This window comes from Cellulosimicrobium sp. ES-005 (assembly GCF_040448685.1).
GTDB classification, from domain to species: Bacteria; Actinomycetota; Actinomycetes; order Actinomycetales; family Cellulomonadaceae; genus Cellulosimicrobium; species Cellulosimicrobium cellulans_G.
Genome location: NZ_CP159290.1, coordinates 3766498 through 3994089, shown reverse-complemented (window position 1 = coordinate 3994089; position 227592 = coordinate 3766498). Strand labels below are relative to the sequence as shown.

General features: G+C 73.7%; 219 protein-coding genes, 1 tRNA gene and 1 pseudogene (1 of these 221 only partly in view). 148 read left to right on the top strand and 73 right to left on the bottom strand.

Features of this window, described 5'->3' with window-relative positions; genetic code table 11:
* Nucleotides 1–591, top strand: the 3' portion of a protein-coding gene (locus ABRQ22_RS17930; RefSeq protein ID WP_253055007.1) for an MIP/aquaporin family protein. It extends 171 nt beyond the left edge of the window; only the last 591 of its 762 coding nucleotides appear in the window; the start codon falls outside the window, past its left edge; its stop codon occupies nt 589–591.
* Nucleotides 592–728: 137 nt separating this feature from the next.
* Nucleotides 729–2246 carry a glycerol kinase GlpK gene (gene glpK, locus ABRQ22_RS17925; RefSeq protein ID WP_253055006.1) on the top strand — a complete coding sequence of 506 codons (1518 nt, stop codon included), beginning with the start codon at nt 729–731 and terminating at the stop codon, nt 2244–2246.
* Nucleotides 2247–2385: 139 nt separating this feature from the next.
* On the opposite strand, the gene ABRQ22_RS17920 is transcribed toward glpK, so the two are convergent.
* Nucleotides 2386–3039: a maleylpyruvate isomerase N-terminal domain-containing protein gene (locus ABRQ22_RS17920; RefSeq protein ID WP_353707716.1), complete on the bottom strand. Its 654-nt coding sequence runs from the start codon at nt 3037–3039 to the stop codon at nt 2386–2388.
* A 90-nt stretch (nt 3040–3129) separates the two neighbouring features.
* On the opposite strand from ABRQ22_RS17920, the gene ABRQ22_RS17915 reads away from it, so the two are divergent.
* Nucleotides 3130–4095 carry an NAD(P)-dependent alcohol dehydrogenase gene (locus ABRQ22_RS17915; protein ID WP_353707715.1) on the top strand — a complete coding sequence of 322 codons (966 nt, stop codon included), beginning with the start codon at nt 3130–3132 and terminating at the stop codon, nt 4093–4095.
* A gap of 19 nt (nt 4096–4114) precedes the next feature.
* Nucleotides 4115–5416 carry an alpha/beta fold hydrolase gene (locus ABRQ22_RS17910; protein ID WP_353709576.1) on the top strand — a complete coding sequence of 434 codons (1302 nt, stop codon included), beginning with the start codon at nt 4115–4117 and terminating at the stop codon, nt 5414–5416.
* A 12-nt stretch (nt 5417–5428) separates the two neighbouring features.
* Here the strand turns inward: ABRQ22_RS17910 and ABRQ22_RS17905 are convergent, their stop codons facing one another.
* Nucleotides 5429–6937, bottom strand: coding sequence for a helix-turn-helix domain-containing protein (locus ABRQ22_RS17905; protein ID WP_353707714.1), 1509 nt, complete (start codon nt 6935–6937; stop codon nt 5429–5431).
* Between the two features lie 119 nt (nt 6938–7056).
* Here ABRQ22_RS17905 and ABRQ22_RS17900 point away from each other — a divergent pair, with 119 nt between their 5' ends.
* From ABRQ22_RS17900 to ABRQ22_RS17890, 3 genes are all read left to right on the top strand, one after another.
* Entirely contained in the window at nt 7057–8997 is a 1941-nt protein-coding gene (locus tag ABRQ22_RS17900) for a phosphoenolpyruvate carboxykinase (GTP) (protein WP_353707713.1), read from the top strand.
* Between the two features lie 151 nt (nt 8998–9148).
* Entirely contained in the window at nt 9149–9784 is a 636-nt protein-coding gene (locus ABRQ22_RS17895) for a PRC-barrel domain-containing protein (RefSeq protein WP_353707712.1), read from the top strand.
* On the top strand, nt 9781–10488 hold the full coding sequence (locus tag ABRQ22_RS17890; protein ID WP_353707711.1) for a hypothetical protein: 708 nt from the start codon (nt 9781–9783) through the stop codon (nt 10486–10488). The genes ABRQ22_RS17895 and ABRQ22_RS17890 overlap by 4 nt, the downstream gene beginning before the upstream one ends.
* A gap of 108 nt (nt 10489–10596) precedes the next feature.
* Here the strand turns inward: ABRQ22_RS17890 and trpS are convergent, their stop codons facing one another.
* Together trpS and ABRQ22_RS17880 are read right to left on the bottom strand one after the other, a co-directional pair.
* A complete protein-coding gene (gene trpS / locus ABRQ22_RS17885; protein WP_353707710.1) occupies nt 10597–11724 on the bottom strand; it encodes a tryptophan--tRNA ligase in 1128 nt (375 codons plus the stop codon).
* A gap of 158 nt (nt 11725–11882) precedes the next feature.
* Complete coding sequence (locus ABRQ22_RS17880) at nt 11883–12920, bottom strand: DMT family transporter (protein WP_353707709.1); 1038 nt, start codon at nt 12918–12920, stop codon at nt 11883–11885.
* Between the two features lie 83 nt (nt 12921–13003).
* On the opposite strand from ABRQ22_RS17880, the gene ABRQ22_RS17875 reads away from it, so the two are divergent.
* From ABRQ22_RS17875 to ABRQ22_RS17855, 5 genes are all read left to right on the top strand, one after another.
* Nucleotides 13004–13921: a LysR family transcriptional regulator gene (locus tag ABRQ22_RS17875; RefSeq protein ID WP_353707708.1), complete on the top strand. Its 918-nt coding sequence runs from the start codon at nt 13004–13006 to the stop codon at nt 13919–13921.
* 47 nt (nt 13922–13968) lie between these two features.
* Nucleotides 13969–14388: a YciI family protein gene (locus ABRQ22_RS17870; RefSeq protein WP_253054997.1), complete on the top strand. Its 420-nt coding sequence runs from the start codon at nt 13969–13971 to the stop codon at nt 14386–14388.
* A gap of 77 nt (nt 14389–14465) precedes the next feature.
* Complete coding sequence (locus ABRQ22_RS17865; protein WP_253055128.1) at nt 14466–15731, top strand: DUF6596 domain-containing protein; 1266 nt, start codon at nt 14466–14468, stop codon at nt 15729–15731.
* Nucleotides 15732–15831: 100 nt separating this feature from the next.
* Entirely contained in the window at nt 15832–16293 is a 462-nt protein-coding gene (locus ABRQ22_RS17860) for a tRNA (cytidine(34)-2'-O)-methyltransferase (RefSeq protein WP_353709575.1), read from the top strand.
* A 120-nt stretch (nt 16294–16413) separates the two neighbouring features.
* Nucleotides 16414–16746 (top strand): hypothetical protein, encoded by a 333-nt coding sequence (locus tag ABRQ22_RS17855; protein ID WP_353707707.1) that lies wholly within the window; start codon nt 16414–16416, stop codon nt 16744–16746.
* 84 nt (nt 16747–16830) lie between these two features.
* Here the strand turns inward: ABRQ22_RS17855 and ABRQ22_RS17850 are convergent, their stop codons facing one another.
* Nucleotides 16831–18426: an FGGY family carbohydrate kinase gene (locus ABRQ22_RS17850; protein ID WP_353707706.1), complete on the bottom strand. Its 1596-nt coding sequence runs from the start codon at nt 18424–18426 to the stop codon at nt 16831–16833.
* A gap of 1 nt (nt 18427) precedes the next feature.
* The gene (gene xylA, locus ABRQ22_RS17845; RefSeq protein ID WP_253054994.1) at nt 18428–19618 is read right to left on the bottom strand and encodes a xylose isomerase; all 1191 of its coding nucleotides are present in this window, start codon (nt 19616–19618) and stop codon (nt 18428–18430) included.
* A 102-nt stretch (nt 19619–19720) separates the two neighbouring features.
* On the opposite strand from xylA, the gene ABRQ22_RS17840 reads away from it, so the two are divergent.
* Nucleotides 19721–20962 (top strand): ROK family transcriptional regulator, encoded by a 1242-nt coding sequence (locus tag ABRQ22_RS17840; RefSeq protein WP_353707705.1) that lies wholly within the window; start codon nt 19721–19723, stop codon nt 20960–20962.
* A gap of 48 nt (nt 20963–21010) precedes the next feature.
* Here the strand turns inward: ABRQ22_RS17840 and ABRQ22_RS17835 are convergent, their stop codons facing one another.
* A complete protein-coding gene (locus tag ABRQ22_RS17835; RefSeq protein WP_353707704.1) occupies nt 21011–22078 on the bottom strand; it encodes a LacI family DNA-binding transcriptional regulator in 1068 nt (355 codons plus the stop codon).
* Nucleotides 22079–22252: 174 nt separating this feature from the next.
* Between ABRQ22_RS17835 and ABRQ22_RS17830 the strand changes: the two genes are divergently transcribed.
* The 7 genes from ABRQ22_RS17830 (at nt 22253) to ABRQ22_RS17800 (ending at nt 32605) form a co-directional block, all read left to right on the top strand.
* Nucleotides 22253–23191, top strand: a complete 939-nt coding sequence (locus ABRQ22_RS17830) for a sugar ABC transporter permease (protein ID WP_253054990.1) — start codon at nt 22253–22255, stop codon at nt 23189–23191.
* Between the two features lie 137 nt (nt 23192–23328).
* A complete protein-coding gene (locus ABRQ22_RS17825; RefSeq protein WP_253055126.1) occupies nt 23329–24150 on the top strand; it encodes a carbohydrate ABC transporter permease in 822 nt (273 codons plus the stop codon).
* A gap of 82 nt (nt 24151–24232) precedes the next feature.
* Nucleotides 24233–25573 carry a sugar ABC transporter substrate-binding protein gene (locus ABRQ22_RS17820; protein ID WP_253054989.1) on the top strand — a complete coding sequence of 447 codons (1341 nt, stop codon included), beginning with the start codon at nt 24233–24235 and terminating at the stop codon, nt 25571–25573.
* A 144-nt stretch (nt 25574–25717) separates the two neighbouring features.
* Nucleotides 25718–27862 carry a beta-galactosidase gene (locus ABRQ22_RS17815; RefSeq protein ID WP_353707703.1) on the top strand — a complete coding sequence of 715 codons (2145 nt, stop codon included), beginning with the start codon at nt 25718–25720 and terminating at the stop codon, nt 27860–27862.
* Nucleotides 27863–27991: 129 nt separating this feature from the next.
* Nucleotides 27992–31591 carry an Ig-like domain-containing protein gene (locus tag ABRQ22_RS17810; RefSeq protein ID WP_353707702.1) on the top strand — a complete coding sequence of 1200 codons (3600 nt, stop codon included), beginning with the start codon at nt 27992–27994 and terminating at the stop codon, nt 31589–31591.
* A gap of 211 nt (nt 31592–31802) precedes the next feature.
* Entirely contained in the window at nt 31803–32135 is a 333-nt protein-coding gene (locus ABRQ22_RS17805; protein WP_353707701.1) for an STAS domain-containing protein, read from the top strand.
* On the top strand, nt 32132–32605 hold the full coding sequence (locus ABRQ22_RS17800) for an ATP-binding protein (RefSeq protein ID WP_253054985.1): 474 nt from the start codon (nt 32132–32134) through the stop codon (nt 32603–32605). Before ABRQ22_RS17805 ends, ABRQ22_RS17800 begins: the two co-directional genes overlap by 4 nt.
* Before the next feature lie 36 nt (nt 32606–32641).
* On the opposite strand, the gene ABRQ22_RS17795 is transcribed toward ABRQ22_RS17800, so the two are convergent.
* Nucleotides 32642–34924: a SpoIIE family protein phosphatase gene (locus ABRQ22_RS17795; RefSeq protein ID WP_353707700.1), complete on the bottom strand. Its 2283-nt coding sequence runs from the start codon at nt 34922–34924 to the stop codon at nt 32642–32644.
* A 261-nt stretch (nt 34925–35185) separates the two neighbouring features.
* Here ABRQ22_RS17795 and ABRQ22_RS17790 point away from each other — a divergent pair, with 261 nt between their 5' ends.
* From ABRQ22_RS17790 to ABRQ22_RS17780, 3 genes are all read left to right on the top strand, one after another.
* Nucleotides 35186–35983 carry an ATP-binding cassette domain-containing protein gene (locus ABRQ22_RS17790; protein ID WP_253054983.1) on the top strand — a complete coding sequence of 266 codons (798 nt, stop codon included), beginning with the start codon at nt 35186–35188 and terminating at the stop codon, nt 35981–35983.
* Nucleotides 35984–36101: 118 nt separating this feature from the next.
* Nucleotides 36102–36539, top strand: a complete 438-nt coding sequence (locus tag ABRQ22_RS17785) for a YciI family protein (protein ID WP_353707699.1) — start codon at nt 36102–36104, stop codon at nt 36537–36539.
* 37 nt (nt 36540–36576) lie between these two features.
* Entirely contained in the window at nt 36577–37959 is a 1383-nt protein-coding gene (locus tag ABRQ22_RS17780; protein ID WP_253054981.1) for an RNA polymerase sigma factor, read from the top strand.
* 38 nt (nt 37960–37997) lie between these two features.
* Here the strand turns inward: ABRQ22_RS17780 and ABRQ22_RS17775 are convergent, their stop codons facing one another.
* Both ABRQ22_RS17775 and ABRQ22_RS17770 read right to left on the bottom strand, forming a co-directional pair.
* Nucleotides 37998–39047 carry an aldo/keto reductase gene (locus tag ABRQ22_RS17775; RefSeq protein WP_353707698.1) on the bottom strand — a complete coding sequence of 350 codons (1050 nt, stop codon included), beginning with the start codon at nt 39045–39047 and terminating at the stop codon, nt 37998–38000.
* Nucleotides 39048–39078: 31 nt separating this feature from the next.
* Nucleotides 39079–40125, bottom strand: a complete 1047-nt coding sequence (locus ABRQ22_RS17770) for a LacI family DNA-binding transcriptional regulator (RefSeq protein WP_353707697.1) — start codon at nt 40123–40125, stop codon at nt 39079–39081.
* Between the two features lie 322 nt (nt 40126–40447).
* Between ABRQ22_RS17770 and ABRQ22_RS17765 the strand changes: the two genes are divergently transcribed.
* The 3 genes from ABRQ22_RS17765 to ABRQ22_RS17755 all read left to right on the top strand — a co-directional run bounded on the left by ABRQ22_RS17765 (nt 40448) and on the right by ABRQ22_RS17755 (nt 46995).
* On the top strand, nt 40448–42721 hold the full coding sequence (locus tag ABRQ22_RS17765; RefSeq protein ID WP_353707696.1) for a discoidin domain-containing protein: 2274 nt from the start codon (nt 40448–40450) through the stop codon (nt 42719–42721).
* Between the two features lie 151 nt (nt 42722–42872).
* Complete coding sequence (locus tag ABRQ22_RS17760; protein WP_353707695.1) at nt 42873–44282, top strand: DUF1996 domain-containing protein; 1410 nt, start codon at nt 42873–42875, stop codon at nt 44280–44282.
* Between the two features lie 103 nt (nt 44283–44385).
* Entirely contained in the window at nt 44386–46995 is a 2610-nt protein-coding gene (locus ABRQ22_RS17755; RefSeq protein WP_353707694.1) for a discoidin domain-containing protein, read from the top strand.
* Between the two features lie 808 nt (nt 46996–47803).
* Here the strand turns inward: ABRQ22_RS17755 and ABRQ22_RS17750 are convergent.
* On the bottom strand, nt 47804–48829 hold the full coding sequence (locus ABRQ22_RS17750; RefSeq protein WP_353707693.1) for a 3-oxoacyl-[acyl-carrier-protein] synthase III C-terminal domain-containing protein: 1026 nt from the start codon (nt 48827–48829) through the stop codon (nt 47804–47806).
* Nucleotides 48830–48975: 146 nt separating this feature from the next.
* Between ABRQ22_RS17750 and ABRQ22_RS17745 the strand changes: the two genes are divergently transcribed.
* From ABRQ22_RS17745 to ABRQ22_RS17730, 4 genes are all read left to right on the top strand, one after another.
* Nucleotides 48976–50034: a hypothetical protein gene (locus tag ABRQ22_RS17745; RefSeq protein ID WP_353707692.1), complete on the top strand. Its 1059-nt coding sequence runs from the start codon at nt 48976–48978 to the stop codon at nt 50032–50034.
* 88 nt (nt 50035–50122) lie between these two features.
* Entirely contained in the window at nt 50123–50542 is a 420-nt protein-coding gene (locus tag ABRQ22_RS17740; RefSeq protein WP_353707691.1) for a TIGR03618 family F420-dependent PPOX class oxidoreductase, read from the top strand.
* 89 nt (nt 50543–50631) lie between these two features.
* The gene (locus tag ABRQ22_RS17735; RefSeq protein ID WP_353707690.1) at nt 50632–51519 is read left to right on the top strand and encodes a sigma-70 family RNA polymerase sigma factor; all 888 of its coding nucleotides are present in this window, start codon (nt 50632–50634) and stop codon (nt 51517–51519) included.
* A 60-nt stretch (nt 51520–51579) separates the two neighbouring features.
* Nucleotides 51580–52494, top strand: a complete 915-nt coding sequence (locus ABRQ22_RS17730; RefSeq protein ID WP_353707689.1) for an NADP-dependent oxidoreductase — start codon at nt 51580–51582, stop codon at nt 52492–52494.
* A gap of 31 nt (nt 52495–52525) precedes the next feature.
* Here ABRQ22_RS17730 and ABRQ22_RS17725 read toward each other — a convergent pair whose 3' ends face one another.
* The 8 genes from ABRQ22_RS17725 to ABRQ22_RS17690 all read right to left on the bottom strand — a co-directional run bounded on the left by ABRQ22_RS17725 (nt 52526) and on the right by ABRQ22_RS17690 (nt 61018).
* A complete protein-coding gene (locus ABRQ22_RS17725) occupies nt 52526–53641 on the bottom strand; it encodes a mannonate dehydratase (protein ID WP_353709574.1) in 1116 nt (371 codons plus the stop codon).
* A gap of 2 nt (nt 53642–53643) precedes the next feature.
* Entirely contained in the window at nt 53644–55284 is a 1641-nt protein-coding gene (locus ABRQ22_RS17720; RefSeq protein ID WP_353707688.1) for a mannitol dehydrogenase family protein, read from the bottom strand.
* A gap of 185 nt (nt 55285–55469) precedes the next feature.
* Entirely contained in the window at nt 55470–56576 is a 1107-nt protein-coding gene (locus ABRQ22_RS17715; RefSeq protein ID WP_253054968.1) for a Gfo/Idh/MocA family oxidoreductase, read from the bottom strand.
* Nucleotides 56573–57388, bottom strand: coding sequence for an ABC transporter ATP-binding protein (locus ABRQ22_RS17710; RefSeq protein ID WP_253054967.1), 816 nt, complete (start codon nt 57386–57388; stop codon nt 56573–56575). Before ABRQ22_RS17710 ends, ABRQ22_RS17715 begins: the two co-directional genes overlap by 4 nt.
* Nucleotides 57385–58407 (bottom strand): ABC transporter substrate-binding protein, encoded by a 1023-nt coding sequence (locus tag ABRQ22_RS17705; protein WP_353707687.1) that lies wholly within the window; start codon nt 58405–58407, stop codon nt 57385–57387. The genes ABRQ22_RS17710 and ABRQ22_RS17705 overlap by 4 nt, the downstream gene beginning before the upstream one ends.
* A 69-nt stretch (nt 58408–58476) precedes the next feature.
* A complete protein-coding gene (locus ABRQ22_RS17700) occupies nt 58477–59370 on the bottom strand; it encodes an ABC transporter permease (protein WP_253054965.1) in 894 nt (297 codons plus the stop codon).
* A 62-nt stretch (nt 59371–59432) separates the two neighbouring features.
* On the bottom strand, nt 59433–60260 hold the full coding sequence (locus ABRQ22_RS17695; protein ID WP_353707686.1) for a sugar phosphate isomerase/epimerase family protein: 828 nt from the start codon (nt 60258–60260) through the stop codon (nt 59433–59435).
* 470 nt (nt 60261–60730) lie between these two features.
* Nucleotides 60731–61018: a hypothetical protein gene (locus ABRQ22_RS17690; RefSeq protein WP_253054963.1), complete on the bottom strand. Its 288-nt coding sequence runs from the start codon at nt 61016–61018 to the stop codon at nt 60731–60733.
* A gap of 311 nt (nt 61019–61329) precedes the next feature.
* On the opposite strand from ABRQ22_RS17690, the gene ABRQ22_RS17685 reads away from it, so the two are divergent.
* Together ABRQ22_RS17685 and ABRQ22_RS17680 are read left to right on the top strand one after the other, a co-directional pair.
* Nucleotides 61330–62334, top strand: a complete 1005-nt coding sequence (locus ABRQ22_RS17685) for a LacI family DNA-binding transcriptional regulator (RefSeq protein WP_253054962.1) — start codon at nt 61330–61332, stop codon at nt 62332–62334.
* A 154-nt stretch (nt 62335–62488) separates the two neighbouring features.
* The gene (locus tag ABRQ22_RS17680) at nt 62489–65878 is read left to right on the top strand and encodes a family 16 glycoside hydrolase (protein ID WP_353707685.1); all 3390 of its coding nucleotides are present in this window, start codon (nt 62489–62491) and stop codon (nt 65876–65878) included.
* Nucleotides 65879–66032: 154 nt separating this feature from the next.
* Here the strand turns inward: ABRQ22_RS17680 and ABRQ22_RS17675 are convergent, their stop codons facing one another.
* A complete protein-coding gene (locus ABRQ22_RS17675; protein ID WP_353707684.1) occupies nt 66033–67052 on the bottom strand; it encodes a LacI family DNA-binding transcriptional regulator in 1020 nt (339 codons plus the stop codon).
* A gap of 136 nt (nt 67053–67188) precedes the next feature.
* On the opposite strand from ABRQ22_RS17675, the gene uxaC reads away from it, so the two are divergent.
* The 8 genes from uxaC (at nt 67189) to ABRQ22_RS17635 (ending at nt 75981) form a co-directional block, all read left to right on the top strand.
* Nucleotides 67189–68688 carry a glucuronate isomerase gene (uxaC, locus tag ABRQ22_RS17670; RefSeq protein WP_353707683.1) on the top strand — a complete coding sequence of 500 codons (1500 nt, stop codon included), beginning with the start codon at nt 67189–67191 and terminating at the stop codon, nt 68686–68688.
* A 215-nt stretch (nt 68689–68903) separates the two neighbouring features.
* Nucleotides 68904–69074 carry a hypothetical protein gene (locus ABRQ22_RS17665; protein WP_253054958.1) on the top strand — a complete coding sequence of 57 codons (171 nt, stop codon included), beginning with the start codon at nt 68904–68906 and terminating at the stop codon, nt 69072–69074.
* Nucleotides 69074–69430, top strand: coding sequence for a YciI family protein (locus ABRQ22_RS17660; RefSeq protein WP_353707682.1), 357 nt, complete (start codon nt 69074–69076; stop codon nt 69428–69430). Before ABRQ22_RS17665 ends, ABRQ22_RS17660 begins: the two co-directional genes overlap by 1 nt.
* A 10-nt stretch (nt 69431–69440) precedes the next feature.
* A complete protein-coding gene (locus ABRQ22_RS17655) occupies nt 69441–70793 on the top strand; it encodes a DUF6596 domain-containing protein (protein ID WP_353707681.1) in 1353 nt (450 codons plus the stop codon).
* A gap of 216 nt (nt 70794–71009) precedes the next feature.
* Complete coding sequence (locus tag ABRQ22_RS17650; RefSeq protein WP_353707680.1) at nt 71010–72611, top strand: endo-1,4-beta-xylanase; 1602 nt, start codon at nt 71010–71012, stop codon at nt 72609–72611.
* Between the two features lie 180 nt (nt 72612–72791).
* Nucleotides 72792–73586, top strand: a complete 795-nt coding sequence (locus tag ABRQ22_RS17645; RefSeq protein WP_353707679.1) for a (Fe-S)-binding protein — start codon at nt 72792–72794, stop codon at nt 73584–73586.
* A 134-nt stretch (nt 73587–73720) separates the two neighbouring features.
* Nucleotides 73721–75322, top strand: a complete 1602-nt coding sequence (locus ABRQ22_RS17640; RefSeq protein ID WP_353709573.1) for a LutB/LldF family L-lactate oxidation iron-sulfur protein — start codon at nt 73721–73723, stop codon at nt 75320–75322.
* Entirely contained in the window at nt 75319–75981 is a 663-nt protein-coding gene (locus ABRQ22_RS17635; RefSeq protein WP_353707678.1) for an LUD domain-containing protein, read from the top strand. Before ABRQ22_RS17640 ends, ABRQ22_RS17635 begins: the two co-directional genes overlap by 4 nt.
* Before the next feature lie 9 nt (nt 75982–75990).
* Here ABRQ22_RS17635 and ABRQ22_RS17630 read toward each other — a convergent pair whose 3' ends face one another.
* Nucleotides 75991–76641: an NUDIX domain-containing protein gene (locus ABRQ22_RS17630; RefSeq protein WP_353707677.1), complete on the bottom strand. Its 651-nt coding sequence runs from the start codon at nt 76639–76641 to the stop codon at nt 75991–75993.
* Nucleotides 76642–76701: 60 nt separating this feature from the next.
* On the opposite strand from ABRQ22_RS17630, the gene ABRQ22_RS17625 reads away from it, so the two are divergent.
* Entirely contained in the window at nt 76702–77406 is a 705-nt protein-coding gene (locus ABRQ22_RS17625; protein ID WP_353707676.1) for an ATP-binding protein, read from the top strand.
* A gap of 3 nt (nt 77407–77409) precedes the next feature.
* On the opposite strand, the gene ABRQ22_RS17620 is transcribed toward ABRQ22_RS17625, so the two are convergent.
* The 8 genes from ABRQ22_RS17620 to ABRQ22_RS17585 all read right to left on the bottom strand — a co-directional run bounded on the left by ABRQ22_RS17620 (nt 77410) and on the right by ABRQ22_RS17585 (nt 87639).
* A complete protein-coding gene (locus tag ABRQ22_RS17620) occupies nt 77410–77958 on the bottom strand; it encodes a hypothetical protein (protein WP_353707675.1) in 549 nt (182 codons plus the stop codon).
* Between the two features lie 159 nt (nt 77959–78117).
* A complete protein-coding gene (locus ABRQ22_RS17615) occupies nt 78118–79128 on the bottom strand; it encodes a methyltransferase (RefSeq protein ID WP_353707674.1) in 1011 nt (336 codons plus the stop codon).
* A 132-nt stretch (nt 79129–79260) separates the two neighbouring features.
* Nucleotides 79261–80337 (bottom strand): LLM class flavin-dependent oxidoreductase, encoded by a 1077-nt coding sequence (locus ABRQ22_RS17610; protein WP_353707673.1) that lies wholly within the window; start codon nt 80335–80337, stop codon nt 79261–79263.
* On the bottom strand, nt 80334–81773 hold the full coding sequence (locus ABRQ22_RS17605) for an LLM class flavin-dependent oxidoreductase (protein WP_353707672.1): 1440 nt from the start codon (nt 81771–81773) through the stop codon (nt 80334–80336). The genes ABRQ22_RS17610 and ABRQ22_RS17605 overlap by 4 nt, the downstream gene beginning before the upstream one ends.
* Nucleotides 81770–82552, bottom strand: coding sequence for an ABC transporter ATP-binding protein (locus tag ABRQ22_RS17600; RefSeq protein ID WP_353709572.1), 783 nt, complete (start codon nt 82550–82552; stop codon nt 81770–81772). Before ABRQ22_RS17600 ends, ABRQ22_RS17605 begins: the two co-directional genes overlap by 4 nt.
* Nucleotides 82549–83388 (bottom strand): ABC transporter permease, encoded by an 840-nt coding sequence (locus ABRQ22_RS17595; protein ID WP_353709571.1) that lies wholly within the window; start codon nt 83386–83388, stop codon nt 82549–82551. The genes ABRQ22_RS17600 and ABRQ22_RS17595 overlap by 4 nt, the downstream gene beginning before the upstream one ends.
* 20 nt (nt 83389–83408) lie before the next feature.
* Nucleotides 83409–84554, bottom strand: a complete 1146-nt coding sequence (locus tag ABRQ22_RS17590; RefSeq protein WP_353707671.1) for an ABC transporter substrate-binding protein — start codon at nt 84552–84554, stop codon at nt 83409–83411.
* A gap of 517 nt (nt 84555–85071) precedes the next feature.
* The gene (locus ABRQ22_RS17585) at nt 85072–87639 is read right to left on the bottom strand and encodes an ATP-dependent Clp protease ATP-binding subunit (protein ID WP_087472769.1); all 2568 of its coding nucleotides are present in this window, start codon (nt 87637–87639) and stop codon (nt 85072–85074) included.
* 277 nt (nt 87640–87916) lie between these two features.
* Here ABRQ22_RS17585 and ABRQ22_RS17580 point away from each other — a divergent pair, with 277 nt between their 5' ends.
* From ABRQ22_RS17580 to ABRQ22_RS17570, 3 genes are all read left to right on the top strand, one after another.
* Nucleotides 87917–88564 carry a hypothetical protein gene (locus ABRQ22_RS17580; protein WP_253055351.1) on the top strand — a complete coding sequence of 216 codons (648 nt, stop codon included), beginning with the start codon at nt 87917–87919 and terminating at the stop codon, nt 88562–88564.
* A 247-nt stretch (nt 88565–88811) separates the two neighbouring features.
* Nucleotides 88812–89765: a universal stress protein gene (locus ABRQ22_RS17575; protein ID WP_353707670.1), complete on the top strand. Its 954-nt coding sequence runs from the start codon at nt 88812–88814 to the stop codon at nt 89763–89765.
* A gap of 50 nt (nt 89766–89815) precedes the next feature.
* Nucleotides 89816–91591, top strand: coding sequence for an ABC transporter ATP-binding protein (locus tag ABRQ22_RS17570; protein ID WP_353707669.1), 1776 nt, complete (start codon nt 89816–89818; stop codon nt 91589–91591).
* Between the two features lie 175 nt (nt 91592–91766).
* Here ABRQ22_RS17570 and ABRQ22_RS17565 read toward each other — a convergent pair whose 3' ends face one another.
* Nucleotides 91767–93629: a VaFE repeat-containing surface-anchored protein gene (locus tag ABRQ22_RS17565; RefSeq protein WP_353707668.1), complete on the bottom strand. Its 1863-nt coding sequence runs from the start codon at nt 93627–93629 to the stop codon at nt 91767–91769.
* A 237-nt stretch (nt 93630–93866) separates the two neighbouring features.
* Nucleotides 93867–95948: an AarF/UbiB family protein gene (locus ABRQ22_RS17560; RefSeq protein WP_353707667.1), complete on the bottom strand. Its 2082-nt coding sequence runs from the start codon at nt 95946–95948 to the stop codon at nt 93867–93869.
* Nucleotides 95949–96067: 119 nt separating this feature from the next.
* On the opposite strand from ABRQ22_RS17560, the gene ABRQ22_RS17555 reads away from it, so the two are divergent.
* Nucleotides 96068–96400 (top strand): cupin, encoded by a 333-nt coding sequence (locus tag ABRQ22_RS17555; protein WP_253055346.1) that lies wholly within the window; start codon nt 96068–96070, stop codon nt 96398–96400.
* Nucleotides 96401–96490: 90 nt separating this feature from the next.
* Here ABRQ22_RS17555 and ABRQ22_RS17550 read toward each other — a convergent pair whose 3' ends face one another.
* Nucleotides 96491–96991, bottom strand: a complete 501-nt coding sequence (locus ABRQ22_RS17550; RefSeq protein ID WP_353707666.1) for a hypothetical protein — start codon at nt 96989–96991, stop codon at nt 96491–96493.
* A 114-nt stretch (nt 96992–97105) separates the two neighbouring features.
* Between ABRQ22_RS17550 and ABRQ22_RS17545 the strand changes: the two genes are divergently transcribed.
* The 7 genes and pseudogenes from ABRQ22_RS17545 (at nt 97106) to ABRQ22_RS17515 (ending at nt 105085) form a co-directional block, all read left to right on the top strand.
* Nucleotides 97106–98164: a LacI family DNA-binding transcriptional regulator gene (locus ABRQ22_RS17545; protein ID WP_353707665.1), complete on the top strand. Its 1059-nt coding sequence runs from the start codon at nt 97106–97108 to the stop codon at nt 98162–98164.
* 98 nt (nt 98165–98262) lie between these two features.
* The gene (locus ABRQ22_RS17540; protein WP_353707664.1) at nt 98263–99429 is read left to right on the top strand and encodes a Gfo/Idh/MocA family oxidoreductase; all 1167 of its coding nucleotides are present in this window, start codon (nt 98263–98265) and stop codon (nt 99427–99429) included.
* Nucleotides 99426–100630 (top strand): annotated as a pseudogene (locus tag ABRQ22_RS17535) (DUF993 family protein). The gene ABRQ22_RS17540 and the pseudogene ABRQ22_RS17535 overlap by 4 nt, the downstream one beginning before the upstream one ends.
* 294 nt (nt 100631–100924) lie before the next feature.
* Nucleotides 100925–103162, top strand: coding sequence for a heavy metal translocating P-type ATPase (locus ABRQ22_RS17530; protein WP_353707663.1), 2238 nt, complete (start codon nt 100925–100927; stop codon nt 103160–103162).
* Nucleotides 103163–103260: 98 nt separating this feature from the next.
* Nucleotides 103261–103725 carry a hypothetical protein gene (locus tag ABRQ22_RS17525; RefSeq protein ID WP_353707662.1) on the top strand — a complete coding sequence of 155 codons (465 nt, stop codon included), beginning with the start codon at nt 103261–103263 and terminating at the stop codon, nt 103723–103725.
* Between the two features lie 65 nt (nt 103726–103790).
* On the top strand, nt 103791–104390 hold the full coding sequence (locus ABRQ22_RS17520) for a DUF305 domain-containing protein (protein WP_353707661.1): 600 nt from the start codon (nt 103791–103793) through the stop codon (nt 104388–104390).
* A gap of 98 nt (nt 104391–104488) precedes the next feature.
* A complete protein-coding gene (locus ABRQ22_RS17515; RefSeq protein ID WP_353707660.1) occupies nt 104489–105085 on the top strand; it encodes an alpha/beta family hydrolase in 597 nt (198 codons plus the stop codon).
* A gap of 17 nt (nt 105086–105102) precedes the next feature.
* Here ABRQ22_RS17515 and ABRQ22_RS17510 read toward each other — a convergent pair whose 3' ends face one another.
* Nucleotides 105103–105639: an rRNA adenine N(6)-methyltransferase family protein gene (locus ABRQ22_RS17510; protein ID WP_353707659.1), complete on the bottom strand. Its 537-nt coding sequence runs from the start codon at nt 105637–105639 to the stop codon at nt 105103–105105.
* Between the two features lie 155 nt (nt 105640–105794).
* Between ABRQ22_RS17510 and ABRQ22_RS17505 the strand changes: the two genes are divergently transcribed.
* The gene (locus ABRQ22_RS17505; protein WP_353707658.1) at nt 105795–106544 is read left to right on the top strand and encodes a hypothetical protein; all 750 of its coding nucleotides are present in this window, start codon (nt 105795–105797) and stop codon (nt 106542–106544) included.
* A gap of 448 nt (nt 106545–106992) precedes the next feature.
* The gene (locus ABRQ22_RS17500; RefSeq protein ID WP_353707657.1) at nt 106993–108231 is read left to right on the top strand and encodes a tyrosine-type recombinase/integrase; all 1239 of its coding nucleotides are present in this window, start codon (nt 106993–106995) and stop codon (nt 108229–108231) included.
* Here the strand turns inward: ABRQ22_RS17500 and ABRQ22_RS17495 are convergent.
* From ABRQ22_RS17495 to ABRQ22_RS17485, 3 genes are all read right to left on the bottom strand, one after another.
* Nucleotides 108228–108638 carry an ImmA/IrrE family metallo-endopeptidase gene (locus ABRQ22_RS17495; RefSeq protein ID WP_353707656.1) on the bottom strand — a complete coding sequence of 137 codons (411 nt, stop codon included), beginning with the start codon at nt 108636–108638 and terminating at the stop codon, nt 108228–108230. The two genes, ABRQ22_RS17500 and ABRQ22_RS17495, sit on opposite strands and share 4 nt — an antisense overlap.
* A gap of 226 nt (nt 108639–108864) precedes the next feature.
* The gene (locus ABRQ22_RS17490) at nt 108865–109707 is read right to left on the bottom strand and encodes a DUF3800 domain-containing protein (RefSeq protein WP_353707655.1); all 843 of its coding nucleotides are present in this window, start codon (nt 109705–109707) and stop codon (nt 108865–108867) included.
* Nucleotides 109707–110387: a hypothetical protein gene (locus ABRQ22_RS17485; RefSeq protein ID WP_353707654.1), complete on the bottom strand. Its 681-nt coding sequence runs from the start codon at nt 110385–110387 to the stop codon at nt 109707–109709. The genes ABRQ22_RS17490 and ABRQ22_RS17485 overlap by 1 nt, the downstream gene beginning before the upstream one ends.
* Nucleotides 110388–110556: 169 nt before the next feature.
* Between ABRQ22_RS17485 and ABRQ22_RS17480 the strand changes: the two genes are divergently transcribed.
* From ABRQ22_RS17480 to ABRQ22_RS17235, 50 genes are all read left to right on the top strand, one after another.
* The gene (locus ABRQ22_RS17480; RefSeq protein ID WP_353707653.1) at nt 110557–110868 is read left to right on the top strand and encodes a helix-turn-helix transcriptional regulator; all 312 of its coding nucleotides are present in this window, start codon (nt 110557–110559) and stop codon (nt 110866–110868) included.
* Between the two features lie 103 nt (nt 110869–110971).
* The gene (locus tag ABRQ22_RS17475; RefSeq protein ID WP_353707652.1) at nt 110972–111709 is read left to right on the top strand and encodes a BRO family protein; all 738 of its coding nucleotides are present in this window, start codon (nt 110972–110974) and stop codon (nt 111707–111709) included.
* Complete coding sequence (locus ABRQ22_RS17470; RefSeq protein WP_353707651.1) at nt 111706–111924, top strand: hypothetical protein; 219 nt, start codon at nt 111706–111708, stop codon at nt 111922–111924. The genes ABRQ22_RS17475 and ABRQ22_RS17470 overlap by 4 nt, the downstream gene beginning before the upstream one ends.
* Entirely contained in the window at nt 111921–112205 is a 285-nt protein-coding gene (locus tag ABRQ22_RS17465; RefSeq protein WP_353707650.1) for a hypothetical protein, read from the top strand. The genes ABRQ22_RS17470 and ABRQ22_RS17465 overlap by 4 nt, the downstream gene beginning before the upstream one ends.
* Before the next feature lie 238 nt (nt 112206–112443).
* Nucleotides 112444–112857: a hypothetical protein gene (locus ABRQ22_RS17460; protein WP_353707649.1), complete on the top strand. Its 414-nt coding sequence runs from the start codon at nt 112444–112446 to the stop codon at nt 112855–112857.
* Complete coding sequence (locus ABRQ22_RS17455; protein ID WP_353707648.1) at nt 112857–113087, top strand: hypothetical protein; 231 nt, start codon at nt 112857–112859, stop codon at nt 113085–113087. The genes ABRQ22_RS17460 and ABRQ22_RS17455 overlap by 1 nt, the downstream gene beginning before the upstream one ends.
* A complete protein-coding gene (locus ABRQ22_RS17450) occupies nt 113084–113359 on the top strand; it encodes a hypothetical protein (RefSeq protein WP_353707647.1) in 276 nt (91 codons plus the stop codon). The genes ABRQ22_RS17455 and ABRQ22_RS17450 overlap by 4 nt, the downstream gene beginning before the upstream one ends.
* Nucleotides 113356–113661 carry a hypothetical protein gene (locus ABRQ22_RS17445; RefSeq protein ID WP_353707646.1) on the top strand — a complete coding sequence of 102 codons (306 nt, stop codon included), beginning with the start codon at nt 113356–113358 and terminating at the stop codon, nt 113659–113661. Before ABRQ22_RS17450 ends, ABRQ22_RS17445 begins: the two co-directional genes overlap by 4 nt.
* Nucleotides 113658–113855 (top strand): hypothetical protein, encoded by a 198-nt coding sequence (locus ABRQ22_RS17440; protein WP_353707645.1) that lies wholly within the window; start codon nt 113658–113660, stop codon nt 113853–113855. The genes ABRQ22_RS17445 and ABRQ22_RS17440 overlap by 4 nt, the downstream gene beginning before the upstream one ends.
* Nucleotides 113856–113952: 97 nt before the next feature.
* On the top strand, nt 113953–114171 hold the full coding sequence (locus ABRQ22_RS17435; RefSeq protein WP_353707644.1) for a hypothetical protein: 219 nt from the start codon (nt 113953–113955) through the stop codon (nt 114169–114171).
* 91 nt (nt 114172–114262) lie between these two features.
* Nucleotides 114263–114658: a hypothetical protein gene (locus tag ABRQ22_RS17430; RefSeq protein WP_353707643.1), complete on the top strand. Its 396-nt coding sequence runs from the start codon at nt 114263–114265 to the stop codon at nt 114656–114658.
* Nucleotides 114655–114786 (top strand): hypothetical protein, encoded by a 132-nt coding sequence (locus ABRQ22_RS17425; protein ID WP_353707642.1) that lies wholly within the window; start codon nt 114655–114657, stop codon nt 114784–114786. Before ABRQ22_RS17430 ends, ABRQ22_RS17425 begins: the two co-directional genes overlap by 4 nt.
* A complete protein-coding gene (locus tag ABRQ22_RS17420) occupies nt 114783–115625 on the top strand; it encodes a lambda exonuclease family protein (protein WP_353707641.1) in 843 nt (280 codons plus the stop codon). The genes ABRQ22_RS17425 and ABRQ22_RS17420 overlap by 4 nt, the downstream gene beginning before the upstream one ends.
* 1 nt (nt 115626) lies before the next feature.
* On the top strand, nt 115627–116106 hold the full coding sequence (locus ABRQ22_RS17415; RefSeq protein WP_353707640.1) for a hypothetical protein: 480 nt from the start codon (nt 115627–115629) through the stop codon (nt 116104–116106).
* Nucleotides 116106–116645 (top strand): hypothetical protein, encoded by a 540-nt coding sequence (locus ABRQ22_RS17410; RefSeq protein WP_353707639.1) that lies wholly within the window; start codon nt 116106–116108, stop codon nt 116643–116645. Before ABRQ22_RS17415 ends, ABRQ22_RS17410 begins: the two co-directional genes overlap by 1 nt.
* Entirely contained in the window at nt 116642–116962 is a 321-nt protein-coding gene (locus ABRQ22_RS17405; RefSeq protein WP_353707638.1) for a WhiB family transcriptional regulator, read from the top strand. The genes ABRQ22_RS17410 and ABRQ22_RS17405 overlap by 4 nt, the downstream gene beginning before the upstream one ends.
* Nucleotides 116959–117252, top strand: coding sequence for a hypothetical protein (locus ABRQ22_RS17400; protein ID WP_353707637.1), 294 nt, complete (start codon nt 116959–116961; stop codon nt 117250–117252). Before ABRQ22_RS17405 ends, ABRQ22_RS17400 begins: the two co-directional genes overlap by 4 nt.
* On the top strand, nt 117249–117425 hold the full coding sequence (locus ABRQ22_RS17395) for a hypothetical protein (protein ID WP_353707636.1): 177 nt from the start codon (nt 117249–117251) through the stop codon (nt 117423–117425). The genes ABRQ22_RS17400 and ABRQ22_RS17395 overlap by 4 nt, the downstream gene beginning before the upstream one ends.
* A gap of 207 nt (nt 117426–117632) precedes the next feature.
* Nucleotides 117633–117794, top strand: coding sequence for a hypothetical protein (locus tag ABRQ22_RS17390; protein ID WP_353707635.1), 162 nt, complete (start codon nt 117633–117635; stop codon nt 117792–117794).
* A 219-nt stretch (nt 117795–118013) separates the two neighbouring features.
* On the top strand, nt 118014–118661 hold the full coding sequence (locus ABRQ22_RS17385) for a hypothetical protein (protein ID WP_353707634.1): 648 nt from the start codon (nt 118014–118016) through the stop codon (nt 118659–118661).
* Entirely contained in the window at nt 118658–119095 is a 438-nt protein-coding gene (locus ABRQ22_RS17380; protein ID WP_353707633.1) for a hypothetical protein, read from the top strand. Before ABRQ22_RS17385 ends, ABRQ22_RS17380 begins: the two co-directional genes overlap by 4 nt.
* Nucleotides 119092–119439: a hypothetical protein gene (locus tag ABRQ22_RS17375; protein ID WP_353707632.1), complete on the top strand. Its 348-nt coding sequence runs from the start codon at nt 119092–119094 to the stop codon at nt 119437–119439. The genes ABRQ22_RS17380 and ABRQ22_RS17375 overlap by 4 nt, the downstream gene beginning before the upstream one ends.
* On the top strand, nt 119436–119570 hold the full coding sequence (locus tag ABRQ22_RS17370; RefSeq protein WP_353707631.1) for a hypothetical protein: 135 nt from the start codon (nt 119436–119438) through the stop codon (nt 119568–119570). Before ABRQ22_RS17375 ends, ABRQ22_RS17370 begins: the two co-directional genes overlap by 4 nt.
* On the top strand, nt 119570–119728 hold the full coding sequence (locus tag ABRQ22_RS17365; protein WP_353707630.1) for a hypothetical protein: 159 nt from the start codon (nt 119570–119572) through the stop codon (nt 119726–119728). Before ABRQ22_RS17370 ends, ABRQ22_RS17365 begins: the two co-directional genes overlap by 1 nt.
* Entirely contained in the window at nt 119725–120180 is a 456-nt protein-coding gene (locus ABRQ22_RS17360; RefSeq protein ID WP_353707629.1) for a hypothetical protein, read from the top strand. The genes ABRQ22_RS17365 and ABRQ22_RS17360 overlap by 4 nt, the downstream gene beginning before the upstream one ends.
* On the top strand, nt 120180–120362 hold the full coding sequence (locus tag ABRQ22_RS17355; protein WP_353707628.1) for a hypothetical protein: 183 nt from the start codon (nt 120180–120182) through the stop codon (nt 120360–120362). The genes ABRQ22_RS17360 and ABRQ22_RS17355 overlap by 1 nt, the downstream gene beginning before the upstream one ends.
* A complete protein-coding gene (locus tag ABRQ22_RS17350; RefSeq protein WP_353707627.1) occupies nt 120359–120778 on the top strand; it encodes a hypothetical protein in 420 nt (139 codons plus the stop codon). Before ABRQ22_RS17355 ends, ABRQ22_RS17350 begins: the two co-directional genes overlap by 4 nt.
* A complete protein-coding gene (locus ABRQ22_RS17345; protein WP_353707626.1) occupies nt 120775–121173 on the top strand; it encodes a hypothetical protein in 399 nt (132 codons plus the stop codon). Before ABRQ22_RS17350 ends, ABRQ22_RS17345 begins: the two co-directional genes overlap by 4 nt.
* A complete protein-coding gene (locus ABRQ22_RS17340; RefSeq protein WP_353707625.1) occupies nt 121170–121457 on the top strand; it encodes a hypothetical protein in 288 nt (95 codons plus the stop codon). The genes ABRQ22_RS17345 and ABRQ22_RS17340 overlap by 4 nt, the downstream gene beginning before the upstream one ends.
* Nucleotides 121454–121744 (top strand): hypothetical protein, encoded by a 291-nt coding sequence (locus ABRQ22_RS17335; protein ID WP_353707624.1) that lies wholly within the window; start codon nt 121454–121456, stop codon nt 121742–121744. Before ABRQ22_RS17340 ends, ABRQ22_RS17335 begins: the two co-directional genes overlap by 4 nt.
* A gap of 133 nt (nt 121745–121877) precedes the next feature.
* Nucleotides 121878–122213: a hypothetical protein gene (locus tag ABRQ22_RS17330; RefSeq protein ID WP_353707623.1), complete on the top strand. Its 336-nt coding sequence runs from the start codon at nt 121878–121880 to the stop codon at nt 122211–122213.
* A complete protein-coding gene (locus ABRQ22_RS17325; RefSeq protein WP_353707622.1) occupies nt 122210–122440 on the top strand; it encodes a hypothetical protein in 231 nt (76 codons plus the stop codon). Before ABRQ22_RS17330 ends, ABRQ22_RS17325 begins: the two co-directional genes overlap by 4 nt.
* On the top strand, nt 122437–122781 hold the full coding sequence (locus ABRQ22_RS17320; protein WP_353707621.1) for a hypothetical protein: 345 nt from the start codon (nt 122437–122439) through the stop codon (nt 122779–122781). Before ABRQ22_RS17325 ends, ABRQ22_RS17320 begins: the two co-directional genes overlap by 4 nt.
* A gap of 4 nt (nt 122782–122785) precedes the next feature.
* On the top strand, nt 122786–123088 hold the full coding sequence (locus tag ABRQ22_RS17315; RefSeq protein ID WP_353707620.1) for a DUF6221 family protein: 303 nt from the start codon (nt 122786–122788) through the stop codon (nt 123086–123088).
* Between the two features lie 124 nt (nt 123089–123212).
* On the top strand, nt 123213–123929 hold the full coding sequence (locus ABRQ22_RS17310; RefSeq protein WP_353707619.1) for a hypothetical protein: 717 nt from the start codon (nt 123213–123215) through the stop codon (nt 123927–123929).
* 404 nt (nt 123930–124333) lie between these two features.
* Complete coding sequence (locus ABRQ22_RS17305) at nt 124334–124615, top strand: hypothetical protein (protein WP_353707618.1); 282 nt, start codon at nt 124334–124336, stop codon at nt 124613–124615.
* 600 nt (nt 124616–125215) lie between these two features.
* The gene (locus ABRQ22_RS17300; RefSeq protein ID WP_353707617.1) at nt 125216–125512 is read left to right on the top strand and encodes a hypothetical protein; all 297 of its coding nucleotides are present in this window, start codon (nt 125216–125218) and stop codon (nt 125510–125512) included.
* Entirely contained in the window at nt 125463–127028 is a 1566-nt protein-coding gene (locus ABRQ22_RS17295; protein ID WP_353707616.1) for a hypothetical protein, read from the top strand. Before ABRQ22_RS17300 ends, ABRQ22_RS17295 begins: the two co-directional genes overlap by 50 nt.
* The gene (locus tag ABRQ22_RS17290) at nt 127025–128458 is read left to right on the top strand and encodes a phage portal protein (RefSeq protein ID WP_353707615.1); all 1434 of its coding nucleotides are present in this window, start codon (nt 127025–127027) and stop codon (nt 128456–128458) included. Before ABRQ22_RS17295 ends, ABRQ22_RS17290 begins: the two co-directional genes overlap by 4 nt.
* Complete coding sequence (locus tag ABRQ22_RS17285) at nt 128442–129134, top strand: hypothetical protein (protein WP_353707614.1); 693 nt, start codon at nt 128442–128444, stop codon at nt 129132–129134. The genes ABRQ22_RS17290 and ABRQ22_RS17285 overlap by 17 nt, the downstream gene beginning before the upstream one ends.
* A gap of 67 nt (nt 129135–129201) precedes the next feature.
* A complete protein-coding gene (locus ABRQ22_RS17280) occupies nt 129202–129702 on the top strand; it encodes a hypothetical protein (protein ID WP_353707613.1) in 501 nt (166 codons plus the stop codon).
* 16 nt (nt 129703–129718) lie between these two features.
* The gene (locus ABRQ22_RS17275) at nt 129719–130627 is read left to right on the top strand and encodes a phage major capsid protein (protein WP_353707612.1); all 909 of its coding nucleotides are present in this window, start codon (nt 129719–129721) and stop codon (nt 130625–130627) included.
* Entirely contained in the window at nt 130627–130776 is a 150-nt protein-coding gene (locus ABRQ22_RS17270; RefSeq protein WP_353707611.1) for a hypothetical protein, read from the top strand. Before ABRQ22_RS17275 ends, ABRQ22_RS17270 begins: the two co-directional genes overlap by 1 nt.
* 60 nt (nt 130777–130836) lie before the next feature.
* The gene (locus ABRQ22_RS17265; RefSeq protein WP_353707610.1) at nt 130837–131343 is read left to right on the top strand and encodes a hypothetical protein; all 507 of its coding nucleotides are present in this window, start codon (nt 130837–130839) and stop codon (nt 131341–131343) included.
* Complete coding sequence (locus ABRQ22_RS17260; protein ID WP_353707609.1) at nt 131340–131753, top strand: DUF6093 family protein; 414 nt, start codon at nt 131340–131342, stop codon at nt 131751–131753. Before ABRQ22_RS17265 ends, ABRQ22_RS17260 begins: the two co-directional genes overlap by 4 nt.
* Nucleotide 131754: 1 nt before the next feature.
* Nucleotides 131755–132138 (top strand): hypothetical protein, encoded by a 384-nt coding sequence (locus ABRQ22_RS17255; RefSeq protein ID WP_353707608.1) that lies wholly within the window; start codon nt 131755–131757, stop codon nt 132136–132138.
* Entirely contained in the window at nt 132135–132551 is a 417-nt protein-coding gene (locus ABRQ22_RS17250) for a hypothetical protein (RefSeq protein WP_353707607.1), read from the top strand. The genes ABRQ22_RS17255 and ABRQ22_RS17250 overlap by 4 nt, the downstream gene beginning before the upstream one ends.
* A 13-nt stretch (nt 132552–132564) precedes the next feature.
* The gene (locus tag ABRQ22_RS17245) at nt 132565–132792 is read left to right on the top strand and encodes a hypothetical protein (protein WP_353707606.1); all 228 of its coding nucleotides are present in this window, start codon (nt 132565–132567) and stop codon (nt 132790–132792) included.
* A 3-nt stretch (nt 132793–132795) separates the two neighbouring features.
* Nucleotides 132796–133311 carry a hypothetical protein gene (locus ABRQ22_RS17240; protein WP_353707605.1) on the top strand — a complete coding sequence of 172 codons (516 nt, stop codon included), beginning with the start codon at nt 132796–132798 and terminating at the stop codon, nt 133309–133311.
* Between the two features lie 83 nt (nt 133312–133394).
* Complete coding sequence (locus ABRQ22_RS17235; protein ID WP_353707604.1) at nt 133395–133937, top strand: hypothetical protein; 543 nt, start codon at nt 133395–133397, stop codon at nt 133935–133937.
* Between the two features lie 358 nt (nt 133938–134295).
* Here ABRQ22_RS17235 and ABRQ22_RS17230 read toward each other — a convergent pair whose 3' ends face one another.
* On the bottom strand, nt 134296–134598 hold the full coding sequence (locus ABRQ22_RS17230; RefSeq protein ID WP_353707603.1) for a hypothetical protein: 303 nt from the start codon (nt 134596–134598) through the stop codon (nt 134296–134298).
* Between the two features lie 44 nt (nt 134599–134642).
* On the opposite strand from ABRQ22_RS17230, the gene ABRQ22_RS17225 reads away from it, so the two are divergent.
* From ABRQ22_RS17225 to ABRQ22_RS17165, 13 genes are all read left to right on the top strand, one after another.
* Nucleotides 134643–137327, top strand: a complete 2685-nt coding sequence (locus ABRQ22_RS17225) for a phage tail tape measure protein (RefSeq protein WP_353707602.1) — start codon at nt 134643–134645, stop codon at nt 137325–137327.
* 50 nt (nt 137328–137377) lie between these two features.
* A complete protein-coding gene (locus tag ABRQ22_RS17220) occupies nt 137378–138136 on the top strand; it encodes a hypothetical protein (protein ID WP_353707601.1) in 759 nt (252 codons plus the stop codon).
* A gap of 69 nt (nt 138137–138205) precedes the next feature.
* Complete coding sequence (locus ABRQ22_RS17215; protein WP_353707600.1) at nt 138206–139240, top strand: hypothetical protein; 1035 nt, start codon at nt 138206–138208, stop codon at nt 139238–139240.
* The gene (locus ABRQ22_RS17210; protein ID WP_353707599.1) at nt 139237–140205 is read left to right on the top strand and encodes a hypothetical protein; all 969 of its coding nucleotides are present in this window, start codon (nt 139237–139239) and stop codon (nt 140203–140205) included. Before ABRQ22_RS17215 ends, ABRQ22_RS17210 begins: the two co-directional genes overlap by 4 nt.
* 128 nt (nt 140206–140333) lie before the next feature.
* Nucleotides 140334–140861: a hypothetical protein gene (locus ABRQ22_RS17205; protein ID WP_353707598.1), complete on the top strand. Its 528-nt coding sequence runs from the start codon at nt 140334–140336 to the stop codon at nt 140859–140861.
* A gap of 37 nt (nt 140862–140898) precedes the next feature.
* Nucleotides 140899–141225 carry a hypothetical protein gene (locus ABRQ22_RS17200; protein WP_353707597.1) on the top strand — a complete coding sequence of 109 codons (327 nt, stop codon included), beginning with the start codon at nt 140899–140901 and terminating at the stop codon, nt 141223–141225.
* Nucleotides 141226–141844: 619 nt separating this feature from the next.
* Nucleotides 141845–142684, top strand: coding sequence for a peptidoglycan recognition family protein (locus tag ABRQ22_RS17195; protein ID WP_353707596.1), 840 nt, complete (start codon nt 141845–141847; stop codon nt 142682–142684).
* 10 nt (nt 142685–142694) lie between these two features.
* Entirely contained in the window at nt 142695–142940 is a 246-nt protein-coding gene (locus ABRQ22_RS17190; RefSeq protein WP_353707595.1) for a hypothetical protein, read from the top strand.
* A gap of 194 nt (nt 142941–143134) precedes the next feature.
* Nucleotides 143135–143404: a hypothetical protein gene (locus ABRQ22_RS17185; protein ID WP_353707594.1), complete on the top strand. Its 270-nt coding sequence runs from the start codon at nt 143135–143137 to the stop codon at nt 143402–143404.
* Between the two features lie 17 nt (nt 143405–143421).
* Nucleotides 143422–145983, top strand: coding sequence for a hypothetical protein (locus ABRQ22_RS17180; protein WP_353707593.1), 2562 nt, complete (start codon nt 143422–143424; stop codon nt 145981–145983).
* A 2-nt stretch (nt 145984–145985) separates the two neighbouring features.
* On the top strand, nt 145986–146276 hold the full coding sequence (locus tag ABRQ22_RS17175) for a hypothetical protein (protein WP_353707592.1): 291 nt from the start codon (nt 145986–145988) through the stop codon (nt 146274–146276).
* 97 nt (nt 146277–146373) lie between these two features.
* A complete protein-coding gene (locus tag ABRQ22_RS17170) occupies nt 146374–146688 on the top strand; it encodes a hypothetical protein (protein WP_353707591.1) in 315 nt (104 codons plus the stop codon).
* 15 nt (nt 146689–146703) lie between these two features.
* The gene (locus tag ABRQ22_RS17165; RefSeq protein WP_353707590.1) at nt 146704–146901 is read left to right on the top strand and encodes a hypothetical protein; all 198 of its coding nucleotides are present in this window, start codon (nt 146704–146706) and stop codon (nt 146899–146901) included.
* A gap of 123 nt (nt 146902–147024) precedes the next feature.
* Here the strand turns inward: ABRQ22_RS17165 and ABRQ22_RS17160 are convergent.
* From ABRQ22_RS17160 to ABRQ22_RS17150, 3 genes are all read right to left on the bottom strand, one after another.
* Nucleotides 147025–147097, bottom strand: a tRNA-Thr gene (locus ABRQ22_RS17160).
* Between the two features lie 112 nt (nt 147098–147209).
* Entirely contained in the window at nt 147210–148757 is a 1548-nt protein-coding gene (locus ABRQ22_RS17155; protein ID WP_353707589.1) for an alpha/beta hydrolase, read from the bottom strand.
* 89 nt (nt 148758–148846) lie between these two features.
* Nucleotides 148847–149440, bottom strand: a complete 594-nt coding sequence (locus ABRQ22_RS17150; protein WP_353707588.1) for a hypothetical protein — start codon at nt 149438–149440, stop codon at nt 148847–148849.
* 129 nt (nt 149441–149569) lie between these two features.
* Between ABRQ22_RS17150 and ABRQ22_RS17145 the strand changes: the two genes are divergently transcribed.
* The 3 genes from ABRQ22_RS17145 (at nt 149570) to ABRQ22_RS17135 (ending at nt 152360) form a co-directional block, all read left to right on the top strand.
* On the top strand, nt 149570–150808 hold the full coding sequence (locus tag ABRQ22_RS17145; protein WP_353707587.1) for a low temperature requirement protein A: 1239 nt from the start codon (nt 149570–149572) through the stop codon (nt 150806–150808).
* Between the two features lie 150 nt (nt 150809–150958).
* Entirely contained in the window at nt 150959–151333 is a 375-nt protein-coding gene (locus ABRQ22_RS17140; RefSeq protein ID WP_087471101.1) for an SHOCT domain-containing protein, read from the top strand.
* Nucleotides 151334–151370: 37 nt separating this feature from the next.
* Nucleotides 151371–152360 carry a TIGR03557 family F420-dependent LLM class oxidoreductase gene (locus tag ABRQ22_RS17135; RefSeq protein ID WP_353707586.1) on the top strand — a complete coding sequence of 330 codons (990 nt, stop codon included), beginning with the start codon at nt 151371–151373 and terminating at the stop codon, nt 152358–152360.
* Nucleotides 152361–152415: 55 nt separating this feature from the next.
* On the opposite strand, the gene ABRQ22_RS17130 is transcribed toward ABRQ22_RS17135, so the two are convergent.
* Together ABRQ22_RS17130 and tmk are read right to left on the bottom strand one after the other, a co-directional pair.
* On the bottom strand, nt 152416–153552 hold the full coding sequence (locus ABRQ22_RS17130; RefSeq protein ID WP_253055316.1) for a DNA polymerase III subunit delta': 1137 nt from the start codon (nt 153550–153552) through the stop codon (nt 152416–152418).
* Nucleotides 153549–154304 (bottom strand): dTMP kinase, encoded by a 756-nt coding sequence (gene tmk, locus ABRQ22_RS17125; protein ID WP_308202356.1) that lies wholly within the window; start codon nt 154302–154304, stop codon nt 153549–153551. The genes ABRQ22_RS17130 and tmk overlap by 4 nt, the downstream gene beginning before the upstream one ends.
* A gap of 89 nt (nt 154305–154393) precedes the next feature.
* On the opposite strand from tmk, the gene ABRQ22_RS17120 reads away from it, so the two are divergent.
* Entirely contained in the window at nt 154394–155104 is a 711-nt protein-coding gene (locus tag ABRQ22_RS17120; protein WP_253055315.1) for an HAD-IA family hydrolase, read from the top strand.
* 65 nt (nt 155105–155169) lie between these two features.
* Here the strand turns inward: ABRQ22_RS17120 and ABRQ22_RS17115 are convergent, their stop codons facing one another.
* A complete protein-coding gene (locus tag ABRQ22_RS17115) occupies nt 155170–155685 on the bottom strand; it encodes a MarR family transcriptional regulator (protein WP_353707585.1) in 516 nt (171 codons plus the stop codon).
* Nucleotides 155686–155773: 88 nt separating this feature from the next.
* Between ABRQ22_RS17115 and ABRQ22_RS17110 the strand changes: the two genes are divergently transcribed.
* Nucleotides 155774–155983, top strand: coding sequence for a hypothetical protein (locus ABRQ22_RS17110; protein WP_353707584.1), 210 nt, complete (start codon nt 155774–155776; stop codon nt 155981–155983).
* A gap of 87 nt (nt 155984–156070) precedes the next feature.
* Here ABRQ22_RS17110 and ABRQ22_RS17105 read toward each other — a convergent pair whose 3' ends face one another.
* Nucleotides 156071–157153: a Gfo/Idh/MocA family oxidoreductase gene (locus ABRQ22_RS17105; protein ID WP_353707583.1), complete on the bottom strand. Its 1083-nt coding sequence runs from the start codon at nt 157151–157153 to the stop codon at nt 156071–156073.
* A 136-nt stretch (nt 157154–157289) separates the two neighbouring features.
* Here ABRQ22_RS17105 and ABRQ22_RS17100 point away from each other — a divergent pair, with 136 nt between their 5' ends.
* Nucleotides 157290–158192, top strand: coding sequence for an ABC transporter ATP-binding protein (locus ABRQ22_RS17100; protein WP_253055311.1), 903 nt, complete (start codon nt 157290–157292; stop codon nt 158190–158192).
* Entirely contained in the window at nt 158189–160876 is a 2688-nt protein-coding gene (locus tag ABRQ22_RS17095; RefSeq protein ID WP_353707582.1) for an FtsX-like permease family protein, read from the top strand. The genes ABRQ22_RS17100 and ABRQ22_RS17095 overlap by 4 nt, the downstream gene beginning before the upstream one ends.
* A gap of 72 nt (nt 160877–160948) precedes the next feature.
* Here ABRQ22_RS17095 and ABRQ22_RS17090 read toward each other — a convergent pair whose 3' ends face one another.
* Together ABRQ22_RS17090 and ABRQ22_RS17085 are read right to left on the bottom strand one after the other, a co-directional pair.
* The gene (locus ABRQ22_RS17090; protein WP_353707581.1) at nt 160949–162346 is read right to left on the bottom strand and encodes an MFS transporter; all 1398 of its coding nucleotides are present in this window, start codon (nt 162344–162346) and stop codon (nt 160949–160951) included.
* 1 nt (nt 162347) lies between these two features.
* A complete protein-coding gene (locus ABRQ22_RS17085; RefSeq protein ID WP_253055308.1) occupies nt 162348–162902 on the bottom strand; it encodes a MarR family winged helix-turn-helix transcriptional regulator in 555 nt (184 codons plus the stop codon).
* A gap of 92 nt (nt 162903–162994) precedes the next feature.
* Here ABRQ22_RS17085 and ABRQ22_RS17080 point away from each other — a divergent pair, with 92 nt between their 5' ends.
* The 3 genes from ABRQ22_RS17080 to ABRQ22_RS17070 all read left to right on the top strand — a co-directional run bounded on the left by ABRQ22_RS17080 (nt 162995) and on the right by ABRQ22_RS17070 (nt 165532).
* A complete protein-coding gene (locus ABRQ22_RS17080; protein WP_308202355.1) occupies nt 162995–163507 on the top strand; it encodes a PadR family transcriptional regulator in 513 nt (170 codons plus the stop codon).
* Complete coding sequence (locus ABRQ22_RS17075; RefSeq protein ID WP_253055307.1) at nt 163504–164241, top strand: hypothetical protein; 738 nt, start codon at nt 163504–163506, stop codon at nt 164239–164241. Before ABRQ22_RS17080 ends, ABRQ22_RS17075 begins: the two co-directional genes overlap by 4 nt.
* A 145-nt stretch (nt 164242–164386) precedes the next feature.
* The gene (locus tag ABRQ22_RS17070; protein ID WP_253055306.1) at nt 164387–165532 is read left to right on the top strand and encodes a glycerol dehydrogenase; all 1146 of its coding nucleotides are present in this window, start codon (nt 164387–164389) and stop codon (nt 165530–165532) included.
* A 19-nt stretch (nt 165533–165551) separates the two neighbouring features.
* On the opposite strand, the gene topA is transcribed toward ABRQ22_RS17070, so the two are convergent.
* The 3 genes from topA to ABRQ22_RS17055 all read right to left on the bottom strand — a co-directional run bounded on the left by topA (nt 165552) and on the right by ABRQ22_RS17055 (nt 171371).
* The gene (topA, locus tag ABRQ22_RS17065) at nt 165552–168314 is read right to left on the bottom strand and encodes a type I DNA topoisomerase (RefSeq protein WP_253055305.1); all 2763 of its coding nucleotides are present in this window, start codon (nt 168312–168314) and stop codon (nt 165552–165554) included.
* 163 nt (nt 168315–168477) lie between these two features.
* Complete coding sequence (locus tag ABRQ22_RS17060; RefSeq protein WP_290445705.1) at nt 168478–169593, bottom strand: phosphatase PAP2 family protein; 1116 nt, start codon at nt 169591–169593, stop codon at nt 168478–168480.
* 62 nt (nt 169594–169655) lie between these two features.
* Nucleotides 169656–171371 carry an ABC transporter substrate-binding protein gene (locus ABRQ22_RS17055; protein WP_353707580.1) on the bottom strand — a complete coding sequence of 572 codons (1716 nt, stop codon included), beginning with the start codon at nt 171369–171371 and terminating at the stop codon, nt 169656–169658.
* Between the two features lie 136 nt (nt 171372–171507).
* On the opposite strand from ABRQ22_RS17055, the gene ABRQ22_RS17050 reads away from it, so the two are divergent.
* Nucleotides 171508–172215, top strand: a complete 708-nt coding sequence (locus ABRQ22_RS17050) for a helix-turn-helix domain-containing protein (protein WP_353707579.1) — start codon at nt 171508–171510, stop codon at nt 172213–172215.
* A 92-nt stretch (nt 172216–172307) separates the two neighbouring features.
* Here the strand turns inward: ABRQ22_RS17050 and ABRQ22_RS17045 are convergent, their stop codons facing one another.
* The 3 genes from ABRQ22_RS17045 to ABRQ22_RS17035 are packed head-to-tail and all read right to left on the bottom strand — an operon-like array spanning nt 172308 to nt 178416.
* Entirely contained in the window at nt 172308–175961 is a 3654-nt protein-coding gene (locus tag ABRQ22_RS17045) for an ATP-binding protein (protein ID WP_353709570.1), read from the bottom strand.
* A complete protein-coding gene (locus ABRQ22_RS17040) occupies nt 175961–176740 on the bottom strand; it encodes a DUF4194 domain-containing protein (RefSeq protein WP_353707578.1) in 780 nt (259 codons plus the stop codon). Before ABRQ22_RS17040 ends, ABRQ22_RS17045 begins: the two co-directional genes overlap by 1 nt.
* A complete protein-coding gene (locus tag ABRQ22_RS17035) occupies nt 176737–178416 on the bottom strand; it encodes a DUF3375 domain-containing protein (RefSeq protein WP_353707577.1) in 1680 nt (559 codons plus the stop codon). The genes ABRQ22_RS17040 and ABRQ22_RS17035 overlap by 4 nt, the downstream gene beginning before the upstream one ends.
* Nucleotides 178417–178815: 399 nt before the next feature.
* Here ABRQ22_RS17035 and ABRQ22_RS17030 point away from each other — a divergent pair, with 399 nt between their 5' ends.
* The gene (locus ABRQ22_RS17030) at nt 178816–179517 is read left to right on the top strand and encodes a vitamin K epoxide reductase family protein (RefSeq protein ID WP_353707576.1); all 702 of its coding nucleotides are present in this window, start codon (nt 178816–178818) and stop codon (nt 179515–179517) included.
* 133 nt (nt 179518–179650) lie between these two features.
* Here the strand turns inward: ABRQ22_RS17030 and ABRQ22_RS17025 are convergent, their stop codons facing one another.
* The 6 genes from ABRQ22_RS17025 to ABRQ22_RS17000 form a co-directional block, all read right to left on the bottom strand.
* Nucleotides 179651–181147 (bottom strand): S1 family peptidase, encoded by a 1497-nt coding sequence (locus ABRQ22_RS17025; RefSeq protein WP_353707575.1) that lies wholly within the window; start codon nt 181145–181147, stop codon nt 179651–179653.
* Between the two features lie 118 nt (nt 181148–181265).
* Entirely contained in the window at nt 181266–182237 is a 972-nt protein-coding gene (locus tag ABRQ22_RS17020) for a LysR family transcriptional regulator (protein ID WP_353707574.1), read from the bottom strand.
* 84 nt (nt 182238–182321) lie between these two features.
* Nucleotides 182322–183989: a methyltransferase gene (locus ABRQ22_RS17015; RefSeq protein WP_353707573.1), complete on the bottom strand. Its 1668-nt coding sequence runs from the start codon at nt 183987–183989 to the stop codon at nt 182322–182324.
* A 103-nt stretch (nt 183990–184092) separates the two neighbouring features.
* On the bottom strand, nt 184093–184620 hold the full coding sequence (locus ABRQ22_RS17010; RefSeq protein WP_253055296.1) for a hypothetical protein: 528 nt from the start codon (nt 184618–184620) through the stop codon (nt 184093–184095).
* Between the two features lie 109 nt (nt 184621–184729).
* A complete protein-coding gene (locus ABRQ22_RS17005) occupies nt 184730–185350 on the bottom strand; it encodes a hypothetical protein (protein ID WP_353707572.1) in 621 nt (206 codons plus the stop codon).
* Between the two features lie 93 nt (nt 185351–185443).
* Entirely contained in the window at nt 185444–186154 is a 711-nt protein-coding gene (locus tag ABRQ22_RS17000) for a DUF981 family protein (RefSeq protein ID WP_253055294.1), read from the bottom strand.
* Between the two features lie 503 nt (nt 186155–186657).
* On the opposite strand from ABRQ22_RS17000, the gene ABRQ22_RS16995 reads away from it, so the two are divergent.
* The 3 genes from ABRQ22_RS16995 to ABRQ22_RS16985 all read left to right on the top strand — a co-directional run bounded on the left by ABRQ22_RS16995 (nt 186658) and on the right by ABRQ22_RS16985 (nt 191099).
* Nucleotides 186658–187326, top strand: coding sequence for a TetR family transcriptional regulator (locus ABRQ22_RS16995; RefSeq protein WP_353707571.1), 669 nt, complete (start codon nt 186658–186660; stop codon nt 187324–187326).
* 129 nt (nt 187327–187455) lie between these two features.
* The gene (locus ABRQ22_RS16990) at nt 187456–189693 is read left to right on the top strand and encodes a glycoside hydrolase family 3 N-terminal domain-containing protein (protein WP_353707570.1); all 2238 of its coding nucleotides are present in this window, start codon (nt 187456–187458) and stop codon (nt 189691–189693) included.
* 59 nt (nt 189694–189752) lie between these two features.
* Complete coding sequence (locus ABRQ22_RS16985; protein ID WP_353707569.1) at nt 189753–191099, top strand: hypothetical protein; 1347 nt, start codon at nt 189753–189755, stop codon at nt 191097–191099.
* Nucleotides 191100–191183: 84 nt separating this feature from the next.
* On the opposite strand, the gene ABRQ22_RS16980 is transcribed toward ABRQ22_RS16985, so the two are convergent.
* Nucleotides 191184–193499, bottom strand: coding sequence for a sodium-translocating pyrophosphatase (locus ABRQ22_RS16980; protein WP_253055290.1), 2316 nt, complete (start codon nt 193497–193499; stop codon nt 191184–191186).
* 233 nt (nt 193500–193732) lie between these two features.
* On the opposite strand from ABRQ22_RS16980, the gene ABRQ22_RS16975 reads away from it, so the two are divergent.
* Nucleotides 193733–194296: a sigma-70 family RNA polymerase sigma factor gene (locus ABRQ22_RS16975; protein WP_253055289.1), complete on the top strand. Its 564-nt coding sequence runs from the start codon at nt 193733–193735 to the stop codon at nt 194294–194296.
* Entirely contained in the window at nt 194293–195714 is a 1422-nt protein-coding gene (locus ABRQ22_RS16970; RefSeq protein ID WP_353707568.1) for a hypothetical protein, read from the top strand. The genes ABRQ22_RS16975 and ABRQ22_RS16970 overlap by 4 nt, the downstream gene beginning before the upstream one ends.
* Nucleotides 195715–195746: 32 nt before the next feature.
* Here ABRQ22_RS16970 and ABRQ22_RS16965 read toward each other — a convergent pair whose 3' ends face one another.
* Complete coding sequence (locus ABRQ22_RS16965) at nt 195747–196577, bottom strand: alpha/beta hydrolase (RefSeq protein ID WP_353707567.1); 831 nt, start codon at nt 196575–196577, stop codon at nt 195747–195749.
* 116 nt (nt 196578–196693) lie between these two features.
* Here ABRQ22_RS16965 and ABRQ22_RS16960 point away from each other — a divergent pair, with 116 nt between their 5' ends.
* The 3 genes from ABRQ22_RS16960 (at nt 196694) to ABRQ22_RS16950 (ending at nt 199458) form a co-directional block, all read left to right on the top strand.
* Nucleotides 196694–197287 carry a sigma-70 family RNA polymerase sigma factor gene (locus ABRQ22_RS16960; protein ID WP_253055286.1) on the top strand — a complete coding sequence of 198 codons (594 nt, stop codon included), beginning with the start codon at nt 196694–196696 and terminating at the stop codon, nt 197285–197287.
* Nucleotides 197284–198000, top strand: coding sequence for a hypothetical protein (locus tag ABRQ22_RS16955; protein ID WP_353707566.1), 717 nt, complete (start codon nt 197284–197286; stop codon nt 197998–198000). The genes ABRQ22_RS16960 and ABRQ22_RS16955 overlap by 4 nt, the downstream gene beginning before the upstream one ends.
* A gap of 81 nt (nt 198001–198081) precedes the next feature.
* Nucleotides 198082–199458, top strand: a complete 1377-nt coding sequence (locus ABRQ22_RS16950; RefSeq protein ID WP_353709569.1) for a M18 family aminopeptidase — start codon at nt 198082–198084, stop codon at nt 199456–199458.
* Nucleotides 199459–199534: 76 nt separating this feature from the next.
* Here ABRQ22_RS16950 and ABRQ22_RS16945 read toward each other — a convergent pair whose 3' ends face one another.
* A complete protein-coding gene (locus tag ABRQ22_RS16945) occupies nt 199535–200182 on the bottom strand; it encodes an SRPBCC family protein (RefSeq protein WP_353707565.1) in 648 nt (215 codons plus the stop codon).
* 104 nt (nt 200183–200286) lie between these two features.
* On the opposite strand from ABRQ22_RS16945, the gene ABRQ22_RS16940 reads away from it, so the two are divergent.
* On the top strand, nt 200287–202863 hold the full coding sequence (locus ABRQ22_RS16940) for a DEAD/DEAH box helicase (RefSeq protein WP_353707564.1): 2577 nt from the start codon (nt 200287–200289) through the stop codon (nt 202861–202863).
* 191 nt (nt 202864–203054) lie between these two features.
* Here the strand turns inward: ABRQ22_RS16940 and ABRQ22_RS16935 are convergent, their stop codons facing one another.
* From ABRQ22_RS16935 to ABRQ22_RS16925, 3 genes are all read right to left on the bottom strand, one after another.
* Nucleotides 203055–203522 carry an Rv3654c family TadE-like protein gene (locus tag ABRQ22_RS16935; RefSeq protein ID WP_353707563.1) on the bottom strand — a complete coding sequence of 156 codons (468 nt, stop codon included), beginning with the start codon at nt 203520–203522 and terminating at the stop codon, nt 203055–203057.
* The gene (locus tag ABRQ22_RS16930) at nt 203519–203812 is read right to left on the bottom strand and encodes a TadE family type IV pilus minor pilin (protein WP_253055331.1); all 294 of its coding nucleotides are present in this window, start codon (nt 203810–203812) and stop codon (nt 203519–203521) included. Before ABRQ22_RS16930 ends, ABRQ22_RS16935 begins: the two co-directional genes overlap by 4 nt.
* A gap of 237 nt (nt 203813–204049) precedes the next feature.
* A complete protein-coding gene (locus ABRQ22_RS16925; RefSeq protein WP_308202353.1) occupies nt 204050–204256 on the bottom strand; it encodes a DUF4244 domain-containing protein in 207 nt (68 codons plus the stop codon).
* 151 nt (nt 204257–204407) lie between these two features.
* Between ABRQ22_RS16925 and ABRQ22_RS16920 the strand changes: the two genes are divergently transcribed.
* Nucleotides 204408–204812 carry a hypothetical protein gene (locus ABRQ22_RS16920; protein WP_353707562.1) on the top strand — a complete coding sequence of 135 codons (405 nt, stop codon included), beginning with the start codon at nt 204408–204410 and terminating at the stop codon, nt 204810–204812.
* Nucleotides 204813–204890: 78 nt separating this feature from the next.
* Here ABRQ22_RS16920 and ABRQ22_RS16915 read toward each other — a convergent pair whose 3' ends face one another.
* The 4 genes from ABRQ22_RS16915 to ABRQ22_RS16900 all read right to left on the bottom strand — a co-directional run bounded on the left by ABRQ22_RS16915 (nt 204891) and on the right by ABRQ22_RS16900 (nt 208165).
* Nucleotides 204891–205508 carry a type II secretion system F family protein gene (locus tag ABRQ22_RS16915; protein WP_353707561.1) on the bottom strand — a complete coding sequence of 206 codons (618 nt, stop codon included), beginning with the start codon at nt 205506–205508 and terminating at the stop codon, nt 204891–204893.
* A complete protein-coding gene (locus tag ABRQ22_RS16910) occupies nt 205505–206008 on the bottom strand; it encodes a hypothetical protein (RefSeq protein WP_353707560.1) in 504 nt (167 codons plus the stop codon). The genes ABRQ22_RS16915 and ABRQ22_RS16910 overlap by 4 nt, the downstream gene beginning before the upstream one ends.
* A gap of 154 nt (nt 206009–206162) precedes the next feature.
* Nucleotides 206163–207326 (bottom strand): TadA family conjugal transfer-associated ATPase, encoded by a 1164-nt coding sequence (locus ABRQ22_RS16905; protein WP_353709568.1) that lies wholly within the window; start codon nt 207324–207326, stop codon nt 206163–206165.
* Between the two features lie 98 nt (nt 207327–207424).
* Nucleotides 207425–208165: a pilus assembly protein FlpE gene (locus ABRQ22_RS16900; RefSeq protein WP_253055278.1), complete on the bottom strand. Its 741-nt coding sequence runs from the start codon at nt 208163–208165 to the stop codon at nt 207425–207427.
* 118 nt (nt 208166–208283) lie between these two features.
* On the opposite strand from ABRQ22_RS16900, the gene ABRQ22_RS16895 reads away from it, so the two are divergent.
* The 5 genes from ABRQ22_RS16895 to ABRQ22_RS16875 all read left to right on the top strand — a co-directional run bounded on the left by ABRQ22_RS16895 (nt 208284) and on the right by ABRQ22_RS16875 (nt 215180).
* On the top strand, nt 208284–209105 hold the full coding sequence (locus tag ABRQ22_RS16895) for an HAD-IB family hydrolase (protein ID WP_253055277.1): 822 nt from the start codon (nt 208284–208286) through the stop codon (nt 209103–209105).
* A 371-nt stretch (nt 209106–209476) separates the two neighbouring features.
* Nucleotides 209477–210964: an NAD-dependent malic enzyme gene (locus ABRQ22_RS16890; RefSeq protein ID WP_253055276.1), complete on the top strand. Its 1488-nt coding sequence runs from the start codon at nt 209477–209479 to the stop codon at nt 210962–210964.
* A gap of 3 nt (nt 210965–210967) precedes the next feature.
* Nucleotides 210968–211804, top strand: coding sequence for a TrmH family RNA methyltransferase (locus ABRQ22_RS16885; RefSeq protein WP_353707559.1), 837 nt, complete (start codon nt 210968–210970; stop codon nt 211802–211804).
* A gap of 232 nt (nt 211805–212036) precedes the next feature.
* Nucleotides 212037–214055 (top strand): acetate--CoA ligase, encoded by a 2019-nt coding sequence (gene acs, locus ABRQ22_RS16880; RefSeq protein ID WP_353707558.1) that lies wholly within the window; start codon nt 212037–212039, stop codon nt 214053–214055.
* Between the two features lie 153 nt (nt 214056–214208).
* Nucleotides 214209–215180 (top strand): pentapeptide repeat-containing protein, encoded by a 972-nt coding sequence (locus ABRQ22_RS16875; protein WP_353707557.1) that lies wholly within the window; start codon nt 214209–214211, stop codon nt 215178–215180.
* A 116-nt stretch (nt 215181–215296) separates the two neighbouring features.
* On the opposite strand, the gene ABRQ22_RS16870 is transcribed toward ABRQ22_RS16875, so the two are convergent.
* Both ABRQ22_RS16870 and ABRQ22_RS16865 read right to left on the bottom strand, forming a co-directional pair.
* Nucleotides 215297–216658, bottom strand: a complete 1362-nt coding sequence (locus tag ABRQ22_RS16870) for an MFS transporter (protein ID WP_353707556.1) — start codon at nt 216656–216658, stop codon at nt 215297–215299.
* A 40-nt stretch (nt 216659–216698) separates the two neighbouring features.
* Nucleotides 216699–217829: an FAD-dependent oxidoreductase gene (locus ABRQ22_RS16865; protein WP_353707555.1), complete on the bottom strand. Its 1131-nt coding sequence runs from the start codon at nt 217827–217829 to the stop codon at nt 216699–216701.
* A 254-nt stretch (nt 217830–218083) separates the two neighbouring features.
* Here ABRQ22_RS16865 and mshD point away from each other — a divergent pair, with 254 nt between their 5' ends.
* The 3 genes from mshD to ABRQ22_RS16850 are packed head-to-tail and all read left to right on the top strand — an operon-like array spanning nt 218084 to nt 222452.
* A complete protein-coding gene (gene mshD, locus ABRQ22_RS16860) occupies nt 218084–219103 on the top strand; it encodes a mycothiol synthase (RefSeq protein ID WP_353707554.1) in 1020 nt (339 codons plus the stop codon).
* A 43-nt stretch (nt 219104–219146) separates the two neighbouring features.
* Nucleotides 219147–221411, top strand: coding sequence for an RNA degradosome polyphosphate kinase (locus ABRQ22_RS16855; RefSeq protein ID WP_353707553.1), 2265 nt, complete (start codon nt 219147–219149; stop codon nt 221409–221411).
* A gap of 3 nt (nt 221412–221414) precedes the next feature.
* Nucleotides 221415–222452, top strand: a complete 1038-nt coding sequence (locus ABRQ22_RS16850; RefSeq protein ID WP_253055269.1) for an NUDIX domain-containing protein — start codon at nt 221415–221417, stop codon at nt 222450–222452.
* Nucleotides 222453–222559: 107 nt separating this feature from the next.
* Here ABRQ22_RS16850 and ABRQ22_RS16845 read toward each other — a convergent pair whose 3' ends face one another.
* The 3 genes from ABRQ22_RS16845 to ABRQ22_RS16835 form a co-directional block, all read right to left on the bottom strand.
* Entirely contained in the window at nt 222560–223561 is a 1002-nt protein-coding gene (locus ABRQ22_RS16845) for an inorganic phosphate transporter (protein WP_253055268.1), read from the bottom strand.
* A gap of 5 nt (nt 223562–223566) precedes the next feature.
* A complete protein-coding gene (locus tag ABRQ22_RS16840; protein ID WP_047231395.1) occupies nt 223567–224187 on the bottom strand; it encodes a DUF47 family protein in 621 nt (206 codons plus the stop codon).
* Nucleotides 224188–225250: 1063 nt separating this feature from the next.
* Nucleotides 225251–225850, bottom strand: a complete 600-nt coding sequence (locus ABRQ22_RS16835) for a hypothetical protein (protein ID WP_253055328.1) — start codon at nt 225848–225850, stop codon at nt 225251–225253.
* A gap of 298 nt (nt 225851–226148) precedes the next feature.
* Between ABRQ22_RS16835 and ABRQ22_RS16830 the strand changes: the two genes are divergently transcribed.
* On the top strand, nt 226149–227570 hold the full coding sequence (locus ABRQ22_RS16830; RefSeq protein ID WP_353707552.1) for a sugar porter family MFS transporter: 1422 nt from the start codon (nt 226149–226151) through the stop codon (nt 227568–227570).
* The last annotated feature ends 22 nt before the right edge of the window (nt 227571–227592 follow it).

The following is a 227592-nucleotide window of genomic DNA, read 5'->3' as shown; positions in this document are numbered from 1 at the left end:
TACGTGGCCTACAAGTCGGGCGCCCACCTCAACCCGGCCGTCACGATCGGCCTCTTCACCGCTCAGGAGCCGTTCTACTCGGTCACCGGGCCGGAGGGGATGGTCACGGCGACCATCGAGCCCACCGTGGGCAACATGTTCATGTACTGGGGCGCCCAGATGATCGGAGCGATCATCGGTGCCGTGGTCGCGTTCCTCGCGTACAAGAAGCACTTCGACGAGGACGCCCCCAGCGCCACCAAGCTCGCCGTGTTCTCCACCGGCCCCGAGATCCGCTCCTACGCGTGGAACTTCATCACCGAGGTCATCGCGACCTTCGTGCTCGTGTTCTTCGTCGTGGCGTCCGGGAAGACGCCGTCGGGTCTGGGACCGCTCGCCGTCGCGCTCGTCGTGGTCGCGATCGGCGCGAGCATCGGTGGTCCCACCGGGTACGCCATCAACCCTGCCCGTGACCTCGGTCCCCGCATCGCGCACGCGCTGCTGCCGATCCGGGGCAAGGGCTCGAGCGACTGGGCCTACTCGTGGGTCCCCGTCGCCGGTCCGCTGGTCGGCGGTGTCCTCGCCGGCCTGCTCGGCGCCGCCTGGATCTGACCGACCCGGACGAGCCGGACCTCTCCCCCGCGTGACCGGGGAGCCGGGGGCCTCCCCGGTCACGCGACCCGCCGCCGTCGGGCGCCGGGCACCCACACCAACCCGAACCCACACCGACGTGAAGGACTGAACGCACCATGGCCGACTACGTTCTCGCCATCGACCAGGGGACCACGAGCTCCCGGGCCATCGTCTTCAACCACTCCGGGGAGATCGTCTCCACCGGGCAGCTCGAGCACGACCAGATCTTCCCGCGCGCCGGGTGGGTGGAGCACAACCCGGAGCAGATCTGGAACAACGTCCGCGAGGCCGTGGGCCTCGCGCTCACCCGCGCCAACGTGACGCACCACGACATCGCGGCGGTCGGCATCACCAACCAGCGCGAGACCGCGGTCGTGTGGGACAGGACCACGGGCAAGCCGGTCTACAACGCGATCGTCTGGCAGGACACCCGCACCCAGAAGATCGTCGACGAGCTGGGCGGCTCCGACGGCCCCGAGAAGTACAAGTCGATCGTCGGCCTCCCGCTCGCGACCTACTTCTCCGGTCCCAAGGTGAAGTGGATCCTCGACAACGTCGAGGGTGCGCGCGAGAAGGCCGAGGCGGGCGACCTGCTGTTCGGCAACACCGACACGTGGACGCTGTGGAACCTCACGGGCGGCGTCAACGGCGGCGTGCACGTCACCGACGTGACCAACGCGTCGCGCACCATGCTCATGGACCTCGACACGCTGTCCTGGCGCGAGGACATCGCCGCGGACATGGGCATCCCGCTGTCCATGCTCCCCGAGATCAAGTCCTCCTCCGAGGTCTACGGGCACGGCCGCCAGCAGGGCCTGCTCCCCGGCGTCCCGATCGCGGGCATCCTCGGCGACCAGCAGGCGGCGACGTTCGGCCAGGCGTGCTTCGAGGTCGGGCAGGCCAAGAACACGTACGGCACGGGCAACTTCATGCTGCTCAACACGGGCACGGAGAAGGTCATGAGCCAGAACGGCCTGCTCACGACCGTCTGCTACAAGATCGGCGACCAGCCCGTCCGCTACGCGCTCGAGGGATCGATCGCCGTCACGGGCTCGCTCATCCAGTGGCTCCGCGACAACCTCGGCATGTTCGAGGACGCGCCCGACGTCGAGTGGCTCGCGGGCAAGGTCGAGGACAACGGCGGCGCGTACTTCGTGCCCGCGTTCTCCGGTCTCTTCGCCCCGTACTGGCGCTCGGACGCGCGCGGCGCGCTCGTCGGCCTCACGCGGTACGTCAACCGCAACCACATCGCGCGGGCTGCGCTCGAGGCGACCGCCTACCAGACGCGCGAGGTGCTGGACGCGATGAACGCCGACTCCGGCGTCGACCTCACCGAGCTGCGCGTCGACGGCGGCATGGTCGCCAACGAGCTGCTCATGCAGTTCCAGGCCGACCAGCTCGGCGTCGACGTCGTGCGCCCCAAGGTCGCCGAGACCACCGCGCTCGGCGCCGCGTACGCCGCGGGCATCGCCGTCGGGTTCTGGAAGGGCGAGCAGGACGTCATCGACAACTGGGCCGAGGACAAGCGGTGGAGCCCGTCGATGGACGACTCCGAGCGCGAGCGCCTCTACCGGAACTGGAAGAAGGCCGTGACGAAGACGTTCGAGTGGGTGGACGAGGACGTGGAGCAGTAGTCCCCGTCACGACGGAGGTCCCGTCCGGAGGGGGTGGGGTGATGTCGCCACGGCGACACGACCCCACCCCCTCCTTCGGCGCCGCCTCTCGTCCGGGGACCCGTCTCCCCACGACCGGAGAGGCGACGAGGGCGCCGGGTCAGCCGAGGCTGACGGGGAGGCGGACGGCCAGGGGTCCCAGGTCCTCGCGCTCCGCGGCCGTGGGTGCGCGGCGGCCCGTCACGACGCGCAAGGCGTCCGGGTCGGCGAGGGACGGCGGGACCGGCGCGCCCAGGACGGCCTCGAGCAGCGCGCGGGACGCCGCGAGCGTCTCGGCCGGCGGGTCGGCCGCGGCCGGCAGGTGCGCCACGAGGTCGAGGTGGTGCACGGTCCACTCCAGGACGTACGCGTCGAGGAAGTCCCGGACGGTGAGGGTCTCGCCCTGCGTCCCGACCCGCGCACCCGGGTCCGCGAGCTCGGCCGCCCGGCCCGCGGCGGCGAGGAGGTCGTCCACGTGGTGCCGGAGCGCACCCGGCCGCCCGTACGCCGCCGCGAGCCGCGCGACGAGGCGGCCGTGGGGGTCGGGATGCTCCTCGCCGGCGCCGACCCGCCAGTAGGAGACCGCGTCGACGGTCGGCGCGGCGTCCTGCGGGGTCACCAGGGTGACGAGGACGTCCTGCGCACCGATCGTCAGGTGGCACACGAGGTCGCGCACGAGCCAGCCGGTGCAGCCCGACGGCCGCTCCCAGTCCTCGTCGCCGAGCGCGTCCACGGCGTCCTGGAGGGCGGTCACGGCCCGGGTGAAAGGGAGCACCTCGCCACGCTAGCCCCGCGGACCCGGCCGGCCCAGCGCATTCCCCGCGCCGCGGTGGCTCCCGCCCGCGGGAGTCCCTACGGTGGTCGGGTGCGCGCGTGGGTCTACGAGCGGTACGGCGACGTCGACGAGCTGCACCTCCGTGACGTGCCGGAGCCAGTGCCGGCGAAGGGCGAGGTCCTCGTCGAGGTCGTCGCGACGTCCGTGAACCTGTCGGACTGGGAGGCCCTGCGGGGCAGCCCGGGCTACGCGCGCCTCGACGGGCTCCGCGCGCCACGCACCCGGGTCCTCGGCTCCGACGTCGCCGGCCGCGTCGTCGCGGTCGGGGACGGCGTCACGCGCTTCCGCCCGGGCGACGAGGTCTACGGCGACAACCTCCCGCGCCGCGGCGGGTTCGCGGAGCTCGTGACGATGCCGGAGAAGGCGGTGGCGCACAAGCCGCCGGGGCTCACCTTCGTCCAGGCGTCCACGATCCCGCAGGCGGGCGCCATCGCGCTCCAGGCCCTCGCGCCGGCGGCTCCGGAGGCTGGCGTGCTCGTCAACGGCGCGGGCGGCGGTTCCGGGAGCCTCATGGTCCAGCTCGCCGTCGCGCGAGGCCTGCGCGTCACCGCGGTGGACAACGCGGGCAAGCTCGACTTCCTCCGGCGGCTGGGTGCGCACGAGGTGATCGACTACCGTCAGACCGACTTCACGCGGACCGGCCCCTACGACCTCGTCGTCGACCTCGTCGCGCACCGGTCCGTGTTCGCCTACCGGCGCGCGCTCGCCCGCGGAGGTCGGTGCCTGATGGTCGGAGGCACGCTGCGGACGCTGCTCCGCATGCTCACCGTCGGGCCCGTCCTGGGAGCGCTGACCGGTGCCCGGCTCGGCGTGCTCTTCGTGCGCCAGGGGCCGCGCCACTTCGCCCCGCTCGCCGACCTGTGCGCCGCCGGTGTGGTCGAGATCCCCGTCGACCGTACGTTCCCCCTCGCGGACGTGCCCGCCGCGCTCACGCTGCACGGTGAGGGGCGCGCCCTCGGCAAGGTCGTCGTCACCGTGCGCCACGACGCTGGCTAGGGTGGGGCGCGTGAGCGTCCTGCGCGAGACCAGCTACACCGTCCCCGGCATCCACGTCACCTACCGCGAGCTCGCGGTGCCGCTCGTCTGGGGCGACGACGGCGACCCGCGCCGCCTGACGCTGTTCGTGCGCGAGCTCGTCGACCCCGTGCGCCGTCGCGACGACCTGCCGCTGCTCGTCTTCCTCCAGGGCGGCCCGGGCGGCAAGGGGCCGCGCCCCACCGGCCCCGACGGCTGGGTCGGCACGGCGCTCGAGACGCACCGGGTGGTGCTGTTCGACCAGCGGGGCACCGGGCGCTCGTCGGCCGTGCGGGGCGCGGCGCTCGCGGCCCGCGGGACGGGCGCCGCCCAGGCCGACTACCTGTCGCACTTCCGCGCCGACGCGATCGTCGCGGACGCGGAGCACGTGCGACGCACGGTCTACGGCGGCCGGCGCTGGTCGTCGCTCGGGCAGTCGTACGGCGGCTTCCTCACCATGACCTACCTGTCCCGGGCGCCCGAGGCCCTCGACGCGTGCTACGTGACGGGCGGCCTGCCGGGCCTGACGGCGGACGCGCGCGAGGTCTACCGCCGCACCCAGCCGCGCGTCGTCGCGAAGAACGCCGCCTACCGCGAGCGGTACCCCGACGACGCGGTCCGGCTCGCGCGCGCCGCGGACCGCCTGGCCGTGGGCGACGTGCGCCTGCCCGACGGCGACGTGCTCACCGTCCGTCGGCTCCAGTCGCTCGGCATGGATCTCGGGATGAAGCCCGGCCCGGAGCGCATCCACTGGGTCGTCGACGAGGCGTTCGACGCCGACGGGCCCGACGAGCTCACCGACACCTTCCTCGCGGAGGTCGCCGCGGCGACGTCGTTCCGCACCAACCCGCTCTACGCCGTCCTGCACGAGTCGATCTACGCGCAGTCCGGCACCGGACCCACGGCCTGGGCAGCCGAGGCGGTGCGTGCCGAGGACCCCGCGTTCGACCCGGCGGCCCGGCCGCTGCTGCTCACGGGCGAGATGATCTACCCCTGGATGTTCGACGAGGTCGCGGCGCTGCGTCCCTTCCGCGCCGCGGCGGAGGCGCTCGCCGCGCGCGACGACTGGCCGGACCTGTACGACCTCGACGTGCTCGCCCGCAACGAGGTGCCCGTCGAGGCGGCGGTGTACTTCGACGACATGTTCGTCGACGCGGGCCTCTCGCTCGACACCGCGGCCCGCGTGGGCAACGTCCGCACGTGGGTGACCAACGAGTTCGAGCACGACGGCCTGCGCACGGGCGACGTCCTCGCCCGCCTGCGCGACCGCCTCGCCGCCCGAGGCGGCCCCCTCCCCACGTGACCCACCTGACGGTCACGACGGGGCGTGCTTCGCCAGGAACGCGTAGACCTCTGTCGCGTCGACGCCCGGGAACGCGCCGGACGGGAGCGCGGAGAGCACGTGCTGGTGCATGCGGGCGCTCGGCCACGACGCGTCCTCCCAGCGCCTCGCCGCGTCGGCGGCGGGGCGGCGGCAGCACGACTCGTCGGGGCACGACGACTGACGCCGCACGGTCGTGTCCCGGCCGCGGAACCACTTGGCCGACGCGAACGGGACTCCGACGGCGATCGAGAACTGGCCTGTCGTCGTCGTGCCGGTCTGCGTGGAGCACCAGAACGTCCCGGCGGGCGTGTCGGTGTACTGGTACGACTCCTGCGCGCGGTCGCGGCGCGCGAACGCCTCCCGGACGGCCCACCTGCGGCAGACCATCTGGCCCTCGATCGCGCCGGTCACGTCGGCCGGCAGGGGGAGCCCGTCGTTCTCGTAGCCGCGGAACAGCGCGCCGTCGTCGCCCACGCGCAGGAAGTGCAGCGGGATGCCGAGGTGCACCGTCGCGAGGTTGGTGAAGCGCTGCGCCGCGGCCTCGTGCGTCACGCCGAACGCGTCGCGCAGGTCCTCGACCGCGAGGTCCTTCTCGCGCTTGCGCCGCTCCAGGAAGTCGACCGCCGCGCTCTGCGGGATGAGGCAGCACGCCGCGAAGTACGTGATCTCGACGCGCTGGCGCAGGAACTCCGCGTACGAGCGCGGCCGCTCGTGCCCGAGCACGCGGTGCGCGATCGCCTGGAGGGCGAGCGAGCGCAGGCCGTGGCCGCCGGGGATGGACGCGGGGGGCAGGTAGATGCGCCCGTTCTCCAGGTCCGTGACCGTGCGCGTCGAGTGCGGCAGGTCGTCGACGTGCCAGATGGTGAAGCCGAGCTGCTCCGCCATGCGCGCGACCGTGCGGTGCGTCAGCGCCCCGACCGTGTACCCGGCCTTGCGCGCCATGTCCTCGGCGAGCTCCTCGATCTCCGGGTAGTAGTTGTCGCGCGCCTGGCGCTCGAGGCGCAGCTCCGTGTTCGCGCGGCGCGCCTCCTCGGGGGTCGCGACGGCCTCCGTCGCGCGGCGCTGGAGCTCGGCGTGCAGCCCGACGAGGTGCTCCAGGACGGGCAGCGGGAGCTTCTGGCTCGCCTTCACGGCCGGCAGGCCCAGCCCGGCGAACAGCGGACCGCGCTGCGCGCGGTCGAGCGCGATCTCCAGAGCGGCCCGGCGCGACGGCGGCTCGTCGGTGAGCAGGTCCGTCACCGAGACGTCGAGCGCCTGGGCGAGGTGCTGCAGGAGCGACAGCCGCGGCTCGCGGCGCCCGTTCTCGATCATCGACAGCAGGCTCGGGGCGGTGCCGACCGCGGCGCCGAGCGCGTCGAGCGTGAGGCCACGGGTCGTGCGGACGTGGCGCAGGCGGCGGCCGAGCGTGAGGAGGTCCGCCTGCGGCCCGGGCGCCGCCTCCTCGCGGGCGCGACCGCCGGAGCGGCTGTTCGGCGGATCCGTGGGCGGTGAGGGGGCCATGACTTGACGATATGTCAAGATCAGCGATTCTTCACCGCGTCCTGGTTGGAAATCCTGACCGCTGGGGCCCGAAGGTGGAAGGAGCACGAGGCCACCGCCGACCCTTGGGAGCGCCCCCGATGAGCACAGCCGCCCGCACCGTCCACCCGCGCCGCACGCGGTCCGCCGCCCTGCTCGACGACGTCGAGACCGACCTCGTCGGGCTGCGTGCCACGTCCGGCTCGGTCTCCGCGTTCGGGAGCGGCGACCCGCGCCCCCGCGACGCCCGCGCGTGGGTGCGCGAGATCGCGAACCTCACCGAGCCCGACGCGATCGTGTGGTGCGACGGCTCCGCAGCGGAGAAGCGACGGCTCATCGACCTCCTCGTCGACGCCGGGACGCTGCTCCCCCTCGACCCCGAGCTGCGCCCGGGCAGCTACCTCGCGCGCTCCGACCCGAGCGACGTCGCGCGCGTCGAGTCCCGGACGTTCATCTGCTCGCGCGCCGAGGTCGACGCCGGACCGACGAACAACTGGCGCGAGCCCGAGGCCATGCGCGCCGAGCTGCGCGGCGTGTTCGAGGGATCGATGCGCGGCCGCACGATGTACGTCGTCCCGTTCTCGATGGGTCCGGTGGGCGGGCCGATCTCGCAGGTCGGCATCGAGGTCACCGACTCGCCGTACGTCGTGGTGAGCATGGGGATCATGACGCGCGTCGGCCAGGAGGTCATGGACCTCATCGACGCCGGCACCCCGTTCGTCCCGGCGGTCCACTCGGTCGGCGCCCCGCTCGTCGACGACACCGGCGCCGTCACGGACGACGTGCCGTGGCCGTGCAACGACACCAAGTACATCGTCCAGTTCCCCGAGACGCGCGAGATCTGGTCCTACGGCTCGGGGTACGGCGGCAACGCGCTCCTCGGCAAGAAGTGCTTCGCGCTGCGCATCGCGTCCGCGATGGCGCGCGACGAGGGCTGGCTCGCCGAGCACATGCTGCTCATCCGCGCGACGTCGCCCGAGGGCCGCGCCTACCACCTCGCCGCCGCGTTCCCGTCGGCGTGCGGCAAGACGAACCTCGCGATGCTGCGACCCACCATCCCCGGCTGGACCGTCGAGACCATCGGCGACGACATCGCGTGGCTGCGGCCCGGCCCCGACGGCCGCCTGCGCGCGATCAACCCCGAGGCCGGCTTCTTCGGCGTCGCGCCCGGCACCGGCGTCGAGACCAACCCGGCCGCGGTCGAGACGTTCGCGCGCGACACGATCTTCACGAACGTCGCGCTCACCGACGACGGCGACGTGTGGTGGGAGGGCCTGACCCCGGAGCCGCCCGCGCACCTGATCGACTGGACCGGCCAGGACTGGACGCCGGACGCCGGCCGCCCCGCCGCGCACCCGAACTCGCGGTTCACCGTCTCTGCCGCGCAGTGCCCGACGATCGCCGACTCGTGGAAGGACCCCGAGGGCGTCCCGATCGACGCGATCGTGTTCGGCGGGCGCCGCGCGACCAACGTGCCGCTCGTCGCGCAGGCGTACGGGTGGGAGCACGGCGTGTTCATGGGCGCAACCATCTCCTCCGAGCAGACGGCCGCCGCCGAGGGCACCGTCGGCGCGCTGCGCCGCGACCCGTTCGCGATGCTGCCCTTCTGCGGCTACAACATGGCCGACCACTGGGCGCACTGGCTCCGCGTCGGTGCCTCGCTCGACCCCGACAAGCGGCCGAAGATCTTCCAGGTCAACTGGTTCCGCAAGGACGCCGACGGCCGCTTCCTCTGGCCCGGGTTCGGCGAGAACTCGCGCGTCCTCGCGTGGATCGCGGCGCAGGTCGACCGGTCGCGCGGCGTGCGCACCGACTCCGGCGCCGTGAAGAGCCCCGTCGGCCTGCTGCCCGCGCCCGGCGCGCTCGAGCTCGGCGGCCTCCACATGGACGACGGCGACCTCGACGCCCTGTTCGACGTCTCGCCCGAGCAGTGGCTCGCCGAGGCCGAGCTGACCGCCGAGTTCTTCGACACGTTCGGCAACCGCGTGCCCGACGAGCTGTGGGCGCAGCTCGCCCGGCTGCGGGACCGGCTCGGAGCCTGACGCGCGGGCCGCCCGGCGTCGCGTCCCCCACCACCGGGGACGGGGCGCAGGGCGGTCGCCGCCCGCGTGCGTGCGCCCGTGCACGCTCGCACGATGGAGATGTCGGCTCCAGCAGACGGGCCTCGGTGCAGCACCGACCGAAGGACCCACCATGATCAGCACGGACCAGATCGAGAGGCTGCTCTCCGGCGGCACCGTCGTCTCGCAGGCCGGTGAGAAGGTCGGCAAGGTCGGCCAGGTGTTCCTCGACGACCGCACCGGCGAGCCCGCGTGGGTGACGGTGAAGACCGGCCTGTTCGGCACCGCCGAGTCCTTCGTCCCCCTCGCGGACGCGGACGTGCAGGGCGACGAGGTCCGCGTCCCGTACACCAAGGACACCGTCAAGGACGCTCCCCGGGTCGACGACTCCGAAGAACACCTCTCGCACGAGGAGGAGACGGAGCTCTACCGCTACTACGGCCGAGGGTCCACACCGGACGACGCGCCCTCCGCGCGGGAGGCCGGCACGTCCGAGCACGACCGGGTGGGTGAGAGCGCCGAGGCCGGGGTCGGCAGGCACGCCGCCGGCCCACCCGGGGACGACGCGCCGCTCGGCTCCGGAGGCCGGCGGAGCGACCCCGGAGCCGGCCCGGAGGGCACGTACCGGCTGCGCCGCTACGTCGTCACGGAGTACGTCGCCGAGACGGTGCCCGTCGACGAGCTGCCGCAGCCTCCGCAGCCCCCGGGCGAGGGCGCCGGCGCCGAGTCGTCGCCCGGCAGGAACCCTCGAGAGGAGCGCCGGTCATGAGTACGAGCTACGGGGCGACCCCGCCCCAGGACGACCGCCCGGGCCACGGCCCCCGCGGCGCCGAACCTCACGGCACAGATCCTCGCGGCACAGATCGTGGCGGCACGGGCCCTCGCAGCACGGACGAGCCCCTCGCCCGCGACCGTGACGCCGTCGTGGCGCGCGAGAGGGAGGAGTACGGCGGCATCAAGATCGGCTCGGCCTTCTTCGGGTGGCTCACCGCCACCGGGACCGCCGTCCTGCTCACGGCCCTGGCCGCCGCCGCCGGCGCGGCCTTCGGCCTCTCCGGTACCACCGATGCCCAGGAGGTCGTCGACCAGGCGAGCGAGAACGCCGAGACGATCGGCATCGTCGGCGGCATCGTGCTGGTCGTCGTGCTGTTCGTCGCCTACTACTGCGGCGGCTACGTCGCGGGTCGCATGGCGCGCTTCGACGGCGCGAAGCAGGGCCTCGCCGTGTGGCTGTGGGCCGTGGTCGTCGCGATCGTGCTCGCCCTCCTGGGACTCGTGGCAGGAAGTCGGTACAACGTGCTGTCGCAGCTCAACACGTTCCCCCAGATCCCGGTGAGCACGAGCGACCTCACGACCGGTGGTGTCATCGCCCTCGTCGCGGCCGCCGTGGTGAGCCTCGTCGGCGCCGTCCTCGGCGGCCTCGCGGGCATGCGCTTCCACCGCAGGGTGGACCGGGCCGGCCTGGAGGCCTAACACCGGGAGGAGATCGTCGGCACGACCGATGCGCCCCGGTTCGAGCGCTGCACTCCCGCGTGCAGCACTCGAACCGGAGCGCATCGTCCGGCACGGCACGGGTCGCCGTCAGTACGCCGTGCCCATGAGGTCGCGGACGTCGGCGAGGGTGCGGTCGGCGATCGCGTTCGCGCGGGCGTTGCCCTCGCGGAGCACGCCGAGGGGGTCGGGGCCGTCGCCTGCGGCCAGGGCCCGGCGTCGGGCCCGCAGGGGGCGCAGGTGCTCGACGAGCGCGTCGGTCACCACCTGCTTGAGCCGCCCCGCGCCCGCCGCGCCGACCTCGTCCGCGAGCGCCTCCGGCGTCGTCCCCGCCGCGAACGCACCGACCGTGAGGAGGTTCGCGACCTCCGGGCGGCGCTCGGGCTCGTACGTGACGTGTCGCTCGGAGTCCGTGCGGTGGCGGCGGACGAAGCGCGCGGTGGCGTCCTCGTCGTCGCGCAGCTCGAGCGCGTTCCCGGCGGACTTGCTCATCTTGCGCCCGTCGGTGCCGAGCACGGTGGGGGCGGGCGCGAGCAGCACGTCGGGCTCGGGGAAGTACGGCCGCGCGGCGGCGTAGCGCTGGTTGAAGCGGCGCGCGATCGTCCGCGTGAGCTCGACGTGCGGGAGCTGGTCCTGCCCGCCGGGCACGAGGTTGCCGTGGCAGAACAGGATGTCGGCGGCCTGGTGCACGGGGTAGGTGAACAGCAGGCCGCTCATGGGCCGCCCCTGCCGGGCCGCGGCGGCGACGGCCTCGGCCTTCACGGTCGGGTTGCGCTCGATCTCGGCCGTCGTGACGAGACTGAGGAACGGCAGCAGGAGCTGGTTGAGGGCCGGGACCGCGGAGTGCGCGAAGATCGTCGTGCGCGCGGGATCGATCCCTGCGGCGAGGTAGTCGAGCACGACCTCCCGCACGGTCGCGGGCAGGTCGCCGGCGTCGTCGCGGTCGGTGATGACCTGGTAGTCGGCGACGACGAGCACGACCTCCACGCCGTCGTCCTGGAGCCGCACGCGGTTGGCGAGCGTGCCGAGGTAGTGGCCGAGGTGCAGCGCGCCGGTCGGACGGTCGCCGGTGAGGACGCGGTACCCGGACGGGTCGGTCGCGAGGCGGGCCTCGATCTGCGCGGACCGCTCGCGCGCGGCGGCGACGGACGCGGTCGACGACGGCGTGGCTCCGTCCGCGGGGCGGGTCGCCCCGGCGGGGGCGAGGGTCGTGGTCATGGTGGCTCTCCTTCGGCGAGGAGCCGCGCGCCGCGTCCCGGTCGGGTGGGCCCGGACGTGACGACGTCCCGGCTGCGGCGCGCAGCTCGGGACGTGGGCAGGACTGGTCACGGCTGCGGGGGCAGCCACCACCAGCTCTGCGTGATCATGCGTCCACCCTACGCCGCGGGTCCCGCGGGAACGGAGCCCCGGGTCAGCCCCGCGCGACCGGAGCCCGGTCTGCGGGGACGGCCGGGCAGCGTCGCGACCGCGACCCCGGCGAGGCACAGCGCGCCACCGGCGAGGGTGACGACCGCGGGGACCTCGGCGAGCACGAGCCAGGACAGCACGACGACGAGCGGCGGGACGAGGTACGTCGTCGCCGCGGCGCGGCCCGCGCCGAGCCGCGAGAGCGCGTAGCCCCAGGTCGTGAACGCGACGGCGGTCGGGCCGAGCCCGAGCAGCACGACCGCCCACGTCGACGACGACGGCGCGGTGGCGGCGTCGGCTGCGAGCGCCGGGGCGAACGGCAGGAGGGCGGCGGTGCCCGCGAGACACCCGACCCACGTCATGGTCAGCGCGTCCACGCGCGCGAGGAGCCGCTTCTGCGACGTCGCACCCGCGGCGTAGAGGACGGCGGCCGTGAGCCCGAGGGCGACGCCCAGCACGTCGCGCTCACCCGACGACGTCGCCGCCGCGATGACCGCGACCCCGGCGAACGCCGCGGCCATGCCCACGAGCAGGCGGCGCGGGAAGCCCTCGCCGAGCAGGACGCCGGCGAGGACCGCGACGAGGACGGGCGCGACGTTGACGAGCAGCGCCGTCGTGCCCGCGTCGAGGTGACGCTCGGCGGCGTTGAGCGCGAGGTTGTAGAGGCTGAACCACCCCACGCCCCACGCGAGGACGCCCACGAGCACCCTGCCCCGCGGGAGCACGGGCCGGTGCCCGCTGCGCAGCCACCGCACGGCGACGATCACGGTCAGCCCGACGCTGCCCGCGAGCTGGCGGCCGAGCGCGAGCGCGCCGGGGTCGTAGTCGTGCCCGGCGGCGCGCACGCCGATGAACGCCGAGGCCCACAGGACCACGGTGACGGCGACGGCCGCGACGACGAGGGCGGCGCCGCGGCGTCCGGGCGCCGCGACGGGGGCTGCCGCGGGCGGGCCGCCGGCCGGCGCGGCGGAGACGACGGACGGGGCTGCGGTCTCGGGTGCGGTCACGTCCTCGATGGTCGCGCGCCCCCACCGTTCAGCACCAGCACGTGTTCCTTCCGCTCGATTCAGTCTCGCTGTAGCGTGGAGGGATGCTCGACGTCCACCGCCTGCGCATCTTCCGCTCCGTCGTCGCGAGCGGTTCGGTCCAGGCCGCCGCGACCGCGCTCGGGTACACGCCGTCGGCCGTGAGCCAGCACGTCGCCGCGCTGCAGCGCGAGACGGGCCTGACGCTCCTCGAACGCGCGGGTCGCGGCGTGCGGCCCACCGCGTCGGGGCTCGCGCTCGCCGCCCAGGCCGACGGCGTGCTCGCGCGCCTCGGCGAGGCGGAGGCCGTCGTCGCGGACCTGCGCGCGGGACGGACCGGCTCGCTCTCCCTCGCCTACTTCGCCTCCGTGGGCGCCGCGTGGCTGCCGCACGTCGTGCGCCGGCTCACGACCGACTTCCCCGGCGTCCGCCTCGACCTGGAGCTGAGCGAGACCATCCCGGACGACCCCGACTCGCGGGCCGACGTCCAGCTCGTGGTCGCGCCGCGCGGGTTCGACCCCGGCGGCGGCTTCCGCGCGTACCACCTGCTCGACGACCCGTACGTCGTCGTGCTGCGCGACGACCACCACCTGGTGCACCGCGACGAGGTCGAGCTCGTCGAGCTGCGCGGCGAGCGCTGGGTCGACAACGACTTCGCGCGCGGCTGGTGCCGCCGCAACCTCGTCGAGGCGTGCATGGCCGCCGGGTTCAGCCCGCCCTTCCACGTCGAGGCGCACGACTACCCCACGGCGATCGCGTTCGTCGGGGCCGGGGTCGGCGTCACGGTCCTGCCCGCGCTCGGCGCCGCGCACCTGCCGCCCGGGCTCGTCGCCGTCCCCGTCGTCCGGCCGGCTCCCGTGCGCTCGATCCACGCCGTGCTGCGCGACGCCGTCGTGGGCACGCCCCCGGTCCGGGCCGTCCTCGACACCCTCCAGGACGTCGTGGGCGCACGTGTCGATCCCGCGGGTTCCCGTTCGACCTGAGGATGAGAGGGTCGGGAGGTCCGGCCCGCCGACACCAGGAGAAGACGATGAAGTACATGCTCATCATGCGTGGCAGCGACGAGAGCCAGGCGGCGTTCGAGGACGTCTCGTTCGACGAGATGCTCGAGACCGTCGGGCGGTTCAACGACGAGCTGATCCGGGCGGGCGTCCTGCTCGCAGCCGAGGGCCTGGACGACGCCGCGCAGGGCGTGGTCGTCGACCTCTCGTCCGACGTGCCCGTCGTGACCGACGGCCCGTACGGGGAGACCAAGGAGCTGTTCGGCGGCTACTACGTCCTCGACGTCGCGTCGAAGGAGGAGGCCGTCGAGTGGGCCAAGCGGCTCCCGTACTCCGGCCCCGGGGCCAAGGTCGAGGTCCGCCGCGTCACGACGATCGACGAGTTCCCGCAGGACAACGAGTGGATCCGCAAGGAGCGGGCGTGGCGCGAGGCGACCGGCCAACTGTGAGCGCACCCGGCGCGGGCGCCGGTCCGGGTGTCGGCCAGAGCCAGCAGGCCGACCCGGGCCGGCGCGCGGTCGAGGCCGTGTGGCGCATCGAGTCCGCACGGATCGTGGGGGCGCTCGCGCGGTACACCGGCGACTTCGCGCTCGCCGAGGACCTCGCGCAGGAGGCGCTCGCCGAGGCGCTCGTCGCCTGGCCCCGCGACGGCGTGCCGCGCCACCCCTCGGGCTGGCTCCTCACGGTCGGCAGGCGCCGCGCGATCGACGCGTTCCGCCGCCGTGCCGCCCTCGACGAGCGCTACGCGGCGCTCGCCCACGGACTGGGCGAGGGCGCCGTCGTCACCGGCGGGCCGCCGTCGGGCCCCGCGGACGGCGCAGGCACCGACCTGCTCTGGGACCCGGACCAGGTCGACGACGACGTGCTCGCCCTGATGTTCGTCGCGTGCCACCCGGTGCTCTCGCCGGAGGCGCGCGTCGCGCTCACCCTGCGCGTGGTCGGGGGCCTCTCGAGCGACGAGGTCGCGCGCGCGTTCCTCGTGCCGACGGCGACGGTCCAGGCCCGCATCACACGCGCCAAGAAGACCCTGGCCGCGGCCGGCGTGCCGTTCGGCGTGCCGCCGGCCGACGAACGGCGCGAGCGCCTGGGCTCCGTGCTCCACGTGCTGTACGTGATCTTCACGGAGGGGTCCACGGCCACGACCGGCGAGGACTGGCTGCGCCCCGACCTCGCGCACGAGGCGCTCCGGCTCGCGCGCGTCCTCGCCGGACTGGTCCCGGACGAGCACGAGGCCCACTCGCTCGTCGCGCTCCTCGAGCTCACCGCCGCGCGGTTCCCCGCCCGCACCACGCCCGACGGCGATCCCGTGCTGCTCGCGGACCAGGACCGACGGCGCTGGGACCGGTCCGCGATCCGGCGCGGTCGCGCGGCGCTGGCCCGCGCCGACGCGGTCGGGTCGCCCGGTCACGGGCGCGGCGCCTACGGCCTCCAGGCCGCGATCGCCGAGTGCCACGCGGTCGCCGCGTCGGTCGAGGAGACGGACTGGGACCGCGTCGTCCTCCTCTACGAGGCGCTGGGACGGCTCGCGCCGTCGCCCGTCGTGGAGCTCAACCGGGCCGTGGCCGTCGCGATGGCGCACGGCCCGGCGCCGGCGCTGCGGATCGTCGACGAGCTCGTCGCGACCGACCGTCTGCCCGGGTTCCACCTCCTGCCGAGCGTGCGCGCCGAGCTGCTCGGCCGCCTCGGCCGCGTCGAGGAGGCGCGCGCGGAGTACGAGCTCGCGGTGCGGCTGTGCCCGAACGCGCGCGAGCAGGACCTGCTGCGCCGCAAGGCCGCCGCGCTCGGGGCGTGACGCGCGACGCTGCGAGAATCGGTGCGTGAACGAGACCCCCGACCCCCACACCGACTGGCGGCCGCACGTCGCCGACCCGGCCGCCCGACCGGCGTCGACCCTGCCCCACGTGGTGTTCCACGAGCCGCGCATCCCCGGCAACACGGGCAACGCGATCCGCCTCGCCGCGGTGACCGGGGCGCGGCTGCACCTCGTCGAGCCGCTCGGGTTCGACCTGGACGAGCCCAGGCTGCGCCGCGCGGGCCTCGACTACCACGACCTCGCGGCCGTCGAGGTGCACGCGGACCTGGACGCCGCGCTCGCGACCCTCCCCGGCCGGGTCTTCGCGTTCACGACGCGCGCGACGACGTCGTTCACGGACGTCACCTACCGGCCGGACGACGTCCTGCTGTTCGGCCCCGAGCCGACGGGCCTGCCCGCCGCGGTGCTCGCCCACGAGCGGATCACGGACCAGCTGAAGATCCCCATGCTGCCCGGGCGCCGCTCGCTCAACCTCACCAACGCGGCGTCGATCGCCGTCTACGAGGCGTGGCGGCAGACGGGCTTCGCCGGCGGCGCGTAAGGGAAAGCACGTACCTGGTGGAGGTCAAAGTTACGTAGTCCACGAGTTGCTGGTAGGGCCGCGCCACGGTGAACTGTGGCCGAGCCGATCCCGGCCCCCACACCTGAGCAAAGGAGCTCCATGCGAACCATCCGACTGCGCACCCTGGCCGTCTCCGCCCTCGCTGCGGCCGCCGTCGCGATCGCGCCCTCGGCGAGCGCGGCCCCCTACGACGGCGGCGTGTGCTCGTTCGACGTGACCCGGACCGGGAACGTCTTCACCGTCAGCGCGGGCACGTGCGACTGGGTCCTGCTCGAGGTCTACGGCTCCGCCTACGGGATGAACCTCAACCGCTCGGTCTCCACGACGAGCGTCGCGTCGGTGACGATCGAGGGCCCGGTCTGGGGCGTGACCGGCGCCGCCGCGGTGGGCCGCAAGGCCGGAGTGACGGGACCCGTCGTCCGCGTGCTCTGACCGCTCCCGCCCACCGTCGTGGGCGCACGAAGGGCCCGACCCCCTCACGGGGGCCGGGCCCTTCCCTGCTGTCACGAGGTCGTGTCAGACGAGGTCGCGGACCGCCGCGTACTGGTCGCGGATCGCCGGGACCGGGTCGGCCTCGACCACCGTGGCCGACGACGCGGCCCAGGAGGGCGGCGCGACGTCCTCCCTGGAGCCGCCCGCCTCGTGCGCGGCGAGGACCCACGCGGCCTGGCGCGCGGCGCCGTCGGCCACGTACTCGCCCGGCTCGGGGACCGTGACGGGCAGGCCCAGGACCTGCGGCGCGATGCGCCGGACCGCCTCGGACTGCGCGCCGCCGCCGATGAGCTGCACGCGCTCGACCCGCACGCCGAGCGCCCGCAGCGCGTCGAGCCCGTCCGCGAGGCCGCACAGCATGCCCTCGACGTACGCGCGCGCGAGGTGCTCCGGCGTCGACGTGCCGAGCCGGATCCCGTGCAGCGTGCCCGACGCGTCGGGGCGGTTGGGCATGCGCTCGCCCTCCAGGTACGGCACGAGCACGAGCCCGTCCGCGCCGGGAGGCGCCTGGAGCGCGAGCCGCGACAGCCCCGCGTGGTCGACGCCGAGGACGGCGCGCGCCGCGTCGAGCACCCGGCTCGCGTTGAGCGTCACCGCGAGCAGCAGGTACCGGCCCGTCGCGTCGGAGAACCCGTTGACGAGGCCGGAGCCGTCCGCCGTGCGGTCGTCGGTCACGGCGGACACGACGCCCGACGTCCCGATCGACACCGCGACGTCGCCCGCGACCATGCCGAGGCCGAGCGCGGCACCGGCGTTGTCGCCCGCGCCGGCGCCGAGCAGCGTGCCGCCCTCGACCGCGCTCCCTGCGACCGACGCGTGCGCGACGCCGGCCACGGCGGACGGCGCGACCACGCGCGGGAGCACGACGTCGGTCCGGCCGAACGCGAGCTCCAGCAGGTCGAGGCGGTACGCGCCCCGGCCGTCGTCCCCGTCGTCGCGGGTCGCGTCGTAGTACCCCGTCCCGGACGCGTCGGACGCGTCGGTGGCGAGCGCGTCGAGGTCCGGGCCGAGCGGCGCGGACTCGTCGCCCACCGGGCCGTACCCCGCGATGCGCCACGTGAGCCAGTCGTGCGGCAGCGCGACGGCGGCGACGCGCGCCGCGTTCTCCGGCTCCGCGTCGCGCAGCCAGCGCAGCTTCGTCACCGTGAGCGACGCGACCGGCACCGACCCGATCGCGTCGGCCCACGCCTGGGCGCCCGCCTCGGTCGCGGACTCGACCCGGTCGTGGGCGTCGGGGACGCCCTCGGCGAGGCGGGCCTCGCCGAGCTCGCGGATCAGGTCGCGCGCGGCCGGGGCCGAGCGCGTGTCGTTCCACAGGAGCGCATCGCGGACGACGTTCCCCTCCGCGTCGAGCGCGACGAGCCCGTGCTGCTGGCCGCCGACGGCGAGCGCCGCGACGTCGTCGAGCCCGCCCGCCGCGGACGCGGCCTCGCGGAACGCGGCCCACCACGCGTCGGGGTGCACCTCGGTGCCGTCGGGGTGCTTGGCCGAGCCGGTGCGCACGAGGGCGCCCGTCGCGGCGTCGCGCACGACGACCTTGCAGGACTGCGTGGACGTGTCGACGCCGGCGACGAGCGTGCGCTCGCCGCCGGCGTCGGACGTCCTGGCGTCGGTCGTCACCTCAGCCGATCAGGTGCTCGAGCGCGAGCTGGTTGAGGCGCACGAAGCCGAAGTCGCGGTTCGCCGCGGCGTCGACGTCGAACTCCTCGTACGCGCTGCGGTCCGCGAGCAGGTCGGCCACGGACTCGCCCTCGGCGAGGGTCGGCTGGCCCAGCTCGAACACGCCGGAGTGCGCGAACGCCTCCTGGACGCGGGAGTCGGCACGGTAGGCCGCGGCCTTGCGCGCGAGCAGGCGGTAGGTCTCCATGTTGGCGCGCGCGGAGTCCCACACGCCGACCTCGTTCTCGGTGCGCGACGGCTTGTAGTCGAAGTGGCGCGGGCCCGTGTACGTGGGGCCGCCGTTCGGGAAGCCGTTCTCGAGCAGGTCGACCGTGAAGAAGGCCGAGAGCAGGTCGCCGTGGCCGAACACGAGGTCCTGGTCGAACTTGATCGAGCGCTGGCCGTTGAGGTCGATGTGGAAGAGCTTGCCCGCCCACAGCGCCTGGGCGAGGCCGTGCGTGTAGTTGAGGCCGGCCATCTGCTCGTGGCCCGTCTCCGGGTTGAGGCCCACGATGTCGCCGTTGTCGAGCTTGGCGATGAGGCCGAGCGCGTGACCGATCGTCGGCAGGAAGATGTCGCCGCGGGGCTCGTTCGGCTTGGGCTCGAGCGCGATCTTGAGGTCGTAGCCCTTCTCCTTGATGTACGCCGCGGTGAGGTCGAGGCCCTCGGCGTAGCGCTCGTGCGCGGAGTGCAGGTCCTTGGCGCCGTCGTACTCGGTGCCCTCGCGGCCGCCCCACATCACGAACGTCTTGGCGCCCAGCTCGGCGGTGAGGTCGACGTTGCGCAGCACCTTGCGCAGCGCGTAGCGACGCACGCCGCGGTCGTTCGACGTGAGACCGCCGTCCTTGAACACGGGGTGGCTGAACAGGTTCGTCGTCACCATCTCGATGACCAGGCCCGTCTCCTGCGCCGCCTGGCGCACGGAGTCGAGGCGCTTGGTGCGCTCGGCGTCGTCGGCGCCGAAGGGCACGACGTCGTCGTCGTGGAACGTGAAGCCCCACGCGCCGAGGTCGGCCAGGCGGCGCACCGACTCGGCCGGGTCGAGCGCGGGACGGCTGGCGCTGCCGAACTGGTCCTGCGCGGTCCAGCCCACGGTCCACAGACCGAAGGAGAAGTTGATGTCTGCGTCGTGCCGGGTGGTCTCGTCGGCCACGGTGGTCTCCTCGTCGAGAGGGCCGCGGCGCTGTCCTCGCGCCGACGGCCTATTTATGTCGTACGGATGAACTTATCCGCCCGGGTCGGTAAGGTCAAGACCGTGAACCGCAGCGTCGCGACCCGCACGGGTCCCCCAGCAGCCCGGCAGGCCACGCTGCGCGAGCACAACCTCGCTCTCGTCGCCCGCGCGGTCTTCGAGTCCGCCGAGCCGTGCTCGCGCGCCGACATCGCGGCGTCGAGCGGTCTCACGCGCGCGACCGTCTCGACGCTGGTGGACCGCCTCGTCGCCGCGGCCATCGTCGCCGAGCTCCCGCCCGCGACCCCGCAGCGCGCCGGCCGGCCCGCGGTCCCCCTCGCCCCCGCGCCGCGCTCGATCGTCGGGCTCGGCCTGGAGGTCAACGTCGACTACCTCGGCGGCCGCGTGCTCGACCTCACGGGCGCCGTCGTCGCCGAGCACGTCGACCCCGACGACCTCCACGACAGCGACCCCACCGACGTGCTCGCGCGGCTCGGCCGCATCGCGCAGGACCTCCTCGCGAGCGTCCGCGCCGATGGCATGACCGTCGCGGGCGCCCGCCTCGCCCTGCCCGGCCTCGTCGACACGCGCGCGGGGCGGCTCGAGGTCGCCCCCAACCTCGGCTGGTCCCACCTCGACCCCGGCCCGCTCCTCGGGCTCGGCCCCGACGTCCCCGTCGAGATCGGCAACGAGGCCAAGCTCGCCGCGCTCGCCCAGGCGAGCCACGGCGTCGTGGCCGACGACGCGTCCGACCCCGCGCCCGAGGCGGCGCCGTCGACCTACCTCTACGTGTCCGGAGACGTCGGCATCGGGTCCGCGATCGTCGTCGACCGCCGGCTGTTCCACGGACGCCACGGCTGGACCGGCGAGGTCGGGCACGTCGTCGTCGACCCGCGCGGCCCGCGCTGCCGCTGCGGCGCGACCGGCTGCCTCGAGCAGTACGCGGGCAAGGACGCGCTCCTGCGCGGGGCGGGGCTGCCCGTCGACGCGCCCACCGAGGCGCTCGTGGCCGCGCTCGACGCCGCGGAGCCCGGCGCGCTCGCCGCCGTCGAGCGGGCCGGGACCGCGCTCGGCAGCGCGCTCGCCGACTACGTGAACCTCGTCGACATCGACACCGTCCTGCTCGGCGGCATCTACCCCGCGCTCCTGCCCTACCTGCGCAGCGCGGCCGACGCCGAGCTGCGCACGCGCGTCCTCGCCGCCCCGTGGACGGACGTCGTCCTGCTCCCCGCCCCGGTCGGCGACCACGCCGCCCTCACCGGCGGCGCGCGCGAGGTCCTGCGCGGCGTCGTCGAGGACCCGAGCGCCTGGGTCGCCGAGGACTGACCCTCCGCCGCAGCCCAGCGGGCCCCAGCAGGCCGACGACCACGGGCTCTAGCTCGGGGGCGGGGCGGTGCTGGCGCGCTCGACGAGGCGGGTCGGGACGAGGCGGGTGCCGGCCTCGTGGACTCCCTCGCGGACCTGCCGGAGCACCTGCTCGACGAGCCGACGGCCGACCTCGGCGAAGTCCTGGTGGACGGTGGTGAGCGGGGGCAGGAACTCGCTCGACTCGGGCAGGTCGTCGAACCCGACGACGCTCACGTCCTCGGGCACGCGCCGGCCCGTGTCGTGCAGGGCGCGCACGAGCCCGAGGGCCATCTGGTCGTTCGCGACGAAGACCGCGGTGACGTCGTCGCGCTGCGCGAGGCGCAGCCCGGCCTCGTAGCCGGACGACGGCGACCAGTCGCCCCGCTCGATCGCCGGCACCTCGCGGCCCGCCTCCTCGAGCGTGGCGCGCCAGGCGGAGGTCCGGCGCTCGGCCGCGAACGAGAGCGCGGGGCCCGCGAGGTGGTGCACGGTGCGGTGCCCGAGGTCGAGCAGGTGTCGCACGGCCTGGCGCGTGCCGTCGGCCTGGTCGGTGTCCACGACGGCGTAGCTCTCGCCGGCGTCGGAGTCCGCGACGACGACCTGGACGCCGGGCGGCAGGCTGACCCGTGCGACGTCGAGGAGGTGGACCTCCATGAGCAGGATGATCGCGTCGACGGCGAGCTCACCGAGGCGCGTGAACGCCCCGTGGACGCCGTCCTGCGTGGGCGCGGCGACGGGGATGACGGTGATGGCGTAGCCCTCGGCGGCGGCGGACGTCGCGATGGCCTCGAGCGTGCGGACGTTGCCGGTGGTCGCGAGCGAGAAGAGGATGACGCCGATGGTGCGGAACGACCCGCTCTTGAGCGCGCGGGCGGCGCTGTTGGGCCGGTAGCCGAGCTCGGTCATGGCCTCGAGCACGCGCGAGCGGGTCGTCTCGACGACGCCCGGGTGCCCGTTGGAGACGCGGGAGACGGTCTGCGCGGAGACCCCGGCGACGCGCGCGACGTCGGCCATCGAGACGCGCCGCGCCGTGCGTACGGCAGCTCCCCCGGTGCGCGTCAGGGCGGGGGTCTCGTCGTCGAGCCCGTCGGTCATCTCGTCCTCGTCCTCGTGGTGTCGGCACAGTACCCGTGCCGGACCGGCATCGTGGCCGGTCACCGACCAGCGTAGGCGATGTTTGCGTAAACACCGAACCTCGTGCCATGCTCATGTTTACGCAAACACCGGCGACGACCGACGTCGCCGTCCCCCGATGACGAGGACCCCAGCATGACGACGACGTCCCCACCCGTGGCGGGGCACCGGCCACCGGTCGGCGCACCTTCGTCCCTCCCGGCCCGGCGCCGACGGCGCTCGTGGACCGGCTGGGGCTTCGTGGGCCCGTTCATGGCGGTCTTCGCGCTGGTGTTCCTGGCACCGATCGCCTACTCGATCTACCTCAGCCTGTTCCGCACCCAGATGGTCGGCGGCACCCAGTTCGTCGGGTTCGACAACTACGCGCGCGCCTTCTCCGACCCGCAGTTCTGGTCGGGCGTGTCGCGCGTCGGCCTGTTCCTCGTGGTCCAGGTCCCGATCATGCTCGGCATCGCCCTGCTCGTCGCGCTCGCGATCGACTCGGGGCGCCTGTACGGGCGCAACTTCTTCCGGATCTCGATCTTCCTCCCTTACGCCGTCCCGGCCGTCGTCGCGACGCTCATGTGGGGGTTCATGTACGGGACGCGGTTCGGGCTCGTCGCGAACATCAACGACGCGCTCGGCACGGCGATCCCCAACCCGCTGTCCCCGGACTGGGTGCTGCTGTCGATCGGCAACATCGTGACCTGGGAGTTCGTGGGCTACAACATGCTGATCTTCTACTCGGCGCTGCGCGTCGTGCCCACCTCGCTCTACGAGGCGGCCGAGCTCGACGGCGCGTCCCAGTGGCAGGTCGTGCGGGCCATCAAGATCCCCGCGATCCGCGGCTCGCTCGTGATCGCGACCATCTTCTCGATCATCGGCTCGTTCCAGCTCTTCAACGAGCCGAGCATCCTCCAGAGCCTCGCGCCGAACGCCATCACGACGTACTTCACCCCGAACCTGTACGCGTACTCGCTGTCGTTCTCCGGCCAGCAGTACAACTACTCGGCGACCGTCGCCATCATCATGGGCGTCCTCACGATGATCGTGGCCTACGTCGTCCAGCTGCGCGGCATGCGCAAGGAGGCCTGACGATGACCGCCACGACCCCCTCGACCCCGGCGGTCCCCGCCGCGGCCCGCACGACGCCGCGCACCACGACGCGCAAGCCCGTGCGCCTGCGCTCGCGCGCCCCGCACAGCGTCGCCCGCCCGCGCCGCAGCGTTCTCATGACCGTCCTCACCGGGATCGTCCTGCTCTACGCGCTCGTGCCGCTGTTCTGGCTCGTCGTCAACGCGTCCAAGACGCAGTCGAGCCTGTTCTCCTCGTTCGGGCTCTGGTTCAGCGGCGACTTCGCGCTGTTCGACAACGTCGCGCGCACGCTCACCTACGACGACGGCATCTTCGGCCGCTGGTTCGCGAACACGCTCCTGTACGTGGTGCTCGGCGCCGGCGGCGCGACGTTCCTCGCCGTGCTCGGCGGGTACGCGCTCGCGAAGTTCGACTTCCCGGGCAAGCGCGGCGTGTTCGCGACCGTCATCGGCGCGGTCGCCGTGCCGGGCACCGCGCTCGCCGTGCCGACGTTCCTCATGTTCAGCCAGATGGGCCTCACGAACACGCCGTGGGCCGTCATCATCCCGTCGCTCATCTCGCCGTTCGGCCTCTACCTCATGTGGGTCTTCGCGGCCGAGTCGATCCCGACGGAGCTGCTCGAGGCCGCGCGCATGGACGGGTCGAGCGAGGGCCGCACGTTCTTCCAGGTCTCGCTGCCGCTGCTCGCGCCCGGGATCGTCACGGTCCTGCTCTTCACCATGGTCGCGACCTGGAACAACTACTTCCTGCCGCTGATCATGCTCAAGGACCCTGACTGGTACCCCCTGACGCTCGGCCTCAACGCGTGGAACGCGCAGGCCGCGACCGCCGGCGGCGAGGCGATCTTCGACCTCGTGATCACCGGCTCGCTGCTGACGATCCTCCCGCTCGTCGCCGCCTTCCTGCTCCTCCAGCGCTACTGGCAGTCCGGCCTCGCCGCCGGGTCCGTCAAGGAGTGACCGGACCCCGACCCCATGCCCTGCCGCCCGCAGCGCGTGTGCACCACCCGATCCGTCTGACGACGAAGTGAGAGGAACCCCCATGTCCGTCCGCACCACCCGCACCCTGCGTGCCGTCGCCGCCACCGGCGTCGTCGCGCTCGCCCTGGCCGCCTGCAGCTCCGGCGGCGGCAACGACTCCGGCGGGGACGCGGCCTCGGCCGACGACGTCGCCGCGGCTCTCGAGGAGGGCGGCAGCCTCACGGTGTGGGCCTGGGAGCCCACGCTCGAGCAGGTCGTCACCGACTTCGAGGCGAAGTACCCGAACGTCGACGTCGAGCTCGTCAACGCGGGCACCGGCAACGACCAGTACACCGCGCTCCAGAACGCGATCGCGGCCGGCAAGGGCGTGCCCGACGTCGCGCAGGTCGAGTACTACGCGCTCCCCCAGTTCGCGCTCTCCGACGCGCTGGCCGACCTCTCCGCGCTGGGCGCCGACGAGCTCGACGGCACGTTCACGCCGGGGCCGTGGAGCGCCGTCCAGCAGGGCGAGGGCATCTTCGGCCTCCCCATGGACTCCGGCCCCATGGCCCTCTTCTACAACGAGGAGGTCTTCACGCAGCACGGCATCGAGGTGCCGACGACGTGGGACGGCTTCGTCGAGGCGGCGCGCGCCCTGCACGCGGCCGACCCGAACGTGTACATCACCAACGACACGGGTGACGCGGGCTTCACGACGTCGCTCATCTGGCAGGCCGGCGGCCAGCCGTTCCAGGTCGACGGCACGGACGTGACCATCGACCTCGCGGACGAGGGCAGCACGCAGTTCGCCGAGACGTGGCAGACGCTCATCGACGAGGACCTGCTCGCGCCGGTCAGCTCGTGGAGCGACGAGTGGTACCAGGGCCTCGGCAACGGCACGATCGCGACGCTCGCGATCGGCGCGTGGATGCCCGCGAACCTCGAGTCCGGCGTGCCCGACGGCGCCGGCAAGTGGCGCGTGGCCCCGCTCCCGCAGTGGGAGGAGGGCGCGTCGGCCAGCTCCGAGAACGGCGGCTCCGCGCTGTCCGTGACCGCGGCGAGCTCGCAGCAGGCGCTCGCCTACGGCTTCCTCGAGTACGCGAACGCGGGCGACGGCGTGCAGGCGCGCGTCGACGGCGGCGCGTTCCCGGCCACGACGGCCGAGCTGGAGTCGGACGAGTTCCAGGGCTACGAGTCCGAGTACTTCGGCGGCCAGAAGATCAACGAGGTCCTCGCGCAGTCCGCTGCCGACGTCGTCGAGGGCTGGTCGTACCTGCCGTTCCAGGTCTACGCGAACTCGATCTTCAACGACACCGTGGGCCAGGCGTACGTCTCGGGCACGACCCTCGCCGACGGCCTGAAGGCCTGGCAGGACGCGTCGGCGAAGTACGGCACCGAGCAGGGCTTCACCGTCAACGAGTGACCTGATCCCCGCCGGGCGCCTGCCGGGGCGCCCGGCGGCCCTGCCCCGAACGGCCGCGTGGTCGTGCCCCCGGTACGACCACGCGGCCACCCGCCGGTGGCCCCACCCGCCACCGACCGCTCTGCGAGCACCTGAGGAGCCTGCATGTCCACCCCCACCCCGTTCCGCTGGCTGCGCCGTCCCGGGCCGCACACGCCCCCGGGCGCGGCCGTCGGAGCGTCCGACGCGTACGCGCCGTCGGGCCTGTCCTACGGCGCGGACTACAACCCGGACCAGTGGCCGCGCGAGGTCTGGGCGGAGGACGTGCGCCTCATGCGCGAGGCGGGCGTCACGGTGGTCTCGCTCGCGATCTTCTCGTGGGCGCGGATCCAGCCGACGGAGCACACGTGGGACTTCGCGTGGCTCGACGAGGTCATGGACCTGCTCCACGCGAACGGCATCACGGTCGACCTCGCGACGGCGACGGCCTCGCCGCCGCCGTGGCTCACGACGAAGCACCCGGAGATCCTGCCCCAGACCCGCACGGGCGAGACCCTGTGGCCGGGCGCCCGGCAGCAGTGGCGCCCGACGTCGCCGGTCTTCCGCGAGCACGCGCTGCGCCTCGTGGAGCGCATGGCCGAGCGGTACGGGGACCACCCGGCGCTCGTCGCGTGGCACGTCTCCAACGAGCTGGGCTGCCACAACGTCGACGACTTCTCCGACGACGCCGCCGCCGCGTTCCGCACGTGGCTGCGCGAGCGCTACACGACCCTCGACGCGCTCAACGACGCGTGGGGCACGGCGTTCTGGTCCCAGCGCTACAGCGCGTGGGAGCAGATCCTGCCGCCCCGCCTGGCCGCGTCGCACCCGAACCCGACGCAGCAGCTCGACTTCAAGCGGTTCTCGTCGGACGCGCTGCGGGAGTACCTGCGCGCGGAGGCCGCGATCCTGCGCCGCGTCACGCCCGACGTCCCCGTGACGACGAACTTCATGGTCATGGGCGAGACGAAGGGCATGGACTACGCCGCCTGGGCGGACGAGCTGGACTTCGTCTCCAACGACCACTACGTGCTCCCCGGGCCGCAGGCCCTCGACGAGCTCTCGTTCTCCGCGAACCTCACGGGCGGCATCGCCCGGCACCGCCCGTGGTTCCTCATGGAGCACTCGACGAGCGCAGTGAACTGGCAGCCCGTCAACGTCGCGAAGAAGCCGGGCGAGCTCGCGCGGGACTCGCTCACCCACGTCGCGCACGGCGCCGACGCGGTCTGCTACTTCCAGTGGCGCCAGTCCGCGGCGGGCGCCGAGAAGTACCACTCGGGCATGCTCCCGCACGCCGGCGAGCGCTCACGCCTGTTCCGCGACGTCGTCGCGCTCGGTGCGACCCTGCGCGACCTCGCCCCCGTCGCGGGCAGCGAGCAGAAGCCCGCGCGGGCCGCGATCGTCTTCGACTGGGACTCGTGGTGGGCGAGCGAGCTCGACTCCCACCCCACGGACCGGCTGCGCTACCGGCAGGAGGCGCTCGACTGGTACTCGGCGTTCCTCGCGCTCGGCGTGCGGGCGGACGTGGTGCCCACGGCGACGGACCTCGCGACGTACGACGTCGTCGTGGCGCCCGTGCTGCACGTGGTCCCCGTCGACCTCCGGGACCGCCTCACGGCGTTCGTCGAGGGCGGGGGCCACCTCGTCACCACGTACTTCTCGGGCGTCGTCGACCAGGACGACCACGCGTGGCTCGGCGGCTACCCCGGCGCGCTGCGCGACCTGCTCGGCGTCCGCGTCGAGGAGTTCGCCCCGCTGCTGGACGGCGAGAGCGCGACGGTCGAGCTCGCGGGCGAGCAGCTCGAGGGCACCCTGTGGACCGAGCCGGTGGACGTCGTCGACCCCGACGTCGAGGTGCTGGGCTGGTACAAGACCGGTGAGCAGGCGGGCCGCGCCGCGGTGACGCGGCGGACGGTCCGGTCCGGGGACGGCGCGGGCTCCGCCGCGTACGTCTCCACGCGGTTCGGGCGCCTCGGCCTCGTCCCCGTGCTCGCGCGCCTGCTCGACGACGCGGGCGTGCGCAGCGAGCTGCCCGCCGCCGTCCGCGGCGACGTCGAGCTCGCGGTGCGGACGGACGGCTCCGACGACTTCTGGTTCCTCGTCAACCGCACGGCGCGCCCGGTCGAGGTGCCCGACGTCGCGGGCGACGTCCTCGCAGGCCGCCGCCTCGCGCCGTCGGGCACTGGCTCCCCGGAGACCGGAGCGATCCTGCTCGAGCCGCGCGGCGTCGCCGTCGTCCGCCGCTCGGCCGAGCCGACCCCGCCGAGGTAGAGCCCCGGTAGCGCGAGGTAGAGGCGTGGTCATGACCACGCCTCTACCTCGGCCGAACAGACCCCGCGGGACCGACCCGCACCCGGTGCAGCAACCGGTTCGCAGCGACGCGAAGGAGGTGGCTCAGGGATGAGCCCGACCGAGACCGACACGACCACGCGGGGTGGACCACCCGGTCCTCGCCGCACCCGCCCGGGCGGCCCGGCCGCCCGCCGGACGGGGGCCCGCGTCGTCGCGGGCCTCGGCGCCGGGGCGCTCGTCGCGGGCTGCGCGCTCGCGGCCCTGCCCGCGCAGGCCTCGCCCCTGGGCGCGGTCGCCGCGACGGGTACGACGGCGGCCGCGGCCGACGTCGCGGGCGTCACCGTCACGCCCGACCCGTCGTACGCGGGCGCGCCGTTCGAGGGCTGGGGCACGAGCCTCGTGTGGTTCGCCAACGCCACGGGCGGCTACCCGGACGAGATCCGCGAGAAGCTCGCGGACATGGTGTTCGGCGACGAGGGCCTCAACCTCAACATCGCGCGCTACAACGTCGGCGGCGGGAACGCTCCCGACGTACCGGACTACCTGCGCGCGGGCGGCGCCGTCGACGGCTGGTGGAAGGCGCCCGAGGGCACGACGCGCACCGACGTGGACTGGTGGGACCCCGAGAACCCGGACCACTGGGACGAGGACGCCGACGCGACGCAGCGCTGGTGGGTCGACCGCATCAAGGACGACGTCACGCACTGGGAGACGTTCAGCAACTCCCCGCCGTGGTTCATGACCGTGAGCGGGTACGTCTCGGGCGGGTTCAGCTCGACCGCGGACCAGCTCAAGACGGAGAGCATCGACGACTTCGCGGCGTACCTGGTCGGCGTGACCGAGCGCCTCGAGGACGCGCACGGCATCGAGGTCGACACGATCGACCCGTTCAACGAGCCCAACACGAACTACTGGGGCACCCAGCTCGGCAGCGACGGCAACCCGACCGGGGGCCGCCAGGAGGGCGCCCACATGAGCCCCGCGCTCCAGGCGAAGGTCGTCCCGGCGCTCGCCGCGGCGCTCGAGGGCTCCTCGACCGACGCCGTCATCTCGGCGATGGACGAGACGAACCCCGGCACGTTCGCGACCAACTGGAACGCGTACCCGCAGGCGGTCCGCGACCAGGTGTCGCAGCTCAACGTCCACACCTACGGCACGGGCCAGCGCACGACGGTCCGTGACATCGCCAAGGGCGAGGACAAGCCGCTGTGGATGAGCGAGGTCGGCGGGAACTGGAGCTCGACGGGCCAGGACTTCGAGACCATGGAGTCCGGCCTCGGCAGCGCGCAGCACATCGTCGACGACCTGCGCGAGCTCGAGCCGAGCGCGTGGGTGTTCTGGCAGCCGGTCGAGGACTACGCCAACATGGCGCCGGGCGGCGAGAGCGCGAACGGCATGAACTGGGGCGAGATCCAGATCCCGTTCGACTGCACGGCCGAGGACACGCTCGAGACGTGCCCGATCTACACGAACACGAAGTACTGGGCGACCCAGAACTTCACGCACTACATCGAGCCGGGCGACTCGCTGATCCGCTCGGACGACGCGAGCAGCACGGCCGCGGTGTCGGCCGACGGCACGTCCGCGACGGTCGTGCACGTGAACGCCACGAAGGCCGAGCGCGCCGTGACGCTCGACCTGTCGAAGTTCGGTGCGGTCGGGTCCGATGCGACCGTCACCCCCGTGGTCACGAGCACGGCCGGCTACCTCGTCGAGGGCGAGCCGGTGGCCGTCGAGACGGGTGCGGACGGTCCGAGCGCGACGCTCGTCGTGCCGGCCGAGTCCGTGACGACGTTCGTCGTCGACGGCGTCTCCGGCGTCGCGGACGACGCCGCGCTCGTCCAGGACGGTCACGCCTACCGTCTCGACGGCGTGCAGGCGGACCGCTCGCTCGCGCCGTCGGCGTCGGGCACGGGCGTCGTGATCCGCACCGACGCGCCGGTCGCGGAGCAGGCGTGGGAGCTCACGGCGCTCGGCGCCCCCGAGGGCTCCGGCACGCACCGCACGCGCTACGCCGTGACGAACGCGGCCACGGGCCGCCAGCTCGCCGTCACGGCCGACACGTCCGCTGTCCTCCAGGACGCGCCCGCCGACGTCGCGGACACCCCGCTCGCCGCGCAGTGGATCCTCTCGACGACCGGCGACGGCACCTTCACGCTCGTCAACGCGTCCTCGAAGACCCTCCTCGAGGTCGGCGGCCAGGCCACGGCTGACGGTTCCCCCGTGGGCACGTACCTCGCGAACTCCGGCGTGAACCAGCGCTGGCGGGTCGTCGACGAGACGGTCCTGGGCACCGAGCCGGTCGAGGCGTTCACGACGCCGGGCACCGCGCCCGAGCTCCCCGCGACCGTCACGCCCGTCTACCGCGACGGGGCGCGCGGCGCGCTCCCCGTGACGTGGGACGTGCCGGACGACGACGCGTGGGCCGAGCCCGGCACCGTCGAGGTGACGGGCACCGTGGCCACGCCGACCGGCGGCGAGGTCGCCGCGACGGCGACCGTCGTCGTCGACGAGCTCACCTCCACGCTCCCCGCGCGCGCCAAGGCGTACGCGGGCGGCACGCCGACGCTCCCGGCGACCGTCACCGCGGTGGCGGCGGGCGGGGCCGAGGTGCCGCGCCCCGTGGTCTGGGACGACGCCCCCGCGGACGCGTACGACGCCGTCGGGGTCGTCGAGCTCTCCGGCACGGCCGACGCCGGGGCGGGCGCCACGCTCCCGGCCACCGTCCGCGTCCAGGTGACCGAGGCGGCGTCCGCCAACGTCGCGCTCGCCGCGGGCACGACCGCGAGCGCGACGTTCACCGAGCCGGGCTACGCCGTCGGCGGCGTCGTGAACGGCAACCTCACCGACAAGGCGTGGTCGAACTGGGTGTCGGGCACCAAGCGGACGTCCGACACGCTCACGGTCACGCTCCCCGCCGACCGGGACGTCACGGGCGTCGTGACGCGGTTCTGGAAGGACGGGTCCAGCGCGAGCTGGGCGCAGTCCGTCCGGCTCCAGGCCCTCGTGGGCGGCACGTGGACCGACGTCGGCGCGCCCGTCACCGTGGACGCCTCGCCCGACGGCCCCGCGCCCGCGGTCGAGATCCCCGCGGACGTGCGGACGTCGTCCGTGCGCGTCGTCCTCACGGCGCGGGCGAACACGCACCTGGTCGTCTCCGAGATCGAGGTCCTCGCCAAGGTGCCCGGCACGGGGACCGACGCCGCGGCGTCGGGCATCACGGTGGCCGGCGAGCCCCTCGCCGGGTTCGACCCCGCGGTGACGGCGTACGACGTGCCCGTCGCGGGCGGGGTGCCGGCCGTCGCGGCGGTCGCGCACGACCCCTGGGCGACGGTCGCGGTCGAGGCCGCCGACGCCGTCCCCGGCACGACGACCGTGCGCGTCACCGCCGAGGACGGCACGGAGCAGGCGTACGCCCTGCGCTGGACCGCCGACGCGGGCAGCGCCCCGGTCTCCGCCGTCGCCGAGACGCGGTGCCTGGCCGGGAAGGTCTACGTCGCGGTCCGCGCCACGAACGACGGCGACGCGCCGCTCGACGTGACGCTCGCGACGCCGTACGGCACGCGGACGTTCGCGGGAGTCGCCCCGGGCACGAACGCGTACCAGTCGTTCGCGTCGCGCGCCGCGTCCGTCCCCGCCGGGACGGCCGTCGTGACGGTCGACGGGTACGCACCGCTCGAGGTCGCGTTCGACGCGCGCACCTGCTGAGAGGTCCGGCCCACCGTGCGGGCCCGGTCGACGTCCCCCGCGACGTCGACCGGGCCCGTCGCCGTCCCGCGGGCCGGGACGTGCGACGACGCACGGACCGGATCCGGAAAGGTCGGCGCCACGCGCCGGATCGCAGAGCGAGCGTCGGCAGGTCCGCGTACCGTGTCCCGGGTGCCCGGCACCGTGCCGGGACGAGGAGGAGCGCACCACGGTGACCCCGACGACGAGCGGCGACGTCCTGACCACGAGCGGCGGCACGCGCTGGACCATGCGAGGCGAGATCGACGCCGCGGTCCAGGCCCGCCGCGAGGACGAGCTGCTGCGGCTCGCGCAGTCGGCGGACGATCGCATCCACGTCGACCTCGGTGACGTGACCTTCATGGACTCGGGCGGCCTGCGCCTGCTCTACCACGCCGCCACCGCCGGGTCGGGGTCGCCCGTGCTGGAGCGCGTCCCGCGCCGCGTCCGCGACCTGCTGGAGCTCAGCGGGGTCGTCGACCTGTTCGAGATCGCGGACGACACCACCGGCGAGGACGGCGCGTGAGCGTCGAGCACGCCGCGGTCCCCGTCGGCTTCGTCGAGATCGGCTCCTGGCCGCTGCGCGGACTGGGCGACCTCGCGACGCTGCGCGAGGGCCTGCACCGCCTCCTCACCGGCGGGCCGCTCCCGCCGGACCGCGCGCTCGAGGCGACGCCGGAGCGCGTCGTCCTCGTGGCGAGCGAGCTCGCCACCAACGCCCTGCGGCACGGCCTGCCGCCCACGCGCGTCCGTCTGCTCAGCGACGGGCGCGAGCTCGTCGTGGACGTCGTGGACCACTCGCCGGCCGCGCCGGTCGTGGCCGGGCGGCGCTCACCGGGCGCGGGCGGGTTCGGCCTCGTGCTCGCGCAGCGGGCGTCGACGGCCGTCGGCTGGTTCCGGGCCGGTACCGGCGAGAAGCACGTGTGGGCGCGGTTCGACGTCCCGGTCTTCCGCGGCGGCGCCTCGGTGCGCAGCGCGCTCCTCCCCGTCGGCTGACCGCTGTCGGCTGCCCGTCGACCCGCCGCGACGCGCTCAGGCGTCGCGGCGCACGAGGAGCAGCGTCGCGTCGTCCGCGGAGCGCGGGTCGCGCGCCGCCGTGACGATGCCGTCCACGTCCGCGTCCGGGCCCGCCGCGAAGACCGCCGCGAGCCGGTCGAGGCCGTCCCGGATCGACTCGCCGCGACGCTCGACCAGCCCGTCGCTGTAGAGCACGAGCGCTCCCCCGCGCGGGACCTGGAGCACGTGCGCGGTCGGGACGCGGTCGACGATCCCCAGCGGGGGGACGCTCGCGCGCTCGGCCCACGTCGTCGTGCCGTCCGGCCCGACGACGAGCAGGGGCGGGTGCCCCACGGACACGTGCTCGACGACGCCGCTCGCCGGGTCCAGGAGGGCGACCGCGAGCGTCGCGACCTCGCCCGGCAGGGTCCAGCGGGCGACCTCGCCCAGCCGTGCCACGGCCTCGACCGCCGAGCCCGAGCTCACGAGCGCGGCGCGCAGCGTCGTGCCGAGCTGGCCCATCGTCGCGGCGGCCTGGAGACCGTGGCCCGTGACGTCGCCGACGACGAGCGCGAGGCGGCCCGACGGGAGCACGAGGGCGTCGTACCAGTCGCCGCCGACCAGGCCGGTGCCGGCGGACTCGTAGCGCGACTGGAGCGTCCAGCCCGGGACGTCCGGGAGCAGCGCCGGCAGGAGGCTGCGCTGCAGCTCCTCCGTCGCGCGCACGGCCTTGCGTCCGCGCAGGTACAGCGCCTCCACCAGGTGGCCCCGCAGCGACGTCGCGACGTCGGTCTGGTCCGCCGTCCACGGCGCGCTGTGGCCGCGCACGACCTCGCGCCAGCGCTCGAAGGACTTGCGCGGGCTCAGCCGGACCGTCGCGCCCTCGCGTTGCGCGATCGCCTTGTTGTACGGGTCGCCGCCCCAGTCGACGTGCCGCAGCACCTCGTCGCGCACCCACACGACGACCTGCCCCTCGGGGAGCACGATGCCCATCACTCCCGCGACGTCGGGCGCGAGCGCCGCGACGTCCGGCGCGTCGCGGCCCAGCGCCTCGGTCGCGACGAGGTCCTCGCCGTGGCCGAGCACCCAGGCGACGAGCGCGCGGCACCCGTCCTCGTCGGGCGTGCTGCCGACCTTGATGAGGCCGCCCTCCGCGACGACGACCGCACCGTCGGCCCGGACGAGGCGCCGCAGCCAGCCCGAGCGGGTCAGCGCGGTGCCGATCGGGACGCTCTCGTCGCGGCTGTCGGCGGCGAGATGGGCGAGGACGCCCTCCGCGCGCCGCACCTCGGCCTCGCGCTCGTCCTCGGCCTGCGCGACGAGCCGGACCGAGAGCGCCGATCCGAGGAACTCGGCAGCCGTGCGGACCTCGTACGGCGGCTCGTGCGGTCCGGCGTAGTGGTGGCACGCGATGAGCCCCCACAGCCGGCCCTCCCGCAGGAGCGAGATCGACATCGACGCGCGCACGCCCATGTTGCGCAGGTACTCGAGGTGGATCGGCGAGACGCTGCGCAGCGTGGAGTACGTGAGGTCGAGCGGCGCGCCCGTGGTCGGCAGGAGCGCCGGCACGATCGGCTGGGGCGCGTAGTCCACGTCCGCGATGAGCCGGATCCAGTTCTTCTCGTACAGCGCCCGGGCCTGCGGCGGGATGTCCGACGCCGGGTAGTGCAGCCCGAGGAACGCGTTGAGGTCCTCGCGGCGCGCCTCGGCCACCACCTCGCCGTTGTACGCGGCGTCGAAGCGGTAGATCATCACGCGGTCGAACCCGGTGAGCTCGCGCACGTGCCGGGCGGCGTCGTCGTACAGCTCGTCGAGGGTCGCGGCACGCTCCAGGTCGCGCAGCGCGTGCCGCACGGCGAGGTAGGTGTTCGGGAACGTGAGGGGGCGCGCGCCCGCGGCCGTCTCGAGCTCGACGACGAGCACCGGCTCGGTCTCGGCCGCGTCCACGGGCAGCGGGGGCCGGTGGAGCACGGCGTCCACGGCGACGGGCGCCCCGTCCCAGCGGTCGAGGTCCAGCGTCACGGGGTTGCGCGTCGCGAGGTCGCCGACGTTCACGGCGTGGTCGAGCACGCGGCGTGCCGGTTCCGCGCCCAGCGCGTCGGCGAGCGGTCGGCCGACCAGCTCCTCGGCCGGGACGCCCAGGTGCCGCGCGACGTTCGCCGACGCCTGGAGCAGCACGCCGTCGTGCTCGCGCACGACGAGCAGCACGCCGCGGGGCTGGATCATGCCGGGCACGTGGATGGGCTCGCGTGCGCAGTTGTCGAGGTCCACCGCCTCGCCGGGCGCCAGCAGCTCCGGCTCGTCGACCGTCCTGGTCACGTGGTCCTCCGTCCGGGTCGCCGCACACCGGCAGGGGTGCCGCGGTGCGGGTCGACGGACCACCTGGGCTCGAGGATCCTGGTCGAGTGCCCCAGGCTACCGCGCCCCGGGCTCCGAGCCCGAACCCTGCCCCGCGTCGCGGGGCCGCCGGGGCGGCGACGGGCACCGTGAGCGACGCCACGGAACTCCGCGGTAGCGTCGTTCGTCGGACGAGCGGGGCCCCGGACCGCCCGCCCGGCCCCGACGACCAGAAGGTGACCCATGAGCACGACGACCACCCCGATCCTGCGCGCCACCGGCCTCGCGGCCGGCTACGGAGGGCCCGACGTCGTGCACGGCATCGACCTCGACGTCGTCCCGGGCACCCCGCCGGTCGGGATCGTCGGCGAGTCGGGCGCCGGCAAGTCCACGGTCGTGCGGGCGCTCGTCGGGCTCGTGCGCCCGACCGCGGGCCACGTCACGTACGCCGGCCGCACCGTCACCAAGCTCTCGCGCCGGGACAAGAAGCAGTTCACCGCCGACGTGCGGCGCGTCTCGCAGGACGGCCTCGCCGGGATCGGGATCGACCCGCGCTGGACCGTCGACCGCACGCTGTCCGCCGCGCTCAAGGACGCCCGCAGGGCCGGGCGCCCGAGCGGCCGCTCCGTCGAGGACCTGCTCGGCGACGTCGCGCTCGAGCCCCGGTACGCCCCGCGCACGATCCACTCGCTCTCCGGCGGCGAGAAGCAGCGCGTCGCGCTCGCCGTCGCGCTCGCCACGCGCCCGCGCGCCCTCCTGCTCGACGAGCCGCTCACCGCCGTCGACCCGGCCATGCGCGGCGACGTCGTGCGTCGCCTCGGCGCCGCGACGGCCGAGCTCGGCACCGCGGTGCTGCTCGTCTCGCACGACCTCGAGCTCGTCGAGCGGATGTGCCCCACCGTGCACGTGCTCGCCGACGGGACCTTCGTCGCCTCCGGCGCGCTGCGCGACGTCTTCGCCGGGACCGCGCCGGGCGCCGACCACCCGGCCGTGCGGGGGCTCGCGGAGGCCGCGCCGCTCGCCGTCCAGCGCTTCCGCTGACGCCTCGGCGAAACTCGTCGGCGACGCGTGTCGAAAACCCGGGGGCGCCGTCCGACGTCAGGGTGAACGCGCCTTCACGACACTAGGGTCGAGGAGGCACTCACCGAGGAGGAACGTCATGCGCGTCATGGTCATGATCACGGGCAACGGGGCCGACGAGGACAAGATCGCCCCCACCCAGGAGATGCTCGCCCAGATGGGCGCGTACAACGAGGAGCTCGTCAAGGCGGGCATCATGCTCGACGGCCAGGGACTGCAGCCCACGGCCAAGGCCGCGCGCGTCGTGTTCCGCGGCGGCGAGACGTCCGTCGTCGACGGGCCGTTCACCGAGTCCAAGGAGATCGTCGCCGGGTACTGGATCTGGCAGGTCTCCTCGCTCGAGGAGGCCGTCGAGTGGGCCCGCAAGTGCCCCAGCGACCCGAGCATGGGCCTGGAGGAGGTCCTCGAGATCCGGCCGATCTTCGAGGTCGAGGACTTCGGCGCCGAGTACACGCCCGAGCAGCGCGCGAAGGACGAGCGCCTCGCCGAGCAGATCCGCGCGCAGCAGGGCTCCTGAGCCCTGCTCCGGGCAGGGGTATGACAGGGGTACGACGATGACCGACGTCTCCCGCACCGTCGAGGCCGTGTGGCGCATCGAGTCGCCGCGGCTCGTCGCGGGCCTCGCGCGGACCCTGCGCGACGTCGGCCTCGCCGAGGAGGTCGCCCAGGAGGCGTTCGTCGCCGCGCTCGAGCAGTGGCCCGAGCAGGGCGTCCCGGACAACCCCGGCGCGTGGCTGACGACCGTGGCGCGCCGCCGCGCCGTCGACCTGGTCCGCCGCGAGCGCACGCGCGACGAGAAGTACGCGCGGCTCGCGGCGGACCTCGCCGCGCCCGGTGCGCGGTCCGGCGGAGGGACGACGGCGGTCGCGCACCCGGGCGACGGCGGCGCGGTCCTCGTGGGGTCGGTCCCGGCCCCCGACGCGATCGTCGAGGACCCCGTGGGCGACGACCTGCTCGCGCTCGTGCTCGTCGCCTGTCACCCCGTGCTCCCGCGCGACTCCCGCGTCGCGCTCACCCTGCGCCTCGTGGGGGGACTGACGACGGACGAGATCGCGCGCGCGTTCCTCGTCCCCTCCGCGACGGTCGGGCAGCGCGTCTCGCGCGCGAAGCGGACGCTCGCCGAGGCGAACGTCCCGTTCGACGTCCCGCAGGCCGACGAGCTCGCCGCCCGCGTGCCCGCCGTGCTCGAGGTCGTGTACCTCGTCTTCACCGAGGGGTACGCCGCCACGTCGGGAGACGCGTGGGTACGGCGCGAGCTCGCCGACGACGCGATGCGGCTCGGGCGGGTGCTCGCCGGGCTGCTCCCGGGCGAGCCGGAGGTGCACGGGCTCGTCGCGCTCATGGAGCTCCAGGCGTCACGCTTCGCCGCGCGCACCGGGCCCGACGGCGAGCCCGTGCTGCTCCAGGACCAGGACCGTGCACGCTGGGACCGCCTCCTCGTCCGCCACGGCCTCGCCGCGCTCGACCGCGCGCTCGCGCTGGGCACGCGCGCCGGGAAGCCGCTCGGTCCCTACTCCCTCCAGGCCGCGATCGCCGCGTGCCACGCACGGGCCACGGCCTGGGCGGACACCGACTGGGAGGCGATCGTCGCCCTCTACGACGCGCTCGCGTCCGTCGCGCCCTCCCCCGTCGTCGAGCTCAACCGCGCCGTCGCCGTCGGCTACGCGGACGGTCCCGACGCCGCGCTCGTCGTGCTCGACGCCGTCGCGGACGACCCGCGCCTCGCCCGCCACCACCTCTACGGCGCCGTGCGCGGCGACCTGCTCACCCGGCTGGGACGGCACGCCGAGGCCGCGGACGTCCTCGAACGCGCCGCTGCCCTCGCCCCGACCCGCCACGAGCGCCAGCTCCTCCTGGAGCGCGCCGCCGCGGCGTCGTCGTCTGCCGACCCGCACCCCGCCCATGGTCGCGAGGTAGAACCTCCGGACCCGAGGTAGAGCCCCGCGAGCTCTACCTCGCGACCGGCGGTTCGGTTCTACCTCGCGAGGGCGGACTCGATGGCGTCCGTCTCGTCGGGGGTGAGCGGGGGTGCCGCGAGCGCGGCGACGTTGTTCTCGAGCTGGCGCACGCTGCTCGCGCCGATGAGCGCGGACGTGACGCGGTCGTCGCGGAGCACCCAGGCGAGGGCGAGCTGGGCGAGGGTCTGGTCGCGGCCGGCGGCGATCTCGTTCAGCGCGCGAGCCTTCTCGAGGTAAGCCTCGTCGAGGTTCTGCTCGGACAGGAACGGCGAGTCGGGGCGGGCGGCGCGCGATCCCTCGGGCGCGGAGCCGGAGAGGTAGCGGTCGGTGAGCAGGCCCTGCTGGAGCGGCGAGAACACGATGGTGCCGACGCCGAGGTCGCCCACGACGTCGAGCAGCGACTCGCTCTGGACGCCGTCGTACGGGTCCTCGTGCGCCAGGTCCTCGACGTGGCGGTTGAGCATCGAGTAGCTGGGCTGGTGGATGAGCAGCGGGGTGCCGAGGTCGGCGAGGATCGCGGCGGCCTCGCGCGTGCGGGACGGCGAGTAGTTCGACACGCCGACGTAGAGCGCCTTGCCCTGCTGGACGGCGTCGTGCAGCGCCCGCATGGACTCCTCGAGCGGGGTGCTCGGGTCCGGGCGGTGGTGGTAGAAGACGTCCACGTAGTCGAGGCCCATGCGCGTCAGCGACTGGTCGAGCGAGGACAGGAGGTACTTGCGCGAGCCGCCGTCGCCGTACGGCCCGGGCCACATGTCGTACCCGGCCTTGGAGGAGATGACGAGCTCGTCGCGGTACGCGCCGAGGTCCTGCGCGAGGTGGCGGCCGAAGTTCTCCTCCGCGGAGCCGTAGGGCGGGCCGTAGTTGTTGGCGAGGTCGAAGTGCGTGATCCCGAGGTCGAACGCGCGGCGCAGCACGGCGCGCTGCGTCTCGAACGGGTTCACGTCTCCGAAGTTGTGCCACAGTCCGAGCGAGATCGCGGGGAGGTCGAGGCCGCTGCGCCCCGTCCGGCGGTAGGTCATGGTGTCGTAACGGTCGTCGGCGGCGACGTAGCGCGGAGCGAGAGGCATGGGCCCATTCTGCCTTCCCGCTCGCGGGACGCTAGGCCGAGTCGCGCACGACGAGCACGGGGTCGAAGATCCGCGACGTGACCCGCGGCTCGCCGTTCTCCACCTGCTCCAGCAGGAGTCGCGCCATCTCGGCCGCCATCTCCTCCACGGGCTGGCGCACGGTCGTGAGGGCCGGCCGCGTGAGCGTGCCGGCGGGGCTGTCGTCGAACCCCACGACGGCGACGTCGTCAGGCACCCGGCGGCCCTGCTCGCGCAGCGCGTGGATCGCCCCCTGCGCCATGACGTCGTTCGAGACGAAGACGCCGTCGATCCCGGGCGCGGTGCGCAACAGCTCGAGCATCGCGGCCTCGCCGCTCTCGACCGTGAAGTTGCCCTCGACGCTCGGCACGTACGCGTGGCCCCGGCGGGCCATGGCGTCGCGGAAGCCGTCGAGACGGTCCCGGGCGGCGAGGACGTCGAGCGGGCCGGACACCACCCCGACGGTCCGGCACCCGCGGTCCAGCAGGTGGTGCGCGGCGAGGCGAGCGCCGTCGGTGTTCGCGACGTCGACGTAGCTCACCGGGAGGGGCCGCGGGGGCCGCGCGAAGAGCACCACGGGTCTGCCCGTGGCCAGGAGCTGCTCGGGGAGCGGGTCGTCGGCGTGGGTGGAGACCAGGAGCGCGCCGTCGGCGTTGCCGAACCGCAGGTAGGACACGACCTGCCGCCTCGCCTCGTCGCCGTCGGCGAGCATGAGCACGGGGTGGACGTCGTGCGGCCGCAGCGACCGCACGAACGACCCCACGACGCGGCCGAAGAACGGGTCGGCGAGCAGGCGCGGGAGGTGCAGGCCGTCGTCGGGGCCCGGCTCGGCGCCGGAGACCACGACGGCGACCGTCCCCGTGCGGCGCGTGACGAGCGAGCGCGCGGCCCGGTTGGGCACGTAGCCCGTGGTCGCCACGGCCTCCAGGACGACCTCCTGGACGGCGGGCGCGACCTTGCGCTTGCCGTTGACGACGCGCGAGACCGTCGCGCGCGACACGCCGGCCACCCGGGCGACGTCGTCGAGCGTCGGCGCCCGGTGCTGCACGTCCTCGCTCACGCTCCCGACGATAGCAGGGGTAAGAGCGCTTTCCTGCCGCGGTCGGTCCTGCCCGCGCCCCGTGCTGCCGGGACATTTCTTACTGACCAGTTTGTCAGAGTTGGCGCCCGTTTTCGGGGTATTTATACGGTTATTCCCGGCGTCTCGAGAGGGTCATGCGCTTGACAGCCCTCGCGAGCGGGTGAAAACTCGGGCCTCGGGTAAGAGCGCTCTCCCTGCTTCACACCTCAGCCGCGGCGCCGCGGCTGGGGGCACGGCTCGACGACGAACTGTGCCCCGGGTCGACGCCGACCTGGGGCGGACGGAGAGGTAGACGAACACGATGCGCACCACATCCCCCACCGCCCCCGCGCGGCCCCGCAGACGCCGAGCGGCTCGCGCCGCGCTCGCGACGCTGGCCTCCGGCGCCCTCGCGGGTGCGGCGCTGGTCGTGCCGGCGACGACCGCGAGCGCCGAGCCGGTGCTCCTGTCCCAGGGCAAGCCCGCCACCGCGTCGTCCGTCCAGGACGACTGGGCCGGGTACGCCGCGGGCAACGCCGTCGACGGCGACCTCGGCACGCGCTGGTCCAGCGCCTGGAGCGACCCCCAGTGGCTCCAGGTCGACCTGGAGCAGGACGCGAGCGTCGACCGTGTGGAGCTCGTCTGGGAGGGCGCCTACTCGTCGGCCTACCAGGTCCAGGTCTCCGACGACGCCTCCGCCTGGCGCACGCTCTACTCCACGACCCAGGGCGACGGCGGCACCGACGTGCTCGACGTCGACGGCGAGGGGCGGTACGTGCGCGTCCTGTCGACCGCCCGCCCGGGCGGCTACGGCCACTCGCTCTACGAGTTCCGCGTGTTCGGCGAGGCGGGCAGCTCGGGGCCGGTCGACCCGACCGACCCCGGTGACCCGACCGACCCGTTCCCCGACTACGTGCGCCCCGGCCACCCGACGGTGCCGGTCAAGGACTCGGGGCCGAGCGTCGTCGAGGTCGTCGGCGGGAACGGCGACTGGGACCTCCAGGTGGACGGGCAGCCGTACACGGTGCGCGGATTCACGTGGGGCGGCACGAGCGCCGAGGAGACCGGGCCGCGCATGCAGGGCCTCGCCGACATCAACGGCAACACGACCCGCACCTGGGGCACGGGCGCCGACTCGCGCGCGATCTTCGACGCCGCGGCCGAGCACGACGTCCGCGTCATCGCGGGCTTCTGGCTCATGCCCGGCGGCGGCCCGGGGTCGGGCGGCTGCATCGACTACCGCACCGACACGACGTACAAGAACGACACCAAGGCCGACATCCTGCGCTGGGTGCAGGAGTACAAGGACCACCCGGCCGTACTGATGTGGAACATCGGCAACGAGGCGATCCTCGGCCTCCAGAACTGCTACTCCGGCACGGACCTCGAGGAGATCCGCAACGCCTACGCGTCGTTCGTCAACGAGGTGAGCGTCGCGATCCACGCGATCGACCCGAACCACCCGACGTCGAACACCGACGCGTGGACCGGCGCGTGGCCGTACATCCGCGACCACGCGCCCGACCTGGACCTGCTCTCCATCAACGCGTACGGCGACGTGTGCAGCATCGCCGCGGCGTGGGAGGCCGGGGACTACGGGAAGCCGTACGTCCTCACCGAGGGCGGCGCGGCCGGCGAGTGGGAGGTCCCCGACGACGTGAACGGCGTCCCGGACGAGCCCACCGACATCGAGAAGAGCCGCGCGCTGCCGCTGTCCTGGAAGTGCCTCATGGAGCACGAGGGCAAGGCGCTCGGCGCGACGTTCTTCCACTACGGCGTCGAGGGCGACTTCGGCGGGGTGTGGTTCAACGTCACGCCCGGCAACAACAAGCGCCTCGGCTACCACGCGATCGCCAAGACGTGGGGCGTCGACCTCACGGGCGTGAACACGGCCCCGCGCATCACCGGCATGACGATCCCGGGCTCGACGTCCGTGACCGCCGGCGCGACGCTGGACGTCGACCTCGCCGCGACCGACCCCGACGGCGACCCGATCAACTACGTCGCGTTCTTCAACAGCAAGTACGTCGACGGCGCCGGCGGCCTCGCCTGGACCGAGCTCACGAGCACGGGCCCGGGGACGTTCTCGGTCACCGCGCCCTCGCGGCTCGGCGTGTGGAAGCTCTACGTGTGGGCCGAGGACGGGAAGGGGAACGTCGGGGTCGAGACGCGGTCGTTCCGCGTCGTGGCCCCGCCGGTCGCCGGGACGAACATCGCGCAGGGCAAGACCACCACGGCGTCGAGCTTCGACCCCTGGAACGGCAACTGGTCCCCCGGCCAGGCGACCGACGGCGACCAGAGCACGCGCTGGGCGAGCAGCTGGAACGACGACGAGTGGCTGACGGTCGACCTCGGCTCGGTCCAGGCGTTCCAGCACGTCCAGCTCGTCTGGGAGACGGCGTTCGGCAAGGCCTACAGGATCCAGACCTCGAACGACGGGCAGTCCTGGACGACGGTCCGCACGGTGACGGACGGCGACGGCGGGGTCGACAGCCTCGACGTCGCGGGTACCGGCCGCTACGTGCGGCTCCAGCTCGACGCGCGCGGCACCGCGTGGGGCTACTCCCTGTTCGAGCTCGGCGTCTACCAGCGCTGACACCCACAGACGTCCAGGTGGGGGCGGCGGCAACCGCCCCCACCCGGCACGGCGCCCGGTGACAGACGCCGGGCGTGCCCATCATCCGCGCAGCGTCGCGCGCTCCTGCCCGAGAGGCTCCGCAGCGCGCGACGACCTCGAAGGAGGAAGCATGCACGGCACGACACGCACCACCACGCTATCGCCTCCCCGGCACGGCATCCGCCGCCCCGGGACGCGCCGACGCCGGATCGCCGCGACGATGACCGGCGTCCTCGTGGCGTCGGCCTCGGTCGTCGTCACGACGAGCGCCGCAGCCGCCCCGGACACCCTGCTCTCCCAGGGCGCGCTCACGGCGGCGTCGAGCTCCGAGTCCGGCGGCCTGGGGCCCCGGTTCGCGGTCGACGGCGACCGGTCCACCCGTTGGGCGAGCCAGCCGAGCGACGACCAGTGGCTCCGCGTCGACCTCGGCGAGCCGCACGACCTCGACCGCGTCGTCCTCGACTGGGAGGCCGCGTACGGCAAGGACTTCACGGTCCAGGTGTCGCAGGACGGGCAGTCCTGGGCGACCGTCGCGACCGTCGTCGACGGGACGGGCGGCGTGCAGTCGTTCGACGTCGACGTGACGGGCCGCTACGTCCAGGTCGTCGGCACCGAGCGCGGCACCCAGTACGGCTACTCGCTGTACGAGCTCCAGGTGTTCGGCGACGGCGACGCCCCCGAGCCCGAGGTGCCGCCGGAGTGGGACGACGAGGTCACGCACCACGAGTTCCAGGCGAACTGCTCGTTCTCGCACTTCCTGCCCGACGACCCGATCGTCTTCCCGGGGCAGCCGGGGAAGTCGCACCTGCACACGTTCGTCGGCAACCGCGTGACCGACGCGTTCACGGTGCCCGAGGACCTGTTCGAGGACACCGAGTCGACCTGCACCGTCCCGCAGGACCACTCGTCCTACTGGTTCCCGGCGATCGAGAAGAACGGCGTCCCGATCGAGCCCGACATCCCCCTGACGATCTACTACAAGTCGGGGATCGACGACTACACGAAGGTCAAGCCCTTCCCGCCCGGCCTGCGGTTCGTCGCGGGCGACATGATGGCGACGTACGACGAGTTCCGGACCGCGCCGGGCGCCGTCGAGGGCTGGGAGTGCGGCGACATCTCGAAGAGCTGGGACATCCCGGCGCACTGCCCCGAGGGCACCGAGCTCAACATCCGCTACCAGGCGCCGAGCTGCTGGGACGGCATGCACCTGTCCCCCGACGCCTCGGCGCACATGGGCCACGGCGCGCACATGGCGTACCCCGTGGACGGGCAGTGCCCCATGACGCACCCGATCGCGGTCCCGATGATCGAGTTCAAGATCGCGTGGCCCGTGAGCGGTGACATGTCCGACGTGCGGCTCGTCAGCGGCTCCGACCAGTCGTGGCACTACGACTTCATCAACGGCTGGGAGCCCGAGGTGCTGGAGCGCCTCGTGGAGCACTGCATCAACGGCGGGCTCCAGTGCAACCCCCGCGGGTACGACCTCTACAAGCCGCACCGCGGCACCGTGCTCGACGAGAACTACCAGCTCGTCGGCTGACACCCCACCGCCCGACGGGTGCGGCGTCGTCGACCACGACGGCGCCGCACCCGGGGCACGGCCGTGCCCCGGTACGGCCCACCGACCCGAAGAAGGCAGGACCATGCATCTCCGAACCCCGGCCAGGCACCGCCTGGCCTCCCTCGCCGCGGGCCTGACCGCGGCGTGCGTCGCGGCCCCGCTCGCGGCGCCCGTCGCGACCGCGGCGGAACCCGTCGACCTCTCCCAGGGCAAGACCGCGACCGCCTCGAGCGTCGAGGGCGACCACGTCGCCGCACGGGCCGTCGACGGCGACCTGAGCACGCGCTGGAGCAGCGAGTTCTCCGAGGGCCAGTGGCTCCAGGTCGACCTCGGCCAGGTCTCGACGCTCTCGTCCGTCGCCCTGACCTGGGAGGGCGCCTACGGCAAGGGCTTCCGCATCGAAGCCTCCGACGACGGCGCGACCTGGCGCACGCTGCGGACGGTCACCGACGGTGCGGGCGGGCAGCAGACCCTGCCCGTGTCCGGGACCGGGCGGTACGTACGCCTGCTCGGCACCGAGCGCGGCACCGGCTACGGCTACTCGCTGTGGGAGCTCCAGGTGTTCGGCACGCCCGGGACCGACGGCGGGACGGTCGACCCGGGCGGGCCCGGCGACGACTGCACGACGAACGCCGCGCTCGGGAAGGTGGCGACGGCGTCGTCCACCGAGGGCGCGTACGCCGCGGGCCTCGCCGTGGACGGCAAGGCCGACACGCGCTGGAGCAGCGACTTCTCCGACGCGCAGTGGCTCCAGGTCGACCTAGGCGCGATCAAGCCCGTCTGCGGGATCGAGATCGACTGGGAGGGCGCCTACGGCAAGGGCTTCCGCGTCGAGACGTCCGACGACGGCACCCTGTGGCGCACGCTGCACACGGTGACCGACGGGACCGGCGGCACGCAGGTTCTCGACGTCACCGGCTCGGGCCGCTACGTCCGGCTCGTCGGCACCGAGCGCGGGACCGGCTGGGGCTACTCGATCTGGGAGCTGCGCGTGCTGACCACGGCTGACGGGACACCGAACCCCGGCACGGGCGAGCCGATCGAGGGCGGCGGGGACCTCGGGCCCAACGTGCACGTGTTCGGCCCCGGCACCCCGGTCGACCAGATCCAGGCCGCCGTCGACGCGGCGTACGCCGCGCAGGAGGAGAGCCAGTTCGGCCTGCGCCGCGACCAGTTCCTCTTCGAGCCCGGCACGTACCCGGTGCACGTCAACGTCGGCTTCAACACCGCGGTCAACGGCCTCGGCAAGAACCCCGACGACGTGAACATCACCGGCGGCGTCTGGGCCGACGCGGAGTGGTTCGAGGGGAACGCGACGCAGAACTTCTGGCGCTCCATCGAGAACCTCGCCGTCACCCCGACCGGCGGCGACATGCGCTGGGCCGTCTCGCAGGCGGCGCCCATGCGTCGCATCCACGTCAAGGGCAACCTCATGCTGCACTCGTCCCGCTACGGGTGGGCGTCGGGCGGCTTCACCGCCGACTCCATCGTCGACGGCCAGGTGCGGGGCTACACCCAGCAGCAGTGGTACACGCGCGACTCGACGCTCACGGGCGGCTGGGACGGCACGCTGTGGAACATGGTGTTCTCCGGCACCGAGAACGCCCCGCCGACGACGTTCCCCGAGCCCGCCGTCACCACGCTCGACACCACGGGCACGATCCGCGAGAAGCCGTACCTCTACCTCGACGGCGACGACTACGCCGTCTTCGTGCCGTCGCTGCGCGAGGGCACGCGCGGCGCGACGTGGAAGAACGGATCCACGCCCGGAACGTCGATCCCGCTCGACGACTTCTACGTCGCGCACCCCGGCGACACCGCCGAGCACATCAACGCCGCGCTCGACCAGGGCCTGCACCTCCTGCTCACGCCCGGCGTCTACGAGCTCGACGAGACGATCGAGGTGAACCGCGCCGACACGGTCGTGCTCGGTCTCGGCTACGCCACGATCGTGCCCACCGCCGGGCAGACCGCGCTCCAGGTCGGCGACGTCGACGGCGTCCGCGTCGCGAGCGTCCTGTTCGACGCCGGGGCGACCGAGTCCCCGTCGATGCTCACCGTCGGCGCCGAGGGATCGGCCGCGGACCACGCGGACGACCCGATCTCGATCCACGACGTGTTCGTCCGCGTCGGCGGCGCCCACGCGGGCAAGGTGGAGAGCGCGATCGTCATCAACGCGGACGACACGATCGTCGACCACATCTGGTCGTGGCGCGGCGACCACGGCGAGGGCATCGGCTGGGACGTCAACACCGCCGACCACGGCCTCGTGGTCAACGGCGACGACGTCGACGGCTACGGCCTCTTCGTCGAGCACTACCAGAAGTACAACACCCTGTGGAACGGCGAGCGGGGGCGCACGATCTTCTACCAGAACGAGCTCCCCTACGACCCGCCGAACCAGGCCGCGTGGAACCACGACGGCATCCGCGGGTGGGCGGCGTACAAGGTCGCGGACCACGTGCAGCACCACGAGGCCTGGGGCCTGGGCTCCTACTGCGTGTTCACGTCCGACGCGTCGATCGTCTCCGACAACGGGTTCGAGGTCCCGGTCACCCCGGGCGTGCGGATGCACACGCTGCTGACCGTCTCGCTCGGCGGAGTGGGCACGTACGAGCACGTCATCAACGGCGTCGGCCCCCGCGCCAGCGGCGTCGAGACCGTCCCGGCGAAGGTCGTCAGCTACCCGTAAAGGAAGCCACGGCCCCGTGTCGGCCGCCCGGCGTCGGACCCGGGCGGCCGACAGCCGGGTACGCCCCTCCGGTCGCCCCGGCCCGGCACCTCCACGGATGTCCGTCGACCGGTCACCTCCGGCCCGACACCTCCGCGGAGGGTGGGGCGGGTCTACCATCCGCCGCTCGTTCCTCGCGGCTCCCGCCAGACCCGCCACGACCCGCCCCACCCTCCGCTCCGGCGTCGGCCCTCGCAGAAGGTCTCACCTCAGGAGATCGGTCGGGCCCAGGCCCGCAGTGCTCCGGACGGTCACGACGATCACCCCCTCGGCCCGGTACAGGGGCGAGTCGAGGGCGACGCACCCACCCACCGACCGTCACAGCCGACGGCTGACGGATCATGAGATGCGAGTTGTTGCCCCTCCACGGACGGTGGAGAGGGCAACAACTCGCATCTCGTCGTCGGTGCTGGGCCGGACCTTGCTGCGGTGAGCCGCGAGCCGCGAGCCGCGAGCCGCGAGCCGCGAGCCGCGAGCCAGCCTCATCCATCCCGGGAGGCGTGCGCCGACCACCCCGGCGCGTCGCGCTGACCCCGCACCACCGCGCTCCGTCGCGGCACGCACGTCCGCGGGCACCTGGTGAGACGGACGGGGAGGTCGGGTGGAGCGAGGGGTGGGGCGGGTCGTGGCGGGTCTGGCGGGAGCCGCGAGGGACGAGCGGCGGATGGTAGACCCGCCCCGCCCCTCGCGGAACTCGACCGGAGGCGACCCAGCGACCCGACCAGAAGCGACCCGAAGCATGGGACCGGCAGGCGCGGCGCGAGCGGTGTCAGCGGGTCGGGGTCTCCACGACCTGGCCCGCCCAGGCGAACCCGCCGCCGAACCCGAAGAGGAGCGCCGGGACGCCGGCGGGGATCTTGCCGGCGTGCCACCACTTGGAGAGCCCGAGCGGGATGGACGCGGCGGACGTGTTGCCGGATTCGACGATGTCGGTGACGACGATCTTGGACTCCAGCCCGAGCGACTTCGCGAGGGGCTCGATGATGCGCAGGTTCGCCTGGTGCGCGACGAGCACCTCGATGTCGTCGAGCGAGGCTCCGGAGCGCTCCACGACGGAGCGCGCGCGGTCGGCGGCGCGCGTGATGGCCCACTTGAAGACGGCGCGGCCGTCCTGGGCAAACTTGTCGGCGGGCGACTCGATGAGCACGGCGGGGGTGAGGTCGGGCTCGGAGCCCCAGGTCACGGGACCGACGCCGGGCTCGTCCGTCGCGCGCAGCACGGCGGCGCCCGCGCCGTCGGCGGTGAGGATGCACGTGCTGCGGTCGGTCCAGTCGGTGAACGCGGTGAGCTTCTCCGCACCGATGACGACGGCGGTGCGGGCGGAGCCCGCGCGGATCGCCTGGTCGGCGAGGCCGACGGAGTGGGCGAACCCGGAGCACGCGACGTTGACGTCGAGCACCGCGGGCCCGACGACGCCGCGCAGGTCGAGCTCGGACGCCTCCTCGGGCGTCGACTGCCCGGGCATGACGCCGGTGCGCAGGTGATAGGCGACGCGGCCGGCGGTGTTGGGCGAGCGGTCGGTCGCGGTGGCGGTGGCGACGATGACGAGGTCGACCTCGGCGGGGTCGACGCCCGCGTCGGTGAGCGCGTGGCGCGCGGCCGCGGTGGCCATGTCGGCGACGGTCGTGTCGTCGTCGGCGACGTGCCGCGTGACGATCCCCGTGCGCGAGCGGATCCACTCGTCGTTGGTCTCGACGAGCTGCGCGATGTCGTCGTTCGTCAGCGTCTTCTCGGGCTGGAAGTGACCGAGGCCGGCGATGCGCGACCCGGCCGCGCCGGTGGCGGGAGTGAGCATGAGGTCGATCATGTCACGCGCCGCCGCGCCCGAACGACCTCGTCAGGAGACCCGGACGGACCCCGCCGCGCACCGGGGCGGTGACATCTCGCCCACCATCCCCTACCCTGCACTTGAGGTTTTCTTGACCAGAGAGGAGGGCTGCCATGACCGCATCGCGAGACGACCTCGACGGCCGCGACGGACCGGCCTCCGCCCCGCCGGTGGACGCCCCGAGCTGGGGCTCGGCCTCGGAGCCGGCGGCCGGGCTGACGGGCCTGCCCGGCAACCCGGGGTTCCTCAGCCCCGGGATCCCGGCGTTCGCCGTCCGCGACCGGCACGGCCGCGCCGTCGTCGAGACCCCCCTCTCGCCCCGCGCGCAGTCGCGCTACCTGACCTGGCTGGTCCTCGGCTCGGGTGCGCTGGTGGCGGTCGTCGCCGGGGCCGCCCTCACCCTGCTCGCCGGCCACCTGCTCGGCGCGGGCGCCCTGCCGGGAGGCCGCCCGGCTCCGTGGTGGCTCGTGGTCGCGCTCGCCGTCGTCGCGCTCCCCGCGTGCGTCCTCCTTCTCGGCGTCCACACCGTCGCCCTCGGCGCGAGCGGGTCCGCCCGCGTCGCGTCGCGCCTGACGTGGGCCACCGCGCTCCTCGGCGTCGCCCTCGGGGTGGGTACCGTCGTCGGGCTGGACCTCGCGGACGTCGCGCACCCCCTCGCACGAGACCTCGAGCTCGAGCCGCTCCTCGCGCTCGCGTGCGTGGCCGTCGGGGCGCTGGCGGGGGGCGTGGTCGCCGTCCTCTCGGCGACCGAGGCGCAGCTCGAGGCCCGAGCCGTCCAGGAGCGACTGCGCGCGCTGCGGCGTGACGGGGTCCGCACGCCGGGCTCGCTCGTCGACCGGCGGTACCTGGGTTCGTGGACCGACGACGGACGGCCGCGGTTCGACGCGACCGTCGCCTACGGACCACCGGGAGCGGAGCGGAGCGTCGAGGTCCTGCTCGTCGCGCCGCCGGACCGCGTGCCCCTGCCCGGCGCACCGGTCGTCGTCGTGCACGACGTGCAGGACGACCCGGACGCCGCCGATCTCCCGGCGCCGGGCCGTGGCGGTAGCGGCGGTGCCCCGGGCCGCTGGCTCGACGCCCTGGTGCTCGTCGAGCTCGACCAGTCGCGGACCGTGACCTACGACCCCGACGTCGGCGCGTTCGCCCGGGACGAGTCCCCGAGCGTCTCGTGAACCGGGCGCGGCGCGCCCCGGACGCGCTGACGGACCTCGCGTGCCGTAGCGTCGGGACGTCCCGCCGTCCCGACCTGGAGGAGCCGTCGTGTCCCGACCCCCGCTGCCGTCCCGTCTCGTCGAGCTGCTGCGCCGCCCGAACGCCGCCGTCATGGCGACCGCGCGGTCCGACGGCGCACCCGTCACCGCGGCGACGTGGTACGTCTGGGAGGACGACGGCCGCGTGCTCGTCAACCTCGACGAGTCGCGCGTGCGCCTCCGGCACCTGCGGAAGGACCCGCGCGTCTCGCTCACCGTGCTCGACGAGAACTGGTACACGCACGTGACGCTCGTCGGACGTGTCACGGAGCTGAGCCCCGACGAGGGCCTGGCCGACATCGACCGGATCTCTCGGCACTATACGGGGCGTGAGTACGCGAACCGGCACAGCCCGCGCGTCAGCGCGTGGATCGAGGTCGAGCGCTGGTACGGCTGGGGCGAGGCGAGGTCCGCCGCCGGGGACGCCTAGCCGCACGGACCGTGAACCCCCGCGGGGTCCGTCCTCCGGGTGTCCCTCGCGTGCGCCTCGAGGCGCCGGTCCGGCGGATGATGGCTGTCATGTCGCAGACCTCAGGACCGAGGGACGTGGACCGGGACCGCCTGGTCGGCCTGGCATTCCGGATGCTCGGCACGGTCGCCGACGCCGAGGACGCCGTGCAGGAGGCGTTCGTCCGCTGGTACCGCCTCGACGACGCGGGTCGCGAGGCGGTGACGAACCGCGTGGGGTGGTTCGCGAGGACGACGAGCCGCGTGTGCCTGGACGTCCTGAAGAGCGCGCCGCGGCGCCACGACAGGTACGTCGGCCCGTGGCTGCCCGAGCCGGTGGCCGACGGGCGCTACGCCACCCCGACCCTCCAGGACGGCGACCCCGCCGAGCTCGCCGTGCGGTCGGAGTCCGTGAGCATGGCCCTGCTGACGGTGATGGAGTCGATGACGCCGGCGGAGCGCGTCGCGTTCGTCCTCCGCGACGTGTTCGACGTCCCCGTCGCCGAGGTCGCGGACGTGCTCGACCGCTCGCCGGGTGCCGTCCGCCAGCTCGCGTCGTCGGCGCGCGCTCGTGTCGCAGCGGGCGGCGACGTGAGCGGCGTCCCCGACCCCTCGCTCACCGCCGCGTTCCAGCGCGCCGCCGTCACCGGCGACGTCGCCGAGCTGCTCAGGCTGCTGCACCCGGACGTGACCCTGCTCTCCGACGGCGGTGGCGTCGCGCGCGCGGCCCTCAACCCCGTGCGCGGAGCCGAGAAGGTCGCGCGGTTCGTCGTCGGGGTCCTGGCCCGTCAGGCGCCGACCACGCTCCGGCTGCGCGAGACCCCGTCCGGGGTCGTCCTCACCTTCGACCGGGACGGGGACACCAGCGGCGTCCTGGAGCTGGTCACCGACAGCGGCGCGGTGCGTGCGGTCCTCGTCCAGTGGAACCCCCACAAGCTGCGGACCTGGCGCCCCACCTGACACGGGACCGGGCAGCGTCGTCTATCTGGTGCACACCTCCACCCGAACAGGAGCACACCTATGCAGGCGATCATCGTGACCGACCCCGACGCCGGAACCGCAGGGATGGCGCTGACCGAGCAACCCGAGCCGCACGCGTCGGAGAACGACGTCGTCGTCCGCGTCCACGCCTCCGGCTTCACGCCCGGGGAGCTCACCTGGCCGGCGACGTGGACGGACCGTGCCGGGCGTGACCGTACGCCGAGCATCCCCGGACACGAGCTCGCCGGGGTCGTCACCGGCCTCGGTTACGGCACCACCGGCCTCGACGTCGGGCAGCGCGTGCTCGGGCTCGCCGACTGGACCAGGAACGGCACGCTCGCCGAGTACGTCGCCGTCGAGGCCCGGAACCTCGCGCCGCTGCCGGCCGACGTCGACTTCGTGACCGCGGCGAGCCTGCCCGTCTCCGGCCTGACGGCCTGGCAGGGCCTGTTCGAGCACGGCCGCCTCCAGGCGGGGCAGACCGTCCTGGTGCACGGGGCCGCCGGCGGCGTCGGCTCCGTCGCGTCCCAGCTCGCGCGCGAGGCCGGGGCCTACGTCATCGGCACCGGCCGCACGGCCGACCGCGCGGCGGCGCTCGACCACGGCGCCCACGAGTTCGTCGATCTCGGTGCCGACGACCTCGCCGCCGTCGGACGCGTCAACCTGGTGTTCGACGTCATCGGCGGAGACGTCGCCGCCCGGTCCACCGACCTCGTCCAGGCCGGCGGCACCCTCGTGACGATCGCCGAGCCCCCGGCCCGGCAGCCCGAGGACGGCCGGTCGATCTTCTTCGTCGTCGAGCCGGACCGGGCCCAGCTCACCGAGATCGTCGCGCGCGTGCGCACCGGACGGCTCCGCACCACCATCGGCACGGTTCGCCCGCTCGCCGAGGCGCCCGACGCGCTCAACCCCACCGAGCGGCCGACCGGCAAGACCATCATCACGATGGCGTGACGCAGAGCGTCCCGCAGCTCGTGCCGAGTCGTCAGGCGTCGTACCGGAACGCGTCCCAGGCGCCGAGCAGGTACTGGACGCCGAGCGCGCGGTCGTACAGGCCGTAGCCGGGGCGGGGCTTGTTCGTCGTGTTCTCGTCCCACAGGTGCCGGCCGTGGTCGGGGCGCACGTAGCCCTGGTAGCCCGCCTCGGCGTACGCGCGCATGATGCCCGTCGTGTCGACGCTGCCCTCGCACGCGCGGTGCGCGACCTCGGTGAAGTCGCCGTTCCCCAGGTGCTTGATGTTGCGCACGTGCGTGAAGTGGATGCGGTCCATGAACGTGCGCACGGCGTCGACCGCGTCCTGGTCGGGGTTCGCCGAGAAGCTGCCGAGGCACAGCGTCAGGCCGTGGTACGGGCTGTCGTGGAGGGACAGCACGCGCGCGAGGTCGTCCTTCGTCGACACGACGCGAGGCCAGCCGAACACGTCGTAGGGCGGGTCGTCGGGGTGCACGCCGAGCTTGACGTCGGCCTCCTCGCACGCGGGGATCACGGCGTCGAGGAAGTACCGGTAGTGGGCGTACATGTCCTCGCGCGTCACGCCCTCGTAGGCGGCGTCGAGCTCGGCGAAGCTCGCGAGCCGCTCGGGCTCCCAGCCGGGCAGCGTGAGGCCGTGCGTGTTCGCCTCCATGTCGGCGATGAGGCTCTGCGGCGAGAGCGCGTCCACGACGGCCCGCTCGAAGAACAGCGCGGTCGAGCCGTCGGGCAGCGGGCGCCACAGGTCGGTGCGCAGCCAGTCGAAGACGGGCATGAAGTTGTAGCAGACGACCTTCACCCCGGCCCGGCCCAGCCGGCGGATCGTCGTCACGTAGTTCTCGATCGCCTCGTCGCGGCTGCGCCCGAGGACGGTCTTGCCGAGCTTGATCGACTCGTGCACGTTGACGGACTCGACCACCTCGGCGTCGAAGGTCCGGGTGATCCCGCGCGCGCGGGCCTCGTCGCTCAGCCCGGTGATCGTCGCGACCTCGGCGTCGATCTCCGCCTGCTCCCACACCTCGCCGGCCTGCTTGCCGTGCAGGCTCCACACGATCGTCTCCACGCCGGGGACCTGGCGCACGTGGTCGAGCGTGACCGTGTCGTTCCCCTCCCCGTACCAGCGGAACCCCATCTTCACGGCGCAGCCTCCTCGTTCGTCGTGCCGGTCGTGCCGGTCGTGCTCGCGCCGACGGCCGCAGCGACGGCCCCGTCGGCGATCTCGTCCAGGCGCGCGTCCGGGACCCCGGGCAGCAGGCCGGGGAGGCGGACGAGCGCGCGGACGGCCGCCGCGGCGTCGGGCGCGCCCGCGACCACCGCGCCCAGCTCGTCGCCGCGCGGGTCGTCCACCGTGCGGCCCGCGCGCACCTCCGCGACGACGTACCCGGCCCACGCGGCGAGCGCCGCCACGACGCCCTGCGGCGCCGAGGCGTCCGGGCGCGCCGCGAGGAGGTCGGCGAGCGTCGCGCCCCAGCGGAACGGGATCTTCTGCGTGCCGTCCGCCGCGACCTGTCGCGTCGTGTGCCCCGTCGCGGGGTTGGCGAACCGGTCGAGCAGCGTCTGCGCGTACGCGGCGAGGTCGACGCCGTCCGGCGCGTCGAGCGTCGCGAGCGCGTCGGCCTGGAGCGCCCGGGCGCCCGCGGCGAGCGCCGGGTCGGCGACGGCCTCGGCGATCGTCGTGTGCCCGGCGAGCGAGCCCGCGTACGCGAGGTAGGAGTGCGCCCCGTTGAGCAGGCGCAGCTTCGCGCGCTCGTAGGGCGCGACGTCGCGCGTGAGCGTCGCCCCGCCTCGCTCCCAGGCGGGGCGCGGCCCGGCGAAGCGGTCCTCGATCACCCACTGGAGGAACGGCTCCGCCACGACCAGGCCCTCGTCGCGCGCGCCGAGCAGCGTCTCGACCTCGTCGCGCTGCGCGGGCGTCGTGGCCGGCACGATGCGGTCGACCATGCTGCACGGGAAGGTCACCGACGCGGCGAGCCAGGCGCGCAGCGCATCTCCCTCGGCGCCCGGGAGTGCGGCGTCGACCGCCTCGCCCACGAGCCGGGCGAGCACGTGCCCGTTGTCGGCGAGGTTGTCGCAGCTCAGCACGGTCAGGGGCGCGCCCTCGGCCCGACGCCGCGCCGCGAGCCCGCGCACGAGGAGCCCGACGGCGCTGGTCGCCGCGACGCCGTGGGCGTCCTCCTCCGCGGCGTCGCCCGGGACACCCACGCCCGGCGCGCCCCCGCCCGGAGAGCTCGTCGCCGCCTCCTCGCGGCGCAGCACCTCGAGGTCGCCCGCGACCGCGTCGACGTCGAGGTGACCGTCGGCCCGGCGCGCGTACCCCTTCTCGGTGACCGTGAGCGTCACGACGTGGGTCGTCGGTGCGGCGAGCGCTGCGAGGACGCGCGGCGTCTCCTCGGCCGGCCACGCGACGTCGGTCACCGACCCCACCACGCGCGGGGACGCGCCGTCGGGCCCGACGGTCAGCACGGTGTAGACCCCGTCCTGCGGTCGGAGCTGGTCGCGGACCGACGCGGAGCGCTGCGTCACGCCGAGGATGCCCCAGCAGGTCTCGCCCGTGGCGCGCGCGGCGTCCTCGGTGACGACCGCCTGGTGCGCGCGGTGGAAGGCGCCGATCCCGAGGTGGACGATCCCGACCTGCGTCGGGAGGACGGGCGCCGGCGGGAACGCGGGACGGGCGGCGCGGCGCAGACGCGGTCGCGCCGATCGCGCGGCGTCCGCCGGCGTCGCAGCGGACGACGTCGGGCCGGGTCGGCTCGGGACGTCGGTCGGGGCTGTCACGCGGCCTCCAGCGGGGTCTCGGGTCGGCGACGGTGTCACCGGGTGGTCGGACCGGGGACGAGCCCCGGGGAGCAGGGAATGCGAACGATTGTAGTCATGGCGGATCTGGGTACTGAGGTCTCCGTATGCAGAGGTTTGCAAACGTTCGCAGCGGGATTCGCAGGACGGCGCGCGTGCCGACGGCGTCACCGCACCGGCGTCGGCACTCTGGGCCCCGCGAGGTCGGCCGGGCGGACGACCCGCCCGGTCGCGGCAGCCTCGCGGATCGCGCACAGGAGCCGGACGGTCTCCACGGCGTCGGCGGCGTCGACCGGTGGCGGTGCCGTGCCGTCCAGGGCCGCGAGCACCCGCTCCCACTGCACGCGGTGGCCGGCGTGCCCGATCGCGAGCGGGTCGGCCGCGCCGCCCGCCGAGGATCCCGACGTGGGCGCCGGGACGCCCGGCACGTCCCATCGGAGGACCTCGTCCTGCGCGAGCTCCACCGAGCCGCGCGACCCGTGGAGAGCGAGGGTCGCGGGGAAGCCCGGGGGCGTGGCCGTCGTCGTCGTGACGACGCCGAGCGCGCCCGACGCGAGGCGCAGCGTCGCCACGGTCGTGTCCTCGGCGAGGTCCCCCGGGGCCTCGCCGAGCACTCCCCCGCGCGCGAGCGTCCCGGCCTGCGCGGTGACCGACTCGACCGGCCCGCACAGCCAGCGCAGGAGGTCGACGTTGTGCACGCCCTGGTTCATGAGCGACCCGCCGCCCTCCGCCGTGGACGACCGCCACCGCGCCGCGGCGTAGTAGTCGTCGTCGCGGTACCAGGGCACGTGCGTCGCGACGAGGCGCAGCTCCCCGAGGGCGCCGTCGTCGAGCGCGCGCCGGAGCGCCTGGTGCGGGGGCTCGAAGCGGCGCTGCGAGACCATCGAGACGACCAGGCCCCGCTCGCGCGCCTCCCGCTCGACGCGGAGGGCGTCCTCGACGGTCACCGCGAGCGGCTTCTCCACGACGACGTGCCTGCCTGCCGCGAGCGCCGCGAGCGCGAGGCGCGCGTGGCTCCCGCTCGGCGTGCAGATCGCCACGACGTCGACGCCCTCATGGCGGACCACCTCGTCCGGCGCCACGTGCGCCGCCGGTCCGGCCGGCGTCACGTCGTCGTCGAGCACCGCGCCGCCGGAGTACGCGACGAGCCGCGCACGCGGCGCCAGATCACGCAGCGCCCGCGCGTGCAGCACGCCGATGCTGCCCATCCCGACGATCCCGACGCCGACGACGGGTCCGGCGTCCTCCGGAGCCGACCGCACGGACGCGCTCACTCGGCGACGTGGCTGGCGCCGAGCAGGTCGCGCAGCCGCTCGGCGGCACCCGTGAACCGGGGGTCGACGAGCGTCGTGCCGTAGTCGCGCTCGTCGGGCAGCCCGGGCTCGAGGGTCTCGACGATCCGTCCGGGGCGCGGGCTCATGACGACGATCCGGCTCCCGAGGAACACCGCCTCGGGCACCGAGTGCGTGACGAGCACGATGGTCGTGCCGGTCTCGCGCCAGATGCGGTTCATCTCGATGTTCATCTGCTCGCGCGTGAGTGCGTCGAGCGCGCCGAACGGCTCGTCCATGAGCAGGACGCGCGGCTCGTGCAGCAGGGCCCGGCACAGCGCGACGCGCTGCTGCATGCCGCCGGACAGCTCGTGCGGCAGCGCCTTCTCGAAGCCCGTGAGCCCGGTCAGGGCGATGAGCGCGTCCGCACGCTCCTGCGCCCGGCGCTTGTCCATGCCCCGCATCTCCGCCTGGAGCAGGATGTTCTTGCGCACCCCGCGCCACTCGAGCAGCGCCGAGCGCTGGAACGCGAACCCGATCTCGCGCTGCGGGCGCGTGACGGGCTGCCCGTACAGGCGCACCTCGCCCTCGGTGTAGGCCGTGAGGCCCGCGACGATCTTCAGCAGCGTCGACTTGCCGCAGCCGGACGGCCCGACGATCGTGACGAACTCGCCCGGCTGGACGCTCAGGGAGACGTCGTCGAGCGCCACGGTCTCGGACCGCTTCGACGTGAAGCGCATCGTGAGGTCGCGGACCTCGATGATGGGGTCGGCGCCGACCGCGTCGACGGGGGCGGTGAGCTCGGTCGCGGTCACAGGTCCGCCCCGAACGCGCCGTCCCAGAAGTCGGTCGGGGTCGTGCCGCCGTCGAAGTCCGTGTTCTCGGACAGGAACGTCAGGGTGTCCGTCCACTGCTCCTCGGTGTTCACGCCGGGTGCGGGGGCGTCCTCGAGGTTCAGCAGGTCGATCGTCGCGGCGAGCTGGGCCGCCAGCACCGCCTCGTCGGGCGCCTGCTCGGCGCCCGCGGCCATGGCCGCGACCGCCGCGCCCGGGTCCTCGGACGCCCCGAGGAACGCCCGCGACGTCGCGCGCACCATCGCCTCGACGAGCTCCGGGTCGTCCGCGATGAGCTTCTCGTTGGCCACCAGGCCGGTACCGAGCAGGTTCATGCCGAAGTCCGCGAAGGGCAGCGCGTCGACCTCCTCGCCGGTCTGGTTCTCGATCGTCGGCGCCTGGTCGTGGTGGAACCCCTGGATCGCGTCAACCTTGCCCTCGATGAGCGCGGCGATCTTGCCCGCGGCGTCGACGTTGACCACGGTCACGTCGGCCGGGTCGACGCCGTTGAGCTCCAGCCAGGCCGGGAACGTCCCGTACATCGCGTCGCCCGGCGTGCCGCCGACCGTCTTGCCCACCAGGTCGGCGGGCTCGGTGATGCCCTGGTCGGCGAAGAACTCGACCGAGCTGGGCCCGGTCTGGAGGAACACGCCCACGCTGCGCACCGGCATGCCCGAGCTGATGGCGTTCGCGAGCGGTGGCGTGTCGGCCCAGCCGAAGTCGGTGTTGCGCTGCGCGACCTGCTGGACCGTGTTCCCCGACCCGTTGCCCGGCTGGATCGTGAGGTCGATGCCCTCCTCCTCGAAGATGCCCTGCTCGACGCCGTAGTAGAACGGCGCGTGCTCGCCGTAGGGCACCCAGTTGAGGGTGACGGTGACCTCGGTGAGGCCGCCCTCGCCCTCCGCGGGCCCGGACGGGTCGGCCGACTGCCCGCAGGCCGCCGTCCCCGCCACCACGACGCCGGCCGCGGCCAGCGAGACTGTCAGACGTGCACCACGCATGGGAAGACTCCTTCTGCTCGCGCCGCCTCGTCGTCGAGGCGGCGAACTCTGGGGTGGGTCAGGGGCGTGTCAGGAGGACGCGAGGACGAGGTTCCCGCGCCGCGACGCGTGCCACGGGATGAGGAGCCGCTCCAGCAGCTCGACGAGGAGGAACAGCACGACGCCGATGAGCGACATGAGGATGAGGTCGGCGAACAGGAGCGGCGCGTCGAGGTTGCCGCTCGCGAGGAGCAGCACGTACCCGAGGCCGCGGTCGGCGCCGACGAACTCGCCGACGACCGCCCCCACCACCGCGAGCGTGACGGCGACCTTGAGCCCGGACATGAGCTGGGGCAGCGACCCCGGGAAGCGGATCTTGCGGAAGGTCTTCCAGCGCGACGCGCCCATGGTCGCCGACATCTCCAGCAGCTCCGGGTCGATCGACCGCAGCCCGGCGACGGCCGAGACCACGACCGGGAAGAACGCGATGAGCACCGCGAGGATGATCTTGGGGGCGGCGCCGAACCCGAACCAGACCACGAGGATCGGAGCGATCGCGATCTTGGGGATCACCTGGGCGAAGAGGATGAGCGGGTACAGCGACTTCTCGGCCGTCGGCGAGTAGACGAGCAGGACCGCCGTCGCGACGCCGATCACGGAGGCGAGCACGAACCCGACGACCGTCTCCATCGTGGTCACCCAGGTGTGCTCGGCGAGCATGGCCCAGTCCTCGACCATCGTGTCCCAGACGGCTCCCGGCGACGGGACCAGGTACGCCGGCACGAGCTCGCGCCACGCGACGAACCACCACACGGCGAACAGCGCGAGCAGCACCAGCGCGGGACGCCAGGCCGCCGAGGCGACCGCCGCCACCCGGCTGCCGGCCGACGTCGTGCCGCGCGTGCGCGGGCCGGGGCGCCGGGCCGCCCCGACGGGCGGGCGCGCCTCCTGGCTGGCCGGTCGCACTTCCTGGGCAGTCGTCATCGTGCGGTCCTCCATGGTCGTGGTCCTGGTCGTGGGTGGGGTGCCCGGGCGGGGAGCGTCGGTCATCGGAAGGGCACCGCCTCGGCGTCGAGGATCGTGGTGAACGCCTCCCAGGCCTCGGTGAACAGCTCCGGCCCGGAGAACCCGCCGAGGCTGTGGGCGTCGCTCAGGTGCGGCTCGAGCGAGAAGAACCCGTCGAAGCCGTCGTCGCGCAGGGCCCGCACGGTCTCCGGGACCTCACCGTCACCGCGCCCGGCGGGCACGACGGCGCCCGTCGCCGCGAGCGCGTCCTTCACCTGGACGTACTCCAGGTACGGGCGCAGCAGCGCGTAGCCGTCGGTGAAGGGCCGCACGCCCACCTGGACGAAGTTCGCCGAGTCCCACGCGAGCGCCAGGTGCGGCGAGCCCACCGACTCCACGACGTCCAGGCAGCGCTCGGGCACGTCCCCGTAGATGTCCTTCTCGTTCTCGTGGACCAGCACGACGCCGGCCGCGCGCGCCACGTCGGCGAGCGCCGCCATCCGGCGCAGGACGACGTCGCGCCACGACGCCGGGTCGGTCCCGGGGCGGACGAAGAACGAGAACACGCGCACGTACGGGGCCTCGAGCTCCCGTGCGACGCGGGCGGCGTGCCGCATCCGGTCGAGGTGGGGCTCGAAGTCCTCGTCGACGAAGATCTTGCCGACGGGAGACCCGATGCTGGAGACGCGGAGGTCGTGCGCGCGCAGGAGGCTTGCGACGCGCTCCCGCTGGTCGTCGTCGAGGTCGAGCACGTTGGTCCCCCACGCGCTGCGGAGCTCGACGAACCCCAGCCCGAGCTCGGAGGCGACGACGCACTGCGTCTCGACGTCGGGCGATATCTCGTCGGCGAAGCCCGAGAGCGTCCACATCGTGCCGCCCTCCCTTCTGCTGGTGGCTCCCGGGCGACGACGCGGCCGGCACCGTGCGCCCACCGGGGCGCAGCCTCCGGCCCGGGGAGGGGCTCGTGCGGAGGGCGGCGCGGGGCCGGTGAGGCGAGGACGCGGGGTCGTACGGGACGGTGGTCGAGGTCCTGCGCACGGAGCTCGTTCTCCGTGCGCCTGGCATGGACAGTAGGTGCGGGCCATGGCACGGACAACGAGTTGCCATTTGTTGCACCTGACAGCGCTGGACGAGCGACCGCGGCACCAGGCGCACCGGACCGCGGGTGCCGGGTCGTGCGCGGGCACGAGGCGCGCGGGAGGGCGTGGTTGCCGTCGGTTGCCACCGGTCGGCGTCGCCGGGCGACGCCCGGCGACGGTTCCGTGACGGGGCCGTCGACGGCTGCCCGGCCCGCGTCGGCGGCGGTCCGGGCAGGGCGCGCGGAGGGCGCGCCGGCGCGTCAGGTGCCGGGGTCCGCCGGGGTGCCGAGGTCGAGCGCGACGAGCCGGAAGCCCGCCGACCGGACGGCCCGCAGGACCTCCCCGCGCAGGGGCTCGGCCGCCACGACCGGCAGCTCCGTGTGGGGAGCCTCGACCCGGGCGAGGTCGCCGTGGTGGTGGACCCGCAGGTCCTCCAGGCCGAGGCGGCGCAGCTCGCTCTCGGCCGCCTCGACCTGGACGGCGGCCTCGCCGTCACGGGCGCGGTCGACGGCGAGGTCGACCGACGGCGCCTGATCGGTGCGGCTCATCGACGCCGTCCGCCGGGCAGGACCGGGACGGCACCGGAGGGTCGAGGTCCAGGCCGCCGACGTGCCGTCGTCGGGCGCAGGGACGCGTTCGCACGCGAGATCACGGAGCCATTGGAGGATGCCGTTCGGGGCCCGTCAAGGAGTTGCCGTCGGTTGCCGTGGGTTGCCACGAGACCTGCGGTCGGGCGGCGCGAGGGGCGGGCACCGGGCGGCCGCGGCGTGCGTATCGGCTGGTCACGGGGCACGGCCGCGACACGAGGGTGACAACCGGTTGTTGTCCGGCGCTGTCACGCCCGTTACAGTCCGACCGCATGACCTCAGCCGGCAATGGTGCCAGCCCGACGATCTACGACGTCGCCCAGGCGGCCGGCGTCGCCCCCTCGACCGTGTCACGGACGTTCTCGCGTCCCGGCCGCGTCAACGCGCAGACCGCGGAGCGGATCCGCCAGGTCGCCAACGAGCTCGGGTACCGGACGAACCCGCTGGCCCGCGGCCTGCCGAGCGGCCGGACCTCGCTGCTCGCGATCGTCGTGGCCGACGTGACCAACCCCTTCTTCTTCGAGATCATCCGCGGCGCGGAGAAGACGGCCCGCGACGCCGGGTACACGCTGCTCATGGTCGACGCCCACGAGTCCGACGAGGCGGAGCGCCGCGCGCTCGACCGGACGCTGCCCCTCGTGGAAGGTCTGATCCTCGCGACCTCCCGGCTCTCGGACTCCTCGATCCGGGTCGCCGCGAAGCAGCGGCCCACCGTCGTCATGAACCGGCACATGACCGACGTCCCGAGCGTCCTGACGGACAACGCCCAGGGCATGCGCAGCGCCGTCGAGCACCTGGCCGGGCTCGGGCACACGAGCCTCGCCTACGTCGCGGGGCCCGAGGCGTCGTGGGCCGACGGGATGCGCTGGCGAGCGTTCCGCGAGGCGACACGCGAGACCGACGTGCAGGCGCGGCGGATCGGCCCGTTCGCGCCGACCCTCGCCGGCGGGCTCTCCGCGGCCAAGTCGCTCGTCAAGCACCCCGCCACGGCGGCCGTCGCGTACAACGACCTCATCGCGATCGGCGCGATGCGCGGCCTGCGCCGGCTCGGGGTCGAGGTGCCGCGCGACCTGAGCATCGTCGGGTTCGACAACATCTTCGGCTCGGACTTCTGCACCCCGCCGCTCACGACCGTCGCCGCACCGCTGCGCCACTTCGGGTCGTTCGCGGTCCAGCGGCTCCTGGCCCAGCTCCGCACGTCGCCCGCGCCGGCCGCCGGGCCGACGCTGCTCCCGGCGAAGCTCGTCGAGCGCGGCTCGACCGGCCGCCCGGCCTGACCGCACCCGCCCGCGGCGCGGTCGCCGCCGGGCCGGGCAACAAGTGGCAACTCGTTGCCCGGACGTCGTGCGCGCCCGGATAGTGACGGCACAGCGCACCGATGCGCGCCCTGTGCGCAGTCCGACGCACGGTCCTCGACGGAGAGGCAGGCTGATGGAACACCCCTCGACCGACGCACCACCCCCGCACGGCACGCCCCGGCCCCGCCGCAGAAGACGGCGTGCCCTCGTGGCCGCGCTCGCCGCCCTGGCCGTGCCGTCCGGCGTCCTCACGGCCCAGGCCGCGGTGCCGACCGCCGCACCCGCCGTGGCACCCGCCGCGACGCAGGCGGACATCCGCCCGCAGGAGCCCGGCGTGACCCTGCGCGTCTTCGACGTCCAGGTCATCCTCGACGACTACTGCACGCTCAAGCCCGGGCAGACGCCCAACGTCGACAAGATCATGCCGACCATCGACTGGACCACGGCGGCCGACTTCGGCCTCACGGACAAGTTCGTCACCGAGGTGACGGGGTACCTGAACGTCCCCGAAGCCGGCACGTACGACTTCCGGATCACGAACGACGACGGCGCGCGACTGCTGCTCGACGACGAGCTCGTCGTCGACCACCCGGGCCGTCACGGCGCGACGTCCAAGGAGGGGTCGATCCAGCTCGACGCGGGCTACCGCGCGCTGCGCATCGACCACTTCGACGGCGAGTTCGACCAGCGGCTCAAGCTCGAGTGGCGGCCGCCGGGCGCCTCGGGCTACGTGCTCGTCCCGAACTCCGTGCTGAGCACCGACGCCGACGTCACGCGCGTCACGTCGCCCGGCCGCAAGGAGTGCGAGGGCATCACCGAGGCACCGGGCGACGGCCTGCCGCTCACCGAGGTGCACCCCGACTACACGCTCACCGACCTGCGCCCCGAGGGCTTCCAGCCGCAGGTGACGGGCATGGACTGGCTGCCCGACGGCCGTCTGGCCATCTCCACGTGGGGCGGCGACCGGCTCACGCAGCGCGGCGAGGTCTACCTGATCGACCACGTCCAGGGCGACACCGGCGCGGACGACGTGACCTACACGAAGGTCGCCGAGGGCCTGACGGAGCCGATGGGCCTCAAGTACGTCGACGGCACGATCTACGTGTCCGAGAAGGACGGCCTCACGGCGCTCGTCGACACCGACGGCGACGAGGTCGCCGACGAGTACGACACGTTCGCGACCTGGCCGTTCGGCGGCAACTACCACGAGTTCGCGTTCGGTCTCCTCTACGAGGACGGCTACTTCTACGTCACCACCGGCATCGCCATGGTGCCGGGCGGCAACTCGCTCGACCCGCAGCTCGCGGAGAACCGCGGCTCGGTCATGAAGATCAGCAAGGAGACCGGCGAGGTCGAGTACGTCGCGGGCGGCCTGCGCACCCCGAACGGGCTGGGCTGGGGCACCGACGGCGCGATGTACGTCACCGACAACCAGGGCGTCCGCATCCCGACGTCCAAGCTGGTGCGCGTCGAGGAGGGCGCGTTCTACAACCACTTCACCAACCCCGACGGCCCCTACGACGACCAGCCCGTCACCGAGCCGGTCCTGTGGATGCCGCACAACGAGATCTCGAACTCGCCGAGCAACCCGGTCGTGCTCACCGAGGGCGTGTTCGCCGGGCAGCTCGCGATCGGCGACGTGACGTACGGCGGGCTCCAGCGCGCCTACCTCGAGGATGTCGCAGGCCAGGAGCAGGGCGCCGTCTTCCGCATGACGCAGGGCCTCGAGTCCGGCGTCAGCCGCACGAGCGTCGGCCCCGACGGCGCGATCTACGTCGGCGGCATCGGCTGGTCGGGCAACTGGGGCCAGGCGGGCAAGCTCTCGTACGGGCTGCAGAAGCTCACGTACGACGGCAACGACGCGTTCGACATGCTCGCGATGCGCGCCGTCGAGGGCGGGTTCGAGATCGAGTACACGCAGCCGCTCTCCGAGGAGACGGCGCAGGACCTCGCGTCGAAGTACACCGCCGCGCAGTGGCGCTACGTCGCGACCCCGCAGTACGGCGGCCCGAAGGTCGACGAGGAGGACCTCGACGTCGCCTCCGCGACCGTGTCGGAGGACCGGAAGACCGTCACGCTCCAGATCGACGGGCTGAAGCCCGGGCGGGTCGTGAACGTCCACTCCCCGCGCCCCTTCGCGTCCGAGACCGGCCAGGAGCTGTGGAGCACCGAGGCCTGGTACACCCTCACCCGCCTGCCCGACGGCTCCGTCGCCCCGCCGGTCTACGAGGCCGAGGCCGCGGACATCAGCGGCGGCGCCGGGTGGAACAGCAACCACGCCGGCTACTCGGGCTCCGGGTTCGTCGACCGCAACTGGGAGCCGGGCGCCCAGACGACGTTCGCCGTCCGCACCGAGGAGGCCGGCCTGCACGACCTCGCGATCCGCTACGCCAACGGCCAGAACAGCGACCCCGCGCCGCTGCCGAGGAACCTGAGCCTCTACGTCAACGGCGAGAAGCTCAAGCAGGTCTGGTTCGACAGCACCGTGGCGTGGTCCACCTGGGCCACCCAGGTCGAGACCGTGCCGCTGCGCGCGGGCGCCAACACCATCACGATCCGGCACGACGACGACGACATCGGGCACGTCAACCTCGACAGCCTCACCGTCACCCCGACCGAGCGCATCACGCTGTTCGACGGCGACGACCTCGACCAGTGGGCGGCCGTCAACGGCGGCGGTCCCGCGACGTGGCCGATCGCCGACGGCTCCGTCGAGTCGTTCGGCGGCGACATCCGCACCCAGGAGAAGTTCGACGACTTCCGGATGCACGTCGAGTGGTACCAGCCCGAGCACGCGCCCGACGTCACGGGCCAGGCGCGCGGCAACAGCGGCGTCTACATCCAGGAGCGGTACGAGGTGCAGGTGCTCGAGTCCTTCGGCATCGACCCGCCGCGGAACGACCACGCCGGGGCGATCTACCTCCAGAGGGCTCCCGACGTGAACGCGGCGACGCCGATGGGCACGTGGCAGACGTACGACATCACGTTCCGCGGAGCCCGCTTCGGCCCCGACGGCAAGAAGACCGAGGACGCGCGCCTCACGCTCGTGTGGAACGGGCAGGTCGTGCACGACGACGTCGCCGTCACCGGCAAGACCGGCAACGGCCGGGCGGAGGGACCGACGTCGGGGTACATCAAGCTCCAGGACCACGGCGACCCCGGCCTCAACCCCCGGTTCCGCAACATCTGGATCGAGCGCCTCTCCAGCGTCGAGGAGCCCGGCCAGGAGGAGGTCGCGATCACCGCGACCGCCGAGGTCCGGTGCCTCGCGGGCACGCCGTACGTCGCGGTCCGCGCGCTCAACGAGGACACCGTCCCGCTGGACGTCGTCCTCGACACGCCGTACGGGTCCAGGACGTTCACGGACGTCGCTCCTGGCAAGAACGCCTACCAGTCGTTCGCCGTCCGGGGCGTGGAGGACCCGACGGCCGGATCCGTGACCGTCACCGCCCGTCCGTCCGACACCTCCGACGAGCGGGAGACCGTCGCGACCCCGGAGCACGGCCAGCCGTCCTGCGGCTGACCGGCCCGCTCCGGTCCCGGGGCCGTCCCGCGCGCCACTCGGCGCGCGAGGCGGCCCCGTCTCGGTCGTGCGCCATGGAACCCAGGTGGCGCGCGAGATAGCGGCTCCCGTCGCGAGGTAGAGCCCGGCGAGCTCTACGCCGAGACCGGAGGCTCTATCTCGCGGGGGCGAGGGTCGTGGAGTCGCGCACCATGAGCTCGACGGGGAGGACGTCGTCGGGCGCCGTCGCGGGCTCCGGCGACCCGTCGGCGTCGGCGACGGCCCCGCGACGCGTGCCGAGCGCCGCGACCAGGCGGTCGACGGCGCGGGCACCGAGGCGCGCGAGGTCGGTGCGGACCGTGGTGAGCGGGGGCGACGCGAGGGTCGCGACGAACGTGTCGTCGAACCCGACGACGCTGAGGTCGCGCGGCACGTCGACGCCGCGCTCCCGGAGTCGCGCGACGAGGCCGAGGGCGACGAGGTCGTTGTAGGCGAGGACCGCCGTCGCCCCCGACGCGACGACGAGGTCGGCGGCCGCACGACCGCCCTCGACACGGGGGCGGAACGACCCCACGGTGACGGTCTCGACGTCGGGGTAGCGCTCGCGGACGACGTCGAGCCCGGCGCGGCGGCGCGCGTCGGACCACGACCGGTCGGGCCCGCCGACGTACGCGACGCGGCGGTGCCCGAGCGCCCGCAGGTGCTCGACGGCGAGGACGACGCCGTGCGCGTCGTCCGAGGAGACGGAGGGCACGCCGTCGTGCCGGAGGTTGACGAGGACGACGGGGGCGCCCCGCGCTGCGTCCAGGTCGGCCTCGGCGGCACGCGGAGAGCACAGCACGAGCCCGTCCGTCTGGGACCGCAGCCCGGTCACGAGCTCGGTCTCGAGCGCGGGGTCCTCCCCCGCGTCGACGACGAACACGGCGTGGCCCGTCTGGCGCGCCCGCGCCTGCACGCCCTTGGTCACGGACGCGAAGTACGGGTTCTCCAGGTCGGGCACGACGAGACCGAGGGCCCCGGTGCGACCGGCACGCAGCCCGCTCGCGGCGCGGTTGGGCCGGTACCCGAGGCGGTGGGCGACGGCGACGACGCGGTCGCGCGTCTCCGGGGCGACGCGCTCGGGCTCGGCGAGGGCGCGGGAGACCGTGGAGATCGACACCCCGCTCTCGCGGGCGACGTCACGGACGGTGACCACGGCTGCCTCCTCGGCGCTCGGGGCCCCGCAGGGAGACCCGGGGCTGCGAACGATTGTAGCGGCCCCGCGGCTTTCGCTCCGAGAGACCCCGTGGCGTACGATGCAAACGTTCGCAACGATGCCTCTGGAGGAACCCGTGACGAGCACGGCCCACCTGGACCCGACCACCGCGACGGCGCCGTGGTCCCTGCACCCCGACCGCGCGCTCCCCGCCGACCCCGTGCTCCGACCGCTCGCCCGCGAGGTCTACGCGGCGACGCGCGACCTCCCGATCGTCTCCATGCACGGGCACGTCGACGCCGCGCTGCTCGCCGACGACGCGTCGTTCGGCGACCCAGCGGCGCTGTTCGTCACGCCCGACCACTACCTCGTGCGCATGCTCGTCGCGCAGAGCACGTCACCGCACGGCGCGCCGGGCGTGCGCGGCGTCCAGGACCTCGGCGTCGCGCCCGTGCCCGGCGCTCCCGACGGCACCGCGCCCGCCGAGACGGACCCGCGCGAGATCTGGCGCCGGTTCTGCGCGGGCTGGCACCTGTTCCGCGGCACCCCGACGCGCTACTGGACCGAGCACGCGCTCGTCGAGGTCTTCGGCGCCCCGGTGCGCCCGTCGGCACAGACCGCCGACGCCCTGTACGACCACCTGGTCGACCGCCTCGCACGACCCGAGTTCCGACCGCGCGCGCTCTTCGAGCAGTTCGGCCTCGAGCTCCTCGCGACGACCGACCCCGCGCAGTCCCCGCTCGCCGACCACGCGCGCCTCGCCGCGGACGGTTGGGGCGAGCGCGTCGTGCCGACGTTCCGCCCCGACCCGCTCCTGCACGTCGACCGCGCCGACTGGGCCGCCCAGGTGGCCGAGCTCGGCGCGGCCGCGGGGACGGACGTCGTCGACTACCGGTCCTACCTCGACGCGCTCCGGGCGCGCCGCGCCGCGTTCGTCGCGGCCGGCGCCCGCGCGACCGACCACGGCCACCGCACCGCGGACACCACGCCCCTCGACGACGCCGACGCCGCCCGCGTCCTCGACCGCGCGCTGCGCGGCGAGGCCACCGCGGCGGACGCCCGGGCGTTCTCGGCGCACATGCTCTTCCAGATGGCTGCGATGTCGGCCGAGGACGGCCTCGTGATGCAGCTCCACCCCGGCGTCCTGCGCGACCACTGCGCCGGCGTCGTGCAGGCGTACGGTCCCGACAGGGGCTACGACATCCCCGAGCGCACCGAGTACGTCCGCGCGCTGCGTCCGGTCCTCGAGGCGTTCGGCCACCACCCGGGCTTCCGGATGATCGCGTTCACCGTCGACGAGGACACGTTCTCGCGCGAGCTCGCCCCGCTCGCGGGGGTCTACCCGGCGCTGCGGCTCGGCGCCCCGTGGTGGTTCCTCGACACCCCCGACGGCATGCGCCGCTTCCGCGAGGCCGCGACCGACACCGCGGGCTTCTACAACACGAGCGGGTTCGTCGACGACACGCGCGCGTTCTGCTCCATCCCCGCCCGCCACGACCTCGCACGCCGGATCGACGCCGGCCACCTCGCCCGCCTCGTCGCCGAGCACCGCCTCGACTTCGACGAGGCGATCGACACCGCCGTCGACCTCGCCTACCACCTCCCGAGGGCCTCCTACCCCCCGCTGGGCGCGTGAGCCCGTCGCCGAACCCCACTCACGCCCGCGAGATCGACCCGTCCGCCTTCAGATCGACCTCCCGAGGGTCGATCTCGGATGCTCGGGTCGATCTCGCGCCCAGCGCCCGCCGCAGTCCGCTCCCCAGAACTCGTCCGCGTGAGGTGTCGATCTCGGCGACGGTCGTTCGTCGTCCTGGTGAGCGGCCGCACGGGCCGCACGACCGAGGAGGCACGATGACCTTTCTGGAGACGATCCTCGCCGCGAACCGGGAGCAGCCGCCGGACCTCGCGCGCTACCGTGACGGACGGCGCGGCGTGGGCGACGGAATCGACGCCGCCGACGTGGTGCTCTACGGGCCGACGGCGCTCCGCCGGCCCGCGACGACGAGGGCGGAGGACCTGTGATGCGTTACCTCATGCTCGTGCTCAGCACGCCGCACGACCCCGACCTGCGCCCCGAGGAGGCCGCGGCGGCACCCCCGATCGAGGAGTGGGTCGGGCGCCACTACGGCAGCGGCGCCGCGGTGCTGGGCGACCGGCTGCGACCCGCGGAGGACGCCGTCGGCGTCCGGGTGCGCGGCGGCAAGGTCCTCGTCACCGACGGGCCGTTCTCCGAGACCAAGGAGACGATCGCCGGGTTCGACGTCCTCGAGGCGCCCGACCTGGACGCCGCGATCGCCATCGCGTCCGAGCACCCCATGGCGTACGGCGGGGCGATCGAGCTGCACCCTGCGTGGCCGCTGGACCTCGACGGCTCCTGACCCGCCGGTCGTGACGGACCCGCGCCGCGCCGTCGAGGACGCGTTCCGCACCGAATGGGGACGCGTCCTCGGCGCGGTCGCGCGCAGCACGGGCGACCTCGACCTCGCCGAGGAGTCCGCGCAGGAGGCGTTCGCGACCGCGCTGCGCACCTGGGACCGCGACGGCGTCCCCGAGCGGCCCGGCGCCTGGCTCACGACGACGGCCCGCCGGCACGCGATCGACGTCCTGCGCCGGCGACGGGTCGAGGCGGAGCGCGTTGCCGCCGCGGGCCGCCTGGGCGAGCGCGTCGACGCCGGGTCCCGGAACGGTGGCCCGGACCCCGTCGTCGAGCAGGTCGCCCTCGGCCTCGAGGACGACGCGTGGGACCTGGACGACCCGGACGGCGACCTCCTGCGCCTGCTGTTCACGTGCTGCCACCCGGCCCTGCCCGCCGAGGCTCGCGTCGCCCTGACCTTGCGGTCGCTGACCGGCATGACGACCGCCCAGGTCGCGCGCGCCTTCCTCGTCCCCGAGGCGACGATGGCGCAGCGCCTCGTCCGGGCCAAGCGCCGCATCCACGCGACCGGGATGACGTTCCGGGTGCCGCCCGCCGAGCTCCGGGCGGAGCGCGTCGACGGCGTCCTCGCCGTCCTGTACGTGCTCTTCACGGAGGGGTACGACGCCTGGGCGGAGCCCTCCGACGTGGTCGAGGGATCGGCCGAACGGCGTGCGCTCGCCGACGTCGCCGTCCGGCTCGCGCGCCTGGCCGCACGGCTGCTCGACGACGAGCCGGAGGCCCGCGGGCTGCTCGCCCTCCTGCTGCTCCAGCACGCCCGCCGGGACGAGCGCGTCGGACCCGACGGCTCGACGCGCACCCTCGCGGAGCAGGACCGCGCGCGCTGGCGGCACGACGAGATCGCGGAGGGAGTGGCCGAGCTGGAGGCGGCGCTCGCCGTCGGGCGTCCCGGGGCGTACCAGGTGCAGGCCGCCGTCGCGGCGCTGCACGACGAGGCCCCCGACGCCGAGGCGACCGACTGGCCGCAGATCCTGGGCCTGTACGACGTGCTGCTCGACCTCACCGGTTCGCCGGTCGTCGCGCTCAACCGCGCGGTCGCCGTCGCCGAGGTGCACGGCGCGGAGCCCGGCCTCGCGGCGATCGACGCCGTCGCCGCCGAGCCCGCGCTCGCGGGGTACCACCTGCTGCCCGCGGTCCGCGCGGAGCTGCTCGAGCGCGCCGGCCGACCCGCGGAGGCCGCCGTCGACCTGCGTCGCGCCCTCGCGCTCGTCGACCGCGAGGGCGACCGCCGCCTCCTGGAGCGCCGCCTGGCCGGGCTCGCCGAGGCGATGCGAGATCGACCCGAGCGTCCGAGATCGGCCCTCTGAGGGTCGACGTCGCGACGCTCGGGTCGACCGGGCCGCGCTACGAGGCTCCGCAGGGGGCGAGCCGCTTCCAGCGAGCCAGAAGCCGGTGCTCCGTCCCAGCATGTAAAACGGTATCGATAACGATTGCCATCCTGCCGCAGTGTGACTAGCGTCACGTGCGCACGTTGTTCGCGCTGGTGGCCAACGGTGGTCCACCCGGGAGGAAGAGGATCGACGATGACCCGAGCACTACCCTTGCGCAGCACGAACGGCAGGAGGTCGGCCACCCTGGCCGCGCTCGTTGCCGTGCTCATCACCACCGGCGTCGGCGCGGGCTCCGCGCAGGCTGCCGGCTCCACCCTCGAGGCGGCGGCCGCCGAGTCCGGCCGCTACTTCGGCACCGCCCTCGCGGCGGGCAGGCTGTCCGACTCGACGTACTCGACCATCGCGAACCGCGAGTTCGACACGATCACGGCCGAGAACGAGATGAAGATGGACGCGACGGAGCCGTCGCAGAACCAGTTCAACTATTCCCAGGGCGACCAGATCGTCAACTGGGCCACGAGCCGGGGGAAGCAGGTCCGCGGGCACGCCCTCGCGTGGCACTCGCAGCAGCCGGGCTGGATGCAGAACATGTCGGGCTCCGCGCTCCGCCAGGCGATGCTCAACCACGTGACGCAGGTCGCGACGCACTACCGCGGCAAGATCTACGCGTGGGACGTCGTGAACGAGGCGTTCGCCGACGGCAGCTCGGGCGCGCGTCGCGACTCGAACCTGCAGCGCACCGGCAACGACTGGATCGAGGCGGCATTCCGCGCGGCCCGCGCCGCCGACCCCGGCGCCAAGCTCTGCTACAACGACTACAACACCGACAACTGGAGCCACGCGAAGACCCAGGCCGTGTACAACATGGTCCGCGACTTCAAGGCGCGGGGGGTGCCGATCGACTGCGTCGGCTTCCAGGCCCACTTCAACTCGGGCAACCCGGTGCCGAGCAACTACCACACCACCCTCCAGAACTTCGCCGACCTCGGCGTCGACGTGCAGATCACCGAGCTCGACATCGAGGGCTCCGGCTCGTCGCAGGCGGAGCAGTACCGCGGCGTCGTCCAGGCGTGCATGGCCGTGTCGCGCTGCACCGGCATCACCGTCTGGGGCGTGCGGGACACCGACTCGTGGCGCGCGTCCGGCACCCCGCTGCTGTTCGACGGCAACGGGAACAAGAAGGCCGCCTACACCGCCGTGCTCGACCAGCTCAACAGCGGCGGCGGGACGCCCGGCGGCCCGGGGGAGAACCCGGGCGGCTCCTGCACCGTGACCGTGACGCGGGGCGACTCCTGGGGCGACCGCTTCAACACCACGTTCCAGGTCTCCGGCGCGTCCGACTGGACCGTGACCATCCGCACCGGCTCCGGCCAGAGCCTGCAGAACTCCTGGAACGCCGCGGTCACCGGCACGAGCGGCACCCTCACCGCGACACCGAACGGGAACGGCGACGCCTTCGGCATCACGCTGTACTCGAACGGCAACACCACGCTCCCGACGGCCACGTGCTCGTCGGGCTCGGGAGGCGGCGGCGAGACGTGCACCGTGACCGTGACGCGGGGTGACTCCTGGGGCGACCGCTTCAACACCACGTTCCAGGTCTCCGGCGCGTCCGACTGGACCGTGACCATCCGCACCGGCTCCGGCCAGAGCCTGCAGAACTCCTGGAACGCCGCCGTCTCCGGCACGAGCGGCACCCTCACCGCGACACCCAACGGCAACGGCGACGCCTTCGGCATCACGCTGTACTCGAACGGCAACACCACGCTCCCGACGGCCACCTGCTCGGCCTGACCGGAGACCGCCGGGGTGGTGGGACCGTCCGTCCCGCCACCCCGGCGTCCGTACCGCACCAGGGCCGGCAGAGCCACGTCGTCCGACCACAACCGCAGCGCCTCGCCGCGGGGGTCTCGACAGGCGGCACGGACGCGCCCCGGCGAGACTGGACCGGACTCGCCCTCTCCCGGAGCCCTGATGCGCATAGCCCTCACCGCGACCTGCCTCGGCGACGTGATGTTCCCGCAGGCACCGCGCGCCACCGCCCTCCTCCTCGAGCGCCTCGGGCACGAGGTGTTCTTCCCCGAGCGCCAGGCCTGCTGCGGCCAGATGCACGTCAACACCGGGTACCTCGACGAGGCGGTCCCCGTGGTGCGGAACCATGTCGAGGCGTTCTCCCCCGTGCTCGACGGCGAGTGGGACGCGATCGTCGTCCCGTCCGGCTCGTGCACCGGGTCCGTGCGGCACCAGCAGGGCATGGTCTGCCGGCGCGCCGGCCTCGACGACCTCGCGCGCACCGCCGACGCGGTCGCCGCGAAGACGTACGAGCTGTCCGAGCTGCTCGTCGACGTGCTCGCCGTGACCGACGTCGGCGCCTACTTCCCGCACCGCGTCACCTACCACCCGACGTGCCACTCGCTGCGCATGCTCCACGTCGGCGACAAGCCGCTGCGCCTCCTGCGCGCGGTCGCGGGCATCGACCTCGTCGAGCTGCCCGCGGCGGAGGCGTGCTGCGGGTTCGGCGGCACCTTCGCGCTGAAGAACGCCGAGACCTCGACGGCGATGCTCGCCGACAAGATGACGCACGTGAAGGCGACGGGCGCCGAGGTCCTCACCGCGGGCGACGCGTCGTGCCTCCTGCACATCGGCGGCGGCCTGTCGCGCATCCGCGCGGGCGTCCGCACGCTCCACTTCGCGGAGATCCTCGCGTCCACCAAGGACACGCCCGCCCTCGCCGGGGCCGGTCCGTCGACGCGCGGGGGTGCCCGGTGAGCCGCACGTTCCTCGGCCTGCCCGTCCGGCGCGGCGCGCGCACCCTGCCCGACGACGTCGCGCGCCCGGGCGCGCGCGGCACGTCGGCGGGTACCTCGGCGGGCGCAGCGGCGGCGTCGGACGCGTTCGGCGACGTGCCGCACCCCGACGCGCCGCTGCGCTGGGGCGACGCGTTCCCCGACGCCGCGCGCGCGGCGCTGCAGAACACGCAGCTGCGCCGCAACCTCGCGCACGCGACCTCGACCATCCGGGACAAGCGCGCCGCCGTCGTCGGCGAGGTGCCGGACTGGGAGGCGCTGCGCGACGCGGGCTCCGCGATCAAGACCGACGTCATGGCGCGCCTGCCCGACCTCCTCGAGGAGCTGGAGCGCAACGTCGTGGCGCGCGGCGGCGTCGTGCACTGGGCGCGCGACGCCGACGAGGCGAACCGGATCGTCGCGGACCTCGTGAAGGCCAAGGGCGTCGACGAGGTCGTCAAGGTGAAGTCCATGGCGACGCAGGAGACCGGGCTCAACGAGGCGCTCGCCGCCGAGGGGATCGCGGCGTACGAGACGGACCTCGCGGAGCTCATCGTGCAGCTCGCCGACGACATGCCGTCGCACATCCTCGTGCCCGCGATCCACCGCAACCGCGCGGAGATCCGCGAGATCTTCCTCGCGCGCATGGGCGACGCGCCGCCGGACCTGTCGGACGTCCCGCGCGAGCTCGCGATGGCCGCGCGCGCCCACCTGCGCCGCACGTTCCTCTCGGCGAAGGTCGCGATCAGCGGCGCGAACTTCGGCGTCGCGGACACGGGGACGCTGACCGTCGTCGAGTCCGAGGGCAACGGCCGCATGTGCCTCACGCTCCCCGAGACGCTCATCACGGTCATGGGGATCGAGAAGGTCGTGCCCACGTACACCGACCTGGAGGTGTTCCTCCAGCTCCTGCCGCGGTCGTCCACGGGCGAGCGCATGAACCCGTACACGTCCCTGTGGACGGGCGTCACGCCCGGCGACGGCCCGCAGGAGTTCCACCTCGTGCTGCTCGACAACGGGCGCACCGACGTCCTCGCCGACGAGGTCGGGCGGGCCGCGCTGCACTGCATCCGCTGCTCCGCGTGCCTCAACGTGTGCCCGGTGTACGAGCGGGTGGGCGGCCACGCCTACGGGTCGGTGTACCCCGGCCCGGTCGGCGCGATCCTCACGCCGCAGCTCACGAAGTCCTCCGGCGGGCTCTCCGGCCACCACGACCCCAACGCGTCGCTCCCCTACGCCTCGACGCTGTGCGGCGCGTGCTACGAGGTGTGCCCCGTGAAGATCGACATCCCGTCGATCCTCGTCGAGCTCCGGGCGCGCGAGGTCGACGCCGACCGCGGCCGCCCGACCGGCTGGGGCGCCGCGATGAAGGCGGCGTCGTTCGTCATGTCCGACGCGCGACGGTTCGCGCTCGCGGAGAAGGCGGCGGGTCTGGGTCGCGTGGTCGCCGGTCCGACGGGCCGGATCACGACCCTCCCGCCCCCCGCGTCCGCCTGGACCCGCTCGCGCGACCTCCCGGCCCCGGCGAAGCAGACCTTCCGCGACTGGTGGCGCGACCGCCCGGACCGTGCGACCCCACCGGCCGACCCCGTGGTCCCTCCCCAGGACCGGTCCGCGCTGAGGAACGATCGCGGGTTCGCCGAACCCGGGATCACTCCTCAGGATGGGCCCGCACCGGGGAACGATCCAGGGTTCGGCGAGAGGGGTGAGGGTCGGTGAGCGCGCGTGACGACGTCCTCGCCCGCGTGCGCGCCGCGCTCGGGGGGTCGACGGCGGGCGGGTCGGCGGCGTCGGGCCGGGTCCCGCGGGCGTACCGCGAGCGCGGCGACCTCGCGCCGGGGTCGCCGGGAGCCGTGGACGTCCTCGTCGACCGGCTCGTCGAGTACCGGGCGCACGTCCACCGGGCCGCCGGCCCGGCCGAGGTCGCCACGATCGTGGGCGACGTGCTCGCGGACGCGGCGTCCGTCGTCGTGCCGCCGGGGCTCGACGACGCGTGGCTGGGCGCGCTGGGTGCCGGGACCGCCGTCGTGCCCGACGCACGCGACGACCCGCGCACGCCCGACGAGCTCGACCGGGTGGAAGCCGTCGTCACGGCCGCGTGCGTCGCGATCGCCGACACCGGCACGATCGTGCTCGACGGCGAGCCCGACCAGGGCCGCCGGGCGATCACGCTCGTGCCCGACCTGCACGTCTGCGTCGTGCGCACGGACCAGGTGGTGCAGACCGTGCCCGAGGCCGTGCGGCTGCTCGCCGCGCACCCGGAACGACCGCAGACGTGGATCAGCGGCCCCAGCGCGACGAGCGACATCGAGCTCTCCCGCGTCGAGGGCGTCCACGGACCACGCACCCTCCACGTGGTCCTCGCCCCGCCGAGGTAGAGCGGGCCCTCATGCCCGACGGCGGTGGCGCACCTCCGCGAGAACCGTCGCCAGGCGGACGGGGAAGTCGTCCGGCGTGCCGGACGGCAGCGTGTCGACCGGGAACCAGGCGACGTCCTCGCTCTCGTCGCTCACGACGGTGCGCGTGTCCGGGTCGGCGAACGCGACGAACCCGACGTCCCAGTGCGTGCGGCACGTCCCGAACGCCGCGGCGAGGTCGTGGCGGTGCACGTCGACCGGGGCGGCGGGCGCGGCGTCGGCGCGGGCGCCGGGGGCGGTGCCGGCGGACGGGTCCGGGTCGAACGGGACGAGGTCGTCGAGGCCGCTCTCCTCGCGCGCCTCGCGGTAGGCGGCGCCCGCGAGCGTCGTGTCGCCCGGCTCGGTGTGCCCGCCCACCTGGACCCAGAACTGGCCCTTGCGATGGAAGCAGAGCAGCACGCGGGCCAGGTCCGGGCTGAGCACGAAGCAGCTCGCCGTGAGGTGCTGCGGGCCACCGTCGCGCCGGACGGCGTCGGCACGCGCGACGGAGCCACCGTCGCCGCGGAGGAACGCGCGGTACTCGGCCGCGAGCGCCGCCTGCTCGTCGTCGACCGGCTCCCACCGGTCGAGGCGGGCGAGGGCGTCGCGGGCGAGCAGGGCGGCAGGGTCGAGTGCGGTCACCGGGGAAGGCTACGCGGCGCGCGTGACCGTCCCGGTGCGGCGCTGCGAGAATGGGGTCCCGTGAGCGACCCTCAGCACGTCGACGGCCCGGTCCAGGCCGGCACAGGACCGGCGACCGACGACCTCGGCACGGACCCCGCGCTGTTCGACCTCCCGCCGGGCTCGCGCGAGGTCCCGACGCGCATCGTGCTCCTCACGGGCGCGTCCGGCTCGGGCAAGACGTCGCTCACGCGGCGCCTCGGCCTCCCGGTCGTCGCGCTCGACGACTTCTACCTCGACCACGACCACCCGGACCTGCCGCAGCGGTTCGGCATCGTCGACTGGGACGACCCCCGGTCGTGGGACGCCGCAGGCGCCGTCGCGGCGCTCGTCGACCTCGCGCGGACCGGGCACGCGGACGTGCCGGTCTACGACATCCCGACGTCGCGCCGCACGGGGACGACGCGCCTCGACGTCACGGGCTCGCGGGTCGTGCTGGCCGAGGGGATCTTCGCGGCGGAGATCGTCGCGGCGTGCCGCGCCCAGGACGTCCTGGCCGACGCGATCTGCCTGCGCCGACCGCGTCTCATGACGTTCTGGTTCCGCCTGCTGCGCGACCTCGCGGAGATGCGCAAGCCGCCGGTCACGCTGTTGCGGCGCGGCTGGGCGCTGCTGCGCGCCGAGCCCGCACTCGTGCGCCACTGGGAGTCGCTCGGCTGTCGCGCGCTGACGCCGACGCAGGCCGAGAAGGAGATCCGCGCGCTCCTGCGGCCCTCCGCGGCGTAGGCGCTACACCGACGGGGCAGCGACCTCGATCGTCGCGACCGACGGCCCGCCGCAGTCGGGCCCGAAGTCGCCGGTCGTCGTCTCCCACACGGGGTCGACCTCGTGCTCGGCGACGACGTCTCCCGACGCGAGGTCCACGACGCGGACGGCGATCGGCCCGACCGGGCCGTTCGTCGCGGAGCCCGTCCAGCCGCCGCGCGACGGCTCGACGGGCAGGTCCTCCGCCGCCGCCTCGGGCGAGCTCTGGGCAGCCTCGGGCCGGTCCGGCAGGACCAGGTGGTCGGGGACCGTCGTGGGGATCGGCTCCGGGTCGAGCGAGACCGTCCCGTCGCGCACGAGCCCGCAGGGGTTGATCCCGACGCAGCCCACGAGCACGCCGTAGGCATCCCGATCCGGCCAGGAGTCGTCGAGCCGGACCTCGAGGCGCGCCACGTAGCCGACCGCGGGGCACGCGGTGACCGGGCCTCCCGGGCCGCCGCACGCGGGCAGCACGGCGACGAGCAGTCCTGCGGCGAGCCCGCGCGCACGCCGTCGTCCCCGTCCGTCGGTCATCGTCGGCACCCCCTCCGCAGGCCGGCACGTTCGCCCGGGCCTTCGTCCAGAGCCTGTCGCGTGCGGCCGGATCCGTGCACCGAGACCTGCGAGTCCACCCGCGGAGCGTGACGAGACGTGAGAAGTGGCCCCTGAACGGCACGCCCCGGGGGCCACTTCTCACGCCTCGGCGGGGAGCGTCCCGACGACGATCGTCGCGCCGATCTCCTCGTCGCGGACGACGCGCGCCCGCAGTCCGGCCCGTTCGAGGACGTCGACGGCGCCCGTCGCCTGGCGCTCGCCGGACTCCGTGAGCAGGTGGCCGCCCGGAGCGAGCCACGCGGGCGCCTCGGCGGCGACGCGGCGCAGCACGTCCAGCCCGTCGCCGCCGCCGTCGAGCGCGACGTGGGCCTCGTGGTCGCGCGCCTCGTGGGGCAGCAGCGGGATCTCGGCCGTGGGCACGTACGGCACGTTGGCGAGGAGCAGGTCGACCCGGCCGCGCAGACCGGGCGGCAACGGGTCGAACAGGTCGCCCTCGTACGCGCTGCCGCCGACCGCGGCGACGTTGCGCGCCGCGCACGCGACGGCGGCCGGGTCGACGTCGCTCGCGTGCAGCGCGACGGTCTCCGCGCCGCCGAGGCCCACCGCGGTCGCGAGCCCCAGCGCCCCGGCGCCGCAGCACAGGTCGACCACGACCACTGCCGGGCCGACCATCCGACGGTCCAGGCCGCTGTCCGGGCCGCCGTCCCGGTCGCCGTCGGGGTTGCCGACCGCCCCGCCACCCGCGCCGACCGCGCCGCCGTCGGCGTCGGCGTCACCAACCGTCACGCTTCCTGTTCCGCCGTCGGCGTCGCCGACCGTCACGCTGCCTGTCCCGCCGCCTGTCCCGCCGTCGGGCAGCCAGTCCAGGTGCCTGGCCCGCCGCCCGAGCGCGACGGCCTCGTCGACGAGCAGCGCGGTGCGCTGGCGCGGCACGAAGACCCCGGGGTCGACGGCGACGCGGAGCCCGTGGAAGTCGACGTACCCGAGCACGTGCTCGAGCGGCTCGCCCGCGACCCGGCGCGCGACGAGCGCGTCGAGGTGCGCGTCGTCGTCGGCCCGCGCGGCGAGGAGCGCGGCCTCCTCCTCCGCGAAGACGCACCCGGCGGCGCGCAGGCGGGCGGTGAGGTCGTCGAGCTGGTCCCGGTCCACGTCCGGACGGTACTCCGGGCCGGGTCTGGCCCGCGCGGGAGGAGTCGCCGTCACGAGATCGACCCGCGCGTCCGAGATCGACCCTCAGGGGGTCGACCTCACGACGCGCGGGTCGATCTGGGCGGTGCTCGGTCAGTCGCGCAGGAGCGGGAGGAGCTGGGTGCCCTGGCGCTCGATCTCGCGCAGGTACGGGGTGTCCGACAGGACGAAGTGCGTGACGCCGAGGTCCTGGTAGCGCCGCAGCGACTTCGCGACGTCCTCCGCCGAGCCGACGAGCCACGTCGTGCCCGCTCCCCCGCCGCCGAACCGGCCGGGCGTCGTCCACAGGTTGTCGTCGAGCACCTCGCCGCGCGCCGCGAGGTCGAGCAGGCGCTGCTGCCCGACGGCGGTGCTCCGCCCCCGGTCGCGCGCGGACCACGCCTCGCCCTCCTGCGACCGCGCGGCCAGCTCCGCCACCTTCGCCTCGGCGTCGGCCCACGCCTCCTCGGTGGTGTCGCGGACGAACGTCGTGATCCGCAGGCCGAACTCGAGCGGCGCGTGCTCGCGCCCCAGCTCGGCGCTCAGGCGCTTCAGCCGGTCGATGCGCTCCGCGATCCCGTCGAGCGGCTCGCCCCAGAAGAGCTGCACGTCCGCCTCGGTCGCGGCGACCCGCTCCGCGGCCTCCGACGCGCCGCCGAAGTAGATCCGCGGGTGCGCGCGGCCGTCGCGTGCCACGGGGCGCGGACCCAGCCGTGACCGCGTCACCGAGAAGTGCTCGCCCGCGTACGTGACCTCCTCCTGCGTCCACAGGCGGCGCACGATCTGCAGGAACTCGCGCGTCCGGGCATACCGGTGCGCGGGGTCGGCCTCGCCGTCGCCGTACGCCTCCTGCCCGTCGGTGCCGGACACGATGTTGACGCGCAGCCGGCCGCCGCTGAGGTGGTCGAGGGTCGCGGCGGCGGACGCGAAGTGCGCGGGCCGCCAGAACCCGGGCCGGATCGCGACGAGCGGCTCGAACGTCGTGGTGCGGGCCGCGAGCGCCGTCGCGACGGTGAACGTGTCGGGACGCCCCCAGCTCGTCCCGAGCAGCGCGCCCGCGAACCCGTGGCGTTCCAGCGCGTGCGCGTGGTTCGTCAGGGTGTCGAGGCTGTTGTGGCCCTCGACCGCGTCGTCGCCGCGGTGGCCTGGACGGACCTGGTTCGGGACGTACCAGAGGTGCTCGGCGCTCACGCGAGGGCCTCCTCGAGGACGCGCGCGCCGCCGTCGGGCACGGGGCCACCGGGGGCGGTGCCCGCGGTGGCGGGGTCGACCTCACCCGCTCGTGCGTACCGGTTCGCCGGCCGCTCGAGCCCGTAGTGCTCGCGCAGCGTCCGTCCCTCGTACTCCTCGCGGAACAGGCCGCGCTCGCGCAGCACGGGTAGCACGTGGTCGACGAACTGCTCGAGCCCCGACGGCAGCACCGCGGGCATGATGTTGAACCCGTCGGCGGCCTCGGCGTCGTACCAGTCCTGGATCGCGTCGGCGACCTGCTCGGGCGTGCCCGCGAACGTGCGGTGCCCGCGCCCGCCGCCGAGCCGCCCGATGAGCTGGCGCACCGTGAGCCGCTCGCGCCGCGCGAGCTCGACGATCAGCGTGTACCGGCTCTTGGCCCCCTCGATCTCGTCCTCGGTGGGCAGACCGTCCGGCAGCTCGCGGTCGAGCGGCAGGTCCTCGGGCGCGAGCCGCAGCGTCTTCGCGAGCTGGGCGCGCGCGTACTCCGGGACGATGAGCTCGTCGAGCTCGCGCTCCTGCGCGAGCGCGTCCGCCTCGGTCGACCCGATGACGGGGACGATGCCGGGCAGGATCTTCACCGTCCCCGGGTCGCGGCCGACGGCGACCGCCCGGGCCTTGAGGTCGGCGTAGAAGTCGCGGGCGTCGTCGAGCGTCTGGTGCGCGGTGAACACCGCCTCGGCGTAGCGCGCGGCGAGGTCCTTGCCGTCCTCCGACGACCCGGCCTGCACGATGAGCGGCCGCGCCTGCGGCGAGCGCGGCGTGGTGAGGGCGCCGTGCACGGAGAAGTGCGTCCCCGCGTGCGCCGGGGCATGAATCTTCGACGCGTCCGCCCACACGCCCGCGGCCTTGTCGGCCAGCACGGCGTCGTCCTCCCACGAGTCCCAGAGCTGGAACGCGACGTCGAGGAACTCCGCCGCGCGCTCGTACCGGACCGCGTGGGCAGGCTGGTCGTCGAGGCCGAAGTTGCGCGCGATGTCCGGCCCCGCCGTCGTCACGACGTTCCACCCGGCCCGACCGCCGGAGACGTGGTCGATCGACGCGAACCGCCGCGCGAGGTTGTAGGGCGAGTTGTACGTCGTCGACGCCGTCGCGATGAGGCCGATGCGCTCGGTCACGGTCGCGATGGCCGTGAGCACGATGAGCGGGTCGAGCGACCCCGCCGGGCGGCGCCCGACGTCGGACCGCAGCCCCGGGCCGTCCGCGAAGAAGATCGAGTCGAGCCTGCCCGCCTCCGCGATCTGCGCGAGGCGCTGCAGGTGCGCGATGTTCGTCGACGTCCACGACGGGTCGCTCTCCGGCAGCCGCCACGACGCCTCGTGGTGGCCCGTGCTCATGAGGAACGCGTTGAGGTGCAGGCGCCCCGGGCGGTGGCCTGCGGAGTCGTAGCGGGTCATGCGGCGGTGTCCTTCCTGTCGTCCCGGACCACGCCGAGCGCGTCGAGCAGCTCGGTACGGAGCCGGGAGAAGCGGGGGTCGGCGGGGTCGCGCGCCTCGCCGGGGCGGTAGCTCTGGTCGATGCGGCGCTCGGCCGCGATGCGTCCCTCGTCGAGCACGACGACGCGGTCCGCGAGGACGATCGCCTCGTCCACGTCGTGCGTCACGAGCAGGACGGCGGGGCGGTGCCGCGCGCACAGGTCCCGCAGCAGAGCGTGCATCCGGATGCGGGTCAGGGCGTCGAGCGCGCCGAACGGCTCGTCGGCGAGCAGGAGGCGCGGCGAGCGCACGAGCGAGCGGGCGAGCGACACGCGCTGCTGCTCGCCGCCCGAGAGCTCGTTCGGCCACGCGCGCTCGCGCCCGGCCAGGCCGACCTCCGCGAGGCTCGCGCGGCCGGCGTCCCGCGCGGCGCTCCGCCCGCGCGCCCCGGCGTCGAGACCGAGCACCACGTTGTCCAGCACGCGCGCCCACGGCAGCAGCCGCGAGTCCTGGAAGACGACGGACACCTGGTCCGGGACGACGACCTCGCCCGACCCGTCTACCCCGTGGTCGAGCGCGGCGAGCGCGCGCAGGAGCGTGCTCTTGCCCGAGCCCGAGCGACCCAGGATCGCGACGAACTCGCCGTCGTCCACGGTGAGGTCGAGGTCGTCGAGGATGCGCTGCTCCCCGTACGACCGAACGAGCGAGCGGACCCGCACGGCCGCGCCGACCGCCGTCGGGCGGTCCTCCCCCACGGTCAGTCCTCCAGCGTGCGCCGCCACGACAGCACCCTCCTCTGCAGGAGGCGGACGGCGAGGTCCGCGGAGTAGCCCAGCACGCCGTAGACCACGAGGCCGACGAGGATGATCTCCGTCTGCCCGTACGTCCGCGCGAGCTCCATCATGTAGCCGATGCCGGCCGTCGCGTTGACCTGCTCGACCACGACGAGCGCGAGCATCGACCCCGTCACCGCGAACCGCAGCCCGAGGAAGAACCCGGGCAGCGCGCCGGGCAGGATGACGCGACGCACGAACTGCCACCGCGAGAGCTGCACCGTCTCGGCGAGCTCGACGTAGCGGCTGTCGATCGCTCGCAGGCCGTTGTGCGTGTGCAGGTAGATCGGGATGAACACGCCGAGCGCGATGGTGATGACCTTCATCTCCTCGCCGATCCCGAACCACAGGATGAGCAGCGGCAGGAGCGCGAGGTTGGGGATGGCGCGCTTGACCTGGATCGGGCCGTCGAGCACGGCGTCGCCGAGCCGGCTCAGCCCGGCCGCGAGCGCGAGCACGACGCCCGCGACGATGCCGAACGCCAGCCCGAGCGCGGCGCGCGTCAAGGACACCCCGAGGTGCGCGCCGAGCTTGCCGTTCGCGACGAGCTCCGCACCCGTCGTGACGACCGTCCACGGTGCGGAGAGCACGCGCGGGTCGATGAGCCCCGTGGCGGAGCCGACCGACCAGACGCCGACGAGGAGCGTCACGCCGACGAGCGCCGCGAGCGGGACCGGCCGGCCGAGCCCCAGGCGCGTGCCGCGGGGGCGCACGTCGAAGGTGGTCGCGGGTGCGTCGTCGAGCCTCGGGGCCGCGAGGTCCACCCGGTCGACGACCGCCGCGCTCACTGCGCTCCCCCGTCCCGCGCCGCCGCCGCGGCCTCGCCCGCGACGGGACCGAACCGCTCGTCGAACAGGTCCGTCGCGTCGAACGGCTCCTGGTCGAGCTCGGTCGCCAGCAGGTCGATCGTCGCCTGCGTGCGCTCGATGCCCTCGGTGAGGTCGGACGGGATGTCCGGGACGGGCGCGTGGTCGATGAGGTACTGCGCGTCCTCCTCGCTCAGCCCCTGGTCCTCGACGTAGTACCCCTGCTTCCACTCCTCGGGGTGCTCGTCGATCCAGACCTTCGCCGCCGCCCAGGCGGCGACGTACTCGCGCAGCGCCGCGGCCTTGGCCGGGTCCTCGACGACCTCCGTCGGGCCGTAGAGGTGCGAGGCGTCGTCGCGCAGGTGGTGCTTGACCGACGTCGCGCCGTCCGCCTCATAGGTGGCCAGGTAGCGGAAGAGCTGCGTCCCGCCCAGCGGGGCGACGTCGACCTCGCCCGCGGCGAGTGCCGTCGAGTACACGTCGCCCGTGCTCGGCAGCTCGACGAGCTCGACGTCGTCCTGCGTGAGACCGGCCTCCTGGAGCGCCTTGAGCACGATCGCGCCCTGCGCCTGGCCCGGGCTGAACGCGATGCGGTGCCCGCGGAAGTCCTCCAGCGAGTCGAGCTCGACCCCGGGCGCGCCCGCGAACTCGTAGATCGGCGCGTCCTCCCAGTTCTCCCGGTAGATCGACGCGTAGATCTGCACGTCCAGTCCCGTCCACGTCGCGTGGATCGGCGGGATCTCCGCCACCGCGCCGACGTCGAGCGAGCCCGCCCGGAACGCCTCCGTCGTCGCGGGGCCGCCGGAGATGTTGGCCCATTCGACCTCGAACGAGAAGTCGCTGTCGAGGTCGTCGCCGGCGAGCTCGAACGCCTTCTGCGTCGTCGGGTCGCCGATGCGCAGGACCGTGCCCTCGGGCACCTCGGTGGGCAGGTCGGCGTCGGCGGCGAGGGCCGCGCCGTCCGCCGGGTCCGTGCCGCCGGACGCCTGCGCGGCACCGCACGCACCCGTCGCGAGGAGTGCGACGAGGCCGAGCGCGACGGCGGTCGCGCCGCGGCGGCCGGACGGACCCGCAGACGGGCGGCCGGGCGGAGCGGAGGAACGGACGAGCGGGTGTGCGGGCATGACGAGTCCTCTCGGGGAGAGCGCACGGGGGCATGCGGACGCCGCGTGCGGGAGGCGAGGTGGTGAACGGGCCCGACGGCGGCCCGGGCGGCCGTCGGTCAGTGCGTCGACGTGCTCAGCGGCACGGGGTCGGACGACACGCAGCCCGACGGCGCGGGCGCGCGCTCAGCGCGCGGCGACACGCGACGCCGGGCACGCGCCCGGCATCGGCGGCGGGGACGGCGACATGGCCCCCCGGTGTCGTCTGCATGCGGGGGACTGTGCCAGCGCGCGCACGCCACAGGAAGGGCACCCGCACCCCGTCCCACGACGAGGACGAACGTAACGCCGTGCAACGTCGTCGCATCCCTCACCGCGAGGTAGAACCAGCGGTCTCGAGGTAGTGCTCGCGGAGCTCTACGTCGCGACCGCTGGTTCTCTCTCCCGCGGCCTCCGCTCTCTCTCGGCGAGACGACGACGGGCCCCGACCCTCCGGGTGGAGGATCGGGGCCCGTGTGTCAGGCGTTTCAGGAGTGCGTCACTCCGCGCCGGCCTGCAGCTCGCCCGTCGGGGGCAGGTCGCGGACCGAGACGCCGGTGGGGGCGTCGAGCGCGGCGGCCGCGCCCACGCTCACCGGGCCGCGGTCGTGCTCGCCCTTGGAGACACCGCGGAAGGTGAACTCCCCGAGCAGGCCCTCGCCCTCGGCGTCGACCAGGACGATCTCGCCGGCCTTGAGCTCGCCGAACAGGATCTTCTCGGAGAGCACGTCCTCGATGTCGCGCTGGATCGCGCGGCGCAGGGGACGCGCACCCAGGACCGGGTCGTAGCCCTTCTCCGCGAGGAGGTTCTTCGCGGGCTGCGTGAGCTCGATGCCCATGTCCTTGTCCCGCAGGCGGGTGTCGAGACGGGCGATCATGAGGTCGACGATCTGGATGATCTCGGTCTGCGAGAGCTGCGGGAAGACCACCACGTCGTCGACGCGGTTGAGGAACTCAGGCCGGAAGTGCTGCTTGAGCTCGTCGTTGACCTTCGCCTTCATGCGCTCGTAGGACGTGACCAGGTCGCCGCCGGCGTTGAAGCCGGTCTGGACGCCCTTGGCGATGTCCCGCGTGCCGAGGTTGGTCGTCATGATGATGACGGTGTTCTTGAAGTCCACGACACGGCCCTGCGAGTCGGTCAGGCGACCGTCCTCGAGGATCTGCAGGAGCGAGTTGAAGATGTCCGCGTGGGCCTTCTCCACCTCGTCGAACAGGACGACCGAGAACGGCTTGCGCCGCACCTTCTCGGTGAGCTGACCACCCTCGTCGTACCCGACGTAGCCGGGGGGCGAGCCGAACAGCCGCGAGACGGTGTGCTTCTCGGAGAACTCCGACATGTCGAGCTGGATGAGCGCGTCCTCGTCCCCGAAGAGGAACTCGGCGAGCGCCTTGGCCAGCTCCGTCTTCCCGACGCCCGTGGGGCCGGCGAAGATGAACGACCCACCGGGGCGCTTGGGGTCCTTGAGGCCCGCACGCGTACGGCGGATGGCCTGCGACAGCGCCTTGATCGCGGCCTCCTGGCCGACGACGCGCTTGTGCAGCTCGTCCTCCATGTTGAGCAGGCGGCTGGACTCCTCCTCGGTGAGCTTGAAGACCGGGATGCCCGTGGCCATGGCCAGGACCTCCGCGATCAGCTCCTCGTCCACCTCGGCGACGGTGTCCAGGTCACCGGACTTCCACGCCTTCTCCTTGTCGGCGCGCTTCGCGGTGAGCTGCTTCTCCTTGTCGCGCAGGCCGGCGGCCTTCTCGAAGTCCTGCGCGTCGATCGCGGACTCCTTCTCGCGGCGTGCCTCGGCGATCTCCTCGTCGAGCTCCTTGAGCTCCGGCGGGGCGGTCATGCGGCGGATGCGCAGGCGCGCGCCCGCCTCGTCGATGAGGTCGATCGCCTTGTCCGGGAGGAACCGGTCGTTGATGTACCGGTCCGCGAGCGTGGCCGCGGAGACGAGCGCGGCGTCCGTGATGGACACGCGGTGGTGCGCCTCGTAGCGGTCGCGCAGGCCCTTGAGGATCTCGATCGCGTGGTTGAGCGACGGCTCGGCGACCTGGATCGGCTGGAAGCGGCGCTCCAGGGCCGGGTCCTTCTCGACGTGCTTGCGGTACTCGTCGAGCGTGGTCGCGCCGATCGTCTGCAGCTCGCCGCGCGCGAGCATCGGCTTGAGGATGCTCGCGGCGTCGATCGCGCCCTCGGCGGCACCCGCCCCGACGAGGGTGTGGATCTCGTCGATGAAGAGGATGATGTCGCCGCGCGTGCGGATCTCCTTGAGCACCTTCTTCAGGCGCTCCTCGAAGTCGCCGCGGTAGCGCGAGCCGGCCACGAGCGCACCGAGGTCGAGCGTGTAGAGCTGCTTGTCCTTGAGCGTCTCGGGCACGTCGCCGCGCACGATGTCCTGGGCCAGGCCCTCGACGACGGCGGTCTTGCCGACGCCGGGCTCACCGATCAGCACCGGGTTGTTCTTGGTGCGGCGGCTCAGCACCTGCATGACGCGCTCGATCTCGAGGTTGCGCCCGATGACCGGGTCGAGCTTGCCCTCGCGCGCGGCCTGGGTGAGGTTGCGCCCGAACTGGTCGAGCACGGCCGAGCCGGACGGCTGGCCCTCGGCGGGGCCGCCCGCGGCGACGGGCTCCTTGCCCTGGTAGCCGGACAGGAGCTGGATGACCTGCTGGCGCACCTTGTTGAGGTCGGCGCCCATCTTGGTCAGGACCTGGGCGGCGACGCCCTCGCCCTCACGGATGAGACCGAGCAGGATGTGCTCGGTGCCGATGTAGTTGTGGCCGAGCTGCAGCGCCTCGCGCAGCGACAGCTCGAGCACCTTCTTGGCGCGCGGCGTGAACGGGATGTGCCCGCTCGGGGCCTGCTGGCCCTCGCCGATGATCTCGGTCACCTGGGTGCGGACGCCGTCGAGGGAGATCCCGAGGGACTCCAGCGCCTTGGCCGCGACACCCTCGCCCTCGTGGATGAGGCCGAGGAGGATGTGCTCGGTGCCGATGTAGTTGTGGTTGAGCATCCGCGCCTCTTCCTGGGCGAGGACGACGACCCGACGGGCTCGGTCTGTGAATCTCTCGAACATGTGCTGCTCCTCGTGAGCGGCGTACACCTGCCCGCCGGACGACGGGTACAAGCCTGACCGCATTGACTCTATGCGGTTCGAACGAGCCGCACCCCCTCCGTATGCCGTTGTTCGCCAGGGGCGTGAAAGAGGGGTCGGGCCGTGACCTGCGGGGCCGCCGGACGCCGTCGTGCGCAATCACCCGGCCCGACACGCGCGCGCCACGTTGACCGCGGCGCGCACCCCGTGCAGGCTCGGGAGTGCGCCCCGCACGGACGCCAGAAGGGTGGCGAGAGCGATGCACCAGCCGGACCAGCAGCCCGAGGACCCCGCCGCGCCGGGAGCCGACGAGCGCGACGCGCCGTCGGTGGGCGCGCCCGCGACGTGGGAGCAGGTCGTCGCCCGGTTCCACGGCGTCGTCGCCGAGGTGGACGACCCGCTGACCTGGGGCCTCGACCTCGACGAGGAGACGCTCACGGGGGCCGGCCACGGCGCCCACGACCCGGCGGAGGAGCGGTTCCTGCGCTCCTACGTGTCGTTCACCGGCGAGACGCTCGACCTCGAGACGCTGCGCGTCCTGGCCGCGCACGACGAGCAGGCGGAGGACATCGTCCGCACCGCCCTCAGCGGGGCGCTCGCCGCGCCGCTGCACTCCGACACCCCGGGCGACGACGACTTCCTCGACTCCTACCAGGAGTACCGCGCGGCGATGCGCGCGATCGTCGAGGAGGTCGACGTCGCGCCGGTCACGCGCACCACCTTCGTGGTCGACGGCGAGCCTCGGGCCTGCCTGCACGTCACCGTGCGGGAGCACGCGGCGGTGTACGTCCCGCTGGAGGACCGGGCGCTCGTCGTCTCGGGTCCGGCCGACCTGCTCGCGCGCGTGGACGTCGTGACCCGCCCGCTGCGCAACATCCTCCAGGACGAGCCCGAGCCGAGGTTCTGACGCCCGACCCGGGCTTGCGGTCACCCGGGCTGCCGAACCCGGGACACGGGTGGGTTCGGCGTCGGCAGGGACGGCGACCCCGGGTTCGGCGAGCACCGGTGACCCTCGTCCGTCGGTCCGGGACCGGCGTCCCGGGCGGAGCGCGGCGGCGCGGCCTAGGGTCGAGTCAGCACCGGTGCCGGGCGGCGGCGCCGGGACAGCACGCCGACGGCGCACGCGGTCGGCCGACCGGGCGGAGGTGGCGCAGATGCGCGGCGTGATCGTCGGTGTGGACGGGTCGGAGGAGTCCGGCGGCGCGCTCGACTGGGCGCTGCGCGAGGCGGCGGACCGCGGCGTGCCGCTCACGGCCGCGCTCGCGTTCGAGTCGCGGCAGGGTCCGGGCGACGGCCCGGACGCGGCGGCCGAGGAGAAGCGTGCGCTGGTCCAGGAGTGGCTGGACGCCGCGCACGCGCGCACGGGCCTCGGCCCGGACGCGGTGACGACCACGGCCGTCGCCGAGCGCGGCAGCCCCGCGGCGGTCCTGCTCGCCCTCGCCCAGCCCGGGACCGCCCAGCCCGTCCAGGACGACGTGCGCCCCGACCCGGGCGACGGCGACCACGCGGACCTGCTCGTCGTCGGGCGCTGCGGCCGGGGACGCCTGGGGCGCATGGTCCTCGGGTCGGTGCCGACCGCCGTCGTGCAGCACGCGACGGTCCCGGTGACCGTGGTGCGCGGCACGCCCGACGTGCGGCACGAGCACGCGCGGCCCGTCGTGGTCGGGGTCGACGGGTCGTCGACGTCGGTCCAGGCGCTGCGGCACGGGGCGGACGTCGCGCGGCGCACGGGCGCGACGCTCGAGGCCCTGTTCTGCTGGCAGATCGTGTCGCTCGCGCCGCTCCCCGACTCGTGGGGGTGGACGCCGCCGATCGACGACTACGAGAAGTTCGCCTCCCAGAAGCTCGACGCCGCGCTCGAGGCCGCGGGGGTCGACCTGCCCGACGACCGCCTCGTGCGCACCGTGCAGCACGTGCACGCCGCGAAGGGGATCATCGAGGCGTCGTCGCACGCGGAGCGGCTCGTGCTCGGCAACCGCGGAGTCGGCGGGTTCGACCGCCTCCTGCTCGGGTCCGTGAGCCGGCACGCGGTCGAGTACGCGCACTGCCCGGTCACCGTCGTGCGACCCCCGGACGCGACGCACCCCTCGGGCGCGCACGACGCCTGAGGGCTTCGCCCCTCGAAACGATTCGACGGGGCCGGTCCCGCGGGTGGACGATGGGGCGCGTGCAGATCGAGGACACCTACGACGGCTCCCGACCCGTCCGCACCGTCACCCGGCTCTTCGCGCCCCAGCGCGGGCGGCTCGCCGCCGCGGCGCTCGCGTTCGCCGTCAAGCACTCGCCCGTGTGGGTGATCCCGGCGCTCACGGCGACGGTGATCGACGTCGTCGTCGAGCACCGGCCGCTGCGCGAGCTGTGGGTCACGGGCGCGGTCATGCTCGGCGTCGTCGCGCAGAACCTGCCGCTGCACACGCTCTACGTGCGGTGGCTCTCGACCGCCGTGCGCACGGTCGAGAACGGGCTGCGCATGGCGCTCTCGCGCCGCCTGCAGGAGCTGTCGATCGGCTACCACCGCCGCGTGAGCGCGGGCGTGCTCCAGGCCAAGATCGTGCGCGACGTCGAGAACGTCGTCGAGGCGTCGCGCACCACGTTCGACTCCGGCATGGCCGCGCTCACGACGCTCGTCGGCGCGGTCGTGCTGACGGCCGTGCGCGTCCCGGAGTTCCTCGTGATCTTCGCGCTCACCGTGCCCGCGGCGGCCTGGCTCGTCGTCGCGATGCGCCGCCGCATGACCACCCGCAACGCGGCGTTCCGGGCCGAGGTGGAGAACATGTCCGCGCGCGTCGCCGAGATGACGCACCTGATCCCCGTGACGCGCGCGCACGCGCTCGAGGAGCGCGAGCTCGACCGCATGGGCTCGGTGCTGCACCGCGTGCGCGAGGCGGGGATCCGGCTCGACGTCGTCAACGGCCGGTTCGGCGCGCTGTCCTGGATCGTGTTCCAGGTGCTCTCCGTCGCGGGGCTCGTCGGCGCGGCGTGGGTCGCGTGGACGCAGACGTTCGCGGTGTCCCCCGGCGACGTCGTCATGCTGTCGAGCTACTTCGTCACGCTCACCGCGTCCGTGACGGGGCTGCTGAGCCTCGCTCCGATCGTCACGAAGGGCCTGGAGTCCGTGCGGTCCATGGGCGAGGTGCTGGGCGAGCCCGACGTCGAGCGCAACGCCGGCAAGCGCGTGCTCGACCACGTCGAGGGCCGCGTCGCGTTCGAGGACGTCACGTTCGCGTACGACGACGTCCCCGCGCCGGGCGAGGAGCCCGCCCTCGCGGTCGACCACCTCTCCCTGTCGGCACGGCCCGGCGAGACCGTCGCGCTGGTCGGGGCCTCGGGGTCGGGCAAGTCGACCGTGCTCAACATGGTCATCGGGTTCCTCGCGCCGACGTCGGGGCGCGTCCTCGTCGACGGCGTGGACACCGCGACCGTCGACCTGCGCTCCTACCGCCGGTTCCTCGCCGTCGTGCCGCAGGAGTCGATCCTGTTCGAGGGGTCCGTCCGCGACAACGTCACCTACGGCAGCCCGGAGCTCACCGACGCGGCCGTCGAGCAGGCGCTGCGCGACGCGAACGCGTGGGACTTCGTCACCGAGATGGGCGGCCTCGACGCCGTGATCGGCCAGCGCGGCGGGCGGCTCTCCGGCGGTCAGCGCCAGCGCCTCGCCATCGCCCGCGCCCTCGTGCGCGACCCGCGCGTGCTCGTCCTCGACGAGGCGACGTCGGCCCTCGACACGACGTCGGAACGGCTCGTGCAGGAGGCGCTCGGGCGGCTCATGCGCGGTCGCACGACGTTCGTCGTCGCGCACCGGCTCTCCACCGTCCGCGGCGCCGACCGCATCGTCGTCATGGACCACGGCCGCGTCGTCGAGGTCGGCAGCCACGACGAGCTCGTCGCCGCCGGCGGGGCGTACGCGCAGATGCACGCGGCGCCCGCGGCCTGAGCGCCGCCGGCCGACCGGCCCGCGACCGCCTCGGCCGGCGGCCCGACCTCGTCCGGACCGTCCGTCCGTCGTGGGGCCGGGGAGAGGGAGGGCCTCGCGCCCGGCACCGAGGGGCCTCGGGACCTGCCCGCACCCCCTGGGCGGGCAGGTCCCGAGCCGGCGTGACCGGGCAGGGTCAGGCTCGCGCTCGCGCGCGTCGGGCGAGCACGAAGGCCGTGCCGAGGAGGAGCAGCGCGGCGGCCCCGACGGCGGCGCCGGTCATGCCGACGCCGGTCGCGGGCAGGTCGCCCTCGGTCGGGCTCGCCGCGGTCACCGGCGCGGCCTCGACGGTGACGGTCTGCGCCGCGTCGTCGAGGTCCGTGTGCTCAGCGACCGGGACGGCGGTGGTGTCGGTCCCGGCACGGAGCTCCTCGAAGGCGACGAGCGTCTCACCGGCATGGCCCGCGGGAACGACGAACGAGACGTCGACCGAACCGTTCGGCTCGGCCGGGGTGAACGTCGTCGACCCCGTGATGCCCGTGCCCGTGCCGTCGGACGTGCGCACGAGCTCACCGGTCACGGTGTACTCGGTCCCGGGCACGAGGTTCTGGTAGGAGACCGTGTCGACGACGGTGCCGCCGTCCCACGGCAGCACGCGGTCACCGTCCGCGGAGTCGACGAGCGACGTCCCGATCACCGGGGCCGGCGTCTGCGGCAGCGCCTCGATCGTCACCGTCTGCGCCGCGTCGTCGATGTCCTCGTGCGCGGCGACCGGGTCGCCGGTCGTCTCCGTGCCGACGCGCAGCCGCTCGAAGGCGACCAGAGCCTCGCCCGCGTAGCCGGCGGGGACGACGAACGAGACCTCGACGGAACCGTTCGCCTCGGCCGGCGTGAACGTCGTCGAGCCCGTGATCCCCGTGCCGGTGCCGTCGGACTTGCGCACGAGCTCACCGGTCACGGTGTGCTCGACCCCCGGCGTCAGGTTCTGATAGGCGATCGTGTCGATCACGGTGCCGCCGTTCCACGGCAGCACGCGGTCACCGTCGGCCGAGTCGACCAGCGAGGTCCCGATCACCGGATCGGCGGCGGCGGGCACGGCGGACCACGACGCCGAGGCCTCCGCGCTCGTCCTGGTGGTGCTCGGGGTCACCAGGACGATCGTCTGCGCGTGATCGCTCCCGGTGGGAGTGCCCCCGGTGACCGTCGGGACCGAGATGATCCTGCCGGTGCTGCTGGAGCCGGCCGCCGTCACCCGGACCACGGCCTCGCCCGCCGTGGTCGAGTCGCGCAGGTCCAGGAAGAGCTCCTGCCCGTCGACGACTCCCGCCAGGTCGACCGGGCTCCCGCTCCCGTCGGTGACCGCGACCGTCGGGTCGACGGACACGGAGACCGTGGGCTGGTTGGTGCTCACGACGAAGGGGCCCACGAGAGACCCCGCGCGCTGAGGTGCGACCGGAGCCGAGATCGACGCGGTCACCTCCAGCTCCGCGGGGGTGAGCCCGGGGCTCGCGTTGGCACCCTCGACGAGGTACCAGTACGCCGCCTCGGAGGCAGGCGTCTCGAAGTTCCACGCCGCGTCCCAGGTGAGGTCGGTGTACCGCCAGATCGCGTACTGCGTCGCCTCGATCGCGTCGTTCCGGGAGATCCCGGGAACCCCCGCAGCGACGCCGAACTCCTCCAGGCTCAACGCCGGGTAGCTGTGCGCCAGGACCCAGAGAACCTTGCCCTGGACCGCGGGATCCGTGAAGTAGTTCTCGCCCAGGTACTCGTCGAGGTCACCCACGGTGCCGACGACCCCGGTCCGCGCGGAGACGTCGTGCTCGAGGCAGTACGCCCAGTAGTCCACCTCCCCGGTCGGCGTGCCGTCGGACCGGATCGGGAACAGGCCGGTGCCCCCGTACCCCTCCCTGCCGCCGACATGGACCGTGTCACCCGGCTCGACGTCAGCCGCTGCCGTGACCGCACCGGGAGCGAGGACCGCACCCAGCGCGAGCACCACGGCGGCGAGCCATCGCCCTTCACGGCGAGCTCTCCGCGCACCCGTGTCTGTCATCACCATCTGGACTCCCTCTGTGCTCGTCTCCGTCGATCGGCTCTTCGTCGGGCTCAGCCCTCTCTAGAGACGCTGCACGTCGGGATCATGACGCGAGACCCCGCGCCGGATACCCCGGACGCCGGGTGAAAACACAACGCCGCGGTGCACGGGGCGTCCGACGCCGGGAGTGAGGTCCCCGCCGGCCAGGACGATGCCGAGCGAGCCGCACGGACCGGCAGCCGCGACGGGCGTCCCGCCAGGTCAGCGCGTCGAGCCGCCTCCCGGTCCCGTCCCGCGGAAGGCGAACACCAGGACACGGACCGCCAGCACGGTCCCGACGAACCCGAGCGCCGCGCCGAGGACGGCGAAGAGGCGCAGGCCCTCGACGAGCTGGGGGCCGGAGTCCGCGGAGACCAGCACGACCGCCGCCACGACGGCCGCGGCGGCGATGACGGTGGACACGACCTGCTGCACGAGGCCGGTGACGAACGCGCGGTCGTCGGGGTGGGCGAAGGAGCGGACGTTGACGGTGAGCCGCCCGGCCTCGACGTCGCTCGTGATCTTGGCGAGCCGGCGCGGGAGCCGTTCGAGCTCGGGCGCGAGGCCGAGGAAGAGGCTCGTCGCGCGCTCGCGCAGGCCCTCCGGCGTGACGACGCGCCGCACGAGCGGCTGCGCGGTCGCGCGGGCCCCGGCGACGAGGTCGAACCCGGGGTCGATGAGACGCAGCGTCCCTTCGAGCGAGGTGAACGTGCGGAACGCGGCGGCGACCTGCGAGGGGACGGCGAGCCCGGCGTCGGTCACGAGCCGGAAGAGCGCGGTGAACATCGCGCCGCTCGCGCCCGCGCCGCGGAACCGCACGATCACCTGCCCGACGGCGCGCTCCAGGCGGCGCACGTCGAGGTCCGCCGGCGCGTCGAGCAGCTCGAGCAGCGCGTCGGTCGCGGCGACGGCGTCGTCGGCGTCGACCGCGAGCAGCACGGCCGCGAGCGCGAGGCGCTCGGGCTCGCCGAGGCGTCCGACGGAGCCCATGTCGAGGAGGCCGAGGCGACCGTCGTCGGTGACGAGCACGTTGCCGGGGTGCAGGTCGGCGTGGAACGTGCCCGCGACGAGCACCTGCTCGAGCGTCGCGGTGAGGAGCCGGGAGGCGAGGTCGGAGCGCACGGCGTCGTCCAGGCCCGCGAGCACGTCCGCGGCGCGGCCGACGGGAGCACCGTCGAGCCGCTCCATGACGAGCAGCGTCGTCCCCGAGAGCTCGGGGTAGACCTCCGGGACGCGGACGCGCGGACCCACCGCCGCGTCGCCACCGTCTCCGTCGCCGTCTGGACGCCGCTCCCCCACCGCATCCCGCGCGAGCGCCGCGCGCAGCGCGAGCGTGTTCTCCAGCTCGACGGTGTAGTCGAGCTCCTCGCGCAGCGACGCCGCGAACCCGTCCGCGAGGTCGACGACGCCGAGCGACCGCCCCCACGCGGTGTCGCGCTCGATGCGGCGCGCGAGGCGGCCGAGGATCGCCAGGTCCGTCTCGACCTGCGCCCGTGCTCCGGGCCGCTGGACCTTGACCACGACCTCCCGCCCGTCGGGCAGCCGGGCCGCGTGCACCTGCCCGACCGAGGCCGACGCGAGCGGCTCGGGCGAGAACTCGGCGAACGCCTCGTCGATCGGGCACCCGAGCGCTCCCGTGACGGCTGCCTCGACCTGCGGCCACGGCGCGGGCGGGACCTCGCTCTGGAGGGTCGCGAGCGCGTCGGCGAACGTGGCGGGGAGCAGGTCGCGGCGCGTCGAGAGGACCTGGCCGAACTTCACGAACGTCACGCCCGCGTCGCTCAGGGCGTCGCGGAGCGCGGCCGCCTGGCGGCGCTGGTCGGTGCGCGAGAGCCGCGACCCGTCGGGCTGCCGCGCGCCGCGCGTGAGCGCCCCGCCGAGGCCGTGCCGGACGCCGATCGCGAGGATCTGCGCGTACCGGCGGGTCTCGCGACGCCCCTGGCGCAGGCCGCGCAGCGCGCGCCACGGGCCGGGCACCGACCCGGTCGGCACCAGCAGCTCAAGCACGAGCAGCACGCACAGCCCGAGCACGAACGCCCAGGCGAACGCGAGGACGATCGCCACGAGCGCGACGCCGGGCGCGACGGTGAGCGTCCCGTCCGGGCGCGACCAGCCGACGTCGAGCAGGCCGTTGGTGAGCACCCACGACGTGACGGTGAGCATCGCGAGCGCCACCACGGCGGAGCGGATCCAGCCGACCGCGGCCCCCATGACGCGCCGCGCCGTCGCCGCGAGGAGGACGAGCATGACCACCGTGGAGACGACGCCGACGAGACCGATGAAGAATCCGGAGACGACCTGCATGACCGTCACTCTTCCCGACGGTGCCGCGGATCACCACCACACCCCCCGGCGCGCCACCGGGACGCGCACCGCGGCGCCCGGCGCGGCATGATGGAGCTCCCCGACAGGTCGGAGCCCCGATGACGAACGTCGACCTTCTCACCGACGCCCACCTCACCCACGCCCGGACCTCCCCGAACGGGCGCAGCGCCGAGGTCGTGCTGCACGACGGCCCCCTGCGTCAGACGATCCTCGCGCTGCGCGCGGGCGTCGAGCTCGGCGAGCACAACTCGCCGCCCGCGGCGTCGATCCAGGTGCTGCGCGGCCGGGTCCGCGTCACCGCGCTCGGCGAGGGCGACGTCGAGCTGGGCACCGGCGAGCTGCGCGTCCTCACGCACGAGCGCCACGCGGTGGGCGCGCTCGAGGACTCGGCGTTCCTCCTCACGACGGTGACGAGCATCCCGGACGCCTGAGCGACGACGCGCGACCTCCGTCGCGCCGCACCCGGGTTCTCGCGTCACCGGTGCTCGGCCGTGCCCGGCGACCCCGGGTTCGGCGGGTCGTCAGCGCCGGACCGCCAGTGCCGCGAGGGTGAGCGCGACGGCGTCCTCCGCGACGGCGCCCGGCCAGTCGGGACGCGACCCGACGGCGAGGCGTCGCCACGCCGCGCCGCCCCACGTCCCGGCGGCGGCCCCCGCCGCGCCGGCGACCGCGGCGGCGACGACGCCCGCGGGACCCGTGCGGCGTCGGGCCAGCAGGACTCCGCCCAGCGCCCCGCTCGCGAGGCGGAACACCGGTCCGGGAGGGTCGAGGCGGCTCGGCGTCCGCGGAAGCTTGTCGCCGACCAGCTCGCCCGCGACTCCGGCAGCGGCCGTGCCGCGCACGAGCACCCCGAGAGCAGCCGGGCCGCCGCCCGACCCGCGAGCCCGACCCCCGACCCAGCCGCCGAGCACCGGCGCCGCGACGCCGAGGCTGCTGCGCGACCCCGCGGCGACGCCGAGCGCGAGCGCCCGGGCGAGGAGCGTCGTCGTGCCGGGTGCGGGTGCTGCGCCATGAGACGTCATCGGGTCCTCCTGCGGCTCGTCGGCCGTGCGGCTCGGTGGGCGGTCCTCCCGAACGTAGCCGCTCCGGGCGCGGCCCACCCGGGCTGCGGGAGCGGTCCCGCTAGCCTGGGTTCCGTGCCCGGACCCACCCTGAGCGAGGTCGCGCGCGACGCCGGCGTCTCCCTCGCGACCGCCTCCCGCGCGATCAACGGGAGCGCGAACCGCACGGTGCGCCCCGACCTGCGGGAGCGGGTGCTCGCGTCGGCCCGCCGGCTGGGCTACTCGCCGGACCCGAGCGCGCAGGCCATGGCGCGCGGCCGCACGACGAGCGTGGGCCTCGTGGTGCACGACATCGCGGACCCGTACTTCTCGTCCCTCGCGGCGGGCGTCGCCGACGCGGCCGACCGCGACGGGCTCATCGTCACGCTGACGAGCACACGGCACTCGCCCGAGCGGGAGCGCGCGTTCGTCGAGCTCATGGACCGCCAGCGCGCCCGGGCCGTGGTGCTCGGCGGCGGGCGGCTCACCGAGGACGCCGACGGTGCGCTGCGAGGCGCGCTCGAGCGCTACCGCGCGTCGGGGGGCGGGGTCTCGCTCGTGGGCCAGCCGCTCGGCGACCTCCCCGCGGTGGAGATCGCCAACGCCGACGGCGCCGCGGACCTCGCGCGCGCCCTGCACGGCCTGGGCTACCGCGCGTTCGGCGTGCTCGCGGGGCCGGGGGGCCACCGCACCGCGGTCGACCGGGCGCGTGGCTTCACCGAGGCGCTGGCCGCCCTCGGCTCGCCCGTCGCCGCGGACGCGGTCGTCGAGTGCGCGTTCACGCGCGACGGCGGCCACGGCGGGATGAGCGAGCTGCTCGACCGCCTGGGGAAGGGTCTGCGCGGCAGGGGCACCCCGCCCGTCGCCGTCTTCGCGGTGAACGACGTCATGGCGGTGGGGGCGATGGCCGCGGCCCGCGAGGCGGGCCTGCGCGTCCCCGAGGACGTCGCCGTGGCGGGCTTCGACGACATCGTGACCCTGCGCGACGTCACGCCGGCGCTCACGACGGTCCGCATCCCGCTCGCCGAGGTCGGGGAGCAGGCGCTCGCGCTCGCGCTCGCGCCCTCGCTCGCCCCGTCCGACGACGCTGCCACGCCGCAGCGGGTCGTGGTCCGGGGCGAGGTCGTGCTCCGGGAGTCCACGCCTCCGCTCTGACGCACCCCTGTTGACGCGGGAAAACGGCTCCCCTACGCTCGCGGAAAGCGCATTCCGCCCGCCGCCCTGCCGGGGGCCCGACCGACGACGGAGTCTCGATGACCACCACCCGAACCCTGCGGATCGCGATGAATGGCGTGACCGGCCGCATGGGGTACCGCCAGCACCTCGTCCGCTCGATCCTGCCGATCCGCGAGCAGGGCGGCGTCGAGCTCTCCGACGGCACGCGCCTCCAGGTCGAGCCGGTCCTCGTCGGGCGCAACGAGACCAAGCTCCGCGAGCTCGCCGCGCAGCACGACGTCGAGCACTGGACCACCGACCTCGCCGGCGTGATCGTCGACCCGGCGACCGACGTCGTCTTCGACGCCTCGATGACGGCTCTGCGCGCCAAGACGCTCACCATGGCGATGCAGGCGGGCAAGCACGTCTACACCGAGAAGCCGACGGCCGAGACGCTCGCCGAGGCGGTCGACCTCGCGCGGCTGCGCGAGGAGACCGGGGTGACCGCCGGCGTCGTGCACGACAAGCTGTACCTGCCCGGCCTGGTGAAGCTCCGCCGCCTCGTCGACGAGGGCTTCTTCGGCCGCATCCTGTCCCTGCGCGGCGAGTTCGGCTACTGGGTGTTCGAGGGCGACCACCAGGCCGCGCAGCGCCCCTCGTGGAACTACCGCGCCGAGGACGGCGGGGGCATGACGACCGACATGTTCTGCCACTGGAACTACGTGCTCGAGGGCGTCCTCGGGTCGGTGCGGACGGTCACCGCGCAGACCACGACCCACATCCCCACGCGCTGGGACGAGCAGGGCAGGGAGTACGCCGCGACCGCCGACGACGCCGCGTACGGGATCTTCGAGGTCGAGACGCCGGGCGGGGACCCGGTCGTCGCGCAGATCAACTCGTCGTGGGCCGTGCGCGTCTACCGCGACGAGCTCGTCGAGTTCCAGGTCGACGGCACGCACGGCTCCGCCGTCGCCGGCCTGCGCCGGTGCGTCGCGCAGCAGCGCGCCCACACCCCCAAGCCCGTCTGGAACCCGGACCTCCCCGTCACCGAGCCGTTCCGCGACCAGTGGCTCGAGGTCCCCGCGAACGCCGACCTCGACAACGGCTTCAAGGCCCAGTGGGAGGAGTTCCTGCGCGACGTCGCCGCCGGCCGGCCGCACCGCTACGACCTGCTCTCCGCCGCGCGCGGCGTCCAGCTCGCCGAGCTCGGGCTCCGCTCGTCCGCCGAGGGCCGCCGCCTCGACGTGCCGGAGATCGTGCTGTGACCGCGCCGACGACCGAGGCCCCCGGCGCGCGCGAGCTGCGCGAGCGGGACGGCAGCGGCGCCGTCGTACGCCTGCCCCGCTTCGCCGACGACGGCCGCGTGGCCGGGACCGAGGTGCGCGAGCTGCTCGTGCCCGGCCCGTGGACGACGCCCCGCCGTCGTCGACTGGGACACGACGCTCGCCTACCGGCACCGGCTCTGGGAGCACGGGCTGGGCGTCGCCGACGCGATGGACACCGCCCAGCGCGGCATGGGCCTCGACTGGGCCGCGACCCGGGAGCTCGTGCGCCGGTCGGCGGCCGAGGCGCGCGCCGTGGGCGGTCGCGTCGCGTGCGGCGCGGGCACCGACCAGCTCGACCCGGCCGTCGTCGCGGGCTGGGAGCGGGGCGACCCCGCCGCGCTCGCCGCGGTCGCCGACGCGTACCGCGAGCAGGTTGCACGTGGTCCAGGACGCGGGCGCCCAGGTGGTCGTCATGGCGTCGCGCGCGCTCGCCCGCGTCGCCCGCTCCCCCGAGGAGTACGCGCGCGTCTACGACGCCGTGCTCGCCGAGGCCGACGCGCCCGTGATCCTGCACTGGCTCGGGACGATGTTCGACCCCGCGCTCGCCGGGTACTGGGGCACGGGCGACGACGTCGCCGCGGCCACCGACGTGTTCGTCGACCTGGTCCGCGCCCACCAGGGTCGCGTCGACGGCGTGAAGGTGTCGCTGCTCGACGCCTCGCACGAGAAGGGCCTGCGCGCCCGCCTCGCCGCGCTCGACCCCGCCGCAGGAGGCGCCGTGCGCCTCTACACGGGCGACGACTTCCACTACCCGGAGCTCGTGGTCGGCGACGGCCGGGCGCACTCCGACGCGCTGCTCGGCATCTTCGCGGCGATCTACCCCGCCGCGTCGACGGCGCTCGGCGCGCTCGACGCCGGCCACCCCGACCGCGCGCACGCGATCCTCGCGTCGACGGAGGCGCTGGGGCGCCACGTGTTCGCCGCGCCGACGCACTACTACAAGACAGGGATCGCGTTCCTGTCGTGGCTCAACGGCACGCAGCCCGCGTTCCAGATGGTCGGCGGCCTGCAGTCGGGGCGCTCCGTCGCGCACCTCGTCGCGCTCGTCCGGCTCGCCGACCGCGCCGGGCTGCTGCTCGACCCGGACCTCGCCGCACGCCGGACGCGCGCGTTCCTCGAGGCGCACGGGGCGGCGGCGTGACCACCGTGGCGTGCGGCTCGCTCCCGACGCACGCCGCGCCGTCGCGACCGTGGCCGACCGCTCCGCCCACCACGCCCTGCCGCACCTGACGGCTCCCGACCGGCACCCGACGAAACACCGGGCCCGCTCAGGCCCGCCCTCTCGCAGCCCGTGCGCCGCTCGGCTCTCCCGCCGAGCGGCGCACGGGCTGTCCTGCGTCGGCCCACGACACCCCCGAGGGGTTGACGAATCGGACATGGCGGGGCATGATCGTGGGCAGAGCATACCCCCTAGGGGTATCTGGGAGGAGGAACGGTGGACCACCGTACGGAGCATGACCACGGGCACGGACCCGGTCCGGGCACCGACGACGCGCACCAGGGGGCGCACGCCCACCACGACGCCCACGCACCCGCCGCGCACGCGCCGGCCCACGCGCACGCGGAGCACGACCGCGCGGGCCACGCCGAGCACGACGCGCACGCCGGGCACGACATGCCTGGCCACGGTGGCCACGGCGACCACGTCGGGCAGTTCCGGCGCCTGTTCTGGGTCATGCTCGTCCTCGCGGTGCCGACCGTCGCGCTGAGCCCGATGTTCGCGATGCTGCTCGGCTACGACCTCCCCGACGCCGCGTGGCTGCCCTGGGTCTCGCCCGTGCTCGGCACGGTCATCTTCTTCTGGGGCGGACGGCCGTTCCTCACGGGCGCGGTGAGCGAGCTCCGCGGTCGCAAGCCCGGGATGATGACGCTCATCTCGCTCGCGATCACGGTCGCGTTCGTGTCCTCGCTCGGGGCGAGCCTCGGGCTGCTCGCGCACGAGCTCGACGTGTGGTGGGAGCTCGCGCTCCTCGTCGTCATCATGCTGCTCGGCCACTGGCTCGAGATGCGCTCGCTCGCCCAGACGGCGTCGGCGCTCGACTCGCTCGCGGCGCTCCTCCCGGACGAGGCGGAGCGGGTCGCCGAGGACGGGAGCGTGACGACGGTCGCGCCGACGGACCTGCGCGTGGGCGACCTCGTCGTCGTCCGCCCGGGCGGGCGCGTCCCCGCGGACGGCGAGGTCGCGTCCGGGTCGGCGGACGTCGACGAGTCGATGATCACCGGGGAGTCGCGGCCCGTGCGTCGTGCCGTCGGGGACGCCGTCGTCGCCGGGACCGTCGCGACGGACGACGCGCTGCGCGTGCGGATCACGGCCGTGGGCGAGGACACCGCGCTCGCGGGCATCCAGCGGCTCGTCGCCGACGCCCAGGCGTCCTCGACCAAGACCCAGCGCCTCGCCGACCGCGCCGCCGGCTGGCTGTTCTGGTACGCGCTCGGCGCGGCAGCCCTGACGATCGGCCTGTGGCTCGTCTTCGGCACGCCCGAGCAGGCGCTGATCCGCGCGATCACCGTGCTCGTCATCGCGTGCCCCCACGCCCTGGGCCTCGCGATCCCGCTCGTCGTCTCGCTCTCGACCGAGCGCGCCGCGAAGGCCGGCGTCCTGGTGAAGGACCGCCTCGCGCTGGAGCGCATGCGCACCGTGGACACGGTCCTGTTCGACAAGACCGGGACGCTGACGGCGGGCGAGCCCGTCGTCGCGCACCTCGCGACCGCGGGCGGCACGACCGAGGACGAGCTCCTCGCGCTCGCCGCCGCGGCCGAGGCCGACAGCCAGCACCCGCTCGCGCGGGCGATCGTCGACCGTGCGTCCGAGCGGGAGATCGACGTCCCGCAGGCGACCGACTTCCGGTCGCTCACCGCGGTCGGCGTCGAGGCGACCGTCCCGACCGCCGAGGGTGCGCGCCGCGTCGCGGTCGGCGGCCCCGCGCTCCTGCGCGAGCGCGGGCTCGACCCCCTGCCCGACGCCGAAGCCTGGGCGCACGACGGCGCGACCGTCCTGCACGTGGTGGCCTCGCCCGCCACGGCCCGTCCGGACACGAGTGCTCACGAGGGCCACGGGCACGCGGCGGGCGAGGTCGTGGGCGCGTTCGCCCTCGCGGACGCGATCCGTCCCGAGTCGCGCGAGGCCGTCGACGCCCTGCACCGGCGCGGCATCAAGGTCGTCATGATCACGGGCGACGCCGAGCCCGTCGCCCGCGCGGTCGGGCGCGAGCTGGGCATCGACCAGGTGTTCGCGGGCGTGCGCCCCGAGGACAAGGACGCGAAGGTCGCGGAGCTCCAGCACGACGGCCGCGTCGTCGCGATGGTCGGCGACGGCGTCAACGACGCCCCGGCGCTCGCGCAGGCGGACGTCGGCATCGCGATCGGCGCGGGCACGGACGTCGCCATCGCGTCGGCCGGGGTGATCCTCGCGAGTTCCGACCCGCGCGCGGTCCTGTCGATCATCGAGCTGTCGCACGCGTCCTACCGCAAGATGCAGCAGAACCTGTGGTGGGCCGCGGGCTACAACATCGCGGCCGTGCCGCTCGCCGCGGGCGTGCTCGCGCCGGTCGGGTTCGTCATGCCGATGGCCGTGGGCGCGATCCTCATGTCCGCCTCGACGGTCATCGTGGCGCTCAACGCGCAGCTCCTGCGCCGCATCGACCTCGACCCGGCGCGGCTCGCCTCCCGGTGACCTCCACGTCGAACACGAGGCTGCTGTCGTTCTCGCCGCGAGAACGACGGCAACCTCGCGCTCGCGGACGAGCAGGGTCGTGGTCGGCGGTCGTGCTCGTGGGACTGCTGGCGGCCGCGGTGCTGTGGATGCACGTCCTCGCGGGGAGCAGCACGCACCACGGCGTCGCGCTGCCCGACGTCGGACCCGCGCACGGCGGTCCGGTCGCCCTCGACGGTCCGACGGCGTCGGGCGGCACCTTCGCCCGGGACGGCGAGTCCCCGCACGCCGCCACCACGCTCGGCCTGGACGCCGGCACGGCTGCCTCCGGGCTCGGCCGGGACGACGCCACGCCAGCCTCCGGGCCAGGTCCGGCCCTCTCGGCGGGAGCCGACGCGCACGGCGGCACGGGGCCGCTGTGCCTCATGGTGCTCGTCGCGCTGGTGACGCTGGCCGCGCGAGCCGCGCTGCGCCGTCGGACGCCGTGGCACCCGACGCGCGGTGCCGCGCCCGTGCTCGACGTGCGCGCCGCGCTCCCGGACCGCCCGCCCGACCTCCGTGCGCTGGGGATCAGCAGGACGTAGGCCGACGCCGGGCCCGTCCTGGGCGCCCACGTGCGCCCGCTGCACCCCACGAACGGAGATCGACCATGACACGCACCGCCCGCACGACCCTCGCCGCGCTCGCGCTCGGCACCACGCTCGCCCTGACGGGCTGCTCCGACGCCGGCACCGGAGACGCCGGCGAGCAGCCCGCGGGCACGCCCACGAGCACCGCGCCCGCGAGCGCCACGACGGCGTCCGCCGCCGACGTGATGTTCGCGCAGATGATGATCCCGCACCACGAGCAGGCCGTGGAGATGTCCGCGATCGTGCTCGCAAAGGACGGCGTCGACGAGCGCGTGGTCGCCCTCGCCGAGCAGATCGAGGCCGCGCAGGCCCCGGAGGTCGAGCAGATGACCGCGATGCTCGACCGCTGGGGCGCCGACCCGTCCGGCGGCGACCACGCCGGGCACATGGGCGGCATGCTCGACGACGACGCGCTCGCCGCGCTCGAGGCCGCGCCCGCCGAGGAGGCCCAGCGCCTCTTCCTGGAGGGCATGGTCGAGCACCACGAGGGTGCCGTCGCCATGGCGCAGGACGTCCTCGCCGAGGGCGAGGACCCCGAGGTGCTGGCGCTCGCGGAGGAGATCGTCGCGGCGCAGCAGGAGGAGATCGACGCGATGCGCTCGCTGCTCGCCGAGCTCTGACCCGCCGAGCACGACGTGGGTGTCGTTGTGGACGCCGTCGCGACACCCACGTCGTGCTCGACCGCGAGGAACGTCGTGCTCGCTGCGAGACTGGGCGGGTGACCACGCCGACCCCCGACCGGCCCGTCGCCGGCGTCCTGCTCACGCCGGGCGCCGGCGCGAGCCGCGACCACCGCGCGCTCGTCGCGATCGACGACGCGCTCGCCGCGCTCGACCCGCCCGTGCCGGTGCGGCGCGTCGACTTCCCCTACCGGACCGCGGGCAAGCGGATGCCCGACCGGCCGCCCGTCGCGATCGCCCACGTGCGCGCGGAGGCCGAGGCGTTCGCCGCCGAGCTCGGCACGACGACGGACCGCCTCGTGCTCGGCGGCCGCTCGTACGGCGGGCGCATGTGCTCGATGGCCGTCGCCGAGGGCCTGCCCGCGGCCGGGCTCGCGCTCGTCAGCTACCCCCTGCACCCGCCGGGCAAGCCCGAGCGCCTGCGCACCGAGCACTTCCCCGACCTGCGCGTGCCCGTGCTTCTCGTGTCGGGGCGCACGGACCCGTTCGCGACGCCCGACGAGCTCGCCGAGCACACCGCCGCGATCCCCGGCCCGGTCACGCGCGTCGAGCTCCCGGGCGCGCACGACCTCAAGGGCCAGGACGCCGCGGTGTGCGACGCGCTCGTCGCGTGGCTCGCGACGCTCGGTCGCTGAGCTCGACGCGAGAACCCTCAGCGCCGCCGGACGCGGAGCACCGCCGCGTCGACGCGCGGCGGCGGCCGGAACGCCGAGCGCGGCACGGACCGCGCGACCTCGACGGCCCAGCGCCGTGCGGCGCGCCCCGCCGTGCCCTCGCCCGCAGCGATGCGCCGCGCGGCCTGCCGCTGCACGACGACGTCCGCCGCGACGAGCGCGGATCCCCGCGCGAGCACGCGAGCGAGCAGCGGCGACGTCAGCCCGAACGGCGGGTTCGCGACGACGCGGAACGGGCGTCGCGGCAGGCGCAGGTCGGCGAGGTCGACCTCCAGGACCGTCACGTCCGCACCGGCGAAGCGCTCGCGCAGGGTATGGGCGCGGCGCGGGTGCAGCTCGACGGCGAGGACTCGCGCGCCCGCGGCCACGAGGTGCCGCGTGAGCGCCCCGTCCCCGGCCCCGAGATCGAGGACGAGCTGACCGGGACGCACCCCGGCGTCGTCGACCACGCGCGCGGCGTGCTCAGCGGTGAGCGGGTGCCATCCCCACTCGCGTCGCGAGGCCGGCCCGGCCACGACGCACCATCGTCATGAAGAACATGACGGCCACGCTAGGACGGCGCGAGCGTCGAGGTCGAGCGATTTGTCCGGGCCCGAAACCGCGCTTTCCGACGGCGCACCCGGACTGCGTACGATGTGCCGCGGACCACGCCCGAGCCGACCCGGAGGTGATGATGCGCGCCGCTGGCCGACTGCTCGCGCTCGCGACCCTGGGGGTCGTCACGGCGGCGCTCGCGGCGGCGCCGGCGGTGGCCGCCGATCGCGACGGCGGCGGAGGGCTCACCGTCACCGTCGACACCGTGTCGTTCGACGCGAGCCGGCTGCACGAGGGGCCGGGGTGGCTCGGGTACGTCGTGACCTCTCCCGACGGGTCGCACGCGCGCCACCTCGGAGACGGCTACTCCCGGGAGGACGCCGCCGACGGCGTGCTGGAGCTCGACGTCCCGCGGCGAGGACAGTACAGCGACGGGTACTGCATCAGCTGGGTCATGGTGACGGGCATCGACCAGCAGTTCGCGGAGTGGAACGGCGACGCCGCCGTCTGCACGACCACCGCCACGCCCGCGCCGACGACGCCGCCCCCCGCTCCCGTGACCGAGGCGCCCGTCGAGGCGCCTCCGGCGGTCGAGGCCCCCGCGCCGGTCGTCGAGGCGCCCGTCGGGACGGCGGACGCGCCCGAGCCGGAGGTGACCGAGGAGCCGACGCAGGAGCCGACGACCGAGGCGCCCGTCGAGCCCTCTCCCGAGCCCACGACGGCCCGGCCGGAGCCGTCACGCACGCCGCTCACGTCAGCCGCGGAGCGCATGGCGCCTCCCCCGCCCGCGGAGGAGGCGTTCCCCACGCTCGCCGTGGTCGGCGTCGGCGGGCTCGTCGCCGCGGCGGCGGGCGGCGCGATCCTGCTGCTGCGCCGCGTCGGCTGAGCGCTCAGCGCGTGCGCGGCGCGGCGCTCCTGGACGCGCGGCGCTGCCACCGCACCGGCTCGTCGACGTCCCCCGCCGTGTCGTCCGGGTCCGACGGGTCGTGCGCCGCGACGGCGGGCAGCCGCCCGGGTGCACGCGGGAGCCACGCCGCGTGGCACGCATCGCCAAGGCCGCCGCGTCACGGGTCCGGCGAGTCTTCAGCGACCAACACGCTGCTCATCGCCTCGGGCACCCTCGCCCGGACATGACTGAGGCCCGGAATCGTTGAGATTCCGGGCCTCGTCGGAGCCGCCTAAGGGAATCGAACCCTTGACCTATTCATTACGAGTGAATCGGTTGATATGCTGGACACAGGGCAGAACGCCTCTCACCTGCGGGTTTGCTCCGTACGCGGTCTTATGCAGCCGCCAACTATGGCTCCCCGCTTGGCTCCCCTAAGGTGGCACCCATGGCACGACGAGCGCACGGGACCGGCAGCGTCTACTTCGACGCCTCGAAGGGCAGGTGGGTCGGCACCTACGAGGCCGGGTACACGCAGCGCGGGACGCGACGGCGACGGAAGATCACCGCAACCACCGAGCGGGGAGCCCGGCAGAAACTCTTGGCAGCCATCCGAGCAGCCGAGGAAGCCGAAGCGCCGACGATGGACGGCAAGCCCACCGTGAAGCGATGGTCGGACACCTGGCTCGAGAACACCTCTGGAACCCTGCGGCCGACCACATGGAACGCCAACCGGACGGCGATCACCCGGTGGGTCGTCCCCGCCATCGGGCACCGTCGCCTCGACCAGCTCACCCCCGCCGACGTGCGCACGTTCCACCGGGCCATGGAGACCAAAGGGCTCGCGCAGTCGTCCCAAGCGCGCTACCACGCCGCACTGTCCTCCATGCTCACCGCGGCCGTCGAGGAGGGCTACAACGTCCCCGAACGGGCGCGCATGGTCGCTGCCCCCAGCGTCGGCACCAACGACCGAGATGCACTCCCCCTCCCCGACGCACTCGCCATCCTTGAGGTGGCCTCGAAGCGCCCCGACGCGTCTCGTTGGGCCGCCGCCATGCTCCAGGGCATGCGCCCCGCCGAGACGCTCGGCCTCACGTGGGACATGGTCGATCTGGACAGCGACGAGCCGACGCTCACGCTCGCGTGGCAGCTCAAGCCTCTGCCGTACAAGGTGGCCCGTGACCGCTCCTCCGGCTTCCGCGTCCCCCGCGGGTTCGAGGCGCGCCAGGTCGACGGTGCGCTCCACCTCGTGCGGCCCAAGACCAAGTCCGGATGGCGCGTCATCCCCCTCGTGCCGTGGATGGTCTCCTCGCTGCAAGCCTGGCGCGAGATCGCACCCGCCAACCGCCACGGCATCGTCTGGCCGCAGGCCGACGGCCGACCGCGACGCGACCCCGACGACCGAGCCGCCTGGTACGAGATCACCGACGCCGCGCAGGTCGCCGTGACCGAGCCATCGCCCCGCGAGACCGGGCCGGAGATCATTGGGCGGCGCCCGGACCTGTACGAGGCCCGCCACACCGCGGCCACGCTCCTGCGCGTCGGAAACGTCGACGACGCCACCATCACCGCGATCCTCGGCCACGCGAGCATCCTCAGCACCAAGGCGTACCTGCACACCGACACGACGCGCACGCGCGCGGCACTGGACGGCGTTGCGGGTCGGCTCGGCCTGACGGGGGGCTAGGCGCCGTCCTCGCGCGACAGGAGCGCATCCGCGAGTTGCTGAGCCTCGTCGGGGCTGAGGTTGTCGAGCCGGTCGCGCAGCACGTCGACCGTGACCCAGCACTCGTCAGCGACCTCCTCGAGGCTCATGGACCACCGCCAGGCGTCGATGAGCCGCTCCACCGTGATGAGACGCCGCGCAGCCTCCGCGTTGACGCGCGCCTCTTCGGCCGGCGCGCACTCTGCTTCGTGCCCCATCTCGAGGTGCACGAGCTCGTGCGCGAGGGTGCAGCGCCGTTCGACCTGGTACTGGCGCGGGTCGAGGTGGATGGTGTCGCGCCCGTTGCTCGCGCCGAGGCGTCGGCGCATGGGGGTCCACAGCAGCGTCACGTGCTGCAACGACCTCAACGTCCGCCACGGGTGGTACATGGTTCGGGACCATAGTGGGTGGCTCGTGGTAGGCGCCAGTCGAACACGCGTTCGAACAGAGTTGTGAAGGTTTGCCGAACTCTGCTGCCGGAGGTTCGAGCGCATGGTTGACTTGTCACAACACGAAGCCCGCAGGTGGGGCTGCCGAGACTAGCCGGAACCGGGCAACCGGATCCCTCCATCCAAGAGGTGGTTGTGGCCCTCGGAGTCCCTCCTGCGGGCTTCGTCATGCCCGGATCAGCTCAGGCCACCAGATCCTTTTGGTGAGGTAGGCGGGGTCGCCGAAGACCTTGACGCCCCACCCGAGCACCTGGCCACTCGGGCCACGTCGAAGTTGGTGTCGGTGCTCGAGCAGCATCTCGGCACAGTCGACGTCGCCATGATCGCCGCGGATCGCGCACCAGAGCATGCCGAGATACAGGTCTGCGAGCTGTAGCCCGTCGAACACGTCAGGACCTCGCCAGATTGGTGGCCACAGGATGTTCTCGAACGGCGCGCGAGTGTGCTGGTAGCGACGAGCGCCGTTGAGATAGTCGACGCTCTCGATGTGGTCCATGTTCTTGACCGCGCTCAGCCGGGCAACGGCGAGACGTTGTCCGCCGGGCCAGTACCTCGCCTGGTAGGCCACGCGCTCGAGGAGCAGCTTCGTCATGTAGTTGTAGAACAGGTCACGGTCAGCTCTGAGGTGCTGGCTGGCGATCAGCGTGGCCTTGTGCGCAACGACGTACACAACCTTCACGTCTGGGATCTTGGCGATCCATTGAGACGCAAGCCGTCGTCGAGCTGCATGCTTTGGCTTCGGTGTGAAGTGGTCGACCCAGTGGAGCGGCTTCGAGGTGTTCACCGCGTGACGCAAGCCGCCCACGACGACCTTCATGTCCGGGACGCGCTCCTGCGGGACCATGACCGCGACCATCGCGAAGACGTCGCTCGACTTCGTGGTGAAGCCGCGGTCCCCGACCTCGTCTACGAACGCCTCAACGCGGGGAAGGCGCCGGTACCGCTCGGGTGTCGGGAACTGCTTGAGCGGATCGATGGCGTCTAGGGCGCCCGGAGGGAAGAAGCCCACTACGACGCGCCCTCGGGATCCTGCGACTCCTCGCCGACGTCTCTCATGGCTCGCTGGTCCCGCTCGTACAGCGAGCCGCCGTCCGGCTTCGCCTTGGCTGCAAGGTCAAGCTCGTCGGGGTTGATGCCTGTGGCCGCGCTCCCCGCGGCCTGCTTACTGGGGGCGGCGTCTCCATCACGCCCCACCTCCTCGTCCTGTCCTGTGGCGCGTCGCCGCGTGCCGATGTCTCCGTAGGTGACCCAAGGCGGCATGTCGCCGTAGGTCATGCTCGGCGGCATCTCGTCGTAGGTCTCGACCAGCTCGAGAGCCTCGGCGACGATGCGATTCTGCCGGGCCATGAGGTTCACGGTGTCGATCACGATCTTTCGCTGGGCCGGCGTGAGCTGCTCCCCCGCAGCACCGAGCTCCTCCGCAAGCGAGGGGGCCGGCGGCGGGACCTTGGCGGCTTCGTAGACCTGGTCGCGACCAATCCCAGACAACTCCGCGAGTGCGTTGAGCGTCTCCGGCTTCGGCTTCGACTTGTAGGTCCCGGCGATGATCTTGTCGACCGTCGTGTACGACAGCGTGAGCCCGCGCTTCTTGGCTTCGCGGTCGAGCGCTCGGCCGCGAACGCCGCCAAGCCGCTCGGATGCGGCAAGGGCGACGTCGCGGAGCGTGAGCTCGTTGCTGTCGTCGTTCATGGCTCGATCCTCTGGTCTCTGTTCCCGCTGTTACTAGCGGCCGGAACGGATTTCAGGACAAGTGACCCGCTCACTCTACGGGCTGACCTGCACGTTCGTCGGGCCCTGTTGACAAGTAAGTGACACGTAGGGCACGCTTCACTTGTCAAACCGAGGAAAGGACGCCAGGATGGCCACACGACGACCCAAGGTCAGGTACCTGAGGGAGGTGTGGATGAAGGTCATCGACCCGGAGAAGATCCAGCGGGCCCGCAAGCGCGCTGGCTTCACGCAGTACGACCTCGCCGCTCTCACCCGATGCACGCAGGCGACGATCTCCGCCCTGGAGACGGGAGCGATGCGGGGCTGCTCGCAGGACCTCGCAGAGGCCCTCGCGAAGTGGCTCGACCGTGACGTGGAGGACCTCTTCGAGGCCCACCCCGGATCGCGTATGCACCGAGTGACAAACGCGGCAGGCTCCAAGCGTCAGGTTGCGGCCTGACGCCTACAACGCAAGCGGCCCCCGCCAGTCCGACCAAGAACCGGGCGAGGGCCACCTACCGAGAGGAAGTGTAGTGACCGCAGTACTCGAGCACCCACCCGCGGTGCAGACCTACGAGTTCGAGGGCCAGCACGTGCCCGTCGTCTCCGACGAGAACGGCGAGCCATGGTTCGTGGCAACCAACGTGGCGAGCATCCTCGGCTACCGGATGGCGTCGGACATGACCCGTCGCCTCGACGAGGACGAGAAGGGTACGCGTTCAGTGCGTACCCCCGGCGGACCGCAGATGGCCAGCGTCATCAGCGAGGCCGGACTGTTCGCCGCCATCCTCGGCTCGCGCGTCGAGGGGGCCAAGCGCTTCAAGCGCTGGGTGACGCACGACGTCCTCCCTCAGATCCGCAAGACCGGCTCCTACGGCACCCCGGCCCTCTCCGGTCCCGAACTCATGGCAGCCGCGCTCATCGAGGCGCAGGCCACGCTCGCCCGCCACGAGGCCACCGTCCGCGAACTCACGCCCCGCGCCGAAGCATGGGACGCCCTGGCCGACACCGCCGGCGACTACTCCATGCGGGACGCGGCCCAGATCCTCTCCCGCGACCACGGCATCGACATCGGCCAGAACCGACTCGCGAAGTACCTGCGCGAGATCGCGTGGGTCGACTCGCACGCCATCCCGTACCAGCGGCAGATCGACGTCGGTCGCCTCCGCTCGCGCGCCCGCTACTACACGCACGCCCGCACGGGTGAGCGCGTGCTGGCGGATCCGCAGATCCGCATCACTCCCAAGGGCGTCGAGGAGCTGCGGCGCCTGCTGACTGAGCCACCACAGGAGGCCTCGTGAGCACCCCAACGATCGCGCCCGTGTCGTTCGACTACGACGGCGCCGCAGCCGCTTCCGGCTACTCCCGTGACGTGATCCAGCGCGCGGTCCGCTCCGGCGACCTCCCCGCGCACTACCCGGAGATCGACGGACGCCAGATCTCCAAGCCCAGCATCCTCGCCGATGACCTCCTCGCGTGGGTCAAGCGCGGCAAGACCGAGAGGACCGTTCGATGAAGACCATCCTCCGCCGCCTGCGTGCGGCACTCACCCGCCACCCGTTCTCCGCGGCCTCGGTGGACGCGTTCCTGGCTGACGGTCGCGGCACGGTGGACGACCCGTGCGTCTACCCGTACGACGTCGAGCTGGCCGAGCCGATCGGCTCGACGATGACGCCGGCGGAGCGCGACGCGATCGAGGGCGACCTGCTCGCGCTCGCGCGTGCTGCGGGCGTGTACGTGGACCCGGCTGGTGACCTCGCGCTGATCGAGGCCTACGCGAACGGCGAGGTGGCGTGATGGCCGCCGCGACCACGACCACACCGCACGTCCTGTCGTCGGCCGAACTCGACGCCCTTCCCCTGTACGCGCCGGTCCTGTGCACGACGGACTTCGGTCGCCCGGTGCTCGCTATGAAGATCGGTGCACAGCCGAACGGGCACTCGACGTGGCGGACGACGGACGGGACGACGTTCCCGGGGTCGTTCGCGATCTCCCGTGCGAACCCGGTGCTTCTCGTGCCAGCCGGGGGTGCGTCATGAGTGACGCGATCCCGTCCCGCCCGCCGCTGCGACCCGAGGAGGGTTGGCGCCCACCGTCACGTGACTTCTTCGGCGGCCCTCCCCCGGTCGACATGACGGACCCGGCGAACGTTCCCCCGGTGCAGTCGGAGCACGAGTTCCTGTACGGCGACGTGCCGCCCGAGGTCGTGTTCACGGCTGGCGGTGCGATCGCGGCACCGTCGCAGGCGCACCGGTACGCGACGTTCAAGCCACTGCTCGACCGGATCGGTCCTGGTGCCGCGTCGATGGTCGAACGCGAGATGGACCGGGCGAGGGCGTTCGAGGTCATCGCTCGGGCGGCGGTCGAGTACATCGACGACACCACGGAAAAGGGCCTGTGGGACGCGCTCGTCGAGGCCGTCGCCGAGAACCGGGCGGCGATCCAGTGATGGCAGTAGACCGCACGTGGCCGCTGTTCAGCGGCGAATTCCAGCGGGCGAACCCCGAGCGCTACCACGTCGTACTCGCAGCGAAGAAGGACGGCAAGTGGGGCCGAGCGCACGTCTACCGCGGGCTCAACCACATCGGTACCTACGACACGTGGGCTGAGGCCATCCAGGTAGCGAACGAGAAGGCGATCGTCCGCGTCGCCATGCGGGGCATCGGAGTCCTTCCATGAGCCGCTACGACGACCCCCTCCACGACCAGCGCATGGAGGAACGCGACCGGTACGAGCGTGACCTCGCCCGCCAGTACGCGGCCGACACCATCCGCCTCGCAGACCCCGAACCGCCACGTCGCCGCGAGCACAACCCCAAGCGACCGGCCGGACCTCAGTGGGGCGACGACATCCCGATCCCCGACGACGTGTACGCCCAACTCGTCGCCTACGAGACCTACGCGCCCAACATCCGGGCCGCCCACGAAGCACACAGCAGGAGGAACACGTGAGCATCGAGTTCACACGGATCAACCTTCACCGCCAGGCGAGGTACGAGATCTCCGGAGCGCCCGACGTGAAGGGCGACTACATCAACGCGCACCTTCGGCCCGACCTGGTCTGGATCGAGGACGACGGCGACGCGGTCACGACGGTCACCGTGTTCGGCCCGAACGTGAAGAAAGACGGGGCGACCGGGAAGAACCGCCACGACGCGAAGTTCCGTCCCCGGAGCCGCTACGACCGGGACGTTCCCGACTGGCTCTCTCCGCTCGTCGAGCACCACGCCAAGACCTTCGGTGTACAGCCATGACCGCCACGACCGAGGGCGACCTGCTCACCGACCTCGCGCGACTCCAGGACGAGGCCGTCGCGGTCGTCGAGGCGTTCGAGAACGAGCCCGATATGGACACGCCCGAGTGGCACGAGTTCATGGTCCGCGTCCGGGGTGTCTCTCGTCGGCTCAACGAGACCGTCCGCCTGATCGACCAGGGGGCAGGCCGATGACCGACCGCTGTGGGTACGAGTTCTGCCGGAACTGGGCTGGCGGCGGGTGCGTGTGCGACGTGTTCGACATGGACCCCGACCTCGTGGAAGAGGACGCATGAGCGCCCTCGACGACCTCGAGGCCGCCATCGCCGCCGAACACAGGTCACTCCGCGCCTGCCATAACCCCGACTGCCGCGACACCCACCTCGACCAAGTCCTCGACTACGAGGCCGCCAAGAACACCCTCACGCAGCCGAACCCCGACCCCGAGGACAAGCGACGCGCACTCGCCATCCTCTACACCGCACGAACCGCCACCGGAGGCACACCGTGAATCGACACGACGACTTCCCCTGGGGCATCGTCCTCGCCCTTGCCATCCCCGCAGGCATCATCCTCGGGCTGATCTGGACGGCGGGGTCCCGATGACAGCCGACCTGCTGCGCCGAGCCGCAGCCAAGATCCGCGAGACCGCCAAGGCTGCTGACCGGGAGGCTCCCGCACCCTGGCGCGCGGACCCGCCCTACAGCCCGAGCCCCCGACCTGCCGACACCTACGACGTCCTTGACCACGACTCGTTCGACGTCGCCAACCAGGTCAGTATCACGTCACCCGAGGCCGAGCACATCGCCCTGTGGTCGCCCGACGTCGCCGAGCTCGTGGCCGACTGGCTCGACGACATCGCCCGCCACTGGGAGACGGTCGCGGAGCAGGCCGAGGACCCGGACGACCCGGTCGACGCCGAGGGACAGCGCATAGGCGACACCCTCGACAGCCACGCCGTCACTCTCGCCCGCCGCATCCTCGGAGAGCAGCCATGACCCCCGCCGCGCACTTCACCTTCGACCCCGACGCGCTCATCACCCTCCTCGTCGTCGGCTTCCTCATCGCCACCACCTGGGCAACCGACCGCGTCACCAAGCGACGGAAGCGGGAGGGCGAACGATGACCCTTCACGTCTACGGCGACCTCGTCCAGGGCTCCGACGAATGGCTCGCAGCGCGGCGCGGGATCGTCACCGCATCCGTCGTCGGCCAGCTCATCACCGTCGGCCCCGCACCCGCCACCGGCGTCGCGTGCCCTGAGTGCGGAGCAGGTGCCGGCGCACCCTGCGTCAGCCGCGCGCGCAAGGAACCGTCACCCATCAAGACGGTCCACGGGACACGAGTCGCACCGCCCGACGCGCCACCCGTCATCGAGGTCGCTCACAACGACACCGCCCGAGCGCTCACCACCTACCTCGCCGCCGAGCGCATCACCGGCTGGTCCGACCCCGTGTTCGTCACCAACGACATGCTCCGCGGCACCCTCGACGAACCCATCGCACGAGACCTCTACAGCGAGCACTTCGCGCCCGTCCACGAGGTCGGCTTCATGGTCCGCGACTTCGTCGTCATGAACGAGGAGCACAGCGAGGTCACCTTCGCCATCGGCTACTCCCCCGACGGGCTCGTGGGCGACGACGGACTCATCGAGATCAAGTCCCGCCGGCAGAAGAAGCACCTCGCCACCATCCTCGCCGACCAGGTCCCCGCCGAGAACATGGCGCAGATCCAGGCAGGGCTCCTCGTGTCCGGCCGCCGATGGTGCGACTACGTCTCCTACTGCAGCGGCATGCCCCTCTGGCCCAAGCGCGTCTACCCCGACGAGCAGTGGTTCGACGCCATCACCGACGCCGCCGCGCAGTTCGAGCAGACCGCGGCCCACGTCGTCGCCACCTACCACCGCGCCGTCGCCGGGCTTCCCGCGACCGAGCGCATCGACCACTTCGCAGACCTGGAGGTCTGACATGACCAGCACAGAGTTCCAGCCCATCCAGGGCAGCGCCCGCGACTGGGGCTACGACCGCGAGGACGGCCTGCTCGTCCTCAACGAGGACAGCCAGAACGAGATCACCGAGCTCCTCATGGGGCGGAAGGTCGCCAAGGTCGACGGCGAACACCTCATGCTCGACGACGGCACCGTCATCAAGGCGATCGGCCACGACGGCGGTTGCAGCTGCAACGCCGGGTGCTACGACCTCTCCGTCCTCAACGGGGTCGACAACATCATCACCCGTGTCGAGTACGACTACCGGCCCGCCAGCGACGGCGACTACCCCGAGTTCGACGAGGGAGACCCCGACGCTCCCGACGACGAGTGGACGGGCTACTACCGAGTGTTCGTCTACGCCGAGAACCAGCGCGTGAACCTCATGCAGTTCGACGGCACCGACGGCAACGGCTACTACGGCTCCGGCTTCGAGATCCTCGTGCGGAGGGCTGCCTGATGGACATCAGCGACACGATCGCCCCGAACAGCGACCAGCTCGACGCCGTGGACCTGCTCCCCGGCGCCCGCACCTTCTCCATCGAGGGAGTCAGCAAGGGCAACGCCGAACAGCCCGTGCAGATCCACCTCCGCGAGTTCCCCCGACCTTGGCGACCCGGCAAGTCCATGCGCCGCGTCCTCGTCGCCGTCTGGGGCAAGGACGCATCCACCTACGCCGGCAAGAGCCTCACCCTCTACTGCGACGAGACGGTGCGCTTCGGGGGCCAGGCCGTCGGCGGCGTGCGGATCTCGCACATGAGCGGCATCGACAAGCCCCGCGACGTCCCGCTCATCGTCTCCCGAGGCAAGTCCGCGATCTTCACCGTCCGACCGCTCGCCGACGCACCGAAGACGCCCGAGCCCACCGCCGAGCAGGTCGCCAACACCACCGACCGCGCCGCCCTCCAAGCTATGTGGAAGGCGTCCGGACCCGAGATGCGCGCCACCATCCAAGCCCGCGTCGCCGAGCTCGACGCCACGAACGGGGAGCAGCCATGAGCACGATGAGAGCCGCACTCGGCATCGGACCATCCCCAGCGCCCGACACCCGCCGCAACGCGATCACCACCGCCGAGCACTGGGCCGGCGCACCCTGCACCGAGACCGACCCCGACCTCTGGTACTCCGAAGACCACAAGGAACGCGCACAGGCCGCCAAGATCTGCGCCACCTGCCCCCTCGCCTTCGAGTGCGCCGAGAATGGCCGCGACGAGAAGTGGGGCATCTGGGGCGGAATCGACCGCGGTGAACCCTACCGCGCACGCCGCACCGCCGAGAGGGCACGACGAGCCGCACGACAGGCGGAAGCGTCATGAGCACCTACATCCATGGCACCGAGCGCCAGAAGCTCGCCGTCGCCGTCGACCGACTCCGCAGCGCCTACCGGACCCTCGCCGCACAGGTCGAAGAGGCTGAGGCCCGCCGCGACCAGGCGATCGCCGACGAGCAGAGCGCACGCGCCAACGTCGACCGACTCCTCGACACGCGCCGCCAACTCCAAGAGGAGATCGACGACCTCGCGCTCCAGATCTCCACACAGGCCGCGCTCGTCACGCCGGCACGCCCGAACCTCTGGGGCGAGCGCTACAAGGTCGGTGTCGCATGATCCGCCACCTGCCGTCCGTGATGGCCGCGGTCACGATCCTGTCCGCCGCGGCCCTGTGGTGGGCACGATCCACCTTCCCGGCCCTCGTGCCGCTGTGGCTCGTCATCACAGCCTGCGCGTTCGTCCTGACCATCATCCTCGCGCGCATCACACCAGGGTCGTCCGATGAGTAGCCAGTCGATGTCGCTCACCGTGCACCGGTCGAACCTGCTCACGTCCAACCAGCGACGCCACTTCCACGACACGGCACGCGCCACGAAGGTTCTGCGACTCACCGGCAAGCTCAACGCCCAGTCGCAGGAACTCCGGCCCATGGCGCGCGTCCACCTGCACGTGTTCGTCGGCTGGCCCGACCGCCGACGCCGCGACGTGCCGAACCTGTGGCCACGGTCAAGGCCCTGGTCGACGGGATCGTCGACGCCGGGATCCTCCCCGACGACAACGACGACGTCGTCACCGCACTCACCTTCCGACGGTTCGGCGACCTCCACGCCGCCAAGGACACCGTCGCCCTGTCCATCGTCCTCGAGGAGATCCAGTGACGACCCGCACCTGCGGCTGTGGAAAGTCGTACCCCGACACGCCCGCCGGCCGACTCGCCCACCGAACCCTGCACGGCCACGCGCCGTCACGAGAGAAGGAGGCGTGATGCGCTCCTGCCCCGCCTGCGACGGCACCATCCGAAACCCGATCCGACGCCTCTGGTTCCACGTTCTCTTCCTGCTCGAGCTCGCCAACCCACCATCCGAGGAGGTCTGACAGTGGCGCGTGACCACGCCCGCATCCGGCTCGACATCTGGAACGACGACGACTGGCGCTACCTCACCTCGTCCGGCCAGTGGCTCTACATGTTCCTCCTCACCCAGCCGTCCCTCACGTTCGCCGGCGTCGCCGACTGGCGTCCCGCGAAGATCGCCGCCCACACCGCCGAACTCACCGGCACGGACGTCGAGACGTTCGCCGCCGAGCTCGAGGAGGGCCGGTTCATCCTCTGCGACCGCCGCTCCGAGGAAGTCCTCATCCGCTCGTTCGTGAAGCACGACGGACTCATGAAGTCCCCGAACATGGCCGTCGCCCTCGCGAAGGACCACGGCCGCATCGGGTCCAGCGTCCTGCGCGCCGTCATCGTCGACCAGCTCCACACCCTCCGAGAGGCCAAGCCAACGCTCAAGGGATGGGGCAAGCCCGAGGTCGGAACCCTTCTCGAGAAAAGGTCGATGACCTTCGAGGAAGGGTTCGCCGCACTACCCGACAACCCTTCGGGGAACCCGTCCGCCAACCCTTCGGGGAAGGGTTCGGGAAACCCTTCGGCAACTCCCTTCCTCCCTAACTCCCTTCCTCCCGGACTCCTTTCCTCATCATCACCTCTCCCTGAAACTCACCAGCGATCAGCACGAGCAGGCGCATGATGACGATCGAAATCAACGGAGACCAGGCCCGCGCACTCGCTGCGCTCGTCGCAGCCCTCCGCCCCGACTGGGACGCACCCGGAGTCCTCGCAGCACTCCGCGACGGACGCACCAAGGGCACCGCCGACCAGCTCGCCCACGCCGCGATCAACGCCGCCATGGACCCCGCGAACCGCACCCCCGCCGTCATCGCCCTCGACGGCTCCCATTGGGCTTCGGTTCGCCCCGTCGAGACCCGCGGCGCCAAGTTCGACCGATGCACCCGGCCCGGACACGAACAGTGGCCCGCCTGGCACTGCGCCGGCTGTCGAGCAGACGCCCGAGCCGCAGACAGCCCACGCGAGACCACGCCCGAGCCCGTCGACGTCGGACCCGGCCCCGAGCTCGCACGCACCGCACTCCACGCCGCACTCACCCACCAGGAGAAGCCATGAGCACCGAGACCCCGCACCACACCGTGACAGCCCGGTTCGAGGACGGGCGACATGTCGAGGCCCTCTCGACCATGACGTGCACCGCGCCCGCCGACGCCCTCTGCCACGCCGTCTGGGACTGCGACTGCGAAGCGTGGGACCTCCCGCGCGTCGAGGACGGGCGACCGGTCCACATGAGCATGTACGGCGGAGAGCACACCGGCCAACTCGACCCCGAGTTCTGCAACCTCCGCGAGTGGTTCGACAACTCCGACGAGACCCTCAACGGCGAGATCACGTTCCCCGTCACGCCCGAGTGGACCGGCGACGGGTACCTCTTCAACGCCGCCCAGGACACGCCGTGACCGACGACGAGCAGCCCGACGCCGACACCACCGCCATCTTCCGCGCACGCATCCGACAGACCATCAACGCCGCCCGCGAGAAGAACCTCATGGACGACACGACCCCGACCGAACCCACGGAGGAGAGCTGATGAGAGACACCTGCCTGGCATGCGGGCGACCCATCTTCACCACGGCCCTCCGGGTACCGATCGTCACGCTCGCCCAGCAGTGGACGCACGGGTCGCGCCGCATCGACCGGAAGCACGCACCCATCCCCACCAACCACGACTTCGAGGTGATCCGATGAGCACTGACCAGACGCCCGCCCTGGCACGCGCCACCGAGGCGCAGCCGACCCCGACGCACGACGACCTCTTGCGCGTGCTCGGCGACGACCCGAGGTCGCGCATCACGCCCGAGTTCCGAGACGCCGTGTTCGCGCTCGCCCGTCAGTGGGAGCACGACGGGTGGCACGTCGACCCGGACGGCGAGCGCGCGACGGTCCGCTGCGTCCCTGTGACGGCCGTGGTCCGGATCGTGTGGGACTACCTCGCCGCGATCCGCCCGGCTCTCACCCTCGCCACCGTGTCCGCCGCCCTGCACGACCCCGACGACCCGGACTGGCTCGCACGGGTGATCTACGACGCGCACGGCTTCCACAGCGCTGACACGTGGGACACCGACCACGACGGCGTGCGCAACCACTACAGAGGTCACGCCGATGCCGTGCGGGCCGCGATCCTCGGGGAGGTGGCGTGATGGCCTGGTACGACCACGTCGCCGCCGCGCTGTGCGACGGATGTGACCGCATGTTCCCTACCGGCCAGGTGGCGGCGGACGACGCAGGTAGCGGCCAGTTCTGCCACCCGTGCCGGTACGTCGCGAACCACGGCACCGCGTTCGACTGGGTCGCCTTGGACTACGAGGAGGACCCAGCGTGAATAGAACGGTCCGGGTCTCGTCCCACGCCCTGGGGTTCAAGGCGACCGTGACGGTGAAGGTATACGACACGCGCGAACAGATGATCGCTGCCGCAGAGAGGTTCTCCGGAGCCGACCTGTCCGGCTCGGTCGCTGTCACGCAGGGGTCAACCCGGTACTTCGAGGACGGCACCGAGCGCTTCCTCCCTATCATCCGGCTCCACGCCGCACGTTTGGGCACCGAGGTTCTCTCGCACGAGATGCACCACGCAACGTGCGCGATCTACGCCGCCACCCTGCCCGAGGGTACAGGCGCACGGTCGGTCCTGGACCACACGAACGAACCGTTCGCCTACCTGTACGGGCAGCTGCTACGGCGGCTCGTCGAGGCGCTATACCGGCACGGCTACTACTCCAAGACGAGAGAGGTCTCATGAGCACCGCGCGTGACTACCTGGCGGCCGTGCAGCAGCGAGCCGACGCAGCAGCGGGCGGCCCGTGGTACGAGCGCGAAGGGTATGTGTGCCGCGACGCCGTTTACTCCGACGGAGAGGAGTTCGTTCAGGGCATCGCCGCCTACCCAGTAGGCAAGAGCGCGGAGTTCATCGTCGCAGCGCGCACGGACGTCCCGCGCCTGGTCGCAGCTCTCGGAGCCGCCCTCGACCTCGCAGAGTGGCACGAGACGAAGGCGGACAAGGCTCGGCTCTACCCCGGGCCAGGCCACGAGAACGCGCTGGTTATGACGAAGTCGGCAGCCGTGCACGACGACGCCGCACGACGCCTCCGCGCCGCAATCACGGACGCACTGACCCCGAAGGAGAACGACTCATGAGCTGGACCCCCACCGACGAGCAGGTCGAGAAGGCGGCAGAGGAAGTCGCCCGCGCGGCGACCGAGTTCTACTCGGATGCCGCCGTCCCGCACTACTCGCGCCACATCGCCCGTGCCGTGTTGGTTGCGGTCGGGCCGCACATCGCCGCAACCGAGAGGAAGCGCATCACCGCGGCGCTGCGCCAGAAGTTCGGCGTGACGAACCGCGCCGCCGACTGGATCGACCGCGTGTTCTGGGGGCCCGACGAGCGCGCTGACCAGATCGAGAAGGAGACAGACCGATGAGCGACGACGACTACACGCCCAGCACGGACGAGGTGCGCGCGGACTACGTGCGTGACCACACCCGCAACTTCGACTCGTACATGACCGGCCGATCCCTTGCCTCCGAACAGGAGGTCTACGGGGCTAGGTTCGACCGCTGGCTCGCTGCACACGACGAGTCCGTGCGGGCCGAGGAACGCGCAGACGTGGCGCGACTCATCGAGGAGGCAGCGGACGACGACGATGCTCCGCACCTGTGGAAGCGCGGCATGGAGCACGCCGCCTGGATCGCGAGGGAGGGCGCATGAGTGACCGACTGACCGCCAGGTGCGCCACGTGCGGCGAGAGCGTCGACCTGCCGAACCAGGGGCTAGGACGCGCCACGCTCGCCGCATGGCGCACGCAGCACCAGGGGCACGACGTGACGGAGGGAGAGGGCGCATGAGCACGCTGCACGAGCAGGCGCGAGCCGAAGCCGAGAAGCGCCGCTACCTGTTCACGACGGCCGACGAGGACGAGAACCTGCGTGAGGAGTTCGTCGCCGGTGCCATCTGGGCCGCGACCCGCACACGCGTCGTCACCACCGTGACCGAGCTCGACGCACTCCCGGTCGGCACGGTGCTGCTGGACCGTATCGGACGCGCCATGCAAGTCAGCCTGGACAGCGAGGGCTACCGGCTTGTGCGCCGCGCGGGATCGGACGACGCCTACTACATCGGCATCGACCGCATCAGCCTTCCCGCCCGCGTGCTGGACGAGCCCGAGGAGGACCGATGATGACCACCGTGAGCACGAGCAAGCGCCCCCGCCGCGTCGTCGGCGAACGCATCTCTGACTGGCCCAAGCCCGACCGCTGGGTGTGGCACCTGTACGACAAGGCCGATCCCGAAGCCTGGTTCACCGAAGTGCGCTGCGGCGGCGGGGTCACCCTGCCCGGCGCCTACCAGACCCGCCCCGAGTCGGACGTGTGCCCCGACTGCCTCGCAGGAAGGAAGACGCTGTGACGGACGACCTGCTGGACGAAGCGACCCGACTCGCGGACAACAGCCCAGGCGTCGGCGTCGGACCACTGCTGCGCGCCCTGGTCGAGCGCGTGCAGCAGGCCGAAGCCGAGGCGCGTCACCTGCGCAGCATCGCGACGAGGGAAGTCGCAGCACATGAGACCCAGGTGGCCCGCCTCGCAGCCGAGCGGGATGTGGCGCGGGGCAAGCTCGACAAGGTGCGCGAGGCCGTCACCGCAGAACTGGACTGCCTGCTGCACGACGATGACGACCCCGTGCAGTGCGGCTGGAAGAGGACGGTGCGCGACGTGCTCGCCATCCTCGACGGGAAGACGGGAGACTGAGGCCATGGAACTCATGACGCTCACCGAGTTCCTGCTCTCCAGGATCGCCGAAGACGAGGCCCGCGCCGACGACGCCTGGAAGGCTGTCGACAACGGGGCCATCGTGTGGGACCGGATCCACCCGGACGTGCGCGCCGCGTTGTGGCCTCCCGCTCGCGTGCTGGCGGAGTGCGAGGCGAAGCGGCGCATCGTGGAGTCTGCGCGGCGTCTCGGCACCCGCGGCGGCGTGACGCCCGAGGAGCTACTCGGCAACCTCGCCCTGCCCTACGCCGACCACCCGGACTACGACGAGGCGTGGCGGGTGTAACCACACACCGGGGCGGGCCAACACGGCCCGCCCCGGTGCGCTGGATACTGGAACCAGGTTCGGGTATCGTATTTTGCCCACCGGGACGCCGGTGCGGGGTCGACCGACACAGGGAGACCCGCTCGTGGACAACCTCGTCGCACTCGCCGCCCGAGACGACCTCCTCGCCATCGTCGCCGCATGGCCCGCACTCCAAGCCCGCCTCGAACCCAGCGGATCATCCACCGGTGGCGCATCCCACCCCGCACCAGGCAGCCGGCCGCCCATCGACCTCCACGTCTCCGACCTCATGCACGAGATCGAGACCGAAGCCCGCGCGCTCGGTCGGATCCTTCTCGAAGAGACCGACGACTGGCAGCCCGATACCAGCGAGATGCCCGGACTCCTCCGCTCCGTCGCCCTCAGGTTCGGCCACTTCACGCACGGGGACGACGAGAAGACCGCCTACGACTTCCTCGACATTGCGCACGAGTTCCGCCGCAAGGTCGCCCTCGCGCTCGAGCGACCCGAACCCGCGCGATGGATGGGGCCATGCATCGTCCCCGAGTGCGACGGCGAACTCCGACTGTTCGGTCACCGCGTCGACACCACGTGCCCCGAGTGCGGGAACGTCGCCGGGCTGCTCGAGGTTCGCAAGCACCTCCACGCGGCGCTCAAGGACAGGCTCATGACTCGCGGCGAGCTCGTGTCCGCGCTGTTCGTACTCGGCATCGAGGTCAAGCCGAAGACGCTCGACAAGTGGGTGGAGCGGGGTCGGCTTGAGAAGGCCGTCGAAGACCCTGACCTGTATCGACTCGAAGACGCGCTCAGGCTGGCCGAGCGTGGGAAGGTGGCAGCGTGACGACACACAAGCCCGCAGTGACGGTGATGCCGGATTCTGGCGTCACCGTTCGGCAGGCACTCGCAGCGTTCACCCTCATGAGCGCCGCCATGCAAGGGGCATGGGAGCGTGCTACGACCGGGGCTACAACTCCCGACACCAACCGGCGATGGACGGACGCACGGGACGCGTTCGAAACGGTGCGCGCTACGCCCGAACGGCCGGCGGGGCCACGCGCGCGTGTCGAGGTGGCGGAACGGGATCCTGTCGCATAGCCTTACGGCAAGATTGCACGGTCTGTCGATGGGGCCCTCGGTTCGCACCGGGGGCCTTCGTCGCGCCCGGGGTTGAGCGCCGCTCCCCCGAAAGCCACCCCCGCACTCGACGGGGCGTTGCCCGCTACGGGCAGTCAAGGAGAAGGCGATATGCCTCACGAGAAGATCAACCACGGCGTCAGCAACGACAACTCACGCGAGCTGGTCGTCGGCTGGGACCGCATCGGCTGGGTGCAGGTGAGCATCTACCCCGAGGGCTGGTCGCACACAGGCGAAGCGATGATCGTCGACCTCAACCCGCGACAGGTCGAGGTCCTCATCAAGACGCTCAAGCGAGCGCGACGCCAGGCTTACGGGGACGGCCAGCGTTGGCCAGGGTTCAGCGAGAACCCCGCCGACAACAACCCTGGACCCACGCCGCCAGCACCGTAACCAAGAGGCCAGACGCCCACTCCCCGGTGACCAGCCACCCGGGGAGATGGGCGGGCAACTTCCGGGGGTGGACATGGCAGGGCGTAGGTGCCCCGGTGCCACCACCCTCCCCGACGGCAGGCGGCAAGCCTGCCCCGTGATCCTTACCAACGGCGTGACGCGTGCAGCCTGAATGCAGGAGGCGACCGTGGCCACCAACCCCAGGTACGCCAACGGGCACCGGCGTAGGCGCCTACGTGCACGGGTGCTAGCCACCGAGACCTACTGCGCATGGTCGCACTGCGAGTGGCCCGACGACCCAGTCGACAAGACGCTGCACTGGAACCATCCGCTCGCCCCCGAGGTGGACGAGATCATCCCCGTCTCTCGAGGCGGCGACCCGCTCGCACGGTCCAACGTGCGGCTCATGCACCGCATCTGCAACCAACGACGAGGGAACGGAACGCGGGCGCCTCGCGCAGTCGCTCCTGCCGCTTCGTTCCCGACCTCGACCGACTGGTGACCAGGGGGAGGGCCCCCACCCCCACCCTGGAGGGCGACCGCCGGGGCATAGCGCCTTTCTCTCCCCTCGTTTCGAAAAACCTCGGAGGTGTGGTCCGCATGGCCTCTCTCCGTGTGGTGAAGCCGGGTGACGAGGCGCCTCGCAAGGAGGTGCCGGCGACGATCACCGAGGCGATCGAGGGGTCGGCTCGGGATGTTCTGGCGTCGATGCGTCGGGCGCTGGCGAAGAAGCTCGACGCAGGCGAGGTGTCGTCGAACGCGATCGCTTCGGCGTACAAGGAGCTGCGCGAGCTGGACCGACAGATCCGTGCGCTGGACGCCGCCGAGGAGCAGGAGGCGGAACGCGATGACGGCAACCGCCGCCCCCGTCGATCGTTCAACGCGTCGGCTATCTGAGGCCGCCCGGCACGTCGTCATCCCCGAGGGGATCGTCGACTCGCTCTGGTACGACGTTGCGGAACGGTGCGAGGAGTTCGGCGACCAGTTCGACGCCTGGCAGGACGGCCTGGGCGAGGTGACGCTCGGCATCCGTGCCGATGGATCGTTCGCGGCGACGATCGGCGGGGTCACGTTCTCGATCCCCCGTCAGGTCGCGAAGACGTTCATCGTCATGAGGATCGTGGTCGCGCTGTGCACGCTGTTCCCGGACCTCACGGTCATCTGGACGGCGCACCGCATGCGAACGGCGACGAACACGTTCCAGAAGATGAAGGCCTACGTCCTGCGTCGGAGTGTCCGGCCGTACATCAAGGCCGGCTCTAACAACGGGACGGCGATCCGGGACGCGAACGGTGAGCAGGAGATCCCGTTCGTCAACGGCTCGCGGATCATCTTCGGCGCTCGTGAGCAGGGGTTCGGGCGCGGGTTCGACGAGGTCGACATCGAGGTGTTCGACGAGGCGCAGATCCTCACGGTGAAGGCGCTCGAGGACATGGTGGCGGCGACGAACCAGTCACGTTTCGAGCACGGTGCGCTGCTGTTCTACATGGGCACACCGCCTCGGCCTGAGGTGGATCCCGGTGACGTGTTCACGGAGCGCCGGCAGGAGGCTCTGGAGTCGAAGAAGGCCGCGGGGGGCGTGGATTTCGGGGTTCCGGTGGAGTCTGGGGATTCGGTCTATGTCGAGTGCTCTGGCGACTCGAGCCTGGATGTCGACGATCCGAGGCAGGTCGAACTTGCGAACCCGTCGTACCCGCACAGGACCCCGCCGGTCTCGGTGCAGCGGCTGAGGAAGAACCTCCCGGACAAGGACTCCTGGCGCCGTGAGGGCCTGGGGATCTGGGACGAGGTCGTGGGCGCGAAGGCGCTCATCGAACAGGCTGCCTGGAAGGCGGGGCATCGCGAGATCGCTCCTCCCGCGGGCGTTCAGGCGTACGGCGTGAAGTTCTCCCCGGATGGGCAGCGCGTGTCTCTGGCGGGCGCTCGGCGGCCCGAGGATGGCCCGACGCACGTCGAGGTCATCAAGGCGATGTCGACGGCGTCTGGCACTGCCGACCTTGCGGACTGGATCGCCGCTCGCTGGCGCAAGGCTGCGGTGATCGTGGTCGACGGCAAGGCGGGCGCGGACCAGTTCGTGACGGCGCTGGTGAAGCGCGGCGTCCCGCGCCGGCGGATCGTCGTTCCGACGCTGAGCCAGGTCTATGAGGCGCACTCGGGCCTGCTCGAGTCGGTGAAGTCGGGCGTCCTGACGCACTACGGGCAGACGGGCCTGGATGACGTCGTGAGGGCGGCGACGAAGCGTCCGATCGGCAAGGACGGCGGCTGGGGCTGGCAGGCGATCAGTGACGACGTGGACGTGACTCCGCTCGAGGCAGTGACCTACGCCCACTTCGGGGCGACGACGACCAAGCGCAAGCCTCCTGGTGACGGTGAGCGGGCATCTTCGAGCGGGCGACGGGCGGTGGTGGCATGAGCGACCAGCAGATCCTGCTCCCGGACGTGGACGACGACACGAACAACCTTCTGGGCGGACTTCTCAAGCGCCTGGACCACCTCGCGCCGCGAAACCAGAAGCTCCAGGCGTACTACGAGGCCGAGAAGACGCTGCGTAAGATCCACGGAGGCATCGTTCCGGAGCAGTACTACCGGCTTGGGCTGGTCCTGGGCTGGTCCGCGAAGGCCGTAGACACGCTCGCCCTGCGCTGCAACCTCGAGCGCATGGTCTGGGCCGACGGGACGCTCGGCGACTACGGCTACAACGAGGTCTGGGACAAGAATCACCTCGGCGCCGAGGTGGATCAGGCGATCATCGAGGCCCTGATCCTGGGCCCGGCGTTCGCGGTCGCGTCAAGGGGTGACGAGTCCGTGGGTGAGCCGGGCGGGATGGTGCACTTCTACTCGGCGTCGGACGCAACGGGTGAGCGGAACCCTCGCACGCGCCAGCTCGACAACCTCCTGATCGTGCATGAGCGCGACCGGACGCGACGGGTTACTGCGCTGTCTCTTGTCCTGCGAAACGAGACGATCGCAGCGGAGATCATCGACGGCAGGTGGGAGGTCGTCCGGTCGCGGCACACGCTCGGTGTGCCGGCTGCGGTGATGCCGTACCGCCCGAGGCTCAAGAAGCCGATGGGCCGCACTCGTCTGACGCGCCCCGTGCGTGGCTTGCAGGACGCTGCGGCGCGCACGTTGGTTCGGCTCGAGGGTCACATGGACGTGTACGCAAACCCGGAGTTCTGGGTGCTCGGCGCGGACCTGTCGATCTTCCGTGACGAGAACGGGAAGCCGCTCCCAGACAACGCGCGTCGCCTGGGCCGCTACAAGGGGATCCCTGACGACCCGGAGCGCGAGGGCGACCCGCTGTCTCGCGCAGACGTGAAGAAGTTCGAGGCGTCGAGCCCGGAGCCGCAGCTCAAGGCGCTGAACGCGTACTCGAAACTGTTCGCGCGCGAGGCGTCGCTACCGGACTCGTCAGTGGCGATCTCGGACATCGTGAACCCGACGTCTGCCGAGTCCTACGACGCGTCGCAGTACGAGCTCATCTCAGAAGCCGAGGGGGCGACGGACGAGTTCACGTCGGCGCTGCGTCACGTGATACCGATCGCAATGGCGATGCAGTCTGGGCTGGATGCCGTGCCTGACGCGTGGCAGTCGATCGACTGCAAGTGGCGTGACCCGCGGTACGTGTCGCGTGCGGCGCAGGCTGACGCGGGGTCAAAGCAGCTCGGGGCGGTGCCGTGGCTCGGCGAGACGGAGGTCGGGCTCGAGCTCATCGGTCTGGATGACCAGCAGATCAGTAGGGCGCTGGCTGAGCGCCAGCGGGCGCTGGCGAACGTCCGCATGGACGCGCTGATCGCGGCGGCGCGCGAGACGCAGGCTGCGCCTGATGGTCTCGCCAGCTGACGCGGAGCGTCTTCGGCTGGCGCAGGCCGGTATCCGCCGGCTGGTGACTCGGGACCTGGACGCGTTCTTCGCGTCGCTGAACCTGGACCGGCCGGAGCGCGCGAGAGACGCACTGCTGGCTTTCATGCCGGTCTTGGTGTCGCAGTACGGGGAGTCGGCGGCTGCGGTCGCCGCGGACTGGTACGACGGCGTCAGGGCGTCAGAGGGCGTGTCGGGTCGGTTCAGGGCGACCATGGCCGCCTCGCCGTACCTGAGTGCGGTCGATGGCACGACGCGGCGAGCGGTCGGGGCACTGTTCACGGACACGCCGAACGAGACACTCGTGGCGCTGCGGTCGGCGGCCCCGAAGTACGTGTTGGCGGCGTCGCGGCAGACGATCACGACGTCGGCTGACCGAGATCCCAGGGCGTCGGGGTGGCAGCGGATCGGGTCTGGTGGGTCGTGCTCGTTCTGCCGGATGTTGATCGACCGTGGCGCGGTGTACCGCGAGCGATCGGTCCTGTTCGCGGCCCACAAGTCGTGTGACTGCGCGGCGGTCCCGTCGTGGGACCCCGATGCGCCTGAGGTTGACGTCGCCGTCTACAAGGCGTCGCGCCGAACCACTCGAATGACGCCGGAGCAGAAGGCGGAGCACAACGCGAGCATCCGCAACTACATCCAGCGGTACGAGGACTAGAGACTTCCCGTCCTTCGACGGGGTACGCGGACGCCGGCGGTCAACGGGCGGTGCACAGGAGGAACAGATGCCCACGGAGAACCCTGCCCCGGAGTCCACCGGAGACCCTGCCCCCACGGGCGGCGGAGACGGCGGACAGGGGTTCAAGGCGCCGACCTCGCAGGCCGAGTTCGACGCGATGGTGAAGTCCCGCCTCGAGCGCGAGCGTGCGAAGTTCGCCGACTACGACGAGCTCAAGGCGAAGGCTCAGCAGCTCGACGATTCGCAGCAGACCACTGCGACCCGTATCGCCAAGCTCGAGAAGGAGCTGGAGTCCACCCGGACGACGGCTCTGCGCTCGCGCATCCAGGCGAAGCACGGGATCTCCGACGAGGACGCGGAACTGTTCCTCACCGCGGCCGACGAGGCAACGCTCACCAAGCAGGCGGAGCGTCTCGCCGAGACCGCGGACGACCGCAGGAAGAACGGCAACCGCGATCCTCTCGCGGGCCGTACCCCATCCAACCCGGGCGGCGGGCCTGACGCAGCAAAGCGTGAGTGGCTGCGCAGCGTGACCGAACGGGACTAAGCCTTAGGAGGCAGCCGTGGCCACTCTGACCACGAGCGACGTCACCCTGCCCACCCAGATCGTGGACGGGATCGTCGAGAAGACCAAGACCGGTTCGACCATCGCCGCACTCTCCAACCAGGAGCCGATGCGGTTCGGCCCCGCCACGATCGTCACGTTCGACGACGACCTCACGGCGGAGTTCGTCGAGGAGGGCGCGGCGAAGTCCGAGGACGACGCGCAGCCCTCGAGCGTCGTCGCCCCGCCGCACAAGGCGGTCGTCAACTTCCGGACCAGCGACGAGTTCCTGATCGCGGACGAGGACTACCAGCTCGGAGTCCTCGACAAGTTCGAGGAGAAGTGCGCGCGTGCGCTCGCCCGCGGTCTCGACCTGGGCGCGTACTACCGCATCAACCCTCGCACGGGCAGCGCGATCACGGCGTGGACGAACTACCTCAACACGACGACGAACCGTGTCGAGATCACCGCGTCGTCCGAGCCGGACCTCGACTTCGAGGCGGCGGCCGGCCTGGTGATCGGCGACGGGTACAGCCCGACCGGCGTCGCGCTCGACCCGTCCTACGCGTGGACGCTGTCCACCGCCCGGTACGCGGACGGCCGCAAGAAGTACCCCGAGCTCGGGCTCGGCGTCAACGTGTCCGGCTTCGAGGGACTGCGCGCCTCTGTCTCGAGCACGGTCTCGGGCAAGCCGGTCGACGGGTCCACCGCCGACAACAAGGTGCGCGCGATCGTCGGCAACTACGAACAGGGCATCCGCTGGGGAGTCCAGCGCACGTTCCCGTTCCGGATGCTGCAGTTCGGTGACCCTGACAACACGGGTCGCGACCTGGCTGGCCACAACGAGATCCTCTTCCGGGCGGAGGTCATCTTCGCGTGGTACGTCTTCGCGGACCAGTTCGCCGTGATCGAGGATGCGGCGGCCTGATGCCTCGGCTGATCGCGCCGAACGGCGCCACCGTGAGCGTCTCCGACGAGAAGGCCGAACGGCTGACTGACCAGGGCTTCAAGCCCGCGGATGACCAGCCGGCCAAGCCTGCTCGCCGCACTCGCAAGACCAAGTCTGACGACGAGTGATGAACCCCTCCGGCCAGGCTTGTGCCTGGCCGGAGGGTCACCCGAGAGGCGGTGCGGCTCATGACCGTGGTAGTCGAGGACATCGCCACCGCTCTCGGGCAGGATCCGCCCGCGCCCGGGACCACGCAGTACGACCAGTGGACGATGTGGATCAACGACGCGTCCATGCTGATCAACGCCGAGGCGACTCGGCGCGGCGTTGACCCGACCGCGCTCGACCCGACCGTGGTGGACTACGTGACGCGTGAGGCCGTGGTGGCGCAGGTTCGCCGACCCGACGACGCGACATCGGTGGAAATCGCGGTAGACGACGGGCGTGAGGCTCGCCGGTACTCCTCGAGCCGCGGCCGGGTCGCGATCCTCCCGGAGTGGTGGGAGCTCCTGTTCCCGACCGCGCCGAAGTCCGGCAAGGCCTACGCCGTCGACACGGTTGCTCAGCGCGCCGTCGTCCACGCCGACGTGTGCTCGGCCAACCAGTACGCGAACGTGCCGTACTGGTACGCCGGGTTCTGCACGTGCGGCGCGGACATCGCCGGGTACCCGCTCTACGAGACCGAGGGATCATGACGTTCGGCGACGCGATCGCCGGCGCACTCCCCCGGCTTCGTGGGTACGCCGAGAAGCTCATGACGGACTCCTGCACGGTGACACGCCCCGGTACCCCCGTGACAGACCCTGCGACGGGTGTGACGACGACGCCGCAGACGCTGCTCTACACGGGGCGGGTGAAGATCCAGACCTACGAGGGGTACGAGCAGACCCCGGAGGCTGGTGGGCGCTCGTTCACCGTGCAGCGGTACCGGGCGGACTTCCCGGTCGACGCGTTCCAGCCTCTGCCTGGTGATGTCGTGACGATCACCGCGTCGCCGTTCGATGCGGACAAGGTCGGCAAGCGGTACCGGATCACGGCGCCGTTCAACAAGTCGTTGTCGACGGCGCAGCGGTGCTTCGTGGACGAGATGCCTGGGGAGGTGTGACGTGGCGGCGATCGACGCTGACTTCTCCGAGGTGCTGGAGGTCGCGGCAGACCTGGGCAAGGCGGCGTCGCGGCTCCTCAAGGACGCTGACGCCGTCGCAAAGAAGGGCGCGCAGAACGTCAAGTCGGAGATGATCGAGGACGCGCGCGGCACGACCCACTTTCGTCAGATCGAGCGCGCCATCTCCTACGAGCGCGACTACGGGGCCGGCGAGATCGGGTACGAGATCGGTCCAGTTCGTGGTGGCCCTGGGTCGCTGGCCGGCGCGTACTTCGGGTGGCCTCACGGTGGCGGGTCGCTGTCGCTGGAGAAGCCCTTGCGGTCCGAGGAGCCGCGCCTGCTCAAGGCGGTCGACGACCTCGCGATGAAGGCGCTGGGGCTGTGACCTCGCAGGCGTTCGCGGCGGCTGTCTTGGCGCTCATGCCGGCGGGGATCGTCGTCTACGACGGTCAGGCGGTCACGGGGGCGAACGTGCCGGCCCCGCCGTGGGCGTTCGTGACGATCAGCTTCCCTGACAGGTGGGAGCGGACGCTCGCGAGCCCGTCCGTGCTGCGCAGGACACTCGTGCAGATCTCCGCGGTGGGAGACACGACCGTGCAGGCCCGGTTCGTCGCGGACAAGGTCGACGCCGCTCTCGAGGGGGCTAGGCCGGCGATCTCGGGGTGGTCGACGACGGGGCTGCGCATGGTGAACTCGCGTCCGCCTGAGCAGGACCGGGACGTGACGATCACGACCACAAACCTTCACCCGATGGTCGGCGTGCTCGAGTACGAGTTCACGGCGTCCGTCATCTCCTGACGGGAGGGCGCTGATGCCGCGCTACGTGCGTGTCCGTGACGACGTCACGGGCCACGAGAAGGACGTCCCTGAGGGCTACTGGCTCATCGGGAACGGGCTGACCCCTGTGAAGGCGGACCGGTATCCGCCCTCGACTGTCGCGCGGCGGGCGAAGCCGCGCGTGAAGAAGCTCGCTGGCCAGTCGGCCAAGCGACGGGCCCGCCGTCCGGTGGAGCCCGACACGGCCACCGAGAAGGAGTGAACCATGGCCGACATTCCCTCGACCCCTGCTGACGAGAACGTCAGCGTCATCCTCGTGCAGGCACTCGCGGACCCCGACGCCCCTGCGGTGGACGAACTCACGGGCGGCACGGTGGTCGACATCTCGTGCTACCTGACGTCGGACGGGTACAACCCGGGCCTGGACGAGCAGGTGATCTCGGACGAGCGGCTGTGCTCGAAGCAGATCTTCGAGCAGCCGGGACGGAACTCGCGCACCCTGTCGCTGACGTACATCGACAACACGAACAGCGCGAACGCGACGACGGACAACAAGGCGAAGGAGACGCTCGAGCCGGGCGTCGACCTGTTCCTCGTCGGTCGTCGCGGCGTGAAGTTCGACGAGCCGTACGCGGTGGGGCAGAAGGTCTGGGTCTGGCCGATCAAGCCGGGCGAGTACAACGACCTGCCCCCGGAGGCGAACTCGGTGCTCAAGACGACGCAGAAGCAGTTCGTGACGGGCTCGGTCCGCACGGACGTCGCGGTCGTCGCCGGCGCCTGACATCACACTCCCCCGCCCGGCTACCCGGATCGGCCGGGCGGGGGTCAGCCTTGACGGTCCGGGATGATCCGGGAGAAGGAAGCATGGCGCTGACGATCAGACGGCCCGAGAAGACTGTCCCCCTGTGCTTGGATGCCGCGTTGCAGGCGGACTGGGAGCAGGCTGAGGAGGATCTGCGGCGGGCGCAGCAGGAGCCTGGCGATGACCGGCTCGTGGGCAACGCGAAGGCGTCGTCTCTCGCGCGCCGTGTTCGCGAGCTGGAGTCGAAGATGCTGGCCGATACGGTCCATTTCCGGCTTCGTGCACTGTCCCGTTCGGAGTGGGCCAAGTTCGTCGCGAAGCACCCTCCGCGAGAGGGTGACGACCTCGACAAGGCGCAGGGGATCAACCGTGAGGCGTTCTTCGAGGACGTGATCCCCGAGTCGATCATCGCGGTGACGCGGGCCGATACCCCGGAGGACTTCGACCCGGGCGACGACTGGGGTCCTCTCGCGGACGAGATGACGGACCGGCAGTACTCCGACTTCGCGCAGGCCGTGTTCCTGCTGAACCGGGGTGAGGTGTCCGTCCCTTTCTCACGGGCCGCCTCGAGGCTGAGCCGGGACTCGTCCGAGACCTCCAGGTAGCGCGCGACCTGAGGCTGTCGTACCGGCGCTTCTCTGGCTGGGAGCCGTCCAGCCGGACGGAGTACGAGTACGACGACCTTGGGCGGGTCTCGGCGTCCGTGACGACCGTGGAGCCGGAGTGGGACGAGCAGGAGCGGGCATGGATGCTTGCCCTGGCCGCGTACGAGTCGGCGCTGTGCCCGAACTGCGGGCGCCCTGTGGCGGTCTGCTCGGCCCCTGGGTCGGAGAACAAGTGGCGGTCCGGCCCTCCCACGCGATGCTTCGCGACGGATGCCGTGCTGCGCAGGCAGAAGGACTACTCGGACCCGAAGAAGACGCCTCGCCCTCAGGCGCTGTCGTTCTCGGCGTACCGGACTGACTAGCGTCGAGTCACCGAGACGTCTGAGACCTCCCAGGCGTCGTCCTTGAGTTGCGCCCGACAGACATAGTCGTAGACGTCGCTCCCGACCGCGATGGTTCCACTGATGGAGTGGCTCTCTCGGCCTGCCGTGATCGTCGAGTAGTCGACATCCGCAGCAACCCCGCCGCTTTCTCTGGCGACAGCCTCGTCGCAGGCACGGACGGCTTGGTCCACAACCGGCGCGTCGCCTGAGGAGCATCCGGATATCCAAAGCGCCACCGGCACCAAGGCGATGCCGAGCGCTAGAGCCTTCGTTCTCATCCGCCCAGTGTGCCGGATTGACCTATTGGTGTGGGGGTGAATCCGTGGCTGATCGCATCGCTGCCATCCGCCTCGCTCTCAAGACCGAGGGTTTCGTCGCCGGGGCGAAGACTGCTCAGCAGGCGATGAAGGACCTGGGCACGAAGGGTCTGGACTACGTCGCGTCCAAGGAGCAGCACATTGGCCAGGTGTCGAACACCTTGGGTGCGCTGGGTCTCGCGGCGGTGGGGGCGACGACGCTCGCGGTGGCGAAGTTCGCTGACTTCGATGCTGCGATGTCGTCGGTGCGGGCGGCGACGATGGCCTCGGCGTCCGAGATGGAGGCGCTGCGCGAGGCGGCGATCCAGGCGGGCGCGGACACCGCGTTCTCCGCGACCGAGGCTGCGGCGGCCATCGAGAACCTATCGAAGGCTGGCGTCTCGACCGCGGACATCCTGGGTGGCGCCCTGACGGGCTCGCTCGACCTCGCGGCAGCCGGCGAGCTGGACGTGGCTTCCGCCGCTGAGATCGCGGCCACCGCAATGACCCAGTTCGGGCTGTCCGGCGAGGATGTGACGCACATCGCGGACCTGCTCGCGGCCGGGGCGGGCAAGGCGCAGGGGGACGTGACGGACCTGGCGCAGGCGCTGAACCAGTCGGGTCTCGTGGCGTCGCAGTTCGGCCTGTCGATCGAGGAGACGACGGGCACACTGTCTGCGTTCGCGTCGGCGGGTCTGCTCGGGTCTGACGCCGGAACGTCGTTCAAGACGATGCTGCTGGCGCTGGCGAACCCGTCCGAGAAGTCCGCCAAGACGATGCGGGATCTCGGGATAGCGGCGTACGACGCGCAGGGCAACTTCGTCGGGATCACGAACCTCGCGGGTCAGCTCGAGACCGCGCTGGCTCCGCTCCCGCAGGCTCAGCGTGACGCGGCGATGGCGACGATCTTCGGGTCGGACGCGATCCGGTCCGCGAACGTGCTGTACCAGCAGGGCGCGGACGGGATCCAGGGGTGGGTCGACGCGGTCAACGACCAGGGGTATGCCGCCGAGCAGGCGGCCATGCGGCTCGACAATCTCAAGGGCGACCTCGAGGGGCTGTCCGGGTCGATCGAGACAGCGTTCATCAAGTCGGGCTCGGGGGCGAACGACGTCCTTCGGGGCCTCGTGCAGGGAGCGGACTCCGTCGTCGATGCCATCGGGCAGATCCCGGCACCGGTCCTCTCGGCGACGACCGCATTCGTGGGCACCGGAGGACTCGTGACGCTCGGCATCGCGGGCCTCATGAAGTTCGCGACGTTCATCTCCGACACCAAGACCGCACTGGGCGGGCTCAACATCTCGATGAAGACGGCCGGGATCGGCGCCGGGGCCCTCGGCGCGGCCATCGGGGCCGCTGCAATCGGGCTGACGATCTGGGCCCAGAACGCGGCCGAGGCCAAGGCCCGAACCGACGAGTACATGGGGACCCTGGACGAACTGGGAAAACGGACTGACCAGACTCTGTCGCGCATCAATGACGCGCTCAGCCAGGATCGGAACGACTGGCTGGACAACCTCTTCGGCAAGGACGCGGAGTCCCTGATTGATCGGGCGGAGCGGGTCGGCGTTGCCGTTGAGGACCTTCAGGGCTACATCCTCGGAAACGAGGACGCGATACGGCGCGTCACAGCGGCCACACGCGAGTACGTGGCCTCCGGTGACGAGGTCATGACCCAGGGGGAGATCAACGCCGCCGCCTCGCGCCTGCTCACTGGGGCACTGGACGAGGAGTCTCGCGCCCTGACGGACGCCGAGAAGCAGGCCGCTCAGAAGAAGCTCGCTGACGATGCCGCTGGCGTGGCCCAGGAGGACCTCGCGTCCACGTACTCGGCGACGACGTCCGAGGTCGTGAACCAGACGACGGCTCTCGCCGACCTGATCTCGGCTCAGCAGGAGGCTGCTGGTGTCGTCCTGTCAGAGCGTGATGCGCAGCGCCAACTCGAGCAGGCGATTGCGGACGCGAACACCAAGCTCTCGGAGAACGGCGCGACGCTCGACATCACGACCCAGAAGGGGCGCGACAACCAGGCCGCACTCGACGACATCGCTTCGTCGACGTGGGACGTGATCGCGGCCATGCAGAAGAACGGGGCCGATCAGACGTCGCTCCAGGCCGTGATGCAGACGTCGCGCGACCGGTTCCTCGGGGTGGCGCAGGCGGCGGGTATGTCCGCGGACGAGGCCAACGGTCTCGCTGACGAACTGGGGCTGATCCCGGCGCAGGTGCAGACGAACATCCGGGCTGACACGGGCCAGGCGATGTCCGCGATCGAGAACCTCAAGGCGGCCTACGCGTCGATCAAGGACCGGACGATCGAGATCACGACCGCGTTCAAGGAGACGGGGATTCGTCCCCCCGCCGGGTACTACGTGCCATCTGGGGAACGTGCGTCTGGTGGCCCCGTGACGGGCGGTCAGACGTACCTCGTGGGCGAGAACGGCCCGGAGCTATTCACCGCGCCAGCCACGGGGATGATCACGAACTCGGCTGCGACGAGGGCGATCGGCGCTGTCGGTGCGGTGCCGGGTGTTCCGTACTCGAACTCGAACCCGGCCCCTTCGGCGGCAGGCGGCCAGCAGACGCCGACGGCGGTGTACGTGCAGAACCCGTTCACGGGCGAGTACCTGCTGGCCGAGGTGTCGACGGTCGCCCGCTCGCAGGCAACGTCGGCGATCCGGACCTCGCAGTCTCGAAGGGCGGCCCGCTGATGGTGACGATCACTGCGGCTCTCGTGACGACGGCGGGGTCTCCCCCGCCGGTGCAGATCGTGATCGGGGACGTGCCTGCTGGTGCGGAGTATGTCGTGACCGGGTCGACGGGCGCGGGCTCGTCTTGGCCGGTGCCTGGTGGCACGGGTGTCGGTGATGGGGGGCAGGTCGTTCTCGTCGACAACCGGAGCGCGCTGAACGCCCCCGTGACGTACTCGGCGATCGTGCAGGGGGTCACGTACTCGGCGGCTCTGGTGACGGTATCGCACCCCACCGGGTACGCGTTGCAGTCGCTGGATGGGCAGACCTCGGTGGACTTCGTGTGGCTGTCGAACAGCCTGCCGCGCGAACCGCAGATCAACGTGGCGACGTTCAACGTGCCGGGTCGTCGCCGCCCGCCTGTCCGGTACGCGTCTGGTGGCGATGGTGGCGGCGAGCTGCTCATCCGGGCTGACAGGGAGAACAACGCAGCGATCGGGGCGCTGTTGCAGTCGGGTCGGCCGGTGCTCGTGCGGACCGACGGCACCATGCGCGACTGGCCAGCGGTCGAACTGATCCTTCTTGTCTCGGCGCCGTCTCGGCTGTGGGAGGCGGTCGAGGGCGGCGAGCTGTCGACGCAGCGGGTGTGGAGCCTGTCGTTCCTGTTCGTGGACGACCCGGAGCCGTCGCGCGCCCTGTCCGCGTGGACCTGGGACGACTTCGACCTTGCAGCCGAGACGTCCTTCCCGACGTGGGACGCGTTCGACGCCCTGTTCGCTGGCTCGACTTGGAACGACTTCGACACGACCGAGTGGGGTCAGTACCAGTGACGGGGGTGCGCGGTGCGTGCTGGTGCTCCTGACGAGGTCCTGTCGGGGTCGTGCGGGTGGACGCCCCGAGTGTCGGCGTGGCTGGGTGGGCGTCTGCTCGCGGACGATATCCCGGTCGTCTCCGGGCGGGTCACGGCGCAGGTGTCGCAGGACGTGCCGGAGCGCCTGTCTCTGACGGTGCCGGCGCAGACGACGGTGGATGGTTCGCTGTTCGACTGGCGCCCGGGGTCTGACCCGGTGCATCCGCTGGCCCGGTACGGGCAGGAGTTGCAGGTCTCGGTCGTGGTGTCCTCGACTGCTGGCCCGGAGTCGTGGGAGACGCGGGTGGGCCGGTTCCTGGTCACGGACTGGGAGGACGGTGACGACGGCATAGTGCAGGTGTCGGCGGAGGGTCGGTTGCGGCGTGTGAAGGATGCGTTGTTGACGACTCCGACGCAGCCGCGTTCGGGTGCGACGTTGGTGTCTGAGGCGCGGCGTCTGCTGCCGGTGGGGGTGTCGGTGGCGTTCGATCCTGCGTTGGTGGATCGTGCGTGCCCGGCGGGGATGGCGTGGTCGGATTCGCGGCTGTCGGCGTTGCAGGAGATCGCGGATGCGTGGCCTGCGCTGTTGCGGACGGATGAGTGGGGGCAGGTGTTCTTTCGCGCCCCGCTGCCGGATGCCCCGGTGCCGGTGTTGACGCTGCGTGATGGTGAGCGCGGCACGGTGGAGACGGTGGCGCGGTCGGACACGCGTGACGGGGCGTTCAACCAGGTGGTCGCGGAGTCGTCGGCGTCTGGGGTGGAGGACGTGCAGGCGGTGGCGTCGCAGACGACGGGGCCGATGGCTGTGGGTGGGCAGTACGGGGTGGTGACGAAGCGGTGGTCTTCGCCGCTGATCACGACGACGAACCAGGCTCTGCGGTCGGCGAGGACGATGCTGGCGAACAGCCTTCTGCCGGCGACGTCAGTGCCGGTGACGTGTGCCCCGGATCCGCGGATCGACCTTGATGACGCGGTGGAGGTGCTGCGTGACGGGCAACGGTTCTGGGGCTGGGTCACGGGGTACGACCTGCCGCTGACGGTGGACGACGGGCCGCAGCGAGTCGACGTGGGGGTGCAGCCGTGATCTCGGACCTGGACCTCTTCACCCCGCCGGACGGCGACGACGGGTCGACGTCGGTGGTGTGCCTGGTACAGGCCGTGGATGTGGCTGGGCGGCTGGTGCAGGTGACGATGCCGGGAGACTCGACGCTGTGGCTGCCCGCTCAGCCGGGCCGGTACCGGATCGCTGACGCTGGTGTTGGTGGCGGACTAGCCCGGGTGCTGGCGGATGGCGGTCGCCCGCTGCTGGTTCTGGGGCCGTTGGACCCGTTGGACCCGGTGGTGCCAGCGTCGATGACGGCGATCGGTGCGACGACCGCAACAGTCTCGTGGAACGGCGCCGGGTACACGCTGCCGTTCGTGCCGGCGACGTACGGGACTCTGCCGCGCGACGTGTGGATCGCCCTGTCGGACTGGGGCACCCCGGTCCTGGTGCATGGACCGTCCGCGACCGCCCCGCCGCCCCCGCCGCCTCCGCCGCCAGATCCGACGCCGGGCGCGACGGTTCAGGTCACGCAGGCCATCGCGCCGCAGTGGTCGGGAACATACCGGCACATCCGGGCCGCATACGACCGGTGGAACACCGACCGCTATGGGGGCAGAAGCACCCTCTACCAGGGAGACGCGTTCGGGTCTGGCCCGCTCACCGGCCTCGCCGTCTACGGCGACCAGCTCGTGAACCTCGGTGCCATCAGCTTCGACCGGGTCGCGGTGATGCTGCGACCGGTCCTTCCTGGCGGGTCCGGGGGGCCGCCGATGACGGTTCAGGCAGCCGCGAACGGCACCCCACCGTCTGGCGCCCCGACCGTGTTCGGCCCGACCGTTTCGGGGGCGGGCGGCTGGGTCGACCTCACCTCGGACGTGGCCGAGGCGATGCGCACCGGCGGCGTCAAGGGACTCGCGACCGTCGGCGGCAACTACTGGGCAGTCGCTGGCGCCGGAAACGGTGACGGGATGCTCCTGTCCGTCACCTACACCCGCTACGCCTGAGGGGGCCACCGTGTACGACGTCTGCCTGATCTGTGGCTGCATCTACGACACCCGGGCGCCCGTAGACCACTACGCCTGGCACGCGACCCGCGGCGAGTTCCCGCCGAACACTGACGAGGAGGCGCCCGATGGCAACGTCGGCCCGTAAGCACACCGTCCCGGCCCCGCTTGAGACACCGCGTCGGCAGGCGATCAACGACGCCCTCGCGTCGGTCAACGACATCGTCCCGGTAGCGAACGCGACCGAACGGGCGCAGCTTCTGGTCGACCTAGGGTGGACGCCTTCCGCTTCCCGTCCGCTGCTCATCTGGCGTACAGACACGACGAATTTCGAGATCAACACGACCGGATCGAACGACGCGTGGATCGTGTGGGCGCGCTCGTCCGGGATCGCGATCGCGCACGGGTCGGTCACTCTGAACTACGGGACGGCCGCCCCGCCGTTGACGGCGACACAGAATGTCACGCTGCCGAGCGGCCTCTTCGCCAGCCCGCCGTCGGTGAGCCTGACGCCTGACGGGAACTGGACGGGGCCTCGCCCGGATCTCTACGTCAACTCGCGCTCGGCGTCCGGATTCCAGGTGGCGGGCCGGTCCACGGCGCAGGTGGGATCGGCCACCGCGGTCCCGGTGTCCTGGATTGCGATCGGCGTCTAGACGGATGCCGGAAACGGAACCCACGCCGTGGGAGCTGATGCGGCTCTTGAAGTCGGTGGACCGCAAGCTTGACGACGTCGTCACGAAGGACATGTTCCAGGCCGAGTCCCGGCGGGTCGATGAGCGTTTCGACGAGCAGGGGCGCGACATCGCCGACGAGCGAACGGCACGCGCTGAGGCGGTCGCGGAGGAGAAGTCGGCACGGCAGCGGGAGGACTTGGCCCTGTCGGCGCGCGTGGACAAGGTCGTGTCGGAGTTGAAGGAGCGCGCGGATCGGATGCAGGTCAACCTGCGCTGGCTCGCGGCGAGCATCCTCGTCCCGGTGGCCCTGTTCCTCATCGAGCGGTTCGGGGGTGGGCAGTGAACCGGGTGTTCAAGATCGGGTCCTGGGTCGCTCCGGTGGCGGTCATGGGAATTGTCGCGGTGCTCCTCGCGGTGGTGCTGTACCGCCTTGACTCCGGGGCGGCAGAGCGCGACCAGCAGCAGGCCGAGATCGCTGCCCTGCAAGCCGCTGTCGCCGAGGCAAACGAACGGCTGGCGCAGCAGGGCGAGGCGCCGGTCGATGTGCCAGAGCCGGAATCGAACGTCGTCCCCGTGCCGGGCCCCCAGGGTGAGCGTGGGCCTGCTGGTCCGCAGGGGACGGTAGGTGCGCCCGGGGTTCCCGGCGCGGACGGCGATGACGGAACGGATGGCCTCACGGGAGCGCGTGGTGTGAGCGGTGCTGACGGGGAGCCGGGCTTGCCTGGCGCTGATGGGCCTGCGGGACCCCCAGGGCCCACGGGTCCGGTCGGGGCCAAGGGCGACGTTGGCGCGACGGGCGCGCCTGGACCGGCCGGTCCGCCGGGACCCGCAGGTCCGCCGGGCCCGACATGCCCCGACGGGTCCACTGCTACGTCGTTCTGGGTGCAGACCCGCACTGACCCGTTCGTCCCGACCACTCAGTCGTGGCGTCAGGCCACGCTGTGCGTCCCCGAGGAGGGGTGATGGCGATCTATCCCGGTGCGATCAGGAAGCTCGTCCCGCGCACGTTCAGGCGCGCCACGGAGCGCAACCGCATCAACCTGCACACCGCTGTGTCGAACTCGACGTCGCTGTACCCGATGTTCTCCAAGGGCGGCGCATGCTCGCACTTCTATGTTCGCGAGGATGGCACGGTCGAGCAGTACATCGATACGGATCGGTACTCCGCGGCGGACCTTGATGGGAACGACGCGACGATCTCGATCGAGACGTGGGACGGGTATACGGGGCGCCCCGGGTGGGAGCCGCCGCCCTGGACTGCGGCACAGGTCGAGGCCCTGGTAGCGCTGTGCCGGTGGATCTGCGTGACGCACGACATCCCGGTCCGCCTTGCACAGGACTCGAAGATTGGCGCCTCGTCGCGGGGAATCTCCTGGCACCGACTAGGTGTGGATGGCGCGTTTCCTCGCCTTCCCGACCCGCGCGCGGGTCGGTTGCAGCGCGGCGGTGGGATGCACTACTCGTCCGCCGTCGGGAAGGTCTGCCCCGGCGACGCCCGCATCGCTCAGATCCCCGGCATCGTCGCGGCCATTGGAGCGCCGGCCCCGAGCCCTACTCCCCCCGCACCTACCCCGCCCCCGCCCGAACCCCAGGAGGACGACATGGGCTTCTACGTCTACGCCGACTCTGCTGTCGCCGTCTATTTCTTCAACCAGGCACGCGGCAAGGTGCGCCTGGTCCCGCCTGCAGAGTGGTCCGCGATCCGCGCCATGCAGACCGGAGCCGTCCCGCCCCTGCCCGTCGACGAGCGCCGCGTCAGCCAGCAGTGGCTCGACCGGATCGTCGCGTTCGGCACCTACTGAGGAGACCCCCATGACCGACTTCGTCCTGTCTCTCGTGCGTACCGTCGTCCCGATCGGCGTCGGCGCCCTCATCTCCTGGCTAGCCCTGCGCGGAGTAGAGGTCGAGGAGTCCGCACAGAACGCACTGATCTCTGGCGCTACAGCGCTCATCATCGCGGCGTACTACGCCGCTGCGCGCGCGCTCGAGACGCGGTGGCCCTGGTTCGGATATCTGCTCGGGACCAGGTCCGAGCCGACGTACGACCGGAAGCACTGATGAGCCACGCCGTGTGGTGCCCGACCTGTCGCAAGCCCGCCACGTGCGAGTACTGCGACACCGACTACCCATCCCAGCGGGCGGCCGACGAGTGCTGCCCGGAGAACGAGTGACGAGGAGCCATCATGGCGATTTCCAGTGCAGGCCTGAGCGTGATGGCAACCGCGATCGCGGGCGCTGTCACGCACGTTGGCTTGGTCGACGAGACCGGGACCGAGCTCACGGGCGGCGGGTACGCACGTCAGGCCGCGACGATGACCGCGACCGGGGCTGAGGCGCGCCTCACGGCCGACGAGACGTTCGACGTCCCCGCGGGCGAGACCGTCGCCGGGTGGCGCGCGTTCTCCGCGTCCACGGCGGGCACGAACTACGGCGGGGGTGACCTGACCGCGGAGACGTACACGGGGGCTGGGCAGTACGTGCTCGAGGCCGACACTGGCTTCGACGTCTCCGTGCCCGCCTGACCTGAGAGGGGGCGGCCGTGGCTGCACCTACCGTCGTCGGCACCGCGGTCGGCGGGCGCATCGGGTTCGGGACCTACGTGTGCACGCCACCGGCGGGCGCGGCGCACTACCTCGCGTTCGTCGGGACGAACTCGATGCCGAACCTGATTCCGCCGTCTGGCTGGACGCTGCTCGCGTCGAACAACGGCGCGTCCACGGGTTCGCGGTGGGCGATCTACACGGCTCCCGCGTCCGCCTCTCCCGGTGCGACGTGGGAGCGTGGTGGGACGTCCTCGACGGGCGTGCAGGCTGTGGTCGTCGTCGGGTACGACCAGGCCGTGACGCTCGCGACTCCCGTCACGGCTGCGTCGGCGACGTCTCCGGCGACGACCGCGACGGGTGAGGGGCTGGCGCTTCGGCTCCTGACGCGGCTGCCCTCGACGAACGCGGACCCGACCTACCCGACTGCGGCGACGCTCGGGCGGAACGTGTCGCGGCAGTACCAGGCTGCGGGCAACGCGGTCGAGGTCGCCGTCGCGCACCAGGCAGTCTCCGCCGCTGGTGCCGTCGCTACTGCGGCATGGTCCGCATCGACGTCGGGCGACATCACCGCGCTCACCGTCATGGCCTACGGTGCCGCGCCACCCGCCTACGAGACCGTGGTCGGCGCCTCGACGGCATCCCTGGCGAGCCCGGCTGCCCGGTGGGTCAAGGGCACCATGCGGCCCGTGTGGTCCGACGGCGACACGTGGTCAGCGATCCTGCCCACATCCACCGGGCACCGCCGGTACGCGGACGTCGACTCCCCGTCTGCTGGCGCCGTCGTCGACTCCCGGCAGGACGCGCGCCTGACCGCCGTGCACTACGGCGGCACCACGTTCGTGCTGCGCGCGCACACGTCGAGCTCGCTGTTCTCCTCGTTCGACGCGGCGTGGTCGACGATCGTCAACGGCGCCTCGTTCCCGCTCACGGCGGCGGATCTCGACGCCTCCCCGATCGCGCTGCACCGGTCCCCGAACGGGTACCTGTGGGCTGCGGTGATCGCAGGCTCGGGTGCCGTGCAAGTGACGCGCTCGACGGACGGCGGGGCGACGTGGGAGACGCCGCAGACCGTGGTGTCGTTCGGGTCGGAGACCGGCGTCGTCGGGTTCGGGCAGTCCGGGTCAACGGTCGTGCTTGTCGCGTCCCTGAATGCTGGCGTCGGCCGCGCGGTGCGCAGCATCGACCAGGCGACGGCCAGCATCACCGCCGGGTCGTGGGCCACCGAGGCCCTGCCGGCGCTCCCCTCCGGCGTCACGTCCGACGACCACCTCGCCGTGGCGTCCGTCCCGGACGGGCGTGTGCTCGCCGTCGCGAAGACCACCGACGCCACCACGTCGGGCCAACCGCTGATCTACCTGCTCGCGCGCGCCACCAACGGCACGTGGACATCTAGCACTATCGAGCCCGGCCCCGACGTGGGTGGCGTGCGCTACACGCGACCCGTCCTCACCGTCGTGGGGTCGAACGTCGTGGTCATGTACGGATCGATCGAGGACCCGAAGAACCTCACGATCCGCACCGCCGCGCTCTCTGCGCTTGGCACGTGGTCCACCCGTTCGGCACTGTTCACGGGGCCCGACTGGTCTGACTCCGCCGTCCTGCCGCCAGCCTCCGACATCCGCCGGCACGGCACCACGTTCCCTGTCCTGGCGCAGCAGCGCGCAGACTCGACCGTGGCCCTCGGGTGGCAAGACGCGCCGCCGCCCGTTCGGGAGGGCTCGTCTGTCGCTGGCGCTGTCGGGTCCGCGGCAGGAACAGGGCACCGTCTCGCGAGCGGCGCGTCGGCCGTCGCGGCCGTCGTGGGCGACCTTGGCTCCGGGCTCAAGCGAGGCACCGGCTCCTCGGCTCCTGGCGCGGAAGTCGCGGCCATGGGCTCCGGCACGCCCGTCAAGGCCGGGGCGTCCGCCGTGCGGGCGCAGGCCTCTGCCACTGGCACCGGGTTCACCATCCGTCGAGGGTTATCCCTCGCCACGGCACAGGTCGCCGCGGTCGGGTCCGGGGCCCCCGCTCAGGCCGGGTCCGGATCATCCGTCGCCACCGCGACCGTGACCACGGTGGGCGTCGGCTCCAAGCGAGCCACGGGCGCATCGACGGCGGGGAGCGTCGTCTATGCGGCGGGAGCAGGCAGCACCGTCCGCCGCGGGTCCTCCACGGCCGCAGCATCGGTCACCGCACAGGGGTCGGGTCGCCGCGTCGAGTCCGGGCGCGGGCACTCCACCGCCACCGCCCTCGTCGCCACCACGGGCGCCGGGATCAAGATCGCCGCAGGAGCATCCGTCGCCCACGCCACCGTCAACACCACGGGCAGCGGGCACAAGATCGAACCCGGCCGTGGGTCATCCGTCACAACGGCTCACGCCACGACCGTAGGTGTCGGCTACGCGCGCCACGCGGGATCGTCCATCACCACCGTCACCGTCACCGCCATCGGAACCGGGCACAACCCCGCCGGCCCCGACGACGTCGAGCTCGTCGTTGTGCGCGGGCCCTACGGCACGCACTTCGACGTCGGATCACCCCGAGGCACCACCCTCACGATCACTGGCCCCAGGAGGTAACGATGCAGATGGACCGACGCGGGCGAGAGTGGGCGTCGTGGGACATCGACGGGCCCGCGGGCGACGTCGAGGTCACGTTCGACGGGCAGACGTGGCACCCGCTCGAACGCGACCAGAACACGGTCCGCATCCTCGTTGCCGGGCCTGACGCCACCGGCAACCCGGCGGGGACCGTGGTCCTGCCGCTCGATCGTTCGCTCGCGGTCCTGCGCCTGGTCGATAGCCCCGAGGTGCTCGTGCGCCGCGCCGGACCCATCGACGTCGTCACGTACCAGCCAGCACCGACACCCTGACTCCCGGGCGCGCCCTCCACATAGCCCGGGTCAACGGCCCCCTTCCGCTTCGGCGGGAGGGGGCCGCTTTGTCGTACCCGCGCGCGACACTCGACCCATGGGCGACCTCGACGACACCCGCGCCCGTGAGTCCGCACGCTCCTGGGACGCGCACCACCACGAGCGGCAACGCATCCTCAACGCCCACCCGATCCCACCCCTGCGCGACCAGAAAGCGGGGTGGATCCACTGCCGCGCCCGCATCGTCTACGAGCTCGACGGCGAGGACTGGATCGACACCGTCGCCTACGCGTGGACGTCGCGGCTCGTGCTCGTGCAGCGGGTCGGCCGCGACTTCCGCTGGTCCAGCATCGGCGTGTGGCTCGACGCGTCGGACGTGAGACGGCGGGTGCCGCGGGTGGGCGAGCGGTAGCCCTACGCTCCGACCATGCGCGAACTCCACACGCCGGCCGAGGTCGAGACGCTCCCCCGGCGCTCCGTCATCCGCGACGCACACGGCACTGTCGCCGAGAACGCGGGTGGACCGGAGCCGTGGCTCCCGACCGGCTACACCGAGGGGCTCGAGGCGGTCGACCTCGCATACCCGGTGCTCGTGCTGTGGGAGCCGACAAGGCGGCAGGCTTGAGGGTGGCGAATCAAGGCCGCGTGACTCCCAGATTCCAGTTGGCTCCCTACTTGGCTCCCTAGACGCCGGACGAGCGGAAAGCGAAAGGCCCGGAACCGTTGTGGTTCCGGGCCTTCCTGGCTGAGCCGCCTGTCGGAATCGAACCGACGACCTATTCATTACGAGTGAATCGCTCTGCCGACTGAGCTAAGGCGGCGTGCTACGTCCCGGTCCGCTCCGCGAACCGCTGGCAACGAGCGCCTACTGTACCCAACGACCGGGCCAGATTCCAAAGCGGCCCCGTCGGCCGCCGTCGGGCACCCGTGGCGTCAGCAGCGCAGCCCGTCCTCGGGCACCGTCCCGTCCACCAGGTAGGCGTCGACGGCGTCGCCCACGCACGCGTTCGCGCGGCCGTAGGCGGTGTGGCCCTCGCCCTCCCACGTGAGGAGGACGGCCGAGTCGAGCGTGTCCGCGAGGCCCTCGGCCCACACGTACGGGGTGGCGGGGTCGTTGGTCGTCCCGATGACGACGATCGGCGCGGCGCCCTCGGCGTGGAGGTCGAACTCCTGCTCCACCACGGGGTAGGCCCACCCGTCGCACGTGAGGCCGCCGAACGCGAAGAAGTAGCCCATGGTGGGCGCGGCCTCCTCGAGGCGCTCGAGCTGAGCCAGCATCGCGTCGGGGTCGTCGTCCTGGCGGCCGTCGAGGCAGTTGACGGCGCGGAAGGCCTCCGACGAGTTGGACGCGTACGTGCCGTCGGGGTTGCGGTCGTTGTAGAAGTCGGCGAGGTAGAGCAGCAGGTTGCCCGTGCCGTCCTCGAACGCCTCCGTGAGCGCCTGCGTGAGCACCGGCCAGCTCTGGTCGTTGTAGAGCGTGACGGCGACGCCGTAGAACCCGAGCGTCTGCGTCACGCGGCGGTCCGAGTCGGTCGGCAGCGGGTTCGCCTTCGCGGCGTCGAGGAGCGATCGGATCTGCCGCATCCCCGCGTCGGTGTCCCCGCGCAGCGGGCAGTCGCCCCCGGCCTGGCAGTCCTCGACGTACGCGCGCAGGGCGTTCTCGAACCCGACCGCCTGCTGCTCGGAGATCGTGTCGGGGTCGAGGCTCGTGTCGATCGCGCCGTCGAGCACGAGGCGCCCCACCTTGTCCGGGAACAGCCCCGCGTACGTCGCGCCGAGCTGCGTGCCGTAGGAGTAGCCGAGGTAGGCGAGCTTCTCGTCGCCGAGCACGGCCCGCAGCATGTCCATGTCGCGCGCGGCGCTCTGCGTGTCGACCTGGCCGAGCAGGTCTCCCGTGTTCTCGGCGCACGCGTCGGCCCAGGCGCGCCGGTCCTCTGCGAGCGCCTCAAGCCCCGCCTCGTCGGTGTCGAAGTCGCGGGCCAGGGACTCGTCCTTCGCCGCGTCGTCGAGGCACACCACGGGCGAGGACTGCCCGACGCCGCGCGGGTCGAACCCGACGAGGTCGTAGGCCGCGGTGACACGCTCGCCGACCGTCGGGGCGAGGGTCGTGACGAAGTCGATCCCCGAGGCCCCGGGACCGCCCGGGTTGGTGAGGAGCGAGCCGATGCGCTCCCCCGTCGCGGGCTGGCGCTTCACCGCGAGCTCGATCTCGCCCGCCTCCGGGTCCTGCCACGAGAGCGGGGCGCGCGCCGTCGCGCACTCCCAGCCCGCACCGCAGTCCTCCCAGGCCAGGCTCTGGCCGTAGAACTCCTCGAAGCCCTCCGGGCCGGTCTCGCCCGTGCCGGACGCGGCGGCCGCGACGTCGTCCACGGGGGTCTGCTGCTTGGGCGGCGCGGAGCATGCGCCCAGGACGAGGGCCAGCACGAGGGTCGCGGCGCCGGCCAGGGAACGTCGAGCAGCGCGGGAGAGGGGCGTCGTCACCCGCACACGGTAGCCGCTCCCCCGACGCGCGCAGGACGGTCCCGCCGGGGCGGGACCGTCCTTTCACGCGCTCTTCACCGCAGGGGCGGCTACTCCTCGACCCAGGCCGACTCGCCGGTCGTGCCGTCCGCCGCGGGCGGGACGACGACGGTCCCGCGGTCGCCGAGGACGACGCTCACCTCGCCGCTCGCGTCCACGTCGTCGGGCACCCCGACCACCGAGGTCGCCGGCACGTAGTCCATCGTGCACGGCGTGTCGGGGGCGATCTCGACGAACGTCACGACGACGTCGCCCCCCTGGACCGCGGCCTCGTCCTCCGCGAGCACGGGGCACGTGCTCGACCCGTACGTCACGACGAACAGCAGTCCCGGCTCCGCGCTCCACGCGGCGCCCGTCCCGCCCTCGGTCGGCGCGTCGACGCCGGGCGGCAGGCCCGTGCCGTGCGCGCCCGCCACGACGTCCATCGTCCCGGCGTCGGGCAGGCCTTCCTCCTCGGAAGCGTCGTCCGACGGCTCCTCGGACGCGTCGTCGCTCGGCGCGGTGGACTCCTCGGAGGCGGACGCGTCGTCCCCGCCGCCGTCGGTCTCGGAGGCGCACGCCCCCAGCAGGCCGACCGCGACGACGAGCGAGAGCGCGGACGCGGTGCGAGCCGTCCGGGAGACGGGGCGGCGGACGGGGACCATGAGCACTCCTCGGTCGGCGACGGTAGCGCGACCATCGTGGGCCCTGGTGGGCGGTCGTGCGCGGCGAACCGCGACGCGCCGGGCGATCGTGACCGGACGGTGACCCGGCGACGGTGGGAGCATCCCAGCATGGACGCTCCGCTCACGACGCCCGGCACCGGGCCCGCCCCGCTGCGCTGGGGCCTGCGCACGGACCTCCGGAGGCACGGCGACGGCGGCGACTCGAGCCGCGTCGGCTACGTCGAGCTCTTCTTCGACCTGGTGTTCGTCTTCGCGGTCACGCAGCTCTCGCACGGCCTCATCGCCCACCCGGGCGCCGAGACCCTCGTGCACACGCTCGTCCTCGGCGTCGCGGTGTGGTGGGTGTGGGTCTTCACGATGTGGGCCACCAACTGGCTCGACCCCGAGCGCGTCCCCGTGCGGGCGATGCTGGTCGTCCTCATGCTGCTCGGCCTGGTGCTCGCGAGCGCGATCCCCGAGGCGTTCGGCGACAAGGCCCTGCTCTTCGCGGTGATGCTCGTGACGATGCAGGTGGGGCGCAGCGCGTTCGTGCTGGTCGCCCTGGGCCGGGTGTGGCCGGAGAACGCGGTGAACTTCGCCCGCATCACCACGTGGTTCGTCGTCTCGGGCAGCCTGTGGATCACCGGGGCGCTCGTCGAGGAGCACCGGCTCGTGCTGTGGGCGGTCGCGTGCGTGATCGACCTGGCGGGACCGCGCGCGATGTTCTGGCTGCCGTGGCTCGGGGCCTCGCGCGCGAGCACGTGGGTCGTCCGGGGCGAGCACATGGCCGAGCGCGTGAGCCTGTTCGTCATCATCTGCCTGGGCGAGTCGATCATCGTGACGGGCGCGGCGTTCGCCGAGCTGCCGCTCGACGCGACGACCGTCTCCGCGTTCTGCTCCGCGTTCGCGAGCACGGTGCTCATGTGGCTGCTCTTCTTCGACCGCTCCGAGCGGCGCGCGACCGAGTACTTCACCTCGCGCGACGAGCGCGGCATGGTGGCCCAGACGGCGTACACCTACGTGCCGTTCGTCATCGTCGCCGGGATCGTGCTCACCGCGGTCGCGGACGAGCTGGTCCTGCTGCACCCGCTGGGGCACGCGGGCCACGCCGACGCGTGGACCGCCGCGCTCGTGTGCGGGGCGGCCGCGACCTACCTCGTGGGCAACGCGCTGTTCCGCCGCGCGGCCGGCGGGCCGTGGTCCCTCCCGCACCTGCTCGGCGCGGCAGCGGTCGGCGCGCTCTACGCGACGCACGGGTGGCTCACGCCCCTCACCCTCAACTGGGTCACCGACGGCATCCTCCTCGCCGTCATCGTCGGCGACGTCGTACGCGCTCGTCGTCGGGTGGCGACGGAGGAACCCGGGTGATCCGCCCCGAGAGACGAGGTACGGCCGCTTCGTGCGCTTCACCCGGCTTTCGCCGGGCGCGAACCCCCCATCGTCGCTAGGTTCGCCCTGTTGGTGCGCGGCAGCCGGCCGTGCTCCGGGTACGGGGATCCGTCGAGAAAGGGCGCGACCGTGGACTTCTGGGACTTCTTCTGGCTCCTCGTCTGGAGCTTCTTCTTCATCGCCTACCTCATCGTGCTCTTCCAGATCATCGCGGACCTGTTCCGTGACCGGGAGCTCTCGGGCTGGTGGAAGGCCGTGTGGATCATCTTCCTCATCTTCCTGCCGATCCTGACGTCGCTCGTCTACCTCATCGCGCGCGGGCGCGGGATGGCGGAGCGGCAGGCGGCGGCGGTCGTCCAGGCGAAGCAGGACACCGACGCGTACATCCGCCAGGTCGCGACCACGTCGCCGGCCGAGCAGATCACGCACGCGAAGTCGCTGCTCGACTCCGGGGCGATCACGCCCGAGGAGTTCGCGCAGCTCAAGGCGAAGGCGCTCGCCTGACCGACCTCGTGTGACCGGCCCGTCCCACGATCGAGGCATGACCCGCTTCGGCTACACCCTCATGACCGAGCAGTCCGGCCCGCGCGCGCTCGTCGAGCACGCGGTCGACGCGGAGCGCGTCGGCTTCGAGTTCGAGGTGATGAGCGACCACTACTTCCCGTGGCTCGACGCCCAGGGCCACTCCCCGTACGCGTGGTCCGTCCTCGGCGCGGTCGCCCAGGCGACGGAGCGCGTCGGGCTCATGACCTACGTGACCTGCCCCCTGCTGCGCTACCACCCGGCCGTGGTCGCGCAGAAGGCCGCGACGGTCGCCCTCCTCTCCGACGACCGCTTCACGCTGGGCCTCGGCGCCGGGGAGAACCTCAACGAGCACGTCGCGGGCGAGCGCTGGCCCGCCGTCGGCGAGCGGCACGACATGCTCGAGGAGGCCGTCGAGATCATCCGGTCGTTGCTCGACGGCGAACGTCTCACGTTCGAGGGCGTGCACTACCGCGTCGACTCCGCGCGGCTCTGGGACCTCCCCGACGAGACCGTGGAGATCGGCGTCGCCGTCTCCGGCCCGCAGTCGATCGAGCGGTTCGCCCCGCTGGCCGACCACCTCGTGACCACCGAGCCCGACGCCGACGTCGTCCGGCGATGGTCGGGGGTCCGGGACCGTGCGGACCTCGCGCCGTCGCGCGTCGTCGGGCAGATGCCGATCTGCTGGGACCCCGACGAGGACGTCGCGGTGGCGCGCGCGCACGAGCAGTTCCGCTGGTTCGGGGGCGGCTGGCACGTGAACGCCGACCTGCCCACGACCGAGGCGTTCGAGGCCGCGAGCCAGTTCGTCCGGCCCGAGGACGTGGCGGAGTCGATCCCGTGCGGCCCGGACCTCGACGCGATCGTCGAGGCGGCGTCCGCGTGGTGGGAGGCGGGGTTCACCGACCTCGCGCTCGTCCAGGTGGGCGAGGTCGGGCAGCGTGCGTTCCTCGACCAGGCCGCGGGGCCGCTGCTGGAGAGGCTGCGCGCGGCGGCCCCGGCGGCGTGAGAGTCGGGCGGGCGCGCGCACCGATCGCGGCCCGTCGGGAGGGACCTGCGGCGGGTCAGCCCTGCGGACGCAGCGCGATGACCATCGCCTCGACCGCGAGCAGCGGCGCGACGTTGCCCTCGAGCCGCTCGCGCGCGACGCCGATCGCGTCCATGCGCCGCACGGTCTGCTCCGGGGTGGAGTCCTCGGCGAGCGTGCGCACCGCCTCCGCGAGCTCGACGTTGACGAGCTCGACCTCCGCCCCGAGCTGCACCACGAGCACGTCGCGGTAGAGCGACAGCAGATCGACCATCGCGCGGTCGAGCACGTCGCGCTGGTGTCGGGTCGCGCGGCGCTTCTGGTCGGCCTCGAGGTCGCGGAGCTGGGACCGCAGGCGCGGCGGGAGGGTCTCGCCGTCGGCGACGCCGAGCGCGCGCAGCAGCTCGGCCTTCTCGGCCGCGTCGCGCTCCTCGGTCGCCGCCTTCGCCTCGGCCTGCGCGAGATCGACGAGCTCCCCTGCCGCGAGCACGGCGTCACCCACCCCGCGCACGCGCCGCGCGAGCGAGAGCACCGACGTCCGGCGGTCGCGGGCGCCCGCGTCGCGGGCCAGCCGGCGCGCGAGCCCGATGTGGCTCTGCGCCGCCCGGGCCGCGACGAGCGCGACGCGCTCGTCGACGCCGTCGCGCTGGACCAGCAGCCCGGCCACGGCCTCGACCGGCGGCACCCGGAGCACCACGCCGCGGCACCGCGAACGGATGGTCACGAGCACGTCCTGCGGGCTCGGCGCGCAGAGGATCCACACCGTGTGGGGGGCGGGCTCCTCGATCGCCTTGAGCAGCACGTTCGTCGTGCGCTCGGCCATGCGGTCGGCGTCCTCGACGACGATCACCCGCCGCCGTCCCTGCGACGGGCTGCGGCTCGCGACCGTCACGAGGTCGCGCACCTCGTCGATCTTGATGGTCACGAGCTCGGTCGCGACGAGGGTGACGTCGGGGTGGGTCCCGGCGAGCGTCGTGCGGCACGCCTGGCAGCGCCCGCAGCCGCCCTGCTCGCACTGGAGCGCGGCGGCGAACGCGCGCGCCGCGTTCGAGCGGCCCGAGCCGGGCGGGCCGGTGAGCAGCCATGCGTGCGTCATCGCGGCCGGGTCCGTCGCGGCGGCGCGGAGCACCTCGACGGCCTGCTCCTGGCCGACGACGTCGTCCCAGACGGTCACGCGGCCCCGCTCCCCGTCGCGGGCCCGGCCGCGATCCCCGAGCCGGGCTCGTACCCGATCGCGCTGTCCGTGTCGTCGAAGCCGTCGTCGGGCTCGGCGGCGACCGTGTCCTCCGCCTCCTCCACGACCGGCGTGAGCTCGAGCCGGGCCGCGACGTCGACGCGGATCTGCGCCTGGAGGTCGTCGACCGAGGCGGCGGCGTCGAGCACGACCCAACGTTCCGGGTCCGCCGCGGCGCGCGCGAGGAACGCCTCGCGGGTGCGACGGTGGAACTCCGCCCCGGCGCGCTCCAGCCGGTCGTGCTGTCGCCGGATCCGCGCCCCGGCCACGGCCGGGTCGAGGTCGAGCAGGATCGTGACGTCCGGCATGAGGTCCTGCACGGCCCAGCGCGAGATGAGCTCGACCTCGTCCGCACCGAGCTCGCGCCCGCCCGCCTGGTACGCGACCGACGAGTCGAGGTAGCGGTCCGTCACGACGACCGCGCCGCGCTCGAGGGCCGGGCGCACGAGGCTCGCGACGTGGTGCGCGCGGTCCGCGGCGTAGATGAGCGCCTCGGTGCGCGGGTCCATGTCCTGCCCGTGGAGCACCGCGGCACGCAGCTCCTTGCCGAGCTCGGTGCCGCCGGGCTCGCGCGTCAGCACGACCTCGCGCCCCGTGAGCTCGCCGAGCCACTGCCCGAGCAGGCGGGACTGGGTCGACTTGCCGACGCCGTCGCCGCCCTCGAACGAGATGAAGTACCCGGGTGCGCTCACGGCGTCCACCCTATCCGCGGCGTCGGACACCGGGGTCGACCCGCGAGACCGGGCGCACCGCTCCCCGGCCGCGGGCTAGCCTCGGGGACATGCCCGACCCCGCCGCCGCGCCCCGTCCGCTGCCCACCCCCGGCGTCGCGTTCGCCGGGCGCACGTTCGACGCCGTGCTGTTCGACATGGACGGCACGCTCATCGACTCCGTCCCGGCGGTCGACCGGAACTGGCGACGCTGGGCCGCGGAGCACGGCCTGCCCGACCCGGACGAGTTCCAGATCCAGCACGGCACCCCGGCGCGCACGCTCATCGCCGAGCTCCTCCCGGAGGACCGGGTCGAGGCGGCCTACGAGCGCATCCATGCGCTCGAGCTCGAGGACAACGAGGGCGTGACGATCCTGCCCGGGACGCGGGACGCGCTGGCCGTCCTCCCGCCCGCGCGGCAGGCGATCGTCACGTCCTGCACCCGCCCGCTCGCCGCCGCGCGCATGGCGGCGTCCGGTCTCGCCGCGCCGTCGGTCGTCGTGACAGCCGACGACGTCGCGCGCGGCAAGCCCGACCCGGACCCGTTCCTCCTCGGCGCGGAGCGCCTCGGCGTCGACCCGGCGCGCTGCCTCGTCGTCGAGGACGCCCCGGCGGGGATCGCGGCGGCGCGCGCCGCGGGCTGCGCGACGCTCGCCGTGACGGGCACCCACTCGGCCGACGAGCTCGCCGACGCCACGCCCGCGCCCGACGCCCTGGCGGCGGGGCTCGTGGCGGTCCGCTTCGCCGTCGGTCCCGACGGCGTCCGCGTCACCGACGCCTGACTCCCCCGCCGAGGACGGGGTCGGCTCCCGTCCTCGTCCCGTCACGGGCCGGCACCGCACGCTCGTCAGTAGACGCCGGCGCGCAGCGCGGCGGCGACGACCTTCGACGCCGCGGCGTGGACCTCGGCGAGCTCGTCGAGGCTGAGCCCGGTCGCGGCGACGATCGACGGCGGGATGCGCTCGGCGTCCTGGCGGCGCGCCCGCCCCTCGGCGGTGAGGCTCACGCGGACCTGGCGGCCGTCGTCGGGCGAGCGCGACCGGCGCACGTAGCCGAGCGCCTCGAGCCGCTTGAGGAGCGGCGAGAGCGTCCCGGCGTCGAGGTGCAGGCGCGCGGCGAGGTCGCCGACGGTCGAGGTCGTGCCCGCGGCGTCGTCCTGCCAGAGCGCGAGGAGCACGAGGTACTGCGGGTGCGTGATACCGAGCGGCTCGAGCAGCGGGCGGTACAGCGCGACCATGCCGCGCGCGCCCGCGGACAGCGCGAAGCAGACCTGCGCCTCGAGCGCGAGAGGGTCGGCGAACAGCGTCGCCGCGCCCGGCGCGACCGTCCCGTCGACCGTCCCGTCGACCTCGTCACCCGCCATGGCGCCATGGTACCGAGGATCGCGGTATTCTTGGTACACCAATGATTGGTGCACCAATCATCTGACGAGACCTGCAGCGGAGGACACCGTGGCGCGGAAGAACGACAGGCGCACGCTCGGCATGCGCATCACCGAGGGTTTCCTCCCGATCTTCGGCCCCGCGCAGGTCGGCCGGCAGGACGCGGACGGCCGCGGCGTCTCCGACGCGGAACGCCAACGCGACCAGGAGCTAAAGACGCGCTTCGAACGCGTGACGGTCCCGGACGGCCGCACCTACGTCGTCGAACACACCGACTAACACCCCCGCGAGATCGACCCGAGCGCCCCCAGATCGACCCACCGAGGGTCGATCTCGACCGCTCGGGTCGATCTCGCGCCGGCAGCCTCACTCCCCGGGGTACACGACCCCGATCTGCCGCCGGACCTCGTCGAGCGTCCGCATGACCTCGAGCGTCGAGTCCCAGGACATGCGCGGGCTCTGCGTCTCGCCCGCGGCGACGCGGCGTGCGACCTCGGCCGCCTGGTACTGCTTGCCCTCGCCGGAGAAGCCGTCGTAGTACCAGGACGAGCCGTCGTGCCGGACCACGCGGAACGACGTCGGCGCGTAGAAGTTCCCCTCGACCTCGATGCGCCCCGCGGTCCCCGAGATCACGGCCGTCGTGGCCGTGCGCGACCACAGCGTCGTGGAGAGGGTCGCCTGCGTGTCGCCGTAGCCGAGCACGATGCTCACCTGCCCGTCGACGCCCGTCTCGGTGAGCGCGCCCACCGCGGTGACCGACGACGGCGCGCCCAGCAGGTCGTGCGCGAACGAGACCGGGTACACGCCCAGGTCGAGCAGCGCACCGCCCGCGAGCTCCGGGGCGTAGAGGCGGTGCTCCGGGTCGAACGCGAACCACTGGCCGTGGTCGGCGCTGAGGTTGACGACGTCGCCGATCTCGCCGCGCGCGATCACCCCGCGCAGCGCGGCCACGTGCGGCAGGAACCGCGTCCACATGGCCTCCATGACGAACACCCCGGCCTCGCGCGCGGCGTCGAGCACCTCGACGGCCTCCGCCTCGTTGCGCGTGAACGCCTTCTCGACGAGCACGTGCTTGCCCGCGGCGATGGCGAGGAGCGCGTGCTCGCGGTGGTGGGAGTGCGGCGTCGCGACGTAGACGACGTCCACCTGCGGGTCCTCGACGAGCTCCTGGTAGCCGTGGTGGGTCGTCGGGACGCCGTGGGCGGTGGCGAAGCGCTCGGCGCGGACGCGGTCGCGCGAGCCGACGGACGCGACGCGGCCCTGCGTGTGGAGGCGCACGGCCTCGGCGAACGACGACGCGATCCCGCCGGCTCCGAGGATGCCCCAGCGGATCGACGGTGCGCTGCGCGGGTCGGGGACCGTGCCGGTCACGTCGGCGGTCAGGTCGGGGACGGGGTGGACGGCGAGCCGTGCCGAGTTCTCGGCGGGCGCCTGGGCGTCGATGCTCATGGCCCCACGCTATCCCGGTGGGATCGCTCCCCCGCCCAGGTGTCCACGGAACGTCGGACGACGTGCGGCGCCGCGGGACGACGTCTCCCCCGCGCGGGTGGTGCGGCGCGCGGCGCGGCGCGCCACGATGGGGACCATGACGTCCCCCGCGCCCCGGACCGACGCGCCGACCGACACCCCGGACGTGCCCGAGGCGCGCGCGAGCGCCCGCGGGCTCGTCAAGGTCTACGGGTCCGGCACGACGGCGGTGCGCGCGCTCGACGGCGTCGACGTCGACTTCGCGCGCGGGCGGCTCACCGCGATCATGGGCCCGTCCGGCTCGGGCAAGTCGACGCTCATGCACTGCCTGGCGGGCCTGGACTCGCCGACCTCCGGGAGCGTCGTGATCGACGGGCAGGAGATCAGCCGCCTGTCGCAGCGCCGCCTCACGGCCCTGCGCCGCACGCGCGTCGGGTTCGTCTTCCAGGCGTACAACCTCGTCCCGACGCTCACCGCGGCGGAGAACATCACGCTCCCCCTCGACATCGCGCGCGCCCCCGTGGACCGCGCGTGGTTCGACGAGGTCGTCGACTCCGTCGGGCTGCGCGACCGTCTGCACCACCGCCCGTCCGAGCTCTCCGGCGGGCAGCAGCAGCGCGTCGCGTGCGCGCGGGCGCTCGTCTCGCGGCCGTCGATCGTGTTCGCCGACGAGCCGACGGGCAACCTCGACTCGCGCTCGGCCGGCGAGGTGCTGGCGTTCCTGCGCCGGTCCGTCGACGAGCTCGACCAGACCGTCGTCATGGTCACGCACGACCCGCGCGCGGCGTCGTACGCGCACCGCGTCGTGTTCCTCGCCGACGGCCGCCTCGCCGGCGAGCTGCACGACCCCACGCAGCAGGACATCCTCGACGCGCTCGCGCTCGCGGCGGACGACGACGGCCCTCCGTCCGGACCGGCCGCCGCACCCGCGACCCCGGCCCGGCCGGCCGCCGGGCCCACGACCTCGGCCGGGCCCGCGGCGCCCGTCGGGCGGCACGCGGCCCCGGTCGACCCGGCATGATCCGCGTCGCGCTGCGGGGCGTGCGGGCGCACGTCGTGCGGTTCGTGCTCTCCGTGCTCGCCGTGACGCTCGGCGTCGCGTTCGTCGTGGGCACGTTCGCGTTCCGCGGCATGCTCTCCTCGACGTTCGACGACATCATCGCGACGACGCTCACCGCCGACGTCTACGTGCGCGGGTCGCAGGAGGTCACCGGGGACGCGACCGGGCCGGGCGGCGGGAGCGGTGGGAACGGGTTCGCGGGCGACCGCACGCTCGTCTCCGCCGACCTCGCGGGACAGGTCGAGGCGGTCGACGGCGTCGCGCGCGCCGTGCCGGACGTCTCCGGGCCGGTCGTCCTCGTCGCCGCCGACGGGACCGCCGTCGTGACGACGGGACCGCCCAGCACGGCCTTCTCGATCGACCCCGAGGACCCGAGCCTCACCCTGCTCGACGGCGCGTGGCCGGGACCGGGAGAGATCGTCCTGGAGCAGAGCGCGGCGGAGACGGCGGGACTGTCGACCGGTGACGCGACGACGGTCGTGCTGGGCGGCGAACCGACCCCCGTGACGGTGTCCGGCGTCTTCGGGATCGAGGCCGCCGCGGCGGGCGCGGTGCTCGTCGGGATCGACGGCGAGACCGCGCGCGACGTGTTCGCGCCCGACGGAATGGTGCCGCAGCTCGCGGTCTGGGCGACGCCGTCGTCGGGGACCGTCGACGAGGACGCGCTCGCGCAGCGCGTCGGCGACGTGCTGCCCGAGGGCGCCGAGGCGGTGACGGGCGAGCAGGCGCGCGCCGAGGCCAGCGAGGCCGTCGAGGAGGTGCTCGGGTTCGTCGAGACGTTCCTGCTCGTGTTCGCGGCGATCGCGCTGTTCGTCGGCGCGTTCATCATCGCGAACACCTTCGCGATGTCGGTGCGCGAGCGCCTGCGCGAGCTCGCGCTCCTGCGTGCGCTCGGCGCGTCGCCCGGCCAGGTGTTCACGTCCGTGCTCGTGCAGGCGCTCGTCGTGGGGCTCGTGGGCGGCGGGCTGGGGGTGCTCGCCGGGGCCGGTCTCGTGCGCGTCATCCGGTGGGGACTCGCCCTCGCGGGCATGGAGTTCTCCGGTCGGGTGCCGCTCGGCACGCCGCAGGTCGTCGCAGCCGTCGGGCTGGGGGCGGTCGTCAGCCTGCTCGCCGCGGTCCTGCCCGCGCGTCGCGCCGCCGCGATCCCGCCCGTCCAGGCGATGCGCGACGACGTCGCCCCGGACCGCGGGACCGGCGTCCGGGCGGTGGGCGGGATCGTGCTCGTCGCCCTGGGCGCCGGGATCCTGTGGCTCGCCGCGTTCCTCGGGTCGTCGGTCGCCGACGCCCCGACCGGGTGGGCGTGGCTCGACGACCTCAGCCCGCGCGTGCTGCTCGGCGTCGGCGCGGGGCTCGTGCTCGTCGGCGTGCTCGTCGGGTCCCCGGCCGTCGCGCGCGGCGTGCTCACCGTGCTCGCGTGGCCGCTCGTCGTCGCGCTGCGGCCCCTGGGGCGCCTCGCGCGCGGCAACGTGACGCGCAACCCGCGCCGCACCGCGAGCACCGCGGGCGCGCTGCTCATCGGCATGGCGCTCGTGTCGGTCACGGGCGTCATCGCGGCCTCGACCCAGGCGTCCGTCCGCAGCATCGTCGAGAACGAGGTGCGGGCCGACCTCGTCGTCGACTCCGCGACCCTCGTGGTCCCCGACGGTGCGGTCGACGCCGTGACGGCGACGCCCGGCGCCGCGGTCGTCGACACCGTGCGCCTCGGCCTTGCGCCCGTCGCGACGGTCGGCCCCGCGGGGAACGGGACGCCCTCGTCCGACGACGAGCCGGACGGATCGGGCGACGAGCCAGGCGCCGGGGAGGCGCGGGGGACCGACGTGGCCGGCGTGCCCGCCGGCTTCTTCGACACCGCGCTCGACCCCGTGACGCTCGCGGGAGACCCGACGGCGACGCTCGAGGCGGGGGACGTCGTCGTGCACCGGCGCACCGCGCGCGAGCGCGGCTGGGAGGTGGGCGACACGCTGCGCCTCGGCGAGGGCACAGCCGCGGTCGAGGCGCGCGTCGGCGCGGTGATCGACAGCCAGCTCGTCGGGACGGGGATCCTCGTGCGCGACGACGTGTTCGACGCGGTCGTGCCCGCCGCGCAGGCGAGCGTCCGGATCGTCTACGTGTCGGCGGCGGAGGGGGCGTCGGCGGCGGAGGTGGAGGACCTGCGCGCGGCGCTGACGACCGCCGTCGAGCCGTTCCTCGTCGTCACGGTGCTCGACCGCGAAGAGACGGCGTCCGCGTTCGCCGACCAGGTGAACCAGGTGCTCGTGATCCTCTACGCGCTGCTCGCGCTGTCGATCGTCATCGCGCTGCTCGGCATCGTCAACACGCTCGCCCTGTCGATCATCGAGCGCACGCGCGAGATCGGGCTGCTGCGCGCCGTCGGGCTCGGACGCCTCCAGCTCGCCGGCGTCATCGCGATCGAGTCGGTGCTCACCGCGGTCTACGGGACGGTGCTGGGCGTCGCGACGGGCATCGGGATCGGCGCCGCGCTGCCCGGCGTGCTCGCCGACGAGGGCCTGAGCACGCTCGCGGTCCCCTGGGGCCAGGTCCTCGCGATCCTCGGCGTCGCCGTGGTGATCGGCCTCGTCGCGAGCGTCTGGCCCGCCATCCGCGCCGCCCGCCTCCCGGTCCTCGACGCGGTCACGGTCGACTGACCAGCACACCCTCACCGTCGAGTGCTGGGTCTTTGTCGTCCCGGTGCCGTCGGGACGACGGATACCCAGCACTCACCAGGTCGGGACGAGGTCTGGGGCGGGGGTGCGGTAGCGGCGGAGCGGGGCGTTGCGCCAGGCGACCAGCCCGACGACGGCGCTCGCCGCCAGTCCGCCCACCGCCAGGGCGACCGGGGCGGACGTGAGCGACGCGAGCACGCCGCCGCGGAAGTTGCCGACCTCCGGCCCCGCCACGCCCACGACGTGCTCGACCGACGACACGCGCCCGCGGAACTCGTCCGGCGTCTCGAGCTGGACGAGCGCGCCGCGAGTCACGACGCTCACCGTGTCGGCCGCGCCCGCCACCGCGAGGCACGCGAGCGCGAGCCACAGCGGGCCCGCGAGGCCGAACCCCGCGAGCGCGACGCCCCACGTCGCGGCCGCGGCGAGCTGGAGCACGCCCGCCCGCGGGGCCCGGGTCACCGCACCCGAGAACAGGCCCGCCCCGATGCCGCCGACCGCGACGGCGGACAGGAACAGGCCGAGCGTGCGCGGGTCGCCGTCGAACCGGAGCTCGTTGACGAGCGGGAAGAGCGAGATCGGCATCGCGAGCACCGTCGCCGCGACGTCGGTCGCGAACGAGCCGCGCAGCGTCGGCTTGCGCCACACGATCCACCACCCGCCCGCGGCTGCCCGACGGCGCGGCGCGCGCGCGGCGGTCGGCGCGCCCGTCGCGGTCGGCGCGCCCGTCGCGGTCGGCGCGGTCTGCTCCTCCCCGGCCGCACGGTCGTCGCCAGGTGCGCCGACGGAGGCGACGGCGGGGGCGACGGCGGCCACGGCGTCGGACGGTCCCGGCGGCGCCCCTGAAGGGCTGCCCGGCGGGAGCGGCGGGAGGCGCACGAGCCCGAGCAGGGCGACGACCGCCGCCACGGCCTGCACCCCGTACGCCGCCGGGAGGTCCCAGCGCGCGAGCACCAGGCCGGCGAGCGCGGGGCCCACGAGCATCGCGACCTGGAACGCGAGGTTCTGGAGCGCGAGGCCTGCGGCGACCTGGTCGGGCGGGAGCAGGCGCGGCGGCACCGTGCGCCGGGCCGGGGAACCCAGCGCGTTGCACGCGGCGCCGAGGCTCACGAGGCCGAGGAGCACCCACACGGACCGGTTGCCCGCGAGCGCCTGCGCGACGAGCCCGACCGCGGCGAGCACCTGCCCTGCCGCGGCGAGCCGCATGATCGTGCGCCGGTCGTGCACGTCGGCGAGGTGACCGCCGACGAGCCCGAGCGTGAGGAGCGGGACCGCGGTGGCGAGACCGATCGTGCCCGTCCACAGCGGGCTGTGCGTGAGCTCCCAGACCTGGAGCAGCACGGCGACGCTCGCGATCTGGAACCCCAGCCCGCCGACGGCGGACCCGGCCCAGAGGTCGCGGTACGCGCGGCTGGAGCGCAGAGGGCGGACGTCGAGGACGTGGTCGCGCACCTCAACGGTCCTCGGGCGGGGCGGCGTCGGTACCGGATCCCGCGGGTTCGGCGGCTCCCACCGGCAGGGGGTAGCCCGCCGCATCGAGCCGATCCACGAGCCGCGCGCGCAGCGAGCGGCGGGCGAGGACGCGCTCCAGCTCGACGACGACGGCGCTCAACGCGTGCGGCAGCTCGTCGTCGATCTCGGCGACGGACTCCTCCGTCGCGCGCCACTCCGCCTCCAGGAGCGGGACGAGCGCGCGAGCCTTCTCGGTGAGCGCGACCCGTCGCGTCCGGGCGTCCGGGCCGGGCTCCGTCTCGACCAGTCCCTCGCGCCGCATGGCCGTGACGGTCTGGCTCATCGCCGAGTGCGTCCGCCCGAGCGACTCCGCGAGCCCACGGATGGTCAGCGGGCCGGTGTGGGCGAGCCGGATCAGCGGGTAGACGAACCGCGGCCGCACGCCCTCGATGCCTCGGTCGGTGTAGACCGTGCCGATCTCGTCGTCGAGGCGTCGGAGCACGGCGTGCAGGGAGTCCCACCGGCCGGGGACGGTGGTCGGGTCCTGAGAAGTCATAGCACTGTTATAACAGCACTCATGCGATCGTGGGACGCCCGTCCGGCGACCACTAGGTTGCCGCCCTAACTAGATAGCCGTACTGTCTAGCCATGAGGTTCGACGAGCGGCTCGACCGCGAGCTCCTGCGCGGCGTGCTGCCGCTGTGCGTGCTCGCGGTCGTCGCGACCCACGGCCCCACCTACGGCTACGCGATCACGCGGTCGCTCGCCGACGCGGGCCTCGGCACCGTGAAGGGCGGCACGCTCTACCCGCTGCTGCAGCGCCTGGAGGACGACGGCCTCGTCACGACCTCCTGGCACCAGGGCGAGCGCGGGCCGAGCCGTCGGTACTACGCCGTCACGGGCCAGGGTCGCGTCGCGCTCGCCGACGCGACCTCCCGCTGGGACGCCGTGACGACGGCGGCGAGCACCCTCGTCGCGGGCCCGTCCGGCACGCCCTCGCCGGACGGTGCGCGCCCGGCCGCAGGCCTCGCCCCGCACGCGGGGGCGCGCCCGGACCCCGACCGGGGACCAGGACCGGTCCCGGGGCCGGTCCCAGAGCCGGTCGCGATCCCGGCAGACGCACCTCCTCCCGACCCCACCCCGAGAAGGACCCCTCGATGAGCGACACGACCCGCTACACGATCGAGCGCCGCCACGCGCCGCACGTCGACCCGCGCTGGGCCGAGGCGCTCCTGCTGGAGCTGCGGCTCCAGGGGGTCGCCGGAGCACGGATCGGCGCCGTGCTCGCCGAGGTGGACGCGCACGTCGTCGACTCCGGCGAGACCGCGTGGGAGGCGTTCGGCGATCCCGTGGCGTACGCGCGCTCGCTCGACCTGCCCGAGGACCCCGCGCAGTCGAGCTCCTCGATCGGCCGCACGGTGGCCGCCTCCGCCGTGCAGACGGTCGGGATGCTCGGCGTGCTGTGGTCGCTGCGACCCGCGCTCGACGGCGGCACCCTCGTGGTCCCGGCCGGGATGCTGCTCGTCCTCGTGGCCGCGCTCGCGGGCTTCGTCGGGCTGTGGCGCGCCGGCGACCGGCTGCTGCGCGCCGCCCTCGCCCACCCCGTGCCGACCGTCCTCGGGAACGTGGTCGTGACGGGCGCCCTCGTGGCCGTCGCGGTCACGCTGCGCGCCCCGGTCGCGACCCTCCCTGCGGTCCCGGTCCTGGTCGCGGCCGCCGTCGCGCTCGTCGTGGGGACCGTCTGGGGCCTGCGCGAGCAGGGCTCGGGCGACCCCGTCGTCGACCCGCTCGACGACGCGCCGCACGCCCGCACCGACCGCACCGGGCGCTGGGGCGTGCTGCTCCTGCCCGCCGTGACGGTCGTGCTCGGCACGATCACGCTGCTGGCCGGCTGACCCGGCCGGGACCAAGGTCACGCACCCCGGCGTCCCGGTGGTGGTCCCCGGGGACGCGTGCCACGGTGGGGAAGGCCGGCGGGCACCGGCCTCGCACGGCTGCGGCGCGCCCGACGGCGACCCACCGACTCCACAGGAGGCCACGATGCCCGAGGTTCCCGTCCGCACGCTCATCAGCCCGCTGCGCTACGTCCAGGCCCGCGGTGCGCTCACGCGGCTCGGCGAGTTCGTCCGACCGATCGGCACGAAGCCGCTGCTCGTCGCCGACGACGTCGTGTGGGGCATCGTCCAGGACACGGTCGCCGTGTCCTTCCAGGACCAGGACCTCCCCCGCCACCGCACCGGGTTCGGCACGTACGCCACCGCCGCGGAGGTCGACCGGCTCGCGCGCGAGATCGACGAGCTCGGCGCCGACGTGATCGTCGGCATCGGCGGCGGCTCGACGATCGACGCCGTGAAGGCCGCGGGCCACCTGCGCGGCATCCGCTGGGTCTCCGTGCCGACCGTCGCGTCCACCGACGCCCCGTGCTCCGCCCTGTCCGTCATCTACACCGAGGACGGCGCGTTCGAGGAGTACCGGTTCTTCCCGCACAACCCGGACCTCGTGCTCGTCGACACGGGCCTCGTCGCGAACGCGCCCGTGAAGTTCCTCGTCGCCGGCGTCGGGGACGCGCTCGCGACGTGGATCGAGGCGCGCGCCGTCGCCGAGGCGAACGCGTCGACCATGGCCGGCGGCCTCCCGCTCGTCACGGGCACGGCGCTCGCGCAGCTCTCGTGGGACATCCTCTGGGAGAACGCGCTGCCCGCGATCGACGCGGTGAAGGACCACCTCGTGACACCTGCGGTCGAGAAGGTCGTCGAGGCGAACACGCTCCTGTCCGGGCTGGGCTTCGAGTCCGGCGGCCTCGCCGCGGCGCACGCGATCCACAACGGACTCACCGCGGCGCCCCAGACGCACGGGCTCACGCACGGCCAGAAGGTGAACATCGGCTCCGTGACGCAGCTCGTGCTGGAGGGCGCGCCGACCGAGGAGATCGAGGAGTTCGTGCGCTTCACGACGCGCGTCGGCCTGCCGAACACGCTCACCGAGATCGGCCTGACCGCGGACGACGTGCACGACCTCACGCGCGTCGCGGAGGCCGCCACCGCGGAGGGCGAGACGATCCACGCCATGCCGTTCCCCGTGCGCGTGCCGGAGCTCGTCGACGCCCTGCGCTCCATCGAGGGCTTCTCCCGCCGCGTCCGCGCCGAGGCCGGCCTCCCCGAGCCGGTCGGGCACACCGCGCACTGACCACGGCCCGAGGCGGGCCCTACTTCTTCGCGGGGGCCTTCTTCGCGGTCGGCTTGCGGGCCGTGGTGCGCTTCTTCGCCGGGCCCTGGGCGCGCTTCTCGGCGAGGAGCTCGATCGCGCGCTCGGGGGTGATCGACTCGGGCGTGACGTCGCGGGGCAGCGTGCGGTTCGTCTCGCCGTCGGTGACGTAGGCGCCGAAGCGGCCGTCCTTGACGACGATCGGCTTGCCGCTGTTCGGGTCGTCGCCGAGCTCGCGCAGGGGCGGGGTCGCGGCGCGCTGGCCGCGCCCGCGCTTGGGCTGCTTGTACAGCTCGAGCGCCTCGTCGAGCGTGACGGTGAACATCGACTCCTCGTCGGGCAGCGACCGCGAGTCGGTGCCCTTCTTGAGGTAGGGCCCGTAGCGGCCGTTCTGCGCCGTGATCTCCTCGCCCGACTCGGGGTCCGTCCCGACGACGCGCGGCAGCGACAGCAGGCGCAGCGCGTCGTCGATCGTGATCGTGTCGAGCGACTGCGTCTTGAGCAGCGACGCCGTGCGCGGCTTGGGCTGCGCGGCCTTCGCCTTCTTCTGTGCGGCGGCGGACAGGCTCGTGTCGATCGGCGGGAGGTCGAGGACCTCGGTGACGTAGGGCCCGTAGCGTCCGGCCTTCGCGACGACCTCGTTGCCCGAGACGGGGTCGGTGCCGAGCACCTTGCCGTCGTCGGCACCGGCCGCGAGGAGCTCGCGCGCCTTGGCGACGGTCAGCTCGTCGGGGGCGACGTCGTCGGGCACGGACGCGCGCGGCGGGTTCTCCCCCTCCTTGACCGGGACGGAGAGGTCCTCCACGTACGGGCCGTAGCGCCCGACGCGGAGCTGGATGCCCTCGCCGATCGGCACCGAGTTGATGCCGCGCGCGTCGATGTCGCCGAGGTTCGCGACGAGGTCGCGCAGACCCTCGGCGTCCTCGCCCTTCGCGGCGTCGCCGAAGTAGAACTCGGTGAGCCACGCCACGCGGTCGCGGCGCCCGGCGGCGATCTCGTCGAGGTCGGCCTCCATGCGCGCGGTGAAGTCGTAGTCGACGAGCCGGTCGAAGTGCTCCTCGAGCAGCCGCACGACGGCGAACGCGAGCCAGCTCGGCACGAGCGCCTGCCCGCGCGAGAGCACGTACCCGCGGTCCTGGATCGTGGAGATCGTCGACGCGTAGGTCGAGGGCCGTCCGATGCCGAGCTCCTCGAGCGCCTTGACGAGGCTCGCCTCGGTGTAGCGGGGCGGGGCGGACGTCGAGTGCCCGTCGGCCGTGAGGTCGTCCCCGCGCAGCGGGTCGCCCTCGGCCATCTGCGGCAGGCGCGCGTCGTCGTCGCCCTTGGTCCCGACGACGGGCGCGTCCTCCGCGTACCGGTCGACGTCGGAGCTCTCCTCGTACGCGGCGAGGAACCCGCGGAACGTGATGACGGTGCCCGACGCGGCGAACACCGCGTCGCGGCCCGCGACGTCGCCCGCGGCGGCCGAGAGGGTCGCGCCGAGGCGGACGGACGCCGTCGACCCCTTCGCGTCCGCCATCTGCGACGCGACGGTGCGCTTCCACACGAGCTCGTAGAGCTTGAACTGGTCGTCGCTCAGCTCGCGCTTGACCTGCGCGGGCGTGCGGAACGAGTCGCCCGCGGGACGGATCGCCTCGTGCGCCTCCTGCGCGCCCTGGTTCTTCGCGGCGTAGACGCGCGGCTTCTCCGGCACGAACTCGGGGCCGTAGAGCTCGGCCGCCTGGCGGCGGGCCGCCGTCGTGGCCTCCGCCGACAGCGACGGCGAGTCCGTGCGCATGTAGGTGATGTAGCCGTTCTCGTACAGCGACTGCGCGGTGCGCATGGCCTGGCGCGACGACATGCGCAGCTTGCGGCTGGCCTCCTGCTGGAGGGTCGACGTCGTGAACGGCGCCGCGGGACGGCGCGTGTACGGCTTGGTGTCGAGCGAGCGCACGGCGAACGCGGCGTCCGCGAGACCCGCCACGACGGCGCGGGCCGTCGACTCGTCGAGGTGCGCGACGCCGTCGCGCGCCGCCGCCGCCTTGAGCTGCCCCCGGTCGTCGAAGTCGCGGCCCGAGGCGACGCGTGCGTCGCCGACCTGCACGAGCCGGGCGCCGAACGCCTTCCCGGCGTCGGCGGCGGACGCGTCCGCGTGCTCGAACGTCCCCGTGACGTCCCAGTACTCCGCTGCGACGAACGCCATGCGCTCGCGCTCGCGCTCGACGACGAGGCGCGTCGCGACCGACTGCACGCGCCCGGCCGAGAGCCCCTGGGCGATCTTGCGCCACAGCACGGGCGAGACCTCGTAGCCGTAGAGGCGGTCGAGGATGCGGCGGGTCTCCTGCGCGTCGACGAGGTGCTCGTCGAGGTCGCGCGTGTTCTGCAGCGCCCGCTGGATGGCCTCGCGCGTGATCTCGTGGAAGACCATGCGCTTGACCGGGACCTTGGGCTTGAGCGCCTCGAGGAGGTGCCACGCGATGGCCTCGCCCTCGCGGTCCTCATCCGTCGCGAGGTAGAGCTCGTCGGCGTCCTTGAGCGCGCGCTTGAGCTCGGCGACCTTCTTCTTCTTGTCCGCGTAGACCTCGTAGTACGGGTCGAAGCCGTGGTCGACGTCGACCGCGAACTTCCCGTACGGGCCCTTCTTCATGTCCGCGGGCAGCTCGGACGGCTGCGGCAGGTCGCGGATGTGCCCGACGCTCGCCTCGACCTCGTAGTCGTCGCCGAGGTAGCCCTGGATCTTGCGAGCCTTGGCGGGCGACTCGACGATCACGAGCTTGCGTGGCATCCGATCCTGCTTTCGTCCGTGCGTACGTGTCAGTGGTGGGCGCTCCCGCCCGACGGCGACCGGGCACCACCCCGGGCGTGCGGCGCGTCGTGGCCTCGGGAACGACCGTCCGGTCGTCCGCCGTGGCAGCCTACGACGTTACTCCCGTCGCGCCAGCCGCACCCTACCCCCGAACGGCGTGCACGTCCGGGCGAGCCGTGGACTGCCGGACGAGGAGCAGGACGGCGAACGCGGCGGCCGTCACCGCGAGCACGCCCGCCACCCCTCCGGCGTAGGCGGTGACCTCCTGCGCGGCCGTGGTGCCCCAGGTCGCGGGCGTCGCCCGCAGCGCGAGCGCCGCCGCCACCCCGGCCGCCGCGGCGCCGAGCAGGAGGAGGACGGCCATGACCGTCGAGCCCGGCGACGGGCCGGCGCCCGGGTCGAGGGCCGACCGCGGCGTGAAGGCGCACACGAGCGCCGCCCACGCGAGGACGACGAGGACCGCGGCGACGACGTCGCTCGGGCGGTGCCACTGCCCGACGAGCGTCGAGATCCCGGTCGCGGCCGTGTACGCGCCGCCGAGGACCGCCACGAGCGGACGGGCCGCGCGCGGGACGACGAGCAGCAGGGCCGCGGCGACCGACCCGGCGACGGTGGTGTGCCCGCTCGGCAGCGAGTTCTCCCAGTGCCAGCCGCCGATCAGCTCCTCGCGACCGAGGAGCGAGTGCTTGACGAGCTGCGTCGTGACGTTCGCCCCCACGACGAGGAAGGCCACCTGCACGGCGAGGCCCCAGCGCCGGCGCAGGAGCGCGATCCCCATGGCAGCGCCGAGGCCGCCGACGACGAACGCGACCGAGACCGTGTCCAGGACCGGCTCCGCCACCGTCCAGAGCTCGCCCTGGCCGGTGACGGCGCCGTCGAACGCGGCTCGCTCGAGCATCTGCCCGGCGAACGTGTCGACGAAGAACCGCCACACGAGCCACGCCCCCGCGACGGCGAGCACCGCGACGACGGCGGCGACGACGCGCGACGCGGTGCTGGGCCCGTCGGCGTCGGCGGTCGGGACACGACGGGGTGCCGGGTGTGGTCCCCGCGGGCTCGAGGCCACGGGCGGGTACGACGCCCCGGGCGGGTAGGGGGCGCCCGACGGGTACGCGGCGACCGGAGGGGGCGGCGTCACCGGCGGGCGCGGGGCGCCGGAAGGCGCGGGCGGCAGCACCGGCGGCGTCGCCGGGAGCGGTCGCGTGCCCGTCCCGCCGCTGGTCGGCAGCGGCCGGGTCGGGGCGTGGTCGGCTGGCATCCCTCCACCGTAGAGGACGCGTGTGTGCGTTCCGGGAAGAGGACGGGAAGAGGCTCCGCGCGCTACTCCCCTGCGCTCGGGACGAGGCGCGTGAGGATCAGCGACGCGGCCGGGCTGGTCGGCTGCGGCGACGCGTACGGGTCGGCGTCCGACGGGAACCCGGTGTAGGCGACGGTCGAGTACTGGGCGGCCGTCGGGCGCCCGAGGAGCGGGATCGCGGGGACCTGGTCGACGTAGACGTGCTGGATCGTCGCCAGCGCGGCCGCGCGCTCCGCCGCGTCGGTCGAGGAGGCGTAGACCAGGAACGCGGCGTCCGCGTCGGGGTCCTGGAACCGGCCGAAGTTCGCGTCGGCGCTGGTGCCGAGCGGGCGCAGGTGGGCGCCGTTCATCTGGCTGGAGTACGTGTCCCAGGGCGTCGCGCCGCCGTCGGTCCAGTGCATCGACGCCTGGAAGTCGCCCGTGCCGATCTTGTCGAACCACTCGGCCTCGTCCTGCCCCTCCACCGTCGCGACGATGCCGAGCCGCGCGGCCGCGTCCTTGACCGCCTCGAGCTCCCACATGTAGTCGGTCCACCCGGAGGGGTTCGTCAGCGTGAACGTGACGGGCACGCCGTCCTCGTCCTGGAGGACGCCGTCCACCAGGTCGTACCCCGCGTCCTCGAGGATCGCGGTGGCACCCGGGACGTCGACCGTGAGGCGCCGGTCGGCGAGGTCCGGAGCGAGGAACGGCTCGCCGGCCGGCAGCGGCAGCCCGGTCGCGCTGCGCAGCGCGGGCCAGACGCCGGAGGTGGCGTAGTTCGAGATGTCCTCGCGGTCGAGCACGATGTTCAACGCGCGGCGCACGGCGACGTCGTCGAACGGCGGCACCTGCGTGTTGAGGAAGAGCGCGTCGATCGCCAGACCGGTCGGGGCGAACTGGTGGAGGTGCTCGGGGTCGGCGGCGAGATAGACGCGCTCGTAGCCGGGGATGTACGCCCAGCCCCACTGCACCTCGCCGCTCACGTACGCCGCGGTGAGGGAGTCGTTGTCCGGGAACGCGACGTATCGCAGCTCCGGGACGGCGAGCGGACCGCCCCAGTAGTCGTCCCGGGCGACGAGCGTGGCACCGTCGGTCGTGAACTCCTCGAGGACGTACGGCCCCGTGCCGACCGGGTCGACGTTCGGGTCCTCCAGGAGCGTCTCGGCGGGGCGGTCGGCCCACACGTGCTCGGGCACGACGAACGTGTTGATCGCCTTGGTGCGGTTGACGTACTGGCCGCTCCCGAACGTCACGACGACGTCCCTCCCCTCGACGCGCACGTCGTCGTACGGGAGGAGGTCCGGGTTGAGCGCGGGGACGTCCCTGCGGAGCCCGAACGTGAAGGCGACGTCGTCGGGCGTGAGGGGCTCGCCGTCGGACCAGAGCACGCCCTCGCGGACCGTGACCCGCAGCTCCGTGTAGCCCGCGTCCCAGGACCACTCGCTCGCGAGCCAGGGGGTCGGGTCCTGGGCCGGGTCGACGAGGTTGACCTGCGCGAGCGGCTCGTAGAGGACGTTCGCGTAGCCGAGCTTCTGCGCGGCGGACCCGCTGTCGAAGGGGTTGTTGTCCTCCTCGTCCACCGAGTTGGGCATCCCGATCGTCAGCACGGCGGGGACGGCCGTCGGCGTGGGCTCGTCGGTCGGGGTCGCGAGACCGCACGCCGCGGCGACGAGCGCGACCGGCGCAGCGACGGCGACCGCGACGGCCGCGCGACGCGGCACGGTGCGGACGGTACGGCGGGTGACGGAACGAGTGGTCACGCGGGGCTCCTCGGCGAGTCCGTGATCTGCGGCGACGCCGGGCGCTCCGTCGCCCTCGACGCCATTCCGGAGGCGATTCAACCACACATTACTAACTCGTCAGTAAGAGCGGGTGGGTCGCAGTATGGTTGCCGTCATGACCGACGCCATCCCCGCGCGGAGCGCCACCGACGCCGCCCCCGCACGGACGCCCCGCCCCCGCCGCACCCGCCCCGCGACGCTCGAGCGCCGCGAGGAGATCCTGCGCGCGGCGATGCGCGTGTTCGGGTCCAAGGGCTACCACCAGGGCTCGCTCGCCGAGGTCGCCGAGCAGGTCGGCATCACGCACGCCGGGGTGCTGCACCACTTCGGTTCCAAGGACCGCCTGCTCACCGAGGTGCTGGAGTTCCGGGACCGCGTCGACGTCGAGCACCTCGAGGGGCAGCACATCCCCGGCGGGCTCGACCTGTTCCGGCACCTGGTCAAGACCGCCGCGATCAACGCCGAGCGGCCCGGGATCGTCCAGGCGTACACCGTGCTCACGGGCGAGGCCGTCACCGACGGCCACCCGGCGAGCGCCTGGGTCACCGAACGCTTCACCGGCCTGCGGGCCGACATCGCGGGCGCGCTGCGCGAGGTGGTCGAGGAGCGCCGCGCCGCGGGCGACACCGAGACGGACTACGAGCTCACCGACGCCGCGCTCGACCTCGCCGCCTCCACGATCATCGGCGCGATGGACGGCCTCCAGACCCAGTGGCTGCTCGACCCCGACGCCGTGGACCTCGCCGAGTCGACCGCGTTCGCGATCGAGGCGATCCTCGCCTCGACCCTCGCCGGGGCCCGGCGACCGCGCCCGCTCGACTGACGGTCGTCGTCGGGCACGGCGTCCGCTCAGGGAACCTCGCCGGGACCAGCGTTCCCCTCGCGCGACCGGAGTCTTCTCGCGTGACCGGGGCTCTACCTCGCGGCGGGCTCGGGCTCCGCTGCGGTCTCGAGTCCGGCGTCCGAGGGCGGCGCCTCGCCGGTCGTGCGACCGTCACGGTAGGCGGCGATCGACAGGGTCCGCAGGCGAGAGGACCGCCCCGAGGGATTGTCGACGAACCCGACGGCCGAGATGTAGGGCTCGATGACGTGGATCTTCTGCAGCGGCGTGACGATGAGCAGCTGCAGCCCGAGGCGGCGGAACAGCTCGAGCGCGAACCGGGTCGACTCGTCCGACCCCCGACCGAACGCCTCGTCGATGACGACGAACCGGAACGCCGTCGACCGCACCGCGCCCCAGTCGAGCTTGAACTGGTAGGCGAGGGACGCCGCGAGCACGGTGTACGCGAGCTTCTCCTTCTGGCCGCCGGACTTGCCGCCGGAGTCGGAGTAGTGCTCGTGCTCGGAGTCGTCGGCACGCGAGCGCTCCGACGCGGAGAGCACGAACCAGTTGCGGACGTCGGTCACGCGGCGGCGCCACGCCTCGTCGAGGTCCGTCATGCCCTCGCGACCACGGAACCGCTCGACGAGCGCCTTGACCCGCAGGAACCGGTCCTCCGAGTACGACAGCGCGCCGTCGGCGAGCGACCCGTCGCCCTCGGCGAGCGCGCGGTCGTCCTCGGCGAGGATCCCGTCGCCGTCGGTGCACGCGCGCAGGTCCTGCTGGAACTCCCGTACCTCGAGGTTGGGCGTGCGCGACATCTCCAGGCGGATGTACCGGCCCGGGTTGTAGTCGATCGCGCGGAGCGAGTCGTTGATCGTGTCGATCCGGTCGCGGATGACGTCGGCCTGCTTGGCGAGCTCGGCCGCGAAGCCGGCGATGTCGCGGATCGCGTTCGTGTTGAGGTACGCCTTGAAGTCGGCCTCGAACCGCGGGAGGTCGTCGCGCACGAGCCGGTCGTGGATCTCGCGGTAGCCGTCGGCCGAGCGCACGTCCGCGTCGAGCTCCGCCGTCTCGACCGGGTACGCCGACCGGAACGAGGCCATCTGCCCCGCGATCCGCGTCCCGAGGTCCGCGCGCTCGCGCTGCGCCTGCTCGGCCTCGGCGGTGAGCCGCGAGCGCACCGCGTTCTCGACGGCGTCCAGGTCGGCCGTGCGCGTCGGGCCGGTCGCGCCGTCCCGGCCGACACCGTCCCGGTCGGTGCCGGCCGCGCCGACCGCCGCGAGCTCGCGGTCGAACTCCGCGGTGAGGGCGGCCGTCGTCTCCTCGTCGAGCGCCTCGCCCGCGCCGTCGAGCACGGCCCGCGCCCGCTCGCGCGCGGTGCGCGCCTCGTCGAGCGCGTGCCGGTCGGCGCCGAGCGTCGCGACGACGCGGTCGCGCTCGGCCTCGAGCTCGCCGTGGCGACGCGCGTTGTCGTCGAGCAGCGTCGCGATCCGGCCGAGCTCGTCGCTCGCCTGCTCGAGCCGCCGCTTCTCCTCGGCGAGCTCGGCGATGCGCGCCGTCTCGGCGCCGCGGTCGAGCTCGTCCCAGTCGCGGTAGACGTCGAGCCGGCCGAGCGCGGCCGAGCGCGCCTGGAGGTCGCCCCGGGCGGCGGCGGCCTCGTCGCGGCGCCGCGCGAGCGTGTCGCGCCGCGCGGTCACCTCGGCCGCCTGCTCCAGCAGCGCGTCGATCTTGGCCTGCGTCGACCAGCCGAGCACGTAGCCGCGGCGGTCGTCGACGGCACGCGTGTCGTTCTTCTCGTGATGGTCCGGCGAGTGCTTCACCTGGCCCGCGCGCGTGATCGCGCGCGGGAGGCGGCGGAACGCGTCGAGGTCCGGCGCGCACGCGTGGTCGGCGCGCCGCTCCAGCTCGGCCTCGACCCACGCCGTGAGTGACGGCGCGTCGTCGAGCTGCCGCACGTCGAGCAGGTCGGCGAGCAGCGGGACGTCGTCGCGCGGCGCGGGCCGGGCGGCCGGGACGCGCTCGGGCACCCGGTGGTACACGAGCCGCAGGCCCAGGTGCTCGCGGTCGACCCACGCGGACACGGCGTCGTAGTGCGCGGCCGGCACGAGCAACGAGAGCGCGAAACCGCGCAGCACGCGCTCGGCCGCGCCCTCCCAGTCGGCGTGCTCGGTGCGCACCGCGAGCAGCTCGCCGACGAACGGCACGTCCGCCGGGGAGAGCCCGACGCCGGCGCACAGCCGGTCGCGCACCTCCAGGTGGGTGCGCGGCAGGTTGGAGCGGCGGTCGGCGAGGCTCCCGAGCTCGGCCTTGACGTCGGCGGTCTCCTGCTCGACGGCGCGCAGCTCCGCGGCGACCTCGCCCGCCCGCTCCTCCGCCCGGGCGAGGTCGTCGCGCACGCGCACCGCGGCGTCGTCGGCCGCACGCCGCAGCGCGGCGAACGCCGCGGCGTCGACGAGCGCGGCAGCCACGCCCGCCGCCCCTCCGCCGAACCCTGGCTGGCTCCCCACGACGTCCTCGCCCTGGGGAGAAACCCCGGGTTCGGCACCGTCCGGGCCGCCGAGCGTCAGGCCTGCGGCGGCGGCGTAGCCCGCGAGCCGGGCGACGCGGCGCTCGCGCGCGGCGCGCTCGACCTCGCGGCGCGCGACCTCGCCCTCGATCGCCGCGAGCCGGTCGCCGCCGTGCCCCGCGCGCTCGAGCTCGAGCCGCTGCCGCTCGGCCGCGAGGAGCCCCAGCTCGTCGCCGACCCGCTGGCGGCGGGACTCGCCGTCCGCGACGCGCTCGTCGAGGGCGCCGATGAGCCCGTCGAGGTCGGCCACCCGCCGCGAGGCCGTGAACGCGCGCAGGGCGTCGCGGCGCGCCACGAGCGCGGCAGACCGCTCCCCCAGCGCGTCGTGCGCGTCGCAGTCCGCGAGCAGCGGCGCGAGCCGCTCGATCTGCGCGGTGGCCCGCACGACGGCGTCGTGCGCGCTCGTGAGGTCGTCGAAGTGCGCGACGAGCCGGTCCGTCCAGCGGTCCGCGTCGAACGGCTCGAGCATGTGCTCGCGCACGAACTCGCCGAGGTCGCCCACCGACTTCATCGACACCGTCTGGTGGAACAGGTCCATGGCCTGCTCCGACGGGATGCCGAGCAGACGACGGAAGTCGCGCCCGTACTCGGGGAAGTGGTCGCGCACCTGGGCGCCCGACTCGCGCAGGCGACGTCGCAGCGCCGCCACGTCGCCGCCGAACCCGGCGAAGTCCTCGGTGATCGTCAGCGGACGGTCCGCGGTGACGAAGAACCGGTCGGGCTGGCCCGACTGCCCCGGCGCGAGCCAGAACACCTGGGCGAGCGTGACCTCCTGGTCGAACCCGCGGTTGGAGAACCGTCCCAGCACGACCGAGTACGTGCCGCGCTCACGCAGCCCGACGTGGCGCGTCGTGCCCGTCGCCTCGTCGCGCTCCGACTTGTAGTGCCCCGCGACGTACGACCGCAGGGACCGCTCGCGCGCGCCCGCCCCGGCCGCCTTGTTGTAGGAGATGCGGTGCGACGGCACGAGCAGCGTCGTCACGGCGTCGACGATCGTCGACTTGCCCGACCCGATGTCGCCCGTGAGGAGCGCGTTGCGCCCGTCGAGGTCGAACGCCCACACGCGCTGGTCGAACGTGCCCCAGTTGAGCACCTCCAGCCGTTCGAGGCGGAAGCCCGCCCGGGCGTCGAGGTCCGCCGCCGGGTCGTGCAGCTCGACCGCGCTGAACAGGCCCTCCATCACGCCACCGTCCTCGTCGTCGTGCTCGCGCTCGTCCCTGCGCCCGTCCCTGCGCCCGTCCCTGCGCTCGTCCCGGTGGCCGCTGCGCCCGCGCGCGACCCCGGTCCCGTCCCGGCGCCGTCCGCGGCGAGCTCCAGGTACTGCGCGAGGCGCGCGTCGAAGTCCGCGAGCCACTGCGCGTCGACGAACGCCTTGAGGATGCGCCGCACCTCGTACCGCCGCGCGTCGCCGGAGGCCGGGTCGCCGTCCTCGCCCGGGGCGCCCCCGGCGGGCGAGCCGTCCGGGTCGGGGCGGCCCGCCGGGCGCAGGAAGCCCAGCTCCACGACGCGCCGCACGAGCCCGTCCACGCGGTCCACCAGCCGGGCCTCGTTGGCCGCCGCGCCGGCGTCCTGCGCGAGGAACACCCGCAGCAGGTCGACGATCTCCGTGCGCGCGAGCACGAGCCGCGTGTCACCGCCCTCGGAGTCGGCCTGCGCGAGCCGCTTGCGCAGCAGCGCGAGCAGCAGGCTCACGTCGAACGGCAGCTCGCGGCGCGGGATGAGGCGCGGCACGCGCTCGTCGCGCTCGTGCTCGGGCTGCGAGCGCAGGTAGGCGTAGCCGTCGCCCTCGTCGACGACGACCTGCAGGCCCATCATCGCGACGGTGTCGCGCACCTGCGCCTCGCGCGCGAGCAGGTCGCGCCACAGCGCCTCGCCGGACTCGCGGTAGACGACGCCCTTGAGCAGCGACGTCACGACGACGGACAGCTCCGGGTCGCGCGCGGTGCGGGTCGTGCTCACGGGGTCTCCTCCGGGGCCGGGTCGGTGTCGTGGGGCTGCTGGCCTGGCGGGGTGCTCGGCACGGGCACCGGGTCGCGCGGCGGGCCGCCCGCCCCGGCGCGCCGCGCGTAGGTGACGCGCGGCAGGCGAGCGACGCGCACCACGGGGTCCGGCGTCGAGTCCTCGGCGACGGGCCCGGTCGGGGCCTCGCCCTCCCAGCGCACCTCGTCGGTGCGCTCCTCGTCGTGCACGACGACGAAGCGCGGGTCCTCCAGCGACAGGTACGTCACGAGCTCCGCCAGTCCGTGCTCGAGCGGCGCGTCGGCGAGCAGGTCGGCGAGCGCGACCTCCCCCGGGCCGCCCGGCCGGGAGAGCGTCGCGCGGACCGTGCGCGCGAGGCGCTCCGGGTCGACGTGCACCTGGTCGTACAGCGCGTCGACCTCGAAGTCGTCGTCGCCGGCCTCGACGTGGTCCGAGTCGAGCCGGGCCGTGGGGCGCGGCGTGAAGAGCGGTCGCTCGGTCGGCAGGACGATCTCCGGCGCGACGGCGTCGACCGTCATTCCCGGAGGTCCTCCCGCCCTGCGGGCGACGTCGCGCGCGGCGAGCGCCTTGGCCTCCACGCCGCGCAGGATGTCCATGACCCGCCGGTTCTCGAGCCAGACCTGGTCGTCGAGGAAGCGGCGGAGCTGCTCCGAGAGGGTGCGCACGGTCGCCTGCGTGCGCTCGCCGGCGTCGAGCCAGTCGTAGTGCACGCGCCGTAGCCGGCGGTGCTCCTGCTCCCGCGCCGCCGCGTCCGTCGCGGCGGCGTCCACGTCCGGCCCGGGCGCCCCCGGGGCCGGCCGGACGACGTCGGGCGCGATCGCGTCGAGGGACTGCACGCGCTCGACGAGCGCGGCGAACTCCTCCTGGCGGCGACGGTCGAGCAGGAAGTCGTAGAACGCGTGGAACGAGCGGCCCTGGTCGGACTCCGCGATGGCCGTGCGCGACCGCACGACCTCCTCCAGCAGCTCGCCCTTGGCGCCGTCCCAGCCGGTGATGCGCTCGCGCAGCTCGCGGTCGAGCGAGCGGAAGTTCGCCTCGACCTCCCGGAAGTCGGAGAGCAGGTCGGCGGCGGTCTGCGTGAGCTGCTGGTAGCGGTCGCGCTGCGCCGCCGCGTCGAGCACGGCGACGCGCCCGGCACGCACCTGGGCGATCTCGTCGTCGATCGCCGCACGGCGCTCCTCGAGCTCGCGCAGGCGCTCCGCCGGGTCGGTCTGGGTCCCGACGGCGAGCTGGCGCAGGAGCTCGAACACGGTGTTGAGCCGCGACTCGGTGCCCACGAACCCGCGCCCGCGCAGCGACGCGACCCAGCGCACGGCCTGCTCGACGGCGGGCGTCGCGTCGTAGTGGGGCTCGGCCGAGCCCGGTGGGTACCAGGCGCGCAGCCAGCCCTGGTCGGGGTGCGCCCAGTGGTCGACGTACGCCTGCGGGGGTCGCGGGTACCGCGGCTCTGCTCCGGAGGCTCGTGCGGACCGGCCGTCGACCGCCCACAGGTGGTCGTCGAGCCGCGCGACGAGCTCGCTCTCGGGGATCGCGCGCACGTTGTCCTCGACGAACAGGGTGCCGAGGAACGACAGCACGAGCGGCGCCGTGTCCGCGCGCAGGAGCCGCCACGCCGCGCTCGACCGCCGCAGGGAGTCGACGTCGTCGTGCTGCACGCAGGTCCTCTCGGGCGGGTGGGGCTCGGGCCGGTTCGCGCCGCGGGGAGCGCGGGCGCCCCCAGATCTTAGGCGGGGACGCCCCTACCGCCGTGACGACCCACCGTCGTCGCACACCTCGGCCGAGAACGACACGACGCCCCGTCGAGCACGACACGGCGGTCGCTCTCGGCCCCTCGACGTCCCTCATGTCGTGTTCGACCGGTGGCGGGGCGGGTTCGGCGGGTTCGGCGGCCAGGATCCGGGACCATGGTCCCTGTCGGCGGCGGGTGCGGGGTTCGTAACCTGGGTGCGGCGCCGAGCCGGCAGCGCGCCCACCCTGCCGGCCGGCGCCACCTTCTGCCCGCCCGCCGGGGCGTCCCCCGACCCGGCGGGGCCCCGCGGACCCGAGGACCGCCCGTGACCGGAACGACCACCGCCCTGACGGACGAACCGCGCCCGGGCCGGACGCCGTCGGGCCCGGGGGATGCGCAGGACGCGGCGTTCGACCCGTTCGCCCGCCCCACCGGCTGGACCCACTCCCGCGGCGTCCTGTTCGGCGAGATGCTGCTGTTCGGCCTGCTCAGCCTCACCGCGGCGTTCGTGCTGTCGTACGACGCCGTGGTCCTGGCCGCCAACCCCACCGCCACGCTCGCGTGCGACGTCAACACCGTGCTGTCGTGCGGGACGGTCGCCCAGTCGTGGCAGGCGCAGGTGTTCGGCTTCCCCAACGCGTTCCTCGGCCTGATCGCGGAGCCCATCGTCATCACGACGGCGGTCGCGGCGCTGGGCGGGACGCGGTTCCCCCGCTGGTTCCTCTTCGCCGCGCAATGCGTCTACTTCCTCGGCGTCGTGTTCGCCTACTGGCTCTTCTCCCAGTCGATGTTCGTCATCGGCGCGCTGTGCCCGTGGTGCCTGCTCATCACGGTCTCGACCACGCTCGTCTTCGCTTCGCTCCTGCACTGGAACGTCCTGGAGGACAACCTGTACCTGCCGCGGGCCGCGCAGGCACGGCTGCTCGGGTTCGTGCGCTCGGGGGCCTTCGGCTACCTGGTGGCGGCGTGGCTCGTGGGTCTCGCGATCCTCGTGGTGCTCAAGTACGGCCCGGCGCTGCTGGCCTGACGGGACCCCGGCATGCGGCGAGCCACGCCGAACACGTCCCTGCACGCCGCCGAGCACGAGGCTGCTCCCGGAAAGAGGACCGGAACGACAGCAACCTCGTGCTCGACGCGGACGGGGTCAGACGGTCAGGGGCTCAGGGGGTTGTCGTGGCCAGCGAGTAGGCACCGGAGCCCGCGTACGCGTGCACGACGAACCGGTAGTAGCCCGCCGCGCCGTTGTACGTCAGGGACTCGTTGGCCCCCGGCGACGTGGACTGCGCGACCGTCACCCACGAGTACCCGTTCCACTGCTGCAGGTACAGGTCGTAGTCGCTGCCGGCCGGGCCCGTGACGCAGCCGCGGTGGGAGCCCGCGGTCGCGGCCGTGTAGTACGACCCGTTCGGCTGGACGGCCGTCGCCCCGGCCGAGAGCGTGCCGGTGTACGTCCGGGCGTAGCCGGCGCAGCCGGTCGGGGGCTCGGGGTCGCCGCCCCCGCCGTCGCTCGTGACGAGCGTGAGCCCGTACGCGGAGAGGATCTCCCCGACGGGCTGGAAGTACGTCGTGCCGCCGGTGCTGCAGCTGCCGGACCCGCCGGAGGTGACGCCCTGCGCCTGGTTGCCCGCGAGCAGCGAGCCGCCGGAGTCGCCCGGCTCGGCGCACACGTTCGTGCGGATGAGGCCGGTGATGGTGCCCTGCGCGTACGTGACCGAGGCGTTGTACGCGAGGACCGTCCCGCAGTGCCAGCCGGTGGTCGAGCCCGACCGGCACACCGACGCGCCGACCGGTGCCTGCGTCGCCCCGGCCACGGCCACGCGGCCGCCGGCGTAGTTGTTCACCGCGCCGACCGGCGTGTTGCCCGCGTCGACCTGGACCCAGGCGTAGTCGTTGCCGGGGAAGCTCGACCCGCGGAACGTGCCGGCGGGGCCCGACGTGCGCGCGCCGACCGAGCCGCAGTGCCCGGCGGTGACGAACCCGCCCTGGACCGCGAACCCGACGGAGCACCGCGTGCCGCCACCGATCGTGTAGGCGTTGCCGCCGACGACGTCGATCAGCGGCCGGGGCACCTCGGCCGTCTCCTCGTACGCCACCGCGTCCGCGGGCACGCCCGCCGCCGCGACCTGCGCGGCGACGTCGGACTCGCCACCCTCGCGGACGGAGACGACGACGCGGTTGCGCGTCACGTCGACGTACCAGCCCGGCAGCGCCGCCGGGTCGTCGGCGAGCGCGCCGTCGAGGGTCGCGCGCCAGGACTCGAGGTCCGCGAGCGTATGGTCCACGGTCACGGCGGTGGCGCCCTCGGCCCGCACCGCACGGGCGTCGGCGGCGTCGGTGACGCCGACGTAGAGGACGTTCGCGGAGTCGTCGACCCAGGCGCCCGCGAAGTCGGCGCCCAGACGACGCTCGAGCGCCGCCTCGGTGCCCGCCGCGTCGGACTGGAAGGCGAGACGCGTCCGTGCGTCCCGCGCGCTGAGGCCCAGGTCGCGCTGCAGCGCACGTTCCAGGCCGGGGGTCGTCTTGGGGACCGCGCGCACCGTCGCGCGCTGGTCCTCGGGGGCGGGCGTGCCCGCGACGGCGTGCGTCGCGGCCGCGCCCGTCAGGAGCGTCGCGGCGGCGGTGACCGCGGCGATCCTCCTGCGGAGTGGTCGTGTCATGTCGTCCATTCCCTTCGCCGGGCCCGGGTGGCCCGGTCGAAGGTCACGCTAGGGAGACGTCCAGCCCACGCCCAGATCGCGATCAGGTCATACGCGGGCGCTATGTGCGGGCTCGCCCCTACGCGATCTCCACCGGGTGCTCGGCACGCCAGCGCCGGTAGCGCGGCGACCGCTGCACCGCGTCGCGGTGCGCCCCCGCGGCGGCGCGCGCGATCGCGTCGACCGGCAGACGCTCGGCCGCGTCGCGGCGCCAGCCCACGTGGTGCGTCCAGCGCAGCGGGGCGCCGTCGAGCGCGACCGTCCGCACGCCGGGCGCGTCGAGCAGCACGGGCTGGACGAGCGCGACCGCGTGCCCGCCGCGCACCTGGTCGATGCACGACGTCCGGTCCGACTCCCCCATCGCCCGCGGCGTGAACCCCGCCCGCACGCACGCGCTCACGAAGCACCGCTCGAAGCACCCGCTCCCCGGGGCCGTGAGCCACAGCGCGTCGGCCAGCTCGCCCAGCCCGACGGCGTCCCGCGCCGCGACCGGGTGGTACTCGTCGACGAGCACGAACACGGGGTCCGTCGACACCGCCGTCCAGACGAGGCCCCCGTCCGCGGGCGGGGCCGCGTCGCCGCACATCCCGACCAGCGCCACGTCGAGCGTCCCGCCCGCCAGCCGCTCCGCCGTCTCCTCGACGGACCACGACGTCGCCGTGGTGACGAGGAGGTCGTCCACCCCGAGCGCGCCGGGCAGCGCCGCGTGCAGGCGGCTCGCGAACAGCCCGCCGATCGCGGAGCTCACCGTCCCCACGCGGACGGAACCCGCCGTCGACCGGTCGGAGACGTGCCGCCGCGCGTCGTCGACGAGCGCCGCCATCGCGGGCAGCACGACGCGCGCGTGCCGCAGCACGAGCTCGCCGAGCTCGGTCGGGCGCGCGCCCAGGCGGTCGCGCGTGAACACGCACCCGCCCAGGGTGCGGTCGATCCGGTTGAGCTGGGCGGTGAGGGCGGGCTGCGCGAGGCCGAGCGACGCCGCCGCCTTGGTCACGCTGCCCGACTCGGCCACCACCACGATCATGCGCAGGTGCCGCACCTCGAGGTCCATGCCACCCGAACGTATCGGTGCGGGCCCGCCCTGTCTCGCCTGTCGCGCCCGTCTCGCGACCGCGAACGTCGCCGGACCCGGGTGTCAGCCGACCGGCACCAGGAACCCGTCGCCCACGAGGCCTCGCACGCTCGGCAGCAGCTCGCCCGCGAGGTCGTCCGCCGGCACCTCGAAGAGCGCGGCGATCGCCCCGACGAGCTGCCCGACGGCGAGCTCGCCGTCGCTCGCCCCGGCGAGCGCCGCGAGCCCCGTCGACGCCTGGACGGCCCGCCCGAAGCCGTCGCCCTGACGCAGCAGGACGACCGTCGGGTCGGGAGCGCCCGGCGTGTGGAACCGCTCCTCGGTCACGTCGGGCGCGACGGCGAGGCGCGCGCTCGCGAGCGCGGCGTCGTCGCGCGCCGTGAGCCAGTCGTGCGCCGCCAGCGCCGCCGCGAGGTGACCGCCGAGGGGCTGGCGGACCGGCCCCGTGCGTTCCTCGAGCCGGCGCAAGGTGGGGCGGGCGCCGTCGAGCGGGCGCCGCAGCGTCACGATCCCGAACCCGACGGCCTCCACGTCGCGGGCCGCGAAGTCGTCGAGCCACGCGGCGTAGGCGGCGGCCCAGGCCCCGGGCTCGCGCTCCGGCGTCGTCCCGCCGTCGCGGATCCACGTCTCCGCGTACTCGGCCGGGTCCTGCACCTCGCGCTGGACCACCCAGCCGTCCAGCCCCGCCTCGTCGAGCCACTCCCCGACGCGCTCGTCCCACGGGACGCCGCGGCGGTGCTCCCAGTTGCCGAGGAGCTGGGCCACGCCGCCCGGCGCGAGGACCGCGGCGACGCCCGTCACGAGGTCGCGCACGACGTCGTCGCCCGCGCGCCCGCCGTCGCGGTACTCGTACTCGGGCAGCGCGCCGGCACCGCCCGCGCGGGGTGTGATGACGAACGGCGGGTTCGACACGACGAGGTCGAACCGCTCGCCCGTCACGGGCTCGAGCATCGACCCCTCGCGGAGCTCGATCGCCGCGCCACGCCCCGTGGCCGCTGCCGCACCCGTGCCGAACGGCAGGTTGAACGCCGTGTTGAACGCCGCGAACCCGAGGGCTCGCCGCGAGATGTCGGTGCCGACGACCGACCGCGCGTGCCGCGCGGCGTGCAGGGCCTGGATCCCGCAGCCCGTCCCGAGGTCGAGCACGCGTCCGACCGGGGTGCGGACCGTCACCTGCGCGAGCGTCAGGGACGCCCCGCCCGCGCCCAGCACGTGGTCGGCCGCGAGCCGGCGACCCGTCGCGAGCTCGCCCAGGTCCGAGGAGAGCCACCACGTCACCGGGCCCGCCGCGTCCGACGCCGCGTAGGGCCGCAGGTCCACGAGTGCGCGCACGGCGTCGTCGTCCGCCGCGCCCGCGGCCTCGACCAGCCCGAGCCGCCGGGCGCCGTCGACCCCCGTGCGCCCCAGGGCGGCGTCGACCGCGGCGCGCGGGACGTCGTCGCCCAGGAGGAACAGCGCGGCGAGCGCGGCCGTGGGGTCACCCTCGCGTCCCCGCAGCGCGCGCCGCGCGGGCACGGCCTGCTCGCGGTGCAGCGCGGCCGAGGCGACCGGGCCGAGCACCCGCTCGACGCCGTCGACCGTGAAGCCTGCCGCCGCGAGGTCCGCGCGCAGCGTCGTCGCGGCCTCCGCGAGCTCCGCCGGGGCCAGGCCCGCGCCCGGCGGGGGCGGGCTCACGACGGCGTCCGGCCGGGCGGGCGCGGAGGAGGCTGGGGCGGCGTCGGCAGGAGGCATGGGTCCATCCTGGCGGATCCGCGCGCGGGGCGTCCGGTCCGGCCCCGGACGCGCCGGACCCCGGCGCGCCGAGGCGGGCCGGGGTCCGGAGGGAGCAGGGGCGTCAGCAGTTCTGCGTGCCGTACACCGCGACGTTCTGCGCGGAGGTCTGGAACGACTCGTCGGTCATGAGCGACGTGATGGACGACAGGTCGGCGCTGGCCGGGTCGTCCACGGCGGTCTCGAGCGTGTCGGTGAGCTGGCGGAACACGCCCGTGACCGTGTCCCAGTCACCGCTGATCTCGGCGGGGGCCTCAGCCGCCTCGAGGGACGCGGTGAACGTCTCGAACTCGGTGACGGCGCCGGCCGGGTCGCTGGTGTCGATCGAGCCGAGCGTGCTCTGGGCGTCGAGGAGCGTCTGGTAGGCGGTGCAGAAGTCGCCCGAGGCCTCGGCGTCGCCGGTCTCCTCCTCCGTGGTGTCCTCCGACTCCGAGGACTCGTCCTCGGCCGGGGTGGTCTCCTCCGACGCGGTCGTCTCGGAGTCGGTGCTCGCGTCGTCGCCCGAGCCGCCGCAGGCGGCGAGGCCGAGCACGAGAAGGGCGCTCGTCGCGAGGGCGGTCGTGGTCTTCGTGATCGTCAGTCGGTTGCGCATGTGCCCCATGGTTTCCCATGGCGGCGCCTCGCGCGCCCCCAAACCGCCGAGGTGGGGACCGCTCCCCATGTGGCGAGCGCCACGGGGTGAAAGACCTGCCTGCCCTCGATCAGCGGGTGCACCCCGCACGGAAGTAGTCGGTGACCGCCCGGGACGACGACGTGAGGGCGCCCGTGTCGATGCGGCGCCCGACGCGGTCGATCGCCCGGGACAGCTCACCTGTGTCGCGCGCGCCGGTCGCCTCGACCTCGTCGGCGATCATCGTGAGATAGGTCGTCACGACGGCCCAGTCGCGCGCGATCTCGTCGGGCGGCGAGGCCCCGGCGAGGGTGTCGCGGGCCGTCGTGAACCCCTCGACGAGCGCCTCGGGGTGCTCGACGGTGAGGTTCACCTGCGCCTTGGCGGCGGCGCCCCACGCGACCTCCGCGTCCCGGCAGACCGGGTCGACGGCGGTCGCGGCGGCAGGGTCCGCCGTCGTGCCCTCGGCCTCGTCCCCCGGTTCGGCCGCCTCGTCGTCGGGCGTGGTCCCCGGAGCGTCGTCGGCGCCGCCGTCGTCCACCGGGGCGGCGTCCCCGCCCTCCGACGCGGCGGGAGGCGAGGGCACCGCGGCCGGGGCGGCGTCGGGCAACGACACGACGTCGAACGCGCCGCTCGCGACGACGGCCAGGCACAGCCCGGCGACGACGGCGAGGACCGCGGCGTGAGCCACGGCGCGCACCGGTGATTGCATGGCCCCTATGATGACGCCTCGCGCGCGCGAGGCGAACCCCGCGAGCCGTCCCGGCCCACGGGGTCCCGCCCGCCCGCTGGACGGCGGCCCTCGTCAGCCCATCGTGTTGACGATGAGCCCGATGTGGGTGAAGAAGTTCATGGCGCCGAACAGCAGGAACGCGACGCCGGACAGGCCCCATGCCCACCCGATGACGACGCGGACGACCCGGCGACCGGAGCGCACCGCGAACGGGAAGAGGATCGCGCCGACGCCGACGAGCGCGATGAGCCCGGACATGAAGATCGCCTCGACGAGCGGGTAGGCGGCGAACGCGCCCGAGATGGGCTCCTCCGGCGGCGCGGCGAAGAGCTGGTACGTCACGCCGGCGATCGCGATGGCGACGAGCCCGAGGCCCATGCCGAGCACGAACACCGACACGGGGCGCGCGACGGCCTGCAGGTGCTCGGTGGCGTCGGCCCGCTCGAGCGCGGCGCGGCCGCGCGTCCACAGGTAGAACGCGGCGGCGAGGAGCAGCACGCCGAACGCGAGGCTCGTCTCGCCGAAGATGATGTTGTCGAACGGGAAGCCGCCCGCGGCGAGCGGCCACGTGAGCGTCATGTGCAGCCCGGTCGCCGTGAGGATCGTGCCGAGCACGCCGAACGCGAGCGACCACCCCTCGACGACGACCTTCCCCGGCGACCGCAGCAGCTCACGGCCGAGCATGACGAGCAGGATCAGCCCGGCGCCGACGGCGACGGACATCACGGTGTTGTAGGTGGGCATCTGCGCCCAGTCGATGACGAGCCCCTCGGCGGCGACCATCTCTGTCCACTCCTCGTTCGTTCCCACGAGCCGCACTCACGGCCCGAGGTCGATAACCATACGCACGTATAGGTTATTCCTCCGACCCCCCGGACGAAACCAGCCCCGCCTGCTCGCCAGACGCCCGCGACCGACATCCCGCGACCGCGGCGCCGCGCAGGGACGGTGCCGGGACGGTGCGGGAAGGCTCCACGGCGACCGGACGCAAAGCGGCAACGTGCTGGTGAGACCGACACCGCGGGCGGTCGCCCGAGGTGAGCACCGACCAGGGCGAGACGACGCCGGGCGGGGTGGGTGGTGGTGCCGCGTCGTGGTCGGGCCTGGCGGGAGCCGCGAGGAACGAGCGGCGGATGGTAGACGCGGCACCACCACCCACCCCGCCCACCCAGGGCAACCCCACGCCGTCGAACACAGAAACCACGGCTCCACCTCGGCCAACCAGGGCTCTACCTCGGCGTACCGGGTCTCCGGGCGCGCGGTGTCGGCCTCACTACGATGGCAGCGTGGACGACGGAGCGGGCACCATCGACCGGGCGGCGCGGCACGACGGGGGGAACGCGGGGGCCGGGACGGTCCACGACCCGGCGCACGGGGCGCGCGCCACGGTGCAGGGGCGCAGCGCGCAACGACAGCGCGCGATGGTGGAGGCGGCGGCGCACCTGCTCATCGAGGAGGGCTTCGGCGCCGTGACCCACCGCCGGGTGGCGCGCGCGGCGGGCGTGCCGCAGGGCTCGGCGTCGTACTACTTCCCGACGAGCGCGTCGCTGGTCTCGACGGCGGTCGAGGCCGCGGAGGACGTGCGCGCCGCGGCGGCGCAGGACCGGGCCGACGCGCTGTCGCGGGAACGTCGTTCGAGCGCGGCGACCGCGCGCGAGCTGATCGAGACGCTGTACGCCCCGCACGTGGACGACACGGTGGTCGACGTGCGGCTGGACCCGATGCTGACGGCGATGCGCGACCCGGCGCTCCGGCCGATCATGCGCGCGTCGCGGCCGCGCCTGCTCGCTGCGGCGCAGACCGTGCTGGACGCGTCGGGGCACGCGCACGTGTCGGACGTCGACCTGGTGGCGCACGTCGTCGACGCGGCGCTGCTGTCCGCGGCGGCGGAGGACGGGCGCGTGCTGGACCACGCGACGGAGACGGTCGCGCGCTTCCTGGACCACTGGCGCTGAGCGCCAAACTTACTTACCGGTTATTCAGTTTTACCGGTAGAGTGGCCGCGCCCGGGCTCCCGAGCGCGTGAGCGGCGAACGCTCGACGCGCACCCGGGAACCGTCGCCGTCGCCGTGGAAGGACCGTCCGTGAGCACCCTCCCCTACCTCGATCCTGCGCTGCCCGTGGCCGACCGCGTCGAGGACCTCCTGGCGCGGATGACGCTCCCCGAGAAGGTCGGGCAGATGCTGCAGCTCGACGCGCGCGACGGCGTCGGCCCGGCGGTCCTGGACAAGCACGCGGGGTCGCTGCTGCACACGTCCCCGCAGAACGTGCTCGAGGCCCACGCGCTCACCGGGCGGACCCGGCTCGGCATCCCCCTGCTCGTCGCCGAGGACTGCATCCACGGCCACTCCTTCTGGGTCGGCGCGACGATCTTCCCCACGCAGCTCGGCATGGCGGCCACGTGGGACCCCGACCTCGTCGAGCAGGTGGCCCGCGCCACGGCCGTCGAGGTCGCCGCGACCGGCATCCACTGGACGTTCTCGCCGGTGCTGTGCATCGCGCGCGACCTGCGCTGGGGCCGCGTCGACGAGACCTTCGGCGAGGACCCGTACCTCATCGGCGAGCTCGCGTCGGCGATGGTGCGCGGGTACCAGGGCGAGGGTCTCGCGGACCCGACCGGGGTCCTCGCGACCGCCAAGCACTTCGCCGGCTACTCCGAGACGCAGGGCGGCCGCGACGCGAGCGAGGCCGACATCTCGCCGCGCAAGCTCCAGTCCTGGTTCCTGCCCCCGTTCGAGCGCGTCGCCCGCGAGGGCTGCGCGACCTTCATGCTCGGCTACCAGTCCATGGACGGCGTGCCGGTCACCGTCAACGGCTGGTTGCTCGACGACGTCCTGCGCGGAGAGTGGGGCTACACCGGGACGCTCGTCACCGACTGGGACAACGTCGGCCGCATGGTCTGGGAGCAGCACATCCAGCCCGACTACGTGCACGCCTCCGCCGCCGCCGTCCGCGCGGGCAACGACATGGTCATGACGACGCCGAGGTTCTTCGAGGGCGCGCTGGAGGCGGTCGCGCGCGGGCTCGTCGAGGAGTCGGCGATCGACGCGGCGGTCCGCCGCATCCTCACGCTGAAGTTCCGGCTCGGCCTGTTCGAGGACCCGCGACGCCCCGACGTCGCGCGCCAGGAGGCCGTCATCGCCTCGGCGGAGCACACGGCCGTCAACCTCGAGGTCGCGCGCCGCTCGCTCGTCCTGCTGACGAACGACGGCACGCTCCCCTTCACGAACGGGCGCACGGTCGCCGTCGTCGGGCCGAACGCGGACGACGACCACACGCAGCTCGGGGACTGGGCCGGAGCGTCGGGGCAGGCCGACTGGCTGCCCGACGGGCATCCGCGCGAGATGACGACGACCGTCCTCGACGGCTTCCGCGCCCACGTCCCCGAGGGCTGGACGGTCACGCACGCGCGCGGTGCCGACATCCTCACGCTCGAGCCCGACCCGGAGGGCGAGCTGTTCCCCGACGGGCAGCCGCGCCCGCAGGTCGTCGTGCCGGCCGAGCCCGACGACGCGCTGATCGCCGAGGCCGTGGCCGTGGCGCGCGACGCGGACCTCGTCGTCGCCGTCGTCGGCGACCGGATCGAGCTCGTCGGCGAGGGCAAGTCGACCGCGACGCTCGAGCTCGTCGGCGGCCAGGTCGGGCTGCTCGACGCGCTCGTCGAGACCGGCACACCCGTCGTGGTCGTCGTCGTCGCGTCCAAGCCGCTCGTCCTCCCGCCGTCCGCCCACGCCGCGGCCGCGATCGTCTGGGCCGCGAACCCCGGCATGCGCGGCGGGCAGGCGGTGGCCGAGCTCGTGCTCGGGCAGATCGAGCCCGAGGGGCGGCTCCCGATCTCCTTCGCGCGCCACGCCGGCCAGCAGCCCACCTACTACAACGTGGTGCGCGGCCAGCACGGCGACCGGTACGCCGACCTCACGCAGCGCCCCGCGTTCGCCTTCGGGGAGGGCCTGAGCTACACGACGGTCGACTACGCGGACCTGCGCGTCCTGGGCTCCGTGCACGGCCCCGACGACGTCGTCCGCGCCCAGGTCACGCTGACCAACACCGGCGCACGGCCCGTCCGCGAGACCGTGCAGGTCTACGTGAGCGACACGGTCACGTCGGTGACGTGGGCCGAGAAGGAGCTCAAGGCGTACCGCAAGGTCGCGCTCGCGCCCGGCGAGCAGGTGACGGTCGACCTCGAGGTGCCCGTCGCGGACTGCACGCTCGTCGACGCCCAGGGCCGCCGGGTCGTCGAGCCGGGCGAGTTCGAGCTCCGCGTCGGCCCGTCGTCCCGCGACGACGCGCTGCTGCGCGCGCCGTTCACCGTCAAGGGCTGAGGGCAGGCCGCGTCCGGAGCGCCTGGGCCCCGGCCCCGCCCCCGCTACGATCGGCGACCGTGACCGTCGCCCCGCGCACCCTCGCCACGTCGTGCGCCGCCGTCCTCGTCGTCGGCCTCACCTCGGCGTGCGCGCTGAACGCGGGGTCGGCGAAGGCCCAGCGCTTCGAGGACGACTGGCGCGGCACGCCCGACGTGGCCGAGGTCGAGACCGACGCGTCGAACGACCTGCCCTTCGCGGGCTCCGCGCACGGGACCCTCGTCGTCGAGCCCGGCACGTCCGCGGAGCGCGTGGCCGAGCTGTTCCACGAGCTCGGCGCGTACGTCGACGCGCACGACGGCGTCGACGGGTCGCTCGAGGTCGAGCACCTGACGCTCGGCGCCCGTCCCGACCGCGAGCGCAACGACGCCGTCCTCGACACGTGGAACGCGCTCCGTGACGACCCGGCCGTCGTCGGCGGCGAGCTCGGCACGAGCGAGGTGAGCGTCGACCTGGACGACCCCGAGCGGTTCGCCCGTCTCGTCGCGGACCTCGCCCTCCCCGGGGACGAGCTGCAGCCGCTCGAGGGCACCGACGTCGTGGTCACCGCCGGACCGTTCGTCGCCGAGGTCGCCTCGGGGGACGACCCGAGCGCGGCGCTGGACGCGCTCCGCGCCGTCGACGACGAGTACGGCGTCACCGAGGCTCGGCTCGCGACCTCCCCGGACCCGCGCCTCGAGCTGCGCGTGGTCGACCCGGCCCGCGTCGCCGACGCACAGGCCCTCGCCCGGTCCACCGCCCCCGAGATCGCCGGCGCGCTCGTCGTCCAGGGTGGCGACGTGACCTTCGAGGGGACTGACGCCGATGCCTCGCCGGAGGCGCTCGATCTCGCGGTCCGGCTCGGTGCACGACCCGACGTCACCGCGGTCACGGTCACGCAGGACGGGCTCGAGGTCCGCGTGGACCATGTCGAGGTTGCCGTCGCGCTCGCCGACGAGCTCGCCGACGACCCCGACGCGGCGGTCCTGGGGGCGGTGCTCGCCGCCAACGACGACGTCCCCGGCCCGGGCGAACCGGGACCGTGGGTCTTCCGCACCGTCGTGGCCGGTCGTACGCCGGGTCCGCTCACCGCAGCCGACGTGCGGGACGTCGGCGCCGCGGTCCCGGCGCTGGCTCGCCTCGCCGCGATCGACCGGGTGAGCGCCGAGTTCGGCGAGCACGCCCCGCTCACCGAGGAGGACGTGGCGGCGCTCGCGCGCGAGCTCGCCGTGCGGGTTCCCGCGGGGACGCCCGTCCAGGTCACGGCGGGGGGCGACTTCGCGGTCGAGCTCACCGCCGGACCCGACCCGGTGCCCGGGGAGATCACGTACCCGACCCGGATCGACGACGACGTGTTCTACGACGCCTGGCGGGAGGCCTGGCCGTAGGCCGAGGGCACGCGAGAGGCTCCGCGCGGCAGGACGCCCGGGCCGCGCGGGCCCGGGCGTCCTCGTGCGCTGGTCCGCGACCGGTCAGGCGCCGGTCGCGACCCGCTCCGGCTCGACCGACGAGTCCTCGCGGTCGACCCGCGCCGCGCGCAGGCGGGACATGATCACCGCGCCGAAGGCGATCGCCGCCGCGACCACGGCGATGCCGATGCGCAGCGCGTGGTTCGCGTCCGCGGGCACGCTCATGAGCACCACCGCGGGGGCGATGAGCACCGACACGAGGTTCATGACCTTGATGAGAGGGTTGATCGCCGGGCCGGCCGTGTCCTTGAACGGGTCGCCGACGGTGTCGCCGATGACGGTCGCGGCGTGCGCCTCGGAGCCCTTGCCCCCGTAGGCGCCGTCCTCGACGATCTTCTTCGCGTTGTCCCACGCCCCGCCCGAGTTGGCGAGGAACACCGCCATGAGGACGCCCGCGCCGATCGCCCCGGCGAGGAAGCCGGCGAGCGGGCCGACGCCCAGGCCGAACCCGACCGCGATGGGCGCGAACGCGGCGAGCAGGCCCGGCGTCGCGAGCTCGCGCAGCGAGTCGCGCGTGCAGATGTCCACGACCTTGCCGTACTCCGGGCGCTCCTGGAACGTCATGATCCCGGGGTGCTCGCGGAACTGGCGGCGCACCTCGAAGACGATCGCCCCGGCGGCCCGCGTCACGGCGTCGATCGCGAGACCGGAGAAGAGGAAGACCGTCGCGGCGCCGAGGATCACGCCCACGAGCGTGATCGGCGAGATGATCTCGTAGTCGAGCATCGCCGTGACGAGGCCGCTCCCGACCGTCTGGACGTCCGCCATCGCGTGGCTCACGGCATCGGCGTACGACCCGAACAGGGCGGTCGCCGCGAGCACCGCCGTCGTGATGGCGATGCCCTTGGTGATGGCCTTCGTCGTGTTCCCGACCGCGTCGAGGTCCGTGAGGATCTGCGCGGCCTCCGGGTCGCCATCGCCCGACTCGCCAACCGACATCTCGTAGATGCCCTGCGCGTTGTCCGAGACCGGGCCGAACGTGTCCATCGCGACGATGACGCCGACCGTGGTGAGCAGCCCGCACCCGGCGAGCGCGACGAGGAACAGCGCGAGCCAGACCGAGCCGCCCGCGAGCAGGAACAGGCCGCAGATCGCCGCGGCGATCACGCCCGCCGTGTACACCGCGGACTCGAACCCGACGCCGATGCCGGACAGGACGACCGTCGCCGCGCCCGTGCGCGAGGTCGCCGCCACGTGCAGGGTCGGCTTGGACGTCGTGCCGGTGAAGTAGCCCGTGATCCACAGGATGATGCCCGCGAGGACGATGCCGATGACGACCGCGAGGCTCGCGACGACGCGCGGGTCGGCCGCGAGGCCCGAGAGGTCGCCGAGGTCCGCGGTGCCGTCGAGCGCCGAGAACGACGAGGGCAGGTAGACGAACGCGGCGACGGCGGCGAGCACCGCGCCGATGAGCGCCGAGAGGTAGAACCCGCGGTAGATGGCCTTGAGGCCGTTCTCCTGGCCGCGCACGCGCGTGATGAACACGCCGAGCACGGCGACGAGCGCGCCGATCGCGGTGACCACGAGCGGGAAGACGAGGCCCTCCTCGCCCATCGCGGCCTTGCCCAGGATGAGCGCCGCGACGAGCGTCACGGCGTACGACTCGAAGAGGTCGGCGGCCATGCCGGCGCAGTCGCCCACGTTGTCGCCCACGTTGTCCGCGATCGTCGCGGCGTTGCGCGGGTCGTCCTCGGGGATGCCCTGCTCGACCTTGCCGACCAGGTCCGCGCCGACGTCGGCCGCCTTGGTGAAGATGCCGCCGCCCACGCGCATGAACATCGCGAGCAGCGCGGCGCCGAAGCCGAAGCCCTCGAGCACGGCCGGGGCGTCGCCCTTGTAGACGAGCACGACCCCCGCGGCGCCGAGCAGGCCGAGACCGACCACCGACATGCCGACGACGCCGCCCGTCCGGAACGCGATGCGCGCGCCCTCGGTGCGTCCGCCCGGCCGGGTCGCGGCCGACGCGACGCGCACGTTGGCACGCACCGCGAGCCACATGCCGAGGTAGCCGATCGCCGCCGAGAACCCGGCGCCGACGAGGAACGCAACCGAGCGCCCCACGCGGATGCCGCCGTCGCCCGGCAGGAGGAACAGCAGGCCGAACACGATCACCGCGAACAGCGCGAGCGTGCGGAACTGGCGGCTCAGGTAGGCCCCGGCGCCCTCCTGCACGGCCTGGGCGATGTCCTGCATCTTCGCCGTGCCCTCGTTCGCGGCGAGGACCTGTCTGCGCAGGACGAACGCGAAGACCAGCGCGACGAGCGCGATCACCGCGATGACGGTGACGATGGTGAGACTTTCCGAACCGAGCGTGAGCATCCGTCCTCCTTGACGAACCGCGCGACCGTCGCGCCGGTCCCCTGCCGGAGCGATGGGGGTGAGTCTACGCACGTGTGGCGCACGTCACGACCACTCGTGCAGGACGTCACAAACGCGGCGCACCGACCGGTCGTGAGCCGCCCCGAACCGCGAGCTCCCCCACCCCAACGAAACCCTCGACCCCGTCGTTGAGAAGGGCAAGAGTGGTTCCAGGAGCGGGGGAGGCGGTCGCGATGGCGCGGTGGGAAGAGGTGCTGGACGAGATCGTCCGCACACGGCGTCGTGCCCTCGTGGGCTACGCCTATCTCCTGACGGGAGACGTCACGGAGGCGGAGGACCTCGTGCAGGACGCCCTGTTCCGGACGTTCCGGCGGGGCCGCGGGGCGACCGACTTCGCGCTCGCCGAGAGCTACGTGCGACGCGCGGTCCTCAGCGGGTTCCTCGACGGCACCCGACGGCGGCGCCGCTGGGACGGCGTGCGCCACCTGCTCGCCCCGCCCGTCCCCACCGACCGCGTCGAGCCCGTCGTCCAGGCGCGTGTCGACGTCGTCGAGGCGCTCGGCGCGCTCGCGCCCCGTGAGCGCGCGTGCGTCGTCCTGCGCTACTTCTCCGACCTCACCGTCCGGGACGTCGCCGAACGGCTCGCGCTGAGCGAGGGCGCCGTCAAGCGGTACCTGAGCGACGCGAACGCGAAGCTCGCGGCGCGGCTCGGCCCGCTGCGCGTCGCCGACGACGACCTGCCCGTCACGGCTCCCGTCCGCGGGAGCGCCCCGTCCGCCCCTGGAGGTGCGCGATGAACCGCCCCACGAACCCCGGCCCCGTCGACCTCGACGTCGTGCTGCGGTCGGTCGCCGACGAGGTGGTCCCCCAGACCGACGACGCGACGTCCGCCGGTCTCGTCCGCGACGGCGTGCGCCACGTCCGCCGTCGCCGTGCCGTCCTGGTCGGCGCGGCCGCCGTGCTCGCCGTCGCCGCCGCGGGCGTCGGCGCGAACGCCCTGCTCGCCGAGGACCCGCGCCCCGTCCTGCCCGCTCCCGCCCCGACCCCCGAGCCCACGCCGAGCCCGGCACCCACGTACCGGGCCGCGTTCCCCTCTCCCGTCACGACCGACGCGCTCCGGTGCGGCGCGCCCGCACCCACGGCGACGGGCACCGACGTGCTGGCGACGGCGTCGGTCGACCCGGCCGCCGTCACCGTGGCGTCCTCCGACCTCGTCGAGGTCACGGGGCGCGTGTCCGTCGACCCGGCCGCGCGCGTGAGTGTCCTGGACCCGGCCGGGCTCACCGGGTACGTCGTCGTGCAGGACGGCCTCGTCGTGTCGTCCCTGACGCCCACGAACCTCGACGGCGCGACGCCGGTCGACCTCGCCGAAGGCGACGTGCTCGACCTCGCCACCTCGGTCGACTCGTTCGCCTCGTGCGACCCCGACGGTGACACCGAGCACTCGCCCTCGCTGCCGCCGGGCGACTACGAGCTCGCGGTCGTCGTCCCCTGGGTCGTGTCGTCGTACGCGCTGGAGCGCGACGGCGCCTGGGGCGAGCCCGTGACCGCCGCCGACGGGTCGAGCGAGCCGCTCTTCGACGGCTGGCTCGTGACGCCGTCGGTGCCGTTCACGGTCTCGGCCGACCCCGACGCGGGACCGTCCGCGTCCTCGCAGACCCCGGACCCGGTGCCCGGGGCCTTCCCAGGACCGACGACGACGTTCCCCGCAGCGCCGTCGTACGAGGACCTCCAGTGCGGCATGCCCGCGCCCGCCCCGACCGGCGACGAGCTCCTCGCACGGCTCGAGACCCCCGGGACCCTCTCGGTGGCGGGCGGGACCGAGGTCACCCTCGCCGCCCGGCTCGCCGGGCTCCCCACGGCGCGCACCGAGACGGTCGACTTCCGCTGGCTCCGGGCGTACGTCGTCGCCCGGGACGGGGTGATCGTCAGCTCGACCGTGCCGGCCACCGACTCCGAGGCGTACGCCGTCCTCGAGCCGGGCGCGACCGAGCCGCTCGACCACGTCGTCACCACCGCGGTGGCGTGCGAGTGGGGGCTGCCCTCGGACGCGTCGCTGCCGCCCGGCGAGTACACGGTGCAGGTCGTGCACCCGTGGATGATCACGCGGTACGCCCTGCAGCAGGTCGACGGGTCGTGGGGCGCCGAGACCGCGGGCGGCAGCCTCTACAAGGGCTGGCTCGTCTCGGCACCGGTCCGGCTGACGATCACCTGACCCGTGCCGATCCGGGCCGGTCAGGGGGCCGGTCAGGGCCGGGCGTGCCCGTGCGGCGCGCCCGGCGTCCGCCGCTCCGTGCGGTGAGCGCCCGCCGCGAGGCGGGCGACGACGTCGGGCCGGGTGAGCGGGAACAGGTGCCCCTCGCCCGCGAGCCCGACGCGCGGGACGGCGAGCCGGTCGGACAGCTCGCGCTGCTGGCGCAGGAACCGCGCGCTCCCGCGCAGACCCGTGACGAGCAACGGGTCCGCCGCCGTGGACAGGGAGCGCCCTGAGTCGAGCAGCGCGCGCACCCGCGGCGCCTGCTCCCAGCTCGCGAACCACTCGTGGGCGAGCATCGTCCAGGTGCTCGCGCTCCCGTAGCGCACCCGCGCCACGTCGCGCGGGAGCGGGTCCGCGCGACGGGCGACGACCCGCACCGCCCCGCGCCGCAGGGCCGGTCCGGCCGTCGCGAGCGCGCTGCCGACCATCGCAGCCGCCGCGTCCCCCGCCCGGGCGGTCGGCCGCCCCGGGTGCAGGGCCGGGAGGTGCGGCTCCCACGGGCTCGTCGGGTCCAGGAGCACGAGGCGGCGCACCTCGCCCGGGTGCAGCAGCGCCCACTCCAGCGCGGCGAGCCCGCCCACGGAGTGACCGACGAGGTCCACCGGTCCGGAGCCGTCCAACCGCAGGGCCGTCCGCACCGCGTCGACCGGCCCGGTGACCGGCGTGCGCCACGCGTCCAGGACGCGCACGTCGTCGGTGCGCGCGGCGTCTCGGAGCTCGCCCGCCAGCGGCGCGAAGTCCTCGGGCGTCAGCGCCAGCCCGGGGAGGACGACCCAGGTCGTCGCGCGGTCCGGCGCGTCCGCTCCTCGGCCTGCGCTCACGGACCCACCCTAGGGAGCAGGCCCGCGCCCCGCGCGGTACAACGTTTCGCGGGCGCCGCTCGTCTCATGGTGCGACAGGACGAACGCACCCGCGACGTCCCACCTCGAGGAGGACCGTGCGACCAGCGACCGGCCAGGACCGCCCCGCCGACGACCCGCTCACGGTGCTCGTGCGGGACCGCGGCAGCGCGCTCGTGGGCTACGCGTACCTCCTCACCGGGGACGTCTCCGCCGCCGAGGACCTCGCGCAGGAGGCCGTGGTCCGCGTGTTCGTCCGGTCCCGACGCCACCGATGGCCCGACGCACCCGAGTCGTACGTGCGCCGTGCCATCCTCTCGCTGTACGTCGACGGGTACCGGCGCTCCCGACGCTGGCGCGACGTCGAGCACCTCGTCGCCGTTCCCCCGCACCGGGACGGCCCGGCGGACGCCGCCGACACCTCCGCCGACGTCCGCGACGCGCTGCGCGCGCTCGCGCCGCAGGAGCGCGCGTGCGTCGTGCTGCGCTACTACGACGACCTCACCGTCCCGCGGATCGCCGAGCACCTCGGGCTCTCCGTGGGGACGGTCAAGCGCTACCTGCACAACGCCGTCGGCAAGCTCGAGACCCTCCTGGGCCCCCTCGACGACGCGGCGGACGACGACACCGACGACCAGGTCGGGCTCGTGACTCCCCACGCCCCGACGACGCCTCGGAGGGCAGACGCATGACCCGCCTCGACGACTCCCTCCACGAACTCGCCGACACGCCACGACGCCAGGGCGTCGTGCTGCCGCTCGCCGACGTCCAGCACCGGGTCCGCCGCGGACGACGCGTCCGCCGCACCGCGACGGCCGGGATCGTGACGGCCGGCGTCGTGGGGGTCGGCGTCGCGGCCGTGTCGCTGGGACTCCCGGGATGGCGTGCCACCGAACCCCCGCCCGCAGCCACGTCCGCTCCTCAGGAGGTCGTCGCACCGCTCGTCGGGACGACCGTCGCGTGCGGGACTCCCGAGGCGGACCTCGCCGCCACGACGACGCTCACGCTCACCGGGCCGGGCGGCGCCGGGGTCCCCGGCGTGCAGGACGGAGACGGTGACGTCGGGTCCCTCGAGCTCACGAACCACGGCGAGGAGCCGTTCGTCGCGGCGTCGAACGGTTTCGCGCGCACGGTGCTCGTCGACGACGCGGTGGTCGTCGCCGTGCCGATGATGGAGCCCGCCCCGTTCCACCCGATCGACCTCGCGTCCGGGGAGCGCCAGCCCTTCGGCATCACCCCGACGAGTCCGTGCGACGGCGGCACGCTCGCACCCGGCACCTACACCGGCTACTACGTGCTCGAGGTCGACGCGCTCGGGAGCGCCGCCGACCTCGACGCCTGGCACGGCACGACCGGCACGTCCACGTCGATCGTCAGCGCACCGTTCGAGGTCGTCGTCGGGTGACTCTTCCCGGCAGCGACCCGGGGCGAGGACCCCGCCGTGGGCGATGATGGGCGGGTGACCTCACCGACCGCACCCGCCGCCGTGACCGACCCGACCCCTCACGACCGCGCGCGTGCGCACGCCCAAGAGCTCGCGACGTTCGTCGAGGCGTCCCCGTCGTCGTACCACGCGGCCCACGAGGTCGCGCGCCGCCTGGAGGCCGCCGGCTTCGAGCGGCTCGACGAGACGGCGGCGTGGCCGCCGGCGACCGGCAGCGAGGGCGACGGGCGCGCGGGCGGGCGGTACGTCGTCGTGCGGGACGGTGCGGTGATCGCCTGGGCGGTCCCCGCGGGCGCGACCGCGACGACGCCGTTCGCGATCCTCGGCGCCCACACCGACTCTCCCGGCTTCAAGCTCAAGCCGCGGCCCGGCGTCGTGCGCGAGGGCTGGTGGCAGGCGGGCGTCGAGATCTACGGCGGGCCGCTGCTCAACTCGTGGCTCGACCGCGAGCTGGAGCTCGCCGGGCGCCTGGTGACGTCCGACGGCGTGGAGCACCTCGTGCGCACGGGGCCGCTGCTGCGCATCCCGCAGCTCGCGATCCACCTCGACCGCGCCGCGAACGACGGGCTCGCGCTCGACAAGCAGCAGCACACGCAGCCGGTGTGGGGGCTGGCGTCGGCGGCCGGCCCGGCGGGGTCGGACGCCGTGGGCGCGGGTGCCGGGCCGGGCGGCGCCGACGTCGTCGCCGAGCTCGCGCACCACGCGGGCGTCCGGGCGAGCGAGGTCGCGGGCTACGACGTCGTCGTCGCGGACACGCAGGCGCCGCGCGTGTTCGGCGCGCACGGCGCGTTCCTCGCGTCGGGCCGTCTCGACAACCTGCTCTCCGTGCACGCCGGGCTCGTCGCGCTGCTCGAGGTCGCCGGGACGCCGGACGCCCCCGTCGAGGGGGACGTGATCCCCGTGCTCGCGGCGTTCGACCACGAGGAGATCGGCTCCGAGTCACGCTCCGGCGCGTCGGGCCCGTTCCTCGCGGACGTGCTCGACCGGATCGCGACCGGCCTCGGCGCGACGCCCGAGGAGCGGCACCGCCAGCTCGCCGCCTCGCTGTGCGTGTCGAGCGACGTCGGGCACTCGGTGCACCCCAACTACCCGGAGCGCCACGACCCCGCGAACCGACCGCTCGCGGGCGGCGGGCCGATCCTCAAGATCAACGCGAACCAGCGGTACACGACCGACGCGCACGGCGCCGCGGCCTGGGCGCGCGCCTGCGCGCGGGCGGGCGTGCCGAGCCAGGAGTTCGTGTCCAAGAACACCGTGCCGTGCGGCTCGACGATCGGCCCGCTCACGGCGACCCGCCTCGGCATCCGCACGGTCGACGTCGGCGCACCCATCCTCTCGATGCACTCCGCACGCGAGCTGACGGCGGTCGTCGACCCGTGGTACCTCTCCCGCGCGGTGACGGAGATCTTCCGCGGCTGACGTCCCTCCCCCTCCCCAGCCGCGTCGGCAGTCCCCGCGTTAGCGGGGGCGGGGGCGGCGAGTGGCTCGTTCCGCGTCAGCCGCGGTCGGCGCGGGCGCGGATGCCGCGCAGCATCTTCTGCGTCATGAGGAAGCTCACCGGCTGGAGCGCCTCGACCGTGGCTCTGCCTGCGGCACCGACCGGGACGTAGCGCTCGCGGACCAGCAGGCGCGACCTCGGTGTGCCGTCCACCGCCGGCGGGAGCGGGCGGACGACGAACGCCCACGAGAACCGGAACGGCATCGTGTCCGGCTGGCCCGGCCCGGGGGCGCCGCGCAGCACGAGGTGCGAGCCCGGCTCCAGGAGCGCGACGCGCAGGGCGACCTCGTCGGCGAGGTGGACGTCGTCGCCGACCGCCAGCCCCTGCCAGCGCTCCTCGATCGCGTCCGCGCTCCGGATGCCCAGCCCCACGAGGTTCTCGAGCGCGTCGTAGGAGTAGAAGCCCCCGCGGCCCTGGCCGAGCTGCACGATCCACGGCCAGACCTGCGACGGCGGAGCGTCGACCGTGACCGCCCGCGTCGCGACGACGGCACGCGCGTCGGGCACGAGGTCGTCGCCCGGGAGCACGCACTCGTGCTCGCCCTCCCACGTGCCCCACGTCTGGGTCATGCGCCGGGTGAGCAGGAGCGCCCCGACGGCCAGCGCCGTCGTCGCCACGACCCGGACCCCGCGCACCGCTCCCATGCGTCGATCCTCGGCCGCGCGGTGCGCGCCGCGCGAGGGCCGGAGGTCCCGCGCACGGCCGCCGTCGGGCCGAAGGATGGGCCGGAGGTGGGAGACTCGGAGGCGTGCCGCACGCCCCCTCCCCCACCTCCCTGCGACCGACGAGCGCGGCCCTGCTCGACGTGCTGCGCGCGGGCGGGCGACGCGACGAACGGCTGCTGCACGTGCGCGAGCTGCCCGCGCGGGCCGGCACCCAGGCCGAGTGGCCGGCGTGGGCCGACGCGTCGCTCGTCGCGGGCTACCGCGCGCTCGGCGTCGACCGCCCGTGGGAGCACCAGGTCGCGGCGGCCGACGCCGCGTGGTCGGGCCGGCACGTCGCGCTCGCCACCTCGACGGGCTCCGGCAAGTCGCTCGCGTTCTGGCTCCCCGCCCTCTCCTCGGTCCGGGCCGACGCCGCCGCGCGCCTCCTCGACCCCGGCCGCATCGAGTCGGTCGCCCGACGCGGCGCCGTGCTCTACCTCTCGCCCACCAAGGCGCTCGCCGCCGACCAGCTCTCGGGGCTCCAGCGGCTGCTCGACGCCGCCGGGACGCGCGACGTGCGGGTCGCGACGTGCGACGGCGACACCGGGCAGGACGAGCGGCGCTGGGTCCGCGAGCACGCCGACGTCGTGCTCACCAACCCGGACTTCCTGCACTTCGCGCTCCTGCCGAACCATCGCGGCTGGTCCCGGCTCCTGCGTGACCTCCGGTACGTCGTCGTGGACGAGGGCCACGCCTACCGCGGGGTGTTCGGCGCCCACGTCTCGCTCGTCCTGCGGCGGCTGCGGCGCCTCGCCGCGCACTACGCGCGCGAGGGCGACCGGCCGCCGACGTTCGTCGTCGCGTCGGCCACGACCGCCGACCCTGCGACGAGCGCCGCACGCCTCGTGGGCGTCGAGCCCGACGACGTCGTGACGGTCGCGCAGGACACGTCGCCCGCGGGGCGCAAGACGTTCGCGCTGTGGGAGCCGCCCGTCGTCGTGGGCTTCGACGCGGCCACCGACGCCGGTCCCGCCGAGGGGCACCACGACGACGACCCGACGGTCCCGACGGCCGTGGACGCCGCAGCCGAGCACCCGCGGCGCAGCGCGACGGCCGAGGTCGCGGACCTGCTCGCGGACCTCGTCATCGCGGGCGCGCGCACGCTCGCGTTCACGCGCTCGCGCCGCGGGGCGGAGTCGGTCGCGGTCCAGACGCAGGACAGCGTGCGCGTCGTCGACCCGCGGCTCGTGCGGCGCGTCGCCGCCTACCGGGGCGGGTACCTGCCCGAGGAGCGGCGCGAGCTCGAGGACGCCGTGCGCACGGGCGACGTCCTGGGCCTCGCGACGACCAACGCGCTCGAGCTCGGCGTCGACATCTCCGGCCTCGACGCCGTCCTCATCGCGGGCTGGCCGGGCACCCGCATGTCCGTGTGGCAGCAGGCGGGCCGCGCCGGGCGCGCGGGCGCGGACGGCCTCGTCGCGTTCGTCGCACGGGAGGACCCGCTCGACACGTTCCTCGTGCACCACCCCGAGGCCGTGTTCGACGCCCCGCTCGAGGCGACCGTGTTCGACCCCGCCAACCCGTACGTCCTCGCGCCCCACCTGTGTGCGGCAGCGGCCGAGAACCCGCTGCGCTCCGAGGACCTCGCGGCCTTCGGCGACCCCGACGCCGTGCGCGGTCTCCTCGACGTGCTCGTCGCCCGCGGCGCGCTGCGCCGTCGCGCGTCCGGGTGGTACTGGACGCACGCGCAGCCCGCGTCCGGTATGACGGACCTGCGCGGCTCGGGCGGCACGCCCGTGCGGGTCGCCGAGGCGCGCACCGGCCGGCTGCTCGGCACGGTCGACGCCGCGTCCGCGGACGGGTCCGTGCACGACGGCGCGGTGTACGTCCACCAGGGCCGCACCTACGTCGTCGAGCACCTCGACCTGGCCGACCACGTCGCGCTCGTGCGCCGCCAGGACGTCGACCACGGGACGTGGTCGCGGTCGGCGACGTCCATCACGATCGTCGACGAGCCCGCGGACGGGGACGTCGCCGCCGGGCGGGAGGTCGTCGAGCGGAGCTGGGGGCCCGTCGGCTGGGGGTACGGCCCGGTCGACGTGTGCTCGCAGGTCGTGAGCTTCCAGCGCCGCCGCCTCCCGGACATGCAGGTGCTCGGCACCGAGACCCTGGACCTCCCCGAGCGCACGCTCCCCACGATGGCCGTGTGGTGGACCGTCCCGCAGTCGGTGATCGAGGAGGCGGAGGTCGACGCCGACGAGCTGCCCGGCGCGCTGCACGCCGCCGAGCACGCGTCGATCGGCCTGCTCCCGCTCCTCGCCACGTGCGACCGCTGGGACCTCGGCGGCGTCTCCACCGCCCTGCACGCGGACACCGGCGAGGCGACCGTGTTCGTGCACGACGCCTACCCCGGCGGGGCCGGCTTCGCCGAGCGCGGGTTCGAGCTCGGCGCGACCTGGCTCCGCGCGACGCGCGACGCCATCGCGCGCTGCCCCTGCCACGACGGCTGCCCGGCGTGCGTGCAGTCGCCGAAGTGCGGGTCGTACAACGCCCCGCTCGAGAAGGCCGCCGCCGTCCGCCTGCTCGACGCCGTCCTCGCCCACGCCCCGGCGGGCGAGGATCTCGACCGCACGAGCGACGGCCCCGCCTCCACGAGCGAGGAGCCCGGCCGCAAGAGCTAGGACCGGGGCCCCACGGGAGAGAACCTGGGTGCCGCGAGGGAGAACCGTGGTTGCGCAGGGTAGAACCGCGGTTGCGCGAGGAGAACTGTGGTCGCGAGGGAGAACTGCGGTCGCGCGAGGAGAACTGTGGTCGCGAGGGAGAACTGCGGTCGCGCGAGGGAGAACCGTGGTCGCGAGAGGGAGAACCGCGGTCATCGTGCGGTCGCCGGGCCTGCGCGTGCGGCGGCGCTCGCCCGGCCGAGCGCGACACCGAGGACGGTGACGCCGACGGTCGTGGTGACATCCACCCGCACGACCCCGCCGCCCTGGTCTGCGCACGCCGTGACCGACACCGCGTTGCGGGCCGCGACCTCACGGGCGCGGTCGCACGGGTCCCAGCCGTCCCGAGCGGCCGTGGCGGCTGCGAGCGCCGCGAGGTCGGCGCCGGTCTGCGCCGCTCCGCGGGCGGCCTGGGCGTGCGCGAGCGCCGCCAGACCGAGGGCCAGCACGAGCACGGCCGCGACGATCCCGAGCACGAGCACCGTGCCCGCGCCGCGCTCCGTGTCGGGCGCCCCGTCGTACCGCCCGTTCCCGGCCCGGGCCGGGCCGCGACCGGTGCGGCGTCCCGGCCACGCACGCGCGGCCGCGCCGGTCCCGACGACGCTCCGGTCCGGGGTCATGGCTCGACCCACGCGACGGCCTCCCCGCTCGCGCGCAGCGGCGACCCGGAGAGCCAGCCGCCGACGACGGGCGTCGTGACGCGGACCTCCACCCACGGGTCCCCGCGCGTCACGCCGACGGTCGCGTCGTCCCCCGCCACCCGGAGCGCCGTCGCGCGCACGGTCGCGTCGTCCTCGCCGATGGCCGCGGCACGGGCGGCGGCCCTCGCCGCGTCGGCGGAGCGCATCTGCGCGCCCGCCGCCGCGGCGAGGGTGAGGACGACGACGAGGACGAGGACGACCGCCGGCAGCGCGACGGCGAGCTCCGCCGTGACCGCACCACGCTCCCGGCCGTCGCGCGACCGGACCTTGCACGGGCCGACCTCGCGCGGGCCGACCTCGGGCGGGCCGACCTCGTGCGAACCGACCTCGCGCGGGCGGACCTCGGGCGAACCGACCTCGCGCGGGCCGACCTCGTGCGGGCGGAGCGCCCACGGCCAGGGCGCGCGCCACGCACCGGTGCCCGAGCCTGCGTCCCGTCGCACGGCTCAGCCCAGCGACAGCGCGCTGCGCACGATGCCGAGCAGCAGCTCGCGCACCTCGCCGCTCTTGAGCACGACGATGAGCAACCCGGCGAAGCCCGCCGCCGCCACGGTCGCGATCGCGTACTCCGCGGTCGCGAGACCGGCCTCGCCGTCCTGTCCCGCGCTCTGTCCCGTCAGACGCGCGAGCGCGCGCCGTCCCTGTCCTGCCATGGGTGCTTCCCCCTTCTCGTGGCCCGTGGTCACGGGCGTGCGGCGCCACCGTGCCGCACACGAGCGCGCTCCCGCACGGCGCTGACACCGGACGGTGGACGGGACCGTCTCGATCCGGGCCTGTGGACGCCCACGCGCGCAGCATCCTGGCGTGGCACGACCGTCGGAGGGTGCAGCGCGGTCCGCACGCCTCGACCCCGCGAGCCTGGTCACCCTCGTGTGCGGCGTCCTGTGCCTCGTCGTCGCGGTTCTCGCTGCGCTCGCCCCGACCGCCGTCGTGCGCTACCGGCACGCGAACGACGCGTCGAGCGCGTGCCTGCTGGAGCAGCAGGCGCCGCCCGGGTTCGACGGCTACACCGACCGCGTGGTGGGGCGGTTCACGGTCCTGCCGGCCCGCGTCGACTGCGCCTGGCACCTGCCCGACGGCCGCGAGGTGCGGACGTCGCGCGCGGCCCTCCCCGGCATCACGACGGCCGCTCTCGTCCTGGGCGGCGTCGGGATCGCGGGCGTGGGGGCGACTTGCCTCCGCGTCGCACGCAGAGAGCAACCCGTGTAGCTGCGTGCCACCCGAGTAGCCGAGTGCCACCCGGGTAGCCGAGTGCCGCCCGTGCACCGGGGAGGTCGACGCTCACCGTCAACCCAGCAGGCCCGACCCCAGCGAGACGAGGACGGGCACGAGCCCGACGAGCACGAACGCCGGGAGGAAGCACGCGCCGAGCGGGAGGACGAGGTGCACGGCGAGGCGCGCCGCGGCCGCCTTGGCGGCGGCGGTCCGGTCCTGGCGCGACGCCTGCGCCGCGGCGCGCAGCGCGGGCGCGGGGGCCGCGCCGTGCAGCCAGGCCGGACGCAGCGCGCGCCGCACGACCTCGAGCCGCGGTGGCGCCGTGGCCCAGGCGGCGTCCCACGACGCGCCGAGGAGGAGCGCCGCGCCCGCGGCTCGCAGGGCGGCGCCCTCCCGACCGCCGACGCACACCCCGACCACGTCCAGCGCGCGCGGGACGGCTGCGCCGGAGCGGACCGCCGCCGCGAGGAGCTCGAGGAGCACGCCCGTCTCGAGGGGTCCGTCGTCCGGTCGCCCTCGACCTCCGCCCCGTCCCTCCCGCTCCGCCTCGCCCGTCGCCCCGCCGGGGCTGCCTGCGGTGCTCTCCGGCTGTCGCGACACCGCGACGGCCCGCCGCACGACGGCCGCCCGCGCCGCCCACCACGGCGCGGTCGCCACCAGGACCCACGCCGTCACCAGGAGCGCGGTCACCGGTCCTCCCCCGCGGCGCGCGCCCGCTCGACGAGCCGCCCGGACCAGGTGCGCCCCGCGAGCAGGAGCACGAGCCCGAGGAGCACCCCGACGGACCCGATGCCGCCGTCGGTCGCGGTGCCGAGCGGGTCGGCCCCGAGGACGTAGCCCAGCAGGACGCCCACCGCCGGGAGCCACAGGAGCACGCGCGCGGTCGCCCGCGGCCCGGCGAGCGCGGCGTCCCGCTCGGCGCGGGCCTCGGCGTCCGCCGCCACCGAGGCCGCGACCTCGTCGAGCACCGGGGCCAGCGGTGCGCCCACCTCGACCGCGAGCCGGCACGCCGCCACGAGGGCCCGCGCCGTGGGGAGCCCGCCCACGTGCGGCGCGAGGTCGACGACGCGGGGGACGCCCGCGGCGTCGACCCGCACCCCGAGCGCCCGCTCCCACGCCGCGCCGGGCGCGGCCCCGGACCGCAGGAGCGACCCGACCTGCGTCACGACGACGCGCACGAGCTCCGGCACGGCCCGCACCCGGGACCTGCGCCGCAGGAACACCGGTCGCCCCGTCCGCGGCGAGGACCGGCCGACGACGCTGCGGGCCGGGCGTCCGCCTCGTGCTACGGCGCACCAGACCGCGGCGCCGACGAGCGCACCGACGAGGCCCGTCACCTGAACCTCACGCGCACCACCGCGCCAGGAGCTCGTCCCACGCGGGGCCGGCGACGGGCCCCGTGCCATCGGCCGGCGACCTGTCGGCCCGGTCCGGCCCCTCCGGAAGCACCGGAGCGCCGTCCCACGACCCCGCGAGGTCCACGCGCAGACCATCCCGCTCGTCGCTCCGCACGACGCCGATCTGGGCGAGCACGCGCCGGGTCGTGCCGCCCGCGCGCAGCCGACGCAGGTGCAGCACCACGTCGAGCCCACCGGCGGCCTGCGCCACCACGGCGGCGCGGTCCATCCCCGCGAGGGCCGCCAGCGCCTCCAGGCGCGCGGGGATCACCTCGACGTCGTTCGCGTGGATGGTCGCCAGCCCGCCCTCGTGGCCGGTGTTGAGCGCCATGAGCACCTCGCGCACCTCCGCGCCGCGGCACTCGCCCAGCACGATGCGGTCGGGGCGCATCCGCAGCGCGGCGCGCACGAGGTCGGCGAGGTCGACGCCGCCCGCGCCCTCGACGTTCGCCCGGCGTGCCGTGAGCGGGACGACGTGCGGGTGGTCCGGGTCGAGCTCGCGCGCCTCCTCGACGCAGACGATGCGCTCGTCGGGCGGGACGAGCGCGAGCAGCGCGGCGAGCAGCGTCGTCTTGCCGGTCCCGGTCCCGCCGGAGACGAGCACACTCGCGCGCGCCGCGACGAGCCGGCGCAGGACCGGCTCCCAGGCGTGCGGGACCGTGCCGGACGCGACGAGGTCGGCCAGGCCGAACGTCCGCGTCCGCAGCACGCGCAGCGAGATCACGGCCCCGGCCCCGCACACCGGAGCCACCACCGCATGGAGGCGCGTCCCGTCGGGCAGCCGGGCGTCGACCACGGGCGAGGCGTCGTCGAGTCGCTGCCCGCCCGCGGCGGCGAGCCGCACGGCCAGCGATCGCACGGCCTCCGGCCCTCCGAGCGGGACGACGACGCGTTCGAGCCCGGCGCCGCGGTCGACCCAGACCTCGTCGGGCCCGTTGACGAGCACGTCGGTCACCCCGGGCTCGTCGAGGTAGCGCTGGAGCGGTCCGGCGCCGAAGATCTCCGCGTGCGCCGTGCGCGTCAGCTCCCGCAGGGCGGTCGTGCCGAGCACGCGCCCGGACGCCCGCAGCGCGTCGGCGACGGCCGCGTCGTCGGGCCCCGCCGAGCCCAGGCCGGCCTCCGCGCCGGCCCGCACGAGGCGGTCCCGGACGCCGTCCAGCAGCGGGCCGCGCCCCCGTTCCGAGCGTCCCGGCCTCGGGTCGCGCCCGCTCACCCGAGGCTCCCCGCGTACCGCGCCGCGAGGTCGCGTCCCGCGCGCACGACCGGCCCGCGCCCGACGCACGGGCCCTGGCCGCGCTCGATCGCCGCGGCGAGCCCCCGGTCCCAGCCGACCGCCGCGGCGACCCCGAGCCCGACGGCGTCCGCGACCTCCCCGCCGGACAACCGCCCCGGAGCCGGTCGGCGCAGGACGAGCGCCGCCGGGCCGGGGACCCGGTCGCGCACCGCCGCAGCGCCCGCGACCCCGGCCACGTCGAGCGGCGTCACGACCAGCACCTCGTCGCACGCCCTGAGCAGCTCCCCGCCGGCACCACCAGGCCCGAGCGCGGCACGGTCGACGTCGAGCACGAGCACCCCCGACCGGCCGGACGTGACCTCGGCGAGCGCCGCCACGACGTCCGCGAGCGCCGCGGGCTCCGGGCCGCCGCCGCGCTCGGTGCTGACGACCGGGACCGTGCCCCACCGCGGCAGGCGCGCGAGGAGGTCCTCGCCGTCGAGCCGGCCGCGCGCGTCGGCCAGGTCGGGCCAGCGCACGCCCGGGTCCTGCTCGATGCCGAGGAGCACGTCGAGCCCACCGCCCACGAGCGCGAGGTCGACCAGGCACGTGGGTGCGCGACGTCGCGCCACCGCGCGGGCGAGCGCGGACGCGACCACGCTCGCGCCCGCGCCGCCGCGCGCTCCCACCACCGCCACGACCGCCCCGCCCATCGCGTCCTCCCCCCGCCCGTCCACCGGCGACCCACCCTGCCGTGACCGGGCGGATGGCGTCGGGGCGGAACCGCGACCTGTGGACGGGCGCCCCGGCGAGCGCTCCTGTGGACGGCCACGTTCCGCGGCTAGGCTCGCGACCGTGACCCCGCTCCCGGACCCGACGGACCCGCCCCGCACCGGCCGGGTCGCCGCGTTCTTCGACCTCGACAAGACGATCATCGCGACGTCGTCGGCCGCGGCGTTCTCCCGGCCGTTCTTCGCCGGCGGGCTCATCAACCGCGGGGACGTGCTGCGCAGCGCCTACGCGCACTTCCTGTTCATGGTGGGCGGAGCCGACGCGGACCAGACCGAGCGCATGCGCGCGCACCTGTCGAGCCTCGTGACCGGATGGGACGTCGCCACGGTGTCGCGCATCGTCGAGGAGACGCTGCACGAGCACATCGACCCCGTCGTCTACGCGGAGGCGGTCGAGCTCATCGAGTCCCACCACGAGCACGGGCACGACGTCGTCATCGTGTCCGCCTCCGGGAGCGAGGTCGTCGAGCCCATCGCCGCGGTGCTGGGCGCCGACCACGCGATCTCGTCGCGCATGGCGGTCGAGGACGGCCGGTACACGGGCGCGATCGACTTCTACGCGTACGGCGAGAACAAGGCCGTCGCGATCCGCGAGCTCGCCGCGCACGAGGGGTACGACCTGGAGGCGAGCTACGCCTACTCCGACTCGGTGACCGACGCGCCGATGCTGGGCGCGGTCGGGCACGCGTTCGTCGTCAACCCCGACCGGACGCTGCGCCGGCTCGCCGCCGAGCACGGCTGGGGTGCGCTGACGTTCTCGAAGCCGGTCGCGCTGCGGTCGCACCTCTCGGGGTCGACGCCGGTCCTCGCCGTGGCGGGGGTCGTCGCGCTCGGCGTGGTGGCGTGGGTCGCGTGGCGCGCGCTGCGCCGTCGCCGCCGCGGCTGAACGGGGTGCGGCCGGGATCACGAGACGACTCCCGCCGCCCGCCGAAGGGCCCGATCCGGACCTCCCGGACCAACCGCTCCGGGCTGTTCGAACGCCCGTAGAACACGGTGTGGAAGTCCCCGCGGAGCGGTTGCGCTCGTCGGTCGCCCGGGCTGTGATGGAGGGACAACAGCATCTCGGCGGTACCCACGCGCAGGAAGTCCACGTAGGGACTCGCTGACCGGACGAGACCCGGCCACGACGGCCACCTCGCGCCGTTGCAGCGGACACGGTTGCACGCCTGATAGCCGCCGCGGTGCTGGCGGGACGGCGCTCCTGAGGGGGCGCCGTCGTCGTGCCGGGCGCGCGGTCGCCGCGCGATACTGGAGCCCATGACGTCAGCGCCGAGTGTCTCCTCCTCCATCACCGTCCGGCTCCAGGTCGAGGCGCGCCCCACCGCCGTGAGCGAGCTGACGACGGCGATCGAGCACACCGGCGGGATCGTCTCCGCCCTCGACGTCACGGCCTCGGGCCACGAGCGCATCACGGTCGACGTCACGGTCGCGACGCGCGGCGAGGAGCACGCCGGGCAGATCGTCGAGGCGCTGCGCGCGCTGCCGGGCGTCGTCGTGGACCGCGTCTCGGACCGCACGTTCCTGCTGCACCTGGGCGGCAAGCTGCAGATCGAGTCCAAGGTGCCGATCCGCAACCGCGACGACCTGTCGATGATCTACACGCCCGGCGTCGCGCGCGTGTGCGAGGCCATCGCGGCCAAGCCCGAGGACGCGCGCCGCCTCACGATCAAGCGCAACACCATCGCCGTGGTGACCGACGGCTCGGCCGTGCTCGGGCTGGGCGACATCGGCCCGCTCGCCTCGCTGCCCGTCATGGAGGGCAAGGCCGCGCTGTTCAAGCGGTTCGCGGACATCGACGCGTTCCCCATCGCGCTCGACACGACCGACGTCGACGAGATCGTGCGCACCGTCAAGGCCATCGCGCCCGTGTTCGCGGGCATCAACCTCGAGGACATCTCGGCGCCGCGCTGCTTCGAGATCGAGGCCCGGCTGCGCGCCGAGCTCGACATCCCCGTGTTCCACGACGACCAGCACGGCACGGCGATCGTCGCGCTCGCGGCGCTGACGAACGCGCTGAAGGTCGTGGGCAAGGACCTGCCGGACGTGCGCATCGTGCTGTCGGGCGCCGGTGCCGCCGGGACCGCGGTGCTCAAGCTCCTGCTCGCCGCGGGCGCGCACGACGTCGTCGTCGCCGACATCGAGGGTGTCGTCCACCCCGCGCGGCCGGGACTGTCGCCGTCGCTCGCCTGGACCGCCGTCAACACCAACCCGCGCCACGTCACGGGGACGCTGCGCGAGGCCGTCGTCGACGCAGACGTCTTCATCGGCGTGTCCGCGCCCGACGTCCTCACGGGCGACGACGTCGCGCGCATGGCGCCCGGCGCGATCGTCTTCGCGATGGCGAACCCGCGCCCCGAGGTGGACCCGGTCGACGCGGCGAGGCACGCGGCGATCGTCGGCACCGGGCGCTCCGACTTCGCGAACCAAATCAACAACGTCCTCGCGTTCCCGGGCGTGTTCCGCGGCCTCCTCGACGCGCAGTCGCACCGCATCACCGACGGCATGCTGCTCGCGGCCGCGCGCGCCCTGGCGTCCGCGATCCACGAGGACCAGCTCAACCCGACCTACATCATCCCGAGCGTGTTCAACCCCGAGGTGACGTCGCTCGTCGCCGCGGCCGTCGAGCGCGCAGCGCGCGCGGCGGACGCGACCGAGCCCGCCGCGCTCACCGGCGGGCTCCCGCGCGTCGCGCCCGTGCCGGCATCTCCGTCGGCCGCGCCGACCACGACCACCCCGGAGGCCTGACCCGTGCAGCGCGTCACCACCCGCAACGCCGCGTTCCAGCAGTGGGAGGCGCTGCTCACCAACCGCACCAAGCGGCACCGCGCGGGCGAGATGGTCGTCCAGGGCGTGCGGCCGATCACGCTCGCCGTCGAGTCGGGCTGGACCGTGCGGACCTGGCTCGTCGACGCGGACCGGTCGCTGTCGAGCTGGGCGCACGCGATGCTCGACCGCGTCCGGACCCGGCGGTTCGCGGTGTCGTCGGAGCTCATGCGCGAGCTCGGGGGCAAGGACGACGACGCGCCGGAGCTGCTCGCCGTCGTCGCGACGCCGCCCGACGACCTGGGGCGGATCGCCGTCGGCGGCCGTGCCGCCGGGGACGAGGGCACCGCGTTCCTCGGCGTCGTGCTCGACCGCCCCACGAGCCCGGGCAACGTCGGGACCGTCGCACGCTCGCTCGACGCGTTCGGGGGCGGCGGGCTGGTCGTCGCGGGGCACGCCGCGGACCCGTACGACCCGCGCGCCGTGCGCGCCAGCACGGGCTCGATCTTCTCCGTGCCGACCGTGCGCGTCCCCGCGGGGCGCGACGTCCTCGACTGGGTCGCCGCGCAGCGCTCCGCCGGGGTTCCCCTGACCCTGCTCGGGACGGACGAGGACGGCGACGTCGAACTCGCGGACCACGACCTCACCGGCCCGACGCTCGTCCTCACCGGCAACGAGACGACCGGCCTCAGCGCCGGGTGGCGCGAGGCGTGCGACGTCATGGTGAGCATCCCGATGCTCGGCTCGGCGAGCTCGCTCAACGCCGCGAGCGCGACGACGGTCGTGCTGTACGAGGCCGTCCGGCAGCGCCGGTCCCGCTGACGCCGCCACGGCGGAGCAGCCTCTGCCATGCCGCCGACGACCGCCGGCGGGCATTTGCGAGCGGTCCCGCCGAATGATGGACTCCTGTGACCGCGCTCACGACAACGGGTCTAGACTCCCCAAGGTCGGGGCCCACCGTCGTGGGCGTCCGACCGCCCTGCGCCCCGCCGCCGCTTCCTCGGCGGCCCACGCACGGGCGCCGCACCAGAGTCGATGCGCACCGGAGGTCAGCGTGCCAGAGAACGAGTCCACCACCGCCCAGCCCGGGTTGGAGAACCTCCTCCACGAGACCCGGAGCTTCCCGCCGAGCCCGGAGTTCGCCGCGCAGGCGAACGCGAAGCCCGAGCTCTACGAGGAGGCGCAGGCCGACCGGCTCGCGTTCTGGGCACGGCAGGCGAACGACCTCGTCACCTGGCGGACGCCCTTCACCGAGACGCTCGACTGGTCGCAGGCGCCCGTCGCGCGCTGGTTCGCCGACGGCACGCTCAACGCCGCGTACAACGCGGTCGACCGCCACGTCGAGGCGGGTCTGGGCGACCGGGTCGCGATCCACTTCGAGGGCGAGCCGGGCGACACCCGCACCGTGACGTACGCCGAGCTGCAGCGCGACGTGTCGCGCGCGGCCAACGCGCTCGCCGCGCTCGGCGTCGAGACGGGCGACCGGGTCGTCATCTACCTGCCGATGATCGTCGAGGCGGTCGTCGCCATGCTCGCGTGCGCGCGGATCGGTGCGCCGCACTCGGTCGTGTTCGGCGGGTTCTCGGCGGACGCGCTGCGCAGCCGCATCGCCGACGCGGAGGCGAAGCTCGTCATCACGGCCGACGGCGGCTACCGCCGCGGCGCCGCCTCCGCGCTCAAGCCCGCGGTCGACGAGGCGCTCGCGCCGAAGGAGGGCGCCGAGCCGACGACGGTCGAGCACGTGCTCGTCGTGCGCCGCACCGGCCAGGACACCGCGTGGACCGAGGGCCGCGACGTGTGGTGGCACGACGCGCTCGAGTCGGCCGACACGACCCACACGCCGGTCTGGGTCGAGGCCGAGCACCCGCTGTTCATCCTCTACACGTCCGGCACGACCGGGAAGCCCAAGGGCATCCTCCACACGACCGGCGGCTACCTCACGCAGTCCGCGTACACGCACCGCAACGTCTTCGACCTCAAGGCCGAGAGCGACGTCTACTGGTGCACGGCCGACATCGGCTGGGTCACCGGCCACTCCTACGTGGTCTACGGCCCGCTGCTCAACGGCGCGACCCAGGTGATCTACGAGGGCACCCCGGACTCCCCGCACCAGGGGCGCTGGTGGGAGATCGTGGAGAAGTACAAGGTCTCGATCCTCTACACCGCGCCGACGGCGATCCGCGCGTGCATGAAGTGGGGCGAGGAGATCCCCGCGAAGTTCGACCTGTCGTCGCTGCGCGTGCTCGGGTCGGTGGGCGAGCCCATCAACCCCGAGGCGTGGATGTGGTACCGCCGCGTCATCGGCGGCGACCGCACGCCCATCGTCGACACGTGGTGGCAGACGGAGACCGGCGCGATCATGATCTCGCCCCTGCCGGGCGTCACGGCCGCCAAGCCGGGCTCCGCCCAGGTGCCGCTCCCGGGCATCGTCGCGGACGTCGTCGACGACGAGGCGCACTCCGTGCCGAACGGCGGCGGCGGGTACCTCGTGCTGTCCGAGCCGTGGCCCTCCATGCTGCGCGGCATCTGGGGCGACCTCGAGCGCTTCACGGACACGTACTGGTCGCGCTTCCCGGGGATCTACTTCGCGGGCGACGGCGCCAAGAAGGACGAGGACGGCGACATCTGGCTCCTCGGCCGCGTCGACGACGTCATGAACGTCTCGGGCCACCGCCTCTCCACCACGGAGATCGAGTCGGCGCTCGTCTCGCACGAGATCGTCGCGGAGGCCGCGGTCGTGGGCGCGAGCGACGACCTCACGGGCCAGGCCGTCGTCGCGTTCGTCATCCTCCGCGGCGAGCACGCCGGCCGGGCGTCCGACGCCGACGGCGCGGCCGCCGTGCAGACCGAGCTGCGCAACCACGTGGCGAAGGAGATCGGCCCGATCGCCAAGCCGAAGCGCATCCTCGTCGTGCCGGAGCTGCCCAAGACCCGGTCCGGCAAGATCATGCGCCGCCTGCTGCGCGACGTCGCGGAGAACCGCACCGTCGGCGACGCGACGACCCTCGCCGACTCGTCGGTGATGGACCTCATCTCGGCGGGCCTGCAGAAGCCGTCGTCGTCCGAGGACTGACCGGCCTGCGCCGACCACGGGGTCGGTGTCGTTCTCCGCGCGAGAACGACACCGACCCCGTTCTCGCGCGCGGGCAGGGTCGTGCTCGGTGGGCGGGCACCCGCCGTCGATATGGCCGTGCCCGAGGGCCCGCGGACGGCGTAGCGTCGGGAGGTGATCCCCGTTCCCGCGGCCGACGGTCGTTCCCTCCTGGTCGAGCAGCTCGGCCTGCGCAGCGACTGCTCGCGCTGCACCGGCCTGTGCTGCGTCGGGCTCCACCTCGTGCGCTCCGCCGACTTCGCGATCGACAAGCCCGCGGGCGACCCCTGCCCCCACCTGCGCGACGACTTCGGCTGCGGCATCCACGCCCGGCTCCGCGAGTCCGGGTTCCCCGGCTGCGTCGCGTACGACTGCCTCGGGGCCGGCCAGCGCGTGACCGCGTCCGTCCGGTCCGCGCACGACGGCGCGACCTGGCGCGACGACCCGGCCGCCGCGCGCGACGCGTTCGCGGCGCTCCCCGTCGTCACGCAGCTCCAGGAGCTGCTCTGGTACCTCGCCGAGGTGCTGTCGCTCCCCGCCGCGGCACCCGTGCACGACGACGCGCGCCGGGCCCTCGACCGGACGGCACCCCTCGCGGACCTCGCCCCGGCGGACCTCCTCGCGCTCGACGTCGGCGCCGTCCGCCGCGACGTCGGGCCGCTCGTCGACCGCGCGAGCGTGCTCGTCCGCGACGCCGCCCGGCACGGCACGTCCCGCCGTCCTCCGGGCGCGGCCGGTGCCGGGTCCCGGTCCGCCCGCAGCCGAGGCCGCACCGAGGGGCACGGCCCGGCGGCGGCGCCACCCGCCGCCGTCGGGCACCGGGTGCCGGGCGCCGGTGTGCGACGCCGCCTGCGACCCGGCGCGGACCTCGTCGGCGCCGACCTGCGCGGGCTCGACCTCACCGGGTCCGACCTCCGGGGCGCGCTGCTGCTGGGCGCCGACCTGCGCGGCTCCCGGCTGGACGCCGTCGACCTCCTGGGAGCGGACCTGCGCGGCGCCGACGCGCGCGGCGCCGACCTCGCGCGTGCGCTCTTCCTCACCCCGGCGCAGGCCGGCGCTGTCCGCCGTGACGAGCGCACGACCCTCCCCGCCACGCTCCTGCCCTGACCGGGCCCACCGCGACGTCGGCACTGCCTGCCGAGATCGGCAGCCGCGACTGCCGATCTGGACCGGGAGCGCCGATCTCGGCGGCGTCAGCTCGGACGCAGTCGGCTCGACCGCCGTCAGCGCAGGGTGGCCCGCCGTGCGAGCGGGGCCGCGAGCACCGCGCACACGGCGACGAGGGCCGCCGCGCCCCAGGCGAGCGCGCCGTACGACGAGAACCCGATGATCGCCCCGGCGAGGATGCCGCCGACGGCGCCGCCCGCGTTCATCGCGAGGTCGGAGAGGCCCTGCACGGACGTGCGCGACGGCCCGGGCGTCGCGTCGACGAGCAGCGCCGACCCGGCGACGAGCCCGCACGACCAGCCGAGCCCCAGGAGCACGAGGCCGACCGTGAGCCGCGCGGAGTCCTCCCCCGGCGCGCCCGCGACGACGACCGCGGCCGCGAGGAGCAGCGCGCCCCCGACGTAGAGGACGCGCGCGTGCCCGACCCGGTCCGCGAGCCACCCCACGACCGGGCTCAGGGCGTACATGCCCGCGATGTGCGCGCTGATGACGAGCCCGACGACCTGGAGCGTCGCCCCGCCGTGGTTCATGTGGACGGGCGTCATGGACATGAGCCCGACCATGACGAGGTGGCTGAGGACGATCGCGCCGAGAGCGAGGCGCGCCGTCGGGCTGGCCGACACGACGGCCCACCCGGCGCGCAGGCCGTCGCGCCACGACGAGCCCTTGCCGTCGCCCGGTCCGGCCCCCGGCGCCGCACCCGGGCCCGCGTCGGCCGTCGCGCGCGACGCGAGCAGCGGGTCCGGCCGCAGCCAGACCACGACGACGACGGCCGCCAGCGCGAACGCGACCGCGGCGAGGACGAACGGCGCCGCGCTGGGCGCCGTCGAGCCGTGCTGCGCGTGCGCGTCGCCGAGGCGCAGGCCGGGTCCCGCGACGCGGTCCGCGAGCCCGGCGAGGGTCGGACCGACGACGGAGCCGACCGTCGTCGCCCACACCACCACGGAGAGGTCGCGCGCCCGCCGCTGGGGCGTCGCGAGGTCGGTCGCCGCGAAGCGCGACGCGAGGCCGGCCGCCGTCCCCGACCCGAAGAGGAGCATGGCCACGACGAGCAGCGGCCAAGATCCCACGAGCACGGCGACGGTCGCGAGGACCGCTCCGCCGGTCGCGACGCCGAACCCGAGGAGCAGTGACGGCCGCCGACCGCGCTGTCCGGCGACGTGCGCGAGCGGCAGCGCGACGAGGGCGGCACCGACGACGCCCGACGTCGAGGTGAGGCCCGCGATCGCGTCCGACCCCGAGAGCGCGGACGCGACGAGCGGCGCGACCGCGATCCCGCTCGCGACGCCCACGCCCGAGAGCACCTGCGTCGCGGCGAGGGTCGTCAGGGTGCGACGCTGCGTCGGGAGGACGGGGACGTCGGAACCGACGTCGGAGGGCGGGGTCGCCGGTTCGGGGGCGGGCTGCTCGGTGCTCACCGGAGCACGGTAGGTCCCGGCGAGCGGCCCTGACGAGCCCTTACGCCGCCACGGGACGCCGAGATCCTGCCGCGTCGCCGCGCCGCGGGCTCGCCCCGAGACCGCGGAGGACCCCGCGCGCGGCCTCGCGACCCGCCCTGTTCGCGCCGATCGTCGACGCGCTGGGCCCGTACCCGACGAGCTGCACGCGGAGGTCGCGGGCCGCCGTCGTGCCGTCGAGGACGATCCCGCCCCCGGGCGCGCGCAGGCCGAGCGGCGCGAGGTGGTCGAGCGCGGCGCGGAACCCGGTGGCCCAGAGGATGACGTCGGCGGGCTGGAACAGCAGCCCGTCGTCGTTCGCGCCCGCGGCCCACTCGACGCCCGACGCCGTGACCCGCTCGAACATGGGCCGGCGCCGCAGCACCCCGCTCGCGATCCCCGCGCGGTAGCGCGGGGAGAGCGGGAGGCCGGTGACGGAGACGACGCTCCCCGGCGGCAGGCCCGCGGACGTCCGCTCGGCGACGCGCGCGACCGCGGCGCGACCGAGCTCGGGCGAGAACTCCTCCTCGACCCACACCGGCTCGCGGCGCGTGACCCACGTGGTGCCGGACGCGTGCGGGGCGATCTGGAGCAGGAGCTGGGTCGCCGACGCCCCGCCGCCCACGACCACGACGTGCTGCCCGGCGAAGTCCGCGGCGGACCGGAAGTCGTGCGTGTGGAGCTGGCGGCCGCGGAACGTCTCCATGCCCGGGTAGCGGGGCCAGAACGGCCGGGTCCACGTGCCCGTCGCGTTGACGAGGGTGCGCGTCCGCACGGTGAGCCCGCGCGCGTCCGGCCCGGTGCCGACCGTCGCGCGGACACGCAGCAGGGCAGGGTCGTCGGGGTCCTGGGACACGTCGTCGACCGTGACCGGGCGCACGACGCGCAGGTCGTTCTCGCGCTCGTACGCCGCGTAGTAGCGCGGCACGGCGACGTTCGCGCGCTCCGCGGGGTCGCCCGCCGGGAGGGGGACGCCCGGGAGGTCGTGCACGGCGTGCGTCTCCGCCATCGTGAGCGAGTCCCAGCGCTCCTGCCACGCGCCCCCGGGGCCACGACCGCCGTCGAGCACGAGCGGGTCGAGCCCGGCGCGCCGCAGGTGGTACGCGGCGGAGAGCCCCGCCTGCCCGGCCCCGACGACCACGACGTCGCGCACGGCGCCAGGGCCACCGGCACCTTCAGCGCCCGGGCCCACCGCGTCCCGCACATCCGTCACCTGGCTCACGCCCCCCTCAACGACCCGGCCCAGCCGAACCTTCCCCGCCACCCAGCAATGTGCCGAACACGACATGAGGGGCGTTATCGAGCCGATGGCGACCTCCATGTCGTGCTCGACGACGGGCAACGTCGGGTTCGGCACGGCGCGGGCCGGGTTCGGCCGGTCGCGGGCGCCGGGGGCAAGATGGGGCGGTGGAGACCGCGATCCTCTGGCACACCGGGCCGCTCATCGACGACGTCGAGATCACGCAGGTCCACGAGCTCGCCGCCGCGGCCGAGAGCGCGGACGGCGTCGCCCCCCTCTCCGAGCAGCCGCTGCTCAACCTGCGCGAGGCGACCGACGACGTCGTGCACCTCCTCACGTGGCGCGCGGGCGAGCTCGCGGGCTACGCACAGGTGGACAAGCGTGGCGACGCACCGAGCGCGGAGCTCGTCGTCGCCCCCGCGCACCGCCGGCACGGGCTCGGGTTCCACCTGCTCGGCAGCGCCGCGGACCGCGCTGCCGAGCCGCGGCCGAGCGACCGGGGCGCCGACCACGACGGGCAGCCGCACCCCGGCGCGGAGACCGACGGCGAGCCCGCCCGCGCGCCGCGCCCCCCGCTGCGGGTGTGGGCCCACGGCGACCTCCCCGCGGCCCGCGGCCTGGCCGCGCGGGCGGGCTACGCCGTCGTGCGCGAGCTGCTGGTCCTCGAACGGCCGCTCGCCGGGCCGCAGGAGCGCCCCGCCGTCCCCGACGGCCTCCGGCTGCGCGCGTTCGTGCCGGGGGACGACGACGACGCGTGGGTCCGGGCGAACGCGCTCGCCTTCGCGCACCACCCGGAGCAGGGCCGGCTCACGGTCGACGACCTGCGCGCCCGGATGCGCGAGGACTGGTTCGACGCGGCCGGGCTCCTGCTCCTCGAGCGCGACCCGGCGCCCGGCGACGGGGCGCCCGAGCTCGTCGGGTTCGTCTGGACCAAGATCCCGACCGGCCAGCCCGACGGCGCCCGCGAGGGCGAGATCTACGTCGTCGGGGTCGTCCCGACCGCCCAGGGCGAGGGGCTCGGCCGGCTGCTGACCGCCGTCGGGCTCGCGCACCTCGCCGACCGGGCCGCCACGACCGCGGTCCTCTACGTGGACGGCGACAACGTGCCCGCCGTCCGCACGTACGAGCGCGCGGGCTTCACGCGGCGCGCCGTGCACGTGCAGTACGCGCACCCGACCGCGCGGTGACGCGTGTCACGCACCGTTCACCAACTGGTGCCACCATGAACCCATGACCGACACGTCCACGCAGCGCACGCTCGACCCGGACCTGGCCGCGCACATCGCCGAGCACATCGCGGAGGAGCCGGAGATCGAGCCGGTCGGCACGGAGCTCGACCTCGGTCCGCTGCCCGACGACCGGTTCGCCGACCGCGAGCTGAGCTGGCTCGCGTTCAACCAGCGCGTGCTGGAGCTCGCGGAGGACCCGAGCCAGCCGCTCCTGGAGCGCGTGCGGTTCCTGGCGATCTTCGCGTCGAACCTGGACGAGTTCTTCATGGTCCGCGTGGCGGGCCTCAAGCGCCGCATGGCGACGGGCATCGCGGTCACCGCGGCGTCCGGGCTGTCGCCGCGCCAGGTGCTCGACGCAATCAGCGAGCGCGCGCACGACCTCATGGCGCGGCACGCGCGCGTCTTCGCCGACGAGGTCCAGCCCGCGCTCGCGGCGGAGGGCATCACGCTCGTGCACTGGGACGAGCTCGAGACCCGCGAGCAGGAGCGCCTGCACAAGTTCTTCCGCAAGCAGATCTTCCCGGTGCTCACGCCGCTCGCCGTCGACCCGGCGCACCCCTTCCCGTACATCTCGGGGCTGTCGCTCAACCTCGCGGTCGTCGTGGCGAACCCGACCACGGGCAAGGAGCACTTCGCCCGGGTCAAGGTGCCGCCGCTGCTGCCGCGGTTCATCGCGGTGGACGCGCGCGGGCGCCCGAGCGCGCCGACGTCGCAGACCGCCGCCCCGGACCGCGGGCCGACGTCGTTCGTGCCCATCGAGGAGGTCATCGCCCAGCACCTCGACCACCTCTTCCCCGGCATGGAGGTGCGCGAGCACCACCTGTTCCGCGTCACGCGCAACGAGGACGTGGAGGTCGAGGAGGACGACGCCGAGAACCTGCTCCAGGCGATGGAGAAGGAGCTCCTGCGCCGGCGGTTCGGCCCGCCCGTGCGGCTCGAGCTCACGCCCGGGATCAGCCCGCGCATCCGGGCGCTGCTCGTGCGCGAGCTGGGCGTCGTCGAGGAGGAGGTGTACGAGATCCCCGAGCCGCTCGACCTCACGGGCCTCAACCTCATCGCCGACCTCGACCGCGCGGACCTGCACTTCCCGCCGTTCGTCCCCACGACGCACCGGCTCCTCGCGGAGGTCGAGAGCGCCTCGCCCACGGACGTGTTCGCCGCGATCCGCGAGCGCGACGTGCTGCTGCACCACCCCTACGACTCGTTCTCGACGTCGGTGCAGACGTTCCTCGAGCAGGCGGCGGCCGACCCGGCGGTGCTCGCGATCAAGCAGACCCTGTACCGGACGTCGGGCGACTCGCCGATCGTCGACGCGCTCATCGACGCCGCCGAGGCGGGCAAGCAGGTGCTCGCGCTCGTCGAGATCAAGGCCCGGTTCGACGAGCAGGCCAACATCTCCTGGGCGCGCAAGCTCGAGCAGGCGGGCGTGCACGTCGTGTACGGGATCGTCGGGCTCAAGACGCACTGCAAGCTCTCGCTCGTCGTGCGCCAGGAGTCGGACGGCCTGCGCCGCTACTGCCACGTCGGCACCGGGAACTACCACCCGAAGACGGCGCGCCTCTACACCGACCACGGCCTGCTCACGTGCGACCCCGACGTCGGGCAGGACCTCACGCGCCTGTTCAACCAGCTCTCCGGGTACGCGCCGCAGTCGCGGTTCCACCGCCTGCTCGTCGCGCCGCGCACCGTCCGCTCCGGCCTCGTCGAGCGGATCGACCGCGAGGCGACCGCCGCGCGCGAGGGCCACGAGGCGTGGGTCAAGATCAAGGTCAACTCCGTGGTCGACGAGACGACGCTCGACGCGCTCTACCGCGCGTCGCAGGCGGGCGTGAAGGTCGACCTCGTCGTGCGGGGCATCTGCGCCGTGCGTCCCGGCGTCCCCGGCCTGAGCGAGAACATCCGGGTGCGCTCGATCCTCGGCCGCTTCCTCGAGCACTCGCGCATCTACGCGTTCGCGAACTCCGCGGGCCCCGCGATCGGCGAGGGCCCGGACAGCGGGCCCGAGGTGTTCATCGGGTCGGCCGACCTCATGCACCGCAACCTCGACCGCCGCGTCGAGGCGCTCGTGCGCATCACGGACCCCGACCAGGTCATCGAGCTGCTCGACCTGCTCGACGCGTCGATGTCCGAGCGCACCGCGTCGTGGCACCTCGACGCCGACGGCACGTGGCACCGGCCGGAGTCCGGACCCGACGGCACGCCCCTCGTCGACCTCCAGGCGAGCCTCGTGCAGCGACAGCGCCGCCGGCTCGTCGGGAGGCGGTAGCGGATGGGTGTGCCCTCCCCCGCCCTGCGCAGCGGTCTGCCCCTCGTGGACGCCCTCGGCCCGACGCACGTCTCGCACGCCCCGGTCATCGAGTCCGCCGGGGCCCTCGTGTGGCGCGTGCGCGACGACGACCTGCAGGTCCGCCTCGTCCACCGGCCCCGGTACGACGACTGGTCGTGGCCCAAGGGCAAGCTCGACCCCGGCGAGACGTTCCAGGCCGCCGCGGCGCGCGAGGTCGCCGAGGAGACCGGCAAGCCGGTCGTGCTGGGCGTCCCCCTGCCGGGCCTGCAGTACCTCACTCCCGAGGGCCGCGTGAAGCGCGTGCACTACTGGGCGGCGCGCCGGGCGTCGCGGAAGGCGGACGCCGGTGCGCTCGCCGCGCGCGCGCCCGTCCCGCCGGTGTCGCCGCAGGAGATCGACCGTGCGGCCTGGCTCTCGGCCGACGACGCCGCGCAGCGCCTCACGCGCCAGGCCGACCGCGCCCCGCTCGAGGCGCTCGTGCGCGAGCGCGAGGAGGGCCGGCTGGCGACGCACGTCGTCGTCATCGCGCGGCACGGCAAGGCCGTCGCACGCTCGGCGTGGCACGGCGACGAGCAGGACCGGCCGCTCACGCCGGCGGGGCACGCCCAGGCCGTCGCCCTGGTGCCGGTGCTCGCGGCGTACGGCGTCGAGACCGTCGTGACGAGCCGCTGGGACCGGTGCGCCCAGACGATCGCGCCCTACGCCGGCGCGTCGGGGCTGGAGACCGTGAGCATCGACCACCTCACGGAGGCGCAGCACGAGCGCTCCCCCGCGCGCGTCGCGCGGACCGTCCGCGAGCTCCTCGAGGCCGAGCGGTCGTCGGTGCTGTGCACGCACCGGCCCGTGCTGCCCACGGTGCTCGACGTGCTCGGCCAGCACTCGCGCCGACCCGTCGCGAACGCCCTGCCGACGCACGACCCGTTCCTCGAGCCGGGCGAGATGATCGTCGCCCACGTGGCCCGCACCCCCAAGGGCCCGCGCGTCGTCGCGGCGGAGAAGGTCGCCCCGCCGCTGCACTGAGACCAGGACGAGGACGGCGCCCCGCCGATCCGGGTGGTGCCCGGATCGGCGGGGCGCCGTCCTCGTCGTCGTGTGCGGTGTGCGCGCCCGGCGTGCGGCGCGCGGTGTCAGAGCAGGATCGGGCTGAGGATCCAGTAGACGACGGCCGCCACGAGCGCGGCCGCCGGGATGGTCAGGACCCACGCGACCCCGATGTTCTTCGCGACGCCCCAGCGGACCGCGGACAGCCGCTTGGTCGCACCGACGCCCATGATCGCGGAGGTGATCGTGTGGGTCGTCGACACCGGCGCGTGGAAGATGAACGCGTTGGCGTACAGCACGACGGCGGAGACCGACTCGGCGACGAAGCCGCGCGCCGGGTCGAGCTCGATGATCTTGCGGCCCAGCGTGCGCATGATGCGCCACCCGCCGGCGTACGTGCCGAGGGAGATCGCGGTCGCCGCGGACAGCTTGACCCACAGCGGGATCGTGTTGTCGTCCTGGAACCCGCCCGCGACGAGCGCGAGCACGATCACGCCCATCGTCTTCTGCGCGTCCTGGAGGCCGTGGCCCAGGGCCATCGCCGCCGCCGACGCCGTCTGCGCGATGCGGAAGCGACGAAACGCCCGGGCGGGCGCCGCGTTCCGGAACACCCACAGCAGCAGCACCATGATCGCGAACGCGAGCCCGAAGCCGATGAGCGGCGAGAAGACCATGGGCAGCACGACCTTGTCGAGGATCGCGTCCCAGTGGACCGTGATGCCCGACGCGATCCCGACGCCCGCGAGACCGCCGATGATCGCGTGCGTCGAGGACGACGGCAGCCCCAGCCACCACGTGATGAGGTTCCACGTGATCGCGCCGACGAGGCCGCACAGCACAATCACGAGTCCCTGATGGGGTGGGACGTCGTTGACCGCCACGATGTCCTCGGCGATGGTCTGCGCGACGGCCGTGCCCAGCAGGGCGCCGATGAGGTTGAACACCGCCGCCATGAGGAGCGCGGCGCGCGGCGTGAGGGCCCTGGTCGAGACCGAGGTCGCGATGGCGTTCGCGGCGTCGTGGAACCCGTTGGTGTAGTCGAACGCCAGGGCGAACGCCACGACGACGACGACGAGCACTGCCTCCACGGGGCTCAGGACTCCTTGAGCGCGATGGTCTCGACCGTGTTCGCGACCTTCTCGAAGGCGTCGGCCGCCTGCTCGAGGACCTCGACGATCTCCTTGAGCTTCATGAGGAGGACCGGGTCGGACACGTCGTCGAACAGCTCGGCGAGCAGCTTGCGGTGGACCTTGTCCGCCTGGTTCTCCAGACGGTTGACCTCGACCCAGTACTCGGGGAGGTCGTCCATGGAGCGCAGGCGCGGCATCGCCTCGGCCGTGAGCTCCGACGCGCGCTGGAGCACCTGGACCTGCTCGGACACGCGGGCCGGGAGCTCGTCCACCTTGTAGAGGACGATGAGGTCGGCCGCCTCCTCCATGAAGTCCATGCAGTCGTCGAGCGCCGACGCGAGGGCGTAGATGTCGTCCCGGTCGAACGGGGTGACGAACGTCTGGTTGAGCCGCCGCATGATCGAGTGCGTCGCGTCGTCCGCGAGGTGCTCCGTCTCGCTGAGCTGCTTCGCGAGCTGCTTGCGCGTCGGGCGGTCCGCGCCCAGCAGCTCCGCCAGGAGCGTGGACCCTGTGACCAGGTGCTGCGCCGAGGCGGCGAGAAGGTCGAAGAACGAGGTGTCGCGCGGTGTCAGGCGCAGGCGCACGGGAGGCTCCGGAAGGGACGCGGGGTAGGGGCTGAGCTGGCGTCGGCCACGGGGGCCGCTCGGCCGCCGGACGGGGCCGGTCAGCCGGGGTGGTCACGATCTCGGGTCGGATGATCTCTGGATGAACGCACGTCGAACTCTCGTCAAATGTATCCGACGCACGGCGCGATGCTGGAATCGTCGGGGCGAAGGTCCCGGATCCTCAGGACACCCGCAGCCCGCGCCCGGCGTCCTCGCCGGGGCGACCACCCGTCCCGTGCGCGACGACGCGGGCGCAGCGGGCGGGGAAGGCGGGAGAAGTTGGCGACGCCGGACCGGGAGCGCCTCTCGGCGCGTGGCCGCTCGTAGCGGCTGAGTGTGGAGCCCGGGGCTACCGCGGCCCGGCGTCGTGAACCATCGTACGTGCCGACCGCCCCCCGAGGTACCTCGCCGACCCCGTGTTCGCGCTCCGCGAGAACCCCACCCCCCGACGTGCGCACCACCCCCGCACCCCGCACCCTCCGCCCAGCCAGCCGAAGCAGACCCCCGCCCCCCGGAGATAGTCCCCTGGTCGCGCGAGGTAGAGCCCTGGTCGGCCGAGGTAGAGCCATGGTCACGCGAAGTAGCGCCGCGGTCGGCCGAGGTAGAACCGTGGTCACGCGAAGTAGCGCCGCGGTCGGCCGAGGTAGAACCCGTGGTCACGACCCACGACGACGGCCCGCGACCCGACCGCCTTCTCGACACGCCGGGGGCAACATCGAGACTCCGTCGGACAGCGGAACAGCGAACGCAACGACGACCGGCCCGCACGGCAAGACGTGAACGACCACCGCGGGCCGTCGCCCGGGTGAGGACTGACCATGGCGAGACGACGCCGGGCGGGGTGGGTGGTGGTGCCGCGTCGTGGGGGGGGGGGGGGGGGGGCGCCCGCCGCGCCCCCGCCCGCCCCCCCCCCCCCCCCCCCCCCCCCCCCCCCCCCCCCCCCCCACCCAGGGCAACCACACGCCGTCGAACACAAGAACCACGGCTCCACCTCGGCCAACCACGGCTCTACCTCGCGCGACCGGCGGTTTCCCTCGGGAGTTCAGTCGAGGCGGTCGGCGCGCCAGAGCTCGGCGGCGTGCTCGAGCTCTTGGGCGGTGCGGAGGAGCGACCCGGCGCCGCGGGTCGTGCGGAGCGCGCCGTCGGGGTCGGCGACCTCGCGCGCGTCGGCGTCGAACGCGGCGCCGGTCGCGAGGATGCGGCAGAACGACCCCGCCCGCTCGAGCGCGACGGCGAGGTCGCCGGTGAACACGCCGGAGAGCACGGCGTCGACGAGGTCGCGCACGTCCTGGGGGCCGGGTGGTCGGGGGACGCCGGCGATGGCCTCGTGGACGGGGGCGGCGTCGACCCCGAGGCGGTACCGCAGCGTCACCGTCTGCGGGTCGCGGCGCACCCACTCGCGCAGCACGTAGAGCCGCCAGAGCGCGCCCGGCAGGGAGTTCGGGGCGGCGTCGGACCACAGGCCGGCGACGACGTCGAGCCCCTCGGTCTCCACGAGGTGGACCAGGCGCTCGACGACCTCCGGGTCCTCGGTGTCGCGCGCGCGGTGGACGATCGCGTGCGCGGTCGTGTGCGCGACCTGGTCGCGGAGCGCGGGGTCGAGCTCGCCGGGGAGCTCGTCGGCGTCGCGGGGGTCGAGCATCGCCGGGCGGCGGGGTCGTTGCGTGCGGTCTGCCCGACCCGGGTCGGGCCGGTCTGCGGGGGTGGCGGGGACGTCGTCGGGCACGCGCCCAGTGTCCACCCGGTGGGGGCCCGGTCGCACCGTCCCGGTACCCCCGCCGTGGCGGACGACCAGCGACCCGAGGCCCCGGCGAGGCGGCACCCCCGTTCGCCGCGCCGCCGAAAGCACCCCGCCCTACAGTGACGAGAGGGGCCTCGACCGGCTCCGGGACGGAGCGGAGGACGAGATGTCGAGCAGCGACGCAGCAGGTCACGCGACCGTGAGCGCACGCAGCGCGCACCGGAAGGCGATCGGTCTGGCCGTCGCCGCCGCCGTCGGCGGGTTCCTCTTCGGCTTCGACAGCTCGGTCATCAACGGGGCCGTCGCCGCGATCGAGGGCCAGTTCGACCTCGACTCGGCCGTCACGGGGCTCGTCGTCGCGATCGCGCTCCTCGGCTGCGCGCTCGGCGCGTGGTCGGGCGGCCGGCTGGCCGACCGCTGGGGCCGCACGCGCGTGATGGTGTTCGGCGCGATCCTGTTCTTCGCGTCCTCGATCCTGTCCGCGATCGCGTGGTCGGCGTTCGACCTCGCGATCTGGCGCTTCATGGCGGGTGTCGGCATCGGCATCGCGTCCGTCATCGCCCCGGCCTACATCGCGGAGATCGCGCCGGCGCGGCTGCGCGGTCGCATGGGGTCGCTGCAGCAGCTCGCGATCACGGTCGGCATCTTCGCGGCGCTGCTGTCCGACCAGCTCCTCGCCGAGACGGCGGGCGGCGCCTCCAACGAGCTGTGGTTCGGGTGGGAGGCGTGGCGGTGGATGTTCCTCGTCTGCGTGATCCCGGCCGCCGTGTACGGCATCCTCGCGATGCGCATCCCGGAGTCGCCGCGCTACCTGGTGGCGAAGGGTCGCGACGACGAGGCGCGCGCCGTGCTGGAGTCCGTCCTGGGCCCGGACGAGGACGTCGACGACCGCATCGCACAGATCCACCGTTCGATCGCGGTCGACGAGAAGAACGCCCAGGAGGGGACGCTCAAGGGCTCGACGTTCGGGCTCAAGCCGATCGTGTGGGTCGGCATCCTGCTGTCGGTGTTCCAGCAGTTCGTCGGGATCAACGTGATCTTCTACTACTCGACGACGCTGTGGCAGGCGGTCGGGTTCGACGAGAGCCAGTCGTTCCTCGTCTCGACGATCACGTCGGTGACGAACGTCGCGGTGACGTTCATCGCGATCGCGCTCGTGGACAAGGTGGGTCGTCGTCCGATCCTGCTCATCGGCTCGGCGGGCATGACGCTGTCGCTCGGCATCATGGCGCTCGCCTTCACGCAGTCGAGCGGGACCGGTGACAACATCACCCTGCCCGACCCGTGGGGCCCCATCGCCCTGGTCGCGGCGAACGCGTTCGTCGTGTTCTTCGGGGCGTCGTGGGGGCCGCTCGTCTGGGTGCTGCTCGGCGAGATGTTCCCGAACCGCATCCGTGCGGCCGCGCTCGGCGTCGCGGCCATGGCGCAGTGGCTCGCGAACTTCGCGATCACCCTCACGTTCCCGCCGATGCTGTCGGCGTTCGGTGCCTCGATCCCCTATCTCATGTACGCGGTCTTCGCGGCGCTGTCGTTCGTCTTCGTCTTCAGCAAGGTCCCGGAGACGAAGGGTGTCGAGCTCGAGGACATGGGCGACGAACGCGTAGGCCGCACGGCGCACTAGCCCTCCTGCCGAACCCGGGGTC

Bases quoted from the DNA above. Each gene is read 5' to 3' on its own strand.
- ABRQ22_RS17520 (WP_353707661.1), top strand. From the start codon at position 103,791: ATGACACGCACCGCCCGCACGACCCTCGCCGCGCTCGCGCTCGGCACC.
- ABRQ22_RS17025 (WP_353707575.1), bottom strand. From the start codon at position 181,147: ATGACACGACCACTCCGCAGGAGGATCGCCGCGGTCACCGCCGCCGCG.
- ABRQ22_RS17120 (WP_253055315.1), top strand. From the start codon at position 154,394: ATGCCCGACCCCGCCGCCGCGCCCCGTCCGCTGCCCACCCCCGGCGTC.
- ABRQ22_RS17790 (WP_253054983.1), top strand. From the start codon at position 35,186: ATGAGCACGACGACCACCCCGATCCTGCGCGCCACCGGCCTCGCGGCC.
- ABRQ22_RS17645 (WP_353707679.1), top strand. From the start codon at position 72,792: ATGCGCATAGCCCTCACCGCGACCTGCCTCGGCGACGTGATGTTCCCG.
- ABRQ22_RS17045 (WP_353709570.1), bottom strand. From the start codon at position 175,961: ATGGAGGGCCTGTTCAGCGCGGTCGAGCTGCACGACCCGGCGGCGGAC.
- ABRQ22_RS17785 (WP_353707699.1), top strand. From the start codon at position 36,102: ATGCGCGTCATGGTCATGATCACGGGCAACGGGGCCGACGAGGACAAG.
- ABRQ22_RS17820 (WP_253054989.1), top strand. From the start codon at position 24,233: ATGTCCGTCCGCACCACCCGCACCCTGCGTGCCGTCGCCGCCACCGGC.
- ABRQ22_RS17660 (WP_353707682.1), top strand. From the start codon at position 69,074: ATGCGTTACCTCATGCTCGTGCTCAGCACGCCGCACGACCCCGACCTG.
- ABRQ22_RS17050 (WP_353707579.1), top strand. From the start codon at position 171,508: ATGACCGACGCCATCCCCGCGCGGAGCGCCACCGACGCCGCCCCCGCA.
- ABRQ22_RS16890 (WP_253055276.1), top strand. From the start codon at position 209,477: ATGACGTCAGCGCCGAGTGTCTCCTCCTCCATCACCGTCCGGCTCCAG.
- ABRQ22_RS17190 (WP_353707595.1), top strand. From the start codon at position 142,695: ATGACCGACTTCGTCCTGTCTCTCGTGCGTACCGTCGTCCCGATCGGC.
- ABRQ22_RS17540 (WP_353707664.1), top strand. From the start codon at position 98,263: ATGACCACCACCCGAACCCTGCGGATCGCGATGAATGGCGTGACCGGC.
- ABRQ22_RS17810 (WP_353707702.1), top strand. From the start codon at position 27,992: ATGAGCCCGACCGAGACCGACACGACCACGCGGGGTGGACCACCCGGT.
- ABRQ22_RS17575 (WP_353707670.1), top strand. From the start codon at position 88,812: ATGCGCGGCGTGATCGTCGGTGTGGACGGGTCGGAGGAGTCCGGCGGC.
- ABRQ22_RS17760 (WP_353707695.1), top strand. From the start codon at position 42,873: ATGCACGGCACGACACGCACCACCACGCTATCGCCTCCCCGGCACGGC.
- ABRQ22_RS17280 (WP_353707613.1), top strand. From the start codon at position 129,202: ATGCCCACGGAGAACCCTGCCCCGGAGTCCACCGGAGACCCTGCCCCC.
- ABRQ22_RS17345 (WP_353707626.1), top strand. From the start codon at position 120,775: ATGAGCACCGCGCGTGACTACCTGGCGGCCGTGCAGCAGCGAGCCGAC.
- ABRQ22_RS17450 (WP_353707647.1), top strand. From the start codon at position 113,084: ATGAGCCGCTACGACGACCCCCTCCACGACCAGCGCATGGAGGAACGC.
- ABRQ22_RS17260 (WP_353707609.1), top strand. From the start codon at position 131,340: ATGACGTTCGGCGACGCGATCGCCGGCGCACTCCCCCGGCTTCGTGGG.
- ABRQ22_RS17285 (WP_353707614.1), top strand. From the start codon at position 128,442: ATGGTCTCGCCAGCTGACGCGGAGCGTCTTCGGCTGGCGCAGGCCGGT.
- ABRQ22_RS17360 (WP_353707629.1), top strand. From the start codon at position 119,725: ATGAGCACTGACCAGACGCCCGCCCTGGCACGCGCCACCGAGGCGCAG.
- glpK (WP_253055006.1), top strand. From the start codon at position 729: ATGGCCGACTACGTTCTCGCCATCGACCAGGGGACCACGAGCTCCCGG.
- ABRQ22_RS17145 (WP_353707587.1), top strand. From the start codon at position 149,570: ATGGACGCTCCGCTCACGACGCCCGGCACCGGGCCCGCCCCGCTGCGC.
- ABRQ22_RS17430 (WP_353707643.1), top strand. From the start codon at position 114,263: ATGACAGCCGACCTGCTGCGCCGAGCCGCAGCCAAGATCCGCGAGACC.
- ABRQ22_RS17240 (WP_353707605.1), top strand. From the start codon at position 132,796: ATGGCCGACATTCCCTCGACCCCTGCTGACGAGAACGTCAGCGTCATC.
- ABRQ22_RS17730 (WP_353707689.1), top strand. From the start codon at position 51,580: ATGCAGGCGATCATCGTGACCGACCCCGACGCCGGAACCGCAGGGATG.
- ABRQ22_RS17265 (WP_353707610.1), top strand. From the start codon at position 130,837: ATGACCGTGGTAGTCGAGGACATCGCCACCGCTCTCGGGCAGGATCCG.
- ABRQ22_RS17825 (WP_253055126.1), top strand. From the start codon at position 23,329: ATGACCGTCCTCACCGGGATCGTCCTGCTCTACGCGCTCGTGCCGCTG.
- topA (WP_253055305.1), bottom strand. From the start codon at position 168,314: ATGCCACGCAAGCTCGTGATCGTCGAGTCGCCCGCCAAGGCTCGCAAG.
- ABRQ22_RS16970 (WP_353707568.1), top strand. From the start codon at position 194,293: ATGAACCGCCCCACGAACCCCGGCCCCGTCGACCTCGACGTCGTGCTG.
- ABRQ22_RS17330 (WP_353707623.1), top strand. From the start codon at position 121,878: ATGAGCACGCTGCACGAGCAGGCGCGAGCCGAAGCCGAGAAGCGCCGC.
- ABRQ22_RS17150 (WP_353707588.1), bottom strand. From the start codon at position 149,440: ATGGTCCCCGTCCGCCGCCCCGTCTCCCGGACGGCTCGCACCGCGTCC.
- ABRQ22_RS16925 (WP_308202353.1), bottom strand. From the start codon at position 204,256: ATGGCAGGACAGGGACGGCGCGCGCTCGCGCGTCTGACGGGACAGAGC.
- ABRQ22_RS17440 (WP_353707645.1), top strand. From the start codon at position 113,658: ATGACCGCCACGACCGAGGGCGACCTGCTCACCGACCTCGCGCGACTC.
- ABRQ22_RS17200 (WP_353707597.1), top strand. From the start codon at position 140,899: ATGCGGCTCTTGAAGTCGGTGGACCGCAAGCTTGACGACGTCGTCACG.
- ABRQ22_RS17295 (WP_353707616.1), top strand. From the start codon at position 125,463: ATGACGGCAACCGCCGCCCCCGTCGATCGTTCAACGCGTCGGCTATCT.
- ABRQ22_RS17665 (WP_253054958.1), top strand. From the start codon at position 68,904: ATGACCTTTCTGGAGACGATCCTCGCCGCGAACCGGGAGCAGCCGCCG.
- ABRQ22_RS17395 (WP_353707636.1), top strand. From the start codon at position 117,249: ATGATCCGCCACCTGCCGTCCGTGATGGCCGCGGTCACGATCCTGTCC.
- ABRQ22_RS17750 (WP_353707693.1), bottom strand. From the start codon at position 48,829: ATGCTCACTCCCGCCACCGGCGCGGCCGGGTCGCGCATCGCCGGCCTC.
- ABRQ22_RS17690 (WP_253054963.1), bottom strand. From the start codon at position 61,018: ATGAGCCGCACCGATCAGGCGCCGTCGGTCGACCTCGCCGTCGACCGC.
- ABRQ22_RS17650 (WP_353707680.1), top strand. From the start codon at position 71,010: ATGACCCGAGCACTACCCTTGCGCAGCACGAACGGCAGGAGGTCGGCC.
- ABRQ22_RS17195 (WP_353707596.1), top strand. From the start codon at position 141,845: ATGGCGATCTATCCCGGTGCGATCAGGAAGCTCGTCCCGCGCACGTTC.
- ABRQ22_RS17420 (WP_353707641.1), top strand. From the start codon at position 114,783: ATGACCCTTCACGTCTACGGCGACCTCGTCCAGGGCTCCGACGAATGG.
- ABRQ22_RS16955 (WP_353707566.1), top strand. From the start codon at position 197,284: ATGACCCGCCTCGACGACTCCCTCCACGAACTCGCCGACACGCCACGA.
- ABRQ22_RS17205 (WP_353707598.1), top strand. From the start codon at position 140,334: ATGGCAACGTCGGCCCGTAAGCACACCGTCCCGGCCCCGCTTGAGACA.
- ABRQ22_RS17605 (WP_353707672.1), bottom strand. From the start codon at position 81,773: ATGACCCGCTACGACTCCGCAGGCCACCGCCCGGGGCGCCTGCACCTC.
- ABRQ22_RS17315 (WP_353707620.1), top strand. From the start codon at position 122,786: ATGGAACTCATGACGCTCACCGAGTTCCTGCTCTCCAGGATCGCCGAA.
- ABRQ22_RS17305 (WP_353707618.1), top strand. From the start codon at position 124,334: ATGCCTCACGAGAAGATCAACCACGGCGTCAGCAACGACAACTCACGC.
- ABRQ22_RS17300 (WP_353707617.1), top strand. From the start codon at position 125,216: ATGGCCTCTCTCCGTGTGGTGAAGCCGGGTGACGAGGCGCCTCGCAAG.
- ABRQ22_RS17405 (WP_353707638.1), top strand. From the start codon at position 116,642: ATGAGCACGATGAGAGCCGCACTCGGCATCGGACCATCCCCAGCGCCC.
- ABRQ22_RS17380 (WP_353707633.1), top strand. From the start codon at position 118,658: ATGATGACGATCGAAATCAACGGAGACCAGGCCCGCGCACTCGCTGCG.
- ABRQ22_RS17620 (WP_353707675.1), bottom strand. From the start codon at position 77,958: ATGACCGACGGACGGGGACGACGGCGTGCGCGCGGGCTCGCCGCAGGA.
- ABRQ22_RS16850 (WP_253055269.1), top strand. From the start codon at position 221,415: ATGGGTGTGCCCTCCCCCGCCCTGCGCAGCGGTCTGCCCCTCGTGGAC.
- ABRQ22_RS17755 (WP_353707694.1), top strand. From the start codon at position 44,386: ATGCATCTCCGAACCCCGGCCAGGCACCGCCTGGCCTCCCTCGCCGCG.
- ABRQ22_RS17075 (WP_253055307.1), top strand. From the start codon at position 163,504: ATGAGCGACACGACCCGCTACACGATCGAGCGCCGCCACGCGCCGCAC.
- ABRQ22_RS17115 (WP_353707585.1), bottom strand. From the start codon at position 155,685: ATGGCGGGTGACGAGGTCGACGGGACGGTCGACGGGACGGTCGCGCCG.
- ABRQ22_RS17400 (WP_353707637.1), top strand. From the start codon at position 116,959: ATGAGCACCTACATCCATGGCACCGAGCGCCAGAAGCTCGCCGTCGCC.
- ABRQ22_RS17005 (WP_353707572.1), bottom strand. From the start codon at position 185,350: ATGCAATCACCGGTGCGCGCCGTGGCTCACGCCGCGGTCCTCGCCGTC.
- ABRQ22_RS16980 (WP_253055290.1), bottom strand. From the start codon at position 193,499: ATGCTCACGCTCGGTTCGGAAAGTCTCACCATCGTCACCGTCATCGCG.
- ABRQ22_RS17340 (WP_353707625.1), top strand. From the start codon at position 121,170: ATGAGCTGGACCCCCACCGACGAGCAGGTCGAGAAGGCGGCAGAGGAA.
- ABRQ22_RS17495 (WP_353707656.1), bottom strand. From the start codon at position 108,638: ATGTACCACCCGTGGCGGACGTTGAGGTCGTTGCAGCACGTGACGCTG.
- ABRQ22_RS17095 (WP_353707582.1), top strand. From the start codon at position 158,189: ATGATCCGCGTCGCGCTGCGGGGCGTGCGGGCGCACGTCGTGCGGTTC.
- ABRQ22_RS17895 (WP_353707712.1), top strand. From the start codon at position 9,149: ATGATCAGCACGGACCAGATCGAGAGGCTGCTCTCCGGCGGCACCGTC.
- ABRQ22_RS17550 (WP_353707666.1), bottom strand. From the start codon at position 96,991: ATGACGTCTCATGGCGCAGCACCCGCACCCGGCACGACGACGCTCCTC.
- ABRQ22_RS16835 (WP_253055328.1), bottom strand. From the start codon at position 225,850: ATGCTCGACCCCCGCGACGCCGACGAGCTCCCCGGCGAGCTCGACCCC.
- ABRQ22_RS17705 (WP_353707687.1), bottom strand. From the start codon at position 58,407: ATGCGTGGTGCACGTCTGACAGTCTCGCTGGCCGCGGCCGGCGTCGTG.
- ABRQ22_RS17585 (WP_087472769.1), bottom strand. From the start codon at position 87,639: ATGTTCGAGAGATTCACAGACCGAGCCCGTCGGGTCGTCGTCCTCGCC.
- ABRQ22_RS16935 (WP_353707563.1), bottom strand. From the start codon at position 203,522: ATGACCCCGGACCGGAGCGTCGTCGGGACCGGCGCGGCCGCGCGTGCG.
- ABRQ22_RS17570 (WP_353707669.1), top strand. From the start codon at position 89,816: ATGGGGCGCGTGCAGATCGAGGACACCTACGACGGCTCCCGACCCGTC.
- ABRQ22_RS17455 (WP_353707648.1), top strand. From the start codon at position 112,857: ATGGCAGTAGACCGCACGTGGCCGCTGTTCAGCGGCGAATTCCAGCGG.
- ABRQ22_RS17410 (WP_353707639.1), top strand. From the start codon at position 116,106: ATGGACATCAGCGACACGATCGCCCCGAACAGCGACCAGCTCGACGCC.
- ABRQ22_RS17170 (WP_353707591.1), top strand. From the start codon at position 146,374: ATGGGCGACCTCGACGACACCCGCGCCCGTGAGTCCGCACGCTCCTGG.
- ABRQ22_RS17435 (WP_353707644.1), top strand. From the start codon at position 113,953: ATGAGCGCCCTCGACGACCTCGAGGCCGCCATCGCCGCCGAACACAGG.
- ABRQ22_RS17780 (WP_253054981.1), top strand. From the start codon at position 36,577: ATGACCGACGTCTCCCGCACCGTCGAGGCCGTGTGGCGCATCGAGTCG.
- ABRQ22_RS16945 (WP_353707565.1), bottom strand. From the start codon at position 200,182: ATGGGAGCGGTGCGCGGGGTCCGGGTCGTGGCGACGACGGCGCTGGCC.
- ABRQ22_RS16975 (WP_253055289.1), top strand. From the start codon at position 193,733: ATGGCGCGGTGGGAAGAGGTGCTGGACGAGATCGTCCGCACACGGCGT.
- ABRQ22_RS17725 (WP_353709574.1), bottom strand. From the start codon at position 53,641: ATGGGGTTCCGCTGGTACGGGGAGGGGAACGACACGGTCACGCTCGAC.
- ABRQ22_RS17835 (WP_353707704.1), bottom strand. From the start codon at position 22,078: ATGACCGACGGGCTCGACGACGAGACCCCCGCCCTGACGCGCACCGGG.
- ABRQ22_RS17000 (WP_253055294.1), bottom strand. From the start codon at position 186,154: ATGGTCGCCGCCGAGGGGCTCGTCATCGACTGGGCGCAGATGCCCACC.
- ABRQ22_RS17460 (WP_353707649.1), top strand. From the start codon at position 112,444: ATGAGTGACGCGATCCCGTCCCGCCCGCCGCTGCGACCCGAGGAGGGT.
- ABRQ22_RS17325 (WP_353707622.1), top strand. From the start codon at position 122,210: ATGATGACCACCGTGAGCACGAGCAAGCGCCCCCGCCGCGTCGTCGGC.
- ABRQ22_RS17815 (WP_353707703.1), top strand. From the start codon at position 25,718: ATGTCCACCCCCACCCCGTTCCGCTGGCTGCGCCGTCCCGGGCCGCAC.
- ABRQ22_RS17015 (WP_353707573.1), bottom strand. From the start codon at position 183,989: ATGCCTCCTGCCGACGCCGCCCCAGCCTCCTCCGCGCCCGCCCGGCCG.
- ABRQ22_RS17560 (WP_353707667.1), bottom strand. From the start codon at position 95,948: ATGCAGGTCGTCTCCGGATTCTTCATCGGTCTCGTCGGCGTCGTCTCC.
- ABRQ22_RS17875 (WP_353707708.1), top strand. From the start codon at position 13,004: ATGCTCGACGTCCACCGCCTGCGCATCTTCCGCTCCGTCGTCGCGAGC.
- ABRQ22_RS17020 (WP_353707574.1), bottom strand. From the start codon at position 182,237: ATGGACCTCGAGGTGCGGCACCTGCGCATGATCGTGGTGGTGGCCGAG.
- ABRQ22_RS17165 (WP_353707590.1), top strand. From the start codon at position 146,704: ATGCGCGAACTCCACACGCCGGCCGAGGTCGAGACGCTCCCCCGGCGC.
- ABRQ22_RS17765 (WP_353707696.1), top strand. From the start codon at position 40,448: ATGCGCACCACATCCCCCACCGCCCCCGCGCGGCCCCGCAGACGCCGA.
- ABRQ22_RS17735 (WP_353707690.1), top strand. From the start codon at position 50,632: ATGTCGCAGACCTCAGGACCGAGGGACGTGGACCGGGACCGCCTGGTC.
- ABRQ22_RS17415 (WP_353707640.1), top strand. From the start codon at position 115,627: ATGACCAGCACAGAGTTCCAGCCCATCCAGGGCAGCGCCCGCGACTGG.
- ABRQ22_RS17235 (WP_353707604.1), top strand. From the start codon at position 133,395: ATGGCGCTGACGATCAGACGGCCCGAGAAGACTGTCCCCCTGTGCTTG.
- ABRQ22_RS17855 (WP_353707707.1), top strand. From the start codon at position 16,414: ATGCGAACCATCCGACTGCGCACCCTGGCCGTCTCCGCCCTCGCTGCG.
- ABRQ22_RS17290 (WP_353707615.1), top strand. From the start codon at position 127,025: ATGAGCGACCAGCAGATCCTGCTCCCGGACGTGGACGACGACACGAAC.
- ABRQ22_RS17745 (WP_353707692.1), top strand. From the start codon at position 48,976: ATGACCGCATCGCGAGACGACCTCGACGGCCGCGACGGACCGGCCTCC.
- ABRQ22_RS17500 (WP_353707657.1), top strand. From the start codon at position 106,993: ATGGCACGACGAGCGCACGGGACCGGCAGCGTCTACTTCGACGCCTCG.
- ABRQ22_RS17245 (WP_353707606.1), top strand. From the start codon at position 132,565: ATGCCGCGCTACGTGCGTGTCCGTGACGACGTCACGGGCCACGAGAAG.
- ABRQ22_RS17775 (WP_353707698.1), bottom strand. From the start codon at position 39,047: ATGCCTCTCGCTCCGCGCTACGTCGCCGCCGACGACCGTTACGACACC.
- ABRQ22_RS17700 (WP_253054965.1), bottom strand. From the start codon at position 59,370: ATGACGACTGCCCAGGAAGTGCGACCGGCCAGCCAGGAGGCGCGCCCG.
- ABRQ22_RS17085 (WP_253055308.1), bottom strand. From the start codon at position 162,902: ATGACTTCTCAGGACCCGACCACCGTCCCCGGCCGGTGGGACTCCCTG.
- ABRQ22_RS17900 (WP_353707713.1), top strand. From the start codon at position 7,057: ATGAGCACAGCCGCCCGCACCGTCCACCCGCGCCGCACGCGGTCCGCC.
- ABRQ22_RS17890 (WP_353707711.1), top strand. From the start codon at position 9,781: ATGAGTACGAGCTACGGGGCGACCCCGCCCCAGGACGACCGCCCGGGC.
- ABRQ22_RS17505 (WP_353707658.1), top strand. From the start codon at position 105,795: ATGATGCGCGCCGCTGGCCGACTGCTCGCGCTCGCGACCCTGGGGGTC.
- ABRQ22_RS17465 (WP_353707650.1), top strand. From the start codon at position 111,921: ATGAAGACCATCCTCCGCCGCCTGCGTGCGGCACTCACCCGCCACCCG.
- ABRQ22_RS17135 (WP_353707586.1), top strand. From the start codon at position 151,371: ATGACCCGCTTCGGCTACACCCTCATGACCGAGCAGTCCGGCCCGCGC.
- trpS (WP_353707710.1), bottom strand. From the start codon at position 11,724: ATGACCACGACCCTCGCCCCCGCCGGGGCGACCCGCCCCGCGGACGGA.
- ABRQ22_RS17830 (WP_253054990.1), top strand. From the start codon at position 22,253: ATGACGACGACGTCCCCACCCGTGGCGGGGCACCGGCCACCGGTCGGC.
- ABRQ22_RS16855 (WP_353707553.1), top strand. From the start codon at position 219,147: ATGACCGACACGTCCACGCAGCGCACGCTCGACCCGGACCTGGCCGCG.
- ABRQ22_RS17100 (WP_253055311.1), top strand. From the start codon at position 157,290: ATGACGTCCCCCGCGCCCCGGACCGACGCGCCGACCGACACCCCGGAC.
- ABRQ22_RS17060 (WP_290445705.1), bottom strand. From the start codon at position 169,593: ATGCCAGCCGACCACGCCCCGACCCGGCCGCTGCCGACCAGCGGCGGG.
- ABRQ22_RS17565 (WP_353707668.1), bottom strand. From the start codon at position 93,629: ATGGTGATGACAGACACGGGTGCGCGGAGAGCTCGCCGTGAAGGGCGA.
- ABRQ22_RS17870 (WP_253054997.1), top strand. From the start codon at position 13,969: ATGAAGTACATGCTCATCATGCGTGGCAGCGACGAGAGCCAGGCGGCG.
- ABRQ22_RS17375 (WP_353707632.1), top strand. From the start codon at position 119,092: ATGAGCACCGAGACCCCGCACCACACCGTGACAGCCCGGTTCGAGGAC.
- ABRQ22_RS17590 (WP_353707671.1), bottom strand. From the start codon at position 84,554: ATGCCCGCACACCCGCTCGTCCGTTCCTCCGCTCCGCCCGGCCGCCCG.
- ABRQ22_RS17175 (WP_353707592.1), top strand. From the start codon at position 145,986: ATGCAGATGGACCGACGCGGGCGAGAGTGGGCGTCGTGGGACATCGAC.
- ABRQ22_RS17010 (WP_253055296.1), bottom strand. From the start codon at position 184,620: ATGCGCAACCGACTGACGATCACGAAGACCACGACCGCCCTCGCGACG.
- ABRQ22_RS17270 (WP_353707611.1), top strand. From the start codon at position 130,627: ATGCCTCGGCTGATCGCGCCGAACGGCGCCACCGTGAGCGTCTCCGAC.
- ABRQ22_RS17080 (WP_308202355.1), top strand. From the start codon at position 162,995: ATGAGGTTCGACGAGCGGCTCGACCGCGAGCTCCTGCGCGGCGTGCTG.
- ABRQ22_RS17695 (WP_353707686.1), bottom strand. From the start codon at position 60,260: ATGTGGACGCTCTCGGGCTTCGCCGACGAGATATCGCCCGACGTCGAG.
- ABRQ22_RS17905 (WP_353707714.1), bottom strand. From the start codon at position 6,937: ATGGCCCCCTCACCGCCCACGGATCCGCCGAACAGCCGCTCCGGCGGT.
- ABRQ22_RS17230 (WP_353707603.1), bottom strand. From the start codon at position 134,598: ATGAGAACGAAGGCTCTAGCGCTCGGCATCGCCTTGGTGCCGGTGGCG.
- ABRQ22_RS17070 (WP_253055306.1), top strand. From the start codon at position 164,387: ATGCCCGAGGTTCCCGTCCGCACGCTCATCAGCCCGCTGCGCTACGTC.
- ABRQ22_RS17485 (WP_353707654.1), bottom strand. From the start codon at position 110,387: ATGAACGACGACAGCAACGAGCTCACGCTCCGCGACGTCGCCCTTGCC.
- ABRQ22_RS17480 (WP_353707653.1), top strand. From the start codon at position 110,557: ATGGCCACACGACGACCCAAGGTCAGGTACCTGAGGGAGGTGTGGATG.
- ABRQ22_RS17580 (WP_253055351.1), top strand. From the start codon at position 87,917: ATGCACCAGCCGGACCAGCAGCCCGAGGACCCCGCCGCGCCGGGAGCC.
- ABRQ22_RS17685 (WP_253054962.1), top strand. From the start codon at position 61,330: ATGACCTCAGCCGGCAATGGTGCCAGCCCGACGATCTACGACGTCGCC.
- ABRQ22_RS17355 (WP_353707628.1), top strand. From the start codon at position 120,180: ATGGCCTGGTACGACCACGTCGCCGCCGCGCTGTGCGACGGATGTGAC.
- ABRQ22_RS17365 (WP_353707630.1), top strand. From the start codon at position 119,570: ATGAGAGACACCTGCCTGGCATGCGGGCGACCCATCTTCACCACGGCC.
- ABRQ22_RS17680 (WP_353707685.1), top strand. From the start codon at position 62,489: ATGGAACACCCCTCGACCGACGCACCACCCCCGCACGGCACGCCCCGG.
- ABRQ22_RS17555 (WP_253055346.1), top strand. From the start codon at position 96,068: ATGACGAACGTCGACCTTCTCACCGACGCCCACCTCACCCACGCCCGG.
- ABRQ22_RS17425 (WP_353707642.1), top strand. From the start codon at position 114,655: ATGACCCCCGCCGCGCACTTCACCTTCGACCCCGACGCGCTCATCACC.
- ABRQ22_RS17335 (WP_353707624.1), top strand. From the start codon at position 121,454: ATGAGCGACGACGACTACACGCCCAGCACGGACGAGGTGCGCGCGGAC.
- ABRQ22_RS17105 (WP_353707583.1), bottom strand. From the start codon at position 157,153: ATGAGCATCGACGCCCAGGCGCCCGCCGAGAACTCGGCACGGCTCGCC.